We start from the raw sequence: 225,809 nt of genomic DNA, 5'->3' as shown, positions 1-225,809 counted from the left end.
CCGTCCGGGTCAAGAGCACGGCCTGCTCGAAGGGGATGTGCGGGAAGACGAATCGAGCCGGCCCCGTGACGGTCTGTGCCGCTTCGGCTTTGGTGACCACCCGGGGATCGGCGTAGCCGGCGGTCCGGCCGCCCCGCTTGATGGTGGCCGTGCCGGTCGCGGTGATGTTCTTCAGCCAGTCCCGATTCGGGCCGTAGCTGAGCAGGATCGCGACGCCGTCGTGGGTGCTGAACACCGACAGCGGTGTGCGGTAGGGCTTTCCGGACTTACGGCCGACGTGCTCGAGGATGCCCATGGTGGGCAGCCAGCCCGCCCACAGCCGTTGGATCGGGTTGGTGACATGCCGGTTGAACCGGGCCAGCCATTGCGGTAGCTGCATGGTGTCGATCCAAGTCCGATATGGGGGCTATCACAAGGGCTGTTGAGGCCGCCGACATCGATTCGTCGTGCATTATCATGACTGATGTATCATCCTATTAAATGCGTTCACGATCGACAAGTTCCGTCCCCAGGTCAGGGCCGGTGGGTGAGGGGGGTATGCGGTGCTCAAGCGTGGCGCGGTGGTGATCGATACGCCGCTGCGCCGTCGGCCGCGGACCCGCGTGTCCGCGGCGGATCTGGACAGTTTTGCCGCCCGTCTGAATCGGCTGTTCGACACGGTCTACCCGCCGGGGCGCGGTCCCTACTGCAGTCGTGAACTGGTGACTGCATTGGAGAACCGCGGGTTGGCGCTGTCCGCGCCGTATCTGTCTCAGCTGCGCCTTGGCCGGCGCGGTAACCCATCGCTGGAAACGATGGAGCTGATTGCCGAGTTCTTCGGGATCCGCAGTGACTACTTCACCGGACGCGACGAGAGCTACCGTAGGCGGCTCGACGACGAGCTGTATTGGCTTGCGCTGTCGCGCAATCCAGGCATCCGCCGCGTCACCACCGCGCTGATCCAGTTGCCGCCCAAGCGCCGGGAGAAAATCCTTGCTGAAGCAGGGGTCTGACCGCCGGTGGAGGTCATGAGTCGGCTATTCCGAGCGCTCGCAGGGCGTTGTCCTTCAGCACGCGATCAACGGTTGCTGCAGGGAGGTCCAACGTGGCGAAGTCATCGCGCCAGAGGTCGGCATCATGACCGGGATAACCGGAGCCGAAGAGGACCTTCGTAGACAACGTGGTCCTGATCGCGTCGACGAGCTGTGGTGGGAAGTCTTTGGGGGACGTTCCGGACAGGTCGATGTAGACGTTGGCCTTGTGGGTCGCAATGGCGATCTGCTCGTCGAGCCACGGCACCGCGGGGTGGGCCATCACGATGTTCAGTTCAGGAAAGTCGGCAGCGATATCGTCGAGCATCATCGGGTCGGAGTAGCGGAGCTTGATCCCGCGTCCGCCGGGCCGGCCGGCGCCGATGCAGGTCTGGCCGGTGTGGAAGAGCAGGGGCAGCGAATGCTCGGCGATGGCTTCGTAGATGGGGTAGAACTGCCGATCGTTGGGTTCGAATGCCTGAACACTCGGATGGAATTTGAACCCTCGTACCCCGTATTCGCCGGCGAGTCGGTGCGCGCGATGGACGGACGCGGTGCCTTGCCAGGGGTCGACCGATCCAAACGGGATCAGCACGTCTGCGTTCAGCGCGGCTCGTTCGGCTATCTCCTCGACGGAATTCGGCGCGCGCCCGGTTGCTGCAGTGGCGTCGACGGTGAAGACCACGGCGGCCATATTGCGTTCGCGATAGTACTGGGCCACCGCGTCGATGGTCGGGATCGCTCCCGTCAGTGGCGACGCAGCGCTCTGAATCGAGAGCGCAGGCTCGTCGGTACGCCAGCGCCGGCCGTCCCAGTCGATGGACACATGAGCGTGGACGTCCAGCGCATCGATGGCGTCGAAATCGATGCCGCACGCATAAAAGGTCATGACCGGCCGGCGCCGATCGATCCTGCCTGCGCTGTGACGGAAAGGAGGGCGACGGGCCCAGAACATGTCTGCATGCTCAGTTAGTCGCTGTCGGTGCCTCAAACCGAATGGTGATGCGCATTACATGACAGTGAGGTAAGTCACCGTTCGGTTCGGTGCTCGGTTTGCGACTCATCCATTGCGGCCCCATCGGCGGTGTGGCCGCACGACAAGGAAGGGTGGCCACACCGATGGGCGATAGCGCAGAACCTGAAGAATATCCGGAGACCTCAAACGAATTCGCGATCGGTGACCGTGTGAGGATCCACGCCGGTTCCGAGCGCGAGGTCGGCGGCGTCGTCGTCGAGGACTTCGGCGCACACGCCGGGTACAGCGTCGATATCGGCGGTGACCACATCGTCGACGCGGGCCGCCGCTGGGCCATCAGCACCGACAACGGCGACCTCGAATTCCACGACACCAGTGCTCTCTCCGCTGGAGAGTGAACCTGCACGACGCGGACACCCGCGCCCGCCGGGTCCTGCCTCAATCGCCTTTGCGCCCTTGTGGTGAAGGTCACCGTTCGGTTTGCCCGCCCGGGCCCGACTACCTCTTGCGGGACTTGAAAGCCCCCCCGCGGCACGCACCGCGAGCTGAGGACCGATCTGATCGAGAAGCGAGCAGGACCATGACCAACGAGCACACCAAATCTTCTGCGGCCAAGGAGCGTTGGGGGACTGGCCGAAGCGCGCGCCTCGCGTTCGTCGTTGTCGGCATCCTTCTGGCGATCACCACGAACCTGGGCCTACGCGAGATGCGCCACGAGCAGGCTGCTCCAGCAGCGGCCGCGGAACAGGAACCGACGAGTCTTGTCGTGGGGGAATGCGTCGTGGTCGGCGCCGGGGCGGATACGGCAGGCAGCAGTATCGAGCACAGCGACTGTGCCGTCGACCCCAGCTACACCGTGGCCGCGGTCTACGAGGGTGACCAGGAATGCGCCGGACCGAATTACGCCGACCACGCGTGGATCGTCGGCGGCAAGCCTGCCAGGCGGGTCTGTTTGGTGCAGAACCTCGCCGCAGGTCATTGTTACCGTGTCTCACAGGCCACCGCCGTCATCAATCACGTTGACTGCGCCGCCGGTTCGGGTGGGCAGCAGTTCAGAGTCGTCGACCGAACCGACAGTCTGAACGCCGGACCGTGCCCCGACGGGGTTGTCGCCTACACCTATCCAGTCCCGCCGCGCACCTACTGTCTGGCGACCGACTCACCTGTGCCGGCCGAACCGTGATCCGACGGAGGGAACGCTGGTGATGATGACCGTCGAGGCGAAGGAAGAGTTGAGCCGGGTTGCGGTGTATTCCGCGAGTGCCCGCAGAGCAGAAGTCGCAGCGCTTCTGCGTTTCGGCGGCGGGGTGCGCATCGATCACGGGCGACTGGTGGTGGAAGCTCACGTCGAATTGGCTTCCACGGCGCGCCGGTTGGAGATCAACCTCGGTCAGTTGTACACCGCGAGTGCACGTGCTCGACCCAACTCCGCCGGCGCACAGACAGGCTTCCTGGTCCAGGTCGTCACGGATGCCGACATGGTGAGCCGCCGTACGGGTCTGCTCGATCGATGGGGGCGACCGGTGCGCGGCCTGGCCGCACCGGTGGTCGCCGGATCGCCCGGTGATCTTGAATCAGCTTGGCGCGGTGCGTTCCTGGCGAGCGGATCACTCGGAGCCCCTGGACGTCCACGTCCGATGTACGTGCAGTGTCCCGGCCCGGAGGCGGGCGCGGCCCTGGTCGGTGCGGCGCGACGACTCGGCGCGAGCGCAAGAAGCCGTGAGATTCGCGGTCGAAACCTCGTGGTGGTCAACGACAACGAATCCATCGGGATCCTCTTGACGCGAATGGGCGCACCTGCCGTGTGGTCGAATTGGGAGCAGCGCCGGTTGCGTCGGCATACGGCTTCGGCCGCCGATCGCGATGCGAATCTCGTCGATCACAACGCGCGGCGAACCGATGCTGCCGCAGCGATCACCACCGCCCGGGTCACCCGAGCACTGGAAATCCTGGCTGACGAGGAAATGGCGCCGCAGTTCGCCGAGGCAGCTCGACTGCGTCTTGCTCATCCCGCCGCATCACTCGAAGAACTCGGACGGCGGGCGGACCCACCGTTGACCAAAGACACGATCGCGGGCCGGATCCGACGGCTTATTGCGCGGGCCGATCGGACAGCACTGTGCGTCGGTATACCGGACACGGTGTCCGCGGTAAGCCGCCTGGCGGAGCCTTCCCCATCGTGGCCTACCTCAAGCCCCCGTGGTTCGTCGTCAACGTGTTCAACCGGCTCGGCGTCGGAGGGTCCCAAGCCCTGACGGTGACCCGGCGCAGCGGCGGGACCCAACGCATTCAGGTCGTCGTGCCCGATGATGCAGGTCACCCGGTGTTCGCCCCCTCTCCGCGCTGGCCGAACAGCTCCAGCATCGCGTGCAGCACGGGCTCATGTGCCGAGCGTCGGGTATAGGCGCCGATGATCAGGGCGGGATCGCCCTCGATGTCACGGATGGCGGTACCGGTGGATTCAAGGCCCACCGTGAAGGCGCGCGGAACGACGGCGATGCCCAGACCATTTGCCGCGCAACGGGTCACATCCGCAATCTGGCCGAGTTCGAAGATGATCTCGCGGTGCAGGCCGGCATCGCGGAAGAGCGTGTCGACCATGGTGCGCAGCCGCGAACCCGGATGGAATTCGATGAAGGGCCCCGCGGCGGCCAGCTGGGACAGCGGTATCGGTCCGTGCGGCGCAGTCGATGAGGTGTCGGGAGCAGGCGAGGTGACGGGAACCACGGCCACCAAAGGCTCCGCAGCGGCCAGCGGAAGAAACGTGAGTCGGGGATCCGGCAGCGGTGACACCGAACCGGCCAACGCGATGTCGAGCGAGCCGTCCGCGACCGCGCCGATCAGTTCCGTGCTCGGGCCGGCGGTCATGGTGATCCGAACCTGTGGATGCCGGCCGCGCAATCGCCCGAGCGCGGCCGGCACATCGAGGACGCGCGTCGCGGTCTGCGTACTGCCGACACGCAAGGTGCTCAGCGACTCCGCCGTGTAGGCACTCATCTTGGCCCGCAGCTCGTCGGCCAGTTCCACCATGCGGCCGGCCGTGGCCATGAAGAGCTCGCCGGCCTCGGTCAGGCTCACCTGCCGGGTGGTCCGATGAAAGAGCCGGACGCCGAGTTCGCCCTCCAACTGCGCGATCTGCGTGCTCAGCGCGGATTGTGAGATGTGACAGCGGCGGGCCGCAGCGGTGAAGGAGCCGGTGTCGGCCACCGCGAGCGCATAGGTGAGCTGCCGCAATTCCATATGTCAGAGAGATTAATGTTCCCCGATCTATCCATCAATGAGATATCGGGGATGTGCCAGACTCGTGCGGTCATGTCTAGACAAATGGGAGTGTCATGTCCGTGAATCTTGCCGCCGCGCCGGTGGCGGTCCTCGGTGCCACCGGCGCCCAGGGTGGTGCCGTGGCGGATGCGCTGCAGGCCAGAGGGGTGCGGGTGCGGGCGGTGGTGCGTAATCCGGATTCGTCGCGGGCGCGAGCCCTCGTGGCCGGGGGAGCCGAGGTCGTCGTCGCCGACCTGGCCGACGAGAGCGCGCTCACCGCGGCGTTCGCCGGGGCTGCGGGCGTCTTCGCGGTGACGACCCCGTTCGAGGAGGGGCCCCACGTCGAGGTCGAGCAGGGCCTGCATGTGCTGGCGGCCGCCGAGCGAGCCGGCGTCGGGCATCTGGTCTATTCGTCGGTGGCCAGCGCGGACCAGAGCTCCGGAGTGCCGCATTTCGACAGCAAGGCCGCCATCGAACAGGCGCTGGCGGCGACCGCCGTGCCGCACACGATCGTCGGACCCACCTTCTTCTTCGACAACCTGCTCGGTGCGATCAGCGAGCTCGGTTCCGGAGTGCTGGAGTTGGCGCTGCCGGTCGATCTGCCGCTACAACAACTCGACCGCCGCGACCTGGGCAATTTCGTGGCGCAGGTGTTCGACGAGCGGGAGCGGTTCCTGGGGCGGCGTATCGACATCGCCTCCGATGCGATCACACCCCGCCAGATGGCCGCGGCGTTGCAACGCGCCTCCGGCCGGCCGGTCCGGGCGGTCAGCTTCGACCCTGCCGATATCGAGTCGCCGGATATGCGCGCCATGTACACATTCCTCACCGACCGTGGCTACGCCGTGGACACCACCTGGTTGCACCGTGAGTTCTCCGGCGTCGGCTGGCACAGGTACGACGACTGGCTCGACGACACGCTGTCCGCGAACCGGGCGGGCTGACCATGCGCGCACTCGCAGTCGTGGCGGTGGCGTTGACCCTGGCGTTCGGTGTGGCGCCGTCGGCCGCGGCTGCCCCGACGGATGCCGTTGGCCCGCAATACGACTCCGTCCACGTCTATGTCGACCCTGCTGACTTCGACACGTTCGTGCACAGCTGGGTGTCCACGTTCGGCGGAACGACGAGCGCGGTAGCGACCACGCACGTCACCCCGACACCGAGCACCACCCGGTCCCAACTCATCCTGTCGCCGGTGGGCACCCTGTCGGTCTTCGGATTCACCACGCCCGTGCCGTATCCCTTCGGCACCGAACGCGGCGGCTGGCTGATGGCCGATCTCGACGCCGGATTGGCCCATGCGCAGGCTGCCGGCGCCACCACGGTGGTGGCGCCGTTCGACGACCCCATCGGCCGTGACGCGATCATCCAGTTCCCCGGCGGGGTGCGTACCCAGCTCTATTGGCACACCACGGCGCCCTCGTACCCGGCGCTGCACACCGTCCCGGACAACCGGATCTATCTGTCGCCCGGTGACGTCGAGCCGTTCCTGCACTCCTATGGCGAATTCACCGGTGCCACTGTGGATTCGGATCAACCGGCCGCTGACGGCGGCCTCCTCGGTGCGCCGGGGACGACGTTTCGGCAGATCCATCTGTCCGGGCCGTTCGGTAACACCATGGTGTTGGTGACCGACGGGCATCTGCGGTATCCGTTCGGCCACGAACTCGCCGGCTACGCCGTCGACGATGTCGACGCGACTCTGGTGAAGGCGAAATCCGCAGGTGCGCGGGTGCTCTCGCCGCCTGCCGGGGCGGCGCAAAGCGCCGTCCTGCGATTCCCCGGCGGCTATCTCGCCGAAGTTCACAAGATCTGAAGGAGTGCCGGTGATCACCGTCGGACTGGTCGGAGTCGGAGACATGGGCGCGCAGATGCTGCCGCGGCTGCTGGACGCCGGATTCGAGGTGACCGCCTTCGACACCGACCCAGACCGGTTACGCTCGGCGGCTCAGGCCGGGGCGCGCCCGGCCGATTCGGCGGCACGGGCGGCCGCGGCGAGCGATGTGGTGCTCAGTGTGGTGATGTCGCAGGACATCCCGGCTGCGCACTACGGTGAGCACGGTGTATTGGCCGGGTTGGGGCCGGCGAGTGTGCTCGTGGTGTGCTCGACCACGACGCCTGGGATCGCTGCGGACCTACAGGCACAGGCGGGTGCGCACGCACTCCTGGTCGATGCGCCCATCGTCGGGGGTGTCCGGTACGCGCGGGAGGGGGCGGTGACCTTCCTCGCCGGAGGCAGTGCCGACGCCGTGGACCGGGCCGATCCGGTGCTGTCGGTGCTGGGCAAGGTGGAGCGGGTCGGGCCCTACGGCTCAGGTGTGGCCTACAAGCTGATCACCAACGCGTTCGTGATGGCCGCCGAGGTCGGGCTGCGGGAAGCCCTCGATCTCACCGACATCCTCGGCGGTGACTATGGCACCGCGCTGCGCCTGTTCGGTCTGGGCCCGATGGCCGCGGTGACGGCCCGGGCGCTGGATCCCTCGAACCCCCGCCCGCTGCGGGCGTCGGCCGAGGATTTCGACACGTTGTTGTCCGTCGTCGAGGATCCCGACCTGCTGCCGATATGTGCCGCCGGGCGGGACCGGCTCTGGGCCGCGGTCGACGCCGAGACCGGATTCGAGCCGGAGTTCATCGATCTCACCCGCAGAACCACCGCCCGGCCCCCGTACCGGGCAACCTGACCAGGGAGATCTCCCACCCGAGCCTTTCCACTACACCCTGTAGTTGGGGTGGTGTGCGGAACTGGGACACTGGACACCATGACAAGCACGGCCGCCTCCGCTGCATTGTTCGCCGACGCCTGCGCAGTCATCCCCGGCGGCGTGAATTCGCCGGTCCGGGCGTTCAGCGCGGTCGGCGGCACCCCGAGGTTCATCACCAAAGCCGATGGGTACTGGTTGACCGACGCGGACGGCAACCGCTACGTCGACCTGGTGTGCTCATGGGGTCCGATGATCCTCGGTCACGCCCACCCCGACGTCGTGCAGGCCGTTCAGGAAGCCGCGGTCAACGGGCTGTCCTTCGGCGCTCCGACGCCGTCGGAGACCGAACTGGGCCGCGCCATCATCGAGCGGGTCGCGCCGGTGCAGCGCATCCGCTTCGTCAACTCCGGCACCGAGGCCACCATGAGCGCCATCCGGTTGGCCCGCGGCTACACCGGCCGGCCGAAGATCATCAAATTCTCCGGCTGCTATCACGGGCACAGTGACGCGCTGCTCGCCGACGCCGGTTCCGGGGTCGCGACGCTGGGGCTGCCGTCCTCACCCGGCGTCACGGGGGCAGCCGCCGCGGACACCATCGTGCTGCCGTACAACGACGTCGCGGCCGTGGAGGAGGCCTTCGCCGCCCACGGCGAACACATCGCCTGTGTCATCAGCGAGGCCAGCCCGGGCAATATGGGCACCGTGGCCCCGCTGCCCGGCTTCAACGCCGCGCTGCGGCGGATCACCGCCGAGCACGGCGCCCTGCTGATCCTGGACGAGGTGATGACGGGGTTCCGGGTCAGCCGATCCGGCTGGTACGGCATCGACCCGGTGGACGCCGATCTGTTCACCTTCGGGAAGGTGATGAGCGGCGGGCTACCCGCGGCCGCCTTCGGCGGCCGCACCGAGGTGATGGAGCGGCTGGCCCCGCTGGGGCCGGTCTATCAGGCCGGAACCCTGTCCGGGAATCCGGTGGCGATGGCCGCCGGACTGGCCACCCTGGCGGCCGCCGATGACACCGTCTACGCCACCCTGGACGCCCACGCCGACCGGCTGCACGGACTGCTCACCGCCGCGCTCACCGACGCTTCGGTGGCGCACCATATTTCGCGGGCGGGCAACTTCCTGACGGTGTTCTTCGGCGACGGGCAGCCGACGAACTTCGCCACCGCGAAAGCCACCGAGACCTGGCGATACCCGGCCTTCTTCCACGCGCTGCTGGACGCCGGCGTGTACCCGCCGTGCAGCGCATTCGAAACCTGGTTCGTGTCAACGGCTCTCGATGATGCCGCATTCGACAAGATCGCCGAAGCGCTGCCGCACGCGGCCCGGGCCGCCGCCGAGGCCACCCCGTGAGAACTACCGTGCACGTCATGCGCCACGGCGAGGTGTTCAATCCGGCGAAGGTGCTCTACGGCCGGCTGCCCGGCTACCACCTCTCCGATCGTGGCCGGGCCCAGGCTCAAGCCGCCGCCGATTGGCTGGCATCGCACGACGTCACCCATATCGTGGCCTCCCCGCTGGAACGGGCACAGGAGACGGCCGCGCCGATCGCCGCGGTGCACGGGCTCGCCATCCACACCGACGCCGACTTGATCGAATCCTGGAACCAGTTCGAGGGCGAGCGGGTGGCCCCTGGTGACGGCGCGCTGCGCGACCCCCGCAACTGGCCGCGGCTGCGCAACCCGATGAAACCGTCCTGGGGCGAGCCGTATGTCGAGATTGCCCCGCGGATGACGGCCGCCCTGCACCGGGCGCGCGCGAAAGCCGAAGGCCATGAGGCGGTGTGCGTCAGCCATCAGCTGCCGGTGGAGACGCTGCGCCGGGCCATGACCGGACGCAAGCTCGCTCACCTGCCGTTACCGCACAGCCGACTGTGCAACCTCTCGTCGATCACGTCCTTCGTGTTCGACGATGATCGCCTCGTCCGGTGGGCCTATACGGAGCCCTGGGGACTGTAGTGAAGTGGTTGGCTGCGCTGGCGACGGCGCTTGTGGTTCTCACCGGTTGTTCCACCGGTGACGACGCCGTCGCTCAGGGGGGCACCTTCGAGTTCGTCGCTCCGGGCGGCAAGACCGATATCTTCTACGACCCGTCCGAGAAGCGCGGCACCCCAGGAAAACTGGCGGGGCCCGACCTGATGGACCCCAACCGCACGCTGTCCCTGGACGACTTCGCGGGCAAGGTCGTCGTCATCAACGTGTGGGGCCAGTGGTGCGGCCCCTGTCGTTCGGAGATCCCCCAGCTGGAGCAGGTGTTCGAAAAGACCCGCGATCTCGGGGTCGCCTTTCTCGGCATCGACGTGCGGGACTACAACCGGGATGCGGCAAAGGATTTCGTCATCGACCGCAAGGTCAGCTTCCCGTCGATCTATGACCCGCCGATGCGCACCATGATCGCGTTCGGCGGTAAATACCCGACCACCGTCATCCCGTCCACGGTGGTGCTGGACCGGCATCACCGTGTGGCCGCCGTGTTCCTGCGTGAGCTGCTGGCCGCCGACCTGTTGCCGGTCGTTGAGCGCTTGGCCGCGGAAAAGTGATGGCGAAGTGACGGCGACGTGAACCCCACCGAGCTCGTATCCAACGGTCCGGTCCTGCTGGCCCTCGGCGTCAGCGTGCTGGCCGGGCTGGTGTCGTTCGCGTCGCCGTGCGTGGTGCCGCTGGTTCCGGGCTATCTGTCGTATCTGGCCGGCGTCGTCGGGGTGAGCGAGTCCGATGACCGTGGCAGGTGGCGGGTGGTCGGGGCGGCCGCGCTGTTCGTCGCCGGCTTCACGGTGGTGTTCCTGCTCGGCAGCGTCGCGGTGCTCGGCATGACGACATCGGTGATCACCAATGAGGCGCTGCTGCAACGTATCGGCGGTGTCGTCACCATCGTGATGGGCCTGATCTTCGTGGGCGTCATCCCGCTGCTGCAACGGGAGGCCCGGTTCGCGCCGCGCCAGCTGTCGACCCTCGGGGGCGCACCCCTGCTCGGCGCGGTATTCGCGCTCGGCTGGACGCCGTGCCTGGGTCCGACGCTGACGGCGGTGATCGCCGTGGCGTCGGCCACCGAAGGGTCGGCGGTCGCGCGCGGTATCGCGCTGGTGATCGCCTACTGCCTGGGCCTGGGTGTGCCGTTCCTGCTGCTGGCGTTCGGCTCGGCGCGGGCCGTGCGTGGGCTGGCCTGGCTGCGCGCGCACACCCGCGGCATCCAGATCTTCGGTGGGGTGCTGATGATCGCGGTCGGTATCGCCCTGGTCACCGGGCTGTGGGGGGACTTCGTGGCGTGGGTGCGGGATGCGTTCGTCAGTGACGTGAGGCTGCCGATATGAGCGTTCTCCGCAAAACCTGGGCGCTGATCCGCAACACCTGGCGCACCCTGACCTCCATGGGCACCGCATTGGTGCTGCTGTTCCTTTTGGCGCTCGGCGCCATTCCCGGTGCGTTGCTCCCGCAGCGCAGTCTCAACGCCGGCAAGGTCGACGAATACCTGGCCCAGCATTCGACCATCGGGCCATGGCTGGACAAGGTCCAGGCCTTCGATGTGTTCTCCAGTTTCTGGTTCACCTCGATCTACGTGCTGCTGTTCGTCTCGCTGGTGGGCTGCCTGACCCCGCGGCTGGCCGAGCACATGCGCAGCCTGCGCGCCGTGCCGGTGGCCGCTCCGCGCAATCTGGCGCGGCTACCCAAACATCACGCCGCCGAGCTCGACGGCGACGCCGCGCAGCTGGCCGCCACCATGAGCGACCGGCTCAAAGGCTGGCGGCGCACCACCCGCCACACGGACGAAGTAATTGAAATCTCGGCGGAGAAGGGTTATCTGCGCGAGTTCGGCAACATCGTCTTCCACTTCTCGCTGCTGGGTCTGCTGGTCGCCGTCGCCGCGGGCAAGCTGTTCGGTTACGAGGGCAACGTCATCGTCATCGCCGACGGCGGACCCGGATTCTGTTCGGCCTCGCCGGCCGCGTTTGATTCGTTCCGGGCCGGCAACACCGTCGACGGCACCTCGCTGTACCCGATTTGCCTGAAGGTCGACGACTTCGACGCCGAGTACCTGCCCAGCGGGCAGGCGGTCAGCTTCGCCGCCAACATCCAGTACCAGGACGGTCACGACCTGAACACCGACACCTGGCGGCCCTACCGGCTGGAGGTCAACCATCCGCTGCGGATCGGCGGCGACCGGGTGTACCTGCAGGGCCACGGCTACGCGCCGACGTTCACGGTGACCTTCCCGGACGGGCAGAAGCGCACCACCACGGTGCAGTGGCGTCCCGACGATCCGCTGACCCTGCTGTCCTCCGGGGTGATCCGGGTGGATCCGCCCGGCGGCACCTATCCCGACCCCGACGAGCGCCGTAAGCATCAGATCGCGGTGCAGGGGCTGCTGGCCCCGACCGAACGGCTCGACGGCACCCTGCTGTCGTCGAGCTTCCCGGCGCTCAACGATCCCGCGGTGGCCATCGACATCTACCGCGGTGACGCCGGCTTGGACACCGGGCGCCCGCAGTCGTTGTTCACCCTGGACCCGCGGCTGATCGGGCAGGGCCGGCTGACCAAGCAGGCCCGGGTCAACCTCAAGGCCGGTGAACAGACCCGGTTGAACGACGGCACGACGATCCGGTTCGACGGCGCGGTCCCGTTCATCAACCTGCAGGTCTCCCATGACCCGGCGCAGGTGTGGGTGCTGGTGTTCGCCATGTCGATGATGGGTGGGCTGCTGGTCTCCCTGGTGGTGCGGCGGCGCCGCGTGTGGGTTCGGCTTACCCCAGGCGCGGCAGGTACGGTAAGCGTCGAGCTGGGGGGTCTGGCCCGAACCGACAATTCCGGGTGGGGTGACGAGTTCGAGCGGCTCACCGTGAAGCTGCTGGGAGAAGAGTGACGCGCGCATGAATACAACGCACATCGATATCGGGCTGGCCCGCTACTCGGACTGGGCCTTCACATCGTCTGTGGTCGTGCTGGTTGTCGCCCTGATCCTGCTGGCCGTCGAGCTGGCGTACGCGCGGGGCCGCAAGGTGGAGGCCCGCGAACTGGTCACGGTGGGGGCTGACAGCCAGACACCCGGTGTCGTCGCCGAAGCTCCGACCCGGTCCGCCGATGAACGCATCGGCCGCGCCGGCCTGGCGCTGGTGTACGTCGGCATTGCTCTGCTCGCCACGTGCATCGTGCTGCGCGGTCTGGCCACGGCGCGGGTGCCGTGGGGCAACATGTACGAGTTCATCAACCTCACGTGCTTCTCCGGGCTGATCGCCGGGGCGATCGTGCTGCGCAAACCGCAGTTCCGCGCGCTGTGGGTGTTCGTGCTGGTGCCGGTGCTGATCCTGCTGACGGTCTCCGGCCGCTGGCTGTACACCAATGCCGCTCCGGTGATGCCCGCGCTGCAGTCCTACTGGCTGCCGATCCACGTCTCGGTGGTCAGCCTGGGCTCCGGGGTGTTCCTGGTCGGTGGTGTGGCCAGCATTCTGTTCCTGCTCAAGATGTCCCCGCTGGCCGATCGCGACAACGGGCTCGGCCGGATGATCCAGCGGTTGCCCGACGGACAGACGCTGGACCGGATCGCCTACCGCACCACCATCTTCGCGTTCCCGATCTTCGGTTTCGGGGTCATCTTCGGGGCCATCTGGGCTGAGGAGGCGTGGGGCCGCTATTGGGGCTGGGATCCCAAGGAGACGGTGTCGTTCATCGCGTGGGTGGTGTACGCGGCGTATCTGCATGCGCGGTCCACCGCAGGCTGGCGCGATCGCAGGGCCGCATGGATCAACGTCATCGGCTTCGTGGCGATGGTGTTCAACCTGTTCTTCATCAACCTGGTCACCGTCGGCCTGCACTCGTATGCGGGGGTGGGCTGACAGTGCCGCTCGGTCCGGATCAGCCCGTGAACTTCCGCGGGCAGCAGCGGTTCAGTGTTCCTGGCCAAGATCCGTCGCAAGAGGTGCCGCCGGAATGGACGGCCCCGACGCCGCCGCACGGGATCCCCGTCATAGTCCAGGCGAGCGCAGCGACGGGAGATATTCCGGCGCAACCGCCGGCCGACCAGACCAGTCCGTTCCCGCTACCCGCGCCCTACCTGGACCTGTCCACGGTCGCCCTGCTCGGCCAGCCCAAGCGGGCGCCGTCGAGGGGTTGGCGGCGCTGGCTGTATCTGGCGACGTTCAAGACCGTCAATCTCGGTGAGAGCCCGAAGGTCACCGACTACAACAATCTGCTCGGTGAGGTGGGCCGGCCGCTGCGCGGCTGCTATCGGATCGCGCTGCTGTCCTTGAAGGGCGGTGTCGGCAAGACGACGATCACTGCCACCCTCGGGGCGACGTTCGCCTCCACCCGCGGTGACCGCGTCATCGCGGTGGACGCCAATCCCGATCGCGGCACCCTGAGCCAGAAGGTCCCGCTGGAGACCCCGGCCACCGTGCGGCACCTGCTGCGCGATGCCGAGGGCATCAACGCCTACAGCGATGTCCGCCGCTACACCAATCAGGGACCCAGCCGGCTGGAGGTGCTGGCCTCCGAAAGTGATCCGGCGGTGTCGGAGGCGTTCAGTTCGGAGGATTACTCCCGAACTCTTGAGGTGCTGGAGCGGTACTACAGCCTGGTGCTCACCGACTGCGGCACCGGCATGCTGCATTCGGCGATGGCCGCGGTGCTGTCCCATGCCGATGTGCTGATCGTCGTCAGCTCGGGTTCGGTGGACGGGGCGCGTTCGGCATCGGCCACGCTGGACTGGCTCGACGCCCATGGTCATCAGGACATGGTGCGCAATGCGATCGCCGTGGTGAACGCGGTTCGCCCCCGGTCGGGCAAGGTGGACTTGCAGAAGGTGACGGATCACTTCGCGCGGCGCTGCCGCGCGGTGCTGCAGGTGCCCTTCGACCCGCATCTGGAAGAGGGCGCCGAGATCAGCCTGGAGCGGCTGAAACCGCAGACGCGAGAGGCGTTGATCAAGCTGGCCGCCGTGGTGGCAGCGGGATTCCCGAGCACGACCTGAGCGGTCGCGCCCGGCTAACTGCGGGGGTTGTTGTCCCCGTGGCCGAGGCGCCGCAGGAAATCCGGGTCGTCGTCGGGACCGATCACCCGGGTGCGTGGTCGATCTGCCGATGCCCGAACCACTCGCAACACCGCATATGCAAGCCCGGCCACGATCAGGACCAGGAGTAAGTACTGCAACGAAAACCTCCTTGATCCGAATATACGCGCCGTGGGTAGGCTCAGGCCCGTGTCTGAAGGTCGGCCGGGTACCCGGATGTTGCGTGATGTCGGAGCTTATCTGTTGGCCCGGCTCGCCCTTGCCGCTGTACTCACCGTGCTGATCGTCGGGGCCGGCCATCTGGTCGGGATACGCGACTTCCCGTTGATCGTGGCGGCGCTCTTCGCCATCGTGTTGGCGTTGCCACTGGGGATCTGGGTTTTCGCGCCGCTGCGCCGGCGCGCCACCGCCAGCATCGCGGCGTTCGACGAACGCCGCCGTAAGGACCGGGAGTCGTTGCAGGCCCGGCTCCGTGGTGACGACGAGCCGGAGCAGACCTAGGCCCGAGCTAGTCGGAGCTAGCAGGCGGCCGCCCGCACGACGCCACGCAACCAGGCGTGGCGGCGATCGGTGTCGAAGACGCGGTTCCAGATCATCTGATAAGGCAGGGTCGCCACCTCGGCGGGCGCGGGCACGGCGCACAGCGCATCGGTACCTTCCCAGCCGGCGCGTAGTCGTGCGGGAAGTGTTGCGATCAAATCCGTTCCGGGTAGCAGGGCCAGTGCCGTCAAGTGGTACGGCACCGTGATGGCGGCCTCGCGCGGGCGGCCCAGCGCCGCCAGAGGGCGGTCGACTGCGGTCTGCCGGCCGTCGGCGGTGTCGATGACGAGGTGCGGATGGCGCAGGTAGTCATCCAGCGTGATACCGGCCGCGCCGGCCAGCGGATGATCACCGGCCAGCACGCAGATGAAGTCCTCGACGAAGAGCACTTCGGCCTGCAGGTCTGGTGGCAGGTCCCCGCCGTAAAGCCCGATATCGGTGCTCAATTCAGCCGACCCGCATGCGAGCTGATCAGCCGAAGGCCAGCGCCGCCGCCACCGCGACTGACCACACCAGCATGGTCAGTCCGGTGTCGCGCAGCACCGGGATCAGGTCGCGCCCACCGAGACCGTGGCGGACGGGGGCGGCGGCGCGCACTGCCAGCGGTGCGGCCACCAGCCCCGCGGCGCACCACGGGGTGGCCAACATGAGCACCAGCGTCAGCGCGAAGGCCACCACCACCAGCACCTGATAAAGCACCCGGGTGCGGGTATCGCCGAGCCGCACGGCCAGGGTGATCTTGCCGGATTCGGCGTCGGTGGGGATATCGCGCAAGTTGTTGGCCACCAGCACCGCCGAGGACAGGCAGCCCATCGCCACCGCGGCGGCCAGACCCACCCAGTCCACGCGCAACGCCTGGGTGTATTGCGTCCCCAGCACCGCGACCAGGCCGAAAAAGACGAACACCGCGATCTCACCGAGTCCGCGGTAGCCGTAGGGCGTCGAGCCGCCGGTGTACAGCCAGGCCCCGGCGATGCATGCGGCCCCGACGGCGATCAGCCAGGGCTGGCTGAGGATCGCCAGGGCCAGGCCGGCGGTGGCGCCGATCAGCAGGCTGACGACCGCCGCGGTCAGCACCGCGCGCGGCGAGGCCACCTTCGAGCCGACCAGTCGCAGCGGACCCGACCGGACGTCGTCGGTGCCGCGGATGCCGTCGGAATAGTCGTTCGCGTAGTTCACCCCGACGATCAGGGCCAGCGAGACCAGCAGTGCCAGCAGCGCCTTCCACCACACGGCCCCGCCCAGCCAGGCGGCCGCGCCGGTGCCGGCGAGGACGGGTGCCACGGCGTTGGGCAGGGTGCGAGGGCGCGCACCTTCCACCCACTGCGCAAAGGTAGCCATGCGGGTCATCGTCGCATGCTGCGACAATTGGGCCTGTGCCGCATGCTGCGACATTTGGGCCTGTGCCGCACGCGTCGTCGGGCAGGCGTGACGAGCGGCACCTTGTCACGCCGTGGGCACGGCGTGACACTTGTCTCATGACGGACCGCCTGAGCAAGACTGAAATCGCCAAAGATGCCTTGCAGGAAGGTGTCGAGTCGGTGGCGTCGACGGTGGGTGAGGTGGCCACCATCATCACCACCGCGGTCAAGGACGTGGCGAACGCGATCGGCGGCCTGGCCACCGATGCCTTCGCCATCCGGGACGCCGCCAAGCAAGCCGCCGAAAAGGCCGACCTGAACGCAGAGCTGTCGGAGCCTGCCCAGGACTGATCCACCACAATGGGCGGATGCTCGGAGTAATCGGCGGCAGCGGCTTCTATTCGTTCTTCGGAACCGATGCGCGCAGCATCAACCTCGACACCCCCTACGGCGCGCCCAGCGCCGCGATCACCGTCGGTGCTGTCGGCGAGCATGAGGTCGCCTTCCTGCCGCGGCACGGCGTGGCCCACGAATTCTCCCCGCACACCGTGCCGTACCGCGCGAACATGTGGGCGCTGCGGGCGCTGGGGGTGCGGCGCATCTTTGCGCCATGCGCCGTCGGCAGCCTGGCGCCCGCGCTCGGACCGGGTGCCATGGTGGTGCCCGATCAGCTGGTGGACCGCACCAGTGGGCGCGCGGACACCTACTTCGACTCCGGCGGTATCCACGTCGGATTCGCCGACCCGTACTGCCCGACGCTGCGGTCCGCGGCGGCGGACCTGCCGGGCGTCGTCGACGGCGGCACCATGGTGGTGATCCAGGGCCCGCGGTTCTCCACCCGCGCCGAGAGCCGGTGGTTCGCCGATCAGGGGTTCACCCTCGTCAACATGACCGGCTACCCCGAGGCAGTGCTCGCTCGGGAACTGGAGATGTGTTACGCGGCAATCGCTTTGGTGACCGATCTGGATGCCGGAGTGGAAGCGGGCGCGGGAGTCAGGGCGGTGGATGTCTTCGCCGAATTCGAACGCAACATGGTCGGCTTCAAGAAGCTGGTCCGCGAGGCGATCGCGGGAGTGCCCCCCGAGCGCACCTGCGCGCACTGCCTGGCCCATGACGGTGTGACGCTGCCGTTCGCCCTCCCGTAGGACCCCCATTCCGGACAAACTTGACGGGTGTCGATAATGGGCGGATGACATCGGCCCTGTGCACGCAATACGGTATCGACTTCCCGCTGTTCGCCTTCAGTCACTGCCGCGACGTGGTGGCAGCGGTCACCAATGCCGGCGGCTTCGGCGTGCTCGGCGGTGCGGCGTTCACCCCTGACCAGCTCGAGCAAGAGCTGACCTGGATCGACCAGCATGTGAATGGCAAGCCCTACGGCGTCGACATCATCGTCCCGGCCAAGTTCGAGGGCAAGGGCGAGGCGCTCAGCAAGGCCGATCTGGCCGCACGGATCCCGCAGGGGCACCGCGAGTTCATCGACAACCTGCTGCGTGAGCACGGTATCGAGCCCGACCCCAAACCCCGCACCGGCGCTCCGGTGCTGGCCGGAGGCACCGGCTCCGATCTGCTGGAGGTTGCGCTGAGTCACCCCATCAAGCTGATGGCCAACGCGCTCGGGGTACCGCCGGACTACATGATCGAGGCGGGCCGCGAGCACGGGATTCCGGTCGCCGCCCTGGTCGGGGCCAAGGAGCATGCCGTCAAGCAGGTCGCCGCCGGTGTGGACCTGATCGTCGCGCAGGGCACTGAAGCCGGCGGGCACTGCGGTGAGGTGTCCACCCTGGTGGTGGTTCCCGAAGTCATCGAGGCGATCGACGATGCAGTACCGGTGCTCGCCGCCGGCGGCATCGTCACCGGACGGCAGATGGCCGCATCGGTGGCGCTCGGCGCGGCCGGGGCGTGGACGGGTTCGGTGTGGCTGACCACCGAAGAGGCCGAGACCGAACCGCACACCGTGGCCAAGATGCTGGCCGCGACCTCGCGGGACACGGTGCGCTCGGCCGGCCGCACGGGGAAGCCGTCCCGCCAGCTGGTGTCGGACTGGACCGACGCCTGGGCGCCCAAGGGTGGCCAGCAACCGTTGCCGTTGCCGTTGCAGAACATGCTCAGTGAGCCGGTACTGCGCCGCATCGATGCGCTGGCGGCGCAGGGGCACGAGGGCGCGCAGGCCTTGGCGACGTACTTCGTCGGCCAAGGTGTCGGGTTGATGAACAAGGTCAAGCCGGCGCGCGATGTGGTGCTGGAATTCATCGAGGACTACGTCGCCGCCACGGAGCGGCTGAGCGGCTCACTGCCGGATTAGGCGCTCCGGCGCCGGCATTGAGCTCCCGAGCTGGGCAGATATGTGTCCGCTGTGTGTGAATGTCCTTGTCTCACAGCGGGCATAAAGATTACGGCGCCATGATGAGCATGTGACGACGCTGCTCGCCGATGCCGCTGCGGCGGATCCGTATCACCACGGTCTTTCGCTGTTGCGGGGCTGGCTGCCGATCGTGATCCAGCTGGTGACCGCCGCGATCCTGCTCGCCGCGGTCGGCTGGCGCACCCGGCGCTGGCGGCTGCTGTGGCTACCTCTGGCCGTCATGATCGGGGTCGCCGCGGCGGCGTGGGCGAATTGGTTCATCGACTCGCAGGGGATGGCCGACGACCCGGCCCCGGATGAGTTGTGGGTGTGGATCGGGCTCAGCGGGCTGGCCATCGGCGTCGCCGTGTTCGGTTTCGCCTCGGCCGCATGGTGGCGGCGCGGGGTGTCCGTCCTCGCGGTGGCCGCCTGCCTGCTCAGCACCGCGCTGGCGGTCAACTTCTGGGTCGGCTACTTCCCGACGGTGCAGACCGCGTGGAACCAGCTGACCGCCGGGCCGCTGCCCGACGAAACGGATCTGGCCACCGTGCAGGCGCAGAAGGCGAGCCATACCGTGCCCGCGCACGGCGCGGTGGTGCCGGTGACCATCCCGGCCGATGCCTCGGGATTCACACACCGCGAAGAACTGGTGTATCTGCCGCCGGCGTGGTTCGCCGGTGCCGCCACGTTGCCGACGGTGATGATGGTCGGTGGCGAGTTCAACACCCCTGCCGACTGGTTACGCACCGGCGATGCCGCCGCTGCCATGGACGGCTTCGCGGCCGCGCATGGCGGCAACGCCCCGGTGTTCGTCTTCATCGACAGCGGCGGATCGTTCAACAACGACACCGAATGCGTCAACGGACCGCGCGGAGATGTCGCCGACCATCTCACCAAAGATGTTGTGCCGTACATGAACTCCACATTCGGGGTCAGTCCGGCCGCGGCCAACTGGGGTATCGTCGGCTGGTCGATGGGTGGCACCTGCGCGGTGGACCTGACCGTGATGCATCCCGAGCTGTTCAGCGCATTCGTCGATATCGCGGGTGACCTCGGCCCCACCGCCGGTACCAAGGAGCAGACCGTCGCGCGCCTGTTCGGTGGCAGCGAGGCCGCGTGGGCGCAGTTCGATCCCAGCACCGTCATGAATGCGCGGCCCAGCTACCAGGGGGTGTCGGGCTGGTTCCAGATCTCCAGTGATGCCCCGACCCAGCACAAGGGCAATCAGGCCGCGGCGAGTGACGCCGTCGGGCTGGGTGGCCGCGACGCGGGTGGCAACCCGGGTGACCAGACGGCGGCCGCCCAGACCCTGTGCCACCTCGGTGCCGCGAAAGGCATGGACTGCGCGGTGATCTCCGCACCCGGTAAGCACGACTGGCCGTTCGCGAAGGCCGCCTTCACGGCGTCGCTGCCGTGGTTGGCGGGAAAGCTGGGTACCCCCGGCGTCCCTCCGGTCGGCTTCCCTGCCGCGGCCGCCGCGGCGCCGATCAGCGTGGCGGAGCCGGCTACCGGTAGGTGATACGGACCGAGATGGGGTCGCTCTCCATGGCGCGCATCGTCAGCGCGGTCGCCGAGCCGCCGAAGGTGCGGGCTCTGGTCCGGACATCGTCTTCGGGTTCGAAGGTGGCTGTGCCGCTTCGCCACTGATCATTCACGCGGACCCGGACCTCGGGATGCGCGGCGATGTTGTGCGCCCAGCCTGCGCGACGGCCGTGCTGCGAGATGACCCAGACACCGTCCTCGTCGGCACGGCCGGCGAGTGGGACGCGGCGCGGCAGGCCCGATTTGGCCCCGGTGGTTTCCAGCTCGACGATCAGGCGTGAGCGCACGCCCACCTTCTCCAAAGCTGCGACCACCGGGTTCATCACCAGGCGGCCGAGTTGACGTTCGAACCTGAACTTGCGCAACCCGTCACTCATGGTTAACGACGTTAATAGAACGATCACCCAAAAACAAGTGAGCTCAGTCGGGCGGTTCTTGAGTCGGTGTGTCGGTATCGACGTCCGGGGTGTCTTCCTTCAGGTCGCCGTCCTCGGTCGTCTTCGGTGTCGGCTGCGCTGCCGGGTCGTCCTGGTAGATACCTTTTCCGCGGGGCATGGTCACTCCTTGGGGCAGTGCGGCGAGGTGATCACGACGGTGCGCCGGTATCGGTTCGCTTGGTCGGTGTCGGTGTCGGTGTCGGTGTCGGTGTCATGGTGTCGCCGGGCGCGGCGGTGAGGCGGCGCAGGTGTGGCATGCGAGCGTTCCCTTTCTCAGATCGGGGACATGCTGATATGGGGGAGCCGCCCGGAAGCCTGAAAGACCACCCGGCGGGCGATGCCGACCGCGTGATCGGCGAACCGTTCGTAGAACCGGCCGAGCAGCATGACGTTCGCCGCCGCCCTCGGCCCATGCTCCCAACGGTCGCCGAGCGCCATGCCGAACAGCCGGCGGTGCAGCTGGTTCATCACTTCGTCGCCGTCGGTGATCCGTTGTGCCGCAGCGAGATCGTTGACCAGCACCGCGGATTGCGCGCTGTGGGCCAGCGCCACGGCATGGCGGCCCATCTCGGCGAAGACCGTCAGTGCGGTGGGCGGTGTGGGCACCGCCTCGCGGCTGCGGTTCACCTTGGCGATGTTCACGGAGAGCCCGCCCATCCGGTGTGCGTCGGCGGAGATCGGAAACGCCGACATGACCACCCGAAGGTCATGTGCCACCGGAGCGTGGAGGGCCAGGATCGCGAAGGCCTGCTCATCCACCCGGTGGTGCAGCTGGCTGAGGCGAGCGGCTTCGGCGCGACAGCGTTGGGCTGCCTCCCGGTCCGCTCGGACCAACGCGTTCGTCGCGCACTCCATGGCGTGGGCTGCGACCGCGCACATCTCGCCCAGCGCCGCTGTCAAGCGGTCGATCTCGGCGTGATAGTCCGTGCGCATATCCGGGGATACCCGCTGCCGGGGCGATGCCAAACTCATCGCCAAGTTCGCCGGCCGAGAGGTGGACGTGATTGGTGCGGCGCGGCCTGGGGTACTCGCAGCCGGTAGTCACCCGCGTAAAGGAGCGAATTGATGACGGAATTCACCATTCCCGGTCTGTCCGACAAGGACGGCCGCAAGATCGCCGATCTGCTGCAGAAGCAGCTCAGCACCTACAACGACCTGCACCTCACCCTCAAGCATGTGCACTGGAATGTGTTGGGCCCGAACTTCATTGGCGTGCACGAGATGATCGACCCGCAGGTTGAGCTGGTGCGCGGCTTCGCCGATGACGTTGCCGAGCGCATTGCCGCCCTTGGATCCTCGCCGCAGGGCACGCCCGGCGCCATCCTCAAGGACCGCGTGTGGGACGACTACTCGGTGGGCCGCGATACCGTGCAGGCGCACCTGGCGGCACTGGATCTGGTGTACGACGGCGTGATCAGCGACATTCGCAAGGCCATCGAGACGTTGGACGACCTCGACCTGGTGTCCCAGGACCTACTGATCGGCCAGGCCGGAGCGCTGGAGAAGTTCCAGTGGTTCGTCCGTGCGCATCTGGAGAGCGCGGGCGGAAAGCTCGCCAACAAGGGCAAGACCACGGAGAAGAGCGCAGCCAAAGCCGCGAGGTGATGACGCCGGATACCGTGCGGTGGAAATCGGTTGTCACCGCCCGCGCGGCTCGGCCAGAGTGGCCGCCATGGACTTGTTCGCCGGTACCGAATTGGCCGCCCGCATCGAGGCCGCCGAGACGGCGTTGATCAGCGCCGGCGCCACTTGGGCCCGGCCGCTCGCCGGCGGTGCCGCATGTTTCGCCGGGCCGGACTCGCCGTTGACGAAGGTCGTCGGTCTCGGCTTCGCCGGTGTGTCCGGCGACGCCGAGCTCGACGAGATCGAGCAGGAGTACGCCCGTCTGGGCGCCCCGGTTCAGGTCGAGTTGGCGAACCTGGCTGACCCGCAGATCGGCGCACTGCTGACCGGTCGCGGCTACCGGTTGGTGTCCTTTGAGCATGTGCTCGGCACTCGGCCGGCGGTGCACCCCGCGGCTGCGGGCGCCGACATCCAGATCGCCGGTGCCGATGAGCTTTCCGCCTGGGTCGATGTGGTGGTCGACGGATTCGCCCAGCCCGATACCGAAGGTGTGCCGAGCCACGAGGACTTCGCCCGGGACGTGATCGCCTGTGCCATCAGGGATATGGTCGCGGCCGGGACGGTGACCTATCTGGCCCGGTGCGGCGGCTCGATCGCGGGCGGAGCCAGCATGCGTCTCACCGGCGGCATCGCACAGCTCACCGGGGCGGCCACCGCGCCCGCCTTCCGCCGCCGAGGTGTGCAGAGCGCGCTGCTGGCGGCCCGCCTGTCCGACGCATACACGGCTGGAGCTGATATCGCGGTCGTCACCACATCGCCCGGTTCGAAGAGTCAGCAGAATGTGCAACGCAGGGGCTTTGCGCTGCTCTACACCCGGGCGATCCTGGTGCGCTAATAGAGAAGCGTGCGCAGGTGCTCTTCGCTGTAGTACTTCTGCAGCTGTTCCAAGCTCTCGTCGGGCTTGAACGATCTGGCCAGCTGGGCCGTGCTCGGCATCGCCTCCGGATTCCACGTCTCGGGCTTCCAGGCGTCTGAACGGAGAAAAGCCTTGGCACAGTGGAAGAACACCTCCTCCACGGTGATCTCCAGAGCCAGGATGGGCCGCTTGCCGGCGATCGCCATGGCATCGAAATAGGGTGCGTCGGCGAGGATCCGGGCGCGACCGTTGATACGCACGGTGTCCCCACGGCCGGGGATGACGAACAACGTGCCGACCTGCGGGCGCGTCAGCACGTTGAGGTAACCGTCGACACGCTTGTTGCCCGGGCGTTCCGGGATGGCGATGGTGTGCGGATCGAGCACGTGCACGAATCCGGGCGGATCGCCCTTGGGTGACACGTCGACCCGGCCGTCGGCGTCGGAGGTGGCCACGAAACACAACGGCGAGTGCGAGATCCAGTCCTGATGGATATCGGACAGCCGATCGGTCACCTTGTTGGCGACGGCGGCGGTGGGTTGTCCGACGATGGCCCGGAGCTCTTCGACAGTCGTGACTTCGGTTCGCATGGGTCCATCATCCGTCGCCACCGAACCGTTGGGAAAGCGCTTTTCGGTCCAGCTTCCCGATACCGCGGCGGGGCAGGGCGTCGACGATGTGGATCTCCCGCGGTGCGGCGGTGCCGTCCAGCGTCTTCTCGACATGGGCGCGCACCTCCGCCACGGCAGGCGCCGCGGCGCCGGGCGCCGGCACGATGGCGGCAACCACCCGCTGTCCCAGCCGTTCGTCGGGAACCGCGAACACGGCGCACTCGGCCACCGCGGGATGGCTCGCCAGCGCGTTCTCCACCAACTGCGGCAGCACCGTCAGCCCGCCGGTGCTGATCGCGTCGTCGACCCGGCCGAGGACCCACAGCACACCCGCCTCGTCGACTGCGCCGAGGTCGTCGGTGCGGAACCAGCCCGGCTCCGCGAACGGGTCGGGTGTCGCCGGGTTGCGGTAGCCGTCGGCCACCATGGCCCCGCCGAGGACCACGCGCCCGTCATCGATGCGCACCGTGACGCCGGGCAGCGCACGCCCGTCGTACACGCAGCCGCCTGCGGTCTCGCTCATCCCGTAGGTGCGCACCACCGGCACCCCGGCCTCGGCGGCCCGTTCACCGACCCCCACGGGCATCGGACCGCCGCCGATCAACACGGCGTCCAGTTCGGCCAACGCCGCCGCGGCGCGCGGATCGTCGAGTGCCTTGGTCAGCTGGGCGGCCACCAGGGAGACATAGCGCCGCCCCGGTCCCATGGCCGCCACCGCCGAGACGAGTTCGGTGGCGGCGAAACTCGCCGGGAGCGCGACGGGTGTGGTGCCGGCCAGTGCGCTGCGCACCAACACCTGCAGTCCGGCGATGTGGTGTGCGGGCAACGCCAGCAGCCAGCGGCCCGGACCGCCGAGCCGCTGGTGGGTGGCCACCGCACTGGCGGTCAGCGCGGCCGCCGAAAGCATGGCGCCCTTCGGGATTCCGGTGGTGCCCGAGGTCGGCACCACCACCGCGATGTGATCGTCGATGGGGTCATCGGCCCGGAGCGCGCCGATGAGCAGCTCGGTCTGGCGGGGATCGTCGGTGGGCACCGGAAGCAACGCCGGGTGACCGTCACCGGGATGGCCACCGAGCAGGTCCTCGATGGCCGGCAGCGCGGACAGTGCCGACGCGCCGGGTCCGACGGGCAGCGGGCGCAGGACGGCTATGGGGTCTCCTCGCTATCGCGCGGATCATCGAGGGGCCAGCCCTTGGCGGCCAGCCGGGCCCGGACCCGCTCCACGTCTTCGTCGCGAGGTAGCTCATCGGTGACCTGAGTGATCAGCACACCGATGTCGATATGGTCGAACTCGCCTCGATCCATCAGGTCCTGGGCGACGGCCTTCACCTCGTCGTTGCTGAGCCGGCGGGTGAGCAGTGCCATCAGAGGCACGCGGTCGGGCCCCGGAATTCCGTCCGGGTAGCCGGCATTGAGCCACGCCACGATCTTTGCGAGAAAAGCGTTCACCGCTCGTCCTCCTCCCTACAATTCGCCTCGATGGTAGTGCCCGTGCTCACGGGTCGCTGCTGACAAATGCGCAGCCATGTCCGCCCCCAGGAGAACGCCCCGGGGCACAAAGATGAACACTGAGTGAACTCCTGTCGGGCAGTGGGGAATCGCCTGGTCAGACCATATTCATAGCCGCCCTACCCGCTGGTCAAACCGGATGGGATTACCCCAGAATTAGCGCCATGAGCGCAGAGATGATCATCCTGGTGCTGCTGATAGGCACAGCACTGGCATTCGACTTCACCAACGGATTTCACGACACCGGAAATGCGATGGCGACGTCGATCGCCACGGGTGCTCTGAAGCCCAAGACCGCCGTCATCCTGGCAGGCTTCCTGAACCTGGTCGGCGCCTTCCTCTCCGTCGAGGTGGCCGTCACGGTCACCACCTCGGTACTCAAGGTGCAGGACGGGAAGACCGGACACCTGCTGTCGGGTATCGACGCCTCGATGGGCTTGACCATCATCTTCGCCGGCCTCATCGGCGGCATCCTGTGGAACCTGCTCACCTGGCTCTTCGGTATCCCGTCCAGCTCGTCGCATGCGCTCTTCGGCGGACTGATCGGTGCCGGCCTGGCCGCCCTCGGCCTCGCGGGTGTCAACTGGCCCGGTGTGTTCCAGAAGGTGATCATCCCCGCGCTCGCCGCCCCGTTCATCGCCGGCCTGGTCGCCGCGGTCGGCACCTGGCTGGTCTACCGGATCACCCGCAACGTCCAGAAGAAGCGCCGCGAGGACGGCTTCCGCTGGGGCCAGATCGCCACCGCCTCGCTGGTGGCACTGTCACACGGCACCAACGACGCGCAGAAGACAATGGGTGTCATCGCGCTGGCGCTCATCACCACCGGCCACCTGACCGGCGACGTGAAGAAGGACGGCCTGCCGTTCTGGATCATCGCCTCCTGCGCCCTGGCCATCGGACTGGGCACCTACATCGGCGGCTGGCGGGTCATCCGCACCCTGGGCAAGGGCCTCGTCGAGATCGAGTCCCCGCAGGGCCTGGCCGCCGAGGCTTCGTCGGCCGCCATCATCCTGAGCTCCTCGGCCGCCGGTATGGCGCTGTCCACCACCCACGTCGCCACCGGCTCGATCCTCGGTAGCGGTGTCGGCAAGCCGGGCGCCGAGGTGCGCTGGGCCGTGGCGGGCCGGATGGCCATGGCCTGGCTGATCACGCTGCCCGCCGCCGCTCTGGTGGGCGCCCTGTCCTACTGGCTGTCCTACGGCCTGAAGTCCGCCACCGGTTCGCAGCTGGTCGGCGACGGTGTCATCTTCGTCATCCTGGTCGCGCTGTCGGGCTACATGTACTGGCGCGCCCAGCAGCAGAAGGTCGACCACAACAACGTCAACGCCGACTGGGACGAGTCCACCAACTCGGTGGTGCCCGCAGAGGTCCGCGAGACCAGCACGTCCGGCAGCGCCGACAAAGCCGCCGTCTGAGCGCGTGTCTCCGAGACCTCGAAACTGCTGAGATAGGAAATGTGACGCAATGACTTACGTGGAATCCATCCTCAAGGTGCTCGTCGTGGGACTCGTCCTCGGCGCCGGGCTGCCCGCGCTGTTCGCCACCGGACTGGTCGCCTTCTCCAGCGGCTCCGGTGGCACCAACAACGACGGCACCGTGCAGGCACCCAACCCGGCGATCAAGGCCTTCGGTCTGCTGCTGTTCGCGTTGGTCTCGGCGGTGATCCTGATCGCGATCCTGTGGATCACCAAGGCCACGATCATCCACCACTTCGGTTTCAACCCGGTCCCGTTCATCCCGGGCAAGTGAGCTGACGACATGACTGAGAACAGCAATGTCATCGACAACGTGCTCGGCTGGCTGCACGAGGGCTACCCCGAGGGCGTCCCGCCCAAGGACTATTTCCCGCTGCTGGCCCTGCTGAAGCGTTCGCTCACCGAGGACGAGGTCGTCAAGGCTGCGCAGTCGATCCTGCGCACCAGCGACGGCGACGACCCGGTGACCGATGCGGACATCCACGCCGCCATCGCGCAGGTCATCGAGAAGGAGCCCAACCCCGAGGAGATCCATCAGGTCGCCTCGCGGCTGGCCTCGGTCGGCTGGCCGTTGGCGACGTCGGCACGCTGAGCCCGTTCACCAGACACCCCCGGTCCGATTGGGCCGGGGGTGTTTTGGTTCGTCAGTGGCTCATCGCTGCGGTATCTCGATCTCGGAGAACAGCACCCGTACGCCGCCGGTGGACAGCCGGGCCATCGCGGCGAAGAACTCGCCGGCTTCCGGGGTGGTGACGGCGGCGCTGGCCGCGTCGTAGTCGGCGTAGTAGAGGTCGAGCGACCGGTAGGCGGGCGTCGGGCTGCCGTCCTCCTTGGGCCAGACCTTGGACGCCTCGAACCTCAGATAGCCCGGGATGCGCCGGGCCGCCTCCAATTGCTCAGCGGGATAAGCACTCTCGAATGCAGCGGGATCGGTCGGGTTGTCGTAGATGACGGTGATCTTGGTCTCGGCCATGGGAGTGCCTTTCAGTTGCGGACGTCGTGGCGCAGGGGATGGGTGGCGGGCACCTCGACGAAGATCAGAAGTATGCCGTCCGGATCGGTGACGTGCATTTCGTGCAGACCCCAGGGCTCTTCCCTGGCGGTCCTGGCGATGTGCACCCCGCGGCCCGCCAGTTCTGCTTGTGCGGCACGGACATCGCGGACCTGCAGCCAGATTGTCCCGCCGGCCGACGGCTCACCGTGGCCGGCCAGTTCGATCAGCGACTGGCCCGCGTAGAACACCGTGCCCGCTCCGTACTCGCGGGCGACGGCCAGGCCGATCAGATCTCGGTAGAACGCGACGGATTTCGGATAGTCCGCCGGCCTGATGAGCATCCGGCTGGCCAGGATTTCCATCTTCCGTGTCTATCACGGATTTTCGGCGGCCAGCCGGTAGCCGCGCACCGCGATCGGGCCGAACACCGCGACGAGCCCGACGACCCAGGCCGCCGACTGCAGTACCGGCCACAGGATCGGGCCGCCGGCCGCCAGTCCCCGCATGGCCTCGATTGCCGGTGACATCGGCTGGGCCTGCACGATCGGCTGCACCCAGCCCGGGAACACCTCGACGGGCACCATGCCGGAATTGAAGAACAACAACAGGAAGCACAGCGTCGACAGCCCGGTGATGATGTTCTTGCCGCCGGCCTGTACCGCCACCGCCACGACGACGGTCGAGAACCCGACGACCATCAGCACCGGGACCAGGATGAATCCGATCACGCCCGGCCAGCCCGCCACGAACCGCAGTCCCATCGCCACACCCACGACGGTGATGACCACCGCCCCGATCAAGGCGCGGGCGCTCTCGGCGAGCAGCCGGCCGGCCAGTGCGCTGGCCCGATGGACGGGCAGGGCCCACAGCCGGCTGAGCAGGCCGGCCTCGCGTTCGTCGGGAATGGCCGCACCGGTCCCCATGGCGCCGAACAATGCCCCGGCCACCGCGCACATCGGCACCAGGCCGTAGAGGCTGCTGGACCCGGTCAGGTGCAGCACCGACCTGCCGACCACCAGGGAGTACACGATGAGAAGGAAGGTGGGAAAGAGCAGGGATTGGATCAACACGACCGGGGCGCGCCGCCAGCCCAGCAGCAGCCGCCGGGCGTGCAGCCGAGATTGCCGAATCATGCCGGTGCCCTTCGTTGCATCCGGATGGCGATCGCGCCGAACACCACCAACAGCCCCAGACACCAGCCCATGCTGGCGCCGACGCGCACATAGTGGCCCATCGCCAGGCCGCGCAGCGTCTCGGCGATGACCGATACCGGTTGATTTCGCACGAAGGGGCCCAGCCAGGACGGAAACGATTGGGCCGGAGCGATTCCCGTGGACAGCATGACCAGCAGCAGTTGCGGGATCAGCAGGGTCTGCCCGGCGGCCTCGGTGCTGTTGGCCACCGAGCCCATCGCGTCCGCGCCGAGGGACAGGGCCAGCGACAACAGCAGTGCGATACCCACGAAGGCGAGCAGGTCGGCGACGGTGCCGTGGAACCGGAACCCGAATCCGTAACCCACCGCCAGTGCCGCAGCCAACGCCGCCGCCGCGCGCACCAGCGCGGACAGCATCCGGGCGGTCACGGGTGCCAGCGCGGTGATCGGCAGCGATCGCATCCGGATTCCCATGCCGCTCAGGTGATCCCGGGCGGCGCGGTCGGCGGTCGTCATCGCGGTGAAGATCATCGCCTGCACCACGATGACCGCGACGATGTACTGCGGGTAGGTCATATCGCCGGTGTCGATCACCTTGCGCAGGGTGAGGGTGAAGCACACGAAGAACGCGACGGGTCCGCCGATCGCGAAGAGCAGGTCACCGTCACGCAGGGTGCCCAAGACCGAGCGGCGGGCCAGGGTGCCCAGTGCGGTCATGCCGGCGCCCCGGTCAGTTCGAAGAACACCTCATCCAGTGACGGTTTGCGCAGGGCGATATCGGAGATCGCGATATCGAGGGTCTCGACACGGCGGAACACCTCCGACAGGGTGGACAGACCGTGCGGTGCCGGCAACGACAGTGTCCCGGTGTCGGGATCGGGTTTGAGATCGGCTGGAGCGCCCGCGATATCGGCCAGGGCGGCCGCGATCCGGGGACCGTCGACGGGATGCACCGGGGTGACCTGGCAGACGGTGGCGCCCACCCGGTGCTTGAGTTCGTCGGCGGTGCCCTCGGCGATCACCCGGCCGTGATCGATGACGACGATCGAATCCGACAGGGCATCGGCCTCGTCCAGGTACTGGGTGGTCAGCAGCACGCTGGTGCCCTGACCGGTCAGTGCGCCGACCAGATCCCACACCTCGCGCCGGCTGCGCGGGTCCAGGCCGGTGGTCGGTTCGTCCAGGAACACCACGGCGGGCGCGGCGACCAGGCCGCAGGCGATATCGGCACGCCTGCGCATACCGCCGGAATAGGTGGACACCCGTCGGCTCGCGGCGTCGGTGAGGCTGAACGCGGCCAGCAACTCCTCGGCGCGGGCATGGGCCCTGGCGCGGGACAGGCCGTTGAGTTCGCCGAACAGGATGAGATTCTCCCGGCCGGTCAGCATCTCGTCGATCGCGGCGTACTGGCCCGTCAGGCCGATGTTCTTGCGCACCGCCGCGGCCTGTTTCACGACGTCGAATCCGGCCACCGTCGCCCGGCCCGAGGTGGGCCGGATCAACGTGGACAGCACGTTGATGGTGGTGGTCTTGCCGGCTCCGTTGGGTCCGAGCACGCCCAGCACGGTGCCCGCCGGCATGCTGAACGTCACGCCGCGCAGGGCCTGCTTGTCCCCGAACTGCTTGGTGACGTCTTCCAGTTGGATCGCATACTCGGACACGCGGTCGAGTATGGCATGGCTAACCTAAGATTCTGTCAGTCCGGTCGCCGGCGGGAGCGGTCGCTGGCCTGGATCCCGATGGCGAACGCGGCGAGATCGCCGAGGCTCATCGGGTCACGTCCGGTCAGCTCGTGGATGCGTCCCAGCCGGTGCCGCACGGTGTTGGTGTGCAGGAACAACTCGCGTGCGGTGTCGATGACGGATCCGTTGGTCGCCAGGAAGGTCCGCAGCGTCCGCACGTGCTGGGTGCCGCGCTCGCGGTCGATCTCCTCGAGCGGATCGATGAGCTGATTCTTGAACGGCGCCAAGCGATTCGCCGGGAGCCCCTCGAGCAGGCTGCCGAACGTGCTGAGCTGGTCGGGCCCGACGCTGCCACCGTGCTGACGGGCCATGTCCAGGGCGATCCGCGCCTGGGTGATGGCCGCGGCCAACTCGACCAGCGCGGAGGCCGCCGAGTGCCCGGACGGCAGGGACAGCTCGGCCGCCAGGCGCCGGAACTCGGCGTCGCCGGCGGTCAGCACCAGGCACACGTCGGGGGCGTCGCCCACCAGCGCGGCGGGGAAGGCCATCGACAGCACCGCACCGGCTCCCGCGGGCCACGCCGAACAGGCCAATTCGGATGCCGACAGGCCGGGCCAGTCGAGCAACTGGCCCAACGCGTCCGGGAGCAGCATCCGGCGCTCCACCAAGGAGAGCAGCTGACCGACACGTTCCCGGGACAGGGCGGCCTCGATATCGCGATCACTCTGCGCGGCCTGGGCGAACCGGGCGATGACCTCCAGCAGGGCCGGCTCCGGCGGGCCGTCGCGCCCCACCCACACGAGGGCTCCCACCCCCTCCACGTCGATGGCGCCGCCGGAACCCTCCGGCTCCAGCACGAAGTAGCCGCCCAGCACCTGCCCGGCCCGGTCCAGCAGCTGACGCACCGTCTCGCCCCGACGCTGCGATGAAAGCATTTCCGGCACAAGGCTGTTGGTGGCCCGGGCGGCGGCTATCTCACCACCCATCCGGAAGTCGGCGACGAACCGGCTGAGCGCGGCGAACGGCACCTCGGGTGGGGCGATGAGCAGCGCGAGCCCGTCGTGCCGGCACGCCGCGATCAATGCCTCGGGGACGTCGTCGTGCACATCGCCGGTGCCGAAGCACACCGCCGAGGCGTCGGCCCTGCGCAGTGAGACGACGAAGTCCTGGCACTCCTGCGGACTCTGCAGGCTGATACCCACCGTGCAGACCAGCTCGCCGCCGCGCAGGTAACGGGAGGGGTCGCGCAGCTCGGTGGTGTGCGCCCAGCTGATCGGCCGGTCCAGGTCGCCGGTGGCCGGCTCCGGTCCCGTCAGCCCCAGGCCGGCAGCCAGCAGGTCACGCGAGGTCGGGTCCGGCACCCGCCGAGCGTAACGCCGCCGTCACACGGATACCCGGGCAACGTTGTGCGATCGACCAATGCGGTGGCGCGCCCGTCGTGCGGTTGCAGCGTCTTCGCCTGCAACGCTGGTGCGCATGCGGGCGCCGGTTGATAGTTCGTCCAACACGTCCTGAGGAGCAGCACCATGTCAGCACCTGATACCGACGGGTCGCACGTCCTGCGACGCGAATTCTCGCTGTGGTCGGCGTTCGCGTTCGCCTTCGCGTTCATCTCACCGATCGTGGCGCTCTACGGCATCTTCGGCCTGGCGCTGGCCGCCGCCGGGCCGAGCTTCTGGTGGGGTTTCGCGCTGGTGTTCGGCGGACAGTTACTGGTCGCGCTGGTGTTCGCGATGCTGGTGTCGCGCTGGCCCCTGGAAGGGTCCATCTACCAGTGGTCGCGGCGGCTGCTGGGCACCACCTACGGCTGGCTCGCGGGGTGGGTCTACATGTGGACGCTGGTGATCGCGATGGCCACCGTCGCTCTGGGCGCGGCCGGGTTCGTGGCCAACATCGCCGGTGTCGACGCACCGTCGGGTGGGCTGCGGGCCGTGATCGCCTTGGTGATCCTGGTCGGCGGGACCGCCATCAACCTGATCGGGCGGGGCGCGCTCAAGGTGTTCATGACCGCCAGCATCGTGGCCGAGGTGATCGGTTCGATCGGCCTGGGCACGTGGCTGCTGCTGTTCCACCGGCAGAACTCGATCTCGGTGCTGTTCGAGGGCGGCGGCGCGGACACCAGCACCTGGACCTATCTCAGCGGCCCGTTCCTGATCGCGGTGGCGTTCATCGGCTTCTCCTTCGTGGGGTTCGAGAGCGCGGGCGCCATCGCCGAGGAGGTGCACGAACCGCGTCGCTATCTGCCCAAGGCCGTGCTGTTCTCGCTGACGTTCATCGCGCTGGTGGTGGCCTACTCCAGCCTGGCGATCATCCTGGCCATTCCCGACCTCGATGCGGTGGTCGCCGGTTCGGTGGCCGACCCGGTGTACGAAACCCTCACCACCGCACTGGGTCGCGGCATCGCCAAGCCGGTCGAGGTGCTCTTCGTCATCGGCTTCATCGCGAGCTTCCTGGCCCTGCAGACGTCGGCGTCGCGGGTGATCTGGGCCTACGCCCGCGACGGTGCGCTGCCCGGCGCCACGGCGCTGGCCCGGCTGAGCGGCACCGCGCGGATCCCGGTGCTGGCCATCCTGGTGACCACCGTCGTGGGCGGCGCGCTGTTCCTGCTCAGCATCGTGGCCGGAGACATCTATTCGCTGATGGTCAACTTCACCACCGGCGGTTTCTACCTGGCATTCCTGTTCCCGCTGATCGGGTTCGTGGTGGTGCTGGCCCGGCGGAAGTGGACCGATGGCGCGTTCTCCTTGGGCCGGGCCACCACCCCGGTGGCCGTGGTCGCCGCGGTCTGGGCGGTGCTGCAGATGCTCAACATCTCCTGGCCGCGGGCGGTGTACGAGCAGCGCTACCTGGACTGGTCGGTGTGGATCGGGGTGGCGGTCGTCCTGATCGTCGGGTGCGTGGTCCTGTTCAGCGTGCGCCGCCGCATCGTCGGCGCCGAGGTGATCGACGAACTCGAGACCGCGGATGCCTGACGCGCCCGTCGCCGTCGTGACCGGTGGTGCCAGCGGGATCGGCGCTGCCGTCGTCTCCGCACTGCGGCACCGCGGATATCTGGTCGGCACCCTGGATCTCAGTGACCGCGCCGATGCCGATCACGTGGTGGCCGTGGATGTCTGCGACGGGCCCGCGGTCACCGGTGCGATCGCCGAGATCGGTCGCCGGCTCGGCCCGATCACCGCGCTGGTGACATCGGCCGGCTACTACGAGATGGCGCCGGTGGCCGAGATCGACGCACAGGCGTGGCGACGCATGCTGCGGGTCCACCTCGGCGGCTTGTTCCACGCGTCGCGGGCGTGCTTACCCGGGATGCTGCAACGGAACTCGGGAGCTGTGGTGGCGGTGGCCAGTGAACTCGCCGTCGGCGGCGGCGAGCACGATGCGCATTATGCGGCGGCCAAGGGGGCGATCCTCGGACTGGTGCGCAGCCTGGCGGCCGAAGTGGCCGGCGGTGGGGTGCGGGTGAACGCCGTCGCCCCCGGCCCCACCGATACCCCGCTGCTGGCCGAGGATTCACCTTGGCGCGCGCCGGAATATCTGGCCACCCTGCCGCTGCGCCGGCTCACCGCGCCGGCCGAGGTGGCGCGCTGCGTCGAATACCTGGTGTGCGATGCCACCTTCAGCACCGGCGATGTGGTGAACGTGAACTCGGGGGCGGTCATATGAGCTCGCTGACCGGCCGCGTCGCACTGGTCACCGGCGCCGCGCAGGGCATGGGTGCCGCCCATGCGCGACGGCTCGCTGCCGCGGGAGCAACCGTGGCGGTCAACGATATTCGCCCCAGCGACGCCCTGGCCGAACTGGCCACCGAGATCGGCGGACTCGCGGTACCCGGCGATGTGTCCGACCCGGGGGTGTGCGCGCAGATCGCCGACGCGGTCGCGGCGGCCGCCGGGCGCCTCGACGTCCTGGTGGCCAACCACGCCTACATGACCATGGCGCCCCTGCTGGAGCACGACGAACGCGACTGGTGGCGGGTCGTCGACACCAATCTCGGCGGCACGTTCCATCTGGCGCGGGCCGTGCTGCCGCATATGCGCCGGCTGGGGGAGGGGCGCATCGTGGTGATCACCAGTGAGTGGGGCGTGACCGGCTGGCCCGACGCCACCGCTTACGCGGCATCGAAAGCCGGGCTCATCTCGCTGGTCAAGACGCTGGGCCGGGAGCTCGCCCCGGAGCGGATCATCGTGAACGCGGTGGCACCCGGGGTGATCGACACTCCGCAGCTGCAGGTCGACGCCGACGCGGCCGGAGTCGACCTGGCCACGGTCGCGGCCCGGTACGCGGAGTCGATCCCGTTGGGCCGCATCGGAACTGCGGACGAGATCGCCGTCGCGGTCCTGCTGCTGAGTGACTTCGGAATGGAAGCGGTTGTCGGACAGGTGATCTCCTGCAACGGGGGATCCACGAGGAGCAGGGTATGACGCAGCGGTACGTACGGTCACCGGCGGGCAAGGTCGGGCAGGTCGATGCCCAGGTCGTCCCGCGCTACGCGGGGTTGGCGACTTTCGCGCGCCTGCCCCAGCGTCACGAGGTGACCGACCACGACATCGCGGTGGTGGGCGCGCCGTTCGACAGCGGCGTCACCTACCGGCCGGGCGCCCGATTCGGGCCCGCCGCGATCCGGCAGGCATCCCGGCTGCTCAAGCCCTACCACCCCGCACTCGACATCAGCCCGTTCGCGCAGGCTCAGGTGGTCGACGCCGGCGACATCTCGGCCAACCCGTTCGACATCAACGAAGCGGTGGATCAGATCCGCGACGGTGTGGCCGAACTGCTGGGGCGCCCGGAGCAACGCGTGGTCCTGCTCGGCGGCGACCACACCATCGCGCTGCCTGCGCTGCAGGCGGTCAACCAGGTGCACGGGCCGGTGGCGCTGGTGCATTTCGACGCCCACCTGGACACCTGGGACACCTATTTCGGGGCGCCGTGCACGCACGGCACACCGTTCCGCCGTGCCGCCGAGCAGGGCCTGCTGGTCAAAGACCACTCGGCACATGTGGGTATCCGCGGATCGCTGTACGACCGGGCCGATCTGCTCGACGACGAATCGCTGGGGTTCACCATCGTGCACTGCCGCGATATCGACCGGATCGGGATCGACGGTGTCATCGAGCGCATCAGGACCCGGGTCGGCGAGCACCCGGTCTACGTGTCGATCGATATCGACGTGCTCGACCCGGCCTTCGCCCCCGGCACCGGGACCCCGGAGATCGGCGGCATGACCAGCCGCGAACTGGTCGCCGTGCTGCGCGCCATGCGCGGGATGCGGATCGTCGGCGCCGATGTCGTCGAGGTCGCCCCCGCCTACGACAACGGTGAGGTGACCGCCGTCGCGGCGGCCAATCTCGCCTATGAACTGGTTAGCCTGATGGCCGATGACTTCTAGCCCCTTCCAGAGCGACGGGACATTCCCCTGGCCCGCCGGTAAGTCCGCGGCGGCGGCGTTCACCTTCGACGTGGACGCCGAGTCGGCGGTGCTGTGGGGGAACGAGGCCGTTGCGGCGCGGATGAGCGTGATCTCGCATCAGGCGTACGGGCCGCTCGTCGGGATCCCGCGCATCCTCGATCTGCTGGACCGCCACCAGATCCCGGCGACCTTCTTCGTGCCGGGTCACACCGCGCACCGGTATCCCGACGCCGTGCGCAGCATCGTCGCCGCCGGACACGAGATCGCCCATCACGGCTATCTGCACGAGCAGCCCACGGCGCTGACGCTGGAGCAGGAGAACGAGGCGCTCGACCGCGGGCTGCAAGCGCTGGCCGACGTGGCCGGTGTACGCCCGGTCGGCTACCGCGCACCGATGTGGGATCTGTCCTGGCACACGCCGGGACTGCTGGCCGAGCGCGGGTTCCTCTATGACTCCAGCCTGATGGACGCCGACCATCCGTATGAGCTGGCGGTGGGCGACGGCTCGCTGGTGGAGATCCCCATCCAGTGGGCGCTCGACGACTGGGAGCAGTACTGCTACCTGCCCGACATCTCGGGCAGCGGGCTGATCGAGAGCCCGCGCAAGGCGCGAGAACTGTGGCAGCTGGAGTTCGAAGCGCTGCGTGACGCCGGAGCGTGCTGGGTGCTCACCAACCACCCGTTCCTGTCGGGGCGGGCATCGCGTGCGGCGGAACTCGGCGACCTGATGCGCTACGTCGTCGAACACGACCAGGTGTGGACGACGAACCTGGGCGCCATCGCCGAGCACGTCCGGTCGCTGGGACTGGAGCCCCGCAGCATCACGAGGCCCTAGATGCCGCGTTTCATGATCGCGTCCAGCAGGCTGGGGGCGATGCTGTCGAGCGCCTTGGCCGAGACCGCCATCCGGGGAGCGATGCGCACCGGTCGGGTGCGTGCCGCCGTCAACATCCAGTCCGCGGCCTCCTCGGCCGACAGGCCCGGCATGCCCCGGAAAGCCTCGGTGGGTTCGATCATCGGTGTCTTCACCAGCGGGTAGAACAGCGTCGTCGAATGCACACCCTTGCCCGACCACTCGGTCTCGGCGACCCGGCTGATCGCGGTCAGCGCGGCCTTCGATGCCTGATACGCCCCGAACAGCGGTGACGACTCGTTCATCACACCCCACGTCGACACGTTGATGACGTGCCCGTCGCCGCGTTCGAGCATCCCCGGCACCAGGGCCCGCATCAGCCGCAGCGGCGAGTAGTAGTTCAGCGCCATGGTGCGCTCCAGGTCATGCCAGCGCTCCAGCGATTCGATCAGTGGGCGCCGGATGGAGCGACCGGCATTGTTGATCAGGATGTCGATGCCGCCGTGGCTTTCGAGCACCTGCGCGGTGAGGGCGTCGACGGCGTCCAGATCGGACAGGTCGGCCGGGATCGCCTCGGCGATACCGCCGCCGTCGCGGATGCTCTCGGTGAGGGTTGCCAGCAGGTCGGCCCGGCGGGCCACCACGATGAGGCTCGCGCCGCACGCGGCGAGCTTGCGCGCGGAGGCCTCGCCGATACCGGAGGAGGCGCCGGTGATCAGGATGCGCTTACCGCGCAACTCGACCTCGGGCCCGCGGCTGAGGTATTCCGTCAGCGGCGGGCGCATGCTGGTGAGCAGCACGGCTTCGGACAGTCGGCGCAACGGGTTCAAGCTCACCCAGCGAGTCTAGGAAGGCCGCCGCGATGAGTTCGCGCCGCCCGCGTGGTCACCATGACATGGCAATCACCGCAACCCTGGACACCCGCTTCAGCGAGGCCACCACACCCGTCGACTGGGGTTCGGTGGCGGACCTGCTGACCGGCGCCGAGCTGTACTGGCTCAGCACCGTGCGCGCCGACGGCCGCCCGCACGTCACCCCGCTGGTCGGGCTGTGGACGGGGCAGGCGTTCGTGTTCTGCACCGGACCGACCGAGCAGAAGGCACACAACCTCGCCCACGGCGCGGCCGTCGCCGTCACGACGGGGACCAACACCTGGAACGCCGGACTCGACGCGGTGGTCGAGGGCACCGCGCAGCGGGTGCGAGGACGCGACCGGTTGACCGCGCTGGCGGCGGCCTACCGCGCCAAGTACGGCGAGGACTGGACCTTCGACTGCGACGACGAGACGTTCAGCCCGGGCGAGAACGCCGCGTACGTGTTCGAGGTGGCGCCGGCCAAGGTGCTTGCCTTCGCGAAGGCGCCGCACGGGCAGACGTCGTTTCGGTTCTGACGTCAGGTTCTAGAAGTAGCGCGGGAACCCGCTCCAGTCCGGGTCGCGCTTCTCCAAGAAGGCGTCGCGGCCCTCCACGGCCTCATCGGTCATATACGCCAAACGTGTTGCCTCACCGGCGAACACCTGCTGTCCCACCAGGCCGTCGTCGATCAGGTTGAAACCGAACTTCAGCATCCGGATGGCCTGGGGCGATTTGCCGTTGATCTCGGCGGCCCACTGCAGACCGGTGGTCTCCAGATCGGCGTGATCGACGACGTCGTTCACCGCACCCATCTGGTACATGGTCTGCGCGTCGTAGGTGCGGCCCAGGAAGAAGATCTCGCGGGCGAACTTCTGGCCGGTCTGGCGGGCCAGGTAGGCACTGCCGAACCCGCCGTCGAAGCTGCCGACGTCGGCATCGGTCTGCTTGAACCGGGCGTGCTCGCGGCTGGCCAAGGTCAGGTCGCAGGTCACGTGCAGGCTGTGCCCGCCACCGGCGGCCCATCCGTTGACCAGGCAGATGACCACCTTCGGCATGAACCGGATGAGCCGCTGCACCTCAAGGATGTGCAACCGCCCGGCCCGCGCCGGATCCACCGTCTCGGCGGTCTCACCCTCGGCGTACTGGTAGCCGCTGCGCCCGCGGATGCGCTGATCGCCGCCGGAGCAGAACGCCCAGCCGCCGTCTTTGGCCGACGGGCCGTTACCGGTCAGCAGGATCACCCCGACGTCGGGCGACATCCGGGCGTGGTCGAGTACCCGGTACAGCTCGTCGACGGTGTGCGGCCGGAACGCGTTGCGCACCTCGGGCCGGTCGAAGGCCACCCGCACCGTCGGCTGCGCGACACCGTCGAGGACATGCCGGTGATAGGTGATGTCGGTCAGCTCGAAACCGGGTACGGGCTGCCAGAGCGCCGGGTCAAAGGTCATGCCCCGACTGTATTCAGGATGTTTGACCGGGTGGGTAGTCGGGTATCAGTGAGCCGCCACAGTGCGTCCCACGCACCGAGACACAGGAGGGTGACGATGAAGTTCACTACCGGTTTGCTGACGGCCTTCGCAGCAGCAGGGCTGCTCATGGGGTGCTCGGCCCCGTCGATCACGGGTGGTGACACATCGTGCAAGGACTTCCTCAACGCGGACGAGAAGACCCAGACCGACGCGGTTGCCAAGATGCTCAAGGACGAAAAGGGTCAGGACGCAGCGCAATTGGAGATCACGGGCACCCGTCTCTCGGTGCAGACGTTCTGTCAGACCGCCGGTAAACAGGACAGCAAGATCAAAGAGGCCCCGCACCTCTAGGGGCTAGACGGGGTCGAACCGGAACACCGGTATCCGGCCTGCCAGCGCCTCGAACTCGTCCGGGTTCGGGCCGGTCACCAGGCCGGCATTGCGGATGAAGCTCACCCCGGTGGGCACCAGCACGGGAAACTGCCGTAGCAGCGGCCCGGCCTCCTCGGCGGCCATCTCCACCATCCGCACCCGCGTGGTGGTGCGTCCCTGGCGCAGGGTGGCCACACCGGCGGCCCGGACATTGGCGACCCAGTCCGCGCCGGGCAGGCCGCCGACGACATAACGGTGCCCGTCCACCGTCATCGGCGTGACCGGTGTCGACCGCAGCTTGCCCGATTTGCGGCCGGGCACGGTGAGCACCAACGGGCCCAAGGCGGCGCCGACGCCGAGCTTCGACAGCCCGATCATGACCTTGTTGACGTACTTGAGCCACCAAGGCGGTCGGATACGTTCCTGCGCCATGTGTTCAGCCTAGAGGTCGAACCCGTGCTCGTGGAGTGCGTGCAACAGGCCGTCCGGGCGTTGCGCGGTGGGCAGCGGGTCGACCAGAGCGAAAGCGCATCCCAGGGCGCGGGCTCCGCCGTCGGCCTCCTCGCTGTCACCGATCATCAGCGTCTCGGACGCCTCGACACCCAGGCGTGCCAGCGCGATGCGGAAGATCGCGGCATCCGGTTTGATCGCGCCGACCTCGAAGCTCAGCACGTACTCGTCGGCCGCGGTACCGACGGCCGCGAACGCGGGCCGCAGATCGAAGGCGATATTCGACACCACCGCCGTCGCGACGCCGGCGGCGCGCAGGCCGTTCAGCGCCGCAGCGGTGTCCGGGTAGGGCGTCCAGGACGCCGGGTCGACCAGCTTGGGGTAGAGGCTCCTGGCGTGTTGGTCGGTGAGGCCGGATTCGCGCAGCACATGCAGGTAGGCCTCACGGTGCAGGTGCGGCTCCAGGTCCCGGTTCGCCCAGTTGTGGTGCTGTTCGTCGTCCATCGGCACGGAGTTGCCGGTGGGTGCGGTCACCCGGCGCATCAGTTCGGCCTGCACATGGCCCTCGACCGCTTGCTCGTCCACCGTGATGCCGGCGAACCAGCTGTCGTCCTCCTCGAGTCGGAACAGCGTGCCGGAGTAGTCGAAGAGGACCGCGCGTAGGTGAGTCACCGTTCCATCTTGGCTCAGAAGTGATCGGGCATGCTCGGCGCCACCGGCCAGCCGAACGCGGTCGCCGTCGCGGGTACCGCACCCGAGGTCAGTTCACCGGCCAGGCCTGCGGTGGTCAGCGCCTGCAGGCTCACCCCACCCAGGTAGATGGCGCCGAGATCGCGCGCGGTGATCGCGATATCGGCTGGGGCGTCGGTGTTTTCGCACTCGGCGCCGTCGCGGCCGGCGCGCAGCCGAAACCGTCCGGTGTTCCACGGGCAGAACTCGTCGTTGACCTGCAGCACCACGTCGACATCGCCGGCGTACCGCCGCAGTGTCAGGGCGCGCGGCACATCGACCAGTCGGGTGAAGATGGCGTCGTTCACCTGGCATTGCAGCGCCCGCTGGTCGGAGACCAGATAACGCAGCCGTTCGTCCACCGCGGCACCGTCGTACTGCACGGTCCTGATCAGGTCGATATCGAGCAGGTAGCGCCAAATACGCGCGTAGGCACGAGGATTGGTGGCACGTACCTCCTGGACGTGCAGTTCGCCGTTGGGCCCGGCCGGCGCCCAATCCGACTTGGGCCGGTAGATCGCGTAGGCGCTGGCGGATCCGTCGGGCTCGTGATGCAGGGCGAACCGGATACTGCCGGTACCTTTGCGCCGTTCCGCACTGTCGTGCAGCCAGTAGTCCCACCAGGGACCGGGGCGGTCCATCCGGCCGGGTAGGTTCGCCAGCGCCCGGTCATAGATCGCCGGGGCGGCCCGCAGCAAGGTCTCGCGGTCGGTCTCGGACACCGTCCCCGCACCCAGATCGACGTCGGCGCGGAACCCGAGGTCGCGGACCCTGCCGGAGAGCACCGCATTGGAGCTGGCCAGCCCATATCCGAACCGGCCGTAGATCAGCGTCTCGGAGGCGAACAGCATGGCCAGCGCCTCGGTGCCGCGGGACCGGACGTCGTCGAGCTGGTGGCGCATCATCGCCGTGAGCAGACCCTTGCGCCGATGGCTGGGCGACACCGTCACTCCGGTGACGGCGGCGACCGGCACCAGCGCGCCACCGGGCAGGCTCACCTTCTTGCTGAAGGCGCCCGCCGTGGCGGCCCAGCGGGTTCCGTCGTGGAAACCGAACATGCGGTCCAGCTCGGTGAACTTGCGGCCCAGCTCGATCTCGTCGTGCTGGGGATCCTGCAGGAACACCGAATACATGGTGGCCATGAAGCTCTGGAAGTCGTCATCGTCGCTGACAGCGCGCAATCTCAGTTCGGGCACACGTTCATGCGTACCGCACCGCGGTGCGGTCAGTCACGTGAATATCTGGCGGCCTTGCGCAGCAACACGTCGCGTTCCCGGTCATTGCCGACCAGTTCCGCCGCGGCGTGAAACGCAGCCGCCGCCTCGGCGTGGCGGTTCAGCCGGGCCAGCAGTTCGCCGCGCACGCTGGGCAGCAGATAGGAGTCCTGCAGCCCGGTGATGCCGTCGGCGATCCGCAGGCCGGTGGCGGGTCCCTGCGCCATCGCCACCGCGACGGCGCGGTTCAGCTCGATCACCGGCGACGGCGAGATCTGCAGCAGGGCATCGTAGATCGTCACGATGCGGGACCAGTCGGTGTCGGCACTCGTGGGCGCCAGCGCGTGACATTCGGCCAGTGCGGCCTGCAACCCGTAAGGGCCCCAACCGCGCCCGGCCCGCGCGTCCTCGGCGCGCTGCAGGGCCACGGTGGCGCGCCGAATCTGAGCGCGGTCCCAACGGGTGCGGTCCTGGTCTTCCAGCAGGATGGCGTTACCGTCGGCGTCGGTGCGCGCGGCGAACCGCGAGGACTGGAACTCCATCAGGGCCAGCAACCCGTGGACTTCGGGTTCAGTGGGTACCAGTGCCGCCAGCACGCGGGCCAGTCGGATTGCCTCACTGCACAATTCGTCGCGAATCCAGCGGCTGCCGAACGACGCCGAGTAGCCCTCGTTGTAGATCAGATAGAGGACACCGAGCACCGCTGACAGCCGTGCTCGGAACTCGTCGCGCTCGGGCACCTCGAACGCGCACCCCGCCAGGGCTTTCTTGGCGCGGGTGATCCGGGCCGCCGCAGTCGCTTTCGGGATCAGGAACGCCCGCGCGATCTCGTCGGTGGTCAGCCCGCCCACCACGCGCAGCGTCAGCGCGATCTGGGCTTCGCGGGACAACACCGGATGCGCGGCGGTGAAGATGAGCCGCAACACGTCGTCGTCGATGCGATCCGGATCCCACGCCTGGTCGACGTGGTCGTCCAGCTCGCGGGCCAGCACCGCGTACTTGGCGTCCAGGTTCTCTTGGCGGCGCCATTGGTCGACGGCCTTGCGCTTGGCGACGGTCGTCAACCAGGCGCCCGCGTTGCGGGGCACCCCGGATTGCGGCCACTGCGTCAGCGCGTCGACCAGGGCATCGGATGCCAGGTCCTCGGCCATGCCGAGGTCGCCCACCCAGCGGGTCAGCGTCGCGATGATCTTCGCGGCCTCCATACGCCACACCGCGTCCACGGTCTGGCGTAGGTCCTCCGGCACGTTGCCATTGTGCGCGCGGGAGGGCCTAGCCCACGGATCGGGCCGCACCGGCCCAGAACTGGGCGCGCACCGCCTTCTTGTCCGGCTTGCCCAGCGCGGTCACCGGCACCGTATCGACGACGATGACCTGCTTGGGTGACTGCACCGAACCCTTACGGTCCTTGACCGCGGACTGGATCTCCACCGTCATCGCCGACACCGCGGCTTCGTCGGACGGGGCGCCCGGACGCAGCACGACCACCGCCGTCACCGCCTCGCCCCACTTCTCGTCGGGCGTTCCGATGACGCAGACCTGGGCGATCGCCGGGTGTTCGGCGATGACGTCCTCCACCTCGCGGGGGAACACGTTGAACCCGCCGGTGACGATCATGTCCTTGGTGCGGTCGACGATGAAGTAGAAGCCGTCCTCGTCCTCGCGGGCCAGGTCGCCGGTGTGCATCCAGCCGTCCTTGAAGGTGTCGGCGGTGGCCTCCGGCAGATTCCAGTACCCGCCCGACAGCAACGGACCGGACACGCAGATCTCGCCGACCTCGCCCTGGGGCACCGGGTTGCCGTCGTCGCCGAGCAGGGCCACCCGGGCGAACAGGGTGGGCCTACCGCACGAGGTCAGCCGCTTCTCGTCATGGTCGTCCTTGGCGAGGTAGGTGATCACCATCGGTGCTTCGGACTGGCCGTAGTACTGCGCGAAGATCGGGCCGAACCGGTCGATGGCCTCCTTGAGCCGCACCGGGTTCATCGCCGAGGCGCCGTAGTAGACGGTTTCCAGCGACGACAGGTCCCGGGTGTGCGAATCCGGGTGATCCATCAGCGCGTAGATCATCGACGGCACCAGCATGGTGGCGGTGATCTTCTGTTCCTCGATCACCCGCAGCACCTCGGCCGGGTCGAACTTGGTCAGCACGACCAGCTCACCGCCCTTGATGATGGTGGGCACGAAGAACGCGGCCCCCGCGTGCGACAGCGGGGTGCACATCAGGAACTTCGGATGCTGAGGCCACTCCCACTCGGCGAGCTGGATCGTCGTCATCGTGGTGATCGATTGCACGGTGCCGATCACGCCCTTGGGTTTACCGGTCGTGCCGCCCGTATAGGTGAGCCCGCCGACATGATCGGGGGCCAGGTCGGCGGCCACCAGCGGCTGCGGCTCGTAGGTGGCGGCCTCGGCGGCCAGATCCGTGGCAACCCCGGCCAGCGCCTGCGGGACGGGTCCGATCGTCAGCACCTGCCGCAGCGAGGGCACCTTCTCCAGCAGGCCGAGAGCCCGCTCGACGAAAGCCGGGGTGGGGTCGATGACCAGCGTGCTGACCCCGGCGTCGGTCAAGACGTAGGCGTGGTCGTCCAGTGAGCCTAGAGGGTGTAGTGCCGTGCGGCGGTAGCCCTGGGTCTGCCCGGCGCCGATGATCATCAGCACCTCGGGGCGGTTCAGCGAGAGCAGCCCGACGGCGGCGCCGGTGCCGGCACCGAGCGCCTCGAAGGCCTGAATGTACTGGCTGATCCGTTCGGCGAGCTGACCACCGGTCAGCGTGGTGTCGCCGAGGAACAGCACCGGCTTGTTCTTGTTGCGCTTGAGGGCGCCCACGGTGAGGTGTCCGGAATGGATGGGGTGCCTCAGCAGGTCGCCTGACGAGCGCTCGCGCGAGGAAGCAACAGCTTGGGTCATACAGACAGACTAGAACGTGTTTCAGAAATGAAGCCAGGGGATGCCCCGAAAAGCAGGTAGTCAACTACGCATGCGCGACCACGCGGGCCGTCGGAGACTGGTGTGCAACGCAGACGAGGGGTTTGCCGGCGCGGCCATCGGGGGAGGGCCGGCGTGGTCCCCGGCGGTGTGACGCACCGTCGGGGACCGCGTTCACGCGTCAGCGGCCCGTCAGCGGCCCGCAGCCTTGCGGGCGTCGGCCGCCAGCTTCTCGGCCATATCGGCCTTCCACTGGATCTCCTTCTGGATCCACTCGTTGTCCTGCGGGAACTCGTCGGTCTCGCTGACCCGGCGGACCTCCAGCTTCACGCCCGGCCCGAGCGGGCACTTGCGCGCCCACTGTTTGGCCTCCTCCTTGGAGGACACGTCCAGGATCCAGAAGCCGTTGAACAGTTCCTTGGTCTCGGTGTACGGGCCGTCGGTCACCACCGGCGGGTCGGCGTCGAAGTCGACCACGAAGCCCTCCTCGGGTGGGGTCAGCCCCTCACCGGCCAGCAGGACACCGGCCTTGATGAGCTCCTCGTTGTAGCGGCCCATCGCGGCGATGATCTCGGTGAAATCGATATTTTCCGCCACGAACTCTTCGGCCGCCGGGGTGGATCGCATGATCAGCATGTAGCGCGACATCGTGTTCTCTCCTGTCGTGTCGGGGCTCCGCTTATCGTGCCCTCGAGATGACGTCGAACGACACCCCGGCCAAATCGACACGGCCGCGCAGAAAAGTTTGAAGAATCATCGTCATGCCCGCCGACCTGGTTATCACCGGAAACATCCGCACCATCGACGACTCCCGACCGACCGCACGATCGCTCGCGGTCCGCGACGGCCGCATCGTCGCCATCGGGGCTGATCCGGCCGACACCGACGGCTGGGTCGGGCCCGACACCACCGTGGTCGACATCGGCGACGGCTGCGTGCTGCCCGGGTTCGTCGAGGCACACGGCCATCCGCTAATGGAGGCCGTCGCGCTGTCGGACCGGATGGCCGACATCCGGCCCGTCACGCTGCGCTCGGCCGATGAGGTGGTCGCCGCCGTCCGCGCCGAGGTCGCCAAACGTGGCGCGGACGGCGCGTACCTGAACGGCTGGGATCCGCTGCTGCAGCGCGGTCTGCCCGAACCGACGCTGTCCTGGCTGAACGAGATGGCGGACACCCCGCTGGTGATCATCCACAACTCGGGCCACAAGGCCTTCTTCAATTCCGCGGCGGCCCGCGGCGCCGGGCTCTCGCGGGATACCCCGGACCCCAAGGGCGCGCGCTACGGACGCGACGCCGACGGTGAACTCGACGGCACCGCCGAAGAATCCGCGGCGGTGTTCCCGCTGCTCGGCGGGGCCGTCAAAGTCAGCGACTACCCGGCGATGCTGATGGCCGAATGCGAGCGGCTGAACCGCGCCGGACTCACGACATGTTCGGAGATGGCGTTCGACCCGATGTTGCGGCCGGTGCTCACCGCACTGCACGACCGGTTGACGGTGCGGTTGCGCACCTACGAGATGTCCACGGCCGCGCTGCACACCGACGCGAACCCCGGTGACGGTGACGACCTGGTGCGTCAGGTGGGCATCAAGATCTGGGTGGACGGCTCGCCGTGGATCGGCAACATCGACCTGACGTTCCCGTACCTGGACACCGAGGACACCCGCATCATCGGTGTCGTCCCGGGCTCGTGCGGACATGCCAACTACACCCGCGAGCAGCTCACCGAGATCGTCGGCACGTTCTATCCCCAGGGCTGGCAGATGTCCTGCCACGTGCACGGCGATCACGGCGTTGACACCATCCTCGATGTGTATGAGCATGCGTTGCAAGCCAATCCACGTGCAGACCATCGGCTGCGGCTGGAGCACGTCGGCGCCATCACCCCGGCCCAGCTGCAGCGCGCGCACGACCTCGGCGTCACCTGCAGCCTGTTCGTCGATCAACTGCACTACTGGGGTGACGTCATCGTCGACGGGCTGTTCGGGCCGGAACACGGCGAGCAGTGGATGCCGTGCGGATCGGCGGTGGCCACCGGCATGCGGATCTCGCTGCACAACGATCCGCCGGTCACGCCCGAGGAGCCGCTACGCAATATCAGCGTGGCCGCGACCCGCACCGCGCCGAGCGGGCGGGTGCTGGCACCGCAGGAGCGGCTGACGGTCGAACAGGGGCTCAAGGCGCAGACCATCGACGCCGCCTATCAGCTGTTCGCCGATGACATCGTCGGGTCGATCGAGGTCGGTAAGTACGCCGATCTTGTTGTGCTGTCGGCGGATCCGTCCGCGGTGGGCCCCGAGGAGGTGGCGAATCTGACGGTCCGCGCCACCTATCTGGCGGGGCGACAGGTTTATCCCAAACCGGCCTGATGTCCGGGCAGAAGTGGCAGGCTGTGGGCATGTCTGAGGCCACTCCCGTCGCTGCGCTCGGCCCAGTCCTGCCCGAGCCGCGGTTTCTCGATGAACGTGTCGCCCTCTGGGCGGCAACCAAACCCGACGAGGAGGCGGTGACCTACCTCGGCCGGAGCTGGACCTGGTCGGTGTGGGATGACCGGATCCGGCGGGCGGCCGGGGAGCTGGCGGCCCGGGGCGTCGGCCACGGTGACGTCGTCGCCTTCCTGGACAAGAACCATCCGGCGTGCGTGGAGGTGACGCTGGCGGCAGCGTCGCTGGGCGCCGCCAACGCCATCATCAATTTCCGGCTGGCCGCCGAGGAATTGGACTATGTGGTCAACGATTCCGGCGCCAAGCTGCTCTTCGTCGGCGCCGATCTCAAGCCGGCCGTCGAGGCGATCCGCGACAAGTTGCCCGCCGTCACGCAGATCATCGAGGTCAAACCCGAGGGCGACGACGAGTACGAGGCCATGCTGGCCGCCGCCACCCCGACCGGCCGCTCGCCCGAGGTGAGCCCCGATGACACCTGCATCATCATGTATTCGTCGGGCACCACCGGCCGGCCCAAAGGTGTGGCACTGTCGCAGGCCAATGTCATCGCCCACACGATCAACGCGTTCGAGGGCTGGACTGCCGAACCGGGGGACAAGAACCTGGTGGCCATGCCGCTGTTCCACGTCGGCGGCACCTCCTACATGCAGTACGGACTGCACCACGGCGTGCCCAGCTACATGACCCGCGACGTCGACGGCGCGGCGTTGGCCGGCGGCATCCTGGCCGGCGCGAACCGGACCTTCCTGGTGCCCGCGGTGCTGGCCAAGGTGCTCGACACCGGCCCGGAGGCAGTGCAGCTGTTCGGCGCGCTGAAGACCTACGCCTACGGCGCCTCGCCGATGCCGCTGCCGCTGCTGCGTCAGGCGCTGGAGGCCTGGCCGGACACCGAGTTCATCCAGGTGTACGGGCTGACCGAGGTGTGCGGGGTGGTGACCCGGCTGATGCCCGAGGATCACCGCGCGGACAACGAGGAGCGCCTGGTCAGTGCGGGAACCCTGATCTCGGGTACCGAGCTGCGGGTCGTCGATCCCAACACCGGGGAGGACGTGCCCGAGGGTGAACAGGGTGAATTGTGGTTCCGCACACCGCAGTTGATGAAGGGGTACCTGAACAAACCGGAGGCCACCGCCGAGGCCATCACCCCCGACGGCTGGTTCCGCACCGGCGATATCGGCCGGATCGACGCCGACGGCTACGTGTTCGTCGAGGACCGACTCAAGGACATGATCATCACCGGCGGCGAGAATGTGTACTCCATCGAGGTGGAACGCATACTCGCCGAGCATCCGGCCGTTGCCGAGGTCGCGGTGTTCGGGGTGCCGGACGAGAAGTGGGGCGAGGCGGTCAAAGCCGTCGTGGCCCTGGAAGATGGTGCGGGTGACGCGAGCGAGGCCGACCTCATCGCGTGGGCGCGCCAACACCTGGCGCCGTACAAGTGCCCGAAGACCGTCGACTTCACCGACGCGCTGCCGCGCAACCCTACTGGCAAGATCATGAAGAAGGATCTACGCAAGCCGCATTGGGAGGGTCGCGATCGCGCCACCGTTTGACGTACCGCTGCCCGATCTGCTGGAACGGCTGCATGTGGTCGCGCTGCCGATGCGGGTCCGGTTCCGCGGGATCACCGTCCGCGAGGTGGCACTGATCGACGGGCCCGCCGGCTGGGGTGAATTCGGGGCGTTCCTGGAGTACCCGCCGGCCGAGGCCGCGCTGTGGTTGGCGTCGGGAATCGAAGCGGCGTATGGCGTTTCGCCCGTTCCGCGGCGCGACCGGATCCCGATCAACGCGACCGTGCCCGCGGTGCCCGCCGCGCAGGTGCCCGAGGTGCTGGCCCGGTTTCCGGGTGCCGCCACCGCGAAGGTGAAGGTCGCCGAACCGGGGCAGACCCTTGCCGACGACATCGCCCGGGTGGCCGCGGTCCGCGCCCTGGTGCCCGTGGTCCGGGTGGACGCCAACGGTGGGTGGACGGTGGACCAGGCGGTGCGGGCGGCCGCCAGTCTCGGGCCCCTCGAGTATCTCGAACAGCCTTGTGCCACGGTCGAAGAGCTCGCACAGCTGCGCCGCCTGATCGATGTGCCGGTGGCGGCCGACGAGTCGATTCGCAAGGCGGACGATCCGTTCCGGGTGGTCGCCCTGGCGGCCGCCGATATCGCGGTGGTCAAGGTGGCCCCGCTGGGCGGGGTGAACCGGCTGCTGGAGATCGCCACCGCGATCGGCATCCCGCTGGTGGTGTCGAGCGCGCTGGACTCCGCGGTCGGCATGTCCCGCGGCCTGCTGGCCGCGGCCTGCCTGCCCGACCTGCCACACGCCTGCGGGCTGGGCACCGGGGGACTCTTCGTCGAGGACGTGGTGGACGCGGCGCCGCCGGTCGACGGCTACCTTCCGGTCGGGCCGGTGACGCCCGACCCGGCCCGCTTGGCCGGACTGGCCGTGGGGCCGGACCGGCGGCAGTGGTGGATCGAGCGGGTGCGGGAATGTCATCCGTTCGTATGTGAGTAGGCCGCTACGCTATGCGGTTCAGGCCAGGCGTTTCATCCTGATCTGCATGAGCAGACTCCGTGTCGGGTTGTTCGACATGATCCTCTCGTCTCGGCCCACAGTCGATTCGCTGACCCGGGCCGGATATCTGTCCGCGGTCGCAAGCGGGGTCGACTCGTTCTGGGTGCCGGATCATCTCAACTCGCTGTTCCCGCGCTCGCTGTGGCAGCCGAAGTACTGCGGTGCGGCCAAGATCGTGCCGACGGCCGACGCGTTCCTGGAGCCGTGGACCATGCTCGGGCATATCGCGGCGCGCAACCGGATCGGCCGGCTGCGTCTCGGCGTCGGTGTGACTGATACCGGTCGGCGCAATCCGGCGGTGACGGCGCAGGCGGCGGCCACATTGCATCTTCTCACCAAGGGTCGCGCCATCCTCGGCATCGGTACGGGGGAGCGAGAGGGTAACGAGCCGTACGGAGTGGACTGGTCAAAACCGGTGGCGCGCTTCGAGGAAGCAATGGCGACCATTCGGGCGCTGTGGGACTCCCGCGGCGAACTGGTCAACCGTGATTCGCCGTACTTCCCGTTACGCAATGCACTGTTCGATCTGCCGCCGTATCGCGGGAAGTGGCCGGAAATCTGGATCGCAGCACACGGGCCGCGGATGTTACGGGCGACGGGGCGCTACGCAGACGGTTTCTTCCCTGGATTCCCCCACTCACCGCAGGAGTACGCGCGCAGATTGGAGGTGGTGCGATCGGCGGCTTCGGACGCAGGCCGGGATCCGATGGCGATCACCCCGGCGATCTGGCTGATGGTGGTCACCGGCCGCTCCGGTGAAGAAGTGGATGAGGCGCTGGAGTCCGAAGTGATCAGATCCGGAGGTCTGCTGGCTTCGGACGCGTTCTATGCACAACATGGCGCGCAGCATCCCCTCGGGGAGGGTTTCGCCGGTGCACAGGACATCTTGCCGCACGATTGGGACGAGGCAACCGCCCTTTCCTACATCAAGGGTGTGCCTAAGGACCTGATGTACAAGGGCCTCATGTGCGGCACGCCGGACGAGGTGCTGGCGCAGGCCGCCGAGTGGCGAGATCACGGAGTTCGCCATTTGGTGACCATCAACGCCAGTGTGTTGCAACGTGACCTGCGCAAGGGCATGGCGTCGAATGTGCCGTTCCTCAAGATCGTGCGGGGTCTGAAGAAGCTCTGACGATCGACTGACCGCATGAGTCACAACAGCACCAAACTTCCGCTGGGACTCGTTAGTAGAAAGCGGTATCGCATGCGATACCGCTTTCCAGAGTCGAGTTCCGAACTCTCGCGGTCAGAAAGGGTCGTCGAGCGACGGCGGTTTGCCGCACAACTTCTGCACCACCCACTGATTCAGGGACACCCGTTGCTCGGTGGCCTCCACCATGAGTTTCCCGTGCAGCATCGGCGAGGTGCGCACCATGAAGCGCCCGCTGTAGCGGCGATCGGACACGGACGCGGGTGGTTCGGACTCGTCCCCGTACCACTCGGCGACGTGGGCGATCACGTCTCGTTCGATCGCTGCAGTCGCCTCCGCTGCGGTGGCTCCGTAGGCGAATTGCATGGGGAATTCCAGACAGAGGCCGATGTATTTCCCGGCGTCGGGGGACCATTCGGCCCGATACGTGTAGTGCGGCATTGCCAGATCATCGCCGCCAGGTCCGACACCGACGCGTGTGTCCTGATCTGTGGGGACCATGTCCTGGACGCCACGGCCTGGGCCCGCCACGATGAGAGCGTGATGCGATCGGTGGTGATCCTCGGCTACGGCGGTGTCCAGGGACTCGATGTCGTCGGGCCGTTCGACGTGTTCACCGGCGCCACGATGCACCTGGCCGCGCAGCAGCGCCCCGGCGGATACGACGTGCGCCTGATCTCCATGGACGGCCGGCCGATCGCCACCATGACCGGACTGGAGTTCGTCGCCGCCGCACCTCCGGATCCGCAGCAGGCCGTCGACACCGTGGTCATCCCCGGCGGGTTCGGCGTCGAGGAGGCGCGCCGCAACCCCGCGATCGTCGCGTGGATCCGCGCTGCCGCGCCGCGGGCACGGCGGATCGTGACCGTCTGCTCGGGCGCCATCCTGGCGGCCGAGGCCGGGCTGCTCGACGGCTGCACCGCCACCACACACTGGGCGTTCGCGCCACGGCTGGCCGGCGAATTCCCGTCCATCACCGTCGATCCGGAACCGATCTTCGTGCGTAGCTCCGAGCAGGTGTGGACCGCGGCGGGCGTCACCGCCGGTATCGACCTGGCCCTGCACCTCGTCGAGGAGGACCACGGCACCGAGATCGCGCAGACCGTCGCCCGGTGGCTGGTGCTCTACCTGCGTCGCCCGGGCGGGCAGACGCAGTTCGCCGCCCCGGTGTGGATGCCGCGGGCCCGGCGCGCGCCCATCCGCGATGTGCAGGAGGCCATCGAATCCGAACCCGGAGGCGCGCACAGCATTTCGGCCCTGGCTCAGCGCGCGGCGATGAGCCCGCGGCACTTCACCCGATTGTTCACCGAGGAAGTTGGCGAGGCACCCGGTGCCTACGTCGAACGGATCCGCACCGACGCCGCCCGCCGGCAACTGGAGGAGACCGATGACACCGTCACCGTCATCGCCACCCGTTGCGGGTTCGGCAGCGCCGAAACCCTGCGCCGCAACTTCGTCCGGCGCGTGGGTGTTTCACCCGATCAGTACCGCAAGTCCTTCGCATAGAGGAGAAGTCATGCAGATCGCCATCATCCTGTACCCGGGATTCACCGCACTCGATTTCATCGGTCCCTACGAGACGTTGCGCTGGCTACCCGATGCGGAGGTGCGCTTCGTCTGGCACCAGCCCGGGCCCGTCGCCGCGGATTCCGGGGTGCTGGTGGTTGGCGCGACCCATTCGTTCGACGAGACCCCGTCACCCGACGTGATCCTCATCCCCGGCGGCTTCAGCACCATGGAGCACGCCCGCGACGAAAAGGTGCTGGACTGGGTGCGCCACGCCCACCGCACCGCCACCTGGACGACATCGGTGTGTTCGGGGTCGGTCATCCTGGCCGCCTCGGGCGTGCTGGACGGCAAACGCGCCACCTCGCACTGGGCGGCGCTGCCGGTGCTCAAGACGTTCGGGGTGACGCCGGTCGGTGACGAGCGCGTGGTGCGTCAAGGCGATGTGGTGACGGCCGCGGGCGTGTCGGCCGGGATCGACCTCGGGTTGTGGCTGGCCGCGCAGATCGGCGGGGAGGACCGGGCCAAGGCGATCCAGTTGTCGATGGAGTACGACCCGCAGCCGCCGTTCGACTCCGGACACTTTTCGAAGGCCTCGGCGGCCACCAAGGCCTCGGCGACGGCCCTGATGTCGCGCGAGCTGTTGAAACCCGCCGCGCTCAAGGCCAGCACCCTGCTGCTGTGGGACCAGGCGATCAAGAAGGTCCGCGCCCGCAAGTAGGGTCGGCCGGGTGAACCTGGCTTATGACGACCGCGGTAGCGGCGATCCCGTCCTGTTCATCGCCGGCCGTGGCGGCGCGGGCCGCACCTGGCACCTGCATCAGACACCCGCGTTCCGGCGGGCGGGCTACCGCGTCATCACCTTCGACAACCGGGGTATCGGCGCCACCGAGAACGCCAGCGGCTTCACCACCGAACAGGTGGTGGCCGATACCGCCAAGCTGATCGAGGACCTGGTGGGTGGCCCGGTGCGCGTCGTGGGCGTGTCGATGGGGTCGTTCATCGCGCAGGAACTGATGCTGGCCCGGCCCGACCTGGTCACGCAGGGCGTGCTGATGGCCACCCGCGGCAGACACGACAAGGCGCGGGACTTCTTCAGCAACGCCGAACGTGAGCTCGCCGCCGCGGGTATCACCCTGCCGCCGGCCTACGACGCCAAGATCCGGTTGCTGGAGAGCTTCTCGCCCAAGACGCTCAACGACGACCGCGCGGTGACGGACTGGGCGGAGATGTTCACCATGTGGCCGACCAAATACACCCCGGGGCTGCGCAGCCAGCTCGATGTCTCCCCGCAGACCAACCGGCTGCCCGCTTACCGCAGCATCACGGCATCGGTGTTGGTGATCGGGTTCACCGACGACATCGTGATGCCCCCGCATCTGGGCCGTGAGGTGGCCGATGCCATTCCGCGCGGCCGCTACCTGGAGATCGCCGACGCCGGGCACCTCGGCTTCATCGAACAGCCCGACACCGTGAACGACGCCGTCCTGCAGTTCTTCGGCGAAGAGCGCATGCAGTTGCCCATCGAGCCCCGGGCATAGGCTGACGTGGTGAACCCCTCGACGACACAGGCGCGTGTCGTCGTCGACGAGCTCATTCGTGGCGGCGTGCGCGACGTGGTGTTGTGCCCCGGTTCGCGGAATGCGCCGCTGGCCTTCGCGCTGCACGATGCCGACAGCGCGGGACGTATCCGGCTGCACGTGCGGATCGACGAACGCACCGCCGGGTATCTGGCGATCGGGCTGGCGGTCAGCGCCAAGGCGCCGGTGTGCATCGCCATGACCTCGGGCACCGCCGTGGCCAACCTCGGCCCCGCGGTGGTCGAGGCGAACTACGCCCGGGTGCCGCTGATCGTGCTGAGCGCCAACCGGCCCTACGAGATGCTGGGCACCGGCGCCAACCAGACGATGGAGCAGCTCGGCTATTTCGGCAGCCAGGTCCGCGAGAACATCAGCCTCGGCCTGGCCGTCCACGAGGACCTGGCCGCGCTCAACGCCCAGTGGCGGTCGGCCACCTGCCGGGTGCTGGTGGCCGCCACCGGAGCACGCAGCGCCAACGCCGGCCCGGTGCAGTTCGACATCCCGCTGCGTGAGCCGCTGGTGCCCGACCGTGATGATCACGACGAGACCCCGCCCGGCCGCCCGGACGGCAAACCGTGGACCTACACACCACCGGTCGATTTCGACCAGCCGCTGGACATCGACCTGAGCCCGGACACCGTCGTCATCGCCGGGCACGGCGCGGGCATCCACCCCAACCTGGCCGGGCTGCCGACCGTCGCCGAACCCACCGCGCCGATGTCCGGACTCACCAATCCACTGCACCCGCTGGCGCTGCCGCTGCTGCGCCCGCAGCAGGTCATCATGCTGGGCCGGCCCACTTTGCACCGCTCGGTCTCTGCACTGCTCGCCGACCCCGCGGTGCCGGTCTTCGCCCTGACCACCGGCCCGCGCTGGCCCGACGTCTCGGGCAACTCGCAGGCCACCGGTACTCGTGCCGTCACCACCGGTGCCGCCGATCCGAGTTGGCTGCGCCGCTGTGCCGAGCTCCACCGGCGCACCCTGGCCGCGGTGCACACCCAGTTGGCCCAGCACCCGCTGACCACCGGCCTGCACGTGGCCGCGGCGGTGTCCGCCGCGCTGAGCGATGGCGACCAGCTGGTGCTCGGTGCCTCCAACCCGGTCCGCGACGTGGCGCTCGTGGGGCTGGCCGCCCCCGGTGTCTCGGTGCGGTCCAATCGCGGGGTCGCCGGTATCGACGGCACCGTGTCCACGGCCATCGGCGCAGCGCTGGCCCATGAGCGCGCGGGCGGCGGTCCACCGCGCAAGACCATCGCGCTGATCGGTGACCTGACCTTCGTGCACGACAGCTCCGGGCTGCTGATCGGGCCCACCGAGCCCACGCCGAAGAATCTGACCATCGTGGTGTCCAACGACAACGGCGGCGGCATCTTCGAACTGCTGGAGCAGGGCGACCCGCGCTTCTCCGACGTGTCCTCACGGATCTTCGGCACACCGCATGATGTCGACGTGGGCGCACTGTGCCGCGCCTACCACGTCGACTGCGCGCAGGTCGACGTGGACGACGTGACCGGCGTCCTCAAGCAGCCGCACGACGGGATGCGGGTGCTGGAGGTGAAGGCCGACCGGTCGTCGCTGCGGGCGCTGCACGCGTCGATCAGGGCGGCGCTGTAGTGGGTGCACTCGCCGAGCGGCTGAAAGCCCTCTGGCGCATCGTGATTCCGCACATCGTCGGGGACGGGGCGCAGACCCGGCCGCAGCGGGTGCTGCGCCGGATCCGGGTCGGCGTCGTGCTGGTCGCGGCCCTGGTGACATTCCAGTCGGTGTTGCTGGTGGTGGGCGCCTGGGTGAACGACGGTCAGATCGAACGCAATATGGGAGTGGCCGCAGCCGAGGTGCTCGACGCGGGCCCGCGCCGTTCCACCATCGAATTCGTGACCCCCGACCGCGTCACCTACCGGCCCGAGCTCGGGGTGCTCTACCCGTCGGAGTTGGAGAACGGGATGCGCATCTACGTCGAATACGACAAGACCAATCCCGATCTGGTGCGCGTCCAGCACCGCAACGCCTCGCTGGCGATCATCCCGGCGGGTTCCATCGCGGTGCTGGCCTGGTTGATCGCCGGCGCGGTGCTGATCGTGGCCGAGGTGGTGGACCGGCGTCTCACGCCGATTCGACCAGCTTCTTGAGCCAGTCGTTGTCGTAGATGTCGACCTTGCGGTCCTTGTTGAGGTCGTAGACGGTCGGCGTGCCGGTGGCGGTCGGGTCGATGTCGTAGAGAAACCCGAAATTCAGGTCCTCCATGCCCGAGACGTCCACCACTGCCTCACCGTCGGCGATCTGGGTGGCCTGGGCGTCGGGAACGCCGGCGGTGCGGGCCATCTCGGCCATCTCGTCGTCGGTGGGTCCCTTACCGCCGGGGTCCTGGTTGGCCCACAGCTCCTCGACGAACGACTGGAACGCGGTGGCCGGGGTGTGCTTGCCCGTGCCCGCCAGGAACAACGCGTTGGCGACCCGCTCCGAATGGTGATTGCCGTCGGTGTCCAGGAACGTCATCGGACGGTAGGTCACCTGCAGTGCCCCGATACCGAGGTAATAGCGGATCCGATCGCCGAAATCGTGTTGCAGATCGGCGCAGTGGGTGCACTGCGGCTCGGTGTAGATCTCGATACGTGCCGGTGCCTCGGAGAATCCCGCGACGATGCCGAAACCGTCTTTGCTCACCTCGGTCATCGGTTTCACCGGGTCGGGCTGTGCGCTGCCGGGAATCTGGCGCGCGCACCCGACCCCGGTCAGCAGGGTGAATGAGGCCAGCACCACCAACCATCGACGCACAAGGGCAACCGTACCGCTGTCGTGGTGTTCGCACGCCATATGCCGGCACGCAACCGCGTTGTTAACCAGCGCTGCGACAGTGGGGACGTGCGCGTTGCAATCGTTGCCGAGTCCTTCCTCCCGAACGTCAACGGCGTCACCAACTCGGTGCTTCGGGTGATCGAGCATCTCCGCCGCACCGGTCACGAGGTCATCGTCATCGCCCCCGACACCCCGCGCGGCCAGCCGCCGGCCGACCGGGTGTACGACGGTGTTCGGGTCCACCGGGTGCCGTCCAAGATGTTCCCCAAGGTCACCTCGCTGCCGCTCGGGGTGCCGATGCCGCGAATGGTCAACGTACTACGCGGTTTCGACCCCGATGTCGTACACCTGGCGTCTCCCGCGCTGCTCGGGTGGGGTGGGCTGCATGCGGCCCGCCGCCTCGGGGTGCCGACGGTGGCCGTATTCCAGACCGACGTGGCCGGGTTCGCCGAGAGCTACGGCGTCGGCATGCTGTCCCGGGTGTCGTGGGCGTGGACGCGGCGGCTGCACAGCAAGGCCGACCGCACCCTGGCGCCGTCCACCGCCGCAATCGAAGACCTTGAGGCGCACCGCATTCCGCGGATTCACAAGTGGGGCCGCGGTGTCGATATCACCGGGTTCGTGCCCTCGGCCAGGGACGAGGCGCTGCGCCGCCGGCTGTCACCGCAGGGTAAGCCGATCGTCGGGTTCGTCGGCCGGCTGGCCCCGGAGAAGCACGTGGAGCGCCTGGCGGTGCTGGCCGCCCGCGACGATCTGCAGGTGGTCGTCGTCGGTGAGGGTGTCGACCGACCGAAGCTGGCCGCCCTCATGCCCGGCGCGGTGTTCACCGGGGCGCTCTACGGCGCCGAACTGGCCACCGCCTACGCGAGCATGGACGTGTTCGTCCATCCGGGTGAACACGAAACCTTCTGTCAGACCGTGCAAGAGGCGATGGCCTCCGGGGTGCCGGTGATCGCGCCGAACGCCGGCGGGCCCCGAGACCTGGTCACCCCGATGCACACCGGACTGCTGCTCGGTGTCGACGAGTTCGAGCACCGGCTGCCCGGAGCCGTCGACCACCTGATCGCCGAACGGGCCCGCTATTCGGCGGCCGCCCGGCGCAGCGTGCTCGCCCGGACCTGGCCGGCCGTGTGCGAGGAACTGTTCGGCCACTACGAAGCCGTCATCGGCCTGCGCCGGCGCAAGGCGGCCTGAGCTCGTCGGTCAGCCCTGCGCTTGCACCGAAACGGGTTGCCACTCTTCCCAGGTGGCGAGCCGGGACTGGTAGTCGGCCTTGGCCAACTGCAGCGGCAGCTCCCCGAAGAACACCCGCAGCGGCGGTTTCTCGGCGTCGACGATCTTGAGCACGGCGGCGGCGGAGGCCTTCGGGTCGCCGGACTTGGCGACGCGCTTGGCGCGGGCCTCCTGCGCCTGCCGGTGCGCCTCGGCGTAGTCGGGCAGCGGTGTCGCGTGCTTGGCCGACGCGCCGGCCCAGTCGGTGTCGAACCCACCCGGCTCGATCAGCGTCACGTGGATGCCGAACGACGCCACCTCCTGGGCGAGCGCCTGCGAGAAGCCCTCCAGCGCCCACTTGGAGGCGTGGTAGATCCCGACGTTCGGGAACGCGGTGATCCCGCCGATCGAGGACACCTGGACGATGTGCCCGGTGCGCTGCGCCCGCAGGTAGGGCAGCGCGGCCTGGGTGACCCAGAGCGCGCCGAACACGTTGGTCTCGATCTGATCCCTGGCCTCGGCCTCGGAGAGTTCCTCGATGAAACCGAACTGGCCGTAACCGGCGTTGTTGACCACGACGTCCAGCCGGCCGAAGTGGTCGTGGGCCTGCGCGACGGCGGCGAAGTCGGCCGCGCGGTCGTCGACGTCCAGGCGCAGCGGCAGCACCGCCTCGCCGTACTTCTGGGTGAGGTCCTCCAGCGTGGCGGTATCGCGCGCGGTCGCGGCGACCTTGTCACCGCGTTCCAGGGCGGCGATGGCCCATTCCCGGCCGAAGCCGCGGGATGCGCCGGTGATGAACCAGATCTTCTCGGCCATGGGTAGCCCTCCTCAGGTGCCTGCGATCGATACCAACGTCACCACAGGCCGCCCATTCCCGGAAGTACGGGACTCACAGGTAGTTTTAGTGCGGTGAGTCGAGCGACGCTGGAGAAAGACCCCCATGAGGTGGCGTCGATGTTCGACGCCGTGGCTCGCCGCTATGACCTCACCAATACGGTGATGTCGCTGGGCCAGGACCGGTTCTGGCGCCGTCAGACGCGCGCTGCGCTGCAGATCGGCCCGGGCGACAAGGTGCTGGACCTGGCGGCCGGGACGGCGGTGTCCACGGTGGAGTTGACGGCCTCCGGTGCGTGGTGTGTGGCGGCCGACTTCTCGGTGGGCATGCTCGGTGCGGGCGCGTCCCGCGCGGTGCCGAAGGTGGGTGCCGATGCGACCAGGCTGCCGTTCGCCGACGGCGTGTTCGACGCGGTGACCATCAGCTTCGGGTTGCGCAATGTGGTCGACCATGTCGCGGGCCTGCGCGAGATGGCCCGGGTGACCCGTCCGGGTGGCCGTCTGGTGGTGTGCGAGTTCTCCACGCCGACCAATCGGCCGTTCGCGACGGTGTACAAGGAGTACCTGATGAAGGCACTGCCCGCGATGGCGTCGGCGGTGTCCAGTAACCCGGATGCCTACGTGTACCTGGCCGAATCGATCCGCGCGTGGCCCGACCAGGCCGCACTCGCGGGCCGGATCGCCGATGCCGGCTGGGGCTCGGTGCGTTGGCGCAATCTCACCGGCGGCATCGTCGCATTGCATGCGGCGGTGAAACCGCCCGTCGACTGAGGCGCCGCGGCGTGAGCATCCCCGTACTCGCCGTCGCCGGGCACCTCGGTGCCGGTAAGACCACGTTGCTCAACCATCTGCTGCGCAACAGCTCCGGTGCCCGAATAGGGGCTCTGGTCAACGATTTCGGTGCTGTCAACATCGATGCCATGCTGGTCGCCGGTCAGGTGGACGCGATGGCCTCGCTCTCGAACGGCTGCATCTGTTGTGTCACCGAGGACGGTGAGGTGGCCGAGATGCTCGGCAAGCTGGCGGCGGTCAAGCCCCGGCTGGACCTCATCGTGGTGGAGGCCAGCGGCGTCGCGGAGCCCCCGGCTCTGGCCCGCACCATCATGGCGGTTGACGACAAGCGCTTCCACTACGCCGGGCTGGTCCTGGTGGTCGACGCGACCGCACCGGCCGACCTCGGGCACGGGGTACGGGTGGCCGACTTGGTGGTGCTGAACAAGGCCTCTGCTGCAGGGGATCTGGCCGCGGTCACTGCGCAGGTGCGGGCGCTGCACCCCGCAGTGCCGTTGTTGCCCACCGATTTCGCCACCATCGACCCCCGGTTGCTGATCGATCCCGCGCCCCGTCCACTGCGCGCACAGATGTCCTTCGACGAACTGCTGCACGAGTCTCATGACCATGACCATCCCGCGTACCAGAGCGTCGAGTTTCGTGCCGACAGCACGCTGAACCCCCGCCAGTTCATGGCACTGCTCCGCGACCGGCCCCAAGGGCTGTACCGGGCAAAGGGTTTCGTGGATTTCGGTCCGGGGCACCGGTATCTGCTGCAATTGGTGGGCGGATCGGTCCGGTTCGAGCGGCAGCGGCGAGCCGGCACCGAACTGGTGTTCATCGGCACCGATATCGACACCACCGCACTCCGGTCCGCGTTGGACGCGTGCCTCACCGAGCCCGCCGACGAGGCGGCCATCCTCGGCGTGCTCAAGTACGTGGTCTAGGTATGCTGACCGCTCACCCGAGTGCGAGGAGCTGTGTTGTTCAAGGTCAATGAGTACTTCGACGGCGATGTCGCCTCGATCGCGTTCGCGACGGCCGACGGGCCGGCGACCGTGGGTGTCATGGCCGTCGGGGAGTACGAGTTCGGCACGTCCACCGAGGAGATCATGCACGTCGTCTCCGGTGCGCTGACGGTCAAGCTGCCCGGCCGCGATGACTGGGAGACCTTCGCTGCCGGAACACAGTTCACCGTGCCGACGGACAGCAAGTTCGGGGTGCGCGCCGAGGTCGAGACGGCCTACCTGTGCGAGTACCGCTGACGCTCAGCTGAACGGCTTGCGCTGATCGAGCCGTCGTGACGCCATTCCGGCCGATCGCCACACCCGGGCGGTCCAGTCCTCGTCTTCGTCGGTGACCAGGTTGCCCATCATGCGTACCGCGACCTTCATCAGGAACTCCGACCGCATGGCCACCGGACCGGCCATCGGCAGGAATCGTGGATAGGTGAGCAACAGCGCCAGCCGCCGTGCGGCCGAGAAGCCGCGCGCGTAGTGCTCGGTGAGCACGGCGGGCCAGGCCTGGGTGAGATCGCGATGGTCCAGGAGTTCGGCGGCCAGCCGTCCGGTCTCCAGGCCGTAGTCGATACCTTCGCCGTTGAGCGGGTTCACGCACGCCGCGGCGTCGCCGATGAGCATCCAGTTGGGTCCGGCCACACCGGATACCGCCCCGCCCATCGGGAGCAGTGCGGACAGCCCGGCCCGTGGTGCGCCCGTGAAGCCCCATTCCTCGCGGCGTAACCCGGCGTAGTAGGCCATCAGCCGCGGCAGTCGGACGTCGGCGGGCCGCTTGGCGGTGGCCAGCGCCCCGACCCCGATGTTCACCTCGCCGTTGCCCAGCGGGAAGATCCAGCCGTATCCGGGCAGGACTTCGCCTTCGGGGGAACGCAATTCGAGATGTGAGGTGAGCCACGGTTCGTCGGCGCGCGCGGAGGCAAGATACCCACGGATCGCGACCGCGTAGACGGTCTCCTGATGCCAGCTGCGGCCGAGGGCCCGGCCCAGCGTCGAGCGGGCGCCGTCGGCGACGATCAGCGTGCCCACGCCGATCTCGGTGCCGTCATCCAGGGTCAGTGTCGACACTCGACCGCGCGAGTCATGTTGCACACCAACTGCTTTGGAACCCAGGAGCATCTTCGCGCCGTCGTCGGCGGCGACCATCCGGACCCGGTCGTCGAGTTCGGTGCGGGGCACGGCACTGCTGGTCGACGGGAACGACGGGCCCGGCCAGCCGATCTCGACGTCGGCGCCGAACCCGGACATCCGCAGACCGTGATGCCGGATTCTGCCGTCCAGCCAGGTACCCAGGCCGAGCCGCTCCAGCTCGGCGACCGCCCGCGGGGTCAGTCCGTCACCGCACGCCTTGTCGCGGGGGAACTGCGCCGAGTCGATCACCAATACGTCCCGACCGGCGCGCGCCGCCCAGGCCGCGGCCGACGAACCCGCGGGCCCGGCACCGACGACCACCACATCTGCCTTCATTGCTCCCCGGGGTGCTGCGCTCCTGCCCGCCGTATCCAGCATGACTCACAGTATGTTGGAACCATGAGGACACCGGGGAGCGTGGTGGCGGGGGTGGACTTCGGGGACCCGGAGTTTGCCGCACGGGTGCGTGACGGCGTCGCCCGCGTCGAGGACCTGATGTCCACCGAACTGGGCAAAGCCGATGAGCTGATGGCCGAGGCCGTCCAGCATCTGTTCCAGGCCGGTGGCAAGCGCTTCCGGCCGCTGTTCACCGTGCTGTCCGCCTCCCTGGGCCCGCAGCCTGATCATCCCGACGTCGCGATCGCGGGCGCGGTGATCGAGCTGGTGCATCTGGCCACGCTGTACCACGACGACGTGATGGACGAGGCCCAGGTGCGCCGCGGCGCCGACAGCGCCAACGCACGCTGGGGCAACAACATCGCGATCCTCGCCGGCGACTACCTGTTCGCGACCGCGTCGCGGCTGGTGTCGAGGCTGGGACCCGAAGCGGTGCGGGTGATCGCCGACACCTTCGCCCAGCTGGTGACGGGGCAGATGCGCGAGACCCGGGGCGCGGTCACCGGCGCCGACGAGGTCGAGCACTACCTGAAGGTGGTCTACGAGAAGACCGCCTGCCTGATCGTGGCCTCCGGCCGGTTCGGTGCCACGTTCTCCGGCGCCGACGAGGAGCAGATCGAGCGGCTGGCCCGGCTCGGCGGCATCGTCGGTACGGCTTTCCAGATCTCCGACGACATCATCGACATCGACAGCGACCCTGACGAGTCGGGCAAGCTGCCGGGCACCGACCTGCGGGAAGGGGTGCACACGCTGCCCGTGCTGTACGCCCTGCGGGAGCAGGGGGCCGACGGCGACCGGCTGCGGGCCCTGCTGGACGGTCCGGTCACCGACGACGGGGAGGTGGCCGAGGCGCTCGTCCTGCTGCGCCGCTCGCCCGGGATGACGCGGGCCAAGGAGGCGGTGGCCGACTACGCACGCCAGGCCCGCGCAGAATTGGACCAGTTGCCCGCGGGGCCGGGGAGGGCCGCGCTGGCGACGCTGGTGGACTACACCGTCAACCGGCACGGATAACAGGCGCAGGAACCTGCGGGGGGTGGCTCGGCGTTACAGGGAGCGGGGACTTTCGTAGGAAGGGAAGCAGATGACCTGGCATCCACACGCCAACCGGATGAAGACTTTCGTGCTGTTGGTCGGCATGTCGGCGTTGATCGTGTTCATCGGCTCGCTGTTCCGTAACCCGTCCATCCTGTGGCTGTCAGTGCTGTTCGCGGTGGGCATGAACGCCTACGTCTACTTCAACAGCGACAAGATGGCGCTGCGGGCCATGCACGCCCAGCCCGTCACCGAGATGCAGGCGCCGGCGATGTACCGCATTGTCCGGGAGCTCGCGACCACGGCGCGTCAACCCATGCCCCGGCTCTACATCAGCGATACCGACGCCCCCAATGCCTTCGCCACCGGGCGCAACCCGCGCAATGCCGCGGTGTGCTGCACCACCGGGATTCTGCGGATCCTCGATGAGCGTGAGCTGCGGGCCGTGCTGGGCCATGAGCTGTCCCATGTGTACAACCGCGACATCCTGATCTCCTGTGTGGCCGGCGCGCTCGCGTCGGTGATCACCGCACTGGCCAATATCGCGATGTTCGCCGGCATGTTCGGCGGGAACCGCGAAGGTGGTGCGAATCCGTTTGCGTTGCTCCTGGTTTCGCTGTTGGGTCCGATCGCCGCGACGGTGGTGAAGCTGGCCGTGTCGCGGTCGCGCGAGTACCAGGCCGACCAGTCCGGTGCCGAGCTGACCGGCGACCCGCTGGGGCTGGCGAGCGCGCTGCGCAAGATCGCCTACGGCGTGCAGGCCGCGCCGCTGCCGCCCGAGCCGCAACTGGCCGACCAGGCGCACCTGATGATCGCCAACCCGTTCCGGGCGGGGGAGAAGATCGGCAAGCTGTTCTCCACCCACCCGCCGATGGAGGACCGCATCCGTCGCCTGGAGGATATGGCCGGCCGCCGCCTCTGAGCTGAGCGATTTCGGCGCGCTTTCCCGCGTTGAGCGCGTGTCAGCGCGCCGAAATCGCCGAGCGGATGGTCCCGATGCACGGCCTGGTCGGGAAACGCAACGTCGATCAAGTACGGACCGGCCGGATGATTGGTCAGCCAGCCGGTGATACCGGCCACCCTGAGCGCCTTGACCAACAGCCGCTCGGCTTCCGACCGTGCGCCGTCTTGTGCGGCCAACAGCAATCGTCTGGCCGACGGCGAGCCGTACCTGCCCTTGTTGCGTAGATGCGCCTGCCAGAGCTCGCGCAGTTGCGAACCCCCTTGTAGTGCAGCGTCCATGATGGCGGCCCCGCCGCCCGGCCGGGCGCCTGCTTCCACGATGGTCAGCGGTCGCGCCGTCACGCGGAGCCCGCGGCAGGACGCCAGGTCGGTCGGGGCGAGATCCCGTCTGCGTACCCGGCACCCGGCCCGTCGTCTGCCGTGGCTGTTCCTCGGGACGGTGATCTCGGTGACCTCGGGTACGAAGCGTGTCAGGCCTTGCCACCAGGCCGCCGCGAGTCCGGAGGCCGCGGCCTGCTTGCCGTATCCCCAGACGGCGGACCGGATTCGGGCCGCGTCGGTGAAGGGGCGGTCGTCGACGAAATAGACGCCGCGTGCGCACCGCCGCCAGTGTCCCGACGCCACGAGGCGCTGGACGCTGTCCGCGCTGAGTCCGCTTGCCTTGGCCTGGTCGAGGGTGATGACGCCGTCATGTCTTCGGAGAAGATCGTCGAGCACATCGGTTCTGACGTCGCCCGAGCGGCCACGGTTCCCTCAACAGCGATTTCGGCGCGCTTACCCGCGGTCACCGCGGGTAAGCGCGCCGAAATCACCAGGTCAGGCGGCGCCGACCAGGGTCTCGACGAAGGTCGGGGTGACCCGCAGGACATCGGCGCTGGCGATGTCGTAGAACAACCCGATCACCTCGATGCCGGGGTGCGCCGCCAACACCGGGTGTCGGGACAGGGTCTGCACCTGCACCGCGATGTTCACCATCGACAGCTGATCCTCGGTGCTGAACCCGGCCACCGCGGCCGACCGTGCCACCGGATGGCCGCCGCCCTGGAACGCCTCCAGCGTCGGGTCACCGTGCGCCAGCCAGGATTTCAGGTGCGCGTCATCCGGAGCGCCGTTCAGCAGGGCCTTCATCGCACCGCAGCTGGAGTGTCCGCACACCACGATCGAGGAGACGCCCAACTGGTTGACCGCAAACGTGATGGCCGCCTCGACCGAGGCGTCCTTCTGGCCCGCCGGGATCATGTTGCCGACATTGCGGACGGTGAACAGATCGCCCGGGCCACTGCTGGTGATGACGTTGGGCACCACGCGCGAGTCGGCGCAGGTGAGGAACAACGTCTCGGGCTGCTGCTCATCGGCCAGTTCCTTGAGGTGGGGCCGCAGCACCGGGGCCGTCCTGCGTTGGTAGTTGGCCAGGCCGTGCAGCACCGACGGCATGTGGTTCTTCTGCCAGGTGCTCCACGGCGCCACCCCGGACCGCTTGTCGAACGGGGTGAACCCGCGCTCGGGGGGCCCGTCGACGGCGCTGCCCATCTCGACGGCGCCGAGATCGTGCAGATGCACACTGCCCCCGGTCGCCTCGTGCTGACGGCGCCATTCCTCGATGGCCTCGTGTGCGGCGTGGTCCAGGAAGTCCACCGACAACTCGATCGTGACGTCGGTGCCGGCCGGGACGGTGGCCAGCACGCTGGTGAGCCGCGGCAGCGACAGGAAGGTGCACGAACCTTCGATGTCCACGCGCCAGTGGTTCTCCGAGACCTCTTCGGCCGCGACCTTGGCACGGACCACCCGCCACACCGTCATGGCGACCGCCAGGGCCAGTCCGATCAGCACACCTTCGAGCAGGTTGAGGAACACCACACACAGCACGGTGACGACGTAGACCGCGAGATCACCAGTGCGGCGGGCGGTTTCGATATGAGCGATCTTGACCAACTGCATACCGATGACGATCAGCAGGCCGGCCAGCGCCGCGGACGGGATCAGCTGGGCCAGCCCGGCGAACGGCACCGCGAACACCAGGATCCAGACACCGTGCAGGATGCCCGAGGCGCGGGTCTTGGCGCCGGCGGTGACGTTGGTGGAACTCCGCACGATGACGCCCGTGACGGGCAGACCGCCGACCGCGCCGGAGGCGATGTTGGCGGCACCCTGCCCGATCAGCTCCCGGTCGAAATCGGTGCGCGGCCCGGAGTGCATCCGGTCCACCGACACCGCCGACAGCAGGCTCTCCACGCTGGCGATCAGGGCCACCGTCAGCACACCGGTGGCGAACGCACCCCAGTTGCCGTCGGGCAGGCTGGGCAGCGCGAACGCGTCGAGCAGGGAACCGTCGAGCTGGATCCGGGGTACGTCGAAGGGCGCGAGGACGCTCAGCGCGGTGACCCCGACGATGGCCACCAGCGGTCCGGGCACCTTGCGGAGCGTGGCGGGCACCCAGCGCCAACCCACCAGGATCGCGATGACCAGCGCCCCGAGGAACAGCCCGGGTCCGTGCGCGGCGAGCAGCTGACCGGGCAGTGCGGTGACATTGGCCCACGCCGAGCTGTGCGAATTCCCGCCCAGCAGCACGTGCACCTGCTGCAGCGCGATGGTGATGCCGATACCCGCGAGCATCGCGTGGACGACCACCGGCGAGATCGCCAAAGCCGCCCGTGCGATGCGACTGAGCCCGAACAGCACCTGCAGGATGCCGGCGCACACGGTGATCGCGCAGGTGACCTTCCAGCCGAACTCGGCCACCAAGCCGGCCACGATGACCGTGAGGCCGGCCGCCGGACCGCTCACCTGCAACGGGGATCCGCCGATCGCGCCGGCGATGATCCCGCCGACCGCGGCTGCGATGAGCCCGGCCAGAACGGGTGCCCCGGAGGCGACGGCGATACCGAGGGATAGGGGCAGTGCGACCAGGAACACCACCAGTGAGGCGGGTAGGTCGTACCGCAGAATTGTTTGCCGCATGTGAAAAGCTCCCATCACGGGATTGTGGGTACAAACGACATCTTTGTCGCAGCTGGATCTCGAATACGTCGAAACAAGTTGCAATGCAGTCGGTTACGTGTCCTGCGGGGCAATTGCTATGAGCGAGCGTATTTATCGCGTTGACAAGCGGTCAAGGAAGATCCGAGGTTGCATATCGAACCCAAATCTTCTGCTGTGTGCTGTCTTTCATTGTGCTGTGAAAAGTGATGTACCGCAGATTGTTTCGTTGCGTGTCACTTGACGGGGTGAAAGGTGATGCGGGTCATATCGTTGTAACGTCTAAGAACTCGCTATGAACTCCGTGACAGTGCACTGCGAGGTCAGCAGAATGGGTGTATGGCCACGATGTCGTTACCACCTCGTACCCAACACCCCCGTCAAGCCATCCTCGGCCAACTGCCCAAGATTCACCGAGCCGACGGATCGCCCATCCGGGTGTTGCTGGTGGACGACGAACCGGCCCTGACCAACCTGGTCAAGATGGCCTTGCACTACGAGGGCTGGGTGGTCGACGTGGCCCACAACGGCCACGACGGCGTGGCCAAATTCGACGAGACCGAGCCCGACGTGGTGGTGCTCGACATCATGCTGCCCGATATCGACGGGATGCAGATTCTGCAGCGGGTCCGTGAGGCGCAGGGGTACACCCCGACGTTGTTCCTCACCGCCAGGGACTCTGTGCTGGACCGAGTGTCCGGGCTGACCGCCGGTGCCGACGACTACATGACCAAGCCGTTCAGCCTGGAGGAGTTGGTGGCCCGGCTGCGTGGGCTGCTGCGCCGGTCCAGCCACACCACCCCGCCGGCCGACGAGGTGCTCACGGTCGGCGACCTCAAACTCGACGGCGCCAGTCGCGACGTCACCCGGGCCGGTACGCCGATCGCGCTGACCGGCACCGAATTCGAACTGTTGCGATACCTGATGCGCAATCCGGGCCGGGCGATCAGCCGCGCCGAGATTCTGGACCGGGTGTGGAACTACGGTTTCGGCGGCAAGTCCAGCATCGTGGATCTCTACATTTCCTATCTGCGCAAGAAGGTCGACACCGACCGGGCACCGATGATCCAGACCGTGCGCGGGGTGGGCTACATGCTGCGGCCGTCGACCGGGCCGGCGTGATCTGGTGGCCCCGGTCGCTGCGCCGGCAGCTGGTGCTCGGCGTGACCGCCATCGTGACCGTCGTGCTGCTCGCGGTGGGCGTGCTGTCGGTCTACAGCCTGCGTACCTACGTGGGCACGATGGGCGATACGGAACTGTCCCGGTCGCTGGCCGCCTTCAGCCACTCGTTCCACAAGTTGCAGCTCAAGAAGGACGAAGCCGAGGATGCGGTCGATGCCGACGCATTGTCGGCGTTCGTCGGGCAGGCCCCGGGCAACCTGATCGCGGTGCTGCACGACGGGGAAGTGGTGCAGTCGGCGGTGTTCTCCGACGGTGAGCCGCATCCGGCGCCGCGTGCGGTTGTCGACGCACTCGACAGCCTGGACTGGACCGGGGCCGGCCCCCGCACGGTGAAGCTGCCCGAGTTGGGTGCCTACCGGTTGGCGGCAGAGCCCGCCGGTGGTGACGGCGACGGGCACATGCTGCTGTGCGGGGTATCGCTGGACAGCGCGAATCAGGTGATCGCCCGCAAGACGGTGACCCTCGCGGTGATCATCGTCGTCGCGCTGGTGGTGACGGCGCTGGGTACGGTCGCGGTGGTCCGGTATGCGCTGCGGCCGCTGCGCCGGGTCGCCTCGACCGCGGCCAAGGTGGCCACGCTGCGCCTGGATGCCGACGATCCGCGTATCCATGCCCGCGTGCAGGAGCGCTACACCGACCCCGACAGCGAGGTCGGCGTGGTGGGTGAAGCCCTCAACCAGCTGTTGGCCAACGTGGACAGCGCGCTGGCCGAGCTGGCCGCCTCCGATCGGCGCACCAGGCAGTTCCTGATGGATGCCAGCCATGAGCTGCGGACGCCGTTGGCGGCGATCCAGGGGTACGCCGAGCTGACCCGCCAGGACAGCGCCGAGCTTCCACCCACCACCGAGTACGCGCTGGCCCGCATCGAGGCCGAGGCTCGCCGGATGACCGGGCTGGTGGGGGATCTGCTGCTGCTGACCAGGCTCGGCGAAGGACAGGACCTGGAAAGCGATGATGTCGACCTGGCCGATCTGGTCGTCGACGCCGTGAACGACATCGCGGTGTCGGCGCCGGAGCACCACTGGGTGACGCGACTGCCCGAGGATCCGGTCTGGGTGCGTGGAGACCGCGCGCGGCTGCATCAGGTGCTCGGCAATCTGCTGACCAACGCCCGGATGCACACGCCACCCGGGGTGGCCGTGACGATCGGACTGGACATCCGGCGTGACCGTGTGCTTTTGACGGTCACAGATGACGGTCCGGGAATTGATGCGGAATTGTTGCCGAACTTGTTCGGAAGATTTGTGCGCGCCGACAAATCCCGGTCACGAGAGTTGGGCAGCACCGGTCTGGGTCTGGCCATTGTCGCGTCGATCGTAGAGGCCCACGAGGGCGCAGTGACGGTCCAGTCATCCTCTGAAGAAACAACTTTCACGGTCGACCTGCCGCTGGCGCCGGCTTCGCAATTGGTATGAATTCGGCCTGAATCGCCATTGTTTGCATTTGATATGCAATTGTGGGAATTCGTGCATATCTCCAATAGCCTGGAAGGGTATTCGGAAATACTCAGAAAGGTGTATCGCATGCTCAGATCACTCACTCTCATCCCCGTCGGATTGGCCGTGGCCGGACTGGTGCTGGCCGCTCCCGCCGGCGCCGCCCCGACCGGGCCGTCGAACGCGCAGCAGACCATCGATCAGCTGCAGTCCGAGGGCTACCGCGTCATCACCACCAAGGTGGGCGCCGGTTCGATCGACCAGTGCAGCGTCAGCGGGGTCCGCCCCGGGCGCGATATCACCGAGTTGAAGGCGTTCCCGCGCGGCAACACGCAAGAAGTCGTCCGGTACACGACCGTCTACGTTGACCTGGCCTGTGCGAGGTGACCAGGTTAGGGTGTGGCCATGCTGAGCAAGATGCTGATCGCGCTGGCGACGGCGGCCGGCGCCGCGGCCGTCGCTATGCCCGGCATGGGCCTTCCTCTTGCGGCGGCCGACCCCGCACCGCCGCCACCGCCCCCGCCGAACATCGGTGGCTACGAGCTGGCCAAGCCCTCGCAGTTCATGGTGATGGACGGGTCGATGTACGCCTTCGCCGCCCCCGGCGGGTTGGTCTGCATCATGATGCGGACCACCGGTGATTACGGCTGCAGCGGTCCGATCCCGGCCCCGCCGGAGGAGGCGAATGCGATCACCGGCGGCCAGGTCGGACCGCCCGCGTTCGCCGTATCCCACGCCCCGATCTGGGGTTCGCTCACCGGGCACGTCTACCCGCTGCTGCCGAACAACAAGCTCAGCTACAAGAACATCACCTGCGGCACGGACGGTGTGATGACCACCTGTCAGAACTCGTTCGACCAGTCCGGGTTCGTGCTCAGCCCGTCGGGCAGCTACATCGTCAACCAGACCAACCCGCTGGTGGATCGGCCCGACGGGGCGGCCCGGAACCCGTACTTCAACTGACTCTGCCGCGACTGCGCAACGGTCAGAAGCCGGAACCGTAGACCTCGTGGCCGGGCTTCTCGACCATCAGTCCGTGGTAGGCATCCTCCACCGTGGCGCCGTGGTTGATCACCCCGTCGACCTCACGGGCGATGGGCATGGTGATCCCGCAGTCCTTGGCGAACTCCATGATCACCGAGGCCGCCTTGACGCCCTCGGCCACCTGATTCATCGAGGTGATGATCTCCTCGACGGTTTTGCCCCGCCCGAGTTGTTCGCCGACGTGACGGTTGCGGCTGCGCTGCGAGGTACACGTCACGATCAGGTCGCCCATCCCGGCCAGGCCGGCGAAGGTGTCGCGATGTCCGCCCATGGCCACCCCGAGCTTGGACATCTCGGCGACCGCGCGCGCCATCACCATGGCCCGGGTGTTCTCCCCGATGCCCAGGGAATAGCCCATGCCCACCGCGATCGCATAGACGTTCTTCAGCGCTCCGGCCATCTCGACACCCACCACATCGTCGGTGGTGTACGTGCGAAATCGCCTGGTGCGGAACAGCTGTCCCAAGTTGGCGGCCAGATGCTGATCCGGCATGGCCAGCACGGCCGCCGCCGCGTAACCCTCCGCGACCTCGCGCGCGATATTGGGCCCGGCCAGGATCCCGGCCGGATGCCCGGGCAGCACCTCGTCGACGATCTGGCTCATCCGCATGTTGGTGCCCTGCTCCAGGCCCTTCACCAGTGAGACCACCGGGACCCACGGGCGCAGTTCCTTCGCAAGCTCCTGCAGCACGCCGCGGAACCCGTGCGAGGGCACGCCCATCACGATCACGTCGGCGCAGTTGGCCGCCTCGGAGAAATCGGTGGTGGCCCGCAGACCGTCGGGCAGCTCCACCTCATCGCCGAGATACCGGGAGTTGCGGTGGTTGTCGTTGATGTCCTTGGCGGTCTCCTCGGATCGCACCCACTGCAGGGTCGGTCCACGGCGCGCGCAGATCGACGCGACGGTGGTACCCCACGACCCACCACCCAGGACGACGACATTCGGTACACGTTGCGCGGCTGCCATCCGGTCAGGTTAGTTTTGCCGTCCCCGCGTTCGTGGCCGATTCGATTGTTGCGCGGAAACCCTTCTGGGCTGTGCGACGATCGAAGGGGTCGGTTTGGGGGTGTGTTTTTCGTTGACTTCGATCTCGCTGGTGGCGGCGTCGCATCCGGAGAGCCTGCTGACCGCCGCCGCCCAGCTCGGCAGCAAGATCGCTCAACTCGACTCCGCCATCGCCGGTGAACGGCAGGTCATCGCGGCGCTGCGCGGGGCATGGTCGGGTTCGGCCGCCGACGCCGCCGTGGCCCGGGCCGAACGTCACCTCGCCGAGATGCAGGGTCTGCGCGGCAGGATGCTGGCCTGTCAGGCGGCCCTGCAGCGGGGCGGGGCTCAGCTGTCCTCGACACGCACCGGACTGCTGTCGGTGGTGTCGGGTCTGCGCGCCCTGGGCTGGCAGGTTGCCGACGACGGCACCTGCACCGCGCCGCCGTTCCTGCCGCCGGCGTTCACCGGGCTGGCGCTGGCCTGGACCGCGCTCATCAAGAGACTGCTGGAGCTGTTCGACGAGATCGACCGGGAAACCGCCGAGTCGGTGCGGGCCGCGGTAGGCGTTTCGCGGCCGCAGCAGCCGCCGGGCGCGCCGCCGCCACCGCAGATCCCGGCGGCCGGCACCGCACCTGAGGACGTGAAGAAGTGGTGGGATTCGCTGCCGCAGGAACAGAAGGACCGCTACGTCGCTGAACACCCCGCCGAGCTGGGCAACCTGAACGGCATCCCCGCCGAGATCCGCGACAAGGTGAATCAGGCGGTGATGAACGACGACCTGAACCGGGTGCGTGAGGTCGCCGGTCGCCACGGCGTCTCCGAGGACGAGGTCATCAAGGACCCGGCCAAGTACGGGTTGACCCAAGACGATGCCACCCGCTTCTACAACGCCCGGCGCACCGATGAAGGGCTGACGCACCAGCGCGGCTCAGACCCGAAGAACCCGCGGCCGGTGATGCTGTGGGGGTACCAGCCGATGGCCGACAACGGGCAGGGCCGGGCTGCCATCGCGATCGGCAATCCGGACAAGGCCCGCAACACCGCCGTCATCGTCCCCGGCACCGGCAGCAGCGTGCGCGACGGCTGGCTGGCCGACGGCCACAATGACGCCATCAACCTCTATGACCAGTCCGCGCTGGCCGATCCTGACGATCCGACGGCCGTCATCATGTGGATGGGCTACGACGCACCGGACGGTTTCACCGATCTCCGGATCGCCAATCCGGATCTGGCGCGCCAAGGTGGCGCGCTGCTGGCCGCCGATGTCAACGGTCTGTCGGCCACCCACGAGGGTTCCTCGCATGTCACGGTGATCGGTCATTCGTACGGCTCGACCACGGTGGCCGATGCCTTTGCCGGAAGCGGGATGCGGGCCAACGATGCGGTGCTGATCGGTTGTCCGGGAACCGATTTGGCCAAGAGTGCGGCGGACTTCCACCTCGATGGTGGAAAGGTGTACGTCGGTTCGGCGTCCACCGATCCGGTCAGCTGGTTGGGTACCCCGGGTGCGATTCCGGCGAATGTGCTCAATCAGCAGTTGGGGTATCCGGTGGGGCCCTACGCCGGTCTGGGAACCGACCCGGCCGGGGACGCGTACGGCTCGGTGCGTTTCGACGCCGAGGTGGCCGGGCACGGCGGCCTGAGCACCCACGACCATTCGCACTACTACGACATGGGGAGTGAGTCTTTGCGTGCGATGACCGATATTGCCAGCGGGAACGCCGACCGGTTGGAGGGCGACGGGCTACTGGCCGAGGGCCGCCGACAGCCGCATATCAGCACACCCGATCACATCGATCTGCCGTTCGGTATCGATATTCCGTTGCCGCACATCGATTCCGACATCCCCGGTTCCCCGGCCTTCATCGACCCGCAAGCGCAGCGTTCAGGAAGTTCGGTGACCACAGATCATGAATACAAGTAGGGTCGCGGCGACCGTCGCCGTCATGTTGACGTTAGGAGGGTGTGCGATGAATCCCACGCATCCCGATGCCGGTCAACCGGCGAATCCGCTGACGCCCGAGCAGTCGACCCAGCAGGTGGTCGACGTCGGCAGGCAACTGCGGAAGGTCGCCGGCCTGCGGGACGTCTCGGGCGGCTTCTCGTTCGAGGCGTGCAACGACCAGGGTGAGCCGCCGTACCGCGGCAGGGTGGAGATGAGCTCGGAGTTGCCCGCCGATATCGCGCCCGACGTGTACGCGCGGCAGGTGGCCGATGCGATGGTGGCCGCCGGCTGGACCGACGGACCGCCGCAGGGCAAGAAGCCGTACGGCACTGTCATCAACAAGGATGGCGTGATGGTGGTGATGGGGCGGGCACATGTGCCGGGCCGGCTCGCCTACACGGTATTCGGTGAGTGCCGGGATGGCACCGACCATCGCGACGACGGGGCGACGGTCGGCCGTCCGATCACTGAGGAACTTCTCAGCGACAGCTGAACGAGGTTTCGGAGTTCTTCCTGCATAACGAATTCACGGCTGCGTTTCGGCCGGTTCCTTGGCGTACCTGTTTTGTCGCCCGGTAGGCGTACACGAGATGTCATTCAACTGACCGACAAAGTTCTCACATAGGCGCTACTCTGAGCCTACTCATCTTTGCGTCTGCAACAACATCTCATCCCTGGGAGAATTCAGTGAAGAGCACCCTCATCGTCGCTGGCATGATCGGCGCTGCCGGCCTCGGCGGTTTTGCCTTTGCATCCGCTGCGCCCGCGCAGGCGGCCTGCGCGCCGTCATTCACCTCGATCCCGTGCACGATCGTGACGAACGTGGCCGCGGCGCCCGGGGAACTCGCGGGCGGCCTCGCCGCGGCGCCCCTGCAGCTCGCCTACAGCGTGGCGACTCTGCCGACGCAGGCTGCTGCCGGCGCGCAGACGGTCGTCAACGCCCCGACGACGATCGCTGCGAATGTGCTCCAGGCGCCGCAGAATATCGCCAATAGCCTGGGTAATGCGCCGGGGCAGCTTGCCGGTGGCCTTGCGGCCGCCCCGGGCCAGTTCGTCCGCGCCATCACTCACGGCGGTACGGACCCCGAGTCGCAGTAGTACAGCTGTACCAAAGCAAGGGGCCCGGAGACGATAGTCTCCGGGCCCCTTGCTTTGGTGCTCGAGCTCGTCGGGCGAGGGGGTTCGGCGGTGGCTGGTTGAAGCGCGCCCTCAGGGGATGTCCGCTCACATAACCGGCCGCTCGGTACTGAAGTTATTTGATATCGCAAATTATTGTCAGCAACTTTTTTTGCATTTGCAAGTAACCGGTGCTGAGGGATAGTTGATATCGCAATGTCTTTTACCGCGATTGCGGGACAAACTTGCAGGTCCGTCAGTATCGGCGATAAACCAACAGCTCACGGGATTTCTGGCAGCTTTCTCATCGTTGCTGTAGCGGCCCCAACGTAAGCGCGCTATGGATAGAGTTGGGCTACGCTGAGCGCAATTCGTTCGCGCCCTGGCAATTCGCCATCCCATATAGGAGTAGCAGTGAAGAGAATTCTCATCTTCGTCGCCGCGGTACTAGGAGCCGCCGGTATCGCCGGCCTGGGCGGCTTCGCGACCGCGGCACCCGCGCAGGCGAGCTGTGCGCCCGGGTTCACCTCGATCCCGTGCACCATCGCGGACAATGTGGCAAAGGCGCCGGCGCAACTCGCCGGCGTGGGTTGTGATCAGCCCACCGACGGTTCCGGGTACAAGAGCTCCTGTGGTTTGGCGGGTGCGCCGGGTCAGCTGCTCAGCCAAGGCTGCCCCCCGGATGGAGATGGAAACACGGTGACGAGCTGTGGTCTGCCGGCCGTGCCCGGACAGCTCGTGGGTAGCATCGCGACATTGCCCGCCCAGGCTGTTGTGGGCGCCGGACAGATTGTCACCGCGCCGCAGAATATCGCCAACGGTTTGGCGAACGCGCCGAGGCAGATCGCCGGTGGCCTTGCGGCCGCACCGGGCCAGTTCGTTCGCGCCATTCTCAACGGTGGTACGGATCCCGAGTCGTAGCAGAACCAACGCAGAGAGCCCGGAGACAGTGGTCTCCGGGCTCTCTGCGTATCGGGATGGTGTATCTGGACTCAGCGGTAGTTGACGAACTGAAGGGCGACATCCAGGTCGGCGCCCTTCAGGAGCGAGATGACCGCCTGCAGGTCGTCGCGCTTCTTGGAACTCACCCGGACCTCGTCGCCCTGGATCTGCGCCTTGACGCCCTTGGGTCCCTCGTCGCGGATGATCTTGGTGATCTTCTTGGCCTGCTCGCTGGTGATGCCCTGCTTGAGCGTGCCGGTCACCTTGTAGGTCTTGCCCGAGGCCTGCGGCTCGCCCGCCTCGAACGCCTTCATCGAGATGTCGCGGCGCACCAATTTCTCGATGAAGACATCGATCGCGGCCTTCACGCGATCTTCGGTGGAGCTGACGATCTCGATGGCTTCCTCACCCTTCCACTCGATGGTGGTGTCGGTGCCGCGGAAGTCGAAGCGGGTCGACAGCTCCTTGGCTGCCTGGTTGAGCGCGTTGTCGACCTCCTGGCGGTCGAACTTGCTCACGATGTCAAAGCTGGAATCCGCCATTGGATCCTCCCTCTCGGTGTGCTCTTTGGGTGGTCTGGGTACGGGCCGTTTTCGTCTTCGGTACATCCTCGTTGTACCCTTCTCTTCGCACCAAACCGGAGTCCGGGAGTGCGACACCCGGCAGGTTGCCCGAGCGGCCAATGGGAGCGGACTGTAAATCCGTCGGCTAACGCCTACACAGGTTCGAATCCTGTACCTGCCACGCTGGTCAGGCCCCCTTTCGAGGGGGCCTGACTTCGTTTCAGGACCTTGCCGTCCGCAGTGCGTCCGCAGTATTTCCAGCGGCGGTGTCGAACGCGGCCGCAACAGCGTCCAGATCGTCCGGGTAGAGGTGCCCGTACCGGTCGAGTGTCAGCACCGCGGATTTGTGGCCTAGCAGCCGCTGAACCACCTTGATGTTGGCGCCGGATCTGATGGCCAGCGCTGCGCACGTGTGCCGCAAGTCGTGCAGCCGAACACCAGCGCAGCCGTCCACTGCTGCGGTCGCCTTCTGGAACGAGTAGCGGGCCTGCCCGAGGGTCAGCCACTTGTCGCCACGGGTCGGAGGGAACAGAAGGGCATCGGGATCGCGGCCCTTGATCTCCGTCTTCAAGAGCTTGGTCAGGAACGCCGGCACCGGCACCGTCCGCGACTGCTTGCCCTTCGTCGGCCCCTCAATCTGCCCCTGCTTGCGGACGTACGTCACCGACCGGGCCACGCGGATCCGACCGGCCTCGACATCGACGCTGCCAACGGTGAGCGCGGCGGCCTCACCGAACCGGAGCCCGCAGAGGCCGAGCACCAGGACCAGCGTTCGGTGCCGACCTGAGGCCATCGCAACCCGGTGGAGCTGCTCGTGAGTGAGGTACCGCTGCTCAGTCTCCGGAATGCTCGGCAGGTCGACGCCGTCGGCTGGGTTGGCCGGCAGGTGCTTGGCCTTCACCGCGAACCGCAGCACCGCACCCACAAGCTGATGGGCCTGCCGCACCCGCGACGCGCTCAAGCCCTTGCCCTCGAACCGCACCGACCCATCGACCGACAGACCGGCAATCCACACCTGCAGATCCTCGAACTTCACGTCCCGAAGTGGCACGTCTCTCCAACGGGGGAGGACCACGGTGTCGAGCAGGGAGCGATACCCGGCAACGGTCTTAGGTGCCCGGACCGCTTTCGTTACGATCCACCGATCTGCCATCTCGCCGAACGTGACGGCGGACAGCGCGGGGTCGGTCCAGGTTCCGGTTACTTGATCGGATACTTGCTTGTTGAGCCAGTTCTGGGCATCCGCCTTGCGCCCGAAACCCTTTGCGTGTTCTTTACCACTCTCATCGACATACCTTGCGCGCCAACGTAAACCCTTTCCGCTGGTCGCCGAGGGGACGGTGTCAATCACTACGCTTCCGTCAGGCTGTCGTCGTCGAACCGTCTTTGTCCAGCGATCCTCGACGCTGGCTCGTCGATTCCGTCGTTGCGCGCTCATCGGGGTGGATACTCCGATGTCTTGCTCTTGTACTCGTCGAAGCTGTCCTGTCCGGCATCGCAAAACTCGTGCGGATCCCGGGCGAGGTCTCTGATGGCTAAGGCAAGTTCATCCGCCGTTGTACCCCGCGACTCGAGCCCTGCACCTTCCTCAATCTCAGTCGGTGCCGTCTCGCCACGAACGGCGTCAGCCAGCATCTGGAAGTTCTCCCGGGCGATCAAGTAGTCGAGCGTGGCGCGTCGAATTCTCTCCGCCCGCTCGCTCAGAACGGCTCGCATCTCTACAAGCCGCCGAGCATTCCTATCTGCGTGCGTCAGCGTCAATCGATCTAGCTCAAAACCCAGGAGCTTTGAAATAGCAAGTGCCTCAACAAGTTTAACTTCTCTCGTGCCACGTTCAATTCGTGTCACCGCGGACGGGTCGAGTTGCAAATCGACGGTACGGAGCAGGTCGGCGAGATCTCTCTGGCTTAAGCCGCGCTCCATTCGGCGCTCGCGCATCTGGTTGCCGAATCGCTGGTTCACAGATTCGGCGGCGGACTGCTCTTCATCGTCGTCATGCACAAATCACACGATAGTGCTTGACCAACACCGTCAACAGTGGCAATCTTCGTAGTGTCAAATTCACATGATAGTGCGAAAGGAGCACCATATGCCGGATGACGATTTGCTCACCACGAAGCAGGTGTGCGATGAGTACCCGGCCTTCCAGCCCGGAACGATGCGCTTCTGGAGATCTACGAACCAAGGGCCTGCATCGTTCACTCTCGGACAAAGAGGCCGAGTCGTGTACAGGCGGAGTGAGATCGAGCGGTGGCTCGCTGCGCAGGAAGCCACCACAACTCGGGGTGGCGTGGCCTGATGTCGCGCCCCAACATCGTTCAGGTCGACCGCGACGCCATCGAGGACCGAGGGCTGGTCGATAACGACAACACCGAAGAAATGCGAAGGGCCTCGGTTGCGCCCGAGGCCCTTCAGAAGAACGACCACGTCCAGATCAATGAACAGGAGTTCTAGAACCATGATGACACAACCCACCGGTATCAACTGCGATCTACTGGCCGAGGTCGCTACCCCTGATGGTGTGACCGCCGGACCGTGGCATGCCGACGCGAGCGGCCACCTGATCCGCACGCTGTCGGACGGCCGCACCCAGCGCGGCAACGGCGACATCATCACGCAGTGCAAGCACTGCACAGTGCCTGCTGACGCGGGGGGTGCCGATGCATGCGCGTTCTGCGCCGACTACACGCCGCCGGCTGGGGACGCAATGCACCAGATCGTGACGGTAGACAAGGACACCCCGTGGCGAGAGGTCGCGGACGAACTCACCGACCACCAGCGCCAGCAGATCGAATATGCCGAGCAACAGTACCGCGAAGCAGGCACTCTTGACGACCCTCGGGCTCAGCGGTCCCTGCTCGAATTCACACTGAACTACGTCAACGGCAACCGCATCGACGCCGCGTACGCCGACGTGCCCCTTCCCGAAGGGGCGACCATCGCGCCAGGGGATGGATGGTCGGCCTCTTTCGCTGAACCCCAAACCTATTCACGCCCGGTCACCTGGCGCCAATTCGTCACCGGGGTGGCTGATGTCAGCGTGGAGATCAGCGGCCGGCAATCAACGGACGGTACCTTCACGCGCCGCATCGAGATGTATGCCGAAGACAACATCCCGCTCGACGAGGAGGGGGCGCGCCGCCTCGCAGCCGCCCTCACCGAGGCCGCCGAGGCACTCGCGCGGATCACGGAAAGCGCGCGGTGATTGTGGACCATCTGTCCGAGGAGAGCCGATCTGCGTGACGGCTCAACCGGGTCGAGGAGGCCCCCGCGCAGGGCGGGGGCCCTCCGTCCGAATTCGTAGAACTGGAGCAGGGTAGTGGCTGACGCCCGATTCCCGGTGGCATGGCTGAATGACCGACGTATACAGACGCTGTCGGACAACCATTTCCGCTCGTTCATGAACTCACTCGCGTGGTCGGTGAGTAATCGCACCGACGGAGTGATTGAACAGCGAGATCTGGTGATGATTCCGCGGTTCGACTTGGAGGCGGTCGAGGAATTTGTTGCGGCTGACCTCTGGGAGTCCAGATCTGTTGGGGGGTGGCTTATCACGGTGTATGCATCGACCCAAACGACTGCGGCAGAGTTCGACCAGTATGAGGCTGCGCGGATTAAAGCGCGCGACCGGAAGCGTCGAGAGCGGGCGAGGAAGGCTGAAGCCGCGTCACGTGACGCCATTGCGCCGCAGCAGAGCGGCAGCGAGTTATCCACAGCTAGCTGTGGAGATAGCAGAGATGCTCCGACCAGTGGAAGTCACGCGGTCACGCAAGACGTCACGCGTGACGTCACAAGGGATGTCGCCGGGTACCCCACAGGCAAGGCAAGGCAAGGCATCTTTAATGAAGAAAAGCACTGTGCGCGTTGCCAAACACGACTGGGCGAGGGTCGCTGCTACAAATGCGAGCAACGACGGGAAGCGGTTCGGCGGAACCGGTCCGCTGAGGGTGCCGCCCGGGCCGCCGCGATCGCCGCTTGCAACCTATGCAACGAGTACGGGGAGCTCCTCGAGCCAGATGGGCGTACCCCCGTCGATCCGGTCGTCCTACACCACAACAACAGCTCGGTGATGACGGCATGAGAGGGCATCGTCGGTCGGGCAACCAGCTGCCGCTGTTCTGGCTCTGCGACTTCTGTGGCTGGCCAATCATCGAGGGCCGTGGGCACCTGCACTGTCGGGTCGCATCTCGGCGCTGGCTTCGCAGCGACAACTACGAGAGCTGGGCTCTCCAGCCGGCCCGGGACCCCAGCGTGGCACTGTCGATCGAGGACGTCGGATGACCAGCAACCGTGACGTCACGACGGTGCGGAAATTTGTTCCGCGCGGAGTCTGCGAACGTGCCTACGCCGGCGCTCTCGCTGAACCCTGCGGGCACTGCAAGGCGGCACCCGGTGATTACTGCAAGCGCACCGACGACTACGGCCAGACCCACATTCGTCACATCCCGTGCCTACACCGGATTCAGCCGTCTCTCATCGTCCTCGACCATCGAGCACCTGTGCCCGCGGACTTCACCGAACCTCGCCACCCCCGCAACGGGGACCTGTGACACGAATCGTCGCTGTAGACCGCTACAAGTGGCTGGATTGCGTCCTCGGGCACTGTGACCTGACCGCGACGCAAAAGCTCGTCCTGATCGCGCTGGAGTCGTATACCGATCTAGAGGGATCCAGCGCGAGGCCCGGAACGCGGAAACTGGCGCACCTCTGCCGAATCGGGTACCGCGCCACCGATGGTGCGCTGGCTGCCGGCCGCCGCCTGGAACTGATCGAGCAGACAGCCCGGGCCAATCCGCGGCGCCGCCTGATGGCGGAATACCGGCTGACCCTCCCAAAAGCTGCACCGGAAAGCGGGTGGTGGCGCTGAACCTGAATAGCTGTGCAGACAGACACCTTTCAACCCGAACAGCCACACACATTGAAAGTGAACTCTGGTGACCGACACACCTGGGCACGGTTGGGAGCGCTACAGCAGCCCGGAATGGCGGTGTCGGTGCGACGTCTGCCGGCGCGCCGCGGCCGCCGAGTACACACGGCGGTCACGGGCGAAACGGAAGCTGAATCCGGTCCCACGTGACCGGATGCGGCCGGTGCCTGTCGAGCGGATCGAGGACCCTGTCCTGGCCGCGCTGCTGTCCAGTGCACGGACACCAGCCCTCCCCGGCGCACGCTGTCGGGGTCGACCGCATCTATTCGACGACCAGCTCCCCGACGAGGGCGCATCCACCGTCGCGCAACGTCACCACCAGGCACTCGGGCTCTGTACCCGATGCCCCGCCCTCGACGCGTGCCATGCGTGGATCGAATCCCTTGACCCACAGCACAGACCAACCGGCGTAGTCGCAGGCCGCATCCACGAACACTCTCAGCCCCCGAACGAAGGACCCTATGCATGAGAACCATCGATCCCGCTACCGTGTTCACCGAGTTTGAAGCGATCACCGCCGCATGGCTCCAGTGGCCCAGATGCACCGTCATAGGTGGTGACGGCGAGACCTGCGGGGCAGATGCGCTATGGAGATGGCGATTTCACCACTGCAGCGCGGGTGTCATTTGCGCGAACCACCTCGATGAATGGCTGGGCGCCGTCAACGCACTTGATTGGCCGAACTCGTGCGAGAAGTGCGGGAGGGTATTTCGTTCGGCAGAGGCCGCGTGCTCGGTGGTAGCGCTGTGATGCCAGACGGTGCCGCCGCCCTCACCCACGCCGATTACCAGCGCGCTGCCGCGCTCATCGGACACGAGGCCAACGGCTACGCCCCGGGCATGCAGTTCGTCGTCGACCAAACGTGCGCAGAGAACCGCACCGCGCAGCTCCTGCTGGCCGTAATCGACTGCTACGCGACCATCACGATCGAGCTTCGGACCGACGGTGGGCTGATCGCGGTCTGGCAGCTCATCGAGCAGGAAACGCGCCGCCGCAACGACGATGGCGATGCCCGCCGCGCGGCAACAGCGATCGTTGCCCGCCGCGACAAAGACACCGCCGCGTTCAACACCGTGCTGAGGGAGGCCAACGAGGCCGGCCGCCCGGCTGAGCTGCTGGCCACCGTCATCGGGATGTACTCGGCGATCCTGCCCGAACTCGCGACACCGTTCGCCGCAGAGAACCTTGCGCGGTGGACGGTACGCATCGCTGGCGAAACAGACGGCGGCCAAGGGTGATTGAACCGGGCGCCGTTGTGGTCTATCCTTCGAGTCAGCTCGGTACCCGCAGTGCGCCAGGCCCCGCCTCACAGCGGCATCACCTGGACCCCGGTCACCACGCCCCGTCAGTGCAAATCTGCGCACGTTCACGGTTGGTGACCTCAATTGTCTGACACCTCAACGCACTTGGCTGTGCTCAACGTCGGTGAGAACCGCACGGTGAGCGGCATCCTCGTACCTTTTGGCGGTGCGATCACCCCTGGTTGCTTCGCTCGGACGGTCGACCAACGCAGCTCCAAGGTGAAACTTCTGTGGCGTACCTCTGAGGGCGGCCGCCCGATCGTGCTGGGAGTGAACCCGCAGATCAGTGAGACCGCCGACGGCCTCTTCGGCAGATTCCAGGTCCCGGAAACCGAGTTGGGTGACGAGATCCTCAAGTACCCGGCGGTGCCCTTCACTGTGCTGACCGAACGCCTCGCGGGCGGGCAGATCAAGCTCGTCGACGTGTGCCTTGGCGGCCCAGCGCTCACGGCAGACGCCATCAGACAGGCCGCCGCGCCGCCAGCCCCGCTTGCGTCTCGGCACCGTGTCTCGGTGGACGTGGCGCGGCGACGGTTGGAGCTGTGGGATCTGGAGGCCCGCTGATGATCCGAACCTTGCAGCGCGACAACCTCTGCCGATCGGTTCCGTTCACTCTGCTGCGCGCCGATGACAGCGTCGACGGTGACGGTCTGACCTTCCAGGGCTACGGCGCGGTGTTCAACTCACCTACCCGGATCGACTCGTGGGAGGGCACCTTCGACGAGCAGATCGCTAAGGGCGCCTTCGTACGGTCACTACGCCAGCAGGTGCCGAAGTTCCAGTTCGACCACGGCCGATCAGTATTCGGCAGCCTGCCGTGCGGGGTGATCACCGATATCCACGAGGACGACCGGGGTCTGTTCGTCCAGGCCCGCATGGCTGCCTCCGCCTACTGGGAACCGCTGAGAGAAGCCCTGTCCACGAAAGCTGTTGACGGCATGAGCTTCCGGTTCTCCGTCGTCCGCGAGGAATGGCGCGACAACGCCGGAAAGGTCGTCAAGCCCGAAGACGTCAAACGGATCCTGTACTACGGCGAGCAGCCCGAACGGGGGCCTCTGCTGCGCACCCTGAAAGAGGTCCGCGTCGCCGAGGTCGGCCCCGTCGTGTGGCCGGCCTACGACAACACCACCGCCGCACTGCGACACGACCCCAACCACCGCATCACCCGCTCCATCGCCACCCGGCGACTTGAACTCTTCGAACTGGGAAGGACCACCAAATGACCAACATCGACGCCCTGCAGCGGGAAATGGACGAGTACCTGCGTGAAGCCCACGCGATCCTCGACCGCTCCAACGGCGACCTCAGCCCAGCGGATTCGGCTCGCTATGACGAACTCAAGCCACTGATCGAGGAGCGCCGCGCCGCGATCGCGCAGCATTCCCGAGACCTCGCCAACATCCGCTCGGCTACGCGTTCCAACGACTACGGCAGCTTCGCCACCGGCGCATCGGGCGGCGGCAGTTACCAGCGATCCAGCGACCGCGTTGGCGCCACCCAGGATCCTTGGGACACATCGGACCTGGAGTCCCGGGCCGCCTTCGGCCACGATCGCAGCTCGATCGGCAAGGAACTGCGGGAACGGGCCCGCGACGCCATCGAGCGCATGCCGCACGCCACCGACAAGGTACGCGAGGCCGCCACCCAGTTCGTCGACCGCGACGACCCCGCCAAGGGCAACGCCGTGTCGAACCTGGTGCTCGCGACTTCCAGCGAACGCTACTGCGACGCCTTCGTCCAGCTCATCCGCAGCAAGGGAAACATGGCCATCCTGCCTGCAGCCGACCAGGAAATCATGGCCCGCGCCATGAGCCTCACCGACACCGCCGGCGGCTTCGTGGTCCCGTTCCAGCTTGACCCGACGATCATCCTGACGGCCAACGGTTCGGCGAACCAGGTCCGCCAGATCGCCCGGGTCGTGCAGGCCACCGGCGACGTCTGGCACGGCGTCTCCTCAGCCGGCATCTCGGGATCGTGGGACGGTGAAGCCGAAGAGGTTTCGGACGACTCGCCCACCGTCGAGCAGCCGGGCATCCCGGTGCACAAGTACCAGGCTTTCATCGAGCTCACCCACGAGTTGCAGATGGATGCCCCGACGTTGGCGAACGACATTTCCCGCCTGATCGCGTTCGACAAGGACGCCAAGGAGTCGATCGCCCACGTCACCGGCTCCGGCAGCGGCCAGCCCACGGGCATCATCACCGCGCTCACCGGTGGCAGCTCGGTGGTTCCGTCGGGCACGACCGACACCCTGGCGGTGTCGGACGTGTACGAGCTGGACGGTGCGCTGCCCCAGCGGTACGCGGCCAACGGCTCGTGGCTCGCACATCGCCGGATCTACAACAAGATCCGCCAGCTCGACACCGCCGGCGGCAACGCCCTGTGGGGTCAGCTCGGTGAGGGCCGCAAGTCCGAACTGCTGGGCCGGCCGGACTACATCAGCGAGGCCATGGACCAGGCGGTCAACCTCACCCAGGACAACCTGGTGCTGCTGTTCGGCGACTTCCAGAACTACGTGGTCGTCGATCGTCTGGGCACCACGATGTCCTACATCCCCCACCTGTTCGGCAGCAACGGCCGACCCACCGGCAAGGCCGGCTGGCACGCCTGGTTCCGCGGCGGCGGAGATAGCGTCAACGACGGCGCTTTCCGCCTTTTGAACGTTACATAGTCGAACAGTCCACTAGCACAACACCTTTGACCCTGGCGGTGGTCTGAATCGCAATTCACTTAGATGTGTTCACCCGACTCGATGAGCGGGGTGTGCGTCGTGATGCCGATCGGATCGAGGACACCTTCGACCGGGCGGCGGACCGCTCCGGGCGGGCGTTCGGGGAGAAGCTGGCCGGCGGCATCGAACGCTCGGTGCCGCGGGTTCAGCAGTCCGCGCAGCGGATGGAGAAGGCGGTCGACAAGGTCGCCGACGCCGTCAGCCGAGTGAGGGTTGAGCAGGCCCGCTACGACGAGGTCCAGAAGAAGTCAGACGCCACCGATCGCCAGAAGGTTGAGCGGTCGGAGGCACTGGCCAAGGCCAAACGGGCTGAGGCGGCGGCGGTCCGGGCAGCGATGCGCGCACACCAGGATGAGAGCAACGCTGTCTCGCGGATGTCCACGCTCAACACCGGACTGAGCCTGATGGGTAAGGGAACGGCGTCGCTGGCGATCGGCGCGGCGGTGCCGACGCTCGCTGTCGTGTCCGGGGCCGCGGTGACCGCTGCTGGCTCCCTGGCCCTACTTCCCGGTGCAGCGATGGCCGCAGCCGGAGCGTTCGGAACCCTCAAGGTCGCGACGCTCGGGTTCGGTGACGCCATGTCGTCGTTGCGGGATCCCGAGAAGTTCTCCGAAGCGCTGCGGTCACTGTCGCCGAACGCGCAGCAGGCCGCGTTGTCGGTGCGGTCCTTGCTGCCGGCGTTCGACCGGTTGAAGAACGCGTCCCAGGATGCGCTGTTCGATGGCGTTTCTGGTCAGCTGCAGGAGCTCTCGCGGACTCTGATGCCGACGATTGAGAAGATGACGACCCAGTTGTCGTCATCGTTCAACGAGATGTTCATGGGCATCACCGACCAGCTGATGTCCGGTCCGGGTCAGGCTGCGATCACCAACATCACCACGAATATCTCGAAGGCGTTCGATGCGCTGGCGCCCGCAGCAGCGCCGTTCACCCAAGCGATCGCCGACATCATGAGCGTGGGATCTGATTTCCTGCCTGAACTGGCCCGCGCAGCGACCGACGCAGCCTTCCAGTTCAGCTCATTCATCAACGAGGCCAAGCAGTCCGGGCAGCTCAAGCAGTGGATCTCCGAGGGCCTGGACGCGATCAAGGAAGTCGGCTCGCTGATCGTTGGGCTCGGTAAGGCGGTCGGGTCGCTGGCACCGGTCGCCAAGGAAGTACTACCGGTCATGGTCGACGCCCTCAACGGCGTTGCCGACCTGCTCCGCGAGCATCCCGGCCTCATCTGGGGTGTCGTCGGAGCCTTCGGAGCGTGGAAGACCATCCAGGGTGTCGCCGCTCTGACCACGTCGCTGCAGACCATGAGCACGCTGCTCAGCGTCGGGCTGCCGACTGCAGCATCGACGGGTGCTGCCGGGATCACTGCGGCGCTGGCCAAGGTGTCGGTACCGACATGGCTGACGTTCCTCACCAAGTGGGGCGGCGCGATGGGCGTCGGGCTGCAGTCCGACGTCAAGGATTCCACCGAGGTCGGACTGCCTGAGGTCAAATACGACGACCAGGGTCGGCCGTATCTCCCTGGCAGTAGATTCGACCCGTCCAAGCCGCAGCCGAACACCTGGGACCCGGACGCGGTGGTCCCCGGCGGCGGGAACGGCCCGCACGGCCCTACCGGCCGGCGACTCATCGGGCCCGGGCCGGCGTTCGCCGACACGCAACCGGCCGTCGCCGGCATGTGGTGGCCCGGCTACGGGAAGAACGCCCAAAAGGGCGGCGGGTTCTTCTCCACCGACACCGCCGGCGGCGCTGGGGGCCCGAAGCTCCCCGACGCCCCTGTACTGCCGTACAGCCCGCCGCTGAGCACCGCGCCCACCGCGGCGCTGGCATCCGCCGAGAACTCGCTGTATGACGCACAGTTCAAGGTGGAGGAGAAGAAAGCACGACTGGCGCAGCTGCAGTCGTCGAACGTGGCCACCGACCGCGACATCCAGGACGCCCGCAACGATGTCGCACGCGCCGAGCAGGACCGCCACGAAGCCGAACTACGCCTCAACGAGGCCCGACAGACGGCCACGCAGAAGGGCATCAAGCAGCTCAACGGAATGGCCGACCAGCTCGGCGATATCGGCGCCAAGCTCGACCAGGACTTCGGCCTCTCCAAGGGCCTGCCGGGTCTGGCCGAGAACCTGTTCAAGTTCGTCGCCAACCTGGCCGCCGCACCGCTGCTCGGCCAGCTGGGCGCTGTGTCCGCGATGAACCCCTCGCAGGGCGGCTACGGTGCGCTGGGCATCCTCGGGGCCCAGGGCGCGTTCGGGCCGCAATACACCGGGATCGCGCAGCAGGCCTACGGCGCCGCCGCGTCCGCTATGGGTGGCGGCAACCCGAACGTCGCGTCGATGATGGCGCTGGCCCAGGCCGCCAGCGGCAAGACCGCTTACGCACCGGCGTCAGATCTCGTCAACGGCCTCGCGGACTGCTCGGGGTCGATCTCGGACCTTGTCGAGATGCTGCGCAGCGGCCAGACCACACCCGGGCGACTGTTCACGACCGCCAACTTCGGCAGCGACGCCGAGGCCGCGAAGGTTGGGGCCCTGCCCGGCTTCCAGCCGGGGGCGCTAAACGTCGGAGTGACCCCGTACGGCCCCGGCGCGCACATGGCAGCCACCCTGCCCAACGGCGTGAACTTCGAAGGCGGCGGCGGCACTGGGGGCGGCGCTCAGTACGGCGGATCCGCGGCCGGCGCCCGGGACTCGCAGTTCCAGAAGCAGTACTACTTCCCGCTGGGTCCGACCGCCAGCCCTGCCACGTCTGCCTCCCCGACGACCGTCACCCCAGCGGACCTCTACGGGCCCGCGAATACCAACCCGGCGCTGAACAACCCCACCCCGGGCAGCTGGGGCACCCCCGGCCTGCCACCCAACCTCACCGGCGGCGCAGGCGAAGGCCCCGTCCTCGGAGCGAACCCGGCGGGTCCAGGTGTCGGCGCATCAGCGGGCACCACACCCATCGGTGGGCTCGCACCCCCGAACGGCACCGGATCCGGCGGTATCGGCATGAACGGTGGCGGCGCGCTCGGGATGGCGATGCAGGCCGGTGGCATGGCCGCCGACCTGATGATGCCCGGCATGGGCCAGGCAGCCCAGACCGGCGCCAAACTCGTCAACCGCGCCATCGAATTCGGCTCCCAAGCGGTGGGTATCGGCGCCAGCGGCCTGATCGAATCGCTCCTGCCCACGGGTGGATCCCAGCTGGCCAACTCCAGCTGGCTAACGAAGATCGCCGGCGGCATCGCGGGCGCCGGAATGGCACTGCCCAACACAGCCGGCCAGTCCGCCGCGGCGATGGCCGGCAAGCCCGGTCCCGGTGGAGACACCAACACCAACAGCGTCAGCAACACCTATCAGACGACGATCAACGCCGGCGCCGACCGGTCGGGCGACGGCATCGCGCGGGACTGGAACTACCACATGCGCGCCCAGGGCGCCGCGCCGGGAATGTAAGGAACAAATGTGAGCGAAACAGGTTGTGTCACAGCCAATTACATCGATGCCCGCGATTGTGCGGGCGTACCTTTCACCCCCGTGCTGAAATGAGGCCCATGATGGATCCAGTACCAACGGAGCGCCAAGACGAGCAACGAGCCGCGGCGCTGCTCTCACACCTAGCCGCCGAAGACCAAGACGGCGTCCAGTTCATCGTCAAGCAGTCCACCGAAGCGAACCGCGCAACGGAACTCCTCGCCGCGATCGCCGACGCCGGCGGCAAGCTACTCGCGGCACTCCGTACAGATATGGGTATTGAAGCGGCGTCCTCACTGCTCGATACCTGGGCCAACCAGACTGAGAACGTCGACTACCGCCGGGCAGCCAGCATCATCCTGTGCCGATTCCAGTTCGAACACGACTACTTCGTCGGACACATCAACGACGCCACCGCAGACGGCCGCCTCACCGAACTCATCGTCACCACCGCCCAGATCTACCTCACCGTGATGCCCGAGCTGCACTCACCGAAGGGCCGAGCCTCGCTCGCCCAAATCACCAGCGCCCTCTACGGCGAGCAGTGACCGACATCGACCACCCGTGAGTACCCGCGTGCAGGCGCGCAACCGGCCGCGGGGAAGCGTGGGGAAGTTTGCTGAACTCGGGTGCCACCCCCCGGGGGGTGGGTCTCGATTCGTGACGTCGGCTCCGCGGGCCGACCCTTGCGGCCCCATCGTCTTTCGGGGAGAAGACTCGAGTTACACATGTGTACACACCGGTGTACACACGGAGGGTTTGCTGTGAGGAGGTGAGTGGTGGCCAAGGAACACGGCACTCGTGGCCGGTACAACGACGGTTGCCGCTGCTCACCGTGCAAGAAAGCGAACTCTGACTACTACCGCGATCGCCGCAGCGGCAAACCTGCCAAGCCGGTCAAGAAGTTGCCCCGCAAGCTCAAAGCCGTGCCGAATGTGTACACCGATGTGTACACATCCCGTACACCGGAATCGGGCCCGCCTGCGGCCGAGGTTCAGTCCGTCGAGGCGGCTGTTCGGGAGCAGCTGGCCCGTCTGTCGACAGTAGAGTCACGTGGTGGTGAGGTTGCTGCCGCGCTTGCGCTGGCCCGGGTGCTCGATGATCCGGACAGGATGTCGCACCACGCAGCGGCCGCGCACCGGCTCGGCGAGTACATCGAGTCGCTGCGCAAGGGATCGGACAAGAAAGCCGGCAGGCTCGCAGCGGTCCGCCGGATGAGCCGCCCGCAGCTCAGTCAGCATGATGATGTGCATGGACAAACGTCGTAAGCGGCGGCACCGGGAGGCGGCCGGTCTGGGCCCGCTGGTGTCGCTTCCGACCGGCGACCAGGCCTTCGAGCTCGTCTCAGACGGGCCGTTCTGGGCCGCTGTGCGAGCTCAGCTGTTCGCAGACGCCGGAGACAGAGACATCACCCCGCAGGACTGGGACGACATCCTCAGGTCCGCACAGATCGTCGACACACCCGAAGCGGTCAACCTCTGGGCCCACGCGCTCGCCGACGTCGATCGCATCGCGGCCAAATACCGCACCTGAACAGTGGACACCGCCTTGAGCGGCGCGCGGGAGCCCCGACTCCCTCTCAAATCGGCGGGCCGGATTCCCGCGTTTCAAACGCGGACCAGGGCTGTTTGGGGGAGCCGGAGATAGATGCGAGCACCGGCCCGGTCAGCCGGCGCGGCCACCATGCACGGTTTCGGTGCATGGGCCGGCTTAGCAGCGACCGCGTGTGATCCTTGCGCGCGTGACCCGCGTTGGTCGGGCTTCGGACTTCGACTCCTCGGTCGGCGTCTTGGCCGCATGCGCGATAAACCTCTTGAAGTCTTCGACGAGACGATCCGCGTCAGCAACATGCACCAGTTCGGGGCGCACGTACCTCAGAACGGCCTCCCGGGCAACGGTAGAAACCGGCAGGCCGCGGGCGTAAGCGAGCTGCTCGAGCTCCTCCAGCTCGTCAGGATTGAGCCTGATCTGCAGCGTCTTGCTCCGCCCGTTGCCGCGGATCTGCCGGTCTTCCTCCTCGGCCTGCTTCGCGGCCTCTTCTTCGGCGAAGCGCTCCCGCAGGTGCTTCAGCGTCTGTTCCGAATCCATGCTTGCCATCGGTACCCACTCCTCACTCACGTATTGCAATGCATTACAAAGTGCCCTGCATTGCAATGTACTACATGAACGAGCGCGGCTCGCGACATCACCCGGATCCGAAATCGGAAAACTACGCCGGGCTTCGGTTCTTTGAACCCGTTCACGGTCCTAAACGGTACGACCGAGCACCGACAATCCTTAGGCGACCGGTGGTGGAGGAAGGTCGCCAAGCGGCTTGGGTCGGACGCCCGTCCTCAGCGCATTGAGTGCCGCCGTGACCCGGACGACGTTCGGGTGGTCGCGCTCCAGGAAATACTCGAAGTCGCCATCCCCGTAGTCGCGCACGGGGCTCTCCTGGCTTAGCACCCAGCGGAGGTCATCCCAAGCGACGGCGAGTTCGTCGAATGCCCGGGCCACCGTGGTGGGTGCAACGAGGACCAGTTTTGCACGAATCATCACGGCGTCCGGGGTGGGGCGTGCGGCCCGGTAGGTTCGGGCGACTGGATCCTCTGTGAGCTCTGTCAGTTTCTCCTCGACGATCTGCGCGTAACTGATCGCGTCGACGTAGGCGTCGTAGCGCCGCTCATCCAAACGCAAGCCCGATTCGCGCCTCGACGTGAAGTAGCTTTGCAGCAGGGGCACCGTGAGGGTGCCGAGCAACGCAGTGCTCAGGCCAGCGATCGCGATGGCCGAAGTGGTATCCATCGGCCGATCCTAGGCACTGGCGGTGGGTGCCGAGCCGACGATCCTCCCCCCTCGGCGTTAGTCGACCGTCCCAGAAACCTGGGCTCAGCTACCGGCAGGCTTTTTTACGTTCTCGGTGACCGACCATGGCCAATCCATGGCCAGCTTCGCGCCCTCGGGGTCGGCAATCGCCCGGACGGCAGTCGCGAGGTGCTGGAGTCCGGCGGCCAGCTCGCGGATATCGGCGTCATTGGCGTGGCTTTGTACGTGCTGGAACTTCTGCACCGCGGCGCGGCATTCCTTCACGGGATCGATGATTGGCATGTTGTCGAACGTTACGTCGCCTCGCCGATCCTCACAGCGAGATCCGACACCGTCCGCAGCCCGTCCGCAGTAGTTCCGGCGGCCGCCGTGTCTGGTCAACAGAATCAACGCGGTGAGCTGGGCCTTACTAGACTCACCAACAGTGCCAACCTTCACAAACGCCAAGAGTGACGAACTGTAAATCCGTCGGCTAACGCCTACACAGGTTCGAATCCTGTACCTGCCACGCCTGGTCTGGCCCCCTCTACGGAGGGGGCCAGATGCGTGTCGGGGGCGGAACTGTCGCGGATTGTCGCAAGGCGCGGGTAACTCTGCGCGTGGTACTCCGCATGTCTGTTCGTGTACAGACAGCCCACCGGCCTGTCTGACCGTGTCTGACGGAGCCCAGCGCCGCGATAGAGCGGAGGTGTGGGAAGTGCCCGCAAGGGATTCACCGCTCCGGGTCGTCCTCGCAAGGATGAGACGGTGATTGCCTGAAGAACAACCCTTTGCCGCGCCAGAACTGGAATCGTGCTCTGTTCAGGTATGAAATTCCGGCGAACAGTAGGGCCAAGATTCCTGCGCTCAGCCACCCTCCTGTACGCAGAACGGCGAGGAAGACCAGTGCCAACGCGACGCAGTAAAAGAAGCTGAAGATGTGTTTGAGCATGTCATTCACTCCCGGGAGGGGGTAAGTAGTTTGGCCCTGGCGTTCTGCAGGACCATCGACATAGGCAACCAGACGACTGCTCGCATCGCCCGGGTCTGCTGCACGAGCAGGTGACAGTTTCGGTCACCCGGCCCAACTGGACCGTGTGGTTGTTGCTCGATCGAGGGAGCGGGTCGGTGGGTCGAGCCTCTTCAGGCTAGCGCATGAAATGTTGCTTGACGTGCGGTGATGACGATCGAGTCAGGTAAATGCGTCTTGTGTTTTCGCTGTCTACGGCTGTCTTTTCTCGGTTGGTATCCGCCGACGATCGCACCGCTAATCGGCAGGGATTTGTTGCTGTGCGCTAGATCACCGTTCGGCTTTGGGGTTGGTTCCCGACTACACCTTGCAGATGCCCGTCGTAGCTGGCGGGCGATGTTGGGCTATGTAGGGGGTTGGGGTCGTGGGGGATTTTCTGCCGGGTGACCGGCCGCGGTGGGGTGTCCGGTGGTGGGCGCAATTGGCCGTGACGTTGGTGGCCGCGCTGGCGTTGGTTGTCGGCGGGGTGCACTGGTTGACGCCCGCTGGGCCCACTGATGCTGGCGAACGTGCTGGTGGGCCGCCTCCAAGTGCCCAGTCGATAGCGTCTGCCGCGTCTGCGGCGTTCGCCGGGACGGCCTTGGCTTCCGATGACGCGCTGAGCGCTGCGGCGAGGTCGGCGAACATTCCTACTGATCCGGTGGCGGGCTGGGATCTGCCCACCACCGACGGGCGTCGCGTGCAACTGGTACTGCCCGCCGGTTTGGGGGCCGGCGAGACCACCGCGGACGGCCAGGTCGTCTACCCGGATCGCGGCGCCGGTTTCAGTGTGATCGCCGAAAACAAAGGCGCGGGCGGGCGCACCATCACCCGCATCCCCGGACCCGCCACGAACGCTTCGGGCGCTGCGACCGCTGATGGGCAGGCGTTGCCCACAGTGCCAATGTTCCTGCGCACTCCGGCCGACACGGTGATGCTGGCCCACACCGACGGAACCATCACCGTCAACCAGGCCACCCCGGCAGCCACCACCATCGCCACGATCGCCGCACCGCAGGCCCGCGACAGCCACGGCACTCTTGTGCCGAGTGCCTTTGTCACACAGCAGATCCGGCCCGGACTGTATCTGCTGGCCCAGGTGATCCACCCCGATGCCGCCACGGCATGGCCGGTGTATGTCGACCCGTGCATCTCGGCCTGTGATGCGTTCACTCACGCCAGTACCAGCGGCGCCAACGGCGCCGCACTACAAGCTGCCGGCAGCGCACTGGTCACCGGGATCAAGAACAACCCGGTCGAATCCGCCGAAATCATCGGCGGCGGTGCGCTTGTGGTGACTGGAGTGGGTTCCGGCTTCGGGGCCAGCCTGGTCCTCTCGGGGACGACGGGGCTGGTGCAGAAAGCCGCGGCCGCCGATCCCACCAACCAGCTCCTGGGGGCGGCAGGGGACGCCCTGGAGGTCACCAACTACATCAGCCCCGCCCGCAGCATCCAAAAAGGGGTGACCGCCGCCGTTGAACGCGGGGCGCAGAAATTCGGCGACGACGTCGCCGAAGGTGCTCTACGCGACGCCACAGTCGTGAAGCCCGTCACCCCTACTCCGTCACCGCAGCTGGCCAACGACATCGCCGGCGCCGCGACCCCAAAACCCGGTGTCGGAACGCCCGCAGCGGCCAACGCGCCACCGCACGAGCTACCGAATCCGCCGCTGCGCACAGACCTTCCAGATGCCGGACGTCCTGCCTCGACGCCGAAGGACTACGTTCCTGAGACACTGGATCCAGGATGCAAACTGGACTGTGGTTACACGACCAAGGCCCCGGCCGGAGTGTATGACGAGGTCGAGATGCCCGGTCATACCCAGCACAAGTTCGAAACCATCCCAGGACAGCTCACCCACGAATTCCCAAAGAACATTCCGACCAACCGGCGCCTGAATACGCGCAAGATCGAGCCCCAGACGGGCAAGGTTCGCGATGAGTCGCCGCCGGCGTCGGTCCAAGAAAGCCGCAACGGCCGGTCCAGCGTCCGCCACCTAGACGAGATCGAAAGCGCCAAAGAGCGCAAACTGCTACAGGCGTTGACACAGCGCCACGGGCTCAAAGGCGGAGACCCCCAGGAATTCGCCTACCGGGGCACCGACGGCAAAACCCGCTGCGGACCCTGCGCACAGGAGCGCTACAACGACCAGCAACAACGCCTATCGTCACCCAGCGACCAGCGCGTCGAGCAGCAGACACACGCGCAAGACGCTGCCAACCTGCACCGCAACAACGCCCTGAACACCGCCCGCCAAGGCAGCAATCAAAACGGCGCTGACCGCGATTCGGACACTGGTGGCAAAAAGAAGACCAATGACAAGAAGAAGAAAAAGAGCAAAATAAACCACAAAAAGCCATAACGGCGATAGCGGCCGACATGGTAGAGCACTGATCTGCGGTCAAATGTCGTCTACCAGGGCCGACCGAAGCACCGAAGGAGGGAAACGATGGCGAGTGATAACGAACTGCTCCTCGACGTCGAAGTGGACCCGTGGGGTAGCACGATCAGTATCGAGGATCTCGACACAGACGATCGGCCTGGAGTCCCCGAGGGTTTCAAGACCGAGATCTGGTGCTGGTCAACGATTCACTCGATCGACGTTTACACGATGAGTCAGGACGAATCCGAGACGACTGAGCGGCTTGTCCGTGTGCGGGTCTATCGCGGAACAGATTCTGTGGGCCTCGGAGAGCGGGCCTTCGACGGGGACCTGGAACTGACAACTGGGACCCTGGCAGTCGGCGCCTACCTCGGCACACCTCCCGAGGAGCAGCAACTGCACCTCAGCCCCGGCCTCGTGCACTTGCAGATATTCACGGAGAAAGCCATCCAGACGGTGCATTACGACCTCCCGGAGCCGGGCGAGTACCCGATCTCCGGGCCCACCGACATCAACGTGCTCATACTGCCAACGTGACAGCGACTCGGGTACGCGCGGGTGAGCACCTTAGGTCAGCATCTCCATGCGCAGATACTGCCCAAGACGTCCGTAGTTGTCACCGAGTTGTCACAAACACAGGCGAGTCGAGTGTGGAAGCCTAGGCGCCCGTTGAAATTATCGCTGCACTTCACCTACACAGGTTCGAATCCTGTACCTGCCACGCCTGGTCTGGCCCCCTCTACGGAGGGGGCCAGACGTGTGTCTGGGCGGCGACGTCCTCAGAGAATGACGGATGTGGTGCCCGGGTTCGTCGGCGATGTTGTCCAGAGGCCGTTCAGGGGTTGGGCGTAGGTGTCGTTGTCGGTCAGGGACGGTAGTCCGAGGGAGTCTTCGATGGTGCGCAGCAGGCTGTAGTGGTTGGCGTAGCTGTCGTCGGTGAAGGGGCCCGAACGCATCCCGGCGCTGATCGCACCCGGGGAGGGGATCGCGATGGTGAGAACGTGATTTCCGCCGTTGCCGAAGCCCAGCGAGATGTTGTCGGTGTCTTCGTCGAAGGTGATGAAGAGGGCGCTCTTTTGCGTGGGGTCGTTCCACACCGTTGAGTTCAGGATCGTGGGCACGGTGTTCTGCAGGAACTGATCACCCGCCTTTACGTTGTACTGGTGGTTGGTGAACAGACCGCCGATGTAGCTGAGGACACCGGTGAGCGAGGCGATGGGCCCTTCCATGTTGTTCGCCTCGTTCGCCGCGAACCAGGCGAAATTGGGTGCGGTGGAGGGTGACGCGAGATCGGTCGCCAGCTGGGTGAGCGGGAACAGGTGCGCGGCGGCGCGGGCCGGGTCGTTGTAGATGTCGCGGTAGGCCAGGAAGGGCAGTTCGTCGGGCGCGTAGTCGCTGGTCGCGGTGTAGGGACCTGCCACGGACATGCCTTGGGCGTATCCCGCCCACGTCTTGCCGGCCGCCTCGATGTTGTCGGCGAGGTTGCGTGCGTCGATGCAATTGGTCGCGCAGTTGAAGCTGTAGCCGAAGTCGGCACCACCGAGAATCGGATAGTAGTTGGGGTCGCTCGGATGGGTCAGCGCGTCGTAGTTGGTCTCGACGCCGTACGCGTTGACAAGGCTGTTGAGGTAGGGCGCGTTGGGGCTGCCGACGATGTCCCCATAGCCCTTGTTCTCCATGTAGACCATGAAGACGTGATCGAGCTGGCCGACCGTCGACGCCGGCGGGGTGGGTGGCGGCGGTGCGGGTAGTGCCGCGCCCACGGTGAAGGCGAGGTCGTCGGCGAATGCGTTGTTGTAGCCGAGGGTCGCGGGGTTTGAATCCCTGAGGGTCACGACCACCTGTGCCGAGCGGGTGCCGACCGGAATGACGGCCGACGTGCTCCGCTCGAGCAGTCCGGTCTGAAACCAGCGGTCCAAGTCGGTGACGGGGCCGATCTTCCCGACGCCCAACTGAGCGCCGTTGCCGTCGAGAAAGCGGACGGTGATCGAGGCTGCCGACGGATCCATCGACGCGCCGCCGAGCCATCCGCTGAGTTTGTACGGGGTTGAGCCGCCGTCGATGGTTGACGCCGCACCGGTCAGATCGACCGTCTGCGACAGCGTCGAGGTTGCGACGTTGCCCCCTCCGATGAACTGCGTGTCTCCGGTGACGGGTCGATCGCTGGGGAAGTTGAAGACGGCAGGCAACGTCGGGCCTGGGATGGACAGACCCAGTGGGATGACACGCGCTGTGCCGTATCTGATGACGGTCGGGGTACCGGTCACGGTCCAGCCGGGGATGGTCACCGAGCTGTTGCCGGTGAGCGACGGGTCGGCGAGTTCTGCACTGCCGTTGACCAGCAGGTTGGGGCTGGTGACCGACCACGGGGAAACCACATGGGCGGGAAAGAGATTCGTCTCGATCTCCTTACGGACCCAGGCCAAGACCGTCCACAGCGCGGGCGATTGAGCGGGCACGTTCGACGGCAGCGTCGACACCAGTGGGCCCAGCGCCCTTTCGATGAGCTGCTTGGCCACAGCGACCACGTGCCCCAGCACATTGGGAGCGGTGGCCACGGCCGTTCGGGTAGCGGTCGCCGGGGCGACCGCCGCTGACGCCGTCGGCTGCGCGGACAGGCCGGTGGCCGTAGCGGCTGCTGTGGTGCTTGGTTTCGGCGAAGGGACTTTTCTTGCCGCACCGGGTGGTTCCTCGGCCGCCTTCGAAGTCGAAGTCGAAGGCGACGCCAGTGCGGTGTGTGGCGTGCCGCCGCCGTGGTGGGTGCTTTCGTCGACATTGTGACGAGACTTTCGCGTTTCCTTCTGGACTGCAGCATCTGACAGCGGCGAGGAATCGGTTGCCGTCTTTGGCGTCGCGGCCGACGGGTCTTGCTTGTGCTTCGGGGCCCGCTTGTGGAGATCAGTGCCGTCCGCGGCGGGCTGCTCGCCACTGCTCGGGGTTGCAACGGTCGTCGAGGCAGTGGTCGGGGACGGTTCGGCGTACGCGATCCCGTGTGCAGTGGTCAGCGATACGCCGACGCCGAGAAACATCGCCAGAGCGCCGACTCGGCCTACGAAGCGTGAGCTACCCATGTCTGGTCCCCTTCGCCCGCCCGGCGTGGGCGGTACCCGTCACCCTAGGAAGGGTTGGCGTCTGCAAAACAACCTCTGGCTGCGAGAAAGCTGTGAGTATTCGTCGGATTTACTGTGTCGTGTGGATCGTCGATCGCACGGCCACACCGCGCCCACCGGGGGTCGGTCGCACACCGTGGACATCGTTTGCGGTGCAACGAAACCGAACGACCTTGGCAGAGGCGGAACTGACACGCGGAGGCGGCCCGACGGTGTGCGTGCTCGTTGTCGCCACCTCGCCTGCGACGTGAAAACTAGCCCAGCGCCATCTAACCCATCGGCACACCGGGCATGCCCGGCATCGGCGCATCGCAGCGATCACGGAAATCGGTGGCGGGCTGCCTGACAGCCTTGAGCTCGTCGCGCACCTGCGGGTTGGCCGTCATGTACGCCTCGATATCCGACCGCATCTGCTCTCTGGACTTGCCCTTGAGGCCGGTGAAGAAGGTGTTCACGTCTGGATGGGTGAAGAGATAGGCCGAGGTTCCCGCCGACACCCCGGACATGACGCCCGCGAGATCGGCGGCCGTGCAGTTCGGCGGATCGGCGGAGGCGGTTGCCGTGGGGCCGAGAAGCGTTGCGCCGACGAGGACGCCGGCTCCGATGACGGTACGGAACAACATGTGAGGCTCCTTGCTCGATGGGTCGCGGAAAGCGGTAGTGGTCAACGTGGTCCGATGCCACCTCCGCCGCCGGGCCTGCCTGGCCGCCCGATGTCGATGCCGGGCGGGAGCGGATTGACGATCACGTCCATATCCCAGCCGTCGTCGCAATACCAAGGGTCCGCACAATAAGAGGGGTAGACGGGCCCCGCGATCGGGGCGGTTGGCCCGCCGCCGCGGACGTCACCCTGGGCGCACACCGTGGCGGCCCCGGCACTGGTGCAATCCGCCGAAGCCGGCGAAGCGGATGCGACGGCAACAGGTACAAACATCAGGGCAAATCCGATACTCAGGTAGCGCTGTCTTGCTTTCACGACGGCTCCTACTCAGTGATGGCCACGGCGCCGCCGTTGCATCGACCGCGTCGAAACCTGCCTGTGCAGAGAAGCCAAACACCGAGGACGAGCGCCGCGGTAGGGCCTAAAGTCCTGTGAACGCCGAGACATGCCGTTGTCAGGTGTCGCAGTCGGCGTGCACGGACGCCTTGGGCCGAGGCCAAGCTCGGCGATGCACCCGATCCCCACCAGAGAATCCGCGTACCGGTCTACGCATATCTGCCGACACCGGCACTCCTAGCGCAACCCCATCGATACGCCGGGAGGACGCCATGAACGACAGCGTCGGTGGGATTCCACGGGTCGAGTTGCAGACCCGTGGACCGTGGCGGCGAAGGTTGTGGTGGTGGGCGGGAGGCCAACTGTTCGCGACCAAACGCGGCCTTGCACTCTGGCGCAAGTTCGCAGCGCCGGTCGAAGGGCCGCTGATGAAAGCCACCGATGGCCGGATCAGGCTCAGTGTCGGCATTCCGGTGGTGGTGCTGACCACGGTGGGCGCCCGCACCAAGGAACGCCGAGAGGTCCCGTTGGCCTACTTCACAGATCGGGACGACGTCATCCTCATTGCGTCGAATTACGGCGGGAGCCGCCATCCGGCTTGGTATCACAATCTGCGTGCGGACCCTCGATGCGAATTGCATGTGGGACGCCGCGGTGGAGCGTTCGTCGCCGAGGAAGTCATGACGGATAGGGATAGGGATCGGCTGTATGCGCTGGCAGTCGATCGTCTGGCGCGTGTGTTCGCGCTGCACGAACAGCGATCCGGTGCCGCACGGGCCATCCCGGTGCTCCGATTGAGGCCGGCGACGTCATGAAAAGCCAACGGCCGGAAGCCAACTGGCTTCCGGCCGTAGGGACCTGCTGATCAGTTCCCGGGTACTATTTCGGCTGCGGCCTGCACGACGGTCGCCGCGGGAGCGGGCAGACCCAACCGGCCCACCACGAAATCGGCTGCCTGGTCGGCCATCCCATTGGACTTGTACGAGCTGTGCGCGGAGCGGTCCAGGCCGCCGGGGAAGCAGATCGGGTCGCCGGTGGCGCACAGCTGGATGGTCTTGCCTGCGTACAGGTCGCCGATCGCGATCGGGGGAGCGCTGCGGTCGGCCAGGTTCAGGAACCAGCTGTCGGGTGTACCGAACAGGACGACGGCCGAGACGTGTGAGGCGACGGACGCCGGCATCGGTCCGGAGATGCTTGCCGGCAGTGCGTACCCGGCCGGCACCGTGCTCGACGTGGTGTAGCCGGCCACCGCGGCGCCCTGCGAGTAACCGCCGAGCACGATCTTGGTCGACGGGCACTGTGTGGCGATCGCCTGGACCCGGTTGGCGGCGTCGGCCACTCCGTCGACGGCTTGTCCGAAGTCCAGCGAGGCCGGGTAGTTCACCCCGTACACATCGACGGTCTTGCCGGGCAGCCGGGCATTCAGTGCGTCGACGAACGCCTGGCCGGTGGCGCCGACACCGGGGCCTTCGAAGGTGCCGCGTGCGAACACCACCTCGACGGCCGCGCAGGAGTCGTCAGCGGCGTTCGCGGTCGCGACGGGGCCGGCGAACAGGCCCACCACGATTGCCGCCAGCGCCAGAGTGGTGAACAACGTCGATTTCGCCACCCGTGCGGTGACGGCCGCTGTGCGGGCCGGCAGTGATGAGCTCATGAGATGGTCCCCGTTCTGAAAGCTCTGCCATCGCTTCTGTGTGAGGTGGCAACTGCCTGCTATAAGTCGGGACCCCTGAGCTGCGATTCCAATGTTGTCAAGTGATCTATCTCACCCGCGGAAAGGTCGGCCGCGGGGGATGGTCTGCGCTCCGGCGAGCGTTAGCTACGGGCTCTCCAACACCGTCGTCACCGGAGCCTGCCCGGAATGTCCGCCGCCGCCGGACCGGCCGCTGGAACCGGTTGACGAGGACTCACCGCCCGACGGGGCCTTCGTGACGGGCGGGGCCTCGACGGTCGTGACGGGTGCAGGCTCCGGTGCCTGCACGGGAGCCTGGCTCGGTGCCGTGTAAGCCGGGGCCGTGGGCGTCACGGGCTCTACCGGGGTCACCGGCTGAACGGGGGTCGCCGGGGTGACCGGCTCGATCGGGGGTTCCGAGGACGACGTCGGTGGTGGCGAGCTGGACGTGCTCGTCGGAGGCGAAGTCGATGACGTCGAAGTCGTCGTCGACGTCGACGTCGAAGGTGTCGTGGTCGGCGTGGTCGGCGTGGTCGGCGTCGTGGTGGTGGTGGTCGGTGTGGTGGTGGTCGTCGGCGTGGTGGTGACCGTCGTCGTGACCGTGGGCGGAGTCCACGGATTGAAGGGCGGGAACACGACGACCGGCGGAACGGGAATCGGGATCGCCGGGACGCCGACCGCCGGCGGTGCCGGCGGCGCTTCCACCGGAGCAGGCGCCTGCGTCACCGGCGCCTGCGCGGGCGGACTCACACTTCTGGACCGCACCGGGGCGGCGGGTGCTGCCGGGGGCGGGGTCAGCACACTGACCGGCAGGGCCACCGGGTCGGGCTCATGAGGCACCGGCGGGAGATACCGTCCGGGAACGGTGTCCGATTGGGTGGGCGGCGGTTGCGCGCTGACGACGGCCGCGGGCCGGATGTTCACCGCCACGGTGACAGCCAGGGTGGCGAAGCTGACCACCAGGAAACCCACCGCGCTGCCCATCAAGATGAGCCGCGGCGGCGGCGCCGGGATGGCCGTCGTGAAATCGGAATCCGGGTAACCCGCCTCGTCCGCCTGTTCGGGCACGAACTCGGCGAGCGCCTCGTCCGGGATCTCCCCGAGGTCCGGGTACTCCGGCCAGGCTTCCTCGGCGGCCTGCGAATACGCCAGCTGGGGAGCCAGCTCGGTATCGGCCGAATTGAGCGGAGTGGCCTGGGTGGCGTCCGGAATCGGGGCGGCCAGCGTGGCGTCCATCGCCGGCGCGGCCTGGGTGGCATCGACGGCGGGCGCGAGTTGCGTGGCCGTCCCCGCGGGGATCGCACCGGAAGCGTTCGCGGTCTGGGCCGCCCCGCGGGCGATCGCATAACCGGCGTCGGGTGGAACCTCGACCGGTGTCATCGAATGAAGTTCTGCCGCAATCGAATCCAGATCGAGGCGTTGTCCGGTGAGCATCACCCGCACGTGCGCCGGCGCTTGCGCCAACACCGATGCGCACGCGACGGCGGCGCCCGCAGCGCCGATGGGCACCGAGGTCAACGCCGGATTCTGCCCAACCACTGTCAACGACACCGTGTCGTCACCGGCCAACAGCAGCGACGCGTCGGCGCCCTGGCTACGGGCCAGCGCCGCGGCGGCCTCCGCTTCCGTCACCACCTCTACGTTCTGCACCCCGGCGCTCGACACCGTCTGTCGCAGGGTTTCGGCCTCGGCGGCGTCGGGCAGGCACAGTCGCGTCGCGGCGAGCCGGTTGCCCGAATCGGTGACCTCGCGGTAGGTACCGATGATGGTCTCGGCGAGTTCGGTCAGGGCCCCGGTCGACTCACCGTCGGGCAGATCGAACGCATACTGGTCGAACACCTGGGTCCCCGGCGAATCGATCATCGCCAGTCGTGCCACTCGTCCGGTGACCGCCACCCCGAGGACTACGTCCACGGATCCACTCCTCGCCTCGCGCTCACCCCGACGCTTCGACCGCTCCAAGCTACCGCACAGCCCGGCCGCTGAGCAGAAGTCGATACCGTCTCGGCCGCGCCCGTGGAAGGATCGGGCGGGTGAGCGACCGCGTCGGCCATGTCCCCGTCCGCGCCAACCGAGTGCGCGACGGGCTGGCGGTCGCGCTGATGATGCTCGCGCTGCTGCTGCCGTGGAACCTGCGGTTCGGGCTCGGGGTGCCGGGCAGTCGCGGGGCGTTGTTCGCCGTGCTGGTCGTGGTGACGCTGCTGGCCGTCGGGGCCGCGCTCCTCCCGCATGTCCGTCCGCCGACCGAGATCCGGCGGGTCTGCCGGGTCCGGCTGCTGCTGGCCGGTCCTTATTTGCTCCTGGCCATCGCTTTCGTCGGCTATCACCTGGCGCAAACCGTCCAGCACGGCGGCACCGGCGCGGTGCCGCCGGGTGTCGGGCCGGGCCTGCTGCTCGGGGTGGCCGGCGCACTGCTGGCCGGGCAGCCGCCGATTACGTCGATCACCATCGAAGACAACGCTTTTCGACGTTGGTATGCGGTAGCGCGGGTCATCGGGTTCCTGTCGATCGCCTTGGCGACGCTCTCGGTGGCCTTCAATCTGTACTGGCGCCTGCGGTATCTGTTCGTCACCGACGGCACGTTCGGTGGCCGGGACGTCGGGGTCGTCCTCACCACTGCGCTGTACGGCGCCGAGGCACTGATCGCCCTTGTCATCGCCTCACGCTGGCTGACGGAGAAGACCGCGGCCGCACGGCTGGCCACGACGGCCGTCGGCAGCGCGGGGGCGGTCGCCGCGACGCTGACCTGGATCGCCGGCGTCGGGCGCGATATCGACGCCTTCCACGGCATCGCCCAGAACACCTCGACCGCTGCGATCGGTTACGAGGGCTATCTCGCCTGGGCCGCCGTGGCCGGGATCGTCGCGCCTACGACGCTGTACGCCGTCTTTCTGATCAAGCCGCCGACCATTGGCGCCTACCGTGGTGCCGCGCAGAAGTGCCTGACACTCATCGCGTTCTGGGCGTTCGCGTCAGCGACATTGCGAGTGGTCGACTATCTGGTGGCGTTATCGCTGGATCTGCCGCGGGCGCTCTACGACAGCGTGGCGATGACGGTGTTCAACCTCGTCACCGCGGTCATCGCGCTGTGGCTGCACCGCAATCTCACCAACAGCACGGTGGCCGCCGCGTTCGGCGGGGTGTTGTTCGTCTTCAGCGTCGCGAACGTGGCGATCGGGGTGGCGCTCGCGCCGCGCTATGCCGGACCCGCCCCCGACGCGATCTACGGCAACAACCTGGCCCAGCAGATCACCAGCACGTTCGACGTCACCATCAGCGTGCTCAGCCTGATCGTGCTGGCCGTGATGCTGTTCACCGGACCGTTGGCGGGTTATCTCCACTCCCGCAGCGTCAGCGAAAAGCCACGTACCCCGGCGCCGACACTCGCCGAGCCCCCGACCGTCATCCAGCCGGTGCCGCAGGCCCCCACGGTGCCGAGAATCGTTCGACGCAGGGAGGATCCGACCACGGTGTGGGAAGCACCGCCGACAACCGTGCTGGAGAATCCCACCACCGCACTTCGGATCCAGCGCAGGCCGTCGAACCCGAAGTGACAGTGCCCACGCCCGCCTCGGGGCGGGGGGACACCGCTAGCTGCGGCGGTTCAACGCCCAGATGTGGGTCGACAGCACGGTCGCGAACGCACACCATGCCGGGTACAGCCCCAGCGGTGCGGCCTTGGCGCCGTTCACCCGCACGGCACGTCGGGTCAGGTCCGCGCTGCTCGCGGTGAGTGCCGCGGCGGCGACGGCTGCCGTGCCCAGCTTGCGCCGGCTGAAGAAGATCCACGACCACGCCGCGTTGAGCGTGAGATTGGTGGCCAGCGCGGCGACGTACGCCTTGCGTTGTGCTGTCTCGCCCCGGGCTTCCAGTTCGTCGAGGGTCGCTGCCGACGTGACGGCGATATCTGCGTAGAGGGCCGGCCACACGATCGGAAAAGCTTGGCGCGGTGGCTGGTAGGGCGGTTTGCGCAACTGCTCATACCAGGGGGACTGGGCGGGCCGGCTGGCCAGCCCGCCGATCACAGCGGTGGCGGCCACTGCGGCCGCGGACGGAAGCAAAGTACGAAAGGCCATACCGACCAACATACGTGCGCGGTCAGATCATGTCGTTACGCGTCAGCCAGCGCATCACCGGCCAGCCGACGAACACCGGTAGCCAGCAGGTCAGCACGCGATAGAGCAGCACCGAGGGCACCGCGATCGCGGTCGGGACGCCGAACGCGGCAAGACCACCGATGAGCGCCGCCTCGACTGCGCCGACACCACCGGGCGTCGGCGCCGCCGACGCGAGCGTCCCGCCGACCATCGTCACCACCGTGACCGTGACGAAGGACGTGTCCCCGCCGAACGCTTCGACACTGGCCCACAGCGCCAGCGCCGCGCCCAGCGTGGTGCCCGCCGCGCCCAGCACGATCAGCCCGAGCCGTTTGGGCTCCCGCGAAAGCTCGACAAGATCTTCGGTGACCTCCTTGAGCTTCGGTCGCAGGGACGAGGACAGCCAGCGGCGCAGTTTGGGCACGGCCAGGAAGAATCCGACCAGGCCCAGCGCCACACCCGCAGCCAGGTACAGCACCGTCGTGCTCGGGACGAAATGCGACAGGTTCGCCGACGCGCCCGCCAACGTCGTGAACATGATCAGCAGCAGCACATGGACGATCACCTGAACCGTCTGCTGCAGGGCCACCGCGGCCGTGGCCCGCAGCGAGCTCAGCCCCGCCTTCTGCAGAAACCGTGCCGACAGGGCGAGCCCGCCGACGCCGGCCGGGGTGGTGGTGGCCGCAAAGGTGTTGGCCACCTGCATGATCGACAGATTGCGGAAGCTGACCAGCCCGTCCGCGCAGGCCCACAATGCCGCGGCTGCGCCCACATAGGTCAGTGCGGACACGGTCAGGCCCAGCAGCGCCCACCACCAGTTGGCCGAACCCAGTTCGGAGAAGAAGGTCGGCACCGTGCTGATGAACGGATAGGCGACATACACCAGCGCCACCAGCAGCACCAGCTGGATCACCTGAACGCGGGTGAAGCGGGTGATCGCCTCAGGTCGGATCTGGTCGGCGCCGGTCTGCTTCTGCACCTCTTCGCGTGCGGCCTTGATGACGTCCGGCGCGTCCGGCACGTCCCCCCGGATCCGTTTCGGTACCGCCGATTTGGTGAGCCGGCGCGATGCGGTCAGCACGGCGTCGCGGCCGAAGGCGCCGATGGCCGCGGCGACGGCCGTCGGTGCGTCGTAGAGCGCGCTGGTGGTCACCAGCAGATGCGCGATATCGGACTGCAGCTGCGGGTCGGTGGCGCCGTATTCGGCGTGGGCGAACCCACCGAACCGCACCGTGTGGTCATCGACGGTGATTTCCTTGGCACGCAGATCGCCGTGCGCGATGCCGTGTTCGTGCAGCAGACGCAGTGCCGACCACACGGCGTCGGCAGAGGTGGACTCGGCGCTCAGCGGTGCGCCTGAGGCGGGTTTGCGCGCGTACAGCGTCCATCCGCGATCCAGCGCGGCCATCGCCACGGTCGACGTGTTCGCCAGTGCCAGATCGCCGATCGCGATGGCCATCAGCGCCCGGTGCTCCACGGCGCGGCGCATCGAGGTCTGCAGGGGCGCGGTCTCGTCATCGCGTAGCCGGAACTTGCCCCACAGCTGACGCATGGCGCCGCCGCTGCGCTGATTCGGTCCGTACAGCTCCACAACCGCGGTGGCGTCTGCACTGGTGGCCGCCAGCACCAGCGGTCCGGGGCCGGGCGGCCGGATGACCGCCAGCGTGGTGGCGACGAACCCGCGCCGGTCCAGGGCCCGGACCGCGCCGTCGAGTGGCACCTCCAGGGCCGGGGTGCCCACCACCCAGACGACCAGCGCGCCGACGAACCAGCCGACGGCGAGCCCGAGCAGGGTGCGGGCCGGCACCACGGCGCTGACCACCAGATGGATGGGCACGAAGGCCAGCAGCAGGGTCCACCACCACCGCCTTAGCCGCCGGGACAACCACGGTCCCGACACCGTGAGGACCGCCGCCAGCAGTGCGATCCAGCGGGGATCGTCGAGGAACTGGGACAGCTGGGTGTCCAGCCGGTCGGATAGGTCGAAGTGCCATTGCGGGGCGGCGATGCCATTTCCGGAGATGGAAAGGGACAGCACAGCCAACAGCCCCGCCGCCGCATACGCCCCGAGCAGTTTCCACTGCCGCGAGAGCACCAGGCTGACCAGGATGACGAACGGTAACGCCAGGATCGCCACGCCGTAGGCGAGGTAGACCAGGTTGGACTGGGTCGGGGTGAGCACCCCGATGATCTCCGATACCGATCGTTCCAGGCTCACCCAGTCGTTGCGGGTGATCAGTGAGCTGGTGATCACCGTGGCCAGGAACAGTGCGGCGAGCAGCAGTCGCAGGATGTCGTTGGTGCGACGGGTCAACGGTTGAAGCAAGCTCCCGGTGACGCTGATATCCCGGCCGTCGACACGCACGTGGACAAACGTAACCGCTTGTCGTGCGAAGCACGGGTACCGGCGCTGTGGGAGAATCCGGGGTATTCGCGGCCGGCGTGAGGGATTCCGTTCGGCAGATAAGCAGACCAACCCGCAGTTTGGAGCCTCAATGCGTGCGAAGCGACTACCGGAACCGTTGTCTGCGGCGGTGCTGTTGCTGTCGAGCGCTCTTGCGGCGCTGGTGTCCGCGCTGGCACTGGCCGGCGCGACGCAGTGGCCGGCGGTCGCTTCGGCGGCTGGGGGAGTGGCGTCCGGAGTCTTGTTCGGCGTGGTGAGTTGGGCATGTGCCGGCGGCCGGTCGGCGCTGGCGGGCCGGGTGGCCGTCGCGGCGGCGTTCGGGGTCGTCGTCGGTGAGCTGGCGGCGACGGTGATCTTCGCCGGATCGGTCGACCGGGTGCTTGCGGCGCAGGTCGATTCGGCGCCTGCGGTGGTGCGCGCATCTGCCGAGCTGGATCAGGCACGCCGAGCCCGGGCCGGACTCGACGATGCCGTGGCGTCAGCCAACACCCAGCGCGACGAGGCCCTCGTGGTGGCCAGGTGCGAGTTCAACCCGTCCCCGCAGTGCCCGCAGGTCCGCATCACGGGCGTACCCGGTGCCGGACCCGAGACCCGCACCGCGAACGAGATCCTCGCCGACGCGCAACGCCAGGTCGACGCGGCCGTCACCGACCGCAGCGGCCGGGCCGCCGGGCTGGACGCCGATATCGCCGGTCGCGAACAAGCGCTGGAGGCCGCCCGCCGAAGCGGCGAGGTGACCGGTCTGGGCGCCCGATGGTCGGCGATGAACGGATATACCGGCACCCATCCGGGTCCGCTGGTGTTGCGGGTCCTGATGGACATGTTCTTCGTGCTGCTCAGCGTGCTGCCGTTGATCCTTCGGCGGTGGCGGGGCACCACGGCCGCCGAGCGGGGTGCCCAGGCCGCGGCCGAACAGCAGCGCGCCGAACTGGCGGCCGATACGGCGATCGCGGTCAAGCGGGCCGAGGTCCGCTCGACCATCGAGGAGATGTGGGCCGAACAGGAGCTGGAGAGCGCCCGGCTGGCCGTCGCGGCGCAGAACGAGATCGACCGTGAGCAGCAGCGTCGCCGCGTCGAGCAGGCGTTGCAGGCCCGGGAACAGGTGCGGGTGGTGCGGCCTGAACCGGTGTTCGGTGAGATCGAGCCACCGGTCGATGTGTACCTGCCGGACGCCGCCGGCATTCGGGCGCTGGACGGGCCGGAGTCCGGGAACCTGCCTGCGGTCGCCGAGTCGCAGCGCGCCGGTGGGCTGGCGGCGATCCCCGTCATTCCCGACGTCACGAAGGCCGCGGTGCGCTGGATCCGGCCCTTCGTGCCGCCCATCGTCGCCGGTGCCATCGACAATGCCACCAAGCCGCTGCGGCAGGTCTTCGAGGAGACCGAGGAAATCCACTTCACCCTGCGACGCACGCACAAGGTGACCGTCCAGACCGAGGGTGCCCCCGAGGGGTCGGCCGAATCCGTCGAGTCTGGCTGGATGGACGCCCCGGGCATCGGCCGGGTCACGTCCCGGCGGGGTCCGGAGCCGGCCGACGCGGAGCACCGTCCGGAGCTGCCCGGCCGGCATCAGCTGCCGCCGGCCCGTTAGTCATGTGACGACAATTTTGCCACTGTGATGTAGCTTCGATCGACACTGCGACGCAGCTGACAACGCGACACAGAGGCCGGCGCCGAGAGGGAACACGGTGGACTCGACACCTTTCGGGCACTATCAGCTCCAGGAGCTGATCGGCCGCGGCGGGATGGGCGAGGTCTACCAGGCCTACGACACCAGGACCAAACGCGTCGTCGCACTCAAGGTGTTGCCGCCCAACCTCGCGCTGGACGCCACCTTCCAGGCGCGCTTCCGGCAGGAATCGCAGGCGGCCGCGGGGGTTAACGACCCGCATGTCGTGCCGATCCACGGGTTCGGCGAGATCGACGGCCGGCTCTACCTGGACATGCGACTGATCGAAGGGCGCACCCTCGGTGCGATCCTGGCTGATACCGACAAGCCGCTGGACCCCGAATTCGCGGTCAAGGTGGTCGAACAGGTCGGCTCGGCACTGGACGCCGCGCACAAGCAGGATCTGATTCACCGGGACGTCAAACCGTCCAACATCCTGATCACCAAGCAGGACTTCGCGTACCTGATCGACTTCGGGCTGGCGCGTGTCGCCGGTGAGGTCGGGATGACGACGGCGGGCAGCACCCTGGGCACGCTGGCGTACATGGCACCCGAGCGGTTCGACGGCGGGCAGGCCGATCCGCGCGCCGATATCTACGCCCTGACGTGTGTGCTCTACGAATGTCTCACCGGGACCCGGCCGTATCCGGCCGACAGTCTCGAACAGCAGATCGCGGGACACATGGTGACCCCGCCGCCCAAGCCGTCGGCGCTCAACCCCCGGCTGGAACCCTTCGACGAGGTGATCGCCAAGGGAATGGCGAAGAAACCGGCCAAGCGGTACCAGACCGGGGCCGAGCTGGCGGCGGCCGCCCGGCGTGCGGTGAACACCCCCGTTCGGGTGACCCGCTCGGGCCGGCATTCCGCGCAGCGCGCACAGGCCGGCGCGGGTCGCCGGGTACCGCAGCGGGCGCTCGTGGTGGCCGGGGTGCTGGTGCTGGTGGGAGCCTGCGCGGTGGCGGCGTGGAAATGGTGGGAACCGCACGAGGCCACCGGCGGTGGGCCGCCCGGGTCGGTGCCGGCGATCGCCGCGACCGTGCCCGGGGACATCCGCGATACCGGCAAGTTGGTGATCGGGGTGAACGTGCCCTATGCGCCCAACGAGTTCAAGAACTCCGCGGGCGATATCGTCGGCTTCGATGTCGACTTGATGAATGCCGTGGCCCGCACCTTGGGGCTGACCCCGGAGTACCGCGAGACCGAATTCGATCAGATCATCCCCTCCGTGCAGAGCGGCGCCTACGACATCGGGATGTCATCGGTGACCGACACGGCGGAACGTCAGAAAGCAGTCGACTTCGTCACCTACTTCGAGGCCGGCACGCTCTGGGCGCAACGGGCCGGGCAGACGGTCCGCCCGGATGCGGCGTGCGGACTACGAGTGGGAGTGGCGGCCAGCGTCCTGCAGGAGACCGTGGAGATTCCCGCCAAGAGCGACCAGTGTGTGGCGGCGGGTCTGGCGCCCATCGAGAAGGTGGTCTACCACCGCCAGGACGATGTGACGGCGGCGTTGATCGCCGGGGACATCGCGGCCATGTCCGCGGATTCGCCGGTGACCGGATTCGCCATCAAACTCAGCGGAGGGTCGTTGGTGCCCGCCGGTGAGGTGTTCGACGCGGCACCCTACGGTTGGCCGGTGGCCAAGGGGTCGGCCCTGGCGCAGTCGCTGATGCAGGCGCTGCAGCACCTGATCTCCACCGGCGAGTACAAGACCATCGCCACGATGTGGGGCGTGGAGAAGGGGATGATCCCCGAACCCGCGCTCAACGGCGCGGTGTCCTAGTCAGCGCTTCTTGGGATGCAGGACATTCTCGGTCGTCTGCTGCCCGGTCTCGCCCGCGCGCTTGGTCGCGCGTTTCTCTTTGAGTGACTTACCGGACTTCTTCGTCATGCTCTGCCGCGGTGATTTGTCGGCCATGGAGACCCCTTTGATATGGGGGCCTGTGATGGTCCCTGTTCCCCGACCATACACGCTGACACGACGGTTCCGGCGACGTTGATCGGCAGACGCGACCACGTGAATTTTATTGCGATTCCGGGATTTTCGACCCGGCATTCACCGCGAGACGGCTAGTCCGATCGGTCGCCACGCAATTTCACCAGCCGGGTCGTCGAGCTCTCATCCAATTCGACGGTGTCCGAGCGCGACCGCAGAAAGTCGCTGAAAGACCGGAATCCCAAAGACTTTTCGCTGAACGAGGGATCCATCCGCTTCATCTGTGCCTTCACCGCGGAGTTGTGCAGCCACTCCGCGTCTTCCTTCTCCAGGCCGATCTGGAGGGCTCGACTGAGCAGCGCGGTGGCGGCCGCCTGGGGGTCCGGCTCGTCCTCCTCGGTCTTCTTCGACCGTCCGGCGGCCTTCTTCGGTTCGGAGGCCGGTACGGGCTCGAACACCGGAACGCCGGGCAGGGCGTCGTACACCACGAATTCGTCGCAGGCGGCGGCCAGCGCACGGCTCGACGATCCCGCCACCCCGATACCAACCACGTAGCGGCCCAGCCGCTTACAGCGTTGCGCCAACGGGATGTAGTCGGAATCGCCGGCCACGATCACCACGTGGGTCAGGTCGGGCAGTCGGAACATGTCCTCGACCGCATCGACCGCCAACCGGATATCGGCGCCGTTCTTGCCGTACGCGGCCGCGGGAAACAGCTGCACGAGGTCGACGGCACGGCCCACCAGCTGTTGGCGGTACCCCGCGTTCACATCGGCCGACCAGTCGGCATATGCCCGGGTGAGCACCAGGGTGCCGAACGACGAGGCGAAGTCCAGCACGGCGCCGACGTCGACGGTGGCGCGGGCCAGGTGAGCGGGGTCCAGTCCTTTGGCCTTGTCGCGCTGAAACGAATTGCGCCCGTTCACCTGGTCATACCTTGAGATCACGATGTTGTCGAAGTCGAGGTATACCGCGACACGGGCGGCAGAGGTCTCGGTCATGGGTCCAGTCTTGCTCATGGGGTCGCGGCGTGGCGCGGATCGGTTCCGGGGCCTAGGGTGGAGGTGTTGCATTTGAGGTGGCCCGGACTCTGCCGCCGTACCTACACGGACCGGGAATTCAGGTGGCAATCAGCGATATCGCGGAGTACGCGAACTTGAGTCCGGCGGACGTCGAGGCGATCGGCGCCGAGCTGGACGCGATCCGGTCGGATATCGAAGGTTCCCTGGGCGGCCCGGACGCCACCTACCTGCACCGGGTGATCGCGTTCCAACGGGTACTGGACCTGACGGCCCGGCTGGTGATCGCCGGCAGCAGGTCGAGGACGGGCTGGGTGGCCGGCGCAGTCCTGCTGGCGTACGCGAAATCCGTTGAGAACATGGAGATCGGACACAACGTCAGTCACGGTCAGTGGGACTGGATGAACGATCCGGAGATCCATTCCACCACGTGGGAATGGGACATGGCGGGCACGTCCGCACAGTGGCGCTATTCGCACAACTACCGGCATCACGTGTTCAGCAATGTGCTCGGAGTGGACGACGACCTCGGCTTCGGTGTGCTGCGGGTGACCCGGGATCAGCCCTGGAAGCGCGAGTATCTGCTGCAGCCGCTGCGGAACCTGCTGCTCGCCGTCATCTTCGAATGGGGCATCGCGCGTCACGGAATGCACTCCGAGCACGAGCGGGCCACCACTGAAGCCGGCCGGCGAGCGGTGACGCAGTCGCTGCTCCGCAAGATCGGGCGGCAGGTGGCCAAGGACTACGTCCTGCTGCCGGCTCTGAGCCTGCGCAGATGGCGACGGACCCTGGCCGCGAACGTCACGGCGAACCTGCTCCGCAATCTATGGGCATATGTGGTGATCTTCTGCGGGCATTTCCCCGACGGTGTGCAGCAGTTCGCGCCGGAGATCCTGCAGCAGGAGACCCGGGGGGAGTGGTACCTGCGCCAACTCCTCGGCGCGGCCAACTTCAACGCAGGCCCCCTGATGGCGTTCTCCAGCGGTCACCTGTGCTACCAGATCGAGCACCACCTGTTTCCCGACCTGCCCTGCAACCGGTACGCCGAGATCAGCGTGCGGGTCCGGGAACTGTGCGACAAATACGACCTCGCGTACACCACCGGGTCGCTGGCCCGCCAGTATCTGCAGACGCTGCGGACCAACTTCCGGCTCGCGTTGCCCGACGAAGGACTTCGGGGCCGGTGGGGTCTGAAGCAGGTCAACTAATATGAACCGGGTATCCGGCACGCGTGCGTTGCCGGCCGAGCGTATGGGCACGGGCGATGACGGAGCACTCCGTAGATGATCACGGTGTGACTGCGGTCGCCGACCTGCAGGCCGGGCTCACCAGCCTCGCCGGGTTGGTGGCAGACAGCCTCGACCTGGACCAGGTGCTCGCCGAGGTGGCTGCCTCGGCCGTGCGTGCCGTCCCCGGCGCCGACGGTGCCGGCGTGACGTTGCTGCAGCTGGAACGCCAGGACGACCCCGTCCTGGCGTCGGCTGCGAGTTCGCCGTTCGTCGCCGACATCGACACCATCCAATACGTCACGGTGCACGAGGGGCCGAGCATCACCGCCGCGATGCAACGGCGCACGGTGCGATCCGGTTCGCTCGGGGGGACCAAACTGTGGCCGCGATTCGGTCCGCGGGTGGGCCGGCTCGGCGTGCACAGTGCGATGGCGGTGCCCCTGTTGCTGGGTGACCGGGTCGTCGGTGCGGTCAGCCTCTACAGCCGCGAGAAGGACGCCTTCGACGAGCATTCGGCGCAGTTCGCGGAGTTGTTCGCCAAGCCGGCGGCCGTCGCGGTGCACAACGCCCGGATCCTGGCCGACGCGCTCGCGCTCACCGGTCAGCTGCAGGTGGCCCTGTCGACGCGTCCGGTGATCGATCAGGCGATCGGGATCATCCGCGCGCGTACCGGGCGCAGCGCCGCGGAGGCGTTCGGTCAGCTACGGGCGATGAGTCAGGCCGAGCAACGCAAACTGGCCGAGGTGGCCGAACAGATCGTCGCCGAAGCCGTGCGCCGGGCCCGTGCTCGCCGTGCTGACCAGGCCGGGGCCGAACCCGGGGTGTAATGTGGACAGTGTTGGGACCCCAGCCAGTCCGGGATGAGTCAGCTGTCCGCCGTTGATCTCACGAGCAGCAGCTCGCGCCGGGCACGTCGGTGACATCCGACTGTCTGGATCACACCTTGAAACCTTTTCTCAATTCTCAATTCTCGAATACCCCGTTGTTGGAGCGTCCGGTGTCGGCAACGCCGAGCTTCGGAATCCTCAGCACCTATCCGCCCACTCCGTGCGGCCTCGCCACGTTCAGCGCCGCACTGGCGGACGGATTGGCCGCCAATGGCGCCGACGTGAATGTGGTGCGCGTGGCCGACGGCACCCCCAGCCGGAGCAATCGCGTCGTCGGCGAACTGATCAACGGGTCTCCGTCCTCGGTCGACGCGTGCTCGGATCTGCTCAACAACAGCGATATCGCGGTCATCCAGCACGAATACGGTATCTACGGCGGTGCCGATGGCGATGAGGTCATCAGTATCCTTGGCGCGCTGCAGATTCCGTCGATCGTGGTACTGCACACCGTCCCCAAGGATCCGACGCGGCACCAGCGTTCGGTATTGGAGGCGGTGGCGGCCCTGGCGGATCAGGTGGTGGTGATGTCGGACTCGGCCGCGCTGCGGCTGTGTGCAGGTTTCGACGTCGAACGCCGGAAGGTCAGCACCATTCCGCATGGTGCGGCCGTCACGACGTTCGGCCATACCAAGCGAAGCGGTCGCCCCACCCTGCTGACGTGGGGACTGCTCGGCCCGGGCAAGGGCATCGAGCGGGTGATCGACGCGATGGGTTCCCTGCACACGCTCAGGGGCAGTCCGCGATACCTGATCGCCGGTCGCACCCATCCGAAGGTTCTTGCCGCGGAAGGTGAGGCCTATCGTGAGGCTCGTGCCGAGCAGGCGCGGCGCGCAGGCATCTCGGCGGCGGTCCATTTCGACGCCGGCTACCGCGATGTGGCGTCGTTGTCCGCTCTCGCGCAGTCCGCGTCGGTGGTGGTGCTGCCCTACGACTCCACCGATCAAGTCACTTCCGGTGTCCTGGTGGATGCGATCGCCAGTGGTCGCCCGGTGGTCGCGACCGCTTTCCCGCACGCCGTCGAGCTGCTGGCGACCGGAGCCGGCATCGTGGTACCCCACGACGATCCGGACGCGATGACGGCCGCCTTGGAGGCCGTTCTGACCCAGCCCCGGCTTGCCGGGGGGATGGCCGCGGAGGCCCGCAGGCTCGCGCCGGCAATGGCCTGGCCTGTGGTAGCCACCTCGTATCAAGCTGTGGCACAACGAATTCTGGCAAAGCGTTCGAAGCGCACATGGCTGTCATAACGACGGAGTTCGGTCATCTGCTGAGACTCTCGGACCGACGGGGCACCTTCGAACACGCCTCCGGCACCTCGCCTCGCCAGGCCCACGGGTACTGCACCGACGACATGGCCAGAGTGCTGGTGGTGGCCAGCCGTGAGCCCGAGGCGGGCGACGCCGTCCACGGGCTGTCCCGGCTGGCGGTGCGATTCCTGGACGAGGCGCAGGCGTACTCCGGGGGATGCCGCAATCGAATGGACCACAGCGGCAAGTGGACCGACAGCTACGCACTGGAGGACTGCTGGGGCAGGTGCCTGTGGGGACTGGGCACGGCCGCCGCACACAACGATCTGGGTCTGGTGCGCAGGCTGGCGGTGGTGCAGTTCGAGCGCGCTGCCCATGGTCGCTCCACATGGCCGCGAGCGATGGCCTTCGCCGTCGTCGGGGCCGCCGAACTGCTCAGTGTCGAGCCCGGCAACACCGCGGCCCGGCGCCTGATCGCCGATTACGTCGCGGGTCTCCCGGCGCCGAATCACGACCCGAGCTGGCCCTGGCCGGAGGCGCGCCTCACCTACGCCAATGCCGTACTCCCCGAGGCGATGATCGCCGCGGCCGCCGTTGTCGGCGACCCCGCCCTCGGGCAGCGCGGCCTGGATCTGCTGGGCTGGCTGATCGAACGCGAGACACACGGCGAGCACCTGTCTCCGACACCGGTCGGAGGCTGGTCGGCCGGCGAGCACAGGCCCGGGTTCGACCAGCAGCCGATCGAGATATCCACCCTGGCCGATGCGTGTGCCCGGGCAGCCTCCGTCGATGCGCAGTCGATCTGGCCCGACACCGTGCGCGCCGCGGCAGCGTGGTTCCAGGGTGCGAACGACGCGGGATTGCTCATGTGGGACCCCGAGACCGGCGGCGGCTACGACGGTCTGCACGAGGACGGCGTGAACATCAATCAGGGGGCGGAGTCGACACTGGCGGCGATGTCCACCCTTCAGCTGGCCAGGCGCTTCGCCGGTATTCCGCAGTGACCGGTATTACCCAGTGACACTGGCGGGCCAGGATCTGGTCACCCGGAGTCCGCTGCGGCTGGCCGCCGATCCGACACGTGTCATCACCAGGTTGTTCGTGCCCGGTCTAGAAGGATTCGAAGTCCACGAGTCTCGTGCGGGAGCGGTCTTGAGGAGGATACTCGCGCTGGACGAGGACGGTGTGCGGGCGGCGCTGGACGATATCGTCATCCGGTTCGACCGCCGTCACCGCGATCTCGTCGGCACTTTCCGTCGGCACGCACGCGAGCTATCCGACTGGCTGGACCCGGGGCTGGATCTTTCCGATGCCCGAATCTTGTTGCTGGGCGCAGCTTTCACCAGCGAGTACACGATCGAGGGGGCCGCGCTGTGCAATCCCAGCATCGTCGAGCACCCCGATCAATCGGGGGTGGCACCGGGCAGTCTGTGCTTTGTGATGAGCGTGCGCGGTATCGGTGAGGGGCACCGGTCGTCCATCGGATTCCGCACCGGCACCGTCGACGGCGCAGGGGAGGTCCGCTTCGACGATGCCGTGCCGTTCGCGACGGCTGGGACCATCACGCCGACCCTGCTCGACGCCGAGGTGTTTCGCAATGAGCTGGTCAAAGTGTGGGGTTCCGAAGAGACTGCCGGCTATGTGCTCGACGGGCTCGGTGAACGGTTCAGCCGGGGCGATCTGGACGACCGACTGGAGCGGTTACATCGGCACAGTCGCACCAGGGCTCACACTCCGCAGCTGATCGAGTTGATCACTGATATTGCGGACCGCTCCTACGGTGTCGAGTTCCGCGGCGAGACACCTCTTGCCGAGCGGGTGTTGTGGCCGGCGACGAGGGCCGAGGAAGCGGGGATGGAGGACGCGCGATTCGTCCGCTTTGTCGAGGACGATGGGCAAGTCACCTACTACGCCACCTATACGGCTTACGATGGCGTCGAGATCAGTCAACAGCTGTTGACCACCAAGGACTTTCGGACGTTCGACTCGGCGCCGATGGTCGGTGCGGCGGCGGCGAACAAGGGATTGGCGCTGTTTCCGCGCCGGATCCACGGGCGATTTGCCGCGATGTCGCGGTCCGACCGGGAATCGAACACCGTCGCCTTCAGCGACCATCTGTCGGTGTGGACGACGACTCAGGAATGTCAGAAACCCAGCGCCGTGTGGGAGACGCTGCAGTTGGGCAACTGTGGTTCCCCCCTCGAGACCGAGGCCGGCTGGCTGGTCCTCACCCATGGGGTGGGGCCGATGCGCACCTACTCCATCGGAGCGATACTCCTCGACCGCGACGATCCCACCCGGATCATCGGCCAGCTGCCGTATCCCTTGCTGCATCCCGCGGCCGACGAACGGGACGGGTACGTACCGAACGTGGTGTATTCGTGCGGGGCGCTTGTGCACGCCGAGACTCTGGTGCTGCCCTACGGCATCGGCGACTGCGCGATAGGAATCGCCACCGTTGCACTTCCTGAGCTGCTCGCGGCGATGCAGCCGTAGTCACTGGCCCGGGGCGCGTCCCCCGATCGGGGGAACGTGGATTCCCCCGATGCGTGGTCCGGTCGCCCGACATACCGCGGCGCCCGGACCCGGCATTGTTGTACCAACGCCGGAACAATGCCGGGGTGAACCACCCCGGGTTAAACGGCGAAAAGCCACGTTCCACAAGGAAATGACATGACCACCATCGCCCGCCGTATCGCCGCAGGAATCGTCCTTGCCGCCGCCCCGACCATGATCGCGCTGGGCGTCGCCGGCAGCGCCGACGCGCAGACCGGCTTCCCGTACCAGGGGAACACGCCGCAGCCGGGGACCTCCGTGCATCATCACCATCAGAGCCACCGCTAGTCGCGCACCCGAAGGGCCTGGACGGCATGTCCGGGCCCTTCGGCGTTCCGCGAGGCACAGAGCCACTTAGTCGGCCGATCGGCAAGGCAATACCGGCCGATAGGCAAGCTCAAATTAGCCTCTTGAACTGTACAAATGCGCGTAAGTAGGTCTCCACCGAATCGTGTCCGCGGGTTGGTGTGATTGAGCACACCACATGCGCTACATTGTGACGGCAGTCATAGGAAAGGGTGGACATGGGCGGAGCATTGTTAGCAGGCCTGTTGGTCGTTCTGGGTCTCGGATCGATCGCCGCCGTCGTCGCAGCCGCCGTTCTGGGTTACGGGACGCTGGCGTTGGCGATCGGCATCCTCTCCAGCGCCGCATTCGCAGCACGGACCGTCTGACCTACCGGCGCAGGCGCGGGCCGAGTCCGGTCGCGCGCACGGCCTGGCGGTCGATAGCCGCGCGGACTTCGGCGGCCGACCCCACCACGCGCACCGCTGTCTTGGCGCGCGTCACCGCGGTGTAGAACAGCTCCCGCGTCAACAGCCGTGAATCCTCCGACGGCAACAGCACGGTCACCTCATCGGCCTGGCTGCCCTGGGATTTGTGGATCGTCATCGCGTGCATGGTGTCGACCTCGGTGAGGCGGCCGGTCGAGAACGACGCGGCACCGATCGCCACCCGCAGGCCCTCCGGTGTCGCCACGGTGATCCCGGTGTCCCCGTTGTACAACTTGAGTCCGTAATCGTTGGCGGTCACCAGCACCGGCCGCCCCGCGTACCACACCGACCACATCGGTTCGCCGGTCGCCTCGGTCAGCCAGCGCTGCACCTGACGGTTCCAGTGCGTCACCCCGAACGGGCCGTGCCGGTGCGCACACAGCAACCGATGCTCATCCAGTACCGACGTGGCCCCCTGGGCATCGCCCAGCAGCGCGGCTTCACGCAACCGCAGCGCATGCGGCAGCAGAACGTCCCGGAGGGCTTCGCTGGTGGGTGTCCACGCGATATGCGGTCCACCCGCGGCGAGGACCTCCAGTGCGCGGTCGGCGTCACCGTCCCGGATCGCCGTGGCCAGCGCGCCGATCGACTCGCCGAAGCGGTGCGAGGTGTGCAGCGCGGCGACACGGTCGGCACCCAGGCCCTCCACCAGGTCGGCCAGCACCGCACCGGCTTCCACCGAGGCCAATTGGTCAGGATCACCGACCAGGAGCAAGCGGGTCTGCGGGCGGACGGCTTCCAGTAGTCGGGCCATCATGGTCAGCGACACCATCGACGCCTCGTCGACGACGATGACATCGTGAGGCAGCCGATTGCCCCGATGATGACGGAAGCGCGACGACGTGTTCGGCAGTGCCCCGAGAAGCCGATGCAAGGTGGTCGCCGGCAGCCCGGTCAACCGCGCGCGATCCACCGGGTCGAGGCGGTCCACCTCGGCGCGGACCGCCTCTTGCAGCCGCGCGGCCGCCTTACCCGTCGGCGCCGCCAACGCGATCCGCGGCGACGACCGGCCCGCCAGGGCCGCCTGCTCCGCGAGCAGCGCGAGCAGCCGGGCCACCGTGGTCGTCTTACCCGTTCCGGGACCGCCGGTCAGGACGGTGAGGCCCTGGGCCAGGGCCAGTTTCGCGGCCGCACGCTGCTCGTCGAATCCGTCCGGGAACAGCCGCGCCACCTCCGGCGTGGGCCCCGGTGGCTGCGCGGCCAGCAGGGCCAGTGCGTCATCGCACACCTGCTGCTCCTCGCGCCAATACCGGTCCAGGTAGAGCAGATCGCCGAACAGGTGCAGCACCGCCGGGGGACCGATCAGCGGACTGGCCCGCACGGCGGCCAGCCAGGTGTCGGCGTCCGTGCCGAACTCGCCTGCCGCGGCGCGCAGGTCCACGCACACCGACCCGCCGCGCAGGGCGCGGACCGCCAGGGCCACCGCCAGGATCACCGACTCGTCGGTCTCGCCGGTCAGCGCCGCCAATCGTTGTGCCACATGGGTATCGGCCGGTTCGAAATCGGGAGTCACGCGCCCTCCAGCAATGCCGACAGTTCGGTCACCAAAGCCGGTGGCGGAGCCCAGCTGAACACCCCGCAGGGGTGGCCGTCGGTCACCGGCGTGGCGGGGCCGCACATTCCCCGCACGAACAGGTAGATCACCCCACCCAGGTGGATTTCGGGTGCATAGCCGGGAAGCCGCCATCTCAGATACCGGTGCAGCACCACGCTGTACAGCAGCGCCTGCAGGGGATAGTCGGAATGCAGCATCGCCTCGACCATGCGCTGCCTGGTGTAGTCGGCGGCGGTCAGCGGCGCATCCGCGGTGCCTAGCCGGTTCGTCTTGTAGTCGACCACAACATATTTCGTCTGCCCGCCGGCCGGCACCCGCAGCACCACGTCGATGGATCCGGAGAGGTACCCGCGCAAGGATTGCCGGCCCAACGTCCCCGCACAGAGCCGTTCGGCGTAGCAGGCCAGCGGGTCACCGGCAGGCAGATGTCGGCCCACCAGTGCGCCGACGTCGGCGAGCGTGTGATCCTCACCCGCCAGCGGGAACTCGAAATCCAACTCGCACAGCCGATCTGACAAACCGATATGCCGCAACGTCATTTCCGGCGCGAGTGGACCCAGCGGGGTATCGTGCAGCGGCACCAGGGCGGTCGCGATCTCACCGGCGGTCGCGGGCACCGGCCACCGGGTCGCATGTACCGCCACCTGGGCCTGCAATTCCGCCGCGAGGTTCGCGGCGAGGGGGTCTGCGGTCTCCAGGACGGCGTGCACCAGCGAACCGAAGGTGGCGCCGGTGGGCAGATCGGCCATCGGGGACGGTGTATCGGCGCCCGCCGGAGGGGAGGTCAATGCGATGTCGGGGATCTCGTCGTCCAGTTCGGCCACCTCGGGTTCGCTGGAGACGCCCGCGGTCCGGGAATCCTCGGCGGCCCGCAACAGTCCCGAATACGATGTGCGCCGCCACGTCGTATCGATGGTCCGGTGGAAGTGCCGCACCGACAGGTCAGTGGCCGGTGCCGTCACCGGAGCGGGAGTGAACGGCGCGATCTCCGACTCCTCCAGCACCGGCCCGCCCGCGTCCGCCCATGCCCGGAGGCGGGCCAGTGCGTCGGCATCGGAGATCTTGGCCGGCACACACACGTCCGGCACCTCGGCCGTCCCGGGTGCCCGCCCGCGCAACAACCGCGACAGGCCACCGTTGGGCTCGTAGTACGACGGTGCCCACCAGGCCACCACCTGTGACTGGGCCCGGGTCATCGCCACGTACGTCAACCGGCTGTCGTTGGCGGCCGCCTCGGCCTTACCCGCCGCCACCACCGCGGGCGCCGCCCCGCCCAGGTAGAGGCAGCGCACCGAATCTTCGTGGTAGAGGACGGGATCCGGGTCGGGTGTATAGCGGTTGAAGGCGAAGGGTAGATACACGATCGGGTACTGCAGTCCCTTGGACACCCACACCGTCATGATCTGCACCGCCGCCGAATCGCTGTCGAGGCGCCGATTACGTTCGGCCGTCCCGCCGCCGCCGGAACTCTGGGTGCGCAACCAGTCCCGCAGTGCGGGCAGCCCGAATCCCTCGTTGTGCGCGGTGTCCTGGAGCAGTTGCGTCATATGCGCGAGGTCGGTCATCAGCCGCTCGCCCCCTTGACGGGACAACACCCGGCTGCCCATCCCCGCCAACTGTGCGGCCTCGAGCACCGCGGCCACCCCGCGTTCCCGCGCATGTCCGGCCCAGGCGCGTAGGGTCTCGGCCACCCGGTCGGTCAACGTGTCCCCGCCCGCGGCAAGGGTTTCCGCGGTCTCACCGAAGAACGCGGTGGCCGCCGCGGCGCGCACCAGACCCGGGCGGTGCGGCTGGTCGAAGGCCTCCAGCAGGCACAGCCAGTCCGCCGCGGCCTCGGAACCGAACACGTCGGTGTCACCGGTGTAGACCGCGGGGATCCCGGCCTCGGACAAGGCGTCGAAGCACGCCCTGGCGTCCTTGTGGGTTTCGACGATCACCGCGATGTGACGGGCTTGCACGGCGGCTCCGTCGAAGGTGGCGGCACTGGCCAGCAGGGCGCCGATATCGGCGGCGAGATCCTTGCCGATATGGGTGCGTAAACGGTCGATCTGCATGGTGCGGGTATGGGAATTGCCCCGCGTGACGACCCGCAGCCGGAACGGATCGTTGTGGGGTGCGCCGGCCAGCCGGTGTCCCTGATGGTGGGCGTGTACCGGGTGCACGACGATTCCCGGGCCACCCAGTTGCGCGCCGCCGAGCACCACCTGCAGCCGATCCACCAGCGCGGCGTCGCTGCGCCAGTTGGTGCCCAGTGTCTGCTTGTCACCCGCGGTGTCGGCCGCCCGCAGATAGGTGTCGATATCGCCGCCGCGGAACGCGTAGATCGCCTGTTTGGGATCGCCGATCAGCACGAGCGTCGAGCGGCCGGTGAAGGCCCGCTCGATCACCTGCCATTGCACGGGGTCGGTGTCCTGGAATTCGTCGACCATGACGATCGGCCAGCGCTGCGGCATCCGCACCCGCGCGGCGGAGTCGGGACGGTTGAGTGCGGCGGCCAGCCGGGTCAGCAGATCGTCATAGCCCAGAATTCCGCTGCGCCGCTTACGGATCTCCAATTCGGCCAGCACATCCCGTGCGAAGGCCAGGCACACCGCCGCGTACGAATCAGGCTCCGGATCGACCGGCCGCAGCTGCGTCGCGGGATGGTTGACCACCTCCCGGGCCAGCTTCAGAGCCGCGCGGTACCCGAGTACCGGGTCGTCGCGCTGCATGCCGAAATGCGCCAGATACAGGTCATCCACGATCTCGACCACCAGCTCGTCGAGGCTCTCCACCAGCGTCACACCGCTGTCGCTGTCGCCGGCCACCCCGAGGGATTTCAGCACGATATGGCAGAACTGGTGGGTGGTGGCGATGGTCGCGGCGTCGAAACCGGCCAGCGCGTCGTGCAGGCGCAGGCGCCGCGCCGGCCGATCGGTGGCGCAGATGTGCCGCTCCAGCTCGTTGGCGGCCCGCTCCGGATCGTCGATGGCCGCCAGCGCGCTGACGATCTGGGCGCGCACCCGCTCGCGCAACTCCTGGCTGGCCGACCGACTGAACGTGATCAGCAGCATCTGGTCGAGTGCGGCGACGCCTTCGGCGACCATCCTGGTGACCAGACCGGCCAGTGCGAATGTCTTGCCGGTGCCCGCGCTGGCTTCCAGCACCGTCGTCGACTGCGGTGCCGGCAGCGGACCGAGCAGGTCGAAGGCCTTCACCGCCAGCCTCTTTCGGCCCGCAGCAGCGGAATCCACAGGCGTTGCGCGTACTCGTCGAGCCCGGCCAGGTCGGCGAGCCGGGCACCGCGGCCCCACACCCGCTCGATGGCCTTGTCCTCGCATTCGTTCTTCCAGCGGTAGGTGGCGGCCTGCTCCGGGTCGTCGCCGGCGTCGCGTGCGGCAGCCCACGCGTAGGACGTCTTGATCGGTAGCGGCAACGGGGTTCGGCGGCCCTCGTCGTAGAGCCCGACGAGGTCGCGCAATACCGACAGTGCCGAGTCGGGGGCCTCCAGAGTCTGCACCCGCGGGGTGGTGCCCCGCCTGGGCCGCCCGACACAGGTCGCCGACCAGGCCCGCGTCGGGTCATGAGCGGCCAACGCAAGCAAGGGGATCCACGCCTTGAGCAGATGCTTGCCGTCGAGCTTGGAGTACGTCACCGCCGAGAGCAGATTGCCGAAGACCGGGGTCACCGTTCCCGTCAGGTGCCGGCCCGGTTCCAGTTCGATGTCGACGTCGAAGGCGTCGCCGTCGACGCTGCGGTGCCGCAACGCCTCGGCGGCCAGTTGTGCTGCCTGGTCTCGAATCTCGATGGCCCGACGCCAGCCGAGCCGGCCCGGTGGCAGGGTGCCGCGGCGCCACTCGGCCTGCTGCGCGTCCTGAGGTGTCAGCCCGGCGGTGATGTCGGCGAGCATCCGGTCGCCGACCGTCCACTCCTGCAGGGCGTCGATCGACACCGGCATCTCGTCGGATACACCGTCGACATCCCACGGCAGCGTGTAGTCCAGGGCCCGGAAAAAGCCTTTCACCGGGTCGTTGAAGAACCGGACCAGTTCGGCCAGTTCGACATCGGCGCGGGGTGGGGCCGGCAGTGGACCTGAGACGAAGACCGGCCGCGGTTCGCGGTGCCCCGATATCGCCCTGGCCGCCGTCAGAGCGGTGGGGTCGAAGGTGAACGGACGGCCGGAGCTGTCCGGTTCCACATTGCGGATGTCGAAGGGCTGCAACGGATGCTGGGTGAGTACCGACACCTCTCCTTCGCAGCTCAGGTCCAGGGTGTCGAGCAGTTCGGCGATCGGCACCGCGGGCGGACGGCTCTGCCCGGTGTATTCGTTGGCCCCGGTGTAGGTGATGACGAGTGTCTCGGTGGCCGCACCGATGGCGTCCAGCAGCAGCTGTCGGTCCTCGGAACGGATATCGCGTTCACCGGTCATCGGGTCGCGGGCCAGGATGTCGTCACCGTCGATGGCACCCAGCCGTGGGAACATCCCGTCGTCCAGACCCACCAGGCACACCACCCGGTGCGGGACCGACCGCATCGGGACCATGGTGCACACCGTCAGGGTGCCGGTGCGGAAGTTGGCGCGGGTCGGCCGGCCGGCCAGTTGCCGGTCCAACAGCGCGCGAATATCGCTCAGCCGCAGCACGGTCGAGGCGGCGGTGGCCGTCCCGTCGAGGAGGGTGGCGAACTCCTGCTGGACCTGGGCGCGGGGCCAGTCCTCGTCATCGTGTGCCAGCGCGTCGAGGCCCGTCGACAGCGCGTGCAGCCACTCACCGAGTGGGCGGGTGCCACTGAGCGCGACGACGGTCCGGTGCAGCTGGTCGACGAACTCCGCGAACCGCCCGGCCAGCTCGACGCGATTGCTGCTCACATCGTCGAGCGGCAGTGTGGTGTCCAGCCAGGTCCGCGAGTCATCCGACAGCGCGACGCCCGCCAGCACCCGGTCCACCCCGAAACGCCACGTGTTGTGCAGGAATTCGACGCCGTAGGGGGCGCGGTGCTCCTTGTCGAAACCCCAGCGGATATTGGCCTCCCGAACCCAGGCGGTCACGGCGTCGAGATCGTCGTCGGTGAAGGCGAAGCGGGCGCGCACCGGGGCGGATGCGGCCAGGTTCAGTACCTCACTGGCGGTGGCGCGCCCGCTGGCCAACGTCAGCAACTGCGCGACCACCGACAACAGCGGATTGGTCTGCACCAGCGCGCGGTCGGCCAGCCGAACCCGCAGCCGGTGTGCCGGATGAGCTCCGTGCACCACCTCGCCCAACCCGAAACCGGCCGAGATCAGCGGGGCGAAAGTCTCGATATCGGGGCACATCACCAGGATGTCGCGCGGCTCCAGGGTGGCGTCGTCGGCGAGCAGGCCGAGCAGAACCTCACGCAACACATCGACCTGCCGGGCCGGACCGTGGCAGGCGTGCACCTGTACGGAGCGGTCCGTGATCCGGTGCCGGCGGCCGGCCGGCCGCAGCCGGTCGGCGGCGATATCGGATTGCAACCAGCCCAGCAGGGTGTCCGGATACGTTGCCGCGAAAAGGTATTCGTCGGTCGCGGCGGTGGGCAGGGCCCGTTGCAGTTCGCGCAGGTCGCGGCCGAGCGTGGCCAGCAGCGGATGTCCGAGTGCGCGGTGACCGGTGTCGTCGCGGCGCGGGATTCGTCCCTTGTGAGTGGACAGTGCCTGCCACATGTGGTCACTGGGGTGGGGCAGCCACAGGTGCAGGTCGTGATGGGTGGACAGGGCGTCGAGCAGTTCGATCTCGGTGCGGGGCAACCGGGTGTGACCGAACAGCGACAGCCTCGGTGGGAGTCCCTCCGCAGGCGCTTCCCGCAACCGAGACACGGTGTGCGCGTGCCGGATGTGCGGAGGGTCGATGCCCATTCTGGACAGCAGGGCCTGCCACAGCGGCGGCTGCCAGGACAGGTCCGCCTCGACGCCCGCCCAGTCGATGAGCAGTTCGGGGCGCTGGCGTGCATAGGAGGCGAAGAGTCCGGCCAATCTGCGTGCCACCGCGTACCGCCGGCCGTGGCGAAGTTCGTGCTCGTCTCCGGTGTCGAAGTGGCCCAGGTGGGTGGCCAGGGTGGTGCACCACGGCTGGTCGAGGTTCTCGTCGATGGTGGCCAGCAGCGGCCACACCAGGGCGTCGGGGGACCAGGGATCATCGCGGGACGTGCCGGACAGCGTCGCCATCAGCGTGCGTGGGCTGGCGAATTCCACACCGGCGCAGACGCCCAACCGGTCCGACAGTCGCTGGCTGAGCCAGCGTTCGACACCCTTGGCGGGCACCAGCACCAACTCCCGCGCGAACGGGTCGGGCAGGGGTTCGGACAGCAGCGCCCCCAGTCCGTCGGCGAGCAGATCCGTCCGCTCGGCGCGGTGCAGGTGCAGAGCCATCGCTGCCACCCTAGCCAGTCGGTGGCCCGGTCAGGAGCAGGTGTTCAGGGCCGGCCTTTCGAGCCTCACTTCGTGGTGAGAGCGAATTCCTCGGCCAGCCCGTCGATCCCCGCCCGGATCGCCTCGATGGCCGATGCGCGCGCCTTGAGCTTGCTCGCCACATGGGCCTTCAGATGCAGGGTGGCGGCATATTCGGCTGCCACCGCCTGGGCGCGGGCCAGCACGTCGTCGCGGTCGACGATCTCGTCGAGCCAGCCACCCGCGATCGCGGCGTCCCCGGTGAACGTCGCCGCCACCGACACCGCGCGGAAGAACGCGGCACGGGTCAACCGCATCCGCATGATCTCGATGGCCGCGATCGGCAAGGTCATCCCGATGGCCACCTCGTTGGCCTGGCACCGGCCCTTCGCCGAACCCACCCGATGATCGCCGCTGAGAAGCAGGAAGGAGCCCATCGCGATGGCATGCCCGGTGGCCGCGATCACGATCGGGGCCGGGAAACTCAAGACGCGCACCGACAATTCGAATCCGGCGGTCAGCATGCCCAGCCCGGCAGCGGGATCGCCGGAGGCGAACACACTCAGTTCGAATCCCGCGCTGAGCACCCGCGAATTACCGGCCAGGACGACGGCTTTCACGGTACCGGCGGAGATATCCGACTCGGCCTGGTCCAGTGCGGTGTTGATGGCCGCCAGCATGTCGGGGGACAGGGCATTGACCTTGCCGTCGTCGAGAGCGATCGTCGCGACGGATTCGTTCACCGAGTAACTCACCGGGCTCGTCATAGCTGCGGATGTTACGGAGCGTGGTTGCGAATTTTGATGGCGGGGCTCGAATGGTGCCTGCCTGCGGGCCGGGCCTCCTCGATCCACGGAAAGTCGAGCTCGGTGGTCTCGTCGACCTGGCGGGTCCGCCAGCGGTCCTGGGTCTCGCGTACCGCGCGGTTCATCCGGTCGATCTCGGCCCGGAACACATCGGGACGCGTCTCCTTGGATGCGTAGTGGAAGTAGGTGAGCATGCTGCGCAGCAGCTCCAACTTCTGCTTCTCCCGTCTGGCCAGGTCATGGTTGAGCATCAGGTCCAGTCGCTGCACCGGCGGCAAGGTCGCCCAGTCGAGCACCACCTCGGTGTGGAACTCCTGCCTCCTGCCCTTCTCGTTCCTGGCGCTATCGCGGTAGGTGAGGGCGCCCTCGAACCGGGACTGGATCTCCCCGCCGAGTTCCTCGCGGCTGATGGCTGAATCCCACACAGTTCGCCACTCTTGCCCGGGTGCGAGTTGCGTGAGTTCGCTGGGAAGGATGAGGGCGGCAACCTCGGGTGGCCCGTCGTCATGGGCTTCCTCGTAGCGGCCCACGGTGAGCGGGGTGGGGAAGTCGAACTGCACCTGATGTGCGGCCGACTTGCCGAAATTGCGTACCACGAGTTCGATGACGTGCCAGTCGGTGGCGCTGGGCTCCATGTACATCACCACGTGCGGCCGCAATTCATCGCTCTTGAGCTGCCGGTTCCGTTTGATCACCCGCGCGACGAAGATCAGTGCGAGGACCGCGAGCAACAGCCCGGCCCACGCCGCGATCGTTAGCCAAGTGGCAGACCCCAGGCCGACGAGGTCGGTCCACCGATCATGAAACCACTGCACAGCGCCCCCACCCGTTCGTCCGATTGCGCTCTGGACAGTAGCGCTTCGCTAAGTGTCACGTAAACCGCGACTCCCGGCATTGCTAGCTGGCGGTGGCGAGTGCCGGGGCGGTCAGGGGGCGCGGCGTGTCGGCCTGGATCAGGCGTTCGGTGCGGGCCGGCCAGTCGGTGTCGGCCCACACGACTTCGGCGGGCAGTCGGCGCCAGTACCTCGGATGGGCGCGCAGGTACATCTCGACGCTGGCGTGCACCGCCGCGGCGTGCGGCACCCGCCGTACCCCGCGGGCGCGCGGTTCACGCCGGGGGACCGGGAGGACCGCCGGTTCGGTGCGGATCCGCAAGCCGGCGCGGGTGGCTCCGTCGAGGATCCAGTCCAGGACGACGGCGTCACCGACGATGCTGCGGTGCGTTCCGCGAAACCAGACTTCCTCGACACCGCCGACGTGCTGCAGCGGTGGTCCGCCGTCGATGGCCATGGCGTGCCGGCCCTCGACCACCTCGACCGGTCCGGCGGTGCCCGGCGTCCGGGTGGTATCCCAGAGGCCGAGGAACCGAACGGGTATCCCGACATCCGTGTGGGAGGTCAGCCCGGCGGCAACGGCGGCGAGGTCCCGCCAGTCCTGGTCGGTGCGCGGTGTGCGCGGGACCGCATAGGTGGCGAGCACGTAGTCGATGAGTTCGCCGTCGACCACGCCGATGGTGCCGAGCAGTCTGCTCAGGGCCTGGGCGCAGGCCGCGCCGCGGCCGGCCCCGAAGACGAAGATCTGGTCGCCCGGGCGCCAATGCGTGAGCAGATGCCGATAGCCCTCGGTGATGGCGGCGCGCGCCTCGTCGGCGGCGTTGCGGCGGCGCTGCGGGAGGTCGTGAGACCAGATCAGCTGGGTGTCGTCGAGCTGTGCGAGCAGTCCGGTGCGGTCGGTGCGACCGGAATGTGACTCTTGGCCGAAGCACAGCACGATGTTTGTCACAGCAACCCCCGACGGAAGCGGCACAAGCGAATCCAGCGAATAATTCTGCCCACGCGGCCCGGCTTGCGCCAGCCCGTGGATTCGACGAAAAATCCATCCTTCTCGACGAAATCCAGCTAACCAAAGCTATCGTGCTACGAAATCAGTCGTCTGTCCACCGTTTGACGGACATGGAAATTCTCGCGGTTAACCTGAACCGCAGCGGCGGGGAACGTTTGGCTAACTCAGCGGCAGTACGGCGCCGGCACTGGACACGTCGCCGTGCACCTGCAGGGAGCCGGGCACACTGCCGGGCGGGACATCGAACGCGATGGCGACATCGACGGGTTCGTTGGGGTACACCACGGTCGACGTACCGCCGAGGTAGAAGGTGGCCTCGGTGTCCGGGGTGTAGGTCTGGCCGTCCGCGGTGAGCACCTGTTGGTCGGCGACGAACGTCGCCGGCGCCTGACCGGTGTTGGTCAAGGTCAGATGCACCACGATGAACTCACCCGTGGCGGTCTTGGTCAGCTGGTCGTTGTCCGGTGCGACGACGGTCGGGCCGATATCGATGCCGTTCTGGGTGAACGTGACGTCACCGTCGACCGTGCTACCCGGCGCGGGTGCCGCGGGCGCGGACTCGGTTGCCGACGGGCTCGAGGTCTCGGTGGACGTCTCGGCCGAAGACGATGTGGTCGGGGTGGACGTCGCCCCCGGCGGGCTCAGCCGGCTGGCCTCGGGCTTGTGGATGACCAGGGCGTACACCAGCGCCGCGATCAGCGCGATGAGCAGGACGCCGACGCCGACGACATAGCTCTTGAGCAGGTTCCCGTTTCCTGCGGCCGGTGCGGTAGGCGCCGGTGCCGCGGCTGCCGGCTCGGCGAACTGGGCCGCCGCCGGCTCGTCGTAGAACGACGCCGGGGTGTAGGTGGGGACCACCGTGGTGGCCGGTTCGGGCAGCCGCACCACGGTGGTATCCGGCTCGAACGTGGTGGGCGGCTCCGGGTTCTCGGGAGACGGTTCGGGTGCTTCCTCGGCCGGCTCCGGGGTGTCCGCATCGGATTCCGGCTCAGACGGTGACGGCTCGGGTGCCGGCTGCTCGGGCTGCGGCATGTTCACGACGGCGGTGGGCTGCTCGCTGGCCGCCTGCTCCCAGGACGGCATCTCGACATCGGGCCACGGCGGCAACTCGGACGGCCAGGATGTCGGCTCCTCCGGGGCGGAAGGTTCTGCGGGAGCCGGGGGAGCGGGAGGCGCCGGTGGCGCCTGAGCGGGGGTCAGATGCTCGGTCCACGCCGTGCCATCCCAATACCGTTGACCACCCGTGCCGTCAGGGTCGGGATACCAGCCGGCCGGGGTCGGCGGTGTCGTCATCGTAGGACTTCCTCCCCATCATGCGCCGGATGGGCGCTGTGACCCCGCAGGATAGCCGAGCCCGGAATACGCCGCGAGACTTTTGCCTGCGCCCTCGACCTCGTTCAGCCGCCCATCAGCATGCGCCACTGGTCGAGATTGCTCGCCCGGTAGACGTAGTTCGACTGCTTGACCGAAGACAACGATGCATTCGGCTCAGCCGAATACCAGTGTCCGGGAAACACGGTCGGGTCGCCGGGCAACTGGGCAAGTGCCTGCAGGCTGCGGAACATGGCATCGACGTCCCCGCCCGGGAAATCGGTGCGCCCGCACCCCTCCAGGAACAAGGTGTCGCCGGCCACCAGTCGCCCGTCGAGCAGGAAGCACTGACTGCCCGGGGTGTGTCCCGGCGTGTGCAGCAGTTCGATCTCGATATCGCCGATCGCCACCATGTCACCGTGCTGGTGCGGGGTCAGTTCGCTGGGCGCGATACCGGTGACGCGCGAAACCCACTCCGCCTCATGGGCATTGACGTGCACCGGCACGCTGACCCGCTCCAGGAGTTCGGCCACTCCCTTCAGCGTGAACCCCATCATCGTGCCGCCGACGTGGTCGGGGTGGTGATGGGACACCAGCACGCCCGACAGGTGCATGCCATCCGCTTCCAGGGCGTCCACCAGGTCGCCTGCGGCGTACGCGGGGTCGACGACCACGGTGTCGCCGGTCTCGCGGTCGCCGATCAGGTAGGCGAAGTTGCGCATCTGTTCGGCGATCGGATCCCCCGCGGCGAAATCGCGGCCGGACAACAGCTGACGGAAGTACAGGCGGTCTTCGGACATGGGGACAGAGTAGGACGGCGCCCCGTGACGGAGATAACCGCAGGTCCAAAAACCGCATGTCATGAGGTGTTTAACCGCACAAGCAGAAATGTCGCATCCCAGATGCGTAATTACTAGCGTCGGACGCATGCACCTCACCCGGTTCACCGACCTCGGACTGCGGACGATGATGCTGCTCGCCGCCGCGGAGACCGACGGCCGGCGAATCACCACCCGCACCATCGCGAACGGCGCCGACGCGTCGGAGAACCACATCGCCAAAGCCGTCTCGCGGCTCGTCGAGCTCGGCATGGTCAACGCCCGGCGCGGCCGCATCGGTGGGCTCGAACTCACCGAGGCCGGCCGACACGCATCGCTGGGCTGGCTGGTCCGCCGCCTGGAGGGCGACGCCGAGGTGATCGACTGCGCCGGCGGCGCCCACCCCTGCCCGCTGATCCCCGCGTGCCGGCTGCGTCGAGTGCTCGCGGAGGCCAAAGAAGCCTTCTACCGCCAGCTCGACGGCTACACCATCGACGACCTGTCGGGCAGCACCCTGCTGCCCCTCGTTTCCCTTCCCTTGCCCCACCCAGAAAGGACACCACGATGACCATCACCACCGAGAGCACTGAACTGGACCCGGTTCACGCCGAGATCGTCACCGCCACGCTGCCGTTGATCGGCGCCAATATCGACACCATCACCCAGGCGTTCTACCGCCGGTTGTTCGACAACCACCCGCAGCTACTGCGCAACCTGTTCAACCGCGGTAACCAAGCCCAGGGCGCGCAGCAGCGCGCGCTGGCGGCGTCGATCGCGACCTTCGCCACGCACCTTGTCGACCCTGCGCTGCCGCATCCGGTGGAGCTGCTGTCGCGGATCGGGCACAAGCACGCCTCGCTGGGCATCGTCGCCGAGCAGTACCCGGTGGTGCACGACAACCTGTTCGCGGCGATCGTGGAGGTGCTCGGCGCGGACACCGTCACCGCCGAGGTCGCGGCCGCCTGGGACCAGGTCTTCTGGATCATGGCCAACGCGCTGATCGACCTGGAGCGCTCGCTGTACGCCCAAGCCGGTGTGCGCGACGGAGACGTGTACCGGCGGGCCCAGGTGCTGGCCCGGGTGGACGATCCGTCCGGCGCGGTCCAGGTGACCGTCGCCCCGCTGACGGCCGGCGCGCTGCCGAGCACGGCGGGCCAGTACGTGTCCGTCGGTGTGACCCTTCCCGACGGCGCGCGCCAGCTGCGCCAGTACAGCCTGATCGACGCGGGCGAGCACGGGGAGCTCACGTTCGCGGTCAAGCCCACCGGTGAGGTGTCGACATGGATCCGGGACAACCTGCGCGTGGGCGACCTGCTCGACGTCACCGTGCCGTTCGGCGACCTGCCGCGCCCCGCTCCCGGTGCGCCGCTGGTGTTGATCTCGGCGGGCATCGGCATCACTCCGATGATCGGCATCCTGGAAGCACTGGACCCGGCCACGCGTGTGGTCGTCCTGCACGCCGACCGCAGCGCCCAGACCCACCCGCTGCGGGAACGGCAACGTGAGCTGGTGGCCGCGTTGCCCGATGTCACCCTGGACATCTGGTACGAGGACGCCACCGAAGGCGCGCATCAGGGCTTCCTGAACCTCGACGCGGTGGAGCTGCCCGCCGGCGCCGAGGTCTACCTGTGTGGCGCCGACGGCTTCGTCCGGGCGGTGCGCGACCAGCTGGCCGCGCGCGGCGTCGAACGGGTGCACTGCGAGCTGTTCAGCCCCAACGACTGGCTGCTGTAACCGCGCCGGCTGGTCAACGCCGATTTCTGCACCGGGGTCGCTGCGCCCGTACACTCGCGACCCTGGTGTGGAAAACAGCGTCGAACGGGCCAGTCGACCCCGATACGCTGCCGTTTTGGCAGGAGAAACGCCGGGAATGTACCCTCTTTAAGGCCCTCGGGCTGATGTAGTGCCAAAGAAGTGCAAGGCCCCCTTAGCTCAGTCGGTAGAGCGTTTCCATGGTAAGGAAAAGGTCAACGGTTCGATTCCGTTAGGGGGCTCGGTGGACGCCAGGCGGATCGCCGCCTTCGTCTATTCGGGGCGGTGTAGCTCAGCTGGTTAGAGCGCACGACTCATAATCGTGAGGTCGGGAGATCGAGCCTCCCCACCGCTACAGGGAAACAACGAGAGGCAATGACGTGGCGTCGAGTACCGACGTACGGCCCAAGATCACCTTGGCCTGCGAGGTGTGCAAGCACCGTAACTACATCACGAAGAAGAACCGGCGCAACGACCCGGACCGGCTGGAGCTGAAGAAGTTCTGCCCCAACTGTGGCGCGCACCAGCCGCATAAAGAGTCGCGCTAACTCTTCGTCGTGGCTCTGTCGTCGAACATCGTCGGGATGCACTATCGGTACCCCGACGTGTACGAGGTTGGCCGGGAGAAGATCCGCGAGCACGCCGTCGCCGTCAAGAACGACGATGCGTACTTCCACGATGAAGCTGTCGCCGCCGACCTCGGGCATGACTCACTGCCGGCGCCGCTGACCTTCATCTGCATCTTCGGCTACCAGGCGCAGTATGCGTTCTTCGATCATGCGAACATCAGCGTCAAAGATGCGCAGATCGTGCAGGTCGACCAGCAATTGAAGTTCATGGCGCCGATCCGGGCGGGCGACAGGCTGTACTGCGATGTCTACGTAGATTCGGTTCGACAGGCACACGGCACGGACATCATCGTCACCAAGAACGTGATCAGTAATGACAAGGGTGACGTTGTCCAGGAGGCCTACACGACCCTTGCCGGTCGTGCAGGAGACGGAGAAGAGGGTTTTTCTGATGGCGCTGCGTGAGTTCAGTTCGGTCAACGTGGGTGACACCCTTCCGGAGAAGGTCATCCCGCTGACCCGACAGGACCTGGTGAACTACGCCGGTGTGTCCGGCGACCTGAACCCCATCCACTGGGACGATGAGATCGCCAAGCAGGTCGGCCTCGACACCGCGATTGCGCACGGCATGCTGACCATGGGCCTCGGCGGCGGTTATGTCACGTCCTGGGTCGGCGACCCGGCCGCCGTGACCGAGTACAACGTCCGGTTCACCGCGGTCGTCCCCGTGCCCAACGACGGTGTGGGCGCCGAGATCGTCTTCAACGGTCGGGTGAAATCGGTGGAACCCGAATCGAAGTCGGTGACGATCGCCCTCTCGGCGACCACCGGGGGAAAGAAGATCTTCGGCCGTGCCATCGCCATCGCGAAGCTGGCCTGAGCCATGGCCATCAAGGCTGACATCCTGGGGATGGTCTACAAGTACCCCGAGGTCTTCGTGGTGGGCCGTGAGCAGGTCAAGCAGTTCGCGCGGGCGGTGAAATCCGACGATCCGGCTTCGCAGGACGAGGCGGCCGCCGCCGAGCTGGGCCACGACGCGCTGGTCGCAGGCCCCACGTTCCCGTCGATTCTCGCGCTGCTGGTGCAGCAGGACTTCTTCCGGAACGTGGATGTCGGCATGGAAACCATGCAGATCATCCAGGTGGATCAGCGGTTCGTGTATCACCGGCCGATCAAGGTGGGCGACCGGTTGCACGCTCATCTGGAGATCAAGTCGGTCGATGAGCGGTTCGGCGCCGATATCGTCGTGACCCGCAACATCCTCGCCGACGACGACGGCGTGATCATCATGGAGGCGTTCACCACCCTGATGGGCCACGAAGGCGACAATTCGGTGTCGGTGCAGTACGACCGCGAAACCGGTCAGGTGCGGCGCTCGGCGGTCATCGAGAGCTAGTCTCGGTGATGAGGGAGCAGCGACAAGGCGATTAGTAACTGAGACTTGGGCCGATGTACACTCGGTCCTCGGGGTTTTCCCACATCAGCGCGCTGTCCGTCGGTTCGGAAATCGGCCGGTCGGGGAGCGCGCGAGTTGTGTGAGGGCCGCCACGAAGGGGCGTAGCTCAACTGGCAGAGCAGCGGTCTCCAAAACCGCAGGTTGCAGGTTCAAGTCCTGTCGCCCCTGCTCAACTGAATACTCGACGAGTGTGGACACTGCGAAGGTGACCACCCGAACCAGATGAAAGGCGTGCGGTGAGCGACGAGCGCGACAGTGCCGGCTCCGAAGGCACCGAAGCAACGGGCACCGAGGACGCGGCCGGCCAGACGGCCGTCGTGACCCGCCCGCTGCGCCCGACCGGAAAGCGGACGCGGCGTGCCGCGGTGGCCCCGGTTGAGGACGATGAGGTGTCCGATACCGGCACCGAGTCCGCCGACGGCACCGAGGGCGCCGAACCGACTGCCAAGAGCACGAAGACCAAGGCGGCGAAGCCGGCCAAGAAGAAGAGCGACGCCAAGCGGGTCAACCCGTTCGCCTTCGTGTGGAACTACCTCAAGCAGGTCGTTGCCGAACTGCGCAAGGTCATCTGGCCGAACCGCAAGCAGATGGTCAGCTACACCACGGTGGTCCTGGTGTTCCTGGCATTCATGGTCGCGCTGATCGGCGGGGTCGACGTCGGGCTGGCGAAGCTCGTGTCGATCGTGTTCGGCTGACCGGAAGAACTGAGAGAGGACTGACAACCGTGACTAGCTTCGACGGCGACGAACAGCTCGACGCCGAGACGCCTTCGGGTGATGCCGTCGACGTGCTCGACGAGACTCTGGAGACCGCCGAGGGCGCCGAAGAAGGCGCTGAAGAATCCGAGACTGCCGAAACTGCGGAAACCGAGGCTCCTGTCGTTGAGGAGGCCGCCGAGGACGAGGACGTCGATCCGGCGACCGCGCTCAAGAAGGAGCTGCGCCTCAAGCCGGGTGACTGGTACGTCATCCACAGCTACGCCGGTTACGAGAACAAGGTGAAGGCCAATCTCGAGACCCGCGTGCAGAACCTGGACGTCGGCGACTACATCTTCCAGGTCGAGGTGCCCACCGAAGAGGTCACCGAGATCAAGAACGGCCAGCGTAAGCAGGTCAACCGCAAGGTGCTGCCCGGCTACATCCTGGTGCGCATGGAACTGAACGACGAGTCGTGGGGCGCGGTGCGCAACACCCCGGGCGTCACCGGGTTCGTCGGTGCGACCTCGCGCCCGTCACCGCTGTCGCTCAACGACGTGGTCAAGTTCCTGCTGCCGCAGGGTGCGGCCAAGAAGGCTGCCGCGAAGAGCTCCTCCGCGGCGTCGGCGGCCTCGTCTGAAGCCACGTTGGAGCGGCCCGAGATCCTCGTCGATTTCGAGGTCGGCGAGTCCGTCACCGTCATGGACGGCCCGTTCGCGACGCTGCCGGCCTCGATCAGCGAGGTCAACGCCGAGCAGCAGAAGCTCAAGGTGCTGGTGTCGATCTTCGGCCGCGAGACACCTGTCGAGCTGACGTTCACCCAGGTCGCCAAGATTTAGCGGCTCAGTTTTCAACAACACAGGGCAACCCACGCCCTTCCAGGAAGAAACAGTAAGGAACACCGAACAACATGGCCCCGAAGAAAAAGGTCGCCGGGCTCATCAAGCTCCAGATCCAGGCCGGGCAGGCCAACCCTGCTCCGCCGGTCGGTCCGGCGCTTGGTCAGCACGGCGTCAACATCATGGAGTTCTGCAAGGCGTACAACGCCGCGACCGAGTCGCAGCGCGGCAACGTCATCCCCGTGGAGATCACCGTCTACGAGGATCGCAGCTTCACCTTCGCCCTGAAGACCCCGCCCGCCGCTCGGCTGCTGCTCAAGGCTGCCGGTGTGCAGAAGGGTTCCGGCGAACCGCACAAGACCAAGGTCGCCAAGGTCACTTGGGATCAGGTGCGTGAGATCGCCGAGACCAAGAAGGAAGATCTCAACGCCAACGATATCGACGCCGCGGCGAAGATCATCGCCGGCACTGCCCGCTCCATGGGTATCACTGTCGAATAAGCACGAAAGTCTCGAATAAGCACGGAAGTCGTGGGAGGGCCCGCTCCGGCCCGTCGATGAGCGCTTGCGCGAAGAGCATTCAACGAAGACCACAACTCCAACAACACGATTGGAATCACAATGAGCAAGAACAGCAAGGCATATCGCGAAGCCGCCGAGAAGGTGGATCGCACCAACCTCTACACCCCGCTGCAGGCCGCGCGTCTGGCCAAGGAGACCTCGTCCAAGAAGCAGGATGCGACCGTCGAGGTCGCCATCCGCCTGGGCGTCGATCCCCGCAAGGCCGACCAGATGGTCCGTGGCACCGTGAACCTTCCGCACGGCACCGGTAAGACCGCCCGTGTCGCGGTGTTCGCCGTGGGTGAGAAGGCCGAGCAGGCCCTGGCCGCCGGCGCGGATGTGGTGGGTAGCGATGACCTGATCGAGAAGATCCAGGGTGGGTTCCTGGATTTCGACGCCGCGATCGCCACGCCCGATCAGATGGCCAAGGTCGGTCGGATCGCCCGCGTGCTGGGCCCGCGCGGCCTGATGCCGAACCCCAAGACCGGCACCGTGACCGCTGATGTCACCAAGGCCGTCAACGACATCAAGGGCGGCAAGATCAACTTCCGTGTCGACAAGCAGGCCAACCTGCACTTCGTGATCGGCAAGGCGTCCTTCGACGAGACCAAGCTGGCCGAGAACTACGGTGCGGCGCTCGACGAGGTGCTGCGCGCCAAGCCGTCGTCCTCCAAGGGCCGCTACCTGAAGAAGATCACCGTCTCCACCACGACCGGCCCCGGCATCCCGGTGGACCCGGCCGTGACCCGGAACTTCACGGAGGAGCAGGTCTAAAGCCTGTCCTTACACGTCACCGAGTGGCCGGTCATCGCGAGATGACCGGCCACTCGGCGTTTCGGCGTCAGCCCCCGCACTCGGCGAGGCGCCGGCGCAGAAAATCCTGCGCCGGATCGGATGCACTGCGGTCCAAGGCGATTCGGTACCAGTGGGCTGCCTCGGTCAGCCGGTCGGACCGGCGCAGCAGGTCGGCCCGGATGGAGGCGACGACACTCGAGCGCGCCAGTCGCGGATCGTCGGCCAACCGGTCCAGCGCCGCCAGCCCGACGGCGAAACCGTCCCGAAAGCCCAGTGCCAGCGCGTGATTGGCCCGGGCCATCGGTGAATCGGTGACAGCGATGAGCCGATCGTAGGCTGCACAGATCGTCGGCCAGTCGGTGGCCGCCCAGTTCGGGGCCGTGGCATGGACGGCCGCGATCACCGCTTGCGGGAGGTAAGGTCCCTGCGCGCCGCTCGCCCGGGCCAGCCGGTCCAGGCCGCGGGCCATCCGGGTTCGGTCCCAGCGGCTGCGGTCCTGCTCCTCGAGCGGCAAGAGGGCACCGCCGGCATCGACCCGGGTGGCCCGCCGCGAGTCGTGCAGCAGGGTCAGCGCCGCCAGGGCATGGGTATCCGCGACCGTGGGCATCAAGGCGCACAGTTCCCCAGCTAGTCGGACCCCTTCGTCGCAGAGGTCGTCGCGGATGGCCGAGGGGCCGCCGGTCGACCAGTAGCCCTCGGTGAACACCGAGTACACACAGGCCAGCACGTGCGGTGTCCGCTCGCCGAGCAACTCGGCCGGCGGGACCCGCAGCGGGATGTTGGCGTGCCGGATCTTGTTCTTGGCACGGGTGATCCGTTGCCCGACGGCGGCTTCGGACTGCATGAGTGCTCGGGCAATCTCCGGCACCGTCAGCCCGGAGATCAGGCGCAAGGTCAGCGCCAGTTGTGACGGCCGGTCCAGGGCGGGGTGTGCGCAGGTGAACATCATCCGCAGCTCGTCATCGCGGACCGGATGCACCGGCCGGTCATCGGTTGGGATCGACATCGCAGCGAGTTCCTTTCCGGGGCGCGATGATTCGCGCCGTATCCGGTCCAGCGCGCGATTGCGTGCGACCGTCATGAGCCAGCCGCCCGGGTTGTCCGGGGGTCCGTCGGCCCAGGCGCGCAGCGCTTCGGTGAAGGCTTCCTGGACGGCGTCCTCTGCCAGGGTGAGGTCACCGCACCAGCGCGCCAGTGTCGCGACCGCCGGACCCCATTCGCGACGGAAGACGCCGTCCAGGTTGGTCATTGCGCGGCTCTTTACAGGCCGGCGATCCCGGCGAGCCGGCGCACCGCGACCGAGCCGGCGGGGATCATCGAGGCGAGCTTGACCGCCTCGTCCCGGTCGGCGGCGCGAAGCAGGTAGAAGCCGTTGGCCACCTCCGCGCCCTCGACGTAGGGCCCGTCGGTCAACACCGTCTGGCCGTCCCGAACCCGTACCGTCGTGGCGGTGGCCGGCGGGTGCAATGGTGCTCCGCCCAGGATGTGGTCACCGATGCTCTGATGGACCTCGACGTGCTGGGCCACCCTGGCTTCGAACTCGGGTGAACCGGGGACGTTCACCTCGTCGGGTGACTCCAGCAGCAGCGCAAGCCAATCCGCGCCGACAGGCTGGCTGGGGGCATTCCAGTGCACCATCGGCCACACCTCGATGGCACCGTACTGCGCCGCGGGGATCTGGCGCGCCAGCTCCAGCGCGTCGTCGAGATTATCGGCCTCGAACACGTAGTAGCCGCCGGCCACCTCCGCGCCTTCGGCGAACGGGCCGTCGGTCACCACCGGCTCACCCGGCCAGCCGGTGATCAGCTTGCCGTCGCCCGCAGCGGCCAGCGCGTCGCCGCCCCGGATCGCCGACGCGGCCTTGGCATGGAATTCCTGATAGGCCGCCATCTCGGCGGCGCCCTCGGCGGGGTTCAGATCGCGCTCGGGGGTCAGCAGCAGTGCGAAGTAGAACATGGTCGTCCTCCGGTAGGGGCGGGACCCTAGCGTCCCACTCTCTACCTGTACGACGAACGACTACGACCCGATCCGACAGGATCAGCCGGCGAAATTCGATTTGAGTTCGCCGACGATGTCGTCCCACAGGGCTTCCGGCAGATCGTGGGCCATTCCGTCGAACAGGACCAGTCGTGCACCCGGGATGGCACGGGCGATCGCCCGGCCGCCCGACGGGCGCATGAGTTTGTCGGCTTTGCCGTGGATGACCACGGTCGGCACGGTGACCTGCCGGTTGTAGTGGCGCAGGCTGCCGCTGCCCATGATGGCGGCGAACTGCCTGCCCACCCCGGCCGGATAGTAGGACCGGTCGTAACTCTCGATGGCGTCGGCGCGGGCCTTGTCCCTCGGCGTCGGGAAGCCGGGGCTGCCGATGATCTCGGTCAGCCGGATCGTGTTCTCGATGACGGCTTCCCGGGAGGAGTCCGTGGGCTTCTGCAGCAGCGCCAGCAGCTGTTTCGGCCCGGGTGGCGGGAGCAGGGCTTGGTTGTTGCTGGAGAAGATGACCCCGAGGCTGCGTGTGCGGTGGCTGTGCCGGGCGGCGAAGACCTGGGCGATCATGCCGCCCATCGAGGCACCGACGATATGGGCGCGCTCGATGCCGAGATGATCCAGCAGCGCGCTCGCGTCATCGGCCATATCCTCCAGGACGTAACCGGCCGGGCTCTTCAGGCCGAGGAGCGACCGCGCCATCCGGGTCGGCAGCGGCGCGCCGCTGCGGGCGTGGGGCAGCTTGGTGGACAGTCCGATATCGCGGTTGTCGAATCGGATCACCCGTAGTCCCTGGTCGACGAGCTTCTCGCAGAATCCCTTGCGCCACAACAGGAGCTGTGCGCCGAGGCCCATGATCAGCAGGACTGCCGGATCGTCGGGATTGCCCATGTCCTCGTAGACGATCTCGATGTCGCCATGGGTCGCGGTCCCGGTGCGGACGCTCATTCGTTGCCCTCTTCTTTGTCGCCTTCTTTGTGTTCCCGGCTGATCTCCACCATGAAGTTCGCGAAGTAGCCGGTGAACTGCGGATCGCTCATCATCTGCCACTTCGGCGCCAGCAGCTTCATGTACCGCTCGACGTAGAGGAACTGCTTGCCGATCAAGACCAGCTCGCGAGGCAGCTTGACGTCGTACGCGTCGGCCAGGGTGGAGAGTTGTTTCCCGATATCGGCGTAACTCATCTCGCCGAGTGAGGACATGGTCAACGGCGTGGCGAACTTCTCCAGATCCTTGGCCGCCTGGGCCTCGGGTTTGACGGTGCCCACCGCACCCATCAGCACGACGATCTTTCCGGCCGCGGCATGGTCCTTCTTCACCACCAGGGCGTAGACCAGTTCGCGCAACAGCCAGCGGGTGCGGGGGTCGATGCGGCCCATGATGCCGAAGTCGAAGAAGACGATCTTGCCGTCGTCGTCGACGTAGAGGTTGCCCGCGTGCAGATCACCGTGGAACAGGCCGTGGCGCAGCCCGCCCTCGAACACGCTGAACAACAGGGCCTTCACCAGCGTCTCGCCGTCGAACCCTTTTTTGCGGATGGTGGCCACGTCATCGATGCGGGTGCCCTGGATGCGTTCCATGGTGAGCACACGTTCGCTGGTCAGGTCCCAGTAGACCTGCGCCACCCGGATGTTCTCACCGAGCGGGGAGGCGTGCATATGCGCCACCCACGCGTCCATGGACTGCGCCTCCAGGCGGAAATCCAGCTCCTCGGCCAGATTGTCGGAGAAGTCGGCGACCACATCCTGGGCGGACAACCGACGGCCCAGCTTGGCGAGTTCGACGACCTGCGCGCCGCGCTTGAGGATCTGCAGATCGGCGGCCACCCGGCGGCGGATGCCCGGGCGTTGGATCTTGACCACGACCTCCTCGCCGGTGTGCAGCGTGGCGTAGTGCACCTGCGCGATCGAGGCGGATGCGAAGGGGACCTCGTCGAAGGACTTGAACAGGTTCTGCGGGGTGTCGCCGAGGTCTTCGACGAACAGCTTGTGCACCTGGTCTTTGTCGGCCGGCGGCACCCGGTCCAGCAGTCCGCGGAACTCCCGGGACAGCGGCTCGCCGAACGCGCCGGGGCTGGACGCGATGATCTGGCCGAATTTGACGTAGGTGGGTCCCAGGTCGGCGAACGTCTGGGGAATCTGCTTGAGGACCTTCTGCTGCAGACTGCCCTTGGTGAGGAGGTTGGCGACGACGCGGGCGCCGGTGCGGGTGACCTGCCAGCCGGTGGCCCCGATCCGGGCGGCCTCAACCGGCAGGGGCACCCGATCGAGCCTGGCGACCTCGCGGTGCTTGGGTCTCGTTGGCTGAGTGCTCATCCCTGCAGTGTCTCAAAACCGCCGGTAACGCCAAAAACTTGAGTGGTGTGCGTCACAGCGAGCTGGCGGCGAAACTGCGCTCGATATCGGCGCGGCTGACCTGCGGATCGGTGCCCGGGACATAGCTGGGCTCGGTGTGCGGCACGGTGGTGCCGTTCTTGACGCGCTGCTGCGCCTCCCTGAATTCGCGTGCCGGGCCGGCGGCGGTGTGCAGGCCGTTGATCGCAGACCACACGATGGCCCGCCGGGCGGCCCGCTCGATCGGGTTGGGGTCGGTGTGACCGATCAGCTGCTTGGCCCATCTGGGCATGGTGTCGCGGATCGCCCAGTCGATGGCGCTCTGCGGCATCGGCAGGTTGGGGCCGGTGGCCATGGCTGCGCCGTGGGTCAGCGCCAGGCGGGGCAGGTAGGAGTGCAGACAGTCCAGCGTCTCGGCCTTGGTGGTGGGCAGGTCGGTGCCGCCCAGCGCGTGGCCGACCCGGATGAACTCGCCGTAGTAGCGGTCGAGTTTCTTCCCGCGCAACGGATTCGGGTGGTACAGCTCGTGGGCCGTGGCGATGCCCCACACGACGGTGGCGTAGTTCCAGCGCAGCCACTGCGGGTCATCGGCGTCATAGGCGGCGCCGTCGGGCCGGGTGCCCTTGATGGTGTGGTGCATGGCGCGCACGGTTCGGGCCACCCGTTCGGCGGACTCGGTGTTGCCGTAGGCCGTGCCGATGAAGAAGGCGATCGAGTGCCCGAGGCGGACCGCGGCGCCCTTGGGGTCCACCGCGGGGATGGCATTGCCCTGGTCGTCTCGCTTGACCAGTCGTGAGTGGTGCATGCCCATCCAGTAGATCGACGGGTCGAGGCGTTCCATGTAGGCCGCGCACTGCAGGCCGAAGATCAGGGCCTCGGTGTGCGAGTGCACGTGCCACACCGCGCTGCCCGGGCCGAACCAACCCGGATCGCCCGCGGGTTCGGCGAATTCCAGGCCGCGGAAGTAGTGCTTGCGGATGTCCTGATCGAACTTGCGTTGCAGCAACCGCTCGACGTGCTGGTGCGGCAGATCCATGCCCACATCCCTTCTGGTCACGATTGTGACCAGAATACATTTTGGTCACAGCCGTAGCCAGAACTAATCTGGACCGATGTCGACCCCAACCCGGTGGGCGGGTGTTCCGCTGACCGACCGGCGCGCCGAGCGGCGCGGACTCCTGGTCGACGCCGCGTATGCGTTGTTCGGCGACGGTGGCGAGGCGGCCCTGTCGGTGCGTTCGGTGTGCCGGGCCGCCGGGCTGAACTCCCGGTACTTCTACGAGAGCTTCGCCGACACCGACGAGCTGCTCGGCGCGGTGTACGACAAGGTGAGTGCCGAACTCGCCGAGACGGTGGACACTGCGATGGCATCCGCCGCCGACGCGCTGCGCGCCCGCACCAGGGCGGGTATGGCGGCGGTGCTGGACTTCGGTTCGGCGGACCCGCGCCGGGGCCGGGTGCTGTTCACCGATGCCCGGTCCAATCCCGTGCTGATCGCGCGCCGGGCCGCCACCCAGGATCTGCTGCTGGCCGCCGTGCTCGCCGAGGTGCAGCCGGGCGCCGACCCGGTGGTCGCGCGGGTCGGCGCGGCGATGTACACCGGCGCGATGGCAGAGTTGGCCCAGCAGTGGCTTGCGGGCGCGTTGGGTACAGACCTGGATGCGGTGGTCGACGCGGCGCTCGGGCTCGTGCTCGGCCGAGATTGACGAAAAGGTCGTTCCCGGTGCGGTGACAGCGACCATGTCGTCGATCTCGACGGAGATGGATCCGCCGGGCGGCATGGCGCGTCCAAGAAGGTGTGCCGGTTGCATTCGTCGGGGGTGACGCGGTGACGGCCGGGCGCCTCACTCGTGCCCAGCTTCGTCACCGCTATCGACCGATATTCCGGGGGATATACATCCCCAAGCACCATCGGCCCTCGTTGTGGGATCGGATCGAAGGGGCGTTGCTCGTCGCGCCCGGTGCCGTGGTCGCAGGTGTGGCTGCGTCGGCGCTGCACGGGGCGAAATGGGTCGACGATGACGTGGACGTCGAGTTGATCGCGGCATGTCGGCCTCAGCCGGGCCTCGTGGTGCGCAGGGAGGCGCTGGGTGAGGGCGAGATCATCACAGTGCGTGGGCTTCGGGTGACATCACCGGTCCGGACGGCCTTCGACCTGGGGCGCCACCTGACCCGGGATATGGCGGTGCCCCGTCTCGACGCCCTGATGAATGCGAAGCCGTTCGCCGTCGAAGATGTCGAGCTGCTCGCAAAGGTCCATCCTGGACGGCGCTGGCTGACCCGGCTGAATTCCGCATTGCCTCTTGTCGATGGTGGTGCCGAGTCGCCGAAGGAGACGTGGTTGCGCTTGTTGTTCGCCGACGCCGGGTTGCCCACGCCCACCACGCAGTTCGTCGTCCGCACCGAGTCTGGCCGCTACGTCCGGCGGATCGACATGGCCTGGGAGAAGTTCAAGGTCGGTGCCGAGTACGACGGTCAGCAACATCTGACCGAGCGCGCGCAGTACGCGAAGGACGTGTGGGCGGATCGCGAATTGCGCCGCTCTGGAGGCCCGCGGCTGGTCGGGTCGAGATTGACGACATGGTTGCTCGCAAGGTGCGGCGCACAACCATTTCGTCGACCTCGGCGCCCAAGCTAGACCGACGCGGGCCGCCAGCGCTTGATCCAGTCCGTCTCCGGCCATTCCTCAGCGGCGGCCAGTAACTCGTACATGGTTGCGCCGTCGACTGTTTCGCGGATGATGTCGGCGTGCCCGGCATGCCGGGACAACTCCTCCACCAGGTGCAGCAGCACCCACCGGACCGACCAGTGGTCGATGTCCTGCGGGAACCACGGCACGTCGTGGGGCACCGGTACCGGAGTGTCGAAGTCGGCTTCGGCGAACACCTGCAGGGTCGCGGCATTCTGTGCTTTCAGGGCTTCCAGGAGGCCGTGCAGGGTCTCGTCCTCGCGCATCACGTACTGCTCCTCGTATTCGGCCATGAGCTCTTCCATCGGCCTGGCATCGGGCACCGGGATGGACGGCGCGTGCGCGGCCCGTTCCGTCCAGCCCTTCTGGCAGTTGGTCACATGCTTGACCAGCCCGCCGATGGACAACGAACTGGCAGCGGGCGCGGAGCGCGCCTGCTCGTCGGTGAGTCCGTAGGCCACCGCCAGGAACGCGTCCTGCTGGAACGCCAGGAAGTTGATCAGGGTCTGGCGCTCGCCGGCGGCGGGGGCGGGCATTCCGGGCATATCAGTTCTCCTTCGAGTGGATGTAAAGGTCACGGATGCAGGCGATTTCCGCACCGTGGTGGATCATTTCGCGGTTGATGTGCAGGACCAGGACGGCCATCGGCTCAGCGCCGTACGGTCCTTCGGTCGGTCCGCAGGGCTTGGTCAGGTCTGCCTCGGTGAATGCACGCACCCCCGCGATCCAGCGTGCGTACGCGTCATCGAGCTGGCGCAGCGCGCCCGCGGCGTCGGTGGCGTACTGCCAGGTCTCGTAGTCGGCGGGCGGTCCGCCGAAATGGGAGTGGTTGCGCATGGCGAGCACGCCGACGATGACATGCGCCAGCCGCCACGCGATGGTGGTGAAGGGTTCCGGTCGTGGTGGGGGATAGGCGAAATCGACGGTCGTCCCGTTCGCGCCGGGGTGCACGTTCCAGCAGTCCGGCACCGGCTCCCAGAAGTACTCGTCATCGGTCAGGCCCTCGAAGCGCGGACGCAGCTGGTGTGTCCAGTGGAAGTCCAGCTGGTCGGCCAGGAGTTCGGTGTACATGAGCCCACCCTGACATCCATATAGGACAGTTTCGGTCCTATGAATGCGCCAAGATGGTGAACATGAGCACCGCCAGGGTCCTGCAACTGCTCGGCCTGCTGCAGTCACGCCGGGTCTGGACCTCCGAGGAGCTGGCCCAGCGCCTCGAGGTCACCACGCGCAGCGTGCGCCGCGATGTCGAGCGTCTGCGCGATCTCGGATATCCCGTGCACGCAAGCAAGGGGCACGGCGGCGGCTACCAACTCGGTGCCGGGGCCGCCCTGCCCCCGCTGCTGCTCGAGTCGGACGAGGCCGTCGCCATGGCCGTGTGCCTGCGCCTGGCCGCGGGCGGCAGCGTGGCCGGAATCGGCGAATCGGCGTTGCGCGCACTGTCGAAACTCGACCAGGTGATGCCGTCACGGTTGCGCTCCCAGGTGGCCGCGGTCCACGAAAACACCGTCACCCTGACCGCCGCCTCCGACGACGCCGTCGACCCCGACATCCTGATGACCCTGGCTCGTGCCAGCCGCGACCACGAACACATCGGTTGCGGATACGTCGACATCCACGGCAATGCCACCGTGCGCCGCCTCGAGCCCTATCAACTGGTCACCACCGGCCGGCGCTGGTATCTGCTGGGCTACGACCGGGACCGTGACGACTGGCGCAGCCTGCGCCTGGACCGGATGTCCGACGTCCGTGCACTCGGCAGCACCTTCGTCCCCCGATCTGCCCCCGACGCCGCCGATTACGTGCGCCGCGCCATCAGCTCGTTGCCCTATCGCTACATCGCCCGGGTGCGCTATCACGCCGCGCACGATGTTGTCGCCCAGACCTTTTCCGCGACGTCGGTGCAGATCGAACCGGACGGGCCCGACGCGTGCATCGTCACCACCGGCGCCGACGATCCCGCGCGGATGGCGTTGTACCTGGCCATGCCCGGGTGTGAGTTCGAAGTCCTGGACCCGCCCGAGGTGGCCGAGGCGGTACGGGCTGCCGCCGAACGCCTTCGCAGGGCGGCCGTGCGAACGTAAGGTGCGCTCATGCGTCTGACCGCAGCGGAGTCGACCGAACTGTTCGTCGGGCCGGCGGACGCGCCGCTGCAGATCGTGCGGGTCACCTGTCAGGACGCCGCCGGCGAGGTGATCCGGATCGAGGGCGAGGGCCTGCGCGGGCAGGGGCCGGTCCTCGGCGACGCCGGTGAGATCCCGGTTCACGTCGACCATCCGGTCCCCGGCGAACTGCGGCCGGCGCGGGCAGGTGATCTGCCGTTCACCTTCGTCGTCGCGGAGCCCGGCTGGACGATGCACATGATCAGCCACTTCCACTACGACCCGGTCTGGTGGAACACCCAGGCCGCCTACACCAGCGTCTGGACCGAGGATCCACCCGGTGCGTGCCGGCAGACCAACGGCTTCGAACTGGTGACGGCGCATCTGGAGATGGCCCGCCGCGAGCCCGAGTACAAGTTCGTGCTCGCCGAGGTGGACTACCTCAAGCCGTTCTGGGACACCCACCCCGAGGAACGGGCCGATCTGCGCCGCTTCATCGCCGACGGCCGGATCGAGATCATGGGCGGTACCTACAACGAACCCAACACCAACCTCACCAGTCCGGAGACGGCGATCCGGAACTTCGTGGCGGGCATCGGCTTTCAGCGTGATGTGCTCGGGGCCGACCCGGCGACGGCATGGCAGCTCGACGTGTTCGGCCACGACCCGCAGTTCCCCGGGATGGCCGCCGACGCCGGGCTGACGTCCAGTTCGTGGGCTCGCGGTCCGCATCACCAGTGGGGTCCGATGGCCGATCACGGCGACCCCGAACGCATGCAGTTCGCCAGCGAGTTCGAATGGACGGCACCGTCCGGTCGGGGCCTGCTCACCCACTACATGCCGGCGCACTATGCGGCGGGTTGGTGGATGGACGCCTCCGCCGGCCTCGCCGAGGCGGAGCAGCAGACCTTCGCACTGTTCTCCAGCCTGAAAAAGGTTGCGTTGACCCGCAATGTGCTCCTGCCCGTCGGGACTGACTACACCCCGCCGAACAAGTGGGTCACCGAGATCCACCGCGACTGGAACGCCCGCTACACCTGGCCGCGATTCGTGTGCGCCCTGCCCAAGGAGTTCTTCGCGGCCGTCCGGGCCGAACTGGCTGACCGGGCCGCGCTGCCTTCGGCGCAGACCCGGGACATGAACCCGATCTACACCGGAAAGGACGTCTCCTACATCGACACCAAGCAGGCCAACCGTGCCGCCGAGAACGTGGTGTTGGAAGCCGAACGCTTCGCGGTGTTCGCCGGAACACTGTGCGGGGCAACCTATCCGCAGGCCGCGCTGGAGAAGGCGTGGGTGCAACTGGCCTACGGAGCCCACCACGACGCGATCACCGGCTCCGAATCCGACCAGGTCTATCTCGACCTGTTGACCGGCTGGCGTGATGCGTGGGAACTGGGCCGGACCGCCCGCGACAACGCACTGGCCCTGCTCAGCGGTGCGGTGGATGCGCCGATGGTGGTGTGGAATCCGCTGGCGCACCGCAGGTCGGATGTGGTGACCGCGCAGCTCGACCGCCCGTTCGCCGGCGTGGTGCGGGACCAGCACGGCGACCCCGTCCCGTCGGTATCGCACGGACACACGGTGAGCTGGCTGGCTCGCGACGTCGGGTCGCTGGGTTGGCGGGCGTACCGGCTCGATGACGACAGCCCGGGATCAGGGTGGGAGCCGTTGGACGGCAACGAGATACGCAACGAGTACTACCGAGTCCGAGTCGACCCCGCCCGCGGTGGCGGGGTGAGTTCGGTGCTCGCCGGCGGACGCGAGCTGATCGCGGGCGCCACGGTGGGCAACGAACTCGCCGTTTACGACGAGTACTCGGCACACCCGAAGGCCGGCGAGGGGCCGTGGCACCTGCTGCCCACCGGCCCGGTGGTGTGTTCCTCGGCGTACCCCGCCGAGGTGTGGGCCTCCCGCTGCGCGCTCGGAGAGCGGCTGACCGTCCGTGGACGCATCGACGACATCCTTCGCTACACCCAGACGATCACGCTGTGGCACGGCGTCTCGCGCATCGAATGCCGCACCACGGTTGACGAATTCACCGGCGCCGACAAGTTACTGCGGCTGCGCTGGCCGTGCCCGGTGCCCGGTGCGATGCCGGTCAGCGAGGTCGGCGACGCGGTGATCGGTCGCGGCTTCGGGCTCCTGCACCCGCATGGGGTGGCGCACGCCGTCGACTCCGCGCAGTATCCGTACACACTGGACAACCCGGCATACGGTTGGTTCGGGTTGTCCTCGATGCTGCGGGTGCGCGTCGGCGCGGGGGTCCGGGCGGTATCGGTGGCCGAAGTAGTGACACCCGAAGAACAATTCGACGTCCGCGACCTGATGGTTGCCCTCGTGCGCGCCGGCGTCACCGCCACCTGCAGCGCGGCGGACAAACCCCGCTACGGCGACCTGTCGGTGGACTCCAACCTGCCCGATGCGCGGATCGCGCTCGGAGCGCCGGACGAGAATTCGTTCACCGCAGCGGTTTTGCACACTTCGCCCGAACATCGGCACGAGCTCGATCGCCAGCTCGCCGCGGGCGGCACGGCCCGGGTGTGGGTCCCCGCGGCCTCGGCGCTCGCCGACACCTGGATACCCGGTGCCGACCTGCGCGGCGCCCGCAGCTTGCCGGTCCTCATCGTCGTCGGCGATATCGGGGCGCTGGTGCAGGATCTGGCCGACGCAGAGATCGCCGTGCACCAGGACGCAGCCGCCGGGCTGACCCCGTTCGAGTCGGTGACCGTCGCGCTGTGCAACCGGGGCGTGCCCGGTTTCGCCGTCGAACTCGACGGCACGCTGCAGACCTCCCTGATGCGGTCCTGCACCGGCTGGCCCTCGGGAACCTGGATCGACCCACCGCGCCGCACCGCCCCCGACGGCTCCAACTTCCAGCTTCAGCACTGGTCGCACACCTTCGACTACGCGCTGGTGGCCAGCGAGGGGGACTGGCGTGACGCCGACATACCCGCCCGCAGTGCAGAGTTCTCGCATCCTCTGATCGCCGTGCCCAACCGGCGGGCGGGTGCCGACGGGCTGCCGGCCCACGGCGCGCTACTCGACGTCGACTCGACGGGAGGCCGCGTCGCCCTGGGTGCGCTCAAGGCCGCCGGCAACCCGTTCGCGGCGGGTTCGACCGCGCGGGTCGAGCCGTCCTCGGTTTCCCTTCGCCTCGTCGAAACGCACGGCCGGAGCGCAGAATTCGTGGTCCGATCGGGTATCTGCAGTGTCTCGGCGCTGACCGAGGCGGATCTGCTGGAACGGCCGTCCGGTCCGGCGACCACGACGCTGCACGGCTATCAGATCGCCACCCTGCGCGGCCGGCTGGACGGGATCCGGATCGCCAACGCCGATCAGCAGACGCTGGCCCCGGAGGCCGAGTACGCCCAACCGCTCTATGCGCGCTACTGGTTGCACAACCGTGGTCCCGCGCCATTGGGGGGTTTGCCGCTGGTGGCACATCTGCATCCCAGCCATCTCGTGGCTGAGTCGGATACCGTTGTGCGCCTTCGTCTCACCGCGTCCAGTGACTGTACGGATGCGGCGCTGCACGGCCGGGTCCGGTTGGTCATGCCGCCCGGCTGGATCGCCGAGCCGGCCGACCTGTCCTTCGTGCTGCCGCCGGGGGAGTACCTGGAGGCCGAGGTCGGGGTGACGGTACCGGCGGGCATCCCGCGCGGTCTCTATCCCGTCCGCGCGGAACTTGCCGCGGGCGGACGCGGGCTGCCCGCGGCGTGGCATCAGGTCGTCGAGGATGTCTGCATCGTGTCGATCCAGGCAACAACGGATGACGAGATACTGCGGCTGGTCTCAGGGCCCGAACCGGTGAGCGTGCGCGCCGGCGGCCGCGCGGCGCTGTCGGTCACCGTCGGTACCGATGCGGGCGCCGACCTGGCCGTCGAAGCTCACCTCATCAGTCCGTGGGAAACCTGGGAATGGTTGGGTCCGCCGGCCGTCGGGACAGAGGTACCCGCGCGCGGGACTCGGCAACTGGACTTCGACGTCGCCCCGCCGCCCTGGCTGGATCCGGGCCGGTGGTGGGCGCTGGTCAGGGTGGCCTGCGCGGGCCGGCTGGTGTACTCGCCGGCGGTCGAGATACGGGTGCTGCCATGACGGCGGTGGCCTGGGTGGCCGGTACGCCGATCCCGGAAACCGCTGTCGACGAACGCGAACGTCGGCTGCGGGCGGGATCGCGGGCTGCCGCATTGCCCCGGCCGGGAACAAGCGAGGGCAGACAGCTGCGCCGCTGGCTGACCCAGCTGTTGGTGGCCGAGGCGGTGGTGGCCGGTGAGCAAGGCGGAGCCGATCCGCCGGCCCTGCACGATGTGCTGCCCGACCCGGCGGCACGACTGGAGATCGGCAGCATCGGCGCCGCGGTGCTCGAATCACCGCACGCCCGTGCCGTTTTCGCGCGGATCACCGCGGCGGTCGAGGTCTCCGAAGCCGATATCGCGGCTTACCACGAACGTAACCCGACCCGATTCGGCCCGCGCCGCACAGCGATCGCACTGGAGCAGGCGCGGCCCGCGGTCACCGCTCATCTGCGGGCGGCCGACCGCAGACGGGTGTTCCGGCACTGGCTGGACACGCGCTGCGCGGAGCTGGTCCGGCTGGCGCCGGGTTACGAGCATCCCGGAGACCCGCGCCAACCCGACAACACCCACCGGCATTGACCGCCATGGCAGACAGACCATGCCTCGGCGAGCAGATCGGTGTCACCTGATAGAGATGGGCACCTGATGGCACTCACCCTCGCGCTCGACGTCGGCGGCACCAAGATCGCCGTCGGGCTGGTCGATGCGGCGGGCACGCTCACGCACCGCGCGCAGCAGCCCACCCCACACGCCGACGCGGACACCGTATGGGAGGTCGCCGCGCATCTGATCCGCGATGCACTGGACCGCGCCGGCGGCCCGGTGCACGGTGTCGGCATCAGCTCCGCCGGCCCCGTCGACCTGCACTCCGGAACGGTCAGCCCCATCAATATCACTGGCTGGCAAGCATTCCCGGTCGTCGAGCGGACTCGGCAGCTGACCGGCGCCCCGGTACGGCTCGGGGGTGACGGACTGTGTATGGCGCTCGGCGAGCAGTGGCGCGGCGCCGGGGTCGGCGCGCAATTCCTGCTGGGCATGGTGGTCTCGACGGGCATCGGCGGGGGACTGGTGCTCGACGGCGCCCCGTACGACGGGCGCACCGGCAATGCCGGCCACATCGGTCACGTCATCGTCGAACCGGACGGCGAGCCGTGCACGTGCGGGGGCCGGGGTTGTGTCGAGACCGTGGCGTCGGGCCCGCATCTGGTGCGCTGGGCGCGGGAAAACGGTTGGGCGGCCCCGCCCGGCGCCGACGCGAAAGTGTTGGCCGACGCCGCCGTCGCAGGTGACGAGATCGCGCTCAAGGCGTTCCGCCGGGGCGCGACCGGGGTGGCGATGATGATCGCCGGGGTCGCGGCGACCTGCGATCTGGACCTTGTCGTCATCGGTGGCGGGGTGGCCAAGTCGGGAGCTCTGCTCTTCGATCCGCTGCGGGCGGCGCTGCACACCTACGCCGGACTGTCGTTCCTGCGGGATCTCCGCGTGGTCCCCGCCGCACTCGGCGGGGACGCCGGACTGGTGGGGGCCGCCGCGCTGGCCCTGGCCAGGTGAGTGCGTCCCCCATCGCACAGCGCTGCGGTACCGGTGGCGCTCGTTTTGGCTGATCGGCCGTGAGTCCGCTATCCTTGTCGGGTTCCACCGAAGACCGTCGGTCACCGAGCAATCGGTTGAAGGTCCCGGATTTCCGGGCGGCCCACGCAGGAGGACGAGGTAACAGTATTTCCTGTGCGCCCCGACCTGTCCTGTGTCGGGGCGTTTGTGATTTCAGGCCCTTTTGCCGCCCATCCGGGCTCTGGCGGTTGGTGGACATCCCAACCATCACGAGGAGGCAAGCATGGCCAACGCTGACAAGGCCACCGCGGTCGCCGACATCGCCGAGAAGTTCAAGGAGGCGACGGCCACCGTCGTCACCGAGTACCGCGGCCTGAAGGTGTCCAACCTTGCCGAGCTGCGCAGGTCGCTGGGCGACGGAACGACGTACACCGTCGCCAAGAACACCTTGGTGAAGCGTGCGGCGTCCGAGGCCGGGATCGAGGGTCTGGACGACCTCTTCACCGGTCCGACCGCCATCGCGTTCATCAACGGCGAGCCCGTCGACGCTGCCAAGGCGATCAAGAAGTTCGCCAAGGACAACAAGGCGCTCGTCATCAAGGGCGGCTACATGGACGGCAAGGCGCTGTCCGTATCCGAGGTCGAGCGGATCGCCGATCTGGAGTCCCGCGAGGTGCTCCTGTCGCGCGTCGCCGGCGCCCTGAAGGCCAAGCAGTCCCAGGCCGCTGCGCTGTTCGTCGCGCCCGCGTCCCAGGTCGCCCGCCTGGCCGCAGCTCTGCAAGAGAAGAAGGCCTCAGAGGGTTCGGCAGACACTGCCGCCTGAGACCAACAAACCACCACCACCCATAGAGATAAGGAATCACCATGGCAAAGCTGTCCACCGAAGAACTCATCGACGCCTTCAAGGAACTGACCCTGCTCGAGCTCTCTGAGTTCGTGAAGGTGTTCGAGGACACCTTCGACGTCACCGCCGCCGCTCCGGTCGCCGTTGCGGCCGCCCCCGCCGCTGGTGGCGCTGCCGCCGAGGCCGCCGAGGAGCAGTCCGAGTTCGACGTCATCCTCGAGGGTGCCGGCGACAAGAAGATCGGCGTCATCAAGGTCGTCCGTGAGATCGTTTCCGGCCTGGGTCTGAAGGAAGCCAAGGACCTGGTCGACGGCGCCCCCAAGCCGCTGCTGGAGAAGGTCACCAAGGAAGCCGCCGAGGACGCCAAGGCCAAGCTCGAGGCCGCCGGCGCATCGGTCACCGTCAAGTAGTTTCAGCCTCGTTGATGGGCCGGGTCGGTAACGACCCGGCCCATCGTCGTCGACAGGCCTGTTTGCCAACTCACTTCTGTGTTGCTGAAATCAGCCGTGCGCTACAGTGACTCAAGCCACAGGCGGGGTAGCACGTGGCGCGGTGGGTCGTAGTCGGAAGGAAACCGTATGGGCGTCGCAATCGACGTAACTGGACTGAGTAAGTCGTTCGGGTCGTCGAAGATTTGGGAAGACGTCACGCTGAAGGTTCCTGAGGGTGAGGTCAGCGTGTTGCTGGGGCCTTCGGGTACCGGTAAGTCGGTGTTCTTGAAGTCGTTGATCGGTTTGTTGCGCCCGGAGAAGGGTTCGATCGTCATCGATGGGACCAACATCTTGGAGTGCTCGGCCAAGGAGCTCTACGAGATCCGGACGTTGTTCGGTGTGCTGTTTCAGGACGGTGCGCTGTTCGGGTCGATGAACATTTATGACAACACCGCGTTCCCGTTGCGGGAGCACACCAAGAAGTCCGAGTCCGATATCCGCAAGATCGTGATGGAGAAGCTCGAGCTGGTGGGTATGCCCAATGATGGGCACAAGTTCCCCGGTGAGATCTCCGGTGGTATGCGCAAGCGTGCCGGTTTGGCGCGGGCGTTGGTGTTGGATCCGCAGATCATCTTGTGTGATGAGCCGGACTCGGGTCTGGATCCGGTCCGTACGGCGTATCTGTCGCAGTTGCTCATCGATATCAATGCCCAGATCGATGCGACGGTGTTGATCGTGACGCACAACATCAATATTGCGCGGACGGTGCCGGACAACATCGGCATGTTGTTCCGCAAGCATTTGGTGATGTTCGGTCCGCGTGAGGTGTTGTTGACCTCGGAGGAGCCGGTGGTCAAGCAGTTCCTCAATGGTCGTCGTATCGGTCCGATCGGTATGTCCGAGGAGAAGGACGAGGCGACTGCGGCGGCGGAGCAGGCGATGATGGATGCCGGTCAGAGCGATGGTGGTGTGGAGGAGATCGAGGGTGTGCCGCCGCAGCTGATTGCGACGCCGGGGATGCCTGAGCGTAAGGGTGTGGCGCGTCGTCAGGCCCGGGTGCGCGAGATCCTGCACACGCTGCCCCCGGCCGCGCAGGCCGCGATCCTCGACGATCTCGACGGCACTCATCAGTTCAAGAGCCATGAGTTCGCCGGCGAGCCACACCGGCACGTCGCTCATCAGGAAAGCCACGACGAGGAGTTCCCGACGGCCTCGATACCCCAGGCCACCGAGCAGTAAGCAGAACGGCGCCGGCCGGCGGGACCGATCACGGTCCCGCCGGCCGTTGTCGTTTCGCACCACTCGGCGCCGAGCACACTGATGTGATCTTCCTCACAGCCCTCTGAAGCGCGCTCGTGTCGGTGGTGCCCGCTACTATCCAAAAGTGCGCAGCAAACCGCGTGTGAAGTCTTGACGGAAGCGCCCAAACGGGCCAGTCTGTTGGGCAGCATGTGTGCACGGATTGAGGACGCCAGCCAGCGCCCAACCGATATCACACGCGGTGGTCGAAGGATGTTGTTTGAAGAACAGGCGGACGTGCGCTATCGTTGGACGTTGCGCTGGCTGCATCCTGCCCACCCCTCACCCGCACTTGACACTGTGGTCTTAGCCTGAGTCCTGCTCAGTGACCTAGACGCGTGCCGTGTGTCCAGAGGTTTCGGACTGTGAGAACGCCAGCCGAACCGATGCAGATTACAGCGGCCAAAAAGGACCGGCGAACAGCCCTTCCAAAAGGTCGCATCAGTTGCTGGAAGGGTGCATCTTGGCAGTCTCTCGCCAGAGCAAGTCCGATATTTCCAACTCCGTACCGGGAGCGCCTAACCGAATTTCGTTCGCGAAGCTCCGTGAACCACTCGAGGTTCCGGGGCTGCTTGACGTTCAGATCGATTCGTTCGAATGGCTGGTCGGATCCGAGCAGTGGCGCACCAAGGCCATCGCCCGCGGTGACCTCGCCAACCCGGTGGGTGGCCTCGAAGAGGTGCTCGCCGAACTCTCGCCGATCGAGGACTTCTCCGGCTCCATGTCGCTGAGCTTCTCCGATCCGCGCTTCGACGAGGTCAAGGCGCCGGTCGACGAGTGCAAAGACAAGGACATGACGTACGCGGCCCCGCTGTTCGTCACGGCCGAGTTCATCAACAACAACACCGGTGAGATCAAGAGCCAGACGGTCTTCATGGGTGACTTCCCGATGATGACCGACAAGGGCACCTTCATCATCAACGGCACCGAGCGTGTCGTCGTGTCGCAGCTGGTCCGGTCGCCGGGCGTGTACTTCGACTCCTCGATCGACAAGGCCACCGAGAAGGACCTGCACAGTGTGAAGGTCATCCCGGGCCGCGGTGCGTGGCTGGAGTTCGACGTCGACAAGCGCGACACCGTCGGTGTGCGTATCGACCGCAAGCGCCGTCAGCCGGTCACCGTGCTGCTCAAGGCGCTGGGCTGGACCAACGAGCAGATCGTGGAGCGCTTCGGCTTCTCCGAGATCATGATGGGCACGCTGGAGAAGGACAACACCGCCGGCACCGATGAGGCGCTGCTGGACATCTACCGGAAGCTGCGCCCGGGCGAGCCGCCGACCAAGGAGTCCGCGCAGACCCTGCTGGAGAATCTGTTCTTCAAGGAGAAGCGCTACGACCTGGCCCGCGTCGGCCGCTACAAGGTCAACAAGAAGCTCGGCCTCAACGCCGGGCAGCCGATCACCAACTCGACGCTGACCCCCGAGGACATCGCGGCCACCATCGAGTACCTGGTGCGCCTGCACGAGGGCCAGACCAGCATGACGGCGCCCGACGGCGTCGAGGTGCCCGTCGAGGTCGACGACATCGACCACTTCGGAAACCGTCGTCTGCGTACCGTCGGCGAGCTGATCCAGAACCAGATCCGGGTCGGCCTGTCGCGTATGGAGCGCGTCGTCCGCGAGCGGATGACCACCCAGGACGTCGAGGCGATCACGCCGCAGACCCTGATCAACATCCGTCCCGTCGTGGCGGCGATCAAGGAGTTCTTCGGAACGTCGCAGCTGTCGCAGTTCATGGACCAGAACAACCCGCTGTCGGGTCTGACCCACAAGCGCCGCCTGTCGGCGCTGGGCCCCGGCGGTCTGTCCCGTGAGCGCGCCGGCCTCGAGGTTCGCGACGTGCACTCCAGCCACTACGGCCGGATGTGCCCGATCGAGACCCCGGAAGGCCCGAACATCGGCCTGATCGGGTCGCTGTCGGTGTACGCCCGGGTGAACCCGTTCGGCTTCATCGAGACCCCGTACCGCAAGGTGATCGACGGCCAGGTCAGTGACCAGATCGACTACCTGACCGCCGACGAGGAGGACCGCCACGTCGTGGCGCAGGCCAACTCGCCGCTGGACGGCGACGGCCGGTTCACCGAGGACAAGATCCTGGTCCGCCGTAAGGGTGGCGAGGTCGAGTTCGTCTCCGCCGCCGACGTGGACTACATGGACGTCTCGCCGCGCCAGATGGTGTCGGTCGCGACCGCGATGATCCCGTTCCTCGAGCACGACGACGCCAACCGTGCCCTGATGGGTGCCAACATGCAGCGCCAGGCTGTTCCGCTGGTGCGCAGCGAGGCCCCGCTGGTCGGTACCGGTATGGAGCTGCGGGCAGCCATCGATGCCGGCGACGTGGTCGTCACCGAGAAGGCCGGTGTGGTCGAGGAGGTCTCCGCCGACTACATCACCGTGATGGCCGACGACGGCACCCGTCGTAGCTACGTGCTGCGCAAGTTCAACCGCTCCAACCACGGCACGTGCGCCAACCAGCGCCCGATCGTGGATCACGGGCAGCGGGTCGAGGTGGGCCAGGTGCTCGCCGACGGTCCCTGCACCGAGAACGGTGAGATGGCCCTGGGCAAGAACCTGCTCGTGGCGATCATGCCGTGGGAGGGCCACAACTACGAGGACGCGATCATCCTCTCCAACCGTCTGGTGGAAGAGGACGTGCTCACCTCGATTCACATCGAAGAGCACGAGATCGATGCCCGCGACACCAAGCTGGGCGCCGAGGAGATCACCCGGGACATCCCGAACGTCTCCGACGAGGTGCTGGCCGATCTCGACGAGCGCGGCATCATCCGCATCGGTGCCGAGGTCCGCGACGGCGACATCCTGGTCGGCAAGGTCACGCCCAAGGGTGAGACCGAGCTGACCCCGGAAGAGCGTCTGCTGCGCGCCATCTTCGGTGAGAAGGCCCGCGAAGTCCGCGACACCTCGCTGAAGGTCCCGCACGGCGAGTCGGGCAAGGTCATCGGCATCCGCGTGTTCTCCCGCGAGGATGACGACGAGCTGCCCGCCGGCGTCAACGAGCTGGTCCGCGTCTACGTGGCTCAGAAGCGCAAGATCTCCGACGGCGACAAGCTCGCCGGACGCCACGGCAACAAGGGCGTCATCGGCAAGATCCTGCCGGTCGAGGACATGCCGTTCATGCCTGATGGCACCCCGGTGGACATCATCCTGAACACCCACGGTGTGCCGCGTCGTATGAACATCGGCCAGATCCTGGAAACCCACCTCGGGTGGGTGGCCAAGGCCGGCTGGAACATCGATGTCGCCAACGGAACTCCTGAGTGGGCGAGCAACCTGCCCGAGGAACTGCTCAGCGTTCCGGCGGACAGCATCGTGTCCACCCCGGTGTTCGACGGTGCCCGTGAGGGTGAGCTGCAGGGCATCCTCGGCTCGACGCTGCCGAACCGCGACGGCGAGGTCATGGTCAATGCCGACGGTAAGGCGCGTCTGTTCGACGGGCGTTCCGGCGAGCCGTTCCCATACCCGGTGACGGTCGGCTACATGTACATCCTGAAGCTGCACCACCTGGTGGACGACAAGATCCACGCCCGCTCCACCGGTCCGTACTCGATGATCACCCAGCAGCCGCTCGGTGGTAAGGCGCAGTTCGGTGGTCAGCGGTTCGGTGAGATGGAGTGCTGGGCCATGCAGGCCTACGGTGCGGCGTACACGCTGCAGGAGCTGCTCACCATCAAGTCCGACGACACGGTGGGTCGCGTCAAGGTCTACGAGGCGATCGTCAAGGGCGAGAACATCCCCGAACCCGGTATCCCGGAGTCGTTCAAGGTGCTTCTCAAAGAGTTGCAGTCGCTGTGCCTCAACGTCGAGGTCCTGTCTTCCGACGGAGCCGCGATCGAGATGCGTGACGGTGACGACGAGGACTTGGAGCGTGCCGCTGCAAACCTCGGAATCAACCTGTCCCGCAACGAATCCGCTTCGGTCGAGGACCTGGCCTAGCGGCGAGCGCTTGCGCGAGCCGTCATTGAACGCAGTGTTTTTCTAGTCCCGAAAGGGGAAAGGGAGTTACGTGCTAGACGTCAACTTCTTCGATGAACTCCGTATCGGTCTCGCGACCGCGGACGACATCCGCAACTGGTCCTTCGGCGAGGTCAAGAAGCCGGAGACCATCAACTACCGCACGCTCAAGCCCGAGAAGGACGGCCTGTTCTGCGAGAAGATCTTCGGACCGACTCGCGACTGGGAGTGCTACTGCGGCAAGTACAAGCGTGTGCGCTTCAAGGGCATCATCTGTGAGCGCTGCGGCGTCGAGGTCACTCGCGCCAAGGTGCGTCGTGAGCGGATGGGCCACATCGAGCTGGCCGCGCCCGTCACGCACATCTGGTACTTCAAGGGTGTGCCCAGCCGTCTGGGCTACCTGCTGGACCTGGCCCCGAAGGATCTGGAAAAGATCATCTACTTCGCGGCCTACGTGATCACCTCCGTCGACACGGAGATGCGCCACAACGAGCTGTCCACGCTCGAAGCCGAGATGGTCGTCGAGAAGAAGGCCGTCGAGGATCAGCGCGACGCCGACCTGGAGGCCCGGGCGCAGAAGCTCGAAGCCGACCTGGCCGAGCTGGAGGCCGAGGGCGCCAAGTCCGACGTGCGCCGCAAGGTGCGCGACGGCGGCGAGCGTGAGATGCGCCAGCTGCGCGACCGGACCCAGCGTGAGCTGGACCGGCTCGACGAGATCTGGACCACCTTCACCAAGCTGGCTCCCAAGCAGCTCATCGTGGACGAGGTGCTCTACCGCGAGCTGCAGGACCGCTACGGCGAGTACTTCACCGGCGCCATGGGCGCGGAGTCGATCAAGAAGCTCATCGAGAGCTTCGACATCGACGCCGAGGCCGAGTCGCTGCGCGACACCATCAAGAACGGCAAGGGCCAGAAGAAGCTTCGCGCCCTGAAGCGTCTGAAGGTCGTCGCGGCGTTCCAGATGAACCGCAACTCCCCGATGGGCATGGTGCTCGACGCCGTTCCGGTGATCCCGCCGGAGCTGCGCCCGATGGTTCAGCTCGACGGTGGCCGCTTCGCCACCTCCGACCTGAACGACCTGTACCGCCGCGTGATCAACCGCAACAACCGGCTCAAGCGACTGATCGACCTCGGCGCACCCGAGATCATCGTCAACAACGAGAAGCGCATGCTTCAGGAGTCGGTGGACGCGCTGTTCGACAACGGCCGTCGTGGCCGGCCCGTCACGGGTCCGGGCAACCGTCCGCTCAAGTCGCTGTCCGATCTGCTCAAGGGCAAGCAGGGCCGGTTCCGTCAGAACCTGCTCGGTAAGCGCGTCGACTACTCGGGCCGTTCGGTCATCGTCGTCGGCCCGCAGCTCAAGCTGCACCAGTGCGGTCTGCCCAAGCTGATGGCACTCGAGCTGTTCAAGCCGTTCGTGATGAAGCGTCTGGTCGACCTGAACCACGCGCAGAACATCAAGAGCGCCAAGCGCATGGTCGAGCGTCAGCGTCCCCAGGTGTGGGATGTCCTCGAAGAGGTCATCGCCGAGCACCCGGTGCTGCTGAACCGTGCACCCACCCTGCACCGCCTCGGTATCCAGGCCTTCGAGCCGCAGCTGGTGGAAGGCAAGGCCATCCAGCTGCACCCGTTGGTGTGTGAGGCGTTCAACGCCGACTTCGACGGTGACCAGATGGCAGTGCACCTGCCGCTGAGCGCCGAGGCGCAGGCCGAGGCCCGCATCCTGATGCTGTCCTCGAACAACATCCTGTCGCCCGCGTCGGGCCGCCCGCTGGCCATGCCGCGTCTGGACATGGTGACCGGGCTGTTCTTCCTGACCACCGAGATCCCCGGCGATACCGGCGAATACACGCCGGCCGCCACGGACACCCCGGAGACCGGTGCGTACAGCAGCCCGGCCGAGGCCATCATGGCCCTGGACCGCGGTGCGCTGTCGGTGCGGGCCAAGATCAAGGTGCGGCTGACGCAGCAGCGTCCGCCGGCCGCGGTCGAGGCCGAGCTGTTCGAAGACGGCTGGAAGCCCGGCGACGCCTGGACCGCGGAGACCACCCTGGGTCGCGTGCTGTTCAACGAGTTGCTGCCGAAGGGCTACCCCTTCGTCAACGCGCAGATGTTCAAGAAGGCCCAGGCGTCGATCATCAACGATCTTGCCGAGCGGTACCCGATGATCGTCGTCGCGCAGACCGTGGACAAGCTCAAGGACGCCGGCTTCTACTGGGCCACCCGTTCGGGTGTCACCGTGTCGATGGCCGACGTGCTGGTTCCCCCGCAGAAGCAGGAGATCCTGGAGCGCTACGAGGGCGAGGCCGACTCGATCGAGAAGCAGTACCAGCGCGGCAAGCTCAACCACGACGAGCGCAACGGCGAGCTGGTGAAGATCTGGCAGCAGGCCACCGAAGAGGTCGGTAAGGCGCTGGAGGCGTACTACCCCGAGGACAACCCGATCATCACGATCGTGAAGTCCGGCGCGACGGGCAACCTGACCCAGACCCGCACCCTGGCGGGCATGAAGGGTCTGGTGACCAACCCGAAGGGTGAGTACATCCCGCGTCCGATCAAGTCCTCGTTCCGCGAGGGCCTGACCGTGCTGGAGTACTTCATCAACACCCACGGTGCCCGTAAGGGTCTGGCCGACACCGCGCTGCGTACCGCCGACTCGGGTTACCTGACCCGTCGTCTGGTGGACGTGTCGCAGGACGTCATCGTGCGCGAGAACGACTGTGAGACCGAGCGTGGTATCAACGTCACTCTCGCCGAGAAGCAGGCCGACGGTTCCCTGGTGCGCGATCAGCACATCGAGACCTCGGCGTACGCCCGCACCCTGGCCACCGACGCGGTGGACGCCGACGGCAACGTCGTCGTCGCCCGTGGCCACGACCTGGGTGACCCGGCGATCGATGCCCTGCTGGCGGCCGGTATCACCGAGGTGAAGGTCCGCTCCGTGCTGACCTGCACCACGGGTACCGGTGTGTGTGCCATGTGCTACGGCCGCTCGATGGCCACCGGCAAGCTCGTCGACATCGGCGAGGCCGTCGGTATCGTCGCCGCGCAGTCCATCGGTGAGCCCGGCACGCAGCTGACCATGCGTACCTTCCACCAGGGTGGTGTGACCGGTGGCGCCGATATCGTCGGCGGTCTGCCCCGTGTGCAGGAACTGTTCGAGGCCCGCGTGCCGAAGAACCGTGCCCCGATCGCGGACGTCACGGGACGGGTCCGGCTCGAAGAGACGGACAAGTTCTACAAGATCACCATCGTTCCCGACGACGGCAGCGAAGAGGTTGTCTACGACAAGCTCACCCGCCGCCAGCGCCTGAAGGTGTTCAAGCACGACGACGGCTCCGAGCGTCTGCTCTCCGACGGTGACCACGTCACCGTGGGCCAGCAGCTCATGGAGGGTGCTGCCGATCCGCACGAGGTGCTGCGTGTGCAGGGCCCGCGCGAGGTGCAGATCCACCTCGTCAAGGAGGTCCAGGAGGTCTACCGGGCCCAGGGTGTGTCGATCCACGACAAGCACATCGAGGTCATCGTCCGGCAGATGCTGCGCCGCGTCACGATCATCGATTCGGGTGCGACGGAGTTCCTGCCCGGGTCGCTGACCGAGCGTGCCGAGTTCGAGGTCGAGAACCGTCGCGTGGTGGCCGAGGGCGGCGAGCCCGCGGCCGGACGTCCGGTGCTGATGGGTATCACCAAGGCGTCGCTGGCCACGGATTCGTGGCTGTCGGCGGCGTCGTTCCAGGAGACCACGCGCGTGCTGACCGATGCGGCGATCAACTGCCGCAGCGACAAGCTGCAGGGTCTGAAGGAGAACGTGATCATCGGTAAGTTGATCCCGGCCGGTACCGGCATCGCCCGTTACCGCGATATCCAGGTGCAGCCGACCGAAGAGGCCCGCGCTGCGGCGTACACGATCCCGTCTTACGAGGATCAGTACTACAGCCCGGACTTCGGCCAGAGCACCGGTGCTGCCGTGCCGCTGGACGATTACGGTTACTCGGACTACCGCTAGTTCGTACGGAAGAGGCCCCCACGTCGCGTGGGGGCCTTTTTCGTGCGTCGAGTGTGAAACGTCTGCGATGTGGAAGCGTTTGCGCCGCAGGGGATTCACACTCGGCGGGCGAAGGCTCGGTTGAGACGGTTGATGATGCCGCGCTCGGGGTCGCGCTTCGTCACCCGGACGATGACCCAGCCGAGGTTCGCCAATGCCTCCAGGCGGTGGATGTCGCGGGCGAAGACCTCCGGGTCGACGCGGTGCTGACCGCCGTCGTACTCGGCCCCGATCTTGAGGTTCTCCCAGCCCATGTCCACCCGGGCGAACGGATAGCCGTACTCGTCGCGAACGGTGATCTGCGTCTGGGGCCGTGGAAATCCGGCCCGGATGATCAGCAACCGCAGCCAGGTTTCGCGCGGAGACTCGGCTCCGGCATCGACCAGCTCGAGCGCTCGCCTGACGTTCCGCAGTCCGCGCCGGCCGGGGTACCGCGCCGCCAGCGTCTCGACCGCGACGAACTCCAGGTGGGTCGCATGGGCCAGGGCGTCGATCGCGGCGACGGCAGCGTCGAGTGGACGCCGGCAGCCGATGTCGAGCGCGGCGCGGACCGGAGAACACACGGGCATACCGCCGATCTCCACGATCTCGTCCTGCTCGATACGGTCAGCGAAGGTTCGGATGCCTCGTGGGGGGTGTCGGTTGTCGTGAATGAGCTCGGCGGGCTCGTGTGCCCCGACCCATGGCGCGCGGTGCAGGGCGGCGGCGGAGTTACCGGCGATGATGGCGCGCCGCTTCGACCACAACCATGCGGCCTGGGCCCGGCTGCTCGCCGTGAGAGCGCTGTCGACGTAGACGTTCGGATAGACGGCCGTGAAACGGGTGCGCAGCGTGTGGGAGTTCAACGCCCCGGATGCCAAGGCTTCGCTGCCGAGGAACGGGTCTCCCATGATTGAAGTCTCAGGCCGCCTCGGTTGTGACAGCTCTGAGAAATCGAGTGTGAAACTTCTGCGGAAAATCGGAGTCTGCGGCGCAGCGGATTCACGCTCGACGCGGGCGCTGTCGGGCCACGCACCTAGACTGGACGGCGTGCTCATCGGTTCGCATGTCGACAATGCAGATCCCCTGGCCGCCGCCACCGCAGACGGCGCCGACGTGGTGCAGTTCTTCCTCGGCAACCCGCAGAGCTGGAAGAAGCCGGCGCCGCGTGAGGATGCCGAAACGCTGCGTGCCTCCGCGGTTCCGCTGTACGTCCACGCGCCCTACCTGATCAACGTCGCGTCGGCGAACAACAAGGTGCGCATTCCCTCGCGCAAGATCCTGCAGGATACGTGTGACGCCGCCGCGGCGATCGGCGCCACCGCCGTCATCGTGCACGGCGGACATGCCGACGACAAGGACATCGAGGCCGGATTCGAGCGTTGGGTCAAGGCCCTGGACGCACTCAACACCGACGTGCCGGTGTACCTGGAGAACACCGCCGGCGGTGATCACGCCATGGCCCGCCAGTTCGACACCATCGCCCGGTTGTGGGATCACATCGGTGACAAGGGAATCGGCTTCTGCCTGGACACCTGCCACGCGTGGGCGGCGGGGGAGGCCCTGATCGACGCGGTGGAGCGGATCCAGGCCATCACGGGACGTATCGACCTGGTGCACTGCAACGACTCCAGGGACGCGGCCGGTTCGGGCGCCGACCGGCATGCCAATTTCGGTCTGGGACAGATCGATCCGCAACTGCTGGCCGCCGTCGTGAAGGCCGCCGCCGCGCCCGTCATCTGCGAGACCTCCGAAGAGGGCCGCAAGGACGATATCGCCTTCCTCCGCGAGAACGTCTAGGCCCGTGCGCCTGGCCGCGTTGCTGGCGGTGGCCCTGCTGACCGCGGGCTGCACCGGACTCAGCGCGGCGGCCGCCGGATCCACCGTGCACCATCTGGGGGACCGCACCTACCTGCTATACGTCCCGGACGGGCTGCCCGCCCAGGCTCCGCTGGTGGTCATGTTGCACGGCGGGTTCGGCAGTGCCGCCCAGGCCGAGCGAGCCTATGGCTGGGATCGGTTGGCCGACATCGCGAAATTCGCGGTCGCCTACCCCGACGGACTGGGCCGCGCCTGGAACGCGGGCGGCGGCTGTTGCGGACGGTCGGCCGCCGATGGTGTCGATGACGTCGGTTTCGTCGCCGCGGCCGTCAGCGATACCGCCCGTCAGGTCGATGTCGATCCGAAGCGGGTATACGCCACCGGGATCAGCAACGGCGGAATGATGACGTACGCCCTGGCCTGCCACACCGCGATCTTCGCCGCGATCGGCCCGGACTCCGCGACGCAGTTGGATCCCTGCCCGGCCCCGCGCCCGACGTCGGTGCTGCACATCCACGGCACTGCGGACAGCCGGATCCGTTACGGCGGCGGCCGGGGTGAGGGCTTCGCGCATATCGACGGGCCGTCGGTGCCGACGGTGAACACGTTCTGGCGCAACGTCGATCAGTGTGCTGCGCCCGCGGTCACCGTCGATGGATCGGTCACCACGTCGGTGGCCGAATGTGCCGATGGACGCGGGGTGACGCTGATGACGGTCGACGGCGGCGGCCATGAGTGGCCGGGGTTCGCCACCGACCGGCTATGGCAGTTCTTCGCCGCTCACCCGGCCAAGTAGACCTTGCGCAGGGTCTCGGTCACGGTCCACACCGTCTCGGCTCCCGCTGCCAATCGCACCACGTCACCGGGCCCGAGCGCCAATGGTGCGGTGCCGTCCGCGAATTCGACTGTCGCCGCGCCGGACAGCACGACGAACACCTCGTCGGCCTCGACGTCGGTCATCACCCCGGGCGTCATCTCCCAGATGCCGAGCTCCAGACCACCGAACTCGGTGAGGGTGTGTACGCCGGTGCGCGCGGAGCTGTCGGGTACCGGCTCCAGGCGCAGTTCCAGATCGGCGGCACGGACGACGGAGTTGGGCTTCACGACCGTCACATTACAGATCTTGTGCAGTTGTCGGCAAAATGTAACAGTGGAGGAATGCCGGATACCCATCTCGTGACCAATCAGGTCCCGCCGCTGGAGAACTACAACGCCGCCACCTTCCCTGCGCTGGCCGAAGCGCTCATCCGGGAGGGCGGTGAATGGGGCATCGACGAGGTGCACGAGGTCGGCGCGCTCGGGGGCAGCCGGCGCGCTCAGCGCTGGGGTGACCTGGCCGACCGCAACGTCCCGATCCTGCACACCCACGACCGCTACGGCCATCGCGTCGACGAGGTCGAATACGACCCCGCCTACCACGAGCTGATGAATGCGGCGGTCAACCACGGACTGCACGCCGCGCCATGGGCCGATGACCGGCCGGGTGCCCATGTGGTGCGGGCGGCCAAGATGTCGGTCTGGACTCCCGAGCCGGGCCACGTCTGTCCCATCTCGATGACCTATGCCGTGGTGCCGGCGCTGCGCTGCAATCCCGAGCTAGCGGCGGTGTACGAGCCGCTGCTGACCAGCCGGGTCTACGACCCGGAACTGAAGGTCCCCGCCACCAAAGCCGGTCTCACCGCGGGTATGTCGATGACCGAGAAGCAGGGCGGTTCCGACGTGCGCGCCGGTACCACCCAAGCCACCCCCAACGGCGACGGCAGCTACACGCTGCGCGGCCACAAGTGGTTCACCTCGGCCCCGATGGGCGATATCTTCCTGGTGCTGGCACAGGCCCCAACCGGGCTCAGCTGTTTCTTCCTGCCCCGGGTGCTGCCGGACGGCAGCCGCAACCGGATGTTCATCCAGCGGCTCAAGGACAAGCTGGGCAATCACGCCAACGCCTCCAGCGAGATCGAGTACGACGACGCGACCGTATGGCTGGTGGGCGAGGAAGGTCGCGGCGTCAAGACGATCATCGAGATGGTCAACCTGACTCGGCTGGACTGCACCCTGGGCAGCGCCACCAGCATGCGCACCGGCCTGACCCGTGCCGTGCACCATGCCCAGCACCGCAAGGCCTTCGGCGCCTATCTGATCGACCAGCCGCTGATGCGCAACGTGCTGGCCGACCTGGCCGTCGAGGCCGAAGCCGCCACCATGCTGGCCATGCGGATGGCCGGGGCCACCGACGCCGCGGTACGTGGTGACGAACGCGAAACCCTGTTGCGCCGTATCGGTTTGGCCGCGGCGAAGTACTGGGTGTGCAAGCGCGCGACCCCACATGCCGCCGAAGCCATGGAATGCTTCGGTGGCAACGGCTACGCCGAGGAATCCGGTATGCCCAGGCTGTACCGCGAAGCCCCGCTGATGGGAATCTGGGAGGGATCGGGCAACGTCAGTGCGCTGGACACGTTGCGTGCCATGGCAACCCGACCGGAATGCGTCGACGTGCTTTTCGACGAGCTGGCCCAGACCTCCGAGCCCAGGCTGGATGCCCACGTCGCCGGGCTGAAGGCGCAACTCGGCGATGTCGACGGTATCGAGTATCGGGCCCGAAAGATCGCCGAGGACATCAGCCTTGCCCTGCAGGGCGCGCTGTTGATCCGGCACGGGCATCCCGCGGTCGCGGAGGCGTTCCTGGCCAGCCGGCTCGGCGGGGCGTGGGGCGGAGCCTATGGCACGCTGCCGGCCGGGCTGGACCTGTCGCCGATCATCGAGCGCGCCCTGGTCAAAGGATGAGCCTGCAGACAGTGCCGCTGAAAACGATGACCTACGAGGTCACCGATCGCGTCGCCCGCATCACCTTCAACCGCCCGGAGAAGGGCAACTCGATCGTCGCCGATACCCCGCTGGAGCTCGCGGCGTGCGTAGAACAGGCCGACCTTGACCCGGCGGTGCACGTCATCCTCGTCTCCGGTGCGGGGGAGGGGTTCTGTGCGGGATTCGATCTGAGCGCCTACGCCGACGGCACCTCGTCCGCGGGCGGGGCGGGCCGTTACGACGGGACCGTGCTGGACGGCCGGACCCAGGCCGTCAACCATCTCCCCGACCGGCCCTGGGACCCGATGATCGACTACCAGATGATGAGCCGGTTCGTGCGGGGGTTCTCCAGCCTGATGCGGGCCGACAAACCGACGGTGGTCAAGATCCACGGCTACTGCGTGGCCGGGGGCACCGATATCGCGCTGCATGCCGACCAGGTGATCACCGCCTCCGACGCCAAGATCGGCTACCCGCCGATGCGGGTCTGGGGGGTGCCGGCGGCGGGCCTGTGGGCGCACCGCCTCGGCGACCAGCGCGCGAAAAGGCTGCTGTTCACCGGGGATTGCCTCACCGGGGCGCAGGCGGCCGAATGGGGCCTGGCCGTAGAGGCCCCTGAGCCGGCGGACTTGGATGAGCGCACCGAGCGGCTGGTCGGGCGCATTGCTGCGATGCCGATCAACCAGCTCATCATGGCCAAGCTGGCCTGCAACACCGCGCTGTTGCAGCAGGGCGTGGCCACCAGTCAGATGGTCAGCACGGTCTTCGACGGGATCGCCCGGCATACGCCGGAGGGCCATGCCTTCGTGGCCGACGCGACCGCGCACGGCTTCCGCGAGGCGGTGCGCCACCGCGACGAACCGCTGGGGGATCACGGCCGGCGCACGTCGGGGGTCTGAGGTGCTGCGCCTGACGGCTCGGTCGGTGGTGCTGAGTGTGCTGCTCGGTGCGCACCCCGCCTGGGCCTCGGTGGCCGAATTGATCCATCTGACATCGGATTTCGATATCAAGGAGGCCACCCTGCGGGTGGCGCTGACCCGGATGGTCGGCGCGGGCGATCTGGTTCGCTCCGACGACGGTTACCGGCTGTCGGAACGGCTGCTCACGCGGCAACGCAGGCAGGACGATGCCATCGCCCCGCAGATCCGGACCTGGGACGGCGACTGGATCACGTTGGCGATCACGGCCGTGGGGGCTGATGCCCGTAGCCGCGCGGAACTGCGGAATACTTTGGTTCAGAACAGGTTCGGCGAACTTCGTGAGGGGTTGTGGCTGCGGCCGGACAATCTGGCCCAGCCGGTTCCTGCCGCGGACCGGGTTCGGGTACTGCACTCGCGGGACGACGATCCGGCCGGGCTCGCGTCGCTGTTGTGGGATCTGCAGGCGTGGTCTCAGACGGGTTGGCGCCTGCTGGCCGAGATGCACGCCGCCGCCGATGTGCCGGCGCGGTTCGTGGCCGCCGCGGGCATCGTCCGGCACCTGGTCACCGACCCCGTGTTACCCGCCGAACTCGTGCCCGCCGACTGGCCGGGTGCGGACTTGCGGCGGGCGTATCAGGACTTCGCGGCGGAATTGGTGGCGCTGCGCGACAAGGTGGAGGCGAGATGACGGATTCGGCGGGCAGGAGCGTAGCGACCGGGGGGACAGGAGCGGCGGAAGCAGGGGAGATAGAAGCGACCGGGGGGACCGATTCGGTGCGGGTGGAACGCAACGGACCCGTCACTACGGTGATCATGGACCGCCCGCAGGCCCGCAACGCAGTCGACGGCCCCACCGCGGCGCAGCTGTACGCCGCGTTCGACGAGTTCGACAACGACGACACGGCTGCCGTCGCCGTGCTCTGGGGGGAGAACGGAACTTTCTGTGCCGGAGCCGATCTGAAGGCCTTCGGCACACCGGAGATGAACCAGACCCACCGCACCGGGCCGGGCCCGATGGGACCGACGCGGATGGTGTTGTCAAAACCGGTGATCGCCGCGGTGAGTGGCTACGCCGTGGCCGGCGGCCTGGAACTGGCGCTGTGGGCCGACCTGAGGATCGCCGAGGAGGACGCCGTGTTCGGGGTGTTCTGCCGGCGCTGGGGGGTTCCGCTGATCGACGGCGGCACCGTCCGGTTGCCGCGGTTGATCGGGCACAGCCGTGCCATGGATCTCATCCTCACCGGCCGTGCGGTGGACGCCGCGGAGGCCCTGGCGATCGGCCTGGCCAACCGGGTAGTGCCCAAAGGCGATGCCCGCCGGGCGGCCGAGGAACTGGCTGCCGAACTGGCCGCGCTGCCGCAGTTGTGCCTGCGTGCAGATCGTCTTTCGGCAATGCGGCAGTGGGGTGAATCCGAGCAGGCGGCAATGGATTTCGAGTTCGCCAGCCTGCAGACGGTGGCCGCCGAGTCGGTCGCCGGAGCGAAGCGCTTCGCCGACGGCGCCGGCCGGCACGGCGCCCAGGCTTGATCGGACGGGCCTACGGGCTCTTGCTGATCTTGTTGCCCGACCCGAGATCGTCGACCTTGGGGTCGCCGTCCTTGTAGACCACGGTGTTGTTCAGGCCGACCACGCTGATCGACTTGTCCACGTGGTCGAAGGTCAGCTTGTTGTCCGCGCCGCCGACGTTCACGCTGGAGCAGGTGCCTTTCACGGTCAGCGTGTTGTTGGAGCCGCCGATGTTGAGGGCTTTGCCCTCGGCACAGTCGATTTCGGCGGTGGTGCCGAACGAGCCGTAGTTGATGGTGTTGCCGATCTCCACCTGCGCGCCGGAGGTACCGGCGGTGGCGGTGGGGGCAGGCTTGGTGTCGCTCGTCCCGCACCCGGCAAGTCCGAGCACCAGAACGGCCGCCGTCAGCGGCCCGACGATGTGTAGACGCATGACTCCTCTATTCACCGGTGGTCCTCCCAGATTAGGTGACGGGCACATCGATGATGGGCCGTCGCTCACCCGCGCCGGGACCGTCGAAATGCCACCATTCGCCGGCGTATGGGGTGAAGCCGCCGGCCACCATTGCCGCGCGCAGTTGTGCGCGGTTCTGTTGCGCGATCGCGCTCACGCCCTCGGTGGCGAAGGCGTGGGCCTCCGGGGTGAAGCTGTCGAAACCGGTGCCCATCTCGGTCAATCCGGCGGCACTCGCGGTCGTCACGTCCACCGATCGTCCCGACTCGTGGCTCTTCGAGTAGGGGCCGGGTTTGGCGACCCAGGCCGGGTTGGAGACCACATCGAACATGCGGACCTGCACATCGTGCGGCCGATAGCAGTCCCAGAACACCAGTACCAGCCCGTCGGCACGCAACCGCGACGCCGCGGTGGTCAGGCCATCAACCAGTGATTCGTGCACCAGGCAGCGTGCGCCGGCGGGGTAGAGCGGAACACCCACGAAGTTGTCCGCGGTGGCATAGCGCAGATCGATGACAGCGTCGGGGACGACGGTGCGCACATCGACGAAACCCGCCGCTGCGGCCGCGTCCGACACCGGGGGCACCGGAACCGTGGTGGACATCGGCCTCACCTGCAACGGGGCCGGAGCGCATGCCGCGACGGAGCACACCGCGACGACGCACACGACGACGACACCGAGCAGTCTCCGCACAAGATCAGGCGGGTGCGCGGTTGATGCGATTGGCCATGCCGAGCTCGCGACCGCGGTCGATGACGGCCGGATCGCCGTCGTGGTAGATCACGGTCTGGTCGTAGCCGTACACCGTGATGTCGTTGATGACGTTGTCGGCGATCACGATGTTCGACGACCCCTGCAGCGCCACGCCCCAGCAGGTGCCCTTGGCGTTGATGGTGTTGCCGGTGCCGGTGACGAACAGCGTCGCGTTGTTGCAATCCAGGGTCTGCACGACACCCTGGCCGGTGATGTGGGTGTCGCCGTTCTTGGCGTCGGCGGGCGGGGCGAGGACGGTCAGGACGGACGGGATCACCAGGGCGCATGCCACCGCGGTCCGTCGGCTTCTCTGCACGGTCACGTTCGCCACCTTCCTATGGATGAGAGAAGAGTACGTTGCCTGGGGCCTCGGTAGAACGTGTTATCGCCGGTTGGCCGGTTCGGTTCGACGGGTCGCCGCGGACGGTGCTGCTCGGTAGCGTGTGCTCGATGCGTGGGCGCGGCAATCGAGCAGTGGCGATGGTCGTCGCGGTGGTCCTCGCCATGATCCCTGCCCTGGCCGGGTGCACCCAGACGGTGGACGGCAGTGCGCAGTCCGCCGCACCCGGCGGCCCGTCCGACGAGCGCAGCTACGGCTACGCCGACAACCGGTGCGGCCTGCTGGAGGACAGCACGGTGGCGCAGACCCTCGGCGCCGACAACGTGGTCCGGCCGTACAGCGGTGCGGTGTGTCAATACGTCCTGGACCGTGAGAAGGCCGTGGTCGACGTGGTGTTCGCCTGGTTCGACTCCGGCAGCCTCGATCGTGAGCGTGCCCTCGCCGGTGAGCGCGGCGCCCAGATCACCGACACGGTCATCGAACGGCACAAGGCCTTCCTGGCTCGCCGGGACGGGATCGGGGTGGCGTGCTCGGCGACCGCTGCGGGTGGGGGCGGGGTGCTCAGCTGGTGGGTCCAGTACCGGCACCAGAACAGTGCCGACCCGTGCCCGGATGCGGAGAAGTTGTTGTCGGCCACCCTGAAATCGGATCTCTGACATGACCAGGGCGCTGACGGTACTGCTCGCAGTGTGCGCGACGGCCACGCTGAGCACCGGGTGCGGTGCGGTGGGGGAGCGGGACAAGCCCCGTACCCCGGCCCCGGCGGCTGGTGAGCACCCCGGTTTCCGCGGAGCCGACTGCAACGGGATCACGGACGCGGATATCACCGCGGCGGCCGGAAAGGCGATGTTCAGCCAGGCGGTGGTGAGCGACGCCGGCTGTTTCTGGCAGGAGAGCACGCTCATCGGCTCGTTCGGGGCGGGTATGGGCATCTCGACCTGGTGGTATCGCGGCAGTGATATGGACACCGAGCGCGCACTGGAGCAGAACGCCGGGCGCACGCTCACCGAACTGTCGGTGGACGGCAACCGGGGATTCAAGGCCTTCGACGCCAATGCCTGCAGCATTTATGTCGCCAAGGGCGACGATGTCATCACGTGGTCGATCCAGACGATGAATCCGGCCATGCTGCCCGACCTCTGCTCGATCACCGAGCGGCTTGCGCAGCTCAGCCAGGACCGCGTGAACTAGAGTCCTTCGTTAACCCGAAATGCCGGGTGTCCATGAGAACACGGTCGGCCGAGCGAAGGATTAAGCGAATATGGCAGCGCGGGTGACCAAACTCAGTCGCGATGCCATCGTGAACTCGGCATTGGTGTTCTTGGACCGCGAGGGTTGGGACGCACTGACCATCAACGCCCTGGCCACCCAGCTCGGCACCAAGGGGCCCTCGCTCTACAACCACGTGCAGAGCCTGGACGACCTGCGCCGCACGGTGCGGATGCGGGTGATCGACGACATCATCGGCATGCTCAACACCGTGGGTGAGGGCCGGACCCGCGAGGACGCCGTGGTCACCATGGCCAGTGCCTACCGCAGCTACGCCCATCACCACCCGGGGCGGTACTCGGCGTTCACCCGGATGCCGCTGGGTGGCGACGACCCCGAATACACGGCGGCCACCAGGGCCGCGGCCGAGCCGGTGCTGGCGGCGCTGGCCTCCTACGGGCTCGACGGCGAGAACGCGTTCTATGCGGCGCTGGAGTTCTGGTCGGCCCTGCATGGCTTCGTGCTGCTGGAGATGACGGGGGTCATGGACGATGTCGATACCGACGCCGTCTTCACCGATATGGTGCTCCGGCTGGCAGCGGGGATGCAGAGGCGCTAGCCGTCCGGGGCGAGCGAAGCGACGGGGCATCAAGCACGGGGTTGACGCCCTTCCAACCTGTGGTGTCTGACCTGCGATAAGGCCGCTACGCACGGGTTTGGTTGCGCGCGGGCCACCCTGGTATTGTGGATCCCCGTGCCTGGTCGACAGGGCCGCATGCTGCCTCAAAATGGTCGGCATGCCTGCGCGCCGGGCGGATTCGTATGTCCGCAGGCATCGGAATGCTATCGATTCGATGGGTTTCTGGTGGGTGCGACACGCCCGATCGCGGGGTAAGCGGTAGGGCGAAAACAGCAGTACAGAGACTTACGCAAGCAGAGCAGAAACAGAAAGCCGGTACATGCCAACCATCAACCAGCTGGTCCGCAAGGGTCGCCGCGACAAGGTCGCGAAGGTGAAGACCGCGGCCCTCAAGGGCAGCCCGCAGCGCCGTGGCGTGTGCACTCGCGTGTACACCACCACCCCGAAGAAGCCGAACTCGGCGCTTCGGAAGGTCGCACGTGTGCGCCTGACCAGCTCGGTCGAGGTCACCGCCTACATCCCGGGTGAAGGCCACAACCTGCAGGAGCACTCGATGGTGCTGGTGCGCGGTGGTCGTGTGAAGGACCTCCCCGGTGTGCGTTACAAGATCATCCGCGGCTCGCTGGACACCCAGGGTGTCAAGAACCGCAAGCAGGCACGTAGCCGTTACGGCGCGAAGAAGGAGAAGAGCTGATGCCGCGCAAGGGTCCCGCACCGAAGCGCCCGTTGGTCAATGATCCGGTTTACGGGTCGCAGCTGGTCACCCAGCTGGTCAACAAGGTCCTGCTCGATGGGAAGAAGTCGCTGGCAGAGCGCATCGTCTACGGCGCGCTGGAGCAGGCTCGCGACAAGACCGGTACCGATCCGGTCGTCACCCTCAAGCGCGCGCTGGACAACGTCAAGCCCGCCCTCGAGGTGCGCAGCCGCCGCGTCGGTGGCGCCACGTACCAGGTCCCCGTCGAGGTCCGTGCCGACCGCTCCACCACTCTGGCCCTGCGCTGGCTGGTGAGCTTCAGCAAGGCCCGCCGCGAGAAGACGATGGTCGAGCGTCTCGCCAACGAGATTCTGGACGCCAGCAATGGCCTGGGTGCCGCCGTCAAGCGACGCGAGGACACCCACAAGATGGCCGAGGCGAACCGGGCCTTCGCGCACTACCGCTGGTGATCTCGACGCCGACGCGGAGTGGCGTCGGCGGAAACACCAATAGCAACCAAGCAAGCGAAAGAGTGGGAATCTAGCCGTGGCACAGGACGTGCTCACCGACCTCACGAAGGTCCGCAATATCGGCATCATGGCGCACATCGACGCCGGCAAGACGACGACGACCGAGCGCATCCTCTTCTACACCGGTATCTCGTACAAGATCGGTGAGGTGCACGACGGCGCCGCGACGATGGACTGGATGGAGCAGGAGCAGGAGCGGGGTATCACCATCACCTCGGCTGCGACCACCTGTTTCTGGAACGACAACCAGATCAACATCATCGACACGCCGGGCCACGTCGACTTCACCGTCGAGGTGGAGCGTTCGCTGCGCGTGCTCGACGGTGCCGTCGCCGTCTTCGACGGTAAGGAAGGTGTCGAGCCCCAGTCCGAGCAGGTGTGGCGGCAGGCCGACAAGTACGACGTCCCGCGCATCTGTTTCGTCAACAAGATGGACAAGCTGGGCGCCGACTTCTACTTCTCGGTGCAGACCATGAAGGACCGCCTCGGCGCGAACGTGATTCCGATCCAGTTGCCGATCGGCTCCGAGAACGACTTCGAGGGCGTCGTCGACCTGGTCGAGATGAAGGCCAAGGTGTGGCGCGGCGAGACCAAGCTCGGCGAGAAGTACGACGTCGTCGACATCCCGGCCGATCTGCAGGAGAAGGCCGAGGAGTACCGCACCGCCATGATCGAGGCCGTCGCCGAGGCTGACGACGAGCTCATGGAGAAGTACCTGGGCGGCGAAGAGCTCACGGTCGAGGAGATCAAGGCGGGCCTGCGCAAGCTGACCGTCAGCAGCGCGGCCTACCCGGTGCTCTGCGGCTCCGCGTTCAAGAACAAGGGCGTGCAGCCCATGCTCGACGCGGTCATCGACTACCTGCCGACGCCGCTGGACGTCGCGGCCGCCGAAGGCCACGTCCCGGGCAAGGAAGACGAGATCATCTCCCGGAAGCCCTCGGCCGACGAGCCGTTCTCCGGGCTGGCCTTCAAGGTCGCCACCCACCCGTTCTTCGGCAAGCTGACCTACGTCCGGGTGTACTCGGGCAAGGTCGACTCCGGTGCGCAGGTCATCAACTCGACCAAGGGCAAGAAGGAGCGGCTGGGCAAGCTGTTCCAGATGCACTCCAACAAGGAGAACCCGGTCGAAACGGCGTCCGCCGGCCACATCTACGCGGTGATCGGCCTCAAGGACACCACCACCGGTGACACCTTGAGCGACCCGAACAACCAGATCGTGCTGGAGTCGATGACCTTCCCCGATCCGGTGATCGAGGTGGCCATCGAGCCCAAGACCAAGAGTGACCAGGAGAAGCTGGGCACCGCGATCCAGAAGCTCGCCGAAGAGGATCCGACCTTCAAGGTGCACCTGGATCAGGAGACCGGCCAGACCGTCATCGGCGGTATGGGCGAGCTGCACCTGGACATCCTGGTCGACCGCATGAAGCGCGAGTTCAAGGTCGAGGCCAACGTCGGCAAGCCGCAGGTGGCCTACAAGGAGACCATCAAGCGCGCCGTGCAGAACGTGGAGTACACCCACAAGAAGCAGACGGGTGGCTCCGGCCAGTTCGCGAAGGTCATCATCAGCCTCGATCCTTTCGAGGGCGAGGACGGCGCGACCTACGAGTTCGAGAACAAGGTCACCGGTGGCCGCATCCCGCGCGAGTACATCCCGTCGGTCGACGCGGGTGCACAGGACGCCATGCAGTACGGCGTGCTGGCCGGTTATCCGTTGGTCAACGTGAAGGTGACGCTGCTCGACGGCGCCTACCATGACGTCGACTCCTCGGAAATGGCCTTCAAGGTCGCGGGTTCGCAGGCGTTGAAGAAGGCTGCCGGACAGGCGCAGCCGGTCATCCTGGAGCCCATCATGGCTGTCGAGGTCACCACGCCCGAGGATTACATGGGCGATGTGATCGGCGACTTGAACTCCCGCCGTGGTCAGATCCAGGCCATGGAGGAGCGCAGCGGTGCGCGCGTCGTCAAGGCGCAGGTGCCGCTGTCGGAGATGTTCGGCTACGTCGGCGACCTTCGGTCGAAGACCCAGGGCCGGGCCAACTACTCCATGGTGTTCGACTCGTACGCCGAAGTTCCGGCGAACGTGTCGAAGGAGATCATCGCGAAGGCGACCGGGCAGTAGTCCGGTACCTTGCAGACCGCACAACTGAACACATCAACACACCTGCTTTAAACAAAGCACCAACAAGTCCAGGAGGACACCACAGTGGCGAAGGCGAAGTTCGAGCGGACGAAGCCGCACGTCAACATCGGGACCATCGGTCACGTTGACCACGGCAAGACCACGCTGACTGCAGCAATCACCAAGGTTCTGCACGACAAGTACCCCGAGTTGAACGAGTCGCGCGCATTCGACCAGATCGACAATGCGCCCGAAGAGCGTGCTCGTGGCATCACGATCAACATCTCCCACGTGGAGTACCAGACCGACAAGCGTCACTACGCACACGTCGACGCCCCCGGTCACGCGGACTACATCAAGAACATGATCACCGGTGCGGCCCAGATGGACGGTGCCATCCTCGTGGTCGCCGCCACCGACGGCCCGATGCCGCAGACCCGCGAGCACGTGCTGCTGGCCCGCCAGGTGGGTGTGCCCTACATCCTGGTGGCGCTGAACAAGTCCGACATGGTCGACGACGAGGAGCTCCTGGAGCTCGTCGAGCTCGAGGTCCGCGAGCTGCTGGCCGCTCAGGACTTCGACGAGGAGGCCCCGGTCATCCAGGTGTCCGCACTCAAGGCCCTCGAGGGTGACCCGAAGTGGGTCAAGTCCGTCGAGGATCTGATGGACGCCGTCGACGAGTCGATCCCGGACCCGATCCGCGAGACCGACAAGCCGTTCCTGATGCCCGTCGAGGACGTCTTCACCATCACCGGTCGTGGCACCGTCGTCACCGGCCGTGTCGAGCGTGGCGTGATCAACGTCAACGAAGAGGTCGAGATCGTCGGCATCCGTCCCGGCACCACCAAGACCACGGTCACCGGTGTCGAGATGTTCCGCAAGCTGCTGGATCAGGGCCAGGCCGGTGACAACGTCGGTCTGCTGGTTCGTGGCATCAAGCGCGAGGATGTCGAGCGCGGCCAGGTCATCGTGAAGCCGGGCACCACCACCCCGCACACCGAGTTCGAGGGCAGCGTCTACATCCTGTCCAAGGACGAAGGCGGCCGCCACACGCCGTTCTTCAACAACTACCGCCCGCAGTTCTACTTCCGTACCACGGACGTGACCGGCGTGGTGACCCTTCCCGAGGGCACCGAGATGGTGATGCCCGGTGACAACACCGACATCTCCGTCAAGCTGATCCAGCCCGTGGCCATGGACGAGGGCCTGCGGTTCGCGATCCGTGAGGGTGGCCGCACCGTCGGCGCCGGCCGGGTCACCAAGATCATTAAGTAGGCTCCGCCTACAGGATCATCTGAGTGATCTAGCTTTACCGCGAAGCGGCGCTCACCTTCGGGTGGGCGCCGCTTTCGTATGCGTACCCTGCGCCCAAACGCACATTTGGGCCGGTTTGTGCGAGTGGAATTCGGCCGAATGTCGATCTCGGTGCCGAGAGTGTGGGATCGGTAGCCGTTGTCGGGCGATGTACTCGTCGGCATGAAGATCAGCTATCTCGCCGCCCCGCTGCTGGCGATCGGCATGGCCGTCGCCGGCAGCGGGTTCAGTGCCACCACCGCCGAGGCAACCCCCGGTGGCAGCTGGCCCGGTTGCCCGCCGGACAGCCCGGAGGGTCCGTGCCGCTGGTGCCCGGGCGATCCGCCGGTGCAGACCGGCAACCTGCGAGTGAACCCGGTGGTGTGGGACAACAACGTCTGCCACACGTATTGGTACGTCTATCACGGTCAGGGCAATGTGGCCCAGAACATCTTCGAGGGCGAACTGCCCCCGGCCCCACCGCCACCACCGCCGAACCTCACGCCGCCACTGCCCGAGGGTTGGTGTTGGTCGTTGTTCCTGCCTACTCCGTGCCCGCCGGGGGTCAAAGGTCCGGGTATCTGAGCTACAGATCGTCGATGCTGAGGATGCCGTCCTGCACGGCCCGGGCGATCAGTGCCGCCTTGGTGGGAGCGGGCCGGCCCACCGCCGCGTACTTGGCTCGCGCGCGCTGCAGGTGGGTGCGCACCGTCGACGGTTCGATGAACAGGCGTTTGGCGACGAATTCCTTGTTCTCGGTCTGGAACCAGGCGATCAGCACCTCGCGTTCGCGTGTGCTCAATCCGGGGCGGCCGACGGTGCGGTCGTTGAACAGGGCCTTCGCCATCCGTGGACCGACATAGGGCGTGTTCGAGTGCGCGGCGTAGATCGCGTCGAAGAGGTGCTGCTTGTCTTCACCCTTGCCGAGGAAGGTCATCGCGCCGGCGTCGAGACTGCTCAGGATGACCTCGTCGGTCGACATATGGGAATACACGATCACCCGATGCCCCGCGGCGCAGACTTCGCTGAGGCTCTCGAACTCGGGCCGGTAACGCTCGTACTGCAGGTCGAAGAGTACGACCTCGATGGAGCCGTCACCTCGAGGGTGTTCGGCCAGGAAGGATGACGGGTCGGGGTAGTCGGCGACGAGGTCGATGGGCGGATCGGCGTCGGCAAACCAGGCCTTGACCCCGGCGTGAATAACGTCGTGGTCGTCAATTAGGGCGACCGGAATGGCGGTCCGGGGGTTCGGCACGCCCAGATCTTTGGCCTTATTCATGCATTTCGCCTGAGGTCGATGAGATCACCGAGTGTGCACCCCCGCAGTCTTCGGATCAGAACCCTACTCTTAGCAACGCCCGCATCGTCCGAAGTAGGAAACTCGGCTAACAATACTGATGTATGGGCAGATCCTAACGCGCTTCATGCGATGCTGTGGTGCTGGGCCTCTGCCGTGGTCGGTGTGGCCGCCAGGGGGTGATGCACGCTGATCCACACCTTGTCGGCGATCACGGTGACCTCGACGTTCGGATGTGTGCTGTACGCCCGCAGCGGTGCGACTCGGGCGATATCGCAGACGATGCTGGCGACCAGCTCGCCACCTGCCACCGTCAGACCGATCCGGGCATGCTTGCGCGCCTGACCCAACGCGTCACGCAGCGGCGTCAGCACGACGCGGCGGGTGTGCGCGTCGAGTGAGGGCAAGTCGCTGTCCGTGTTGATCGTGACGATCACCCCGCGCCGGTCGGCTTGGTCGACGGCGGCCCGTAATTCGGCGACGAGCGGATGGCTGAAGGTGCGGGACTGGAAGATGTAGAGCCGTAGCCGCCGTGATTCCAGCCGCGCCCGCTGCCTGGTCTCGGCGTCGATGACGCCGGTGCTCAGCGTCTGGAGCAGGGGGAACACCCCGCGGATCAGTTTCGATGTGCGGCGCACGTAATCGTCGTGCAGCGCTTCGGCGATACGGTTCCGGTCGGCTATCGCCCATCGTTCCCTGGCCTCTGTGGCGGCGGCGATGGTGGCGTTGCGGAGCAGCTCGGGAAAAACCAGCGCGAACATCTGCACCATGACGACACCGGCGGTGTACAGAGCCAGGTTGAACGCCATGGTGACGTCCGGCTGCCGAACAAAGGTGAGGATCGCGGTACCGAGCCAGAACGCGACCATGACCGCGGCGCCGTGCCGAACCCGCAGCCGAAGGACGAATGGCAGGACGCACAGTCCCGTCGCGACGAGTGGCCATTGGATGGGGCCGCCCAGCATGTCCGCGGGCACCGACAGAGACTGGACGGCGATCACCACAGCCATGATCACGAGGGCGGGGATCGTGACGTCGGGACCGCGGTTGAGCACCCGGGGTACGCCCGCGATGATGACCAGAGCCGCGATACAGCCCAGTCCGAGCTGGAGTACCGGGGAACCGGTGCGGGCGGCCGCGTACGGTACCGAGACCAACAGCTGAACCAGGCCGAAGACGATGATGCCGAGACCGAACTGGACCAGGGTGCGTTCGGTCAGGTGATCGATATCGTCGACGATCGCGTTGGTGGGGGCGACATCTGGTGACTGCGCCCACGTCAGTGTCACCTCGGTGCCGCTGCCCGGAGCGGAGTACACGGTGGCGCTGCCGCCGGCTCGGCGCATCCGGGCGACGATGGACTCGGCGACGCCGTGGCCGAGGCTGGTGGTGGCCAGGTCGAACCCGGTCCCGTCATCGATCACGGTGACCGAGGTGGCTGCCACCTTGATCTCGATGTGCGCTGCGTCGGCATGCCTTTCGGCGTTGTTGAGCGCCTCCCGCACGGCAGCCAGCACCGTACGGGCCCGGGATCCGGTGAGTACGAGGCTGGGCATACCGGTCAGGGCGATCTGCACCGGGAAGTGCGCGATCTCCAGCCGGAGTGCGGCGACGATATCGGTATCGGGCAGTGGCTCCCGTGCCGTGGGTCCGCCGGTCAGCAGCTCCAGATCCCGGCGGGCTTGTGCCGCAACGCGTTCGGACGAGATGTCGGCGCCCTCGCCGACGAGGTGCAGCGTCGCAGCAGCGGTGTCGTGCACCAGTGCCAGGTGTTCGAGTTCGTAGTTGCGCACCGCCGCCGCGATCGCATCACGCAGGGCAGCATCGTGGTTGTCGGCGCGGACCCGATCGACCTGGCGGGCCACGGCCAGACCGGCCGCCAGCAGCGCCGCGGCGATGGCCCATTCGATGCCGAGCATGTAGAACAACATCGGCACTCGAACCGCGTCGGGCCAGCCGATCATCTGCGCGCAGCCGAACGCATAGGCCAGCGTGATCAGTGCGGCCGCGGGAAAGCTCACCTTCGGGGGTTGGGCCATGGTGAAGGCGATGACGGCGGTACCGGCGATGACCTGCGGTACCGAGTTGGTGTAGAGATTGCCGGGATTCGACTCGAACCAGGGGATCGCCGCGGCGACGACCAGCACGTAGCCGAAGTCGACCAGTTGGAAGCCAAGCGCGCGCGACCGGGTGAAGAGACGGAAAACCGCCCAGCAGCCCAGTGCTGCGAGCAGGATCGTGCCGGGCGTGGAGTCGGACGTCCCGGGAAGCAGCAGCGTGCTCGAAGCGGCGACGAGGGTGACCGTGTTGAGCAGAATGATGGCCAGGTCCTGGCCGCGCCTGATCACCTGTCGCTCGGACACATGGACACCCCGGATGTCCTGGTCGGGCTTGAGCATACGCAATTCTAGGCACGAACGTCTACGGCACCGTCGGTCAAATGGTGGACAATGCCGCCATTGATTGCACACGCAAGTAGTTGGTCCGACGGGAAGCGCCCAATTCATTTTGGCGAGCCTCCAAAATGCGCTGGTTGGCGTTAGTCTGGCTTCGTCGATTTCGAACGGAGCGTGGCGCATGGTGGGGCGATACGTGAAGGCGCAGCTGATGGTGTTGCTGTGCGGCGGCCTGGTCGGACCGATCTTTCTCGTCGTGTACTTCGCCATCGGCGAGAGCTCTTTGCTGAAATGGATGTTCTGGGTCGGTCTGCTCATCACCGCGGCCGACGTCCTGATTGCCTTGGCGCTGGCCAACTTCGGTGCGAGATCGGCCGCGCGGACCCAGGCGCTGGAAGCGAGCGGTGTGCTCGCGCTCGCGCAGATCACCGGAATGGGCGAAACCGGCACCCGGATCAACGACCAACCGCTGGTGAAACTCAATCTGCACATTTCGGGCCCCGGTATCGCGCCGTTCACCGCCGAGGACCGCGTCATCGCCAGCGTGACCCGGCTGGGGACGCTCACCTCCCGCAAGGTCGTGGTGCTGGTGGACCCGGCGACGAACCAGTTCCAGATCGACTGGGAGCGCAGCGCCTTGATCAACGGGCAGGTACCCGCGACGTTCACGATCGATGAGGACCACCGAACCTACGACCTGTCCGGCCAGGTCGGTCCGCTGATGGAGATCCTGCAAATCCTCAAGGCCAACAACATCGGCATGAACGGCATGATCGATCTTCGGAGCAATCCGGCGGCACGGGCGCAGGTGCAGGCGGTGGTTCGCCGGGCCGGTGCCGCACAGCAGGCGCCCTCCGCCCCGGCGCCCACACCCCCGGCGGCCCCCGCCCCCGCCGGCTATGTCCCACCGGCACCTCCCGCGCCGTCGGTGGCCCAGCGTCTGCAGGAACTGGAGACGCTGCGGGCCACCGGAGCGATCTCGGAGGACGAATACTCCAGCAAGCGACAGCAGATCATCGCTGCGCTGTGACTCCATGACCGTGCGCGGCCAGTGCGTGCCGAGGTGATGGTGGCCGCGTTCGGTTCGCTTGCGGCGCTGACCTTCTCGGATTCGCGACTTCGAGAGAAAGGACTTTCGATGGCTGCATCTCACGAGGCACCTTCTGCGGCGTACGGAGTGCACTCCGAGGTGGGCAAGCTGCGCAAGGTGCTGGTGTGCTCGCCTGGGCTGGCGCACGAACGGCTCACCCCGACCAACTGCGACGACCTGTTGTTCGACGACGTGCTCTGGGTGCAGAACGCCCGGCGCGACCATTTCGACTTCATCGACAAGATGCGCGACCGCGATGTGGAAGTCGTCGAGCTGCACGATCTGCTCGCCGAGACCATGGAGATCCCGGCAGCCAGGTCGTGGCTGATGGACCGCAAGATCGTCGCCAACGAGGTCGGCCTGGGCTTGGTTGACGACACCCGGGGATTCCTCGATTCGCTGCAGCCGCGCCGGCTCACCGAATTCCTCATCGGCGGCATGGCCACCCGCGATCTACCCGCCGATGTGCGGACCGGCTACCGCGCGCTGGCTCGCGAAGACGGCGGCGTCACCGAGTACCTGATGCCGCCGCTGCCCAACACCCTGTACACCCGCGACACGACGTGCTGGATCTACGGCGGCCTGACGCTCAACCCGCTGTTCTGGCCGGCCCGGCATGACGAAACACTGTTGATGAAGGCCATCTACGAGTTCCACCCCGACTACACCGGTTCCACGGTGTGGTGGGGTGACCCGGAGAAGACCTGGGGCCTGGCCACTCTGGAGGGTGGCGATGTGCTGATCCCGGGCAACGGCGTGGTGCTGATCGGGATGAGTGAACGCTCGTCGCGCCAGGCCATCACCCAGGTCGCGTCGGAGCTGTTCGCCGCCGGGGCAGCCGAGAAGGTGATCGTCGCCGGCATGCCGAAACTGCGCGCCGCCATGCACCTGGACACCGTCTTCACCTTCGCCGACCGCGATGTCGTCACGATCTATCCCGATATCGTCGACGGCATCGCCCCGTTCACCCTGGTGCCTTCGGACGCCGCACCCGGAATCGAGGTGATCGAGGAGACCAGGCCTTTCGTCGAGGTGGTCGCGGCGGCGCTGGGGCTGGCCGAACTCAGGGTCGTCGAAACCGGCGGCACCCGGTACGACTCGGAACGCCAGCAGTGGGACAGCGGCAACAACCTCGTCGCCGTCGAGCCCGGCGTGGTATTCGCCTACGACCGCAACATCCATACCAACTCGCTGTTGCGTAAGGCCGGCGTCGAGGTGATCACCATCGTGGGCGCTGAGCTGGGCCGCGGCCGGGGCGGCGGGCACTGTATGACGTGCCCGATCATCCGCGATGCGATCCGTTACTAGAACACGTTCCAATCGGACTGCTAGCCTGGGCCCGGGTTTGACGAAAGGACCGGCGATGGCGGCGGGTAACGGATCCCTCGAGGGACGTGTGGCATTCGTGACGGGAGCCGCGCGCGGCCAGGGCCGGGCGCATGCGATCCGGCTGGCCAGCGAAGGCGCCCACATCATCGCCGCCGATATCTGCGCGCCGGTATCGGACACGATCACCTATCCGGCGGCCACCGCCGACGATCTGGCGGAGACCGTGCGCGGTGTCGAGGCGGCCGGCGGCAAGGTACTGGCGCGGGCGGTCGACATCCGTGACTTCGATGCCCAGCAGCAGCTGGTCGCCGACGGTGTGGAGCAGTTCGGCCGTCTCGATGTGGTGGTCGCCAATGCCGGTGTGCTCAGTTGGGGCCGGGTGTGGGAGCTGACGCCCGAGCAGTGGGACACCGTCATCGACGTCAACCTCAACGGCACCTGGCGCACGATCAAGGCTGCCGTGCCCGCGATGATCGAAGCGGGCAACGGCGGATCGATCATCATCGTCAGCTCCTCGGCGGGGGTGAAGGCGACCCCGGGCAACTCGCACTACGCGGCGTCCAAGCACGGCCTGGTGGGGCTGACCAACTCGCTGGCACTTGAGGTGGGGGAGTTCGGGATTCGGGTCAATTCGATCCACCCGTACTCCATCGACACCCCGATGATCGAGCCCGAGGCGATGGCGGCCATCTTCTCCAAGTTCCCGAGCTTCCTGCACAGTTTCGCCCCGATGCCGTATCACAAGGTGACGGACGGCAAGAACGAGGGACTCGCGGCGTTCATGGCGCCCGAGGAGGTCGCGAATGTGGTGGCGTGGTTGGCCGGTGACGCGTCGGCGACGCTGTCGGGCAGCCAGATCGCCGTCGACCGGGGCGTGCTCAAGTACTAGCCGTGCCGGCCGGCGTGGCCGGAACTATTAGCCCAGCGCGTACTGCGACGCACGAACGCCACCTATCCCGGGAGCACCAGCACCGGTACCGGACTGTGCCGCACGATCTTGGTGCCGCGGGATCCGAGGAACACCCTGGCGACCGTCCCGCGCGGGGAGGTGCCCAGCGCCAACAGTTCACCGTCGACCCAATCGGTGGCGTCCATGGCCTGATCCCAGCCGTTGCCGGTGACCACCTGTAGGGCGACATCCTCGGCCACCACACCGTCGGACTTCAACCGGGCCAGTGCTTCTCGCGAGTGCCGAGCCCATTCGGTCAGGATGGCGTCCTCGGCGTGCAACCCGACCTCAGGCGGGTACATCGTGCGGCCCCGCACCGCGAACGTCACCACCCGCATCGGTACGGCCAGTCGCGCCGCCAGCTGTGCCACCCGTGCCACCACCGATACGGCTTCCGGGGTGCCGGGGTAGGCGCAGGTGATTCGTTTCAGCGCGGCACCTTTGGACCCCCGGTAGCCGCGAGGGCTGATCGCCAGCGGGATGGGCGCGGAATGCAGCAACCGGTCGGCCGTCGACCCGACCACCACCTGCCCAAGCTTGCCGTCCGCCGCCGAGCCCAGTACCAGGGCATCGGCGTCCAACTCCTCGACGGCGTCGAGCAGCCCACCGGGTACCGACCGGTGCGCGTATTTGTGAAACGTCACTTCCAGGTCTGGGGCCAGCTCGGCGATGCACGCGCCGGCCTGGGCGGCCGAGTCCGCAGCGACAGCGTCCGCGTATTGGGCGTATTCGGCATCGATGCGCGCCGGCGACGGTGTGGTCCACGGCTTCGGTACCACCGTGACGACGGCAAGTCCGGTCTTGAGGGTCCGTGCAGCCTCGATGGCCAGGTGCAGGGCCGACAGGCCGCCCTTGCCGGCCAGGTACCCGACGAGCACGGTCATGTGTTGTCCTTCGAGGGTGTGATGATCTGCACGTCGTCGATACCCGTTGCGGCGGAGTCGATCACGCTGTCGCCGCCGTCGTTGAGCGCGCTGTGATGTCGCCCCCACACCAGGTAGTACACGAGCACGACCGCGACCCATCCACCGAACGCCAGCCAGGTGTACCAGTGCAGGCTGTAGAGGATGTAGGCACAGGCCACGATCGACAGGATCGGGGTGACCGGGTACAGCGGCACCTTGAACCCACGGGGTAGGTCGGGCTCGCGGCGACGCAGGATGATCACCCCGAGGGACACCACGATGAAGGCCGTGAGTGTGCCGATCGACACCATGTCGGCCAGCTTGTCCAACGGGACGAAGCCGGCCAGGATACTCACGATGATGGCCACGACGATGGTGTTGTTCACCGGGGTCATGGAGCGCGGGTTGACCTTCGCGAACATCGACGGGAGAAGTCCGTCGCGACCCATCGCGAACAGGATGCGGGTCTGGCCGTACATCGTCACCAGGGTGACCGAGAAGATCGAGATGACCGCTCCTGCGGCGAGTACCGTGCTCCAGCCTTTGAATCCGGTGACGTCGTCGAGGATCTGGGCCAGCCCGGCTTCCTGGCCTGCGAAGCCCGTCCAGTCCTGCGCGCCCAATGCGGCGAATGTAACCAGGATGTAGATACCGGTGACGATCAGCAGTGCGGCGATGATGGCGCGGGGCATGGTCTTCTGCGGATCCTTGACCTCGTCGCCGGCGGTGGAAACGGCGTCGAGCCCGATATAGGAGAAGAAGATGGTGCCCGCCGCGAGTCCGACCGAGCCCCAACCCAGCGGAGCGAAGTCGGCGAAGTGGTTGGTGGTGAATCCCGTGAACGCGATCACCGCGAACATGGCCAGCACGCCGAGTTTGATGAGCACCATGATGGTGTTGGCCTTGGCCGATTCCGAGGCACCCCGGATCAGCAGCAGCATGCACATGACGACGAGGATGATCGCGGGCAGGTTGATGATGCCGGGCTCGGTATCCCACGGTGCGGCGGTGATGGCATGCGGCAACTGGAATCCGAAGATGTTGGCCAACAGCTTGTTGAGATACTGACTCCACCCGACCGCCACCGCGGCGGTCGACACGCCGTATTCCAGTAGCAGGCAGGCGGCCACGCCCATTGCGACGAACTCGCCGAGGGTGGTGTACGCGTACGAGTAGGTGGACCCGGACACCGGCACAGCCGACGCCATTTCGGCGTAACAGATGGCAGCAAGCCCGGCGGCGATCCCCGCGAGCACGAAGGAGAGCAGTACCGCCGGGCCTGCTTCGGGCACTGCCTCGGACAGCACGAAGAAGATGCCCGTGCCGACCGTGGCTCCCACCCCGAACATCGTCAGCTGGAACACGCCGATCGTGCGCTTGAGTTCCTGGGCGGCGCCATGGGCCACGGGTGCACCGAGCACCGGCCTGCGGCGCAGCATCTGTTCGGTGAGGGTGATCGCCGGTTCGGTCATGCTGCTCCCTGCAGTGGGTCGGTCGCTAGTGGACTACGTCGGCCAGAACTTCGGTGAACTGGTCCATCGCCCAATCGATCTCGTCCCTCGTGATGACCAGAGGAGGGGCGAAGCGCAGGGTGTGGCCGTGGGTGTCCTTCACCAGGACGCCGCGCTCGGCCAGTCGCAGGCTGACCTGTTTCCCGGTGCCCAGTCGCGGGTCGATATCGACGCCGGCCCACAGGCCCTTGCCGCGTACCGCGAGTACGCCACGGCCACTCAGCGCGGTCAGGCGGGCATGCAGATGTGCCCCCAGATCGGCCGAACGAGCCTGGTATTCGCCACCTTCGAGGATTCCCACCACGGTGCTGCCGACGGCGGCGGCCAGGGGGTTGCCGCCGAAGGTCGAACCGTGTTCGCCCGGATGCAGCACGCCGAGCACGTCGCGGTCGGCCACCACCGCCGACACCGGCACCACCCCGCCGCCGAGCGCCTTGCCCAGCAGGTACACATCCGGCACCACGCCCCAGTGGTCGCATGCGAAGGTGCGACCCGTGCGGGCCAGTCCGGACTGGATCTCGTCGGCGATCATCAGCACGCGGTGTTCGGTGCACAGCGCGCGCACCCGGGGCAGGAAGTCATCGGGCGGGACGATGATGCCGGCCTCGCCCTGAATGGGCTCGAGCAGCACGGCCACGGTGTGCTCGTCGATTGCGTCGGCCAGCGCGTCGGCATCTCCGAAGGGCACCGAGCGGAACCCGGGGGTGAAGGGGCCGAAGCCGCCGCGTGCCGCCTCGTCATCGGAGAAGCTCACGATGGTCGTGGTACGGCCGTGGAAGTTGTTCCGTGCCACGATGATATTCGCCAGGTTCGCCGGGACGCCCTTGACGTCGGTGCCCCATTTACGGGCCACCTTGATACCGCTCTCGACGGCCTCGGCGCCGGTATTCATCGGCAGGACCATCTCCTTGCCGCACATCCGGGCCAGTGCGGCGCAGAACGGCCCCAGTCGGTCGGAGTGGAACGCCCTGCTGACCAGGGTGACGGTGTCCAGCTGGGCGTGTGCGGCGGCCGTGATCTCCGGGTGGCGATGGCCGAAGTTGACCGCGGAATACGCCGCGAGGCAGTCCAGGTAGCGCCGGCCTTCCACGTCGGTGATCCACACACCCTCCGCCGAGGCCGCGACGACGGGCAGCGGGGAGTAGTTGTGCGCGGTGTACGTCTCGTCGAGCGAGATCGCGTCGCGGGTGAGATCCACCTTCACACCGTCCAGGATGGTCATGAATGGACTTCCAGGGTGCAGCATTTGACGGATCCGCCGCCTTTGAGGAGTTCGGACAGGTCCACACCGATCGGCTCGAAGCCCGCGGCCGACAACTGCGCCGCAAAACCGGTGGCTGCGGCGGGGTGCACGACATGGCGGCCGTCGGACACCGCGTTGAGGCCCAGCACGAAGGCATCGGTACTGGTGACCAGGATGGCGTCCGGGAACAGTCGTTCCAGAGTGGCGCGGGCGGTATCGGTGAACGCCGGAGGGTAGTAGGCGATGACATCGTCGGTGAGCACCGTCAGCGCGGTGTCCAGATGGTAGAAGCGGGGATCCACCAGTTCCAGGCCGATCACCGGGAGGCCGGTGATGTCGGCGATCTCGTCGTGCGCCCGCGGGTCGGTGCGAAAACCATGTCCGGCCAAGATCTTCGATCCGGCGACCAGGAGATCGCCCTGGCCCTCGTTGGTGTGGCGGGTCTGCACGGGCTGATGTCCCCGGCTGCTCATCCACGCGGCGTAGGCGTCAGCCTCGCCGGCCCGTTGCGGATAGGCGAAGCGGGCGACGATGGCGTGGCCACCGACGAGCAGCCCGCCGTTGGCGGCGTAGACCATATCGGGCAAGCCCGGTTCGGGTGCCACCAGATCGACGGAGTGGCCGAGGTCCAGATAGACGTGCCGCAGGTTCTCCCACTGCTGCCATGCGAGTCCGGCGTCCACCGGGGTCGAGGTGTCCATCCAGGGGTTGATCGCGTATTCGACGGCGAAGTGGGTGGGCGCCGTCATGGCGTAGTGGCGGGTGCGGGCGGCACGGGTCGGTGGCAGGGCGGAGTGGCTGGCGACCTCGGAAATCGTCATGATTCAACGGTAAACGTGCCCCTAGCATGCAATCAATCGCCATATATTGCGTTGTAGAGGGTGAATCATTGCGTACAGTGTCGATAAATGGCGTTCTGTTGTGTGAGGAGGGGTATTGGACCGGTTGGACGACACCGATGAGCGGATCCTGGCCGAACTGACCGACAACGCGCGCGCCACCTTCGCCGAGATCGGGGAACGGGTGAATCTGTCGGCACCTGCGGTGAAACGTCGGGTGGATCGCCTGCTCGATCACGGGGTCATCCGTGGTTTCACCACCGTCGTCGACCGCAATGCTCTCGGCTGGGGCACCGAGGCCTATGTGCAGGTGTACTGCCATGGCACCATCGCGCCCGCCGAGTTGCGCCAAGCCTGGATCGACATCCCCGAGGTGGTCAGCGCGGCCACGGTGACCGGAACCTCGGATGCCATCCTGCACGTGCTCGCTCGTGACATGCGGCACCTGGAGGAGGCGCTCGAACGCATCAGGGCCAGCGCCGATATCGAACGCAGTGAGAGCATTGTGGTGCTGTCCAACATCATCGAGCGGGCCCGGTCCTGAGCAGTACCAGTGGGGTGGACAGGCAGAACGCCGCTGTCATCGTGTATGAAGACCCACGTGACAACTAATGGTGGAATCGTCATTGTCGGTGGTGGACTGGCCGCGGCCCGCACCGCCGAGCAATTGCGCCGCGCCGAATACACCGGGCCCCTCACCATCGTCAGCGATGAGACGCATCTGCCGTACGACCGGCCGCCTCTGTCGAAGGAGGTGCTGCGCAACCCCGAGCACGACGTCGTCCTGAAGCCGCAGGAGTTCTACGACGAGAACGACATCACCCTGCGCCTGGGCTCTGCCGCGGCATCGGTCGACACCGCCGCCCAGACACTGACGCTGGCGGACGGCTCGGTCATCGGCTACGACGACCTTGTCATCGCCACCGGTCTTGTGCCCAAACGTATTCCATCCTTCCCCGACCTCGAGGGCATCCGGGTCCTGCGTTCCATCGACGAGAGCGCGGCCCTGCGGGCGCATGCGGCGACCGCGCGGCGCGCCGTGATCGTCGGCGCCGGGTTCATCGGTTGCGAGGTGGCCGCCAGCCTGCGCCAACTCGGTGTCGAGGTGGTGATCGTCGAGCCGCAGCCCACGCCGCTGGCCTCGGTGCTGGGTGAGCAGATCGGCGCACTGGTGGCCAGGCTGCACGAGGCCGAGGGCGTGCAGGTGCGCTGCGGTGTCGGGGTGGCCTCGGTCAGCGGTACCGACACGGTCGAGACGGTCGTGCTGTCCGACGGCACCGAACTCCAGGCCGACATGGTGGTCGTCGGTATCGGATCGCATCCGGTCACCGGCTGGCTGGACGGAAGCGGTATCGAGGTCGACAACGGCGTGGTCTGTGATGACGCCGGCCGAACCAGCGCGCCGCACGTGTGGGCCATCGGAGATGTCGCGTCCTGGCGGTCCGAGGTGGGCCATCAAGTGCGCGTTGAGCATTGGAGCAACGTGGCCGAGCAGGCTCGCGCCCTGGTGCCTGCGCTGCTCGGTCGGGAAGCCGGTGCCGCGGTGACGACGGTGCCGTACTTCTGGAGCGACCAGTACGACGTGAAGATCCAGTGTCTCGGCGAGCCTGCCGCCGACGACATCGTGCACCTGGTCGAGGACGACGGCCGCAAGTTCCTGGCCTACTACGAGCGCGACGGTGTGCTGACCGCCGTGGTCGGCGGCGGCATGCCCGGCAAGGTGATGAAGGCCCGCGGCAAGATCGCCGCGGCCACCCCGATCGCCGACGTTCTTCCGTGATTTGTGTACGTTCACCGGCGCCCACCGCCGGTGAACGTACACAAATCGCTCGGTGCCGGCCGAGGTAGAACCGCGCGCCCGGACAGACTCGGTTTGGGCGAGGAATTTTCGTTCAGTTCCCCGGGGTGAGTTCGCCGAGCCCGCGGCCCACCACGTCGAAGGCGTCGCCGAGTGCCTCGGGCAGGGATACCGATTCGTCGGCCAGCCACAGCTCGTAAGCGGTCAGCGCCACGCCCAACGCCGTCCACGCCACGGTCTGGGGCACCAGGTCGGCGGGCTTGAGTCCCAGTCGGCGGGCCACGAACGCGGCGATGACCTCGCGCCACCCGGCGTACATCGTCATCGAGTAGGCCTGCAGCGCATCGGTCTCCAGGATGACGCGCATCCGTTGCCGGTGCTGTGGGGTCTCCTCGGCGCTGAAGTCGTTGAACGTCAACAACGCTGCGCGCAAGGCGGTATCGAGCGGCACGTCCGGCGGCACCGCGTTGAGTACATCGCGCAGGTACTGCAGGTGTGCGTCGAAGTCGGCCCAGGGGATGGCGTTCTTGGACGAGAAGTAGCGGAACAGGGTCCGCCGGGAGATGCCCGCCGCGGCGGCCACATCCTCGACGCTGACATCGTCGAAACCCCGGGTCGCGAAGAGCTCCAGGGCGACCCCGCTGATGTGGCCCTGGGTGGTCGAAGGGCGCCGTCCCACGCTCATCGCCTACCACCCTTCCATTTCGGCACTCGATGCCATATTGTGTGCGGCGTGGGTCACAGTTGTCGAGACCCCGCGGTAACTCTCACGGTAACGAAAGGGGCAGTCCATGGAACCCAATCAGCAGGCCGAAGCGGTCACTTCGCAGCTCGTCACCGAGTCTCTCGTCGAAGAGGTCTCGATCGACGGGATGTGCGGGGTCTACTGACCATGTCGGCGCCGACAGCCCCGGCACCGGCCTTCGACCCCGCGTCGGCCTGGACGTTGCACCGCCAGGTGGCGGTGCGGCCGGAACCGTTCGGGGCGTTGCTGTATCACTTCGGTACCCGGAAGCTGTCGTTCCTCAAGAACCGGACCATCGTCGAGGTGGTCAGCTCGCTGGCTGACCACCCCGACGTCCGGTCCGCCTGCCGCGCCGCCGGTATCGACGATGACGCGCAGGGCCCCTATCTGCACGCGCTGAGCGTGCTCGCACAGTCCCAGATGCTGGTCCCGAGGGAGACTTCCGAGTGACGATGATGGAATCGGCGCACGCGCCGGCAATGCAACCCGTGCCCCGGCTGGTCGATCAGTTCGAGCGCGGCCTGGACGCCCCCATCTGTTTGACCTGGGAGCTGACCTACGCCTGCAACCTGTCTTGTGTGCACTGCCTTTCGGCGTCGGGCAAGCGCGACCCGCGTGAGCTGAGCACTCAACAGTGCAAGGACATCATCGACGAGCTCGAGCGCATGCAGGTGTTCTACGTGAACATCGGCGGCGGGGAACCGACTGTGCGGTCGGACTTTTGGGAACTGGTCGATTACGCGACCGAACATCACGTCGGGGTGAAGTTCTCGACCAACGGCGTGCGCATCACCCCGGAGGTGGCTGCGAAGCTGGCCGCCAGCGACTACGTCGACGTCCAGATCTCGCTCGACGGTGCGACCGCCGAGGTCAACGACGAGGTGCGCGGCCCCGGTTCGTTCGCCATGGCCGTCCGTGCGCTGGAGAATCTCGCCGCGGCGGGTTTCAAGGACGCGAAGATCTCCGTGGTCGTGACCCGGCACAACGTGGACCAGCTCGACGACTTCAAGGCACTGGCCGATCACTACGGAGCCACGCTGCGCATCACCCGGTTGCGTCCCTCGGGCCGCGGCGCGGACGTCTGGGACCAACTGCACCCGACCGCCGCTCAGCAGGTCCAGCTCTACGACTGGCTCGTCGCCAAGGGCGAGCGCGTGCTCACCGGTGACTCGTTCTTCCACTTGTCGGGCCTCGGCGAGCCCGGCGCGCTTGCGGGTCTGAACCTGTGTGGCGCGGGGCGGGTGGTCTGCCTGATCGATCCGGTGGGTGACGTGTACGCCTGCCCGTTCGCCATCCATGAGAAGTTCCTGGCCGGAAACGTGCTCACCAGCAACGGATTTCAGGACGTCTGGCAGAACTCCCGGCTTTTCAACGAACTGCGTGAACCGCAGTCGGCCGGGGCCTGCACCGGGTGCGGGCACTACGACGCCTGCCGTGGTGGCTGCATGGCCGCGAAGTTCTTCACCGGGCTGCCGATGGACGGCCCGGATCCCGAGTGCGTCCAGGGGTTCGGGGAGCCGGCCCTGGCGCTGGAGCGGGACAAGCCCAAGCCCAGCGTCGACCACTCGCGAAGTGGCGGACCGAACACTTCCCGTCGCTTCGCTCGCCCCGCCCAGGGCCCGATCCCGCTGAAACTGCTCATCACTCCTGCTCGCCCGCCCAAGTCGTTCTGTAATGAAAGTCCTGTGTAGATCATGGCCCGCGATACCTGGTTCGAAACCGTCGCCATCGCGCAGCAGCGCGCGAAGAAGCGGCTGCCCAAATCCGCCTATTCCTCGCTGATCTCGGCGAGCGAGAAGGGTGTGTCGGTCTCCGACAACGTCGAGGCGTTCGCCGAACTCGGCTTCGCCCCGCACGTCATCGGCGCCACCGAGAAGCGCGATCTGGCGACGACCGTGATGGGGCAAGATATTTCGCTGCCCGTCATCATCTCGCCGACCGGGGTGCAGGCGGTGCACCCCGACGGTGAGGTCGCGGTGGCCCGCGCGGCGGCGGCCCGCGGTACGGCCATGGGGTTGTCCTCGTTCGCCAGCAAGCCCATCGAGGAAGTCACCGCGGTCAACGACAAGGTCTTCTTCCAGATCTACTGGCTGGGCAGCCGCGAGGAGATCGCCGAGCGGGTGCAGCGCGCCAAGGACGCCGGAGCCGCCGGCTTGATCGCGACCACGGACTGGAGTTTCAGCCACGGCCGGGACTGGGGCAGCCCCAAGATCCCGGAGCGGATGGATCTCAAGACCATGATCAAGATGTCCCCCGAGGTGATCTCCAAACCGCGCTGGCTCTGGAGTTTCGGTAAGCATCTGCGTCCGCCGGACCTGCGGGTTCCCAACCAGGGCAGGCGCGGGGAACCCGGGCCGACCTTCTTCGAGGCCTACGGCCAGTGGATGGGTACCCCGCCGCCTACCTGGGAAGACATCGCGTGGCTGCGTGGGCAGTGGCCCGACGCACCGTTCCTGCTCAAGGGCATGGTGCGTGTCGATGATGCCAAACGCGCTGTGGATGCCGGGGTTTCGGCGATCACGGTGTCCAACCACGGTGGTAACAACCTGGACGGCACCCCGGCGGCCATCCGCTGCCTGCCTGCGATCGCCGATGCGGTCGGCGACCAGATCGAGGTGTTGCTCGACGGCGGCGTCCGCCGCGGCAGCGATGTGGTCAAGGCCGTGGCGCTCGGTGCCAGGGCCGTCATGATCGGCCGCGCCTACCTGTGGGGCCTGGCCGCCGAAGGGCAGACCGGTGTCGAAAACGTGCTCGACATCATGCACGGCGGGATCGACTCGGCGCTGCGCGGGCTGGGCAAGGCCTCGATCCACGATCTGACCGCCGACGACATTTTGATTCCGCAAGGTTTCACTCGAGCCCTCGGGATTCCTGCCGGCTGATACTGACGTGGCTGACGTGGCTGCCGTGACCCGCCGTCCGCCAGCCACGCCCCGCAATGCAAATCAATTGCAGCGCATGCGCCAACAATCGGCGCACGCCAGGTGAATTGGGCCTACCATCGTCCGGTGGCCCTCCCCACCGACCTCGGCACCGCGACGTCGAATCGGCTGCATGGCTCCTCGCCTGCGGGGAAGCCTTCGCTGATCGTCCCGGTCGGCTCGACCGAACAGCACGGGCCCCACCTGCCGCTGGACACCGACACCCGGATCGCGGAAGCGGTCGCTCGCGCCGCGGCTCCCCGGATCGGCGCAGGTTGGCTGCTCGCGCCCGCCGTGAGCTACGGCGCCAGCGGCGAGCACGAGGGGTTCCCCGGCACGGTGTCGATCGGCACCGAGGCGCTGCGCCTGGTCCTGACCGAGTTCGGCCGGTCCGCGTGCAGCTGGGCGACACGTCTGGTCTTCGTCAACGGTCACGGCGGAAATGTCGAGGCGCTGACCGCGGCGGTGACGCTGCTACGAGCGGAAGGCCGCGATGCCGCCTGGTCTTCGTGTACGGTGCGGGGCGCCGACGCTCATGCGGGACATACCGAAACTTCTGTATTGCTACATATTTCACCAGAGAATGTGCGGATCGAGGAACGCGTGCCGGGTAACAGAGCACCGTTGTCGGAATTGATGCCGGCGATGCGCCGTGGCGGGGTGGCTGCGGTGAGTGAGATCGGGGTCCTGGGGGACCCGACGACTGCCACAGAACAGGACGGCGCGCGGCTCTTCGCCGCTATGGTCGACGGATGCGTGCGCAGAGTGTCGGCGTGGAGCCCGGACGCGCGCGGGATGCTGTTATGACGGGTCCGCGGCTGCCCGACGGATTCGCCGTCCAGGTCGATCGCCGGGTGAAGGTCCTCGGCGAGGGCGCAGCCCTGCTCGGCGGGTCGCCGACCAGGCTGCTGCGCTTGGCGCCGGTCGCTCAGACCATGCTCGACGGTGGCCGCCTGGAGGTGCACGACGCCCTGTCGGCCCAGCTGGCCCGCACCCTGCTCGATGCCACCGTGGCGCACCCGCGGCCGGCCACCGGTCCGTCCCACCGCGATGTCACAGTCGTTGTGCCAGTGCGTGACAACATCCTTGGCCTGTGCCGGCTGGTGCGCTCGTTGCGCGGGATGCGGGTGGTCGTGGTGGACGACGGCTCGGCGGTGCCGGTGCAGGATTCCGATTTCGAGGGCGTGCGCAGCGAGGTGGTGGTGCTGCGGCACGCGCGCAGCCGTGGTCCGGCCGCGGCGCGCAACACCGGCCTGGCCGCCTGCACCACCGACTTCGTGGCCTTCCTGGACTCCGATGTGGTGCCCCGCCGGGGGTGGCTGGAGGCGCTGCTCGGTCACTTCTGCGATCCCGCTGTCGCGCTGGTGGCACCGCGCATCGTGAGTCTTCGTGAGCCCGACAACCTGGTGGCCCGGTACGAATCGGTGCGCTCCTCGCTGGACCTGGGGATGCGGGAGGCTCCGGTCGTCCCCTACGGACCGGTGTCCTATGTGCCCAGTGCCGCCATCATCTGCCGGCGCAACCTGCTGGCCGAGGTGGGTGGCTTCGACGAGACCCTGCGCTCCGGGGAGGACGTCGACCTGTGCTGGCGATTCGTGGAGGCCGGTCACCGCCTCCGCTATGAACCCATCGCGCTGGTGGGCCACGATCACCGGACCCAACTGCGGGAATGGTTCGGGCGCAAGGCCTTCTACGGGCAATCCGCGGCCCCGCTCTCGGTGCGGCACCCGGGTAAGACCGCGCCGATGGTGGTGCACCGGTGGATGTTGCTGGTCTGGATCCTGATTGCCAGCGGTTCGAATCTGGGATATTTCGCGGCCGCGGTCATCACCTTGCTGTTCGGCCGCCGGGTCGCCACCTCACTGGACGCGGTGGAGACCGCACCCAAGGATGTCGCCGCGATGGCGGCGCGGGGGCTGTGGGGGTCGGCGCTACAGGCCGCATCGGCCATCTGCCGGCACTACTGGCCGGTGGCGCTGCTGGCGGCCGTGTTCTTCCGGCGTTGCCGGCACGTGGTCCTGGTGGCCGCGATCCTCGACGGGCTCGCCGACTGGGTCAGCCGCAACAACAACTCCGAGCAGGACACCCAGCGGGTCGGCGTGCTCAGCTACCTGTTGCTCAAACGCCTCGACGACATCGCCTACGGGCTGGGCCTGTGGACCGGGGTGGTGCGGGAGCGGCACGTCGGGGCGCTCAAACCGCAGATCCGGTCGTGACCTGAAACTTGCACAGCGATGTCCTGATCGTCGGCGCGGGAAGTGCTGGTTCGATTCTGGCCGAACGTCTTTCGGTGGACGAACGATGCAAGGTCACGGTCCTCGAAGTGGGCCCGAGTGCCGATGATCCCGGGGTGTCGGCGCACCTGCGCGATGCCACCAGACTCCCGATCGGGCCGGGCAGCGCAGTCGTTCGGCAGTACGCCACCTCGCTGACCGACCACCCCCAGCGGACGGCGACGGTGGTGCGCGGAGCCGTGGTGGGTGGCTCGGGCGCCATCAACGGCGGGTACTTCTGCCGGGGTAGGGCCGCGGACTTCGACGGGTGGAATCTGCCTGGCTGGCGCTGGGATGACGTGTTGCCCCATTTCCGGGCGATCGAGACCGATCTGGACCGCGCCGGCCCCCTGCACGGCGCGCACGGGCCGATCCGGGTCCGTCGGACCGCGCAGTTGAGCCCGGGCACCGCGACGTTCGTGCAACGAGGGCTCGGCCTCGGGTATCCCTGGCTCGACGATCTCAACGGCGAACCCGAGGGGCCCGGAGTGGGCGCGATACCACTCAACATCGAAGACGGGATCCGGCTGGGACCCGCGTCGGTATTCCTGCTCCCGGCGTTGTCCCGACCGAATCTCACCGTGCGCTCCGGCGCTCCCGTGCTGCGTGTCCTGATCAGGGGAGCGCGCGCCGTCGGTGTCGAGGTGCTCGGCCCGGCAGGGGTACATACTCTGACCGCTGACCGAATTATCTTGTCGGCCGGGGCGATTGGTTCTGCTCAGCTGCTGATGGTCTCGGGTGTCGGGCCGGCGGACATCCTCGAGCACGCGGGTATCACCGTGCATACCGGGCTGCCCGTGGGGGCGGCGTTCTGCGATCATCCGGAGTGGGTGCTGCCGGTCGACTGGCCGGCCGCACCGGGCCGGCCCCCGGTGGAGGCGGCCCTGTACCTGGACGATCTCGAACTCCGGCTCTACACCACAGGTTTCGCCGAGATGATCGGGGCGGGTCCCGCCGATCGTCCACATATCGGTATCGCTCTGATGCGTCCGCAATCGCGGGGGCGGCTCTCGGTGATGTCGGCGGATCTGGCCGATGCCCCCGTCATCGAGCACCACTATGACGGGGAACAAGCCGATGTGGTGGCCCTGCGTCACGGTGCCGAACTCGCCAGGGAGATCGCCGGAGTGGCTGGGCGCGAAGCACATTGGACCACCACGCAACATTTGAGCGGTACCGCGCCGATGGGTCCGGTGCTCGACGAGCGCTGCCGGGTGCACGGCATCGACGGTCTGTGGGTGGTGGACGGGTCGGTCATGCCGATATTGCCCAGCCGGGGGCCGCACGCCACCATCGCGATGATCGGTCACCGGGCGGCCGAGTTCATCTCCTGAACAGTGCCTTACCGTCCCGGCCGGGCGCGAACATCGAGATCAGCACCGCGGCCCCGGCCGTCACGATCGCCAGTACCGTCAACGAACCCTGCATCGCATACAGGAACGACATCTTCGCGGCGAACGCCAGATCCGTGCCGTTTGACCCCAAACGTGTTGCGGCATTGAGTGCCTCACCGATCGAGCCGGCCGCTGCGGTACGCAGCGGTTCGGGATAGCGGCCCAGAGCCGGCATGATCTCGTGGGTGTAGCGGGCGGCCAGCATGGAACCGGCCAGCGCGATTCCCAGTGCCGCGCCCATCTCACGGGTGGTGTCGTTCACCGCGGAGGCCACACCCTGCTTGTCGTCGGGGGCCGAGGTCATGATCGCCGACGTGGTCGGCGCGGTGAACAAACCGACGCCGGTACTGATGACCAGCAGCGGCCAGGCCAGCTCCGCATAGGAGGCGTCCACCGCGAGCCCGCGCATGCAGAGCAGCCCGATCGCCATCAACATCAATCCGGTGAAGACCACGAACCGCAAGCCGAGCCGCGGCAGGTACCACGCGGACAGCGGCGAGAGGATCAGCAGCGGAACTGCCAACGGCGACAGCGCGACTGCAGTGCCCAGCGGTGAATACCCCAGTACCAACTGGAGGAACTGCATCTCCAGGTAGAAGAAGCCGAACATGGTCATGAAGAGCACCGTGATGGCCGCCGCTCCGGTACCGAATTCGGGAACCCGGAACAGTCGGACGTCCAGCAGCGGATGACGCACGCGCAACTCGAGGACGCCGAACACCGCGATCAACACGACGCCGGCAGCGATGCACGACAGCACGACGGGATGTCCCCAGCCGCGCGCCGGCGCTTCCAGGATGCCGAACACCAGCACCGCGACCGCGACGCCGATGGTCACCGCGCCCAGGCCGTCCAACGGTGTGGTCGCGGGGTCCTTGGACTCTTTGACGGTCAGCGTCAGGACGAACGTCAGCGCCGCGCCGATCGCGAAACCCCAGAAGACTGCCTGCCAGGACCAGATCGCCAGTAACAGACCGGTTCCCAGCATCCCGACGATGGCCCCACAGCCGGCGATACCGGCCCAGATGGCAATGGCTTTGGTGCGCTGGTCCTTTGGGTACGCCGTGGTGAGAAGGGACAGGGTGGCGGGCATGATGAAGGCGGCGCCGGCCCCGGCGACCACGCGGGCGGCTATCACGTGGCCGGGGTCGGAGCTGAGTGCGGGAATCACCGATGCCACCCCGAACACCGCCAGTCCGGCCAGCAGGGCGGCGCGCCGGCCGAACCGATCGCCGATCGCGCCGGCGGGCAGGAGCAGGCACGCCAACGCCAGGGTGTACCCGTCGACGATCCAGGTGAGCTGCGTCTGGCTGGCCGACATCGCGACGGCGATATCGCCGAGGGCGGTGTTGAGTGCCACCATCGACGAGATGACCAGTAACACGCCCAGGCAGGCGACGCACAGTGTCCAGGCCCGGGTTCGCGCCGAGGCGATCGGCACCTCCAGAGGTGTGGTGTCGACCATTGCTGGGCTCCCCGGGGTGCGACAATAAAGAGACTATTAGTCTCGTTGCAAGACTAACAGTCTTGTTTCTGGAGCGGAGGAGTTTCGAGATGGCGGCTGAATCGGATCCGCGACCGGCCCGGTCCCGGGCCCGGCTGCTCGACGCCGCGACTGCGCTGCTTCGGTCCGGCGGGCCCAGCGCGGTGACCGTCGACGCGGTGCTGCGCGGCGCGAACGTGGCCCGGGCCACGCTGTACCGGCATTTTCCGAGCGGAAATGACTTGCTGGCGGCCGCCTTTCACGCCTTGATTCCGGCCGCGCCGGAGCCCCCGCCGGAAGGGCCGCTGCGGGAACGGCTCACGGCGCTGGTGCAGGCGCAGGCCGCGCTGATCGCAGAGGTGCCGGTGACGGTGGCGGCGATGTCGTGGCTGGCACTGGGCGGTGACCTCACGGCGCTGCCTTGGACAGACCGCGCGGGCGCCGCGGCCAAATCCGACAGCCCCGAGGTACGCACGCTGCGTGAACGGGTGGCCGAACAGTATGCCGCTCCCTTGGAGGCCGTCCTGGACAGCCCGGATGCCATCGCCCAACTGGGCAATGTCGACCGCACCACGGCTGCGGCGCTGCTACTGGGGCCGGTTGTGCTCGGAAAGCTCAGCACGCTCCCGGATTTCGACTACGAGCAGATCGCCCGGGTGTCGGTGGACGGTTTCCTGGCCACCCACTCGATCAGCGCAACGAATACCGAATCGGCAGGTGCTTGAGTCCGCCGACGAAGACCGTCTGCGAAAGCTCGGGCGTACCGGTCAGTTCGATGGCGTCCAGGCGGGGGATGAGCTCACCGAACAGGCTGGTCATCTCCATCCGGGCCAACGCGGCCCCCAGACAGAAGTGCACACCGTAGCCGAAGGCCAGATGCTTGTTGGGGTCGCGACCGACGTCGAAGCGAAACGGATCTTCGAAGACCTCTTCGTCACGATTGCCCGACACGTAGGCGAGGTAGACCGATTCGCCCTTGGCGATGGGGACGCCACGCACCTCGGTATCGGCGGTCGCCGTGCGCATGAACTCCTTGACCGGGGTGGTCCAGCGGATCATCTCGTCCACTGCGGTGCCCATCAGTTCGGGGTGTGCGCGCAGCCGGTCCAGTTCGGCGGGATTCGCGATGAGCGCGTGCAGGCCACCGGAGATCGCGTCCTTGGTGGTGTCATGGCCGGCGCTGGCGACGATCACGTAATAGGAAGCGGTGTCGACATCGGACAGCGGCTGCCCGTCGATGGTGCCGTTGGCGATCGCTGAGGCGAGGTCCTCGGTCGGGTCGGCCCGGCGTGAGGCGGTCAGCTGGGAGAAATAGGCGAAGAAGTCCAGCAGCACCTCCAAGCCGTCCTCGAGGGATTTGCCGCGCTGGTATTCCTCGTCGTCGCCGCCGAACAGCTCCTGGGTCAGCATGTGCATCCGCCCGAAATCGGACTCGGGCAGCCCCAGCAGCGACATGATCACGTACAGCGGGAAGTTCACCGCGATCTCGGTGACGAAATCGCATTCGGGCCCGATCTCGCGCATCCGGTCGACATAGCGCTTGGCCAGTTCGTCGACGCGGACCTTGAGGTCACGCATCGCCTTGGGGCGGAACCAGTCCGCGCCGATGGCCCGCACCTTGCGGTGGTGCGGATCGTCCATGTGGATCAGGGTGCGCAGGCCCATCCCGGCTTCCAGCTGAGCCTTGGCCATGTCGTCGGCATCGGCGGTGGCCAGCAGCGGCCGCGGTTCGCTGATGAACAGGTCGTTCTCCCGTTCGATCGCCATGATTTCCGCGTGCTTGGTGATCGCCCAGAACGGCCGGTACGGCCGGAAATCGACCCAGGAGACGGGCTGCTCGGCGCGCAGGTGGCGCAGCGCCGCGTGCAGGCGCGCCTCATCGGCGTAGGCGGTCGGGTCGGCCAGGACGCGGTTCTGCGGACTTACCGGGCGATCGGTGGTCGGGGTGCTCATCGGCAGCTCCTTGCGGTTGACTTGACGGGTGTCAGGTTTCCGGTCGACCCCAGTGTCGGCGATGCGCACCACCGCGCGGGCGGGTTTGCGCCGATCGGCTGCCGTAGGCTCGGCGATCATGCTGTCCGGTCCGTTCGGGCGCCGGTGGTCCGGCCCCGTCGCTCGCCTACTGGCCACCGCGGTGATCGGCGTGGTGGTCCTCGGCGGCTGCGCACGGGGCGCCGGCCAGGTGGCCGACACCAGCCGGGTGCCCACACCGGACCCCGGGCTCGACAGCGGCCTGGTGCACATCGCCGACGGCCGGCTTCAAGGGGCTGCCGCCTCCGGCTACGTTCTGTTCCAAGGTATTCCGTACGCGGCGCCTCCGGTGGGCCCGCTGCGCTGGCAACCACCCGCGCCGGTTGCCCCGTGGCCGGGTGTCCGCGACGCGACGGTGCCCCGTCCCCGCTGCCTGCAGGATGTCTCGCGTGATCCCGGTTGGGGCCGGAAGACCTCCGAGGACTGCCTGACGCTCAACGTCTGGGTGCCCGCCGGCGCCGTCGGGCTGCCGGTGATGTTCTGGATCCACGGCGGCGCGTTCCTCAACGGCAGCGGCGAGCTGTACGGCTCGCGCTGGTTGGCGACCAAGGGCCGGGTCATCGTGGTCACCATCAACTACCGGCTCGGGGCGCCGGGATTCCTCGCTCACCCGGGCGTCGGTGACGGCAATTACGGGCTCGCCGACCAACAGGCGGCGCTGCACTGGGTGCACGACAACATCGGTGCGTTCGGTGGCGATCCCGGAAAAGTCACCATCGCCGGGGAGTCGGCGGGGGCGATGTCGGTATGCGATCACCTTGTCGCGCCCGGTTCGGCGGGACTGTTCCGGGCCGCCATCATCCAGAGCGGTCCGTGTCAGGCGCAGGCCGACCTGGCCGCCGCCCGGCGCGAAAGCCTGCGCTACGCCGCGCGGGTGGGCTGCGCCGATCCGGCGGACGCGGCGCGCTGCCTCCGCGCGCTACCCGCGGCCAGACTCGATCAGCCACCGTGGTTCTACCGGATCGGCAGTGATTGGCTGACCGGCCCGGCGACCGGTACACCGATCCTGCCGGCCGATCCGGTCGCGATGATCCACGACGGAAAGGCGGCCAAGGTCCCGGTGCTCATCGGGACCACCGCCGATGAATTCACGCTGTTCGTGGCTCTGCAGTACCTGCGTACCGGGCACAAGTCCACTCCCGCCGACTACCCGGGCCTGCTCGCGGACACCTTCGGCCGCCAGGGGGCTGCCGTCGGCGCGCGATATCCGCTGGCGCGCTTCGGCGGTGATGCATCGCTGGCATACGCCGCGGCGGTCACCGACGGTGTCTTCGCCTGCGTCGCGCACCGGATGGCCACCGACTTGGCCAGGTCGGCGCCGGTGTACGGCTACGAATTCGACGATCCCGCACCGCCGACTCCGGACCCGTTGCGGCACTTGCCCTTCTCGGTGGGCGCCAGCCACTCCCTGGACTTGCGCTACCTGTTCGAGATCGGCGGGGCGCCCGCCTTGACCGCGGCCCAACAGCGGCTGTCCGATCAGATGCTGTCGTACTGGACGCAATTCGTCACCACCGGTGTCCCCGCCGTGCAGGGTGGGCCGGTGTGGCCACCGGTCGACGATGAACCTGATCCCCGTCGCTCCGCTCGCCCCGACCCCTCGTCGTGGATGCAGCTGCGACCCGACGGCAGTCGGATGGTCACCGACTTCGCGACGGCGCACCAGTGTGCGTTCTGGGCCGGACTGCCGAGCTGACGCCGATGAGTGACTTCGCACAGATCTGGGTGGATGCCTGGAACCGGCACGATGTCGAGGCCGTGCTCGCGCACTTCCACGATGACGTGGTGTTCAGCTCGCCGGTCGCCGGGCGCGTCGTGCCCGCAAGCGGGGGAGTGGTGCGCGGCAAGGCGGCGCTGCGCGAGTACTGGACCAGCGCGCTGGCACAACTTCCCGATCTGCACTTCGATCTGGTCGCGGTCTACCGCGGCGTGTCCACCCTCGTCATCAACTACCGCAATCAGCGCGGGCAGCTGGTCAACGAGGTCCTCATCTTCGACGGTGAACTGGTGCGCGAAGGCCACGGCACCTACCTGGACTAGAGGCACACCGGATCGGCTCAGGCCGGCGTGACCCAGGTGGTGATCTCGGCGTGCACCACTTCCGCGCCGGTACGGTCCAGGATCCGGACCGGGACGACGATCTCGGTGCCCTCGGTGATCGCACCGAAGTCCGGCACCTCGAACCCGGCGACGGCCCGCAGTGACGATGTGGCCTTGGCCAGGTACTGGACCGTCATGGCCTTCGGGATCCAGCGATGCGTGGCGGGCACCGTGGCTTCCATGGCCATCCCCATCGCCACCTCGGCGGCGTTGCAGGACGCGATCGCATGCACGGTGTGCAGGTGGTTGTAGACGAAGAAAGTATCAGTTGTGCACCAAGTGCGCTAGTCTCAATCCATGACTCGTGTTGCGGTGTACGCCCGAATCTCGCTGGATGCGCGGGACACCGAGGCTGGCGTGGACCGACAGCTAGAAGCCTGCCGCGCGCTCGCTGAGAAGCTGGGCGCCCATCAGGTGACCGAGTACGTCGACAACTCGATTTCTGCCTACAGCGGGGCAGTGCGCCCCGAATTTGAGCGGCTGCTGATCGACCTCGCCGGGGGTCGCCACGACACGCTGGTGTGCTGGCATGTCGACAGGCTGTATCGGTCGCTGTCGGACCTTGAGCGAATCATCGACGCGGTGGGGAGCGTTGGCGTCGCCACCGTGAACTCAGGTCAGTTGGATCTCTCGACATCTGCGGGCCGGATGATCGCGCGGATTCTGGGCAGCGTGTCGCGGCAGGAGTCGGAGCATCACGCCGAGCGTCGCCGCGCCGCCAACCATGAGCGTCGGTTGGCCGGCGCTTGGCGCAAAGAAGGCAGTCGACCATTCGGGTTCAATGGCGACGGCACCCATCGGGAACCGGAAGCGACCATGGTTCGTCAGGCCGTCCAAGACATCTTGGCCGGCACTTCCATACACGAGATTGCCCGCCGCTGGAATGCATCGGGTGTCACGACAGTGCGCGGCGCGGCGTGGTCGAATTTGCACGTTCGTCGGGTGCTGTCCAATGCGCGCCTTGCGGCGCTGGTCGTTCACAACGGCGACGTCATCGGACCCGGTACGTGGGAACCCATCGTGGACGAGACGCTCTGGCGCGGGCTGCAAGCTCTTATGAGCGACCCCGCGCGCCAGTCCGCCCTGTCGTGGAAGCGCGTACATCTGCTGTCGGGTATCGCGCTGTGTGGAGTGTGCACTAAGCCGCTGTACGGGCGCTGGGCGCACGGGCGAAGCCGTCCACCCACCTACGCGTGCCGGGAGTCGCACGTGGCCCGCAGCGTGCCGGCACTGGACAAATTCGTCACCAAGTTCACGTTGAAGTATCTGACCCGTCAGGGTCTAGCCGAGGACTTGCGCGGCGAAGATGCCGATACAACCGAGCTGGAGATCCGGCGCAAAGCACTGCTGACGACAAAGGCATCATTGGCGGGTCTGCTGCGAAAGGGCATCCTGACTGCGGATGACGTGGAGCGCGACGCTTTACAGATTCAGGCCGAGCTTGACGAGATCGGGCTAGCTCTGGCCGGCAACGTGACCGTTCACCCGGCGGTGCAGTTGCTCGACGCCGACGAAGACGACACCCGCACGATTCACGACCGGTGGGACGCTGCAAGCCTAGAGATCAAGGCGGCGGTGATAGCCGCGTCCGTCACGATCACGGTTTATCCCGCGCCGCATGGCCAGCGGAAGTTTGACCCGAAGTTGATCGACATCAAGCGCAAAAACCCCTGATCAACCCTGATGCTATGATGGTGGTGGCTAGAGGCATACGCCTGCGAGGCCCAAAGCGGGTGGTGCGGGTGCCGACAGCGACACAATTCAATGGTTCTTCTCCTGTTTTCGATGCTGGCCCCAGTGCGGGGCGCGGGGTGGGTCGAAGAACCGCATAGCTCAATACCACGGTGATGATGCGAGGCTCGAAGTACGGGCGGTGCGGGTGTGGTGAGCACTGAATAGCTTTGACTTTCAAGGGGTTTGCCGATAGGCGGCCCCTTTTCTTATTCCAATTTTCTGCGACGACGGTCCTATGGCCTGGCGTCGCTTTCTTATTTTCTAGGGGACGACATATGGATGATGACAGCGAGATTGACGACTATGTGGATCGGCTTGTGGCCGACACCCCGCCGCTAACGGCCGACCAGCGCGCGCGTCTTGTCGAGCTACTGCGGCCGGTGCGTATGGCGGGTGCGGCATGAGTCGCTTCGAACTACTCGCCGGATTCGACCAGAGTATTGAGGACGACCCCGACGCGCATATCTGGTCGACCCCACTCGACCGTCACAGCGCCGCCGGCCGCGCCGAATACCTGCCCGACACCGCCCAACCAACTCGGGGCGGCGCAGCGCTTGAGTTCCTCACCGACGACAACGACGAGTACATCGAACTCGATCCCGAGTCACCACTGGTGTGGGGAGGGCATGTTGGCGAGTCGTGGCTCAGTGGTGACTACGTCTACATCGGCGGGCAGAAGACACGTAAGCCGGTGCCCAGTGATATCGCCGAGGTGTGCCGTACCTGTGCGGTGTCGTGGCCTCTGCCGATCAAGCGGTCATGGTCGGATTGTGAATTCGGCGGGCCTCGGGAGTGGCGCTCCATCCATCCCGAGATGGAGGCGGTACTCGATGATGACCCGCTGCTTTATCGCATAATGCCGTGGTTGTGGACCTACTGTCATTGCAACGGATGCTTGGAATATCGGCGTGGCAGAGGCCGGCCACCGAAGTACTGCGGACCTAAATGCGAGGCGATTTCGGATAACGCAAGGGATCGCGCGAAAAGGCGAGCCAATGGTGCAATACCGCGATATAAAAAAGTGGCGTAATTCACTCAAAGAATGCTTGACATTTATGCCTCTTATGGGGGTTTAAATGCCGTATAGGTAGAGGATGAAAACGCCTCGCAATTTTTTTGTCTAAATCAGGTGTGCCCAAGGCTGCACACCGTCATCTATTTCGTTGAAAGGGGGCGCAGTGTGCACCCATAAAGATATCTATCTGAACGGCGTATGCCGCGATTGCGACCGTGATAAGCAAGCCAGATACAGGCGTCGGCGTCGGCTGGCCATGGCAATGCTGCATGCCGCCGAGGCGCGCGGGTTCGCAGGTTATGAAGTGCTCTCGCTGGTGCAGCACGTCGACATTGAGACGGTGCAGGAATGCGCGGCGAAGGGTTTTCGGCCGGCGCCCGACTTCGATCCGAAGACACTGGAATTCCAGTCGTGAAGGTCGACCTGGGCCGCGGTGCGCCTACGCATATCGCGCCACGCAATGACGGTGGTGTGACTATCCATCAGGGTCCGTCGCGTATTCATCTCGGGCCTGATGAATTGGTCGCAGTACTCGACGCTATCCGCGTTGTAACGAATCAAGGAAGCCGGACGCCGGCAAGGAAGATGACGAAGATTGACCGCACGTAACAAGGTCCAACATCATGGAATTCTCGGGGAGACACCCGAGGGCAAAAAGCTCTACGCCAGCGTGCCGATAGAGCTTGCTCGCGATAAAGAACTCAGCCCAGCCACCGGCAGGGTAGCTCTCTATATCTGGTCACATAGTCCGGAGTGGGACCAATCGGCAAAAGATGTCGCAGACAGCCTGGGTATGGATCGTGGAGCCGTGGCGCGCGCGTTAGTCGATCTCCAGGTGCATGGGTGGCTGGTGCGAGAGATCCTCACACGCCCGGGCAGGGGTAAGCCTGTCGGCGAGAAATGGCACCTCCAGATGTCCAACACCCGGTTTACTCCGGCGGAAATCGAGGCATTGGGCGGACCAGGCAGCCCCGGTACCCTGCGGCTTAAAGCAGCACCCCCTACAGACACCCTGCCGCTTGAAGCCGCACCCCCCTGCTGCTCAATACAGCACCCCCCTGCTGCTAAATGCCGCACCATAGAAGTACATCCCAGTAGTGCACATCCCAGTAGTGCACGAAGTGCATAACTACGTACAGAAGTACAACAGGGCCTGACGGTTTGGGCAGCAGGGTCGCGGCGCGGTGCGCCCGGTGGACGCTTTGAGCGCATGACAGGTTGCGGTTGGCGTGGGGTGGAGTTCTGGGGGATCTCTGGTTGGCCTCGTGGTCGGCCTACCGCAACAGTTCCGCGGTCGTTAGCACCGCTAATAAATACTTCTAGGGGAACCATGAAACCAACCATTGCCTTCGGCACGGACGTCGTAGAACTGACCGAGGACGCTACCGGCTACATCGCCCGCGTCGACATCGCCGGCCAACCCCACCTCATCCACGTGACGGCAACACCCTGCGGGCCGCGCGTCGTCACGCCGGCCAAGTGGTGTGCCGGATGTTGATTGCAACTATCCCGGCGACCGGCGGTGAGCCGTACGAAATCCACGCGATGGGAAAGCTGCTGCGCCTTGAGCGGCTTTGCCGCCGTGGGCGCGCACGGATGGTGTTCGCGCCGGCCGACGTATACGCCGTGTGCAACGCCCTGACCGATCTTGCCGAAGAACTCGATACCCGATAACAAAAACTTCCGCTGCCCCGGCACCTCCTTCCCGCGCGGGCAGCGGACCCCGGCGCACCGGGTTGAGTCGTAACGCGCAAGCGACTCCCCGGTGCCCCAATCTTTGGCGAGGGTTACCTCTTTACAGGGCGGTCTTCCCCTCGCCAAACACCCCCTGCCGTGTCGCGTTTCGCAATCTCGCGACAGCGCCGAGCCAGTGCCAACGGTTTCCGTTCCCGGATCAACGGGAGGACAGGCGCAGCGGCAGGGGCACCCAACTTTCTAAGGCGCTGAATCTCCGCGCCCAACCAATCACACCCGAACCGCCTTGTCGTCGCTCCACGAGCGTTTGGACGCGGCGGCATTCGTCATGCCATGAAAGGGGGTAACCCCGTTGTCCAACGTCGAACTTGACATTTCAACCAAGATCATTCGGAAAGACCTTAACCAGTCAGTCGCCGAGGTTGAGCGGAAGCTCAAAGAGGCCGGCGGACCCGCCGGTGTCGGTTTCAAGAATGAGTTCAATCGTGCCGCCAAGCTTGACCCGGCGCAGCCCAGCGAGGGCAAGTCGGCCGTTGCGGGGGAACGTAATGGCCGCGCATACGGACGGGCATACGACCGTGCTGCCGGCCGTGAACTGGACAGCCTTACCAAGCGAATTGAGAAGCTCACGACGGGCGTCGGTGGCCTCGGTAGTGCCGGTGGTTCGTTCGCGATGGCCGGCGCCGCGCCGGCCCTGCTCGCTGCAACAGGCGCCGCTTTCACTGCGGCCGGGGCCTTCGCCGCCTTGCCGGCCGCGCTTGTCGGTGCGGGCGCAGGGTTCGGGGCACTGGCCGTCGCTACCCGTGGATTCGGCGATGCGATCAAGCACATGGGCGATCCGAAGAAGTTCGCCGAGGATCTGCAGAGTCTTTCACCGGCTGCGCAGCAGGCAGCATTGGAGATCCAGAATCTAGCCCAAGGTCCGCTGAAAGCGCTGAAACAGGCCACGCAGGAACGGTTTTTCGATGGCTTGGCCGGCGAGATCCACCAACTGTCCGACAGGTTCTTGCCCAGCGTTGAGAAGACCACCACAGGCATTGCGGGTGCGTTCAACTCGATGCTCAAGGGTGTCGGGGATCAACTGTTGACCCCGCAGACATCCGCCGCGATATCGAGCACGCTCACCAACGTCACTACCGCGTTCCAGAATCTGGCGCCGGCCGCTGGACCGCTCACCAAGGCCATTGCCGATCTCGTTCAGGTTGGTTCTACGTTCCTGCCGGGTTTCGCGACGTCGATCTCCAACGCGGCAACTGAATTCGCGCACTTCATTGAGTCGGCCAAGGAATCGGGCCAGCTCAAGCAGTGGATCGGCGACGGCGTCGACATGCTCAAACAGATCGGTTCGATTGTGTGGGAAGCCGGCCGCGCATTTGCTGCTCTGGCCCCGGTCGCTAAGGATGTACTGCCCGGGATCGCCAGCGCCGCAAAGACGATCGCTGACGCCCTCAAGGAACACCCCGGCCTGATCTATGCCGTGGTGGGCGCGTTCATGGCATGGAAGTCGATCGAAGGTCTTTCCAGCGTCATCACCTCATTGGGCACCATCAAGACGGCGCTCACCGGGTTGCCGGCGGTGGCCAATGCTGCGGCCGGTGGAATCTCCACAGCTCTTGCCGCGGTATCGATTCCGGCATGGCTGACCACCTTGGCCAAGTGGGGCGGTCCGGCGATGGTGGGATTGCAGTCCGACGTAAAGAACGCCGGAGATTTGGGCTTGCCCGAATTCGAGCAGGGTCCCGATGGCAAGTTGCGACCCAAGTTCAACGGCGGCGGAGGCAGCTTCGCCGAACCCGGTAAGGGTATGCCCGCAATCCCCGGCTTCGGTCAGCACTGGGAAGACGGAAAGGGCTGGATGCCCGACCGTCCTGGTCATGGTATGCCCGCCGCACCTGGCTTTGGCCAGAAGTGGGACCCGAAATTCGGCTGGGTTGCAGAGGATTTCAAGCCTTACTCCGTACCTGGTGTGCCCGCAGATGGTGGCGGCAAGGGGATCGACATGCCGGTGGTGGCTCGCCCCAACATCGACCCGATGTCCCTGATTCAGGGCTATCCCGTCACATCGAGTCTCTACGGCGCTGCTGCGGGAGTCGTAGACGCACAGACCAAGGTGGCCCAGGACAACGCAAACCTGCAGGCTCTGCTGGCGTCGAATGCTGCCAAGGAAGGCGAGATCACCAAGGCGAGAAACGAACTCGCACAGGCGCAGCAGGATCAAATCCAGGCTGAACTTCGCTTGCAGGAAGCCAAGGATGAGGCGAACAAAACGGGCCTCAAGGGTTTGCAGGACGCGAGCAGTGCGTTCAGTGAGCTGAGCGCCGGTCTCGATAAGGATCTCGGGTTCTCAAAGGGCCTGCCTGGTCTAGCTGACAACCTGGTCAAGTTCGTGGCGTCGCTGGCGACAGCGCCGCTCAACGGCCTACTGGCGCCTATCGCCGCCCAGGGGAACGGCGCCTATGGGGCGCTGGGGATGTTGTTCGGCGGGTCCAACAGCACGGCAAGTACTGCGGCACAGGGGATGAGCGTCGGTGGCTATCCCGGCGACCGGGCGCTACTGTCTCGCGTTCCCGCTGGGTCATATGACAACGCGACAAAGGATCTGAGCCGCGGTCTCGCCGATTGTTCCAGTGCTGTTGAAGATCTCGTCAACCTGATGGATGGCAAGTCGACGGCCGGCGGGTCGCTCACGACTCACAACGCTGACCAGCTCTTGCCTGGCATGGGTTTCGCACCCGGTATGGGCGGACCCGGCGACTTCCGGATCGGCTTCAACCCCAGTCACATGCAAGCCACCCTGCCTGGCGGAACGCCGTTCAACTGGGGGAGTGATGCCGCAGCGGCGCGGGGTGGCGTAGGCGGCACAGGCGCCGATGATCCCTCGTTCACGTCGCACTACCACAGGCCAACAGCACCCCCGGTGCCATCCATCGCAGCGGCAGGGCCATCGCCCAGTCCCGTGGACATCTATGGCCCGCATAACACCGATCCCGGACTGAACAGTCCGCTACCACCCCCGGGTTCATTCCCGGGCGGAGGTGGCCGCGGTCCCGGCAACATGCCGCAGGGCCTACCGTTCGGCACGCCATACCAAGCCCAAGGCATCGACCACCAGAACCCTGGCTGGCAGCCCCAAGGCGGCGGCGGTATCGGCATCACAGGCGGACTGATGGGCGCTGCAATGCAAGCCGGCATCGCCGCCATGGGTACCGCTGGTGCACCGTTCGGTGGGCAGGCAGCGGCAGCCGCAGCGCAGATGGGCATGCAGCTCATCGACCGAACCACCAAGTTCGCCGGCCAGGCTGCCGGCATCGGTGCTGAAGGTCTGATTGACACGTTCAGCGTCACCAATCCCGACACGGGTAAGAACCCGCTCAAGGATTCTTGGTTGTGGCGTGCGGCCGGCGCACTCGCTGGTGCCGCTCCCGCGATCGGTAGCGGTGGTGCTGGGATGCTCGATAAGGCCGCGAACAAGAAAGCTCAGCAGCAGAGCCCGAACTCGCCGCAGCAGCAACAGAGCAATCAGCAGAGCGGCCCGCTCTTCAATATCGAAAACTGGCACGACACCGGCGGTGGCGGCAAGAGTTCAGCGGTTGACCTCGCGGGCTACCTTGCGGCCCAGGGCTATCAAGCGGGAATGTCGCGCTGATGACCGTTCGCCCCTGTCTCGACTGTGGGCGGCTGTCCGCCAGTACCCGTTGTCGGCCATGCCATCGGAAGCGCCGTAGGGCGACGTACGAGCATCCCGCTTACCGGGCGCTACCAACACCGAGTGGCCCGTGCCAGTTGCGTCTACGCGGATGCACTGGCACGGCCACCCAGAAGGACCACATCATCCCAGTGTCTAAGGGCGGCGGCCACGAACCAATCAACATCAGGCCGGCGTGCGAGCACTGTAATCCAAAGCGAGGCAACAGGAATTGAGCGATATACCCGACGGCACCGAAGTACTGATTGCGTGCCTCAAACCCTTAGGCACGGTAGGTACGTCCCGTAAGACCGGTGCACCCCTGCCCTCATGGGTGGTACGCCGCATCGGTGGCGGTGTGGATGCTCTGAACGACAAGGGGTTGTACAGCGTGCACTGCTTCGCCGGTAGCGATGCAGCAGCACAGGCCGGCGCTATGCGGGCATACGAGCGCATCGTCGCCTTGGCACCGCCATTCGGCATGGGGCAGCCCGTCACCATCGGTGACCGCACCATCTACGCCGACGACGTGATCGTGCGTGAAGGACCACGTGACGTCACGTACACGGAGGACCGCAGCGTCGTGGACTGGTGCGCGACCTACGAACTCCGACTGAGACGCGGCTCAGCAAACAATCCGTAGTCCAGGCATCATGCAACATCACTGCATAACTATGCATGATGGGTGGATCGTGCGTATCGGTGGATCGTCGCAGGTCAGAGCCCTGCGGTCGTACCAGTCCAGCATCACCGCAGGTCAGAGTGCCTAAAAGTTCAGGACCCAAAGGCCCTGGTGAACGCCGGGTCCGTTTCGCACACTTATAACCAAGGTCATTCCAGGCCACAAATATGCACCTTGACGTGCATAGATGCATAAAAACCAGTCGCTAGCGAAGCTGTAAAACCGCAGGTCGCAAATGTACTCAAACCCATTTGAAGGGGAATTTCCGCATGCCAGACGTAACAGTCAACATCAAAGCTGTCATCGATCCCGAACACGTCAATCAAGTCGCCGAACAGCTCGTTCAGGCAATCCGTGAACGGGCCGGAGAAGGGCTAGCGCGTGAGATCGCCGCTGATCTAATCGCGTCCAGCTCTCGCGAACTCACTGACGACGATCTCGAAGCATTCAAAGTCGGTCTTGCAGCCGGCGAAGCCGCAGCCGAGTACCTTCTCGCGGGGGATCACGTGGCCGCTGGCCGCGTCTTCGATGAGGGATTGCTCGCAGTGCTCAGCGGGCACGCCGGACATGGCTCCACCGCCGACACCGCCAAGCTCTTCAAGGGTGCCGCCGAATGAGCGACGTCACCGAGCTTGCCCAGTTCTTCGGCTTCACCGCGAGCGTGGCTATCACGACGGTTGACGGCACCGTATTCCACATCCCGAATACTGCCCTGCTCGATGACGACCAGCAGGAGCGCTGGGAGGCCCTGCAGTTCGATCTGGAGCGCTGCGACCGCGACGACGACGGGGAGCTGATCTCGCCCTATCGCATCGATGGTGAGCCGCTGACGCCCTCGTACAACGTGCGGCTCGGGCAAGTCGTGTTCGGGGAAGACGGCTACGAGAAGTTCAAAGCAGCCGGCGGCAGTGGCAATCGTATCGCTCTCGAATGGGCACGCATGAATAAGGAGCACCTGGATGGCATCGACCCGGAAGCAGATTGAACAGGCGATTCTCGACGCCATCAACGCCAGCTCCAGTGAGCTTCGCCGAGACCTGCAGGCGGTGCCCGAGAAGGTGGCTGACACGGTGCGCGCCTTCACTCCGGTTCTGACCGGCGAGACGAAAGCCTCAATCGAGGTGAAGACCCGCAAGACCGCGCTCAAGAAACTGTCCACTCGTAAGACCAAGTTGGGCACCGTCTATAGCGACGATGACCCGGCCAAGATTGCCGCACTCGAATACGGCCGGGGTGCCGACGATGAGCACGGTGCTACGCCAGAATTCGCGATGTTCCGCAGGGCTGCAGCGATCTGGCGAGATGTGAAGCTGTAGTTGGCGACCGGCGGTAACGCGCGGGCCAAGTTTGAGTGTGATGAACCGGGACCGTGGTACCGCTGGCGATTGGATGATCCCGCAGAGCGGTGCATCCGGTTTATCGAAACTTATTGCCGCTCACCGAAGGGTGTCGGCTTCGGAAGGCCGATCAAGCTCGCCGAGTTCCAGAAGGCGTGGATACGCGAGATCCTGAAACCCGGTATCCGGCAGGCAGTCCTACAGGCGCCGCGCGGTCAGGGTAAGTCCACCCTGTTGGCCGCTATCGCGGTGTGGGCGACGTTCGACAAGAACGAGACCGGCCAACCACAAGTCCCCATCATGGCCACCACAGTGGGCCAGGCCGCCCGCGCGGTCTATGACGTGGCCTGCAAGATGGTCGCCGCCGAGAAGGAACTAAGCACCCGCGCTCTGGTCTACACGGCGATGTCGAACGCCAAAATCGTTGTTGGATATAACGGCGGCGAGTGCTATCCAATCGCCAACGATGTGGATGGCCTACAGGGTCTGGACCCGACATGCGCCATCGTGGATGAGATCGGCTTCCAGCCGTTCGCGAGCTGGAGCGCAATGGTTCTCGCTTCTGGTAAGCGGACGCGTTCGCTCGTGGTCGGCATCGGTACCCCGGGTGTGGACCGCGAGAAGTCTGCTCTGTGGCGCCTGCGCGAGATCCACCGCGAAGGCAGTGCGCCGGCCGGCTTCTCCTACACCGAACTGTCCGCGCCCGATGACTGCGACTATCGCGACGAAGCGAACTGGCTGAAAGCCAATCCCGCTATCGATGAGGGTTACCTGTCGATTGACGCTCTACGTACCGATGTAGAGATGATGCCGGAGTCGGAGTTTCGTCTATTCCGTCTCGCGCAATGGGTAGAGGGGACGGACTGCTGGCTAGGCGTGGATGGCCGCAAGGTCTGGCGCAATCTGATCAGCGACCACAAGCTGAAGCTTGGCGCTGACACGTGGGCCGGCCTGGATATAGGCCGTACCCGCGATACGACGGCGATTGTGGTGGGTCAACGGCGACCTGACGGCGTCCTGCACACCACGGCCCAAATCTGGAAGCCGAGGAAAGAACAGGCCGTCGACATTTCGGCCGTGATGGCTCACCTACGCCAACTGAACCGGGACTACAGCTTGGTCGAGATCGCATACGACCCAGCTTATTTTCAGGTGTACGCGACCGAGCTTGCCGATGAGGGCTTGCCGATGGTGGAGTTCCCGCAGTCGATTCAACGCATGGTGCCGGCCTGCGGTGGCCTCTATGAGGCAATCATGCGCAAAGAGGTATCACACGACGGCGCAGCGGATTACGAGCGCCAGATCCTCAACGGCATGTTGAGGCACGTCGACGGCGGTTTCAGCCTCACCAAGTCCAAGTCTCGCGGCCACATCGACGCTGCCATCGCGCTTGTCCTGTGCCACGACCGCGCGCAACAGCCGGTCAAGAAACGCGCACCGGCCTTTGTTTTGTAACTAGGAGAATACATTTGAGCATTTTCTCGCGAAGACCTCGCGTCCCAGATCCACCGTTTGAACCACCACCCGAATCCCGGGATTGGTCCATCTCAGATCCCGCAATGTTTACCGTGTCCGGTGGGGGACCATCGCTGACCGGCGTGCACGTCTCAGAGCACGCCGTTCTCGGTTTGGCGGCAGTCCACCGATGTGTGTCGATCATCGCCTCTGGTATCGCATCACTGCCGCTGCGTGCGGTCTACGAGACTGACGGTCTCACAGAGGTTGTCCCGTCGTGGCTGGACAATCCGGCCGGCGGACTGACCAAGCACGAGCTTATCGAACTGGTACTAACCCACGGGCTGCTCTGGGGTAACGCATATTTGGCCCACATCTACAGCGGTGCCGGGTCGCTTCTCGGCGTGGTGCCATTGCATCCGTCAGGGGTCAGTATCGATATCGATAAGGCCGGCATCAAGACGTACAAGGTAAGCCTGAACGACGGCACAACGCGGACGTTCACCGACTCGATGACGCCGGCCGGCCCGTACGTCATCACCCATGTCAAGGCGATGGGAACCGATGGCATCCGGGGTCTGAGTCAGCTTACGTTGGCGCGCAATTCGGCCTTTGGTATCGGCCTGGCCGCGGACCGAAGCGCCGCGCGTCTGTTCAACGGTGGTGCCCTCATGTCGGCTATCGCGGTCTTTGAGGATGACATCACCGACGAAGACGTAAAGACCATCAAAGAGGGCCTGGACAAAAAGATTGCAGGCGAGTCCAACGCCGGCGAAATCTCGTTCATCAACCGCAAGGTGAAAATCACACCGTGGTCTATCCCTAACGAAGATCTGCAGTGGTTGGAATCCCGACAGTTCCAGAAATCCGAAATTGCAACACTGTTCGGCATTCCGGACTCGCTGGTCGGCCTGTCCGAAAAGCAGACCAGTTGGGGATCTGGCATCGCCGAGATGCACCGGGCGCTGTCAACCCACACGTTCAAACACTGGACGTCGCGCATTGAGGGCCGGTTCTCACTGCTGCTGCCGCATGGGCAGAAAGCGGACTTTGACTATCACGAGCTGCTAGCGCCAGACCCCGAGGCGAGCGTGGGTCTGCTGATCGAACAGTACGACGCTGGAGTGCTCACGCTGAACGAGGTGCGGCGGGAGCTGAACCGGCCACCGCTACCCGGTGGTGACGTGGTGAAGCCTTCGGCGACGACTGCCCCGGCGGTGGTCAATGAGCCCTGAACGTCGCTTCGCCAGCCTGGACAGGTCGATTACCGGTAACAAGCTGGGCGGTTACGCAGCGTTGTACAACGTCACAACCGATCTTGGCGCATGTCTGGAAATGCTTGCGCCAACGGCTTTCAGGTCTGTTCTTGAGTCACCCAACCTGGACACTGTCGGGTTACTGAACCACGACGAGAACCAACTCCTCGCCCGCACCAAGAATGGAAGTCTGCGGCTAGCTACAGACTCCACCGGCCTTGAGTTCGAGATGGACCTCAAGACCACGCTGGGCAACAGCGTCCGCGAGATGGTCGATTCGGGGCTACTCACGGGGTGTTCGTTCTCGTTCAAACCGGGCGAATACCGCTGGGACACATACGAGGGACGCCGGCTGTGGGTGCAGACCAGCGTGGCCCGGTTGAAAGACGTTTCTGTCGTGGCTTTCCCGCAGTACCCCGAGACCACCGTCTCGGTCCGAAGCATGCCGGCCGAATCGACATCCGGTATCCGCCAATCCCAACTGATCCGTGCGCGTATGCGCGTGCGGGAATCTTACTGAAAGGTAATTGATTTGAAGAAGACTATTGAGCAGATTGTCACCGAACAGCGCTCCATCACTGACCCGGCCGAGGCCGAGGATCGCCACCTCACCGATGACGAGGCAGCCCAGTGGGAGGCCCTGGAAAGCGAGCTGAAGGCAGCCCAGCGCAGCGAGGAAATCCGCAAGCGGCAGGCGGCATACGAGGCCCCGAGCGGATCGCTGGCTGCCGTCGTGAACGTCACCAGCGTTAAGCAGGACGACACCCTGGAACGTGCGTTTGATTCCTACGTGCGCACTGGTCAGGCCAACGCCGACATCGCGGAGTTGCGAGCGCAGGGCACTGGTACCGGCAGTACTGGCGGCTACTTGGTCCCGACTACTTTGCTGAACAAGATCACCGACCGAAAGAAGCGGTACGGCGGTGTGGCCGGCGTCGTCAATGTCCAGCCCAGCGATAACGGCGCACCGTGGCAGTGGCCGAACTTGGATGACACCGCTAATTCCGGCGTGATCAAGGCCGAGAATGCCGCTCCCACGTCGGGCGGCGCTGACCTGGTGTACGGCCGCAAGTCGCTGGGGAGTTTCACCTACACCGCACCGGGTGCCGGCAACACACCGCTGTTGGTCAGCGCTGAGATGCTGCAGGACAGCATGTTCGACATCGAAGGGTTGATCGCAAAGAAGCTCGGTCAGCGGATTGCGCGTAAGCAGGCCCGGGACTGGGTGAATGGCGCAGGTACTACCGAGCCGTTCGGTCTGGCTACGGGTACGGCCGTCGCCGCTAACACCTTCGACAATGCGGCGCCGACCTATGCGGACCTCCTGAATGCCGTGCACCAGGTGGACCCCGACTATCGAGACCAAGCGGTGTGGACCTTCAACGACTACACCCTGAGTCTGATCGAGGGCATTCTGGACGCTAATGGTCGGCCATTGCTCAACAGCGCCAACGACGGTATTAGCGTAGGACGGTCTAATCAGTACCTGTTGGGCTATCCCATCGTCATCGACCAGGCGTGGGCCAACTACGCAGACGGCGGCACGAACAAGTGGGGTGCGTTCGGCGATCTGGAATCCGGGTACATCATCCGTCAGATCTCGGGTGCCGAACTCATCGTGAACCCGTACACCCACGCCAATGAGGGCGCCGTGGAGTACACCCTACGGATGCGTGCGGACGGCACCATTGACGATCAGAACGCGTTCCGCGTGCTGCAGAACGAGGTGAGCTGATGACTGCCAAGAGGGCGACTATTGCTGAACTCGTCCAGCGCCGCGACGAACTGATCGCCGAACTGGAAGCCGTGCGAGCAGAGATCGCCGCTCGCCACGGCGAACAGTGACGTGGGCGCCGGCCTACGCAACCGCTGACGAACTGGCTAGCCAGCTCAGTGTCCCGAACAACGACACTGAGCTGGCTTCGGCCGTGGAAGCGGCAAGCAGGGCCATAGATCGGGCGACAAACCGCCAGTTCGGCCTGACGGATACGGAAAGCCGTATCTACGAACCGAAGCGGTACCGGGATCTCTGGTACATCGAGGTTGACGACCTTGCCGGCGCGCCGACCGCAGTCGAGACAATCGGCGACGACGGCACCGTGATTGGCACGCTCACGCGGTTCAAGCTGACGCCACGCAACGCCACCGCGACGGGCAGGCCCTACACCGGGATTGACTTCGCGCACGGGTCTGCGGTGAATTGGCACGATATTCGGGTGACGGCCCAGTTCGGTTGGCCGGCAGTACCGGAACCTATCAAACTGGCCACCCGCATTCAGGCCGGCAAGTTCTACAGCCGGCGCAACGAGGCCGGCGTGCTCACCAAAGAGGTGGTCGACGACGTCGAACGCGGTTGGGTAGCGGCGGTCAGCCAGGATCTCGATGCCGACGTGATGGCGATGATCGCGCCGTTCCGCCGGATCGTGGTGGCAGCGTGAGACCGTTCGGCCGGCAGACACTGACGTTCGTCACCGTCACCGAAGATCTGACCAACCCGGACAGGTACAACAACCCGGCCGAGGTCCGCACGTCCATCGATGTGCGGGGGTGCCACTTCCGACCACTCACTACCGCCGAGAAGATTGATCTAGGCGACGTGGTGTCCGACACCTGGAGAGCGACAGTCCCGCCCGTAGCGGCGGTGCTGGCGGCGAAGGCCGACGATGAGGTTGTGGCCGGCGGGATCACCTACGAGATTGTGGGTAGCCCGGAGCCGTTCACGAACTTGGTCGGGGAGCTGTTCAAGGTGACGGTTGTTTGCAAGCGGGTCAGCGCGTAGGTCACTTGGGCTGTGCCCTTCTCGGGTGCTTTCCCCAAAACGCTGTCATTGGCCCGGGGGTTGGTTCGTAATCAAAGCCGGTCAGGTCAATCTCGATACCGCTGTCCATCTGCCAGCCGCCGGTGCCGATGGCGGGCGCAAAGAACATTCCGGGGGTGAGTATCCATGGCGTGGGCACCGTCGGTACTTTCGCGCGTTCCTCAAGTGTTGGATGTGTGGCTTGAACTAGTGCTAGTTGGCGGTCAGGCGTGGCAGAGCGAAAATGTACCGAGATCTTGCGGTCTAAGGGTTCAAGGATCACGCCCATAACGTCCTCGCCGACCACATCGGAGATCTTGCCGGTTTCAACAACCGCGTCCATCATTATGTCGCGAAATGCCTCGGGAGATTCCCCGCCTTCGCTTTGAAGCCTTGCGCGCATCCAATGGAATACGGACGCGTTGGCACTCCCGAGGGGTTCGTAAAGGTCGTATCCGTGCACCGGCATGTCGCGGCGGGCGCGTTCCTCGTGCACGACACCATCGGCAGAAACCACTGCATGAAAACTGACCGGACGCGTCTTGTGTTTCCGATTTTGCAAACCGACTGCGGAAACAATGGTGGGGTATTTTCTCGCCTGGACCGGCAACCGGCCGTACGCCTCGTGCATCGCCGCCTCGATACTGCGGGAGATCTCACGATAGTGAAGGGGGCGACCGGGATGCCACATACCTATTCCGCTGCCCAGCTCGCCACCCGCTATTGCGTTGGCAATAAATTCGTCGGTAGGTACGCCATCCAAGTATGCAAGCCCGGTGTAGCCGATAACCAACCAACAGCCGGAACCAACTACAATCACCGTCTTATTGGAATGAATATCCCACGCCTTGTCGGGATTTTTGCGCGTCGGCGTTATCGTTGTCAGCCTGTCACTGGCATGAAAAATTTTGTACCGGCAGGCCGCACCCAAAACCAGCGTCATGGAACTAGACGCTACTGCCTTGGTGCGACAAGTTTGCGTTCCTGTTTCACGTAAACCGTGGCGGGGTTCGAGAAGTCGGGCAACTAACTGAGGCGCCGGTACAGCTCGCGACTTACCTCACCGACGCGGTCCGCGATCTCGTTGAGCCACTCATCGCGGGACTGCGGTCCCTCCAAGGGATCGGGCTCGTCCCGTTCTTCGGTCATGCCTTTACGGTACGTCGGGTGTCGAGGTCTTTTGCGGACGAAACCACCCCCGGCCGTAGGGGCTGCCGGGGGTGGTTCCTTGTTCAGCGGGTTACTTGTTCAGACTTTGTCCGACCAGGTTGTAGAGGTCCGTTACCGCCTGGTGAACGATCTCCTCGGTGGATTCACCCAGCCTGATCGACTCATTTAGCTTGCCGACCAGCGCGATGATGGCGCCGTTCTCTGGACCGGTGTAGTTGATCTCTTTCATTCAGCTTTCCTTTTCGTCTGTGGGTTCCGTTGCCCAAAGCTCGCCCCGCTGGCTCAGCGCTAGGCGTACTGCTGTCAGCGCGTGTATGAGCTTGTCCAGGCTTTCGGCATGGACGTTCAATTCGGCCGGTTCGCCGGTAACGATGTCGGTCCCGACTAAGGAGATCTCCGTTCCGTACGGCTCGCCGTCTTCGTTCACATCCCGTAGGCGCACTTTCGTGCCGAACAGCTCAGCCGTGAGCGACCATTCGGCGGGGGACTCGGTAGATGGCTGCGCAAGCGCAAGCCGAATCGGGTCAATCTCGGCTTCTAATCCGCCAGTCTCGGCTGCCGTCCAGTCGTATTGCACTCGCGGCGTGCCGCTCATCCCAAAACCCCCAATACTGACGGTGACGTAAATGCCCATATTGCCATGAGGTCTGCGGCGAGCAATGCGGCGAACGTTGCCCTCATCAGTCGCCCTCGTTGAGTCGTTGCGCCTCTGCGTGCGCGGCGGTGAGGGCTTGAATTAGTGACGGCACCGACTCCACGGGTACGTCTTGGGGTGCCGAGAGTGCGACCCACCGTCTGCTGATTCCGGTCACGTCTTGGACGCCACAGATAGTGACGGTGATGTCCTGACCGCCGAACCCCCAGCCGGCATGCTGCTGAGGTTCAGCATCGATGACCCAGCTTGACCCGGTGAACAAGCGGAACGTTGGCCCGTCGTTAGCAACCCACTCGCGCAGGGTGACGGCATCGGTCGGAATAGTGCTTGTCATTGAACCTCTTTCGCGAAGGGCGACTGTGATCAGTTGCGACATCCTTCACGAAGAACCACTTGGGCACCGTCACCTCGGCGAGGCCGGGCTCCATCCGCCGCACGTGCGGCAGCACCGAGGCGAAGTACGGCACGCGGATCATGGCCGCGGCGGAGAACAAGACGGTGCCGCCGGGCCGCCGGGACAGCTGTTGCCATGCGCGATAGGTCGAGCTCGGAGGCCGCATGTGCGATACCTTACTTCGGAGTAAGATATAGCCGGGTACCGAGGCTGAAGCCAGGATGATTTCGGTCCGCGAGGGGTTCCCCGGCCTCAGCCTCGGTGCTCCGAACTGTCCCGATCGCAGATGGCGCGGGGCCGCCCGCCCGGAATTTGGCTGCCGCCCCGATCTGAGGCATACTGTTCGGGTTGCCTTGAGCCGGGTTCGCCTGGTCGGGCATGCGACCAGCGTCCTCACGGGCGTGTCCGGTCCCCACCTCGATCGCGAGCGAAATTTCGAACGCGGACGAGTGTGCGCAAGGGCGACACACCCGAGCGCGGGGGTCGGTGTACCAGAGACAGGTAAACAGCGGCGGCATAGCCAGCGCGGCGCACTCGTGCGTGGCGCGCTAGACCAAGCAGGAACGAACATGGCCCAACCGTGGGCCCGTTAGTAGTGAGGTAGGAGAAGCGTGGCGGGACAGAAGATCCGCATCAGGCTCAAGGCCTACGACCATGAGGCGATCGACGCCTCGGCGCGAAAGATCGTCGAGACTGTCACCCGTACGGGCGCCAGCGTGGTCGGCCCGGTGCCGCTGCCGACCGAGAAGAACGTGTATTGCGTTATCCGGTCTCCCCATAAGTACAAGGACTCGCGGGAGCATTTCGAAATGCGTACCCACAAGCGCCTTATCGACATCCTCGACCCGACGCCGAAGACCGTTGACGCCTTGATGCGCATCGATCTCCCGGCGAGTGTCGACGTCAACATCCAGTAGGAGACCCGAGAAAAATGGCTAGAAAAGGCATTTTGGGCACCAAGCTGGGCATGACGCAGGTGTTCGACGAGAACAACAAAGTCGTCCCGGTGACGGTCGTCAAGGCCGGCCCCAACGTGGTGACCCGCATCCGCACCACCGAGCGTGACGGTTACAGCGCCGTGCAGCTCGCCTACGGCGAGATCAGCCCGCGCAAGGTCAACAAGCCGGTCGCCGGCCAGTTCGCCGCCGCCGGGGTCAACCCGCGCCGGCACCTGGCGGAGCTGCGCCTGGAGAACGAAGCCGCCGCCGCCGAGTACGAGGTCGGCCAGGAGCTGACCGCCGAGATCTTCGCCGACGGTGCATATGTCGACGTGACCGGCACCAGTAAGGGCAAGGGCTTCGCCGGCACCATGAAGCGCCACGGTTTCAAGGGCCAGGGTGCTTCGCACGGTGCGCAGGCTGTGCACCGTCGTCCCGGCTCGATCGGTGGCTGCGCCACCCCGGGCCGCGTCTTCAAGGGCACCCGCATGTCGGGCCGCATGGGTAGTGACCGCATCACCACCCAGAACCTGAAGGTGCACAAGGTCGACGCCGAGAACGGCGTGCTGTTGATCAAGGGCGCAGTTCCCGGGCGCAACGGTGGACTGGTCGTGGTTCGCACCGCGATCAAACGAGGTGAGAAGTAATGACTTCTTTGAAGATTGACGTTCATACCCCGGACGGCAAGCTGGATGGTTCCGTGGAACTGCCGGCTGCCCTGTTCGACGCCGAAGCCAACATCGCGCTGCTGCACCAGGTGGTCAACGCGCAGCTGGCTGCCGCCCGCCAGGGCACGCATTCGGCCAAGACTCGCGCCGAGGTGTCCGGTGGTGGCAAGAAGCCGTACCGCCAGAAGGGCACCGGCCGCGCGCGCCAGGGCTCGACTCGTGCGCCGCAGTTCACCGGTGGTGGCGCAGTGCATGCGCCGAAGCCGCGTGACTACAGCCAGCGCACCCCGAAGAAGATGATCGCCGCCGCCCTGCGCGGGGCGCTGTCGGACCGGGCGCGCAACGAGCGGATCCACGCCGTCACCGAACTGGTGGCCGGCCAGGTCCCGTCCACGAAGAGCGCCAAGGGTTTCCTGGGCAAGCTGACCGACCGCAAGCGCGTGCTGGTGGTCATCGGCCGCGCCGACGAGGTCGGTGCCAAGAGCGTGCGCAACCTCCCCGGGGTGCACGTGCTCTCGGCCGACCAGCTGAACACCTACGACGTGCTCCGCGCCGATGACATCGTGTTCAGCGTCGAGGCGCTCAACGCGTACATCGCCGCGAACACGAAGGACCAAAAAGAAGGAGCGTCGGTCTGATGGCAACGATTACCGACCCCCGCGACATCATCCTGGCCCCGGTCATCTCGGAGAAGTCCTACGGACTGATCGAGGGCAACGTGTACACGTTTGTGGTGCACCCGGATTCGAACAAGACGCAGATCAAGATCGCCGTCGAGAAGATCTTCTCCGTCAAGGTCGACTCGGTGAACACCGCCAACCGGCAGGGCAAGCGCAAGCGCACCCGCACCGGCTACGGCCAGCGCAAGAGCACCAAGCGCGCGATCGTGACCCTGGCGCCGGGCAGCAAGCCGATCGACCTCTTCGGAGCACCGGCCTGACCGGCCGGGAGTTAAGGGATTAACTGATAATGGCAATTCGCAAGTACAAGCCGACGACCCCCGGTCGTCGCGGTTCGAGCGTCTCCGACTTCGCCGAGATCACTCGTTCGACTCCGGAGAAGTCGCTGATCCGCCCGCTGCACAGCACCGGTGGACGTAACGCCCACGGCCGTATCACGACTCGGCACAAGGGTG

The 225,809-nt window shown here is 66.8% G+C and carries 234 protein-coding genes, 4 tRNA genes and 4 pseudogenes (2 of these 242 cut by a window edge); 158 read left to right on the top strand and 84 right to left on the bottom strand.

All coding sequences use genetic code 11. The annotated features are described in order from the left end of the window. Window positions 1–379 carry the 5' portion of a nitroreductase family deazaflavin-dependent oxidoreductase gene (locus tag QN239_RS28030; RefSeq protein ID WP_499015284.1) on the bottom strand. It extends 8 nt beyond the left edge of the window, so the window shows 379 of its 387 coding nt (coding positions 1–379); the start codon lies at window positions 377–379; its stop codon lies off the left edge, out of view. Window positions 380–617: 238 nt separating this feature from the next. On the opposite strand from QN239_RS28030, the gene QN239_RS28025 reads away from it, so the two are divergent. After that, window positions 618–992, top strand: a complete 375-nt coding sequence (locus QN239_RS28025; protein WP_499016998.1) for a transcriptional regulator — start codon at window positions 618–620, stop codon at window positions 990–992. Between the two features lie 13 nt (window positions 993–1,005). On the opposite strand, the gene QN239_RS28020 is transcribed toward QN239_RS28025, so the two are convergent. After that, complete coding sequence (locus tag QN239_RS28020; protein ID WP_499015281.1) at window positions 1,006–1,899, bottom strand: amidohydrolase family protein; 894 nt, start codon at window positions 1,897–1,899, stop codon at window positions 1,006–1,008. 296 nt (window positions 1,900–2,195) lie between these two features. Between QN239_RS28020 and QN239_RS28015 the strand changes: the two genes are divergently transcribed. From QN239_RS28015 to whiA, 3 genes and pseudogenes are all read left to right on the top strand, one after another. Further along, on the top strand, window positions 2,196–2,384 hold the full coding sequence (locus tag QN239_RS28015) for a hypothetical protein (protein ID WP_499015279.1): 189 nt from the start codon (window positions 2,196–2,198) through the stop codon (window positions 2,382–2,384). Window positions 2,385–2,566: 182 nt separating this feature from the next. Further along, window positions 2,567–3,169 (top strand): LppU/SCO3897 family protein, encoded by a 603-nt coding sequence (locus tag QN239_RS28010; RefSeq protein ID WP_499015277.1) that lies wholly within the window; start codon window positions 2,567–2,569, stop codon window positions 3,167–3,169. A gap of 25 nt (window positions 3,170–3,194) precedes the next feature. Then, window positions 3,195–4,142 (top strand): annotated as a pseudogene (gene whiA / locus QN239_RS28005) (DNA-binding protein WhiA); the annotation flags it as partial. A 160-nt stretch (window positions 4,143–4,302) separates the two neighbouring features. On the opposite strand, the gene QN239_RS28000 reads toward whiA, so the two are convergent. After that, window positions 4,303–5,226, bottom strand: coding sequence for a LysR family transcriptional regulator (locus QN239_RS28000; protein WP_499015275.1), 924 nt, complete (start codon window positions 5,224–5,226; stop codon window positions 4,303–4,305). A gap of 95 nt (window positions 5,227–5,321) precedes the next feature. Between QN239_RS28000 and QN239_RS27995 the strand changes: the two genes are divergently transcribed. The 10 genes from QN239_RS27995 to QN239_RS27950 all read left to right on the top strand — a co-directional run bounded on the left by QN239_RS27995 (window position 5,322) and on the right by QN239_RS27950 (window position 14,912). Further along, window positions 5,322–6,191: an NmrA/HSCARG family protein gene (locus QN239_RS27995; RefSeq protein ID WP_499015272.1), complete on the top strand. Its 870-nt coding sequence runs from the start codon at window positions 5,322–5,324 to the stop codon at window positions 6,189–6,191. A 2-nt stretch (window positions 6,192–6,193) separates the two neighbouring features. Continuing rightward, a complete protein-coding gene (locus tag QN239_RS27990; protein ID WP_499015269.1) occupies window positions 6,194–7,063 on the top strand; it encodes a VOC family protein in 870 nt (289 codons plus the stop codon). 10 nt (window positions 7,064–7,073) lie between these two features. Continuing rightward, the gene (locus QN239_RS27985) at window positions 7,074–7,928 is read left to right on the top strand and encodes an NAD(P)-dependent oxidoreductase (RefSeq protein ID WP_499015267.1); all 855 of its coding nucleotides are present in this window, start codon (window positions 7,074–7,076) and stop codon (window positions 7,926–7,928) included. A 78-nt stretch (window positions 7,929–8,006) separates the two neighbouring features. Continuing rightward, on the top strand, window positions 8,007–9,305 hold the full coding sequence (gene hemL / locus QN239_RS27980) for a glutamate-1-semialdehyde 2,1-aminomutase (RefSeq protein WP_499015264.1): 1,299 nt from the start codon (window positions 8,007–8,009) through the stop codon (window positions 9,303–9,305). Window positions 9,306–9,322: 17 nt separating this feature from the next. After that, complete coding sequence (locus tag QN239_RS27975) at window positions 9,323–9,910, top strand: histidine phosphatase family protein (RefSeq protein ID WP_499015262.1); 588 nt, start codon at window positions 9,323–9,325, stop codon at window positions 9,908–9,910. After that, entirely contained in the window at window positions 9,910–10,491 is a 582-nt protein-coding gene (locus tag QN239_RS27970; RefSeq protein WP_499015260.1) for a TlpA disulfide reductase family protein, read from the top strand. The genes QN239_RS27975 and QN239_RS27970 overlap by 1 nt, the downstream gene beginning before the upstream one ends. Window positions 10,492–10,509: 18 nt before the next feature. After that, on the top strand, window positions 10,510–11,262 hold the full coding sequence (locus QN239_RS27965; RefSeq protein WP_090360281.1) for a cytochrome c biogenesis CcdA family protein: 753 nt from the start codon (window positions 10,510–10,512) through the stop codon (window positions 11,260–11,262). Further along, window positions 11,259–12,809 (top strand): cytochrome c biogenesis protein ResB, encoded by a 1,551-nt coding sequence (resB, locus tag QN239_RS27960; RefSeq protein WP_499015257.1) that lies wholly within the window; start codon window positions 11,259–11,261, stop codon window positions 12,807–12,809. The genes QN239_RS27965 and resB overlap by 4 nt, the downstream gene beginning before the upstream one ends. Window positions 12,810–12,816: 7 nt before the next feature. Further along, window positions 12,817–13,779: a c-type cytochrome biogenesis protein CcsB gene (gene ccsB / locus QN239_RS27955; protein ID WP_499015255.1), complete on the top strand. Its 963-nt coding sequence runs from the start codon at window positions 12,817–12,819 to the stop codon at window positions 13,777–13,779. Window positions 13,780–13,781: 2 nt separating this feature from the next. After that, on the top strand, window positions 13,782–14,912 hold the full coding sequence (locus tag QN239_RS27950; protein ID WP_499015250.1) for a MinD/ParA family ATP-binding protein: 1,131 nt from the start codon (window positions 13,782–13,784) through the stop codon (window positions 14,910–14,912). Window positions 14,913–14,926: 14 nt separating this feature from the next. On the opposite strand, the gene QN239_RS27945 is transcribed toward QN239_RS27950, so the two are convergent. Then, the gene (locus QN239_RS27945) at window positions 14,927–15,091 is read right to left on the bottom strand and encodes a hypothetical protein (protein ID WP_090360272.1); all 165 of its coding nucleotides are present in this window, start codon (window positions 15,089–15,091) and stop codon (window positions 14,927–14,929) included. Between the two features lie 76 nt (window positions 15,092–15,167). Between QN239_RS27945 and QN239_RS27940 the strand changes: the two genes are divergently transcribed. After that, entirely contained in the window at window positions 15,168–15,452 is a 285-nt protein-coding gene (locus QN239_RS27940; RefSeq protein ID WP_499016997.1) for a DUF4229 domain-containing protein, read from the top strand. Between the two features lie 17 nt (window positions 15,453–15,469). On the opposite strand, the gene QN239_RS27935 is transcribed toward QN239_RS27940, so the two are convergent. Both QN239_RS27935 and QN239_RS27930 read right to left on the bottom strand, forming a co-directional pair. Beyond that, window positions 15,470–15,937: a LysR substrate-binding domain-containing protein gene (locus tag QN239_RS27935; RefSeq protein WP_499015247.1), complete on the bottom strand. Its 468-nt coding sequence runs from the start codon at window positions 15,935–15,937 to the stop codon at window positions 15,470–15,472. A 25-nt stretch (window positions 15,938–15,962) separates the two neighbouring features. Beyond that, window positions 15,963–16,832, bottom strand: a complete 870-nt coding sequence (locus QN239_RS27930) for a 1,4-dihydroxy-2-naphthoate polyprenyltransferase (RefSeq protein ID WP_499016996.1) — start codon at window positions 16,830–16,832, stop codon at window positions 15,963–15,965. A 137-nt stretch (window positions 16,833–16,969) separates the two neighbouring features. On the opposite strand from QN239_RS27930, the gene QN239_RS27925 reads away from it, so the two are divergent. From QN239_RS27925 to QN239_RS27910, 4 genes are all read left to right on the top strand, one after another. Continuing rightward, the gene (locus QN239_RS27925; protein ID WP_499015245.1) at window positions 16,970–17,203 is read left to right on the top strand and encodes a hypothetical protein; all 234 of its coding nucleotides are present in this window, start codon (window positions 16,970–16,972) and stop codon (window positions 17,201–17,203) included. Beyond that, window positions 17,203–17,997, top strand: a complete 795-nt coding sequence (locus QN239_RS27920; protein WP_499016995.1) for an S-methyl-5'-thioadenosine phosphorylase — start codon at window positions 17,203–17,205, stop codon at window positions 17,995–17,997. Before QN239_RS27925 ends, QN239_RS27920 begins: the two co-directional genes overlap by 1 nt. A 44-nt stretch (window positions 17,998–18,041) precedes the next feature. Further along, complete coding sequence (locus tag QN239_RS27915; RefSeq protein WP_499015242.1) at window positions 18,042–19,157, top strand: NAD(P)H-dependent flavin oxidoreductase; 1,116 nt, start codon at window positions 18,042–18,044, stop codon at window positions 19,155–19,157. A 109-nt stretch (window positions 19,158–19,266) separates the two neighbouring features. Further along, window positions 19,267–20,715, top strand: a complete 1,449-nt coding sequence (locus tag QN239_RS27910; protein WP_499015240.1) for an alpha/beta hydrolase — start codon at window positions 19,267–19,269, stop codon at window positions 20,713–20,715. On the opposite strand, the gene QN239_RS27905 is transcribed toward QN239_RS27910, so the two are convergent. The 3 genes from QN239_RS27905 to phoU form a co-directional block, all read right to left on the bottom strand. Then, window positions 20,702–21,115, bottom strand: a complete 414-nt coding sequence (locus tag QN239_RS27905) for a nitroreductase/quinone reductase family protein (RefSeq protein WP_090360247.1) — start codon at window positions 21,113–21,115, stop codon at window positions 20,702–20,704. The two genes, QN239_RS27910 and QN239_RS27905, sit on opposite strands and share 14 nt — an antisense overlap. Before the next feature lie 43 nt (window positions 21,116–21,158). After that, complete coding sequence (locus tag QN239_RS27900) at window positions 21,159–21,293, bottom strand: hypothetical protein (RefSeq protein ID WP_499015238.1); 135 nt, start codon at window positions 21,291–21,293, stop codon at window positions 21,159–21,161. A gap of 155 nt (window positions 21,294–21,448) precedes the next feature. After that, a complete protein-coding gene (gene phoU, locus QN239_RS27895; protein ID WP_499015236.1) occupies window positions 21,449–22,147 on the bottom strand; it encodes a phosphate signaling complex protein PhoU in 699 nt (232 codons plus the stop codon). A gap of 93 nt (window positions 22,148–22,240) precedes the next feature. Between phoU and QN239_RS27890 the strand changes: the two genes are divergently transcribed. Further along, window positions 22,241–22,780, top strand: coding sequence for a Dps family protein (locus QN239_RS27890; protein WP_499015233.1), 540 nt, complete (start codon window positions 22,241–22,243; stop codon window positions 22,778–22,780). Window positions 22,781–22,847: 67 nt separating this feature from the next. After that, window positions 22,848–23,633, top strand: coding sequence for a GNAT family N-acetyltransferase (locus tag QN239_RS27885; RefSeq protein ID WP_499015232.1), 786 nt, complete (start codon window positions 22,848–22,850; stop codon window positions 23,631–23,633). On the opposite strand, the gene QN239_RS27880 is transcribed toward QN239_RS27885, so the two are convergent. Genes QN239_RS27880 through QN239_RS27870 form a run of 3 tightly spaced genes read right to left on the bottom strand, consistent with a single transcriptional unit; the run spans window position 23,630 to window position 25,714 of the window. Further along, window positions 23,630–24,244 carry a pyridoxamine 5'-phosphate oxidase family protein gene (locus QN239_RS27880; RefSeq protein ID WP_499015230.1) on the bottom strand — a complete coding sequence of 205 codons (615 nt, stop codon included), beginning with the start codon at window positions 24,242–24,244 and terminating at the stop codon, window positions 23,630–23,632. The genes QN239_RS27885 and QN239_RS27880 overlap by 4 nt on opposite strands. 7 nt (window positions 24,245–24,251) lie before the next feature. Beyond that, entirely contained in the window at window positions 24,252–25,415 is a 1,164-nt protein-coding gene (gene menE, locus QN239_RS27875; RefSeq protein ID WP_499016994.1) for an o-succinylbenzoate--CoA ligase, read from the bottom strand. Then, the gene (locus QN239_RS27870) at window positions 25,412–25,714 is read right to left on the bottom strand and encodes a DUF3349 domain-containing protein (protein WP_499015229.1); all 303 of its coding nucleotides are present in this window, start codon (window positions 25,712–25,714) and stop codon (window positions 25,412–25,414) included. Before QN239_RS27870 ends, menE begins: the two co-directional genes overlap by 4 nt. A gap of 224 nt (window positions 25,715–25,938) precedes the next feature. Between QN239_RS27870 and QN239_RS27865 the strand changes: the two genes are divergently transcribed. Genes QN239_RS27865 through QN239_RS27855 form a run of 3 tightly spaced genes read left to right on the top strand, consistent with a single transcriptional unit; the run spans window position 25,939 to window position 27,841 of the window. Next, on the top strand, window positions 25,939–27,189 hold the full coding sequence (locus QN239_RS27865; protein WP_090360232.1) for an inorganic phosphate transporter: 1,251 nt from the start codon (window positions 25,939–25,941) through the stop codon (window positions 27,187–27,189). A gap of 49 nt (window positions 27,190–27,238) precedes the next feature. Then, window positions 27,239–27,523, top strand: a complete 285-nt coding sequence (locus QN239_RS27860) for a hypothetical protein (protein WP_090360229.1) — start codon at window positions 27,239–27,241, stop codon at window positions 27,521–27,523. A gap of 9 nt (window positions 27,524–27,532) precedes the next feature. Next, the gene (locus QN239_RS27855; RefSeq protein ID WP_167156633.1) at window positions 27,533–27,841 is read left to right on the top strand and encodes a DUF3349 domain-containing protein; all 309 of its coding nucleotides are present in this window, start codon (window positions 27,533–27,535) and stop codon (window positions 27,839–27,841) included. Between the two features lie 60 nt (window positions 27,842–27,901). Here the strand turns inward: QN239_RS27855 and QN239_RS27850 are convergent, their stop codons facing one another. The 6 genes from QN239_RS27850 to QN239_RS27825 are packed head-to-tail and all read right to left on the bottom strand — an operon-like array spanning window position 27,902 to window position 32,439. Continuing rightward, entirely contained in the window at window positions 27,902–28,222 is a 321-nt protein-coding gene (locus QN239_RS27850) for an EthD family reductase (RefSeq protein ID WP_187098234.1), read from the bottom strand. 11 nt (window positions 28,223–28,233) lie between these two features. Then, entirely contained in the window at window positions 28,234–28,605 is a 372-nt protein-coding gene (locus tag QN239_RS27845; RefSeq protein WP_499015223.1) for a glyoxalase superfamily protein, read from the bottom strand. A gap of 12 nt (window positions 28,606–28,617) precedes the next feature. Then, window positions 28,618–29,376 (bottom strand): ABC transporter permease, encoded by a 759-nt coding sequence (locus tag QN239_RS27840; RefSeq protein ID WP_499015220.1) that lies wholly within the window; start codon window positions 29,374–29,376, stop codon window positions 28,618–28,620. After that, on the bottom strand, window positions 29,373–30,113 hold the full coding sequence (locus tag QN239_RS27835; RefSeq protein ID WP_499015218.1) for an ABC transporter permease: 741 nt from the start codon (window positions 30,111–30,113) through the stop codon (window positions 29,373–29,375). The genes QN239_RS27840 and QN239_RS27835 overlap by 4 nt, the downstream gene beginning before the upstream one ends. Beyond that, window positions 30,110–31,057, bottom strand: a complete 948-nt coding sequence (locus tag QN239_RS27830; protein ID WP_499015216.1) for an efflux ABC transporter ATPase subunit, DrrA-related — start codon at window positions 31,055–31,057, stop codon at window positions 30,110–30,112. The genes QN239_RS27835 and QN239_RS27830 overlap by 4 nt, the downstream gene beginning before the upstream one ends. A gap of 35 nt (window positions 31,058–31,092) precedes the next feature. After that, window positions 31,093–32,439 (bottom strand): PucR family transcriptional regulator, encoded by a 1,347-nt coding sequence (locus QN239_RS27825; protein WP_499015214.1) that lies wholly within the window; start codon window positions 32,437–32,439, stop codon window positions 31,093–31,095. A 165-nt stretch (window positions 32,440–32,604) separates the two neighbouring features. On the opposite strand from QN239_RS27825, the gene QN239_RS27820 reads away from it, so the two are divergent. From QN239_RS27820 to QN239_RS27800, 5 genes are read left to right on the top strand one after another with little or no spacing between them, the layout of a single operon-like run. Next, window positions 32,605–34,050, top strand: a complete 1,446-nt coding sequence (locus tag QN239_RS27820) for an APC family permease (RefSeq protein WP_499015213.1) — start codon at window positions 32,605–32,607, stop codon at window positions 34,048–34,050. Then, window positions 34,043–34,741 (top strand): SDR family NAD(P)-dependent oxidoreductase, encoded by a 699-nt coding sequence (locus QN239_RS27815; protein ID WP_499015210.1) that lies wholly within the window; start codon window positions 34,043–34,045, stop codon window positions 34,739–34,741. Before QN239_RS27820 ends, QN239_RS27815 begins: the two co-directional genes overlap by 8 nt. Next, on the top strand, window positions 34,738–35,499 hold the full coding sequence (locus tag QN239_RS27810) for an SDR family NAD(P)-dependent oxidoreductase (protein ID WP_499015208.1): 762 nt from the start codon (window positions 34,738–34,740) through the stop codon (window positions 35,497–35,499). Before QN239_RS27815 ends, QN239_RS27810 begins: the two co-directional genes overlap by 4 nt. Beyond that, complete coding sequence (gene speB, locus QN239_RS27805; RefSeq protein WP_499015207.1) at window positions 35,496–36,464, top strand: agmatinase; 969 nt, start codon at window positions 35,496–35,498, stop codon at window positions 36,462–36,464. Before QN239_RS27810 ends, speB begins: the two co-directional genes overlap by 4 nt. Beyond that, window positions 36,454–37,320, top strand: coding sequence for a polysaccharide deacetylase family protein (locus tag QN239_RS27800; RefSeq protein ID WP_499015205.1), 867 nt, complete (start codon window positions 36,454–36,456; stop codon window positions 37,318–37,320). The genes speB and QN239_RS27800 overlap by 11 nt, the downstream gene beginning before the upstream one ends. On the opposite strand, the gene QN239_RS27795 is transcribed toward QN239_RS27800, so the two are convergent. Then, complete coding sequence (locus QN239_RS27795; RefSeq protein WP_499015203.1) at window positions 37,317–38,174, bottom strand: SDR family oxidoreductase; 858 nt, start codon at window positions 38,172–38,174, stop codon at window positions 37,317–37,319. The genes QN239_RS27800 and QN239_RS27795 overlap by 4 nt on opposite strands. A gap of 59 nt (window positions 38,175–38,233) precedes the next feature. On the opposite strand from QN239_RS27795, the gene QN239_RS27790 reads away from it, so the two are divergent. Beyond that, complete coding sequence (locus tag QN239_RS27790) at window positions 38,234–38,728, top strand: pyridoxamine 5'-phosphate oxidase family protein (RefSeq protein WP_090360201.1); 495 nt, start codon at window positions 38,234–38,236, stop codon at window positions 38,726–38,728. A 9-nt stretch (window positions 38,729–38,737) separates the two neighbouring features. Here the strand turns inward: QN239_RS27790 and QN239_RS27785 are convergent, their stop codons facing one another. After that, a complete protein-coding gene (locus tag QN239_RS27785; protein WP_090360199.1) occupies window positions 38,738–39,640 on the bottom strand; it encodes a 1,4-dihydroxy-2-naphthoyl-CoA synthase in 903 nt (300 codons plus the stop codon). Window positions 39,641–39,736: 96 nt separating this feature from the next. Here QN239_RS27785 and QN239_RS27780 point away from each other — a divergent pair, with 96 nt between their 5' ends. Then, window positions 39,737–40,012 carry a hypothetical protein gene (locus tag QN239_RS27780; protein WP_090360198.1) on the top strand — a complete coding sequence of 92 codons (276 nt, stop codon included), beginning with the start codon at window positions 39,737–39,739 and terminating at the stop codon, window positions 40,010–40,012. Between the two features lie 3 nt (window positions 40,013–40,015). Here QN239_RS27780 and QN239_RS27775 read toward each other — a convergent pair whose 3' ends face one another. The 6 genes from QN239_RS27775 to QN239_RS27750 form a co-directional block, all read right to left on the bottom strand. Then, the gene (locus QN239_RS27775; RefSeq protein ID WP_499015200.1) at window positions 40,016–40,465 is read right to left on the bottom strand and encodes a nitroreductase family deazaflavin-dependent oxidoreductase; all 450 of its coding nucleotides are present in this window, start codon (window positions 40,463–40,465) and stop codon (window positions 40,016–40,018) included. Window positions 40,466–40,474: 9 nt separating this feature from the next. Further along, window positions 40,475–41,155: an HAD family hydrolase gene (locus QN239_RS27770; RefSeq protein WP_499015199.1), complete on the bottom strand. Its 681-nt coding sequence runs from the start codon at window positions 41,153–41,155 to the stop codon at window positions 40,475–40,477. A gap of 14 nt (window positions 41,156–41,169) precedes the next feature. Then, on the bottom strand, window positions 41,170–42,408 hold the full coding sequence (locus QN239_RS27765) for a GNAT family N-acetyltransferase (RefSeq protein WP_499015196.1): 1,239 nt from the start codon (window positions 42,406–42,408) through the stop codon (window positions 41,170–41,172). Between the two features lie 29 nt (window positions 42,409–42,437). After that, the gene (locus tag QN239_RS27760; RefSeq protein WP_499016993.1) at window positions 42,438–43,631 is read right to left on the bottom strand and encodes an RNA polymerase sigma factor; all 1,194 of its coding nucleotides are present in this window, start codon (window positions 43,629–43,631) and stop codon (window positions 42,438–42,440) included. A gap of 67 nt (window positions 43,632–43,698) precedes the next feature. Then, a complete protein-coding gene (gene fadD8 / locus QN239_RS27755) occupies window positions 43,699–45,333 on the bottom strand; it encodes a fatty-acid--CoA ligase FadD8 (RefSeq protein ID WP_499015194.1) in 1,635 nt (544 codons plus the stop codon). Window positions 45,334–45,543: 210 nt separating this feature from the next. Then, a complete protein-coding gene (locus QN239_RS27750; RefSeq protein WP_499015191.1) occupies window positions 45,544–45,999 on the bottom strand; it encodes a YciI family protein in 456 nt (151 codons plus the stop codon). 113 nt (window positions 46,000–46,112) lie between these two features. Here QN239_RS27750 and QN239_RS27745 point away from each other — a divergent pair, with 113 nt between their 5' ends. From QN239_RS27745 to QN239_RS27730, 4 genes are read left to right on the top strand one after another with little or no spacing between them, the layout of a single operon-like run. Then, on the top strand, window positions 46,113–47,720 hold the full coding sequence (locus tag QN239_RS27745) for an amidohydrolase (protein WP_499015190.1): 1,608 nt from the start codon (window positions 46,113–46,115) through the stop codon (window positions 47,718–47,720). A 29-nt stretch (window positions 47,721–47,749) separates the two neighbouring features. Then, window positions 47,750–49,348, top strand: a complete 1,599-nt coding sequence (locus QN239_RS27740) for a long-chain-fatty-acid--CoA ligase (protein ID WP_499015188.1) — start codon at window positions 47,750–47,752, stop codon at window positions 49,346–49,348. Further along, window positions 49,332–50,297: an o-succinylbenzoate synthase gene (locus QN239_RS27735; protein WP_499016992.1), complete on the top strand. Its 966-nt coding sequence runs from the start codon at window positions 49,332–49,334 to the stop codon at window positions 50,295–50,297. The genes QN239_RS27740 and QN239_RS27735 overlap by 17 nt, the downstream gene beginning before the upstream one ends. Window positions 50,298–50,343: 46 nt before the next feature. Next, window positions 50,344–51,489 carry an LLM class flavin-dependent oxidoreductase gene (locus QN239_RS27730; protein ID WP_499015186.1) on the top strand — a complete coding sequence of 382 codons (1,146 nt, stop codon included), beginning with the start codon at window positions 50,344–50,346 and terminating at the stop codon, window positions 51,487–51,489. Window positions 51,490–51,603: 114 nt separating this feature from the next. Here QN239_RS27730 and QN239_RS27725 read toward each other — a convergent pair whose 3' ends face one another. Beyond that, a complete protein-coding gene (locus QN239_RS27725; protein WP_499016991.1) occupies window positions 51,604–51,948 on the bottom strand; it encodes a type II toxin-antitoxin system HicB family antitoxin in 345 nt (114 codons plus the stop codon). A 102-nt stretch (window positions 51,949–52,050) separates the two neighbouring features. Here QN239_RS27725 and QN239_RS27720 point away from each other — a divergent pair, with 102 nt between their 5' ends. Genes QN239_RS27720 through QN239_RS27700 form a run of 5 tightly spaced genes read left to right on the top strand, consistent with a single transcriptional unit; the run spans window position 52,051 to window position 56,722 of the window. After that, window positions 52,051–53,013, top strand: coding sequence for a GlxA family transcriptional regulator (locus tag QN239_RS27720; RefSeq protein WP_499016990.1), 963 nt, complete (start codon window positions 52,051–52,053; stop codon window positions 53,011–53,013). A 10-nt stretch (window positions 53,014–53,023) separates the two neighbouring features. Then, window positions 53,024–53,734: a DJ-1/PfpI family protein gene (locus QN239_RS27715; RefSeq protein ID WP_499015185.1), complete on the top strand. Its 711-nt coding sequence runs from the start codon at window positions 53,024–53,026 to the stop codon at window positions 53,732–53,734. A 10-nt stretch (window positions 53,735–53,744) separates the two neighbouring features. Next, window positions 53,745–54,554 carry an alpha/beta fold hydrolase gene (locus QN239_RS27710; protein ID WP_499015183.1) on the top strand — a complete coding sequence of 270 codons (810 nt, stop codon included), beginning with the start codon at window positions 53,745–53,747 and terminating at the stop codon, window positions 54,552–54,554. A gap of 9 nt (window positions 54,555–54,563) precedes the next feature. Further along, window positions 54,564–56,207, top strand: coding sequence for a 2-succinyl-5-enolpyruvyl-6-hydroxy-3-cyclohexene-1-carboxylic-acid synthase (menD, locus tag QN239_RS27705; RefSeq protein WP_499015181.1), 1,644 nt, complete (start codon window positions 54,564–54,566; stop codon window positions 56,205–56,207). Beyond that, window positions 56,207–56,722: a DUF3592 domain-containing protein gene (locus QN239_RS27700; RefSeq protein ID WP_090360167.1), complete on the top strand. Its 516-nt coding sequence runs from the start codon at window positions 56,207–56,209 to the stop codon at window positions 56,720–56,722. The genes menD and QN239_RS27700 overlap by 1 nt, the downstream gene beginning before the upstream one ends. On the opposite strand, the gene QN239_RS27695 is transcribed toward QN239_RS27700, so the two are convergent. Next, window positions 56,697–57,368, bottom strand: a complete 672-nt coding sequence (locus tag QN239_RS27695) for a DsbA family protein (RefSeq protein WP_499015180.1) — start codon at window positions 57,366–57,368, stop codon at window positions 56,697–56,699. The two genes, QN239_RS27700 and QN239_RS27695, sit on opposite strands and share 26 nt — an antisense overlap. A gap of 87 nt (window positions 57,369–57,455) precedes the next feature. Between QN239_RS27695 and QN239_RS27690 the strand changes: the two genes are divergently transcribed. After that, window positions 57,456–58,583 (top strand): glycosyltransferase family 4 protein, encoded by a 1,128-nt coding sequence (locus QN239_RS27690; protein WP_499015178.1) that lies wholly within the window; start codon window positions 57,456–57,458, stop codon window positions 58,581–58,583. Between the two features lie 9 nt (window positions 58,584–58,592). Here the strand turns inward: QN239_RS27690 and QN239_RS27685 are convergent, their stop codons facing one another. Continuing rightward, complete coding sequence (locus QN239_RS27685) at window positions 58,593–59,417, bottom strand: SDR family oxidoreductase (RefSeq protein ID WP_499015175.1); 825 nt, start codon at window positions 59,415–59,417, stop codon at window positions 58,593–58,595. A 93-nt stretch (window positions 59,418–59,510) separates the two neighbouring features. Here QN239_RS27685 and QN239_RS27680 point away from each other — a divergent pair, with 93 nt between their 5' ends. The 3 genes from QN239_RS27680 to ppnP are packed head-to-tail and all read left to right on the top strand — an operon-like array spanning window position 59,511 to window position 61,471. Further along, window positions 59,511–60,206 carry a demethylmenaquinone methyltransferase gene (locus QN239_RS27680; protein ID WP_090360159.1) on the top strand — a complete coding sequence of 232 codons (696 nt, stop codon included), beginning with the start codon at window positions 59,511–59,513 and terminating at the stop codon, window positions 60,204–60,206. 11 nt (window positions 60,207–60,217) lie between these two features. Next, window positions 60,218–61,153 carry a CobW family GTP-binding protein gene (locus QN239_RS27675; RefSeq protein ID WP_499015173.1) on the top strand — a complete coding sequence of 312 codons (936 nt, stop codon included), beginning with the start codon at window positions 60,218–60,220 and terminating at the stop codon, window positions 61,151–61,153. Between the two features lie 33 nt (window positions 61,154–61,186). Beyond that, window positions 61,187–61,471 carry a pyrimidine/purine nucleoside phosphorylase gene (ppnP, locus tag QN239_RS27670; RefSeq protein ID WP_499015171.1) on the top strand — a complete coding sequence of 95 codons (285 nt, stop codon included), beginning with the start codon at window positions 61,187–61,189 and terminating at the stop codon, window positions 61,469–61,471. A gap of 3 nt (window positions 61,472–61,474) precedes the next feature. Here ppnP and menJ read toward each other — a convergent pair whose 3' ends face one another. Beyond that, complete coding sequence (menJ, locus tag QN239_RS27665) at window positions 61,475–62,689, bottom strand: menaquinone reductase MenJ (RefSeq protein WP_499015170.1); 1,215 nt, start codon at window positions 62,687–62,689, stop codon at window positions 61,475–61,477. A 63-nt stretch (window positions 62,690–62,752) separates the two neighbouring features. Here menJ and grcC1 point away from each other — a divergent pair, with 63 nt between their 5' ends. Both grcC1 and htpX read left to right on the top strand, forming a co-directional pair. Further along, window positions 62,753–63,760, top strand: coding sequence for a nonaprenyl/(2E,6E)-farnesyl/geranylgeranyl diphosphat synthase (gene grcC1 / locus QN239_RS27660; RefSeq protein ID WP_499015169.1), 1,008 nt, complete (start codon window positions 62,753–62,755; stop codon window positions 63,758–63,760). Between the two features lie 70 nt (window positions 63,761–63,830). Beyond that, window positions 63,831–64,703: a zinc metalloprotease HtpX gene (gene htpX / locus QN239_RS27655; protein WP_090360151.1), complete on the top strand. Its 873-nt coding sequence runs from the start codon at window positions 63,831–63,833 to the stop codon at window positions 64,701–64,703. An 89-nt stretch (window positions 64,704–64,792) separates the two neighbouring features. Here htpX and QN239_RS27650 read toward each other — a convergent pair. Together QN239_RS27650 and QN239_RS27645 are read right to left on the bottom strand one after the other, a co-directional pair. Next, window positions 64,793–65,461: pseudogene (locus QN239_RS27650) on the bottom strand (type IV toxin-antitoxin system AbiEi family antitoxin domain-containing protein); the annotation flags it as partial. A gap of 99 nt (window positions 65,462–65,560) precedes the next feature. Then, window positions 65,561–67,702, bottom strand: a complete 2,142-nt coding sequence (locus QN239_RS27645) for a SulP family inorganic anion transporter (protein WP_499015168.1) — start codon at window positions 67,700–67,702, stop codon at window positions 65,561–65,563. Between the two features lie 357 nt (window positions 67,703–68,059). Between QN239_RS27645 and QN239_RS27640 the strand changes: the two genes are divergently transcribed. From QN239_RS27640 to QN239_RS27625, 4 genes are all read left to right on the top strand, one after another. Next, complete coding sequence (locus QN239_RS27640; RefSeq protein WP_090360143.1) at window positions 68,060–68,842, top strand: response regulator transcription factor; 783 nt, start codon at window positions 68,060–68,062, stop codon at window positions 68,840–68,842. Further along, the gene (locus QN239_RS27635) at window positions 68,839–70,317 is read left to right on the top strand and encodes a sensor histidine kinase (protein WP_499015166.1); all 1,479 of its coding nucleotides are present in this window, start codon (window positions 68,839–68,841) and stop codon (window positions 70,315–70,317) included. Before QN239_RS27640 ends, QN239_RS27635 begins: the two co-directional genes overlap by 4 nt. A gap of 108 nt (window positions 70,318–70,425) precedes the next feature. Then, a complete protein-coding gene (locus QN239_RS27630; RefSeq protein ID WP_499015164.1) occupies window positions 70,426–70,725 on the top strand; it encodes a hypothetical protein in 300 nt (99 codons plus the stop codon). Between the two features lie 18 nt (window positions 70,726–70,743). Further along, on the top strand, window positions 70,744–71,301 hold the full coding sequence (locus tag QN239_RS27625; protein WP_499015163.1) for a hypothetical protein: 558 nt from the start codon (window positions 70,744–70,746) through the stop codon (window positions 71,299–71,301). A 22-nt stretch (window positions 71,302–71,323) separates the two neighbouring features. Here QN239_RS27625 and QN239_RS27620 read toward each other — a convergent pair whose 3' ends face one another. Then, window positions 71,324–72,349: an NAD(P)H-dependent glycerol-3-phosphate dehydrogenase gene (locus QN239_RS27620; protein WP_187098257.1), complete on the bottom strand. Its 1,026-nt coding sequence runs from the start codon at window positions 72,347–72,349 to the stop codon at window positions 71,324–71,326. Between the two features lie 112 nt (window positions 72,350–72,461). Here QN239_RS27620 and QN239_RS27615 point away from each other — a divergent pair, with 112 nt between their 5' ends. The 4 genes from QN239_RS27615 to QN239_RS27600 all read left to right on the top strand — a co-directional run bounded on the left by QN239_RS27615 (window position 72,462) and on the right by QN239_RS27600 (window position 76,352). Continuing rightward, entirely contained in the window at window positions 72,462–74,294 is a 1,833-nt protein-coding gene (locus tag QN239_RS27615) for an alpha/beta hydrolase (protein WP_499015162.1), read from the top strand. 46 nt (window positions 74,295–74,340) lie between these two features. Continuing rightward, the gene (locus QN239_RS27610) at window positions 74,341–74,808 is read left to right on the top strand and encodes a lipoprotein LppJ family protein (protein WP_499015160.1); all 468 of its coding nucleotides are present in this window, start codon (window positions 74,341–74,343) and stop codon (window positions 74,806–74,808) included. Window positions 74,809–75,002: 194 nt separating this feature from the next. After that, a complete protein-coding gene (locus tag QN239_RS27605; RefSeq protein WP_499015158.1) occupies window positions 75,003–75,413 on the top strand; it encodes a hypothetical protein in 411 nt (136 codons plus the stop codon). A 432-nt stretch (window positions 75,414–75,845) separates the two neighbouring features. After that, on the top strand, window positions 75,846–76,352 hold the full coding sequence (locus QN239_RS27600) for a hypothetical protein (protein ID WP_499015156.1): 507 nt from the start codon (window positions 75,846–75,848) through the stop codon (window positions 76,350–76,352). 71 nt (window positions 76,353–76,423) lie between these two features. On the opposite strand, the gene QN239_RS27595 is transcribed toward QN239_RS27600, so the two are convergent. Continuing rightward, entirely contained in the window at window positions 76,424–76,915 is a 492-nt protein-coding gene (locus QN239_RS27595; protein ID WP_499015155.1) for a YajQ family cyclic di-GMP-binding protein, read from the bottom strand. 119 nt (window positions 76,916–77,034) lie between these two features. Between QN239_RS27595 and QN239_RS27590 the strand changes: the two genes are divergently transcribed. Continuing rightward, window positions 77,035–77,117, top strand: a tRNA-Tyr gene (locus QN239_RS27590). A 39-nt stretch (window positions 77,118–77,156) separates the two neighbouring features. Here the strand turns inward: QN239_RS27590 and QN239_RS27585 are convergent. After that, window positions 77,157–77,987 carry a tyrosine-type recombinase/integrase gene (locus QN239_RS27585; RefSeq protein ID WP_499015153.1) on the bottom strand — a complete coding sequence of 277 codons (831 nt, stop codon included), beginning with the start codon at window positions 77,985–77,987 and terminating at the stop codon, window positions 77,157–77,159. A gap of 383 nt (window positions 77,988–78,370) precedes the next feature. Continuing rightward, on the bottom strand, window positions 78,371–78,937 hold the full coding sequence (locus QN239_RS27580; protein ID WP_499015151.1) for a helix-turn-helix transcriptional regulator: 567 nt from the start codon (window positions 78,935–78,937) through the stop codon (window positions 78,371–78,373). A 297-nt stretch (window positions 78,938–79,234) separates the two neighbouring features. On the opposite strand from QN239_RS27580, the gene QN239_RS27575 reads away from it, so the two are divergent. From QN239_RS27575 to QN239_RS27515, 13 genes are all read left to right on the top strand, one after another. Beyond that, window positions 79,235–79,390, top strand: coding sequence for a hypothetical protein (locus QN239_RS27575; protein WP_499015149.1), 156 nt, complete (start codon window positions 79,235–79,237; stop codon window positions 79,388–79,390). Between the two features lie 7 nt (window positions 79,391–79,397). Next, the gene (locus QN239_RS27570; RefSeq protein WP_499015148.1) at window positions 79,398–80,141 is read left to right on the top strand and encodes a hypothetical protein; all 744 of its coding nucleotides are present in this window, start codon (window positions 79,398–79,400) and stop codon (window positions 80,139–80,141) included. Window positions 80,142–81,013: 872 nt separating this feature from the next. After that, window positions 81,014–81,217, top strand: a complete 204-nt coding sequence (locus QN239_RS27565; RefSeq protein WP_499015145.1) for a hypothetical protein — start codon at window positions 81,014–81,016, stop codon at window positions 81,215–81,217. Further along, window positions 81,214–81,486, top strand: a complete 273-nt coding sequence (locus QN239_RS27560) for a hypothetical protein (RefSeq protein ID WP_499015143.1) — start codon at window positions 81,214–81,216, stop codon at window positions 81,484–81,486. Before QN239_RS27565 ends, QN239_RS27560 begins: the two co-directional genes overlap by 4 nt. Further along, complete coding sequence (locus tag QN239_RS27555; RefSeq protein WP_499015142.1) at window positions 81,483–81,803, top strand: hypothetical protein; 321 nt, start codon at window positions 81,483–81,485, stop codon at window positions 81,801–81,803. The genes QN239_RS27560 and QN239_RS27555 overlap by 4 nt, the downstream gene beginning before the upstream one ends. An 809-nt stretch (window positions 81,804–82,612) precedes the next feature. After that, entirely contained in the window at window positions 82,613–83,101 is a 489-nt protein-coding gene (locus QN239_RS27550; protein ID WP_499015140.1) for a hypothetical protein, read from the top strand. A 147-nt stretch (window positions 83,102–83,248) separates the two neighbouring features. Next, window positions 83,249–83,728 carry an HK97 family phage prohead protease gene (locus tag QN239_RS27545; RefSeq protein ID WP_499015139.1) on the top strand — a complete coding sequence of 160 codons (480 nt, stop codon included), beginning with the start codon at window positions 83,249–83,251 and terminating at the stop codon, window positions 83,726–83,728. Beyond that, complete coding sequence (locus QN239_RS27540; RefSeq protein ID WP_499015137.1) at window positions 83,728–84,387, top strand: HK97 family phage prohead protease; 660 nt, start codon at window positions 83,728–83,730, stop codon at window positions 84,385–84,387. The genes QN239_RS27545 and QN239_RS27540 overlap by 1 nt, the downstream gene beginning before the upstream one ends. Beyond that, complete coding sequence (locus tag QN239_RS27535; RefSeq protein ID WP_499015136.1) at window positions 84,384–85,835, top strand: phage major capsid protein; 1,452 nt, start codon at window positions 84,384–84,386, stop codon at window positions 85,833–85,835. The genes QN239_RS27540 and QN239_RS27535 overlap by 4 nt, the downstream gene beginning before the upstream one ends. 92 nt (window positions 85,836–85,927) lie before the next feature. Continuing rightward, a complete protein-coding gene (locus tag QN239_RS27530) occupies window positions 85,928–89,335 on the top strand; it encodes a hypothetical protein (RefSeq protein WP_499015134.1) in 3,408 nt (1,135 codons plus the stop codon). A gap of 101 nt (window positions 89,336–89,436) precedes the next feature. Then, window positions 89,437–89,901 carry a hypothetical protein gene (locus tag QN239_RS27525; RefSeq protein WP_499015131.1) on the top strand — a complete coding sequence of 155 codons (465 nt, stop codon included), beginning with the start codon at window positions 89,437–89,439 and terminating at the stop codon, window positions 89,899–89,901. A 231-nt stretch (window positions 89,902–90,132) separates the two neighbouring features. Further along, on the top strand, window positions 90,133–90,621 hold the full coding sequence (locus tag QN239_RS27520; protein WP_499015130.1) for a hypothetical protein: 489 nt from the start codon (window positions 90,133–90,135) through the stop codon (window positions 90,619–90,621). Then, window positions 90,605–90,886, top strand: coding sequence for a hypothetical protein (locus QN239_RS27515; protein ID WP_499015128.1), 282 nt, complete (start codon window positions 90,605–90,607; stop codon window positions 90,884–90,886). The genes QN239_RS27520 and QN239_RS27515 overlap by 17 nt, the downstream gene beginning before the upstream one ends. Window positions 90,887–91,063: 177 nt before the next feature. Here QN239_RS27515 and QN239_RS27510 read toward each other — a convergent pair whose 3' ends face one another. The 3 genes from QN239_RS27510 to QN239_RS27500 form a co-directional block, all read right to left on the bottom strand. Then, the gene (locus QN239_RS27510) at window positions 91,064–91,450 is read right to left on the bottom strand and encodes a ribbon-helix-helix domain-containing protein (RefSeq protein ID WP_499015126.1); all 387 of its coding nucleotides are present in this window, start codon (window positions 91,448–91,450) and stop codon (window positions 91,064–91,066) included. 180 nt (window positions 91,451–91,630) lie between these two features. Next, a complete protein-coding gene (locus tag QN239_RS27505) occupies window positions 91,631–92,137 on the bottom strand; it encodes a hypothetical protein (protein ID WP_499015125.1) in 507 nt (168 codons plus the stop codon). A gap of 84 nt (window positions 92,138–92,221) precedes the next feature. Then, window positions 92,222–92,440, bottom strand: coding sequence for a hypothetical protein (locus QN239_RS27500; protein ID WP_499015122.1), 219 nt, complete (start codon window positions 92,438–92,440; stop codon window positions 92,222–92,224). 1,307 nt (window positions 92,441–93,747) lie between these two features. Here QN239_RS27500 and QN239_RS27495 point away from each other — a divergent pair. Together QN239_RS27495 and QN239_RS27490 are read left to right on the top strand one after the other, a co-directional pair. Then, complete coding sequence (locus tag QN239_RS27495; RefSeq protein WP_499015121.1) at window positions 93,748–95,508, top strand: hypothetical protein; 1,761 nt, start codon at window positions 93,748–93,750, stop codon at window positions 95,506–95,508. Window positions 95,509–95,595: 87 nt separating this feature from the next. After that, the gene (locus tag QN239_RS27490; RefSeq protein WP_499015119.1) at window positions 95,596–96,066 is read left to right on the top strand and encodes a hypothetical protein; all 471 of its coding nucleotides are present in this window, start codon (window positions 95,596–95,598) and stop codon (window positions 96,064–96,066) included. A 242-nt stretch (window positions 96,067–96,308) separates the two neighbouring features. On the opposite strand, the gene QN239_RS27485 is transcribed toward QN239_RS27490, so the two are convergent. Continuing rightward, window positions 96,309–98,087, bottom strand: a complete 1,779-nt coding sequence (locus QN239_RS27485; protein ID WP_499015117.1) for an alkaline phosphatase family protein — start codon at window positions 98,085–98,087, stop codon at window positions 96,309–96,311. Here QN239_RS27485 and QN239_RS27480 point away from each other — a divergent pair. Next, window positions 98,080–98,310, top strand: a complete 231-nt coding sequence (locus tag QN239_RS27480; protein WP_499015115.1) for a hypothetical protein — start codon at window positions 98,080–98,082, stop codon at window positions 98,308–98,310. The genes QN239_RS27485 and QN239_RS27480 overlap by 8 nt on opposite strands. Before the next feature lie 598 nt (window positions 98,311–98,908). On the opposite strand, the gene QN239_RS27475 is transcribed toward QN239_RS27480, so the two are convergent. Beyond that, a complete protein-coding gene (locus QN239_RS27475) occupies window positions 98,909–99,262 on the bottom strand; it encodes a heme-binding protein (RefSeq protein WP_499015113.1) in 354 nt (117 codons plus the stop codon). Window positions 99,263–99,303: 41 nt separating this feature from the next. Next, window positions 99,304–99,573, bottom strand: coding sequence for a hypothetical protein (locus tag QN239_RS27470; protein ID WP_499016989.1), 270 nt, complete (start codon window positions 99,571–99,573; stop codon window positions 99,304–99,306). Window positions 99,574–99,908: 335 nt separating this feature from the next. On the opposite strand from QN239_RS27470, the gene QN239_RS27465 reads away from it, so the two are divergent. Next, window positions 99,909–100,451: a nitroreductase/quinone reductase family protein gene (locus QN239_RS27465; RefSeq protein ID WP_499015112.1), complete on the top strand. Its 543-nt coding sequence runs from the start codon at window positions 99,909–99,911 to the stop codon at window positions 100,449–100,451. 50 nt (window positions 100,452–100,501) lie between these two features. On the opposite strand, the gene QN239_RS27460 is transcribed toward QN239_RS27465, so the two are convergent. Together QN239_RS27460 and QN239_RS27455 are read right to left on the bottom strand one after the other, a co-directional pair. Further along, window positions 100,502–101,290, bottom strand: a complete 789-nt coding sequence (locus QN239_RS27460; protein WP_499015110.1) for a cutinase family protein — start codon at window positions 101,288–101,290, stop codon at window positions 100,502–100,504. Between the two features lie 165 nt (window positions 101,291–101,455). Next, on the bottom strand, window positions 101,456–103,222 hold the full coding sequence (locus QN239_RS27455; protein ID WP_499015108.1) for a DUF7159 family protein: 1,767 nt from the start codon (window positions 103,220–103,222) through the stop codon (window positions 101,456–101,458). A 119-nt stretch (window positions 103,223–103,341) separates the two neighbouring features. Here QN239_RS27455 and QN239_RS27450 point away from each other — a divergent pair, with 119 nt between their 5' ends. Next, complete coding sequence (locus tag QN239_RS27450) at window positions 103,342–104,862, top strand: DUF7937 domain-containing protein (RefSeq protein ID WP_499015106.1); 1,521 nt, start codon at window positions 103,342–103,344, stop codon at window positions 104,860–104,862. Window positions 104,863–104,898: 36 nt separating this feature from the next. Here QN239_RS27450 and QN239_RS27445 read toward each other — a convergent pair whose 3' ends face one another. Next, entirely contained in the window at window positions 104,899–105,384 is a 486-nt protein-coding gene (locus tag QN239_RS27445) for a TspO/MBR family protein (protein WP_499015104.1), read from the bottom strand. 22 nt (window positions 105,385–105,406) lie between these two features. After that, window positions 105,407–107,770, bottom strand: coding sequence for a flippase-like domain-containing protein (locus QN239_RS27440; RefSeq protein WP_499015102.1), 2,364 nt, complete (start codon window positions 107,768–107,770; stop codon window positions 105,407–105,409). A 130-nt stretch (window positions 107,771–107,900) separates the two neighbouring features. Between QN239_RS27440 and QN239_RS27435 the strand changes: the two genes are divergently transcribed. Both QN239_RS27435 and stpK7 read left to right on the top strand, forming a co-directional pair. Continuing rightward, window positions 107,901–109,397, top strand: coding sequence for a DUF4407 domain-containing protein (locus tag QN239_RS27435; protein WP_499015101.1), 1,497 nt, complete (start codon window positions 107,901–107,903; stop codon window positions 109,395–109,397). 97 nt (window positions 109,398–109,494) lie between these two features. Further along, the gene (gene stpK7, locus QN239_RS27430) at window positions 109,495–111,258 is read left to right on the top strand and encodes a serine/threonine protein kinase StpK7 (RefSeq protein ID WP_499015099.1); all 1,764 of its coding nucleotides are present in this window, start codon (window positions 109,495–109,497) and stop codon (window positions 111,256–111,258) included. Here stpK7 and QN239_RS27425 read toward each other — a convergent pair whose 3' ends face one another. Both QN239_RS27425 and QN239_RS27420 read right to left on the bottom strand, forming a co-directional pair. Continuing rightward, on the bottom strand, window positions 111,259–111,393 hold the full coding sequence (locus tag QN239_RS27425; protein WP_263988001.1) for a hypothetical protein: 135 nt from the start codon (window positions 111,391–111,393) through the stop codon (window positions 111,259–111,261). 152 nt (window positions 111,394–111,545) lie between these two features. Further along, the gene (locus tag QN239_RS27420; RefSeq protein WP_090360561.1) at window positions 111,546–112,412 is read right to left on the bottom strand and encodes an NYN domain-containing protein; all 867 of its coding nucleotides are present in this window, start codon (window positions 112,410–112,412) and stop codon (window positions 111,546–111,548) included. Window positions 112,413–112,534: 122 nt separating this feature from the next. On the opposite strand from QN239_RS27420, the gene QN239_RS27415 reads away from it, so the two are divergent. The 7 genes from QN239_RS27415 (at window position 112,535) to QN239_RS27385 (ending at window position 119,020) form a co-directional block, all read left to right on the top strand. Then, a complete protein-coding gene (locus QN239_RS27415; protein WP_499016988.1) occupies window positions 112,535–113,638 on the top strand; it encodes a fatty acid desaturase family protein in 1,104 nt (367 codons plus the stop codon). A gap of 86 nt (window positions 113,639–113,724) precedes the next feature. Further along, the gene (locus QN239_RS27410) at window positions 113,725–114,486 is read left to right on the top strand and encodes a GAF and ANTAR domain-containing protein (RefSeq protein ID WP_499015097.1); all 762 of its coding nucleotides are present in this window, start codon (window positions 113,725–113,727) and stop codon (window positions 114,484–114,486) included. A gap of 170 nt (window positions 114,487–114,656) precedes the next feature. Next, window positions 114,657–115,790, top strand: a complete 1,134-nt coding sequence (locus QN239_RS27405) for a glycosyltransferase (protein WP_499015094.1) — start codon at window positions 114,657–114,659, stop codon at window positions 115,788–115,790. Beyond that, complete coding sequence (locus tag QN239_RS27400; protein ID WP_499015092.1) at window positions 115,778–116,794, top strand: AGE family epimerase/isomerase; 1,017 nt, start codon at window positions 115,778–115,780, stop codon at window positions 116,792–116,794. The genes QN239_RS27405 and QN239_RS27400 overlap by 13 nt, the downstream gene beginning before the upstream one ends. Window positions 116,795–116,807: 13 nt before the next feature. Further along, the gene (locus QN239_RS27395) at window positions 116,808–118,286 is read left to right on the top strand and encodes a glycoside hydrolase family 130 protein (RefSeq protein ID WP_499015091.1); all 1,479 of its coding nucleotides are present in this window, start codon (window positions 116,808–116,810) and stop codon (window positions 118,284–118,286) included. Window positions 118,287–118,463: 177 nt separating this feature from the next. Next, window positions 118,464–118,634 carry a hypothetical protein gene (locus QN239_RS27390; protein WP_499015089.1) on the top strand — a complete coding sequence of 57 codons (171 nt, stop codon included), beginning with the start codon at window positions 118,464–118,466 and terminating at the stop codon, window positions 118,632–118,634. Window positions 118,635–118,870: 236 nt separating this feature from the next. Then, a complete protein-coding gene (locus QN239_RS27385; protein ID WP_090360082.1) occupies window positions 118,871–119,020 on the top strand; it encodes a hypothetical protein in 150 nt (49 codons plus the stop codon). Window position 119,021: 1 nt separating this feature from the next. Here the strand turns inward: QN239_RS27385 and recD are convergent, their stop codons facing one another. The 8 genes from recD to QN239_RS27345 form a co-directional block, all read right to left on the bottom strand. Next, complete coding sequence (gene recD, locus QN239_RS27380; protein WP_499015087.1) at window positions 119,022–120,632, bottom strand: exodeoxyribonuclease V subunit alpha; 1,611 nt, start codon at window positions 120,630–120,632, stop codon at window positions 119,022–119,024. After that, window positions 120,629–123,871, bottom strand: coding sequence for an exodeoxyribonuclease V subunit beta (gene recB, locus QN239_RS27375; protein ID WP_499015085.1), 3,243 nt, complete (start codon window positions 123,869–123,871; stop codon window positions 120,629–120,631). Before recB ends, recD begins: the two co-directional genes overlap by 4 nt. Then, window positions 123,868–127,038, bottom strand: a complete 3,171-nt coding sequence (recC, locus tag QN239_RS27370; protein WP_499015083.1) for an exodeoxyribonuclease V subunit gamma — start codon at window positions 127,036–127,038, stop codon at window positions 123,868–123,870. Before recC ends, recB begins: the two co-directional genes overlap by 4 nt. A gap of 65 nt (window positions 127,039–127,103) precedes the next feature. Then, window positions 127,104–127,823 (bottom strand): crotonase/enoyl-CoA hydratase family protein, encoded by a 720-nt coding sequence (locus QN239_RS27365; protein WP_499015080.1) that lies wholly within the window; start codon window positions 127,821–127,823, stop codon window positions 127,104–127,106. An 11-nt stretch (window positions 127,824–127,834) separates the two neighbouring features. Beyond that, window positions 127,835–128,677, bottom strand: a complete 843-nt coding sequence (locus QN239_RS27360) for a DUF8453 domain-containing protein (RefSeq protein WP_499015079.1) — start codon at window positions 128,675–128,677, stop codon at window positions 127,835–127,837. 82 nt (window positions 128,678–128,759) lie between these two features. Next, the gene (locus QN239_RS27355) at window positions 128,760–129,644 is read right to left on the bottom strand and encodes a phospholipase effector Tle1 domain-containing protein (RefSeq protein ID WP_499015077.1); all 885 of its coding nucleotides are present in this window, start codon (window positions 129,642–129,644) and stop codon (window positions 128,760–128,762) included. A 219-nt stretch (window positions 129,645–129,863) separates the two neighbouring features. Next, window positions 129,864–130,997: a DUF4352 domain-containing protein gene (locus tag QN239_RS27350; RefSeq protein WP_499015075.1), complete on the bottom strand. Its 1,134-nt coding sequence runs from the start codon at window positions 130,995–130,997 to the stop codon at window positions 129,864–129,866. 104 nt (window positions 130,998–131,101) lie between these two features. Next, window positions 131,102–131,815 (bottom strand): MBL fold metallo-hydrolase, encoded by a 714-nt coding sequence (locus QN239_RS27345; RefSeq protein WP_499015074.1) that lies wholly within the window; start codon window positions 131,813–131,815, stop codon window positions 131,102–131,104. Window positions 131,816–131,942: 127 nt separating this feature from the next. On the opposite strand from QN239_RS27345, the gene QN239_RS27340 reads away from it, so the two are divergent. The 13 genes from QN239_RS27340 to rplA all read left to right on the top strand — a co-directional run bounded on the left by QN239_RS27340 (window position 131,943) and on the right by rplA (window position 138,478). Further along, complete coding sequence (locus QN239_RS27340) at window positions 131,943–132,401, top strand: RrF2 family transcriptional regulator (protein WP_499015072.1); 459 nt, start codon at window positions 131,943–131,945, stop codon at window positions 132,399–132,401. After that, on the top strand, window positions 132,398–133,567 hold the full coding sequence (locus QN239_RS27335; protein WP_499015069.1) for a globin domain-containing protein: 1,170 nt from the start codon (window positions 132,398–132,400) through the stop codon (window positions 133,565–133,567). The genes QN239_RS27340 and QN239_RS27335 overlap by 4 nt, the downstream gene beginning before the upstream one ends. Window positions 133,568–133,754: 187 nt before the next feature. Beyond that, window positions 133,755–133,827: transfer RNA gene (locus QN239_RS27330), tRNA-Thr, on the top strand. A gap of 39 nt (window positions 133,828–133,866) precedes the next feature. Further along, a tRNA-Met gene (locus tag QN239_RS27325) sits at window positions 133,867–133,940 on the top strand. Between the two features lie 25 nt (window positions 133,941–133,965). After that, the gene (gene rpmG, locus QN239_RS27320) at window positions 133,966–134,133 is read left to right on the top strand and encodes a 50S ribosomal protein L33 (RefSeq protein WP_090360058.1); all 168 of its coding nucleotides are present in this window, start codon (window positions 133,966–133,968) and stop codon (window positions 134,131–134,133) included. Window positions 134,134–134,142: 9 nt separating this feature from the next. Next, a complete protein-coding gene (gene hadA / locus QN239_RS27315) occupies window positions 134,143–134,619 on the top strand; it encodes a (3R)-hydroxyacyl-ACP dehydratase subunit HadA (protein ID WP_167156790.1) in 477 nt (158 codons plus the stop codon). Further along, a complete protein-coding gene (gene hadB / locus QN239_RS27310) occupies window positions 134,606–135,034 on the top strand; it encodes a (3R)-hydroxyacyl-ACP dehydratase subunit HadB (protein ID WP_090360053.1) in 429 nt (142 codons plus the stop codon). The genes hadA and hadB overlap by 14 nt, the downstream gene beginning before the upstream one ends. A gap of 3 nt (window positions 135,035–135,037) precedes the next feature. Next, entirely contained in the window at window positions 135,038–135,550 is a 513-nt protein-coding gene (gene hadC / locus QN239_RS27305) for a (3R)-hydroxyacyl-ACP dehydratase subunit HadC (RefSeq protein WP_499015067.1), read from the top strand. Between the two features lie 155 nt (window positions 135,551–135,705). Beyond that, window positions 135,706–135,778: transfer RNA gene (locus QN239_RS27300), tRNA-Trp, on the top strand. 68 nt (window positions 135,779–135,846) lie between these two features. Continuing rightward, the gene (gene secE, locus QN239_RS27295; protein ID WP_499015066.1) at window positions 135,847–136,305 is read left to right on the top strand and encodes a preprotein translocase subunit SecE; all 459 of its coding nucleotides are present in this window, start codon (window positions 135,847–135,849) and stop codon (window positions 136,303–136,305) included. A 29-nt stretch (window positions 136,306–136,334) separates the two neighbouring features. Beyond that, on the top strand, window positions 136,335–137,144 hold the full coding sequence (nusG, locus tag QN239_RS27290; protein WP_167156794.1) for a transcription termination/antitermination protein NusG: 810 nt from the start codon (window positions 136,335–136,337) through the stop codon (window positions 137,142–137,144). Window positions 137,145–137,215: 71 nt separating this feature from the next. After that, window positions 137,216–137,644 (top strand): 50S ribosomal protein L11, encoded by a 429-nt coding sequence (gene rplK / locus QN239_RS27285; RefSeq protein ID WP_090360044.1) that lies wholly within the window; start codon window positions 137,216–137,218, stop codon window positions 137,642–137,644. Between the two features lie 120 nt (window positions 137,645–137,764). Continuing rightward, window positions 137,765–138,478 (top strand): 50S ribosomal protein L1, encoded by a 714-nt coding sequence (gene rplA / locus QN239_RS27280; RefSeq protein WP_090360043.1) that lies wholly within the window; start codon window positions 137,765–137,767, stop codon window positions 138,476–138,478. A gap of 67 nt (window positions 138,479–138,545) precedes the next feature. Here rplA and QN239_RS27275 read toward each other — a convergent pair whose 3' ends face one another. The 5 genes from QN239_RS27275 to QN239_RS27255 form a co-directional block, all read right to left on the bottom strand. Beyond that, complete coding sequence (locus QN239_RS27275; RefSeq protein ID WP_499015063.1) at window positions 138,546–139,748, bottom strand: RNA polymerase sigma factor; 1,203 nt, start codon at window positions 139,746–139,748, stop codon at window positions 138,546–138,548. A gap of 11 nt (window positions 139,749–139,759) precedes the next feature. Continuing rightward, entirely contained in the window at window positions 139,760–140,455 is a 696-nt protein-coding gene (locus QN239_RS27270) for a YciI family protein (RefSeq protein WP_499015062.1), read from the bottom strand. Between the two features lie 81 nt (window positions 140,456–140,536). Then, window positions 140,537–141,433, bottom strand: a complete 897-nt coding sequence (locus QN239_RS27265) for an alpha/beta fold hydrolase (protein ID WP_499015060.1) — start codon at window positions 141,431–141,433, stop codon at window positions 140,537–140,539. Next, on the bottom strand, window positions 141,430–142,800 hold the full coding sequence (locus QN239_RS27260; protein ID WP_167156804.1) for an ABC1 kinase family protein: 1,371 nt from the start codon (window positions 142,798–142,800) through the stop codon (window positions 141,430–141,432). The genes QN239_RS27265 and QN239_RS27260 overlap by 4 nt, the downstream gene beginning before the upstream one ends. A gap of 52 nt (window positions 142,801–142,852) precedes the next feature. After that, a complete protein-coding gene (locus QN239_RS27255) occupies window positions 142,853–143,854 on the bottom strand; it encodes an oxygenase MpaB family protein (protein WP_499015059.1) in 1,002 nt (333 codons plus the stop codon). A gap of 76 nt (window positions 143,855–143,930) precedes the next feature. Between QN239_RS27255 and QN239_RS27250 the strand changes: the two genes are divergently transcribed. Together QN239_RS27250 and QN239_RS27245 are read left to right on the top strand one after the other, a co-directional pair. Beyond that, complete coding sequence (locus tag QN239_RS27250; RefSeq protein ID WP_499015057.1) at window positions 143,931–144,524, top strand: TetR/AcrR family transcriptional regulator; 594 nt, start codon at window positions 143,931–143,933, stop codon at window positions 144,522–144,524. Between the two features lie 92 nt (window positions 144,525–144,616). Then, the gene (locus QN239_RS27245; protein ID WP_499015056.1) at window positions 144,617–145,456 is read left to right on the top strand and encodes a type IV toxin-antitoxin system AbiEi family antitoxin; all 840 of its coding nucleotides are present in this window, start codon (window positions 144,617–144,619) and stop codon (window positions 145,454–145,456) included. Here QN239_RS27245 and QN239_RS27240 read toward each other — a convergent pair. Continuing rightward, the gene (locus QN239_RS27240) at window positions 145,453–146,052 is read right to left on the bottom strand and encodes a DinB family protein (protein WP_499015055.1); all 600 of its coding nucleotides are present in this window, start codon (window positions 146,050–146,052) and stop codon (window positions 145,453–145,455) included. The two genes, QN239_RS27245 and QN239_RS27240, sit on opposite strands and share 4 nt — an antisense overlap. Before the next feature lies 1 nt (window position 146,053). Further along, window positions 146,054–146,578: a DinB family protein gene (locus QN239_RS27235; RefSeq protein ID WP_499015054.1), complete on the bottom strand. Its 525-nt coding sequence runs from the start codon at window positions 146,576–146,578 to the stop codon at window positions 146,054–146,056. Between the two features lie 62 nt (window positions 146,579–146,640). On the opposite strand from QN239_RS27235, the gene QN239_RS27230 reads away from it, so the two are divergent. The 9 genes from QN239_RS27230 (at window position 146,641) to QN239_RS27190 (ending at window position 163,789) form a co-directional block, all read left to right on the top strand. Continuing rightward, window positions 146,641–147,591 (top strand): helix-turn-helix transcriptional regulator, encoded by a 951-nt coding sequence (locus QN239_RS27230; RefSeq protein WP_499015052.1) that lies wholly within the window; start codon window positions 146,641–146,643, stop codon window positions 147,589–147,591. Window positions 147,592–147,600: 9 nt separating this feature from the next. Beyond that, complete coding sequence (locus tag QN239_RS27225) at window positions 147,601–151,707, top strand: glycoside hydrolase family 38 N-terminal domain-containing protein (protein WP_499015050.1); 4,107 nt, start codon at window positions 147,601–147,603, stop codon at window positions 151,705–151,707. After that, complete coding sequence (locus QN239_RS27220) at window positions 151,704–152,267, top strand: DUF7158 domain-containing protein (RefSeq protein WP_499015048.1); 564 nt, start codon at window positions 151,704–151,706, stop codon at window positions 152,265–152,267. Before QN239_RS27225 ends, QN239_RS27220 begins: the two co-directional genes overlap by 4 nt. Window positions 152,268–152,333: 66 nt before the next feature. Then, window positions 152,334–153,239 carry an ROK family protein gene (locus QN239_RS27215; RefSeq protein ID WP_499015047.1) on the top strand — a complete coding sequence of 302 codons (906 nt, stop codon included), beginning with the start codon at window positions 152,334–152,336 and terminating at the stop codon, window positions 153,237–153,239. Between the two features lie 283 nt (window positions 153,240–153,522). Continuing rightward, window positions 153,523–154,062, top strand: a complete 540-nt coding sequence (rplJ, locus tag QN239_RS27210; RefSeq protein ID WP_090360014.1) for a 50S ribosomal protein L10 — start codon at window positions 153,523–153,525, stop codon at window positions 154,060–154,062. 41 nt (window positions 154,063–154,103) lie between these two features. Next, window positions 154,104–154,493: a 50S ribosomal protein L7/L12 gene (gene rplL, locus QN239_RS27205; RefSeq protein ID WP_090360011.1), complete on the top strand. Its 390-nt coding sequence runs from the start codon at window positions 154,104–154,106 to the stop codon at window positions 154,491–154,493. Between the two features lie 168 nt (window positions 154,494–154,661). Further along, on the top strand, window positions 154,662–155,753 hold the full coding sequence (locus QN239_RS27200) for an ABC transporter ATP-binding protein (RefSeq protein ID WP_499015045.1): 1,092 nt from the start codon (window positions 154,662–154,664) through the stop codon (window positions 155,751–155,753). 505 nt (window positions 155,754–156,258) lie between these two features. Beyond that, entirely contained in the window at window positions 156,259–159,765 is a 3,507-nt protein-coding gene (rpoB, locus tag QN239_RS27195) for a DNA-directed RNA polymerase subunit beta (RefSeq protein WP_090360006.1), read from the top strand. Window positions 159,766–159,835: 70 nt separating this feature from the next. After that, complete coding sequence (locus QN239_RS27190; RefSeq protein ID WP_499015042.1) at window positions 159,836–163,789, top strand: DNA-directed RNA polymerase subunit beta'; 3,954 nt, start codon at window positions 159,836–159,838, stop codon at window positions 163,787–163,789. 95 nt (window positions 163,790–163,884) lie between these two features. Here QN239_RS27190 and QN239_RS27185 read toward each other — a convergent pair whose 3' ends face one another. Continuing rightward, window positions 163,885–164,718, bottom strand: a complete 834-nt coding sequence (locus tag QN239_RS27185; protein WP_499015041.1) for a putative endonuclease domain-containing protein — start codon at window positions 164,716–164,718, stop codon at window positions 163,885–163,887. Between the two features lie 139 nt (window positions 164,719–164,857). Here QN239_RS27185 and QN239_RS27180 point away from each other — a divergent pair, with 139 nt between their 5' ends. Further along, entirely contained in the window at window positions 164,858–165,607 is a 750-nt protein-coding gene (locus QN239_RS27180; RefSeq protein WP_090360001.1) for a deoxyribonuclease IV, read from the top strand. A 4-nt stretch (window positions 165,608–165,611) separates the two neighbouring features. Next, on the top strand, window positions 165,612–166,424 hold the full coding sequence (locus QN239_RS27175) for an extracellular catalytic domain type 1 short-chain-length polyhydroxyalkanoate depolymerase (protein WP_499015039.1): 813 nt from the start codon (window positions 165,612–165,614) through the stop codon (window positions 166,422–166,424). Here QN239_RS27175 and QN239_RS27170 read toward each other — a convergent pair. Then, window positions 166,409–166,732 (bottom strand): cupin domain-containing protein, encoded by a 324-nt coding sequence (locus QN239_RS27170; protein WP_499016987.1) that lies wholly within the window; start codon window positions 166,730–166,732, stop codon window positions 166,409–166,411. The two genes, QN239_RS27175 and QN239_RS27170, sit on opposite strands and share 16 nt — an antisense overlap. 54 nt (window positions 166,733–166,786) lie before the next feature. On the opposite strand from QN239_RS27170, the gene QN239_RS27165 reads away from it, so the two are divergent. From QN239_RS27165 to QN239_RS27150, 4 genes are all read left to right on the top strand, one after another. Beyond that, on the top strand, window positions 166,787–168,409 hold the full coding sequence (locus QN239_RS27165; protein WP_499015038.1) for an acyl-CoA dehydrogenase family protein: 1,623 nt from the start codon (window positions 166,787–166,789) through the stop codon (window positions 168,407–168,409). After that, entirely contained in the window at window positions 168,406–169,329 is a 924-nt protein-coding gene (locus QN239_RS27160; RefSeq protein WP_499015036.1) for a crotonase/enoyl-CoA hydratase family protein, read from the top strand. Before QN239_RS27165 ends, QN239_RS27160 begins: the two co-directional genes overlap by 4 nt. 4 nt (window positions 169,330–169,333) lie before the next feature. After that, window positions 169,334–170,038 (top strand): PaaX family transcriptional regulator C-terminal domain-containing protein, encoded by a 705-nt coding sequence (locus tag QN239_RS27155; RefSeq protein ID WP_499016986.1) that lies wholly within the window; start codon window positions 169,334–169,336, stop codon window positions 170,036–170,038. Between the two features lie 86 nt (window positions 170,039–170,124). Beyond that, window positions 170,125–170,877 (top strand): crotonase/enoyl-CoA hydratase family protein, encoded by a 753-nt coding sequence (locus tag QN239_RS27150; RefSeq protein ID WP_499016985.1) that lies wholly within the window; start codon window positions 170,125–170,127, stop codon window positions 170,875–170,877. A 10-nt stretch (window positions 170,878–170,887) separates the two neighbouring features. Here QN239_RS27150 and QN239_RS27145 read toward each other — a convergent pair whose 3' ends face one another. The 3 genes from QN239_RS27145 to QN239_RS27135 form a co-directional block, all read right to left on the bottom strand. Continuing rightward, window positions 170,888–171,289: a DUF3060 domain-containing protein gene (locus QN239_RS27145; protein ID WP_167156823.1), complete on the bottom strand. Its 402-nt coding sequence runs from the start codon at window positions 171,287–171,289 to the stop codon at window positions 170,888–170,890. Between the two features lie 31 nt (window positions 171,290–171,320). Beyond that, window positions 171,321–171,914, bottom strand: a complete 594-nt coding sequence (locus QN239_RS27140; protein ID WP_499015034.1) for a M15 family metallopeptidase — start codon at window positions 171,912–171,914, stop codon at window positions 171,321–171,323. A gap of 94 nt (window positions 171,915–172,008) precedes the next feature. After that, window positions 172,009–172,356, bottom strand: a complete 348-nt coding sequence (locus QN239_RS27135) for a DUF3060 domain-containing protein (RefSeq protein WP_235632970.1) — start codon at window positions 172,354–172,356, stop codon at window positions 172,009–172,011. 158 nt (window positions 172,357–172,514) lie between these two features. Here QN239_RS27135 and QN239_RS27130 point away from each other — a divergent pair, with 158 nt between their 5' ends. The 8 genes from QN239_RS27130 (at window position 172,515) to QN239_RS27095 (ending at window position 179,474) form a co-directional block, all read left to right on the top strand. Next, on the top strand, window positions 172,515–173,060 hold the full coding sequence (locus QN239_RS27130; RefSeq protein ID WP_499015032.1) for a DUF3558 domain-containing protein: 546 nt from the start codon (window positions 172,515–172,517) through the stop codon (window positions 173,058–173,060). A 1-nt stretch (window position 173,061) separates the two neighbouring features. Beyond that, the gene (locus QN239_RS27125) at window positions 173,062–173,595 is read left to right on the top strand and encodes a DUF3558 domain-containing protein (protein WP_499015029.1); all 534 of its coding nucleotides are present in this window, start codon (window positions 173,062–173,064) and stop codon (window positions 173,593–173,595) included. A gap of 70 nt (window positions 173,596–173,665) precedes the next feature. Then, window positions 173,666–174,232 (top strand): TetR/AcrR family transcriptional regulator, encoded by a 567-nt coding sequence (locus QN239_RS27120; protein ID WP_090359977.1) that lies wholly within the window; start codon window positions 173,666–173,668, stop codon window positions 174,230–174,232. Window positions 174,233–174,572: 340 nt separating this feature from the next. Continuing rightward, window positions 174,573–174,947, top strand: coding sequence for a 30S ribosomal protein S12 (gene rpsL, locus QN239_RS27115; protein ID WP_090359975.1), 375 nt, complete (start codon window positions 174,573–174,575; stop codon window positions 174,945–174,947). After that, window positions 174,947–175,417 carry a 30S ribosomal protein S7 gene (rpsG, locus tag QN239_RS27110; protein WP_090359972.1) on the top strand — a complete coding sequence of 157 codons (471 nt, stop codon included), beginning with the start codon at window positions 174,947–174,949 and terminating at the stop codon, window positions 175,415–175,417. The genes rpsL and rpsG overlap by 1 nt, the downstream gene beginning before the upstream one ends. Before the next feature lie 76 nt (window positions 175,418–175,493). Further along, entirely contained in the window at window positions 175,494–177,596 is a 2,103-nt protein-coding gene (gene fusA, locus QN239_RS27105; protein WP_090359970.1) for an elongation factor G, read from the top strand. Window positions 177,597–177,680: 84 nt separating this feature from the next. After that, window positions 177,681–178,871, top strand: coding sequence for an elongation factor Tu (tuf, locus tag QN239_RS27100; protein ID WP_090359967.1), 1,191 nt, complete (start codon window positions 177,681–177,683; stop codon window positions 178,869–178,871). Window positions 178,872–179,072: 201 nt separating this feature from the next. Then, window positions 179,073–179,474, top strand: coding sequence for a hypothetical protein (locus QN239_RS27095; RefSeq protein ID WP_499015023.1), 402 nt, complete (start codon window positions 179,073–179,075; stop codon window positions 179,472–179,474). Window position 179,475: 1 nt separating this feature from the next. Here QN239_RS27095 and QN239_RS27090 read toward each other — a convergent pair whose 3' ends face one another. Both QN239_RS27090 and QN239_RS27085 read right to left on the bottom strand, forming a co-directional pair. Next, window positions 179,476–180,168, bottom strand: coding sequence for a LuxR C-terminal-related transcriptional regulator (locus QN239_RS27090; protein ID WP_499015021.1), 693 nt, complete (start codon window positions 180,166–180,168; stop codon window positions 179,476–179,478). A 143-nt stretch (window positions 180,169–180,311) separates the two neighbouring features. Continuing rightward, a complete protein-coding gene (locus tag QN239_RS27085; RefSeq protein WP_499015020.1) occupies window positions 180,312–182,585 on the bottom strand; it encodes a sensor histidine kinase in 2,274 nt (757 codons plus the stop codon). 178 nt (window positions 182,586–182,763) lie between these two features. On the opposite strand from QN239_RS27085, the gene QN239_RS27080 reads away from it, so the two are divergent. The 3 genes from QN239_RS27080 (at window position 182,764) to QN239_RS27070 (ending at window position 185,890) form a co-directional block, all read left to right on the top strand. Further along, complete coding sequence (locus QN239_RS27080) at window positions 182,764–183,612, top strand: SHOCT domain-containing protein (protein ID WP_499015018.1); 849 nt, start codon at window positions 182,764–182,766, stop codon at window positions 183,610–183,612. A gap of 108 nt (window positions 183,613–183,720) precedes the next feature. Then, window positions 183,721–184,980, top strand: a complete 1,260-nt coding sequence (locus QN239_RS27075) for an arginine deiminase (RefSeq protein ID WP_499015016.1) — start codon at window positions 183,721–183,723, stop codon at window positions 184,978–184,980. Window positions 184,981–185,035: 55 nt separating this feature from the next. After that, entirely contained in the window at window positions 185,036–185,890 is an 855-nt protein-coding gene (locus tag QN239_RS27070) for a mycofactocin-coupled SDR family oxidoreductase (protein ID WP_499016984.1), read from the top strand. A 62-nt stretch (window positions 185,891–185,952) separates the two neighbouring features. On the opposite strand, the gene QN239_RS27065 is transcribed toward QN239_RS27070, so the two are convergent. Genes QN239_RS27065 through ddaH form a run of 4 tightly spaced genes read right to left on the bottom strand, consistent with a single transcriptional unit; the run spans window position 185,953 to window position 190,430 of the window. After that, a complete protein-coding gene (locus QN239_RS27065; protein ID WP_499015015.1) occupies window positions 185,953–186,834 on the bottom strand; it encodes a universal stress protein in 882 nt (293 codons plus the stop codon). Then, window positions 186,831–188,327: an amino acid permease gene (locus QN239_RS27060; protein ID WP_499015013.1), complete on the bottom strand. Its 1,497-nt coding sequence runs from the start codon at window positions 188,325–188,327 to the stop codon at window positions 186,831–186,833. The genes QN239_RS27065 and QN239_RS27060 overlap by 4 nt, the downstream gene beginning before the upstream one ends. 25 nt (window positions 188,328–188,352) lie before the next feature. Continuing rightward, window positions 188,353–189,588 carry an ornithine--oxo-acid transaminase gene (gene rocD / locus QN239_RS27055; RefSeq protein ID WP_499015011.1) on the bottom strand — a complete coding sequence of 412 codons (1,236 nt, stop codon included), beginning with the start codon at window positions 189,586–189,588 and terminating at the stop codon, window positions 188,353–188,355. Next, window positions 189,585–190,430: a dimethylargininase gene (gene ddaH, locus QN239_RS27050; protein WP_499015009.1), complete on the bottom strand. Its 846-nt coding sequence runs from the start codon at window positions 190,428–190,430 to the stop codon at window positions 189,585–189,587. The genes rocD and ddaH overlap by 4 nt, the downstream gene beginning before the upstream one ends. Window positions 190,431–190,545: 115 nt before the next feature. On the opposite strand from ddaH, the gene QN239_RS27045 reads away from it, so the two are divergent. Further along, entirely contained in the window at window positions 190,546–190,992 is a 447-nt protein-coding gene (locus tag QN239_RS27045; protein WP_499015008.1) for an Rv2324 family transcriptional regulator, read from the top strand. Window positions 190,993–191,037: 45 nt separating this feature from the next. Then, the gene (locus QN239_RS27040) at window positions 191,038–192,228 is read left to right on the top strand and encodes an NAD(P)/FAD-dependent oxidoreductase (protein ID WP_499015006.1); all 1,191 of its coding nucleotides are present in this window, start codon (window positions 191,038–191,040) and stop codon (window positions 192,226–192,228) included. 112 nt (window positions 192,229–192,340) lie between these two features. Here the strand turns inward: QN239_RS27040 and mftR are convergent, their stop codons facing one another. Continuing rightward, on the bottom strand, window positions 192,341–192,931 hold the full coding sequence (gene mftR, locus QN239_RS27035; RefSeq protein ID WP_499015005.1) for a mycofactocin system transcriptional regulator MftR: 591 nt from the start codon (window positions 192,929–192,931) through the stop codon (window positions 192,341–192,343). Between the two features lie 106 nt (window positions 192,932–193,037). Here mftR and mftA point away from each other — a divergent pair, with 106 nt between their 5' ends. The 7 genes from mftA (at window position 193,038) to mftG (ending at window position 199,519) form a co-directional block, all read left to right on the top strand. After that, window positions 193,038–193,136: a mycofactocin precursor MftA gene (gene mftA / locus QN239_RS27030; protein WP_167156845.1), complete on the top strand. Its 99-nt coding sequence runs from the start codon at window positions 193,038–193,040 to the stop codon at window positions 193,134–193,136. A gap of 2 nt (window positions 193,137–193,138) precedes the next feature. Next, window positions 193,139–193,441: a mycofactocin biosynthesis chaperone MftB gene (mftB, locus tag QN239_RS27025; RefSeq protein WP_499015002.1), complete on the top strand. Its 303-nt coding sequence runs from the start codon at window positions 193,139–193,141 to the stop codon at window positions 193,439–193,441. Window positions 193,442–193,443: 2 nt separating this feature from the next. Next, complete coding sequence (gene mftC, locus QN239_RS27020) at window positions 193,444–194,682, top strand: mycofactocin radical SAM maturase (RefSeq protein ID WP_499016983.1); 1,239 nt, start codon at window positions 193,444–193,446, stop codon at window positions 194,680–194,682. Between the two features lie 3 nt (window positions 194,683–194,685). Then, entirely contained in the window at window positions 194,686–195,873 is a 1,188-nt protein-coding gene (mftD, locus tag QN239_RS27015) for a pre-mycofactocin synthase MftD (RefSeq protein WP_499015000.1), read from the top strand. A 102-nt stretch (window positions 195,874–195,975) separates the two neighbouring features. Next, the gene (gene mftE, locus QN239_RS27010; protein WP_499014997.1) at window positions 195,976–196,719 is read left to right on the top strand and encodes a mycofactocin biosynthesis peptidyl-dipeptidase MftE; all 744 of its coding nucleotides are present in this window, start codon (window positions 195,976–195,978) and stop codon (window positions 196,717–196,719) included. Continuing rightward, on the top strand, window positions 196,716–198,128 hold the full coding sequence (gene mftF / locus QN239_RS27005; protein ID WP_499016982.1) for a mycofactocin biosynthesis glycosyltransferase MftF: 1,413 nt from the start codon (window positions 196,716–196,718) through the stop codon (window positions 198,126–198,128). The genes mftE and mftF overlap by 4 nt, the downstream gene beginning before the upstream one ends. 8 nt (window positions 198,129–198,136) lie before the next feature. After that, window positions 198,137–199,519, top strand: coding sequence for a mycofactocin dehydrogenase MftG (gene mftG / locus QN239_RS27000; RefSeq protein ID WP_499014995.1), 1,383 nt, complete (start codon window positions 198,137–198,139; stop codon window positions 199,517–199,519). Here the strand turns inward: mftG and QN239_RS26995 are convergent. Further along, complete coding sequence (locus tag QN239_RS26995) at window positions 199,509–201,044, bottom strand: MFS transporter (RefSeq protein ID WP_499014993.1); 1,536 nt, start codon at window positions 201,042–201,044, stop codon at window positions 199,509–199,511. The genes mftG and QN239_RS26995 overlap by 11 nt on opposite strands. Window positions 201,045–201,133: 89 nt before the next feature. Between QN239_RS26995 and QN239_RS26990 the strand changes: the two genes are divergently transcribed. Further along, window positions 201,134–201,787, top strand: coding sequence for a TetR/AcrR family transcriptional regulator (locus QN239_RS26990; RefSeq protein ID WP_499014991.1), 654 nt, complete (start codon window positions 201,134–201,136; stop codon window positions 201,785–201,787). On the opposite strand, the gene QN239_RS26985 is transcribed toward QN239_RS26990, so the two are convergent. Continuing rightward, window positions 201,753–203,015, bottom strand: coding sequence for a cytochrome P450 (locus tag QN239_RS26985; protein ID WP_499016981.1), 1,263 nt, complete (start codon window positions 203,013–203,015; stop codon window positions 201,753–201,755). The two genes, QN239_RS26990 and QN239_RS26985, sit on opposite strands and share 35 nt — an antisense overlap. A gap of 118 nt (window positions 203,016–203,133) precedes the next feature. Between QN239_RS26985 and QN239_RS26980 the strand changes: the two genes are divergently transcribed. After that, window positions 203,134–204,789 (top strand): carboxylesterase/lipase family protein, encoded by a 1,656-nt coding sequence (locus tag QN239_RS26980; RefSeq protein WP_499014988.1) that lies wholly within the window; start codon window positions 203,134–203,136, stop codon window positions 204,787–204,789. Window positions 204,790–204,794: 5 nt separating this feature from the next. Then, window positions 204,795–205,133 carry a YybH family protein gene (locus QN239_RS26975; protein ID WP_499014986.1) on the top strand — a complete coding sequence of 113 codons (339 nt, stop codon included), beginning with the start codon at window positions 204,795–204,797 and terminating at the stop codon, window positions 205,131–205,133. Between the two features lie 17 nt (window positions 205,134–205,150). Here QN239_RS26975 and QN239_RS26970 read toward each other — a convergent pair. Next, a pseudogene (locus QN239_RS26970) lies at window positions 205,151–205,453 on the bottom strand (hotdog fold domain-containing protein); the annotation flags it as partial. A 37-nt stretch (window positions 205,454–205,490) separates the two neighbouring features. Between QN239_RS26970 and QN239_RS26965 the strand changes: the two are divergent. The 18 genes from QN239_RS26965 to QN239_RS26880 all read left to right on the top strand — a co-directional run bounded on the left by QN239_RS26965 (window position 205,491) and on the right by QN239_RS26880 (window position 220,831). Next, window positions 205,491–206,867, top strand: a complete 1,377-nt coding sequence (locus QN239_RS26965; RefSeq protein ID WP_499014984.1) for a recombinase family protein — start codon at window positions 205,491–205,493, stop codon at window positions 206,865–206,867. Between the two features lie 335 nt (window positions 206,868–207,202). Then, window positions 207,203–207,331, top strand: coding sequence for a hypothetical protein (locus QN239_RS26960; protein ID WP_499014983.1), 129 nt, complete (start codon window positions 207,203–207,205; stop codon window positions 207,329–207,331). Next, a complete protein-coding gene (locus QN239_RS26955) occupies window positions 207,328–207,957 on the top strand; it encodes a hypothetical protein (RefSeq protein WP_499014980.1) in 630 nt (209 codons plus the stop codon). Before QN239_RS26960 ends, QN239_RS26955 begins: the two co-directional genes overlap by 4 nt. 148 nt (window positions 207,958–208,105) lie before the next feature. Next, a complete protein-coding gene (locus QN239_RS26950; protein WP_499014978.1) occupies window positions 208,106–208,357 on the top strand; it encodes a hypothetical protein in 252 nt (83 codons plus the stop codon). A gap of 915 nt (window positions 208,358–209,272) precedes the next feature. After that, window positions 209,273–209,440 carry a hypothetical protein gene (locus QN239_RS26945; protein ID WP_499012757.1) on the top strand — a complete coding sequence of 56 codons (168 nt, stop codon included), beginning with the start codon at window positions 209,273–209,275 and terminating at the stop codon, window positions 209,438–209,440. Further along, window positions 209,434–209,616: a hypothetical protein gene (locus tag QN239_RS26940; protein WP_499014977.1), complete on the top strand. Its 183-nt coding sequence runs from the start codon at window positions 209,434–209,436 to the stop codon at window positions 209,614–209,616. The genes QN239_RS26945 and QN239_RS26940 overlap by 7 nt, the downstream gene beginning before the upstream one ends. 373 nt (window positions 209,617–209,989) lie before the next feature. Then, window positions 209,990–213,283 (top strand): hypothetical protein, encoded by a 3,294-nt coding sequence (locus tag QN239_RS26935; protein WP_499014975.1) that lies wholly within the window; start codon window positions 209,990–209,992, stop codon window positions 213,281–213,283. Then, entirely contained in the window at window positions 213,283–213,558 is a 276-nt protein-coding gene (locus tag QN239_RS26930; RefSeq protein WP_499014974.1) for an HNH endonuclease, read from the top strand. Before QN239_RS26935 ends, QN239_RS26930 begins: the two co-directional genes overlap by 1 nt. A gap of 122 nt (window positions 213,559–213,680) precedes the next feature. Further along, window positions 213,681–213,965 (top strand): hypothetical protein, encoded by a 285-nt coding sequence (locus QN239_RS26925; RefSeq protein WP_499014972.1) that lies wholly within the window; start codon window positions 213,681–213,683, stop codon window positions 213,963–213,965. A 290-nt stretch (window positions 213,966–214,255) separates the two neighbouring features. After that, window positions 214,256–214,621 carry a hypothetical protein gene (locus QN239_RS26920; protein ID WP_499014971.1) on the top strand — a complete coding sequence of 122 codons (366 nt, stop codon included), beginning with the start codon at window positions 214,256–214,258 and terminating at the stop codon, window positions 214,619–214,621. Further along, window positions 214,618–214,989, top strand: coding sequence for a hypothetical protein (locus QN239_RS26915; RefSeq protein ID WP_499014970.1), 372 nt, complete (start codon window positions 214,618–214,620; stop codon window positions 214,987–214,989). The genes QN239_RS26920 and QN239_RS26915 overlap by 4 nt, the downstream gene beginning before the upstream one ends. Beyond that, window positions 214,964–215,320 carry a hypothetical protein gene (locus tag QN239_RS26910; protein WP_499014969.1) on the top strand — a complete coding sequence of 119 codons (357 nt, stop codon included), beginning with the start codon at window positions 214,964–214,966 and terminating at the stop codon, window positions 215,318–215,320. The genes QN239_RS26915 and QN239_RS26910 overlap by 26 nt, the downstream gene beginning before the upstream one ends. Window positions 215,321–215,389: 69 nt before the next feature. Further along, window positions 215,390–216,796 (top strand): terminase TerL endonuclease subunit, encoded by a 1,407-nt coding sequence (locus QN239_RS26905; RefSeq protein WP_499014967.1) that lies wholly within the window; start codon window positions 215,390–215,392, stop codon window positions 216,794–216,796. Window positions 216,797–216,900: 104 nt separating this feature from the next. Then, on the top strand, window positions 216,901–218,031 hold the full coding sequence (locus QN239_RS26900; protein ID WP_499014966.1) for a phage portal protein: 1,131 nt from the start codon (window positions 216,901–216,903) through the stop codon (window positions 218,029–218,031). Beyond that, the gene (locus QN239_RS26895) at window positions 218,021–218,572 is read left to right on the top strand and encodes an HK97 family phage prohead protease (protein WP_499014965.1); all 552 of its coding nucleotides are present in this window, start codon (window positions 218,021–218,023) and stop codon (window positions 218,570–218,572) included. The genes QN239_RS26900 and QN239_RS26895 overlap by 11 nt, the downstream gene beginning before the upstream one ends. Window positions 218,573–218,584: 12 nt before the next feature. Beyond that, the gene (locus tag QN239_RS26890; RefSeq protein ID WP_499014963.1) at window positions 218,585–219,787 is read left to right on the top strand and encodes a phage major capsid protein; all 1,203 of its coding nucleotides are present in this window, start codon (window positions 218,585–218,587) and stop codon (window positions 219,785–219,787) included. A 106-nt stretch (window positions 219,788–219,893) separates the two neighbouring features. Beyond that, a complete protein-coding gene (locus QN239_RS26885) occupies window positions 219,894–220,490 on the top strand; it encodes a hypothetical protein (protein WP_499014961.1) in 597 nt (198 codons plus the stop codon). Continuing rightward, complete coding sequence (locus tag QN239_RS26880) at window positions 220,487–220,831, top strand: hypothetical protein (protein WP_499014959.1); 345 nt, start codon at window positions 220,487–220,489, stop codon at window positions 220,829–220,831. Before QN239_RS26885 ends, QN239_RS26880 begins: the two co-directional genes overlap by 4 nt. Window position 220,832: 1 nt before the next feature. Here QN239_RS26880 and QN239_RS26875 read toward each other — a convergent pair whose 3' ends face one another. The 6 genes and pseudogenes from QN239_RS26875 to QN239_RS26850 form a co-directional block, all read right to left on the bottom strand. Continuing rightward, window positions 220,833–221,792, bottom strand: a complete 960-nt coding sequence (locus QN239_RS26875) for a hypothetical protein (RefSeq protein WP_499014957.1) — start codon at window positions 221,790–221,792, stop codon at window positions 220,833–220,835. Window positions 221,793–221,875: 83 nt separating this feature from the next. After that, a complete protein-coding gene (locus QN239_RS26870; protein WP_499014955.1) occupies window positions 221,876–221,998 on the bottom strand; it encodes a hypothetical protein in 123 nt (40 codons plus the stop codon). Between the two features lie 91 nt (window positions 221,999–222,089). Next, complete coding sequence (locus QN239_RS26865) at window positions 222,090–222,248, bottom strand: hypothetical protein (protein ID WP_499014953.1); 159 nt, start codon at window positions 222,246–222,248, stop codon at window positions 222,090–222,092. Beyond that, window positions 222,249–222,653, bottom strand: coding sequence for a hypothetical protein (locus QN239_RS26860; protein ID WP_499014951.1), 405 nt, complete (start codon window positions 222,651–222,653; stop codon window positions 222,249–222,251). A gap of 46 nt (window positions 222,654–222,699) precedes the next feature. Next, on the bottom strand, window positions 222,700–223,008 hold the full coding sequence (locus QN239_RS26855; RefSeq protein WP_499017039.1) for a hypothetical protein: 309 nt from the start codon (window positions 223,006–223,008) through the stop codon (window positions 222,700–222,702). Window positions 223,009–223,054: 46 nt separating this feature from the next. Next, a pseudogene (locus tag QN239_RS26850) lies at window positions 223,055–223,234 on the bottom strand (DUF4442 domain-containing protein); the annotation flags it as partial. A gap of 445 nt (window positions 223,235–223,679) precedes the next feature. Here QN239_RS26850 and rpsJ point away from each other — a divergent pair. The 5 genes in view from rpsJ to rplB are tightly spaced (at most 29 nt apart) and all read left to right on the top strand, a layout consistent with a single transcriptional unit that may run on beyond the window. Further along, on the top strand, window positions 223,680–223,985 hold the full coding sequence (rpsJ, locus tag QN239_RS26845) for a 30S ribosomal protein S10 (protein ID WP_003883485.1): 306 nt from the start codon (window positions 223,680–223,682) through the stop codon (window positions 223,983–223,985). A 14-nt stretch (window positions 223,986–223,999) separates the two neighbouring features. Continuing rightward, complete coding sequence (rplC, locus tag QN239_RS26840; protein ID WP_090359900.1) at window positions 224,000–224,653, top strand: 50S ribosomal protein L3; 654 nt, start codon at window positions 224,000–224,002, stop codon at window positions 224,651–224,653. After that, entirely contained in the window at window positions 224,653–225,312 is a 660-nt protein-coding gene (gene rplD, locus QN239_RS26835) for a 50S ribosomal protein L4 (protein WP_090359895.1), read from the top strand. Before rplC ends, rplD begins: the two co-directional genes overlap by 1 nt. Next, complete coding sequence (gene rplW / locus QN239_RS26830; RefSeq protein WP_090359892.1) at window positions 225,312–225,614, top strand: 50S ribosomal protein L23; 303 nt, start codon at window positions 225,312–225,314, stop codon at window positions 225,612–225,614. The genes rplD and rplW overlap by 1 nt, the downstream gene beginning before the upstream one ends. Before the next feature lie 29 nt (window positions 225,615–225,643). Then, window positions 225,644–225,809 carry the 5' portion of a 50S ribosomal protein L2 gene (gene rplB, locus QN239_RS26825; protein WP_090359890.1) on the top strand. It continues 674 nt past the right edge of the window, so 166 of the gene's 840 nt are visible here — the first part of the coding sequence; the start codon lies at window positions 225,644–225,646; its stop codon lies beyond the right edge, outside the window.

The organism is Mycolicibacterium sp. Y3, assembly GCF_051188035.1.
Classification (GTDB): Bacteria; Actinomycetota; Actinomycetes; order Mycobacteriales; family Mycobacteriaceae; genus Mycobacterium; species Mycobacterium fluoranthenivorans.
This window is presented reverse-complemented; position numbering and strand designations above follow the sequence as displayed.

Excerpts from the sequence above, each read along its gene's own strand:
- QN239_RS27255 (WP_499015059.1), bottom strand. The coding sequence starts at position 143,854 with ATGGATCTGCCGCACCAGCACGTCGAGCGGTTGCTGCAACGCAAGTTC.
- QN239_RS27775 (WP_499015200.1), bottom strand. The coding sequence starts at position 40,465 with ATGGCGCAGGAACGTATCCGACCGCCTTGGTGGCTCAAGTACGTCAAC.
- QN239_RS27925 (WP_499015245.1), top strand. The coding sequence starts at position 16,970 with ATGACGGACCGCCTGAGCAAGACTGAAATCGCCAAAGATGCCTTGCAG.
- QN239_RS27235 (WP_499015054.1), bottom strand. The coding sequence starts at position 146,578 with ATGTACACCGAACTCCTGGCCGACCAGCTGGACTTCCACTGGACACAC.
- QN239_RS27855 (WP_167156633.1), top strand. The coding sequence starts at position 27,533 with ATGACTGAGAACAGCAATGTCATCGACAACGTGCTCGGCTGGCTGCAC.
- QN239_RS27800 (WP_499015205.1), top strand. The coding sequence starts at position 36,454 with ATGACTTCTAGCCCCTTCCAGAGCGACGGGACATTCCCCTGGCCCGCC.
- QN239_RS27510 (WP_499015126.1), bottom strand. The coding sequence starts at position 91,450 with ATGGCAAGCATGGATTCGGAACAGACGCTGAAGCACCTGCGGGAGCGC.
- QN239_RS27340 (WP_499015072.1), top strand. The coding sequence starts at position 131,943 with ATGCACCTCACCCGGTTCACCGACCTCGGACTGCGGACGATGATGCTG.
- QN239_RS27125 (WP_499015029.1), top strand. The coding sequence starts at position 173,062 with ATGACCAGGGCGCTGACGGTACTGCTCGCAGTGTGCGCGACGGCCACG.
- QN239_RS26910 (WP_499014969.1), top strand. The coding sequence starts at position 214,964 with ATGGCATCGACCCGGAAGCAGATTGAACAGGCGATTCTCGACGCCATC.
- QN239_RS27740 (WP_499015188.1), top strand. The coding sequence starts at position 47,750 with ATGTCTGAGGCCACTCCCGTCGCTGCGCTCGGCCCAGTCCTGCCCGAG.
- rocD (WP_499015011.1), bottom strand. The coding sequence starts at position 189,588 with ATGACCATCCTGGACGGTGTGAAGGTGGATCTCACCCGCGACGCGATC.
- QN239_RS27525 (WP_499015131.1), top strand. The coding sequence starts at position 89,437 with ATGGATCCAGTACCAACGGAGCGCCAAGACGAGCAACGAGCCGCGGCG.
- QN239_RS27270 (WP_499015062.1), bottom strand. The coding sequence starts at position 140,455 with ATGTTCTACTTCGCACTGCTGCTGACCCCCGAGCGCGATCTGAACCCC.
- rplK (WP_090360044.1), top strand. The coding sequence starts at position 137,216 with ATGGCCCCGAAGAAAAAGGTCGCCGGGCTCATCAAGCTCCAGATCCAG.
- QN239_RS27095 (WP_499015023.1), top strand. The coding sequence starts at position 179,073 with ATGAAGATCAGCTATCTCGCCGCCCCGCTGCTGGCGATCGGCATGGCC.
- rplC (WP_090359900.1), top strand. The coding sequence starts at position 224,000 with ATGGCTAGAAAAGGCATTTTGGGCACCAAGCTGGGCATGACGCAGGTG.
- QN239_RS27335 (WP_499015069.1), top strand. The coding sequence starts at position 132,398 with ATGACCATCACCACCGAGAGCACTGAACTGGACCCGGTTCACGCCGAG.
- QN239_RS26875 (WP_499014957.1), bottom strand. The coding sequence starts at position 221,792 with ATGACGCTGGTTTTGGGTGCGGCCTGCCGGTACAAAATTTTTCATGCC.
- QN239_RS26980 (WP_499014988.1), top strand. The coding sequence starts at position 203,134 with ATGCTGTCCGGTCCGTTCGGGCGCCGGTGGTCCGGCCCCGTCGCTCGC.
- QN239_RS26865 (WP_499014953.1), bottom strand. The coding sequence starts at position 222,248 with ATGAAAGAGATCAACTACACCGGTCCAGAGAACGGCGCCATCATCGCG.
- htpX (WP_090360151.1), top strand. The coding sequence starts at position 63,831 with ATGACCTGGCATCCACACGCCAACCGGATGAAGACTTTCGTGCTGTTG.
- speB (WP_499015207.1), top strand. The coding sequence starts at position 35,496 with ATGACGCAGCGGTACGTACGGTCACCGGCGGGCAAGGTCGGGCAGGTC.
- QN239_RS27610 (WP_499015160.1), top strand. The coding sequence starts at position 74,341 with ATGAATCCCACGCATCCCGATGCCGGTCAACCGGCGAATCCGCTGACG.
- QN239_RS27230 (WP_499015052.1), top strand. The coding sequence starts at position 146,641 with ATGAGCACCGCCAGGGTCCTGCAACTGCTCGGCCTGCTGCAGTCACGC.
- QN239_RS27425 (WP_263988001.1), bottom strand. The coding sequence starts at position 111,393 with ATGGCCGACAAATCACCGCGGCAGAGCATGACGAAGAAGTCCGGTAAG.
- QN239_RS27975 (WP_499015262.1), top strand. The coding sequence starts at position 9,323 with ATGCGCCACGGCGAGGTGTTCAATCCGGCGAAGGTGCTCTACGGCCGG.
- QN239_RS27070 (WP_499016984.1), top strand. The coding sequence starts at position 185,036 with ATGGCGGCGGGTAACGGATCCCTCGAGGGACGTGTGGCATTCGTGACG.
- QN239_RS27260 (WP_167156804.1), bottom strand. The coding sequence starts at position 142,800 with ATGAGCACTCAGCCAACGAGACCCAAGCACCGCGAGGTCGCCAGGCTC.
- rplA (WP_090360043.1), top strand. The coding sequence starts at position 137,765 with ATGAGCAAGAACAGCAAGGCATATCGCGAAGCCGCCGAGAAGGTGGAT.
- QN239_RS27140 (WP_499015034.1), bottom strand. The coding sequence starts at position 171,914 with ATGTCCACCACGGTTCCGGTGCCCCCGGTGTCGGACGCGGCCGCAGCG.
- QN239_RS27685 (WP_499015175.1), bottom strand. The coding sequence starts at position 59,417 with ATGGCCGAGAAGATCTGGTTCATCACCGGCGCATCCCGCGGCTTCGGC.
- QN239_RS26900 (WP_499014966.1), top strand. The coding sequence starts at position 216,901 with ATGTTTACCGTGTCCGGTGGGGGACCATCGCTGACCGGCGTGCACGTC.
- rplD (WP_090359895.1), top strand. The coding sequence starts at position 224,653 with ATGACTTCTTTGAAGATTGACGTTCATACCCCGGACGGCAAGCTGGAT.
- QN239_RS27200 (WP_499015045.1), top strand. The coding sequence starts at position 154,662 with ATGGGCGTCGCAATCGACGTAACTGGACTGAGTAAGTCGTTCGGGTCG.
- QN239_RS27940 (WP_499016997.1), top strand. The coding sequence starts at position 15,168 with ATGTTGCGTGATGTCGGAGCTTATCTGTTGGCCCGGCTCGCCCTTGCC.
- QN239_RS26965 (WP_499014984.1), top strand. The coding sequence starts at position 205,491 with ATGACTCGTGTTGCGGTGTACGCCCGAATCTCGCTGGATGCGCGGGAC.
- fadD8 (WP_499015194.1), bottom strand. The coding sequence starts at position 45,333 with ATGACCCAAGCTGTTGCTTCCTCGCGCGAGCGCTCGTCAGGCGACCTG.
- QN239_RS26860 (WP_499014951.1), bottom strand. The coding sequence starts at position 222,653 with ATGGGCATTTACGTCACCGTCAGTATTGGGGGTTTTGGGATGAGCGGC.
- QN239_RS27515 (WP_499015128.1), top strand. The coding sequence starts at position 90,605 with ATGGACAAACGTCGTAAGCGGCGGCACCGGGAGGCGGCCGGTCTGGGC.
- QN239_RS27865 (WP_090360232.1), top strand. The coding sequence starts at position 25,939 with ATGAGCGCAGAGATGATCATCCTGGTGCTGCTGATAGGCACAGCACTG.
- phoU (WP_499015236.1), bottom strand. The coding sequence starts at position 22,147 with ATGAGTTTGGCATCGCCCCGGCAGCGGGTATCCCCGGATATGCGCACG.
- rplL (WP_090360011.1), top strand. The coding sequence starts at position 154,104 with ATGGCAAAGCTGTCCACCGAAGAACTCATCGACGCCTTCAAGGAACTG.
- ccsB (WP_499015255.1), top strand. The coding sequence starts at position 12,817 with ATGAATACAACGCACATCGATATCGGGCTGGCCCGCTACTCGGACTGG.
- rplJ (WP_090360014.1), top strand. The coding sequence starts at position 153,523 with ATGGCCAACGCTGACAAGGCCACCGCGGTCGCCGACATCGCCGAGAAG.
- QN239_RS27490 (WP_499015119.1), top strand. The coding sequence starts at position 95,596 with ATGGCGAGTGATAACGAACTGCTCCTCGACGTCGAAGTGGACCCGTGG.
- QN239_RS27645 (WP_499015168.1), bottom strand. The coding sequence starts at position 67,702 with ATGCGGCAAACAATTCTGCGGTACGACCTACCCGCCTCACTGGTGGTG.
- QN239_RS27560 (WP_499015143.1), top strand. The coding sequence starts at position 81,214 with ATGACCAGCAACCGTGACGTCACGACGGTGCGGAAATTTGTTCCGCGC.
- QN239_RS28020 (WP_499015281.1), bottom strand. The coding sequence starts at position 1,899 with ATGACCTTTTATGCGTGCGGCATCGATTTCGACGCCATCGATGCGCTG.
- QN239_RS26945 (WP_499012757.1), top strand. The coding sequence starts at position 209,273 with ATGAAACCAACCATTGCCTTCGGCACGGACGTCGTAGAACTGACCGAG.
- QN239_RS28010 (WP_499015277.1), top strand. The coding sequence starts at position 2,567 with ATGACCAACGAGCACACCAAATCTTCTGCGGCCAAGGAGCGTTGGGGG.
- QN239_RS27400 (WP_499015092.1), top strand. The coding sequence starts at position 115,778 with ATGGCTGTCATAACGACGGAGTTCGGTCATCTGCTGAGACTCTCGGAC.
- QN239_RS26870 (WP_499014955.1), bottom strand. The coding sequence starts at position 221,998 with ATGACCGAAGAACGGGACGAGCCCGATCCCTTGGAGGGACCGCAGTCC.
- QN239_RS27620 (WP_187098257.1), bottom strand. The coding sequence starts at position 72,349 with ATGGCAGCCGCGCAACGTGTACCGAATGTCGTCGTCCTGGGTGGTGGG.
- QN239_RS27390 (WP_499015089.1), top strand. The coding sequence starts at position 118,464 with ATGACCACCATCGCCCGCCGTATCGCCGCAGGAATCGTCCTTGCCGCC.
- QN239_RS27120 (WP_090359977.1), top strand. The coding sequence starts at position 173,666 with ATGGCAGCGCGGGTGACCAAACTCAGTCGCGATGCCATCGTGAACTCG.
- QN239_RS27420 (WP_090360561.1), bottom strand. The coding sequence starts at position 112,412 with ATGACCGAGACCTCTGCCGCCCGTGTCGCGGTATACCTCGACTTCGAC.
- QN239_RS27065 (WP_499015015.1), bottom strand. The coding sequence starts at position 186,834 with ATGACCGTGCTCGTCGGGTACCTGGCCGGCAAGGGCGGCCTGTCGGCC.
- QN239_RS27930 (WP_499016996.1), bottom strand. The coding sequence starts at position 16,832 with ATGGCTACCTTTGCGCAGTGGGTGGAAGGTGCGCGCCCTCGCACCCTG.
- menJ (WP_499015170.1), bottom strand. The coding sequence starts at position 62,689 with ATGAAGGCAGATGTGGTGGTCGTCGGTGCCGGGCCCGCGGGTTCGTCG.
- rpsL (WP_090359975.1), top strand. The coding sequence starts at position 174,573 with ATGCCAACCATCAACCAGCTGGTCCGCAAGGGTCGCCGCGACAAGGTC.
- QN239_RS27640 (WP_090360143.1), top strand. The coding sequence starts at position 68,060 with ATGGCCACGATGTCGTTACCACCTCGTACCCAACACCCCCGTCAAGCC.
- QN239_RS27890 (WP_499015233.1), top strand. The coding sequence starts at position 22,241 with ATGACGGAATTCACCATTCCCGGTCTGTCCGACAAGGACGGCCGCAAG.
- QN239_RS27240 (WP_499015055.1), bottom strand. The coding sequence starts at position 146,052 with ATGCCCGGAATGCCCGCCCCCGCCGCCGGCGAGCGCCAGACCCTGATC.
- QN239_RS27575 (WP_499015149.1), top strand. The coding sequence starts at position 79,235 with ATGTCGCGCCCCAACATCGTTCAGGTCGACCGCGACGCCATCGAGGAC.
- QN239_RS26955 (WP_499014980.1), top strand. The coding sequence starts at position 207,328 with ATGAGTCGCTTCGAACTACTCGCCGGATTCGACCAGAGTATTGAGGAC.
- QN239_RS27275 (WP_499015063.1), bottom strand. The coding sequence starts at position 139,748 with ATGACCAACCTGGACGGCGTCTTCCGTCGCGAATGGGGTCCGGCGGTC.
- mftR (WP_499015005.1), bottom strand. The coding sequence starts at position 192,931 with ATGAGCGTGGGACGGCGCCCTTCGACCACCCAGGGCCACATCAGCGGG.
- QN239_RS27060 (WP_499015013.1), bottom strand. The coding sequence starts at position 188,327 with ATGACCGAACCGGCGATCACCCTCACCGAACAGATGCTGCGCCGCAGG.
- QN239_RS27565 (WP_499015145.1), top strand. The coding sequence starts at position 81,014 with ATGAGAGGGCATCGTCGGTCGGGCAACCAGCTGCCGCTGTTCTGGCTC.
- QN239_RS26930 (WP_499014974.1), top strand. The coding sequence starts at position 213,283 with ATGACCGTTCGCCCCTGTCTCGACTGTGGGCGGCTGTCCGCCAGTACC.
- QN239_RS27225 (WP_499015050.1), top strand. The coding sequence starts at position 147,601 with ATGCGTCTGACCGCAGCGGAGTCGACCGAACTGTTCGTCGGGCCGGCG.
- resB (WP_499015257.1), top strand. The coding sequence starts at position 11,259 with ATGAGCGTTCTCCGCAAAACCTGGGCGCTGATCCGCAACACCTGGCGC.
- QN239_RS27850 (WP_187098234.1), bottom strand. The coding sequence starts at position 28,222 with ATGGCCGAGACCAAGATCACCGTCATCTACGACAACCCGACCGATCCC.
- QN239_RS27385 (WP_090360082.1), top strand. The coding sequence starts at position 118,871 with ATGGGCGGAGCATTGTTAGCAGGCCTGTTGGTCGTTCTGGGTCTCGGA.
- QN239_RS27040 (WP_499015006.1), top strand. The coding sequence starts at position 191,038 with ATGAAGACCCACGTGACAACTAATGGTGGAATCGTCATTGTCGGTGGT.
- QN239_RS27880 (WP_499015230.1), bottom strand. The coding sequence starts at position 24,244 with ATGCGAACCGAAGTCACGACTGTCGAAGAGCTCCGGGCCATCGTCGGA.
- QN239_RS26990 (WP_499014991.1), top strand. The coding sequence starts at position 201,134 with ATGGCGGCTGAATCGGATCCGCGACCGGCCCGGTCCCGGGCCCGGCTG.
- QN239_RS27505 (WP_499015125.1), bottom strand. The coding sequence starts at position 92,137 with ATGGATACCACTTCGGCCATCGCGATCGCTGGCCTGAGCACTGCGTTG.
- QN239_RS27160 (WP_499015036.1), top strand. The coding sequence starts at position 168,406 with ATGAGCCTGCAGACAGTGCCGCTGAAAACGATGACCTACGAGGTCACC.
- QN239_RS27845 (WP_499015223.1), bottom strand. The coding sequence starts at position 28,605 with ATGGAAATCCTGGCCAGCCGGATGCTCATCAGGCCGGCGGACTATCCG.
- QN239_RS27465 (WP_499015112.1), top strand. The coding sequence starts at position 99,909 with ATGAACGACAGCGTCGGTGGGATTCCACGGGTCGAGTTGCAGACCCGT.
- QN239_RS27085 (WP_499015020.1), bottom strand. The coding sequence starts at position 182,585 with ATGCTCAAGCCCGACCAGGACATCCGGGGTGTCCATGTGTCCGAGCGA.
- QN239_RS27990 (WP_499015269.1), top strand. The coding sequence starts at position 6,194 with ATGCGCGCACTCGCAGTCGTGGCGGTGGCGTTGACCCTGGCGTTCGGT.
- QN239_RS27445 (WP_499015104.1), bottom strand. The coding sequence starts at position 105,384 with ATGGCCTTTCGTACTTTGCTTCCGTCCGCGGCCGCAGTGGCCGCCACC.
- QN239_RS27350 (WP_499015075.1), bottom strand. The coding sequence starts at position 130,997 with ATGACGACACCGCCGACCCCGGCCGGCTGGTATCCCGACCCTGACGGC.
- QN239_RS27075 (WP_499015016.1), top strand. The coding sequence starts at position 183,721 with ATGGCTGCATCTCACGAGGCACCTTCTGCGGCGTACGGAGTGCACTCC.
- QN239_RS27725 (WP_499016991.1), bottom strand. The coding sequence starts at position 51,948 with ATGCCGCACTACACGTATCGGGCCGAATGGTCCCCCGACGCCGGGAAA.
- QN239_RS27760 (WP_499016993.1), bottom strand. The coding sequence starts at position 43,631 with ATGGAGGCCGCGAAGATCATCGCGACGCTGACCCGCTGGGTGGGCGAC.
- QN239_RS26995 (WP_499014993.1), bottom strand. The coding sequence starts at position 201,044 with ATGGTCGACACCACACCTCTGGAGGTGCCGATCGCCTCGGCGCGAACC.
- QN239_RS26855 (WP_499017039.1), bottom strand. The coding sequence starts at position 223,008 with ATGACAAGCACTATTCCGACCGATGCCGTCACCCTGCGCGAGTGGGTT.
- QN239_RS28000 (WP_499015275.1), bottom strand. The coding sequence starts at position 5,226 with ATGGAATTGCGGCAGCTCACCTATGCGCTCGCGGTGGCCGACACCGGC.
- QN239_RS27250 (WP_499015057.1), top strand. The coding sequence starts at position 143,931 with ATGTCGACCCCAACCCGGTGGGCGGGTGTTCCGCTGACCGACCGGCGC.
- QN239_RS27540 (WP_499015137.1), top strand. The coding sequence starts at position 83,728 with ATGATCCGAACCTTGCAGCGCGACAACCTCTGCCGATCGGTTCCGTTC.
- QN239_RS27435 (WP_499015101.1), top strand. The coding sequence starts at position 107,901 with ATGCGTGCGAAGCGACTACCGGAACCGTTGTCTGCGGCGGTGCTGTTG.
- QN239_RS27165 (WP_499015038.1), top strand. The coding sequence starts at position 166,787 with ATGCCGGATACCCATCTCGTGACCAATCAGGTCCCGCCGCTGGAGAAC.
- QN239_RS26915 (WP_499014970.1), top strand. The coding sequence starts at position 214,618 with ATGAGCGACGTCACCGAGCTTGCCCAGTTCTTCGGCTTCACCGCGAGC.
- QN239_RS27840 (WP_499015220.1), bottom strand. The coding sequence starts at position 29,376 with ATGATTCGGCAATCTCGGCTGCACGCCCGGCGGCTGCTGCTGGGCTGG.
- QN239_RS27745 (WP_499015190.1), top strand. The coding sequence starts at position 46,113 with ATGCCCGCCGACCTGGTTATCACCGGAAACATCCGCACCATCGACGAC.
- mftC (WP_499016983.1), top strand. The coding sequence starts at position 193,444 with ATGATGGAATCGGCGCACGCGCCGGCAATGCAACCCGTGCCCCGGCTG.
- QN239_RS26940 (WP_499014977.1), top strand. The coding sequence starts at position 209,434 with ATGTTGATTGCAACTATCCCGGCGACCGGCGGTGAGCCGTACGAAATC.
- QN239_RS27365 (WP_499015080.1), bottom strand. The coding sequence starts at position 127,823 with ATGACGAGCCCGGTGAGTTACTCGGTGAACGAATCCGTCGCGACGATC.
- QN239_RS27550 (WP_499015140.1), top strand. The coding sequence starts at position 82,613 with ATGCCAGACGGTGCCGCCGCCCTCACCCACGCCGATTACCAGCGCGCT.
- QN239_RS27915 (WP_499015242.1), top strand. The coding sequence starts at position 18,042 with ATGACATCGGCCCTGTGCACGCAATACGGTATCGACTTCCCGCTGTTC.
- QN239_RS27995 (WP_499015272.1), top strand. The coding sequence starts at position 5,322 with ATGTCCGTGAATCTTGCCGCCGCGCCGGTGGCGGTCCTCGGTGCCACC.
- QN239_RS27785 (WP_090360199.1), bottom strand. The coding sequence starts at position 39,640 with ATGACCTTTGACCCGGCGCTCTGGCAGCCCGTACCCGGTTTCGAGCTG.
- QN239_RS26985 (WP_499016981.1), bottom strand. The coding sequence starts at position 203,015 with ATGAGCACCCCGACCACCGATCGCCCGGTAAGTCCGCAGAACCGCGTC.
- mftA (WP_167156845.1), top strand. The coding sequence starts at position 193,038 with ATGGAACCCAATCAGCAGGCCGAAGCGGTCACTTCGCAGCTCGTCACC.
- QN239_RS27570 (WP_499015148.1), top strand. The coding sequence starts at position 79,398 with ATGACACAACCCACCGGTATCAACTGCGATCTACTGGCCGAGGTCGCT.
- QN239_RS27215 (WP_499015047.1), top strand. The coding sequence starts at position 152,334 with ATGGCACTCACCCTCGCGCTCGACGTCGGCGGCACCAAGATCGCCGTC.
- QN239_RS27090 (WP_499015021.1), bottom strand. The coding sequence starts at position 180,168 with ATGAATAAGGCCAAAGATCTGGGCGTGCCGAACCCCCGGACCGCCATT.
- QN239_RS26975 (WP_499014986.1), top strand. The coding sequence starts at position 204,795 with ATGAGTGACTTCGCACAGATCTGGGTGGATGCCTGGAACCGGCACGAT.
- QN239_RS27835 (WP_499015218.1), bottom strand. The coding sequence starts at position 30,113 with ATGACCGCACTGGGCACCCTGGCCCGCCGCTCGGTCTTGGGCACCCTG.
- QN239_RS27475 (WP_499015113.1), bottom strand. The coding sequence starts at position 99,262 with ATGTTGTTCCGTACCGTCATCGGAGCCGGCGTCCTCGTCGGCGCAACG.
- QN239_RS27730 (WP_499015186.1), top strand. The coding sequence starts at position 50,344 with ATGAGCAGACTCCGTGTCGGGTTGTTCGACATGATCCTCTCGTCTCGG.
- QN239_RS27900 (WP_499015238.1), bottom strand. The coding sequence starts at position 21,293 with ATGCCCCGCGGAAAAGGTATCTACCAGGACGACCCGGCAGCGCAGCCG.
- mftD (WP_499015000.1), top strand. The coding sequence starts at position 194,686 with ATGGCCCGCGATACCTGGTTCGAAACCGTCGCCATCGCGCAGCAGCGC.
- QN239_RS27595 (WP_499015155.1), bottom strand. The coding sequence starts at position 76,915 with ATGGCGGATTCCAGCTTTGACATCGTGAGCAAGTTCGACCGCCAGGAG.
- QN239_RS27130 (WP_499015032.1), top strand. The coding sequence starts at position 172,515 with ATGCGTGGGCGCGGCAATCGAGCAGTGGCGATGGTCGTCGCGGTGGTC.
- QN239_RS27220 (WP_499015048.1), top strand. The coding sequence starts at position 151,704 with ATGACGGCGGTGGCCTGGGTGGCCGGTACGCCGATCCCGGAAACCGCT.
- QN239_RS27470 (WP_499016989.1), bottom strand. The coding sequence starts at position 99,573 with ATGTTTGTACCTGTTGCCGTCGCATCCGCTTCGCCGGCTTCGGCGGAT.
- rpsG (WP_090359972.1), top strand. The coding sequence starts at position 174,947 with ATGCCGCGCAAGGGTCCCGCACCGAAGCGCCCGTTGGTCAATGATCCG.
- QN239_RS27460 (WP_499015110.1), bottom strand. The coding sequence starts at position 101,290 with ATGAGCTCATCACTGCCGGCCCGCACAGCGGCCGTCACCGCACGGGTG.
- recC (WP_499015083.1), bottom strand. The coding sequence starts at position 127,038 with ATGGCTCTGCACCTGCACCGCGCCGAGCGGACGGATCTGCTCGCCGAC.
- QN239_RS27885 (WP_499015232.1), top strand. The coding sequence starts at position 22,848 with ATGGACTTGTTCGCCGGTACCGAATTGGCCGCCCGCATCGAGGCCGCC.
- rplW (WP_090359892.1), top strand. The coding sequence starts at position 225,312 with ATGGCAACGATTACCGACCCCCGCGACATCATCCTGGCCCCGGTCATC.
- QN239_RS27345 (WP_499015074.1), bottom strand. The coding sequence starts at position 131,815 with ATGTCCGAAGACCGCCTGTACTTCCGTCAGCTGTTGTCCGGCCGCGAT.
- grcC1 (WP_499015169.1), top strand. The coding sequence starts at position 62,753 with ATGAGGACACCGGGGAGCGTGGTGGCGGGGGTGGACTTCGGGGACCCG.
- hadC (WP_499015067.1), top strand. The coding sequence starts at position 135,038 with ATGGCCATCAAGGCTGACATCCTGGGGATGGTCTACAAGTACCCCGAG.
- QN239_RS27750 (WP_499015191.1), bottom strand. The coding sequence starts at position 45,999 with ATGTCGCGCTACATGCTGATCATGCGATCCACCCCGGCGGCCGAAGAG.
- QN239_RS26895 (WP_499014965.1), top strand. The coding sequence starts at position 218,021 with ATGAGCCCTGAACGTCGCTTCGCCAGCCTGGACAGGTCGATTACCGGT.
- QN239_RS27905 (WP_090360247.1), bottom strand. The coding sequence starts at position 21,115 with ATGAGTGACGGGTTGCGCAAGTTCAGGTTCGAACGTCAACTCGGCCGC.
- mftB (WP_499015002.1), top strand. The coding sequence starts at position 193,139 with ATGTCGGCGCCGACAGCCCCGGCACCGGCCTTCGACCCCGCGTCGGCC.
- ddaH (WP_499015009.1), bottom strand. The coding sequence starts at position 190,430 with ATGACGATTTCCGAGGTCGCCAGCCACTCCGCCCTGCCACCGACCCGT.
- QN239_RS27265 (WP_499015060.1), bottom strand. The coding sequence starts at position 141,433 with ATGAGCGTCCGCACCGGGACCGCGACCCATGGCGACATCGAGATCGTC.
- QN239_RS27185 (WP_499015041.1), bottom strand. The coding sequence starts at position 164,718 with ATGGGAGACCCGTTCCTCGGCAGCGAAGCCTTGGCATCCGGGGCGTTG.
- QN239_RS27720 (WP_499016990.1), top strand. The coding sequence starts at position 52,051 with ATGCGATCGGTGGTGATCCTCGGCTACGGCGGTGTCCAGGGACTCGAT.
- QN239_RS27790 (WP_090360201.1), top strand. The coding sequence starts at position 38,234 with ATGGCAATCACCGCAACCCTGGACACCCGCTTCAGCGAGGCCACCACA.
- QN239_RS27780 (WP_090360198.1), top strand. The coding sequence starts at position 39,737 with ATGAAGTTCACTACCGGTTTGCTGACGGCCTTCGCAGCAGCAGGGCTG.
- QN239_RS27820 (WP_499015213.1), top strand. The coding sequence starts at position 32,605 with ATGTCAGCACCTGATACCGACGGGTCGCACGTCCTGCGACGCGAATTC.
- mftF (WP_499016982.1), top strand. The coding sequence starts at position 196,716 with ATGACGGGTCCGCGGCTGCCCGACGGATTCGCCGTCCAGGTCGATCGC.
- QN239_RS27080 (WP_499015018.1), top strand. The coding sequence starts at position 182,764 with ATGGTGGGGCGATACGTGAAGGCGCAGCTGATGGTGTTGCTGTGCGGC.
- QN239_RS27145 (WP_167156823.1), bottom strand. The coding sequence starts at position 171,289 with ATGCGTCTACACATCGTCGGGCCGCTGACGGCGGCCGTTCTGGTGCTC.
- QN239_RS26960 (WP_499014983.1), top strand. The coding sequence starts at position 207,203 with ATGGATGATGACAGCGAGATTGACGACTATGTGGATCGGCTTGTGGCC.
- QN239_RS27535 (WP_499015136.1), top strand. The coding sequence starts at position 84,384 with ATGACCAACATCGACGCCCTGCAGCGGGAAATGGACGAGTACCTGCGT.
- hadB (WP_090360053.1), top strand. The coding sequence starts at position 134,606 with ATGGCGCTGCGTGAGTTCAGTTCGGTCAACGTGGGTGACACCCTTCCG.
- QN239_RS27810 (WP_499015208.1), top strand. The coding sequence starts at position 34,738 with ATGAGCTCGCTGACCGGCCGCGTCGCACTGGTCACCGGCGCCGCGCAG.
- QN239_RS27715 (WP_499015185.1), top strand. The coding sequence starts at position 53,024 with ATGCAGATCGCCATCATCCTGTACCCGGGATTCACCGCACTCGATTTC.
- QN239_RS27815 (WP_499015210.1), top strand. The coding sequence starts at position 34,043 with ATGCCTGACGCGCCCGTCGCCGTCGTGACCGGTGGTGCCAGCGGGATC.
- QN239_RS27625 (WP_499015163.1), top strand. The coding sequence starts at position 70,744 with ATGCTGAGCAAGATGCTGATCGCGCTGGCGACGGCGGCCGGCGCCGCG.
- QN239_RS27500 (WP_499015122.1), bottom strand. The coding sequence starts at position 92,440 with ATGCCAATCATCGATCCCGTGAAGGAATGCCGCGCCGCGGTGCAGAAG.
- hemL (WP_499015264.1), top strand. The coding sequence starts at position 8,007 with ATGACAAGCACGGCCGCCTCCGCTGCATTGTTCGCCGACGCCTGCGCA.
- QN239_RS27630 (WP_499015164.1), top strand. The coding sequence starts at position 70,426 with ATGCTCAGATCACTCACTCTCATCCCCGTCGGATTGGCCGTGGCCGGA.
- QN239_RS27860 (WP_090360229.1), top strand. The coding sequence starts at position 27,239 with ATGACTTACGTGGAATCCATCCTCAAGGTGCTCGTCGTGGGACTCGTC.